257 protein-coding genes, 5 pseudogenes, 4 riboswitches and 1 other annotated feature (2 of these 267 only partly in view) are annotated in these 224,771 nt (G+C 35.4%); of the genes and pseudogenes, 184 read left to right on the top strand and 78 right to left on the bottom strand.

All coding sequences use genetic code 11. The features are described from left to right. Positions 1–735, top strand: partial view of a Xaa-Pro dipeptidase gene (pepQ, locus tag NSQ08_RS19710; RefSeq protein ID WP_340778185.1) — the 3' portion only. 327 nt of this gene lie to the left of the window's left edge; the window shows 735 of its 1,062 coding nt (coding positions 328–1,062); its start codon lies beyond the left edge, outside the window; the stop codon is at positions 733–735. Positions 736–756: 21 nt separating this feature from the next. Continuing rightward, positions 757–1,314, top strand: coding sequence for an elongation factor P (gene efp / locus NSQ08_RS19705; RefSeq protein WP_002033989.1), 558 nt, complete (start codon positions 757–759; stop codon positions 1,312–1,314). Positions 1,315–1,349: 35 nt separating this feature from the next. Here the strand turns inward: efp and NSQ08_RS19700 are convergent, their stop codons facing one another. Both NSQ08_RS19700 and NSQ08_RS19695 read right to left on the bottom strand, forming a co-directional pair. Further along, positions 1,350–1,670: a hypothetical protein gene (locus tag NSQ08_RS19700; RefSeq protein WP_016100630.1), complete on the bottom strand. Its 321-nt coding sequence runs from the start codon at positions 1,668–1,670 to the stop codon at positions 1,350–1,352. Next, positions 1,651–2,232: a GNAT family N-acetyltransferase gene (locus NSQ08_RS19695; protein WP_137075991.1), complete on the bottom strand. Its 582-nt coding sequence runs from the start codon at positions 2,230–2,232 to the stop codon at positions 1,651–1,653. The genes NSQ08_RS19700 and NSQ08_RS19695 overlap by 20 nt, the downstream gene beginning before the upstream one ends. 178 nt (positions 2,233–2,410) lie before the next feature. Here NSQ08_RS19695 and NSQ08_RS19690 point away from each other — a divergent pair, with 178 nt between their 5' ends. From NSQ08_RS19690 to NSQ08_RS19650, 9 genes are read left to right on the top strand one after another with little or no spacing between them, the layout of a single operon-like run. Further along, complete coding sequence (locus tag NSQ08_RS19690) at positions 2,411–2,692, top strand: YqhV family protein (protein ID WP_033709832.1); 282 nt, start codon at positions 2,411–2,413, stop codon at positions 2,690–2,692. Positions 2,693–2,719: 27 nt separating this feature from the next. After that, on the top strand, positions 2,720–3,646 hold the full coding sequence (gene spoIIIAA, locus NSQ08_RS19685; protein ID WP_002033984.1) for a stage III sporulation protein AA: 927 nt from the start codon (positions 2,720–2,722) through the stop codon (positions 3,644–3,646). After that, positions 3,640–4,155 carry a stage III sporulation protein SpoIIIAB gene (gene spoIIIAB / locus NSQ08_RS19680; RefSeq protein ID WP_002088574.1) on the top strand — a complete coding sequence of 172 codons (516 nt, stop codon included), beginning with the start codon at positions 3,640–3,642 and terminating at the stop codon, positions 4,153–4,155. The genes spoIIIAA and spoIIIAB overlap by 7 nt, the downstream gene beginning before the upstream one ends. 14 nt (positions 4,156–4,169) lie before the next feature. Further along, positions 4,170–4,373: a stage III sporulation protein AC gene (gene spoIIIAC, locus NSQ08_RS19675; protein WP_000020914.1), complete on the top strand. Its 204-nt coding sequence runs from the start codon at positions 4,170–4,172 to the stop codon at positions 4,371–4,373. A gap of 23 nt (positions 4,374–4,396) precedes the next feature. After that, positions 4,397–4,780: a stage III sporulation protein AD gene (spoIIIAD, locus tag NSQ08_RS19670; RefSeq protein ID WP_078172833.1), complete on the top strand. Its 384-nt coding sequence runs from the start codon at positions 4,397–4,399 to the stop codon at positions 4,778–4,780. Positions 4,781–4,790: 10 nt separating this feature from the next. Then, positions 4,791–5,963, top strand: a complete 1,173-nt coding sequence (gene spoIIIAE / locus NSQ08_RS19665; RefSeq protein ID WP_002067101.1) for a stage III sporulation protein AE — start codon at positions 4,791–4,793, stop codon at positions 5,961–5,963. A 12-nt stretch (positions 5,964–5,975) separates the two neighbouring features. Continuing rightward, positions 5,976–6,608, top strand: a complete 633-nt coding sequence (gene spoIIIAF, locus NSQ08_RS19660; protein ID WP_002015059.1) for a stage III sporulation protein AF — start codon at positions 5,976–5,978, stop codon at positions 6,606–6,608. Continuing rightward, positions 6,598–7,260, top strand: a complete 663-nt coding sequence (gene spoIIIAG, locus NSQ08_RS19655) for a stage III sporulation protein AG (RefSeq protein ID WP_340778170.1) — start codon at positions 6,598–6,600, stop codon at positions 7,258–7,260. The genes spoIIIAF and spoIIIAG overlap by 11 nt, the downstream gene beginning before the upstream one ends. Positions 7,261–7,275: 15 nt before the next feature. Continuing rightward, a complete protein-coding gene (locus NSQ08_RS19650; RefSeq protein WP_002015062.1) occupies positions 7,276–7,932 on the top strand; it encodes a SpoIIIAH-like family protein in 657 nt (218 codons plus the stop codon). A 58-nt stretch (positions 7,933–7,990) separates the two neighbouring features. Here NSQ08_RS19650 and NSQ08_RS19645 read toward each other — a convergent pair whose 3' ends face one another. Further along, on the bottom strand, positions 7,991–8,188 hold the full coding sequence (locus NSQ08_RS19645) for a hypothetical protein (RefSeq protein ID WP_012261697.1): 198 nt from the start codon (positions 8,186–8,188) through the stop codon (positions 7,991–7,993). Positions 8,189–8,659: 471 nt separating this feature from the next. On the opposite strand from NSQ08_RS19645, the gene accB reads away from it, so the two are divergent. From accB to NSQ08_RS19520, 25 genes and pseudogenes are all read left to right on the top strand, one after another. Then, entirely contained in the window at positions 8,660–9,148 is a 489-nt protein-coding gene (accB, locus tag NSQ08_RS19640; protein WP_002033941.1) for an acetyl-CoA carboxylase biotin carboxyl carrier protein, read from the top strand. A 16-nt stretch (positions 9,149–9,164) separates the two neighbouring features. Continuing rightward, complete coding sequence (gene accC / locus NSQ08_RS19635; protein WP_002015065.1) at positions 9,165–10,517, top strand: acetyl-CoA carboxylase biotin carboxylase subunit; 1,353 nt, start codon at positions 9,165–9,167, stop codon at positions 10,515–10,517. A 22-nt stretch (positions 10,518–10,539) separates the two neighbouring features. Continuing rightward, the gene (locus NSQ08_RS19630; protein WP_000807630.1) at positions 10,540–10,932 is read left to right on the top strand and encodes an Asp23/Gls24 family envelope stress response protein; all 393 of its coding nucleotides are present in this window, start codon (positions 10,540–10,542) and stop codon (positions 10,930–10,932) included. A gap of 348 nt (positions 10,933–11,280) precedes the next feature. Then, entirely contained in the window at positions 11,281–11,673 is a 393-nt protein-coding gene (gene nusB, locus NSQ08_RS19625; RefSeq protein WP_002067080.1) for a N utilization substance protein NusB, read from the top strand. A gap of 23 nt (positions 11,674–11,696) precedes the next feature. Further along, entirely contained in the window at positions 11,697–12,557 is an 861-nt protein-coding gene (gene folD / locus NSQ08_RS19620) for a bifunctional methylenetetrahydrofolate dehydrogenase/methenyltetrahydrofolate cyclohydrolase FolD (protein ID WP_149190907.1), read from the top strand. Between the two features lie 26 nt (positions 12,558–12,583). Next, positions 12,584–13,942: an exodeoxyribonuclease VII large subunit gene (gene xseA, locus NSQ08_RS19615; protein WP_002015068.1), complete on the top strand. Its 1,359-nt coding sequence runs from the start codon at positions 12,584–12,586 to the stop codon at positions 13,940–13,942. Then, entirely contained in the window at positions 13,932–14,162 is a 231-nt protein-coding gene (gene xseB / locus NSQ08_RS19610; protein WP_000428422.1) for an exodeoxyribonuclease VII small subunit, read from the top strand. The genes xseA and xseB overlap by 11 nt, the downstream gene beginning before the upstream one ends. Next, a complete protein-coding gene (gene ispA, locus NSQ08_RS19605) occupies positions 14,162–15,055 on the top strand; it encodes a (2E,6E)-farnesyl diphosphate synthase (RefSeq protein WP_002015072.1) in 894 nt (297 codons plus the stop codon). The genes xseB and ispA overlap by 1 nt, the downstream gene beginning before the upstream one ends. 307 nt (positions 15,056–15,362) lie before the next feature. After that, positions 15,363–17,255 carry a 1-deoxy-D-xylulose-5-phosphate synthase gene (gene dxs, locus NSQ08_RS19600; protein WP_002143098.1) on the top strand — a complete coding sequence of 631 codons (1,893 nt, stop codon included), beginning with the start codon at positions 15,363–15,365 and terminating at the stop codon, positions 17,253–17,255. 3 nt (positions 17,256–17,258) lie between these two features. Then, positions 17,259–18,098, top strand: coding sequence for a TlyA family RNA methyltransferase (locus NSQ08_RS19595; RefSeq protein WP_002015074.1), 840 nt, complete (start codon positions 17,259–17,261; stop codon positions 18,096–18,098). A gap of 142 nt (positions 18,099–18,240) precedes the next feature. Further along, a complete protein-coding gene (gene argR / locus NSQ08_RS19590) occupies positions 18,241–18,690 on the top strand; it encodes an arginine repressor ArgR (protein WP_002015076.1) in 450 nt (149 codons plus the stop codon). A 270-nt stretch (positions 18,691–18,960) separates the two neighbouring features. Then, positions 18,961–20,700, top strand: coding sequence for a DNA repair protein RecN (recN, locus tag NSQ08_RS19585; protein ID WP_002088564.1), 1,740 nt, complete (start codon positions 18,961–18,963; stop codon positions 20,698–20,700). Positions 20,701–20,819: 119 nt separating this feature from the next. Then, positions 20,820–22,112: a SpoIVB peptidase gene (gene spoIVB, locus NSQ08_RS19580; RefSeq protein WP_002015079.1), complete on the top strand. Its 1,293-nt coding sequence runs from the start codon at positions 20,820–20,822 to the stop codon at positions 22,110–22,112. Positions 22,113–22,398: 286 nt separating this feature from the next. Next, positions 22,399–23,193 carry a sporulation transcription factor Spo0A gene (spo0A, locus tag NSQ08_RS19575; RefSeq protein ID WP_002015081.1) on the top strand — a complete coding sequence of 265 codons (795 nt, stop codon included), beginning with the start codon at positions 22,399–22,401 and terminating at the stop codon, positions 23,191–23,193. Between the two features lie 153 nt (positions 23,194–23,346). Further along, on the top strand, positions 23,347–23,652 hold the full coding sequence (locus NSQ08_RS19570) for a site-specific integrase (protein ID WP_050426675.1): 306 nt from the start codon (positions 23,347–23,349) through the stop codon (positions 23,650–23,652). A gap of 293 nt (positions 23,653–23,945) precedes the next feature. After that, positions 23,946–24,623: a hypothetical protein gene (locus tag NSQ08_RS19565; RefSeq protein WP_012261695.1), complete on the top strand. Its 678-nt coding sequence runs from the start codon at positions 23,946–23,948 to the stop codon at positions 24,621–24,623. Positions 24,624–24,787: 164 nt separating this feature from the next. Beyond that, positions 24,788–26,011: a WXG100 family type VII secretion target gene (locus NSQ08_RS19560; RefSeq protein WP_340778129.1), complete on the top strand. Its 1,224-nt coding sequence runs from the start codon at positions 24,788–24,790 to the stop codon at positions 26,009–26,011. Positions 26,012–26,034: 23 nt separating this feature from the next. Continuing rightward, on the top strand, positions 26,035–26,508 hold the full coding sequence (locus NSQ08_RS19555) for an SMI1/KNR4 family protein (protein WP_012261694.1): 474 nt from the start codon (positions 26,035–26,037) through the stop codon (positions 26,506–26,508). Positions 26,509–26,712: 204 nt separating this feature from the next. After that, positions 26,713–27,165, top strand: coding sequence for a YrhA family protein (locus NSQ08_RS19550; RefSeq protein WP_002033951.1), 453 nt, complete (start codon positions 26,713–26,715; stop codon positions 27,163–27,165). A gap of 18 nt (positions 27,166–27,183) precedes the next feature. Next, a pseudogene (locus NSQ08_RS19545) lies at positions 27,184–27,459 on the top strand (SMI1/KNR4 family protein); the annotation flags it as partial. 2 nt (positions 27,460–27,461) lie between these two features. Beyond that, positions 27,462–27,888 (top strand): annotated as a pseudogene (locus NSQ08_RS19540) (hypothetical protein); the annotation flags it as partial. Between the two features lie 21 nt (positions 27,889–27,909). Then, on the top strand, positions 27,910–28,368 hold the full coding sequence (locus NSQ08_RS19535) for an SMI1/KNR4 family protein (RefSeq protein WP_012261693.1): 459 nt from the start codon (positions 27,910–27,912) through the stop codon (positions 28,366–28,368). An 86-nt stretch (positions 28,369–28,454) separates the two neighbouring features. Then, on the top strand, positions 28,455–28,730 hold the full coding sequence (locus tag NSQ08_RS19530; RefSeq protein ID WP_340778122.1) for a hypothetical protein: 276 nt from the start codon (positions 28,455–28,457) through the stop codon (positions 28,728–28,730). A gap of 238 nt (positions 28,731–28,968) precedes the next feature. After that, positions 28,969–29,067: pseudogene (locus NSQ08_RS19525) on the top strand (sporulation initiation factor Spo0A C-terminal domain-containing protein); the annotation flags it as partial. A gap of 297 nt (positions 29,068–29,364) precedes the next feature. Beyond that, positions 29,365–29,928, top strand: coding sequence for a PRK06770 family protein (locus NSQ08_RS19520; RefSeq protein WP_002033955.1), 564 nt, complete (start codon positions 29,365–29,367; stop codon positions 29,926–29,928). Positions 29,929–30,168: 240 nt separating this feature from the next. On the opposite strand, the gene NSQ08_RS19515 is transcribed toward NSQ08_RS19520, so the two are convergent. Further along, entirely contained in the window at positions 30,169–30,315 is a 147-nt protein-coding gene (locus NSQ08_RS19515) for a YycC family protein (RefSeq protein ID WP_001247671.1), read from the bottom strand. 50 nt (positions 30,316–30,365) lie between these two features. On the opposite strand from NSQ08_RS19515, the gene NSQ08_RS19510 reads away from it, so the two are divergent. After that, positions 30,366–31,094, top strand: a complete 729-nt coding sequence (locus NSQ08_RS19510; RefSeq protein WP_002033957.1) for a glycerophosphodiester phosphodiesterase — start codon at positions 30,366–30,368, stop codon at positions 31,092–31,094. Positions 31,095–31,145: 51 nt separating this feature from the next. Here the strand turns inward: NSQ08_RS19510 and NSQ08_RS19505 are convergent, their stop codons facing one another. Then, positions 31,146–31,379, bottom strand: coding sequence for a DUF2627 domain-containing protein (locus tag NSQ08_RS19505; RefSeq protein WP_001190193.1), 234 nt, complete (start codon positions 31,377–31,379; stop codon positions 31,146–31,148). Between the two features lie 137 nt (positions 31,380–31,516). On the opposite strand from NSQ08_RS19505, the gene NSQ08_RS19500 reads away from it, so the two are divergent. From NSQ08_RS19500 to NSQ08_RS19410, 19 genes are all read left to right on the top strand, one after another. Next, a complete protein-coding gene (locus NSQ08_RS19500) occupies positions 31,517–33,589 on the top strand; it encodes a sigma-54 interaction domain-containing protein (RefSeq protein WP_002088558.1) in 2,073 nt (690 codons plus the stop codon). 195 nt (positions 33,590–33,784) lie between these two features. Beyond that, on the top strand, positions 33,785–34,684 hold the full coding sequence (yqiS, locus tag NSQ08_RS19495) for a phosphate butyryltransferase (RefSeq protein ID WP_002033959.1): 900 nt from the start codon (positions 33,785–33,787) through the stop codon (positions 34,682–34,684). Between the two features lie 35 nt (positions 34,685–34,719). Continuing rightward, positions 34,720–35,820 (top strand): leucine dehydrogenase, encoded by a 1,101-nt coding sequence (locus tag NSQ08_RS19490; RefSeq protein WP_002015088.1) that lies wholly within the window; start codon positions 34,720–34,722, stop codon positions 35,818–35,820. Positions 35,821–35,907: 87 nt separating this feature from the next. Beyond that, entirely contained in the window at positions 35,908–37,011 is a 1,104-nt protein-coding gene (gene buk, locus NSQ08_RS19485; protein WP_002088555.1) for a butyrate kinase, read from the top strand. Between the two features lie 4 nt (positions 37,012–37,015). Further along, positions 37,016–38,437 (top strand): dihydrolipoyl dehydrogenase, encoded by a 1,422-nt coding sequence (gene lpdA, locus NSQ08_RS19480; RefSeq protein WP_002033960.1) that lies wholly within the window; start codon positions 37,016–37,018, stop codon positions 38,435–38,437. A 27-nt stretch (positions 38,438–38,464) separates the two neighbouring features. Continuing rightward, positions 38,465–39,466, top strand: a complete 1,002-nt coding sequence (gene bfmBAA / locus NSQ08_RS19475; protein WP_002033961.1) for a 3-methyl-2-oxobutanoate dehydrogenase subunit alpha — start codon at positions 38,465–38,467, stop codon at positions 39,464–39,466. 13 nt (positions 39,467–39,479) lie between these two features. Further along, a complete protein-coding gene (bfmBAB, locus tag NSQ08_RS19470; protein WP_000290070.1) occupies positions 39,480–40,463 on the top strand; it encodes a 3-methyl-2-oxobutanoate dehydrogenase subunit beta in 984 nt (327 codons plus the stop codon). Between the two features lie 15 nt (positions 40,464–40,478). Beyond that, positions 40,479–41,798, top strand: coding sequence for a dihydrolipoamide acetyltransferase family protein (locus tag NSQ08_RS19465; RefSeq protein ID WP_340778098.1), 1,320 nt, complete (start codon positions 40,479–40,481; stop codon positions 41,796–41,798). A 340-nt stretch (positions 41,799–42,138) separates the two neighbouring features. Beyond that, positions 42,139–43,317 (top strand): FtsW/RodA/SpoVE family cell cycle protein, encoded by a 1,179-nt coding sequence (locus tag NSQ08_RS19460; RefSeq protein ID WP_340778096.1) that lies wholly within the window; start codon positions 42,139–42,141, stop codon positions 43,315–43,317. Positions 43,318–43,423: 106 nt separating this feature from the next. Further along, positions 43,424–44,128 (top strand): DUF421 domain-containing protein, encoded by a 705-nt coding sequence (locus NSQ08_RS19455; protein WP_061674762.1) that lies wholly within the window; start codon positions 43,424–43,426, stop codon positions 44,126–44,128. A 69-nt stretch (positions 44,129–44,197) separates the two neighbouring features. Next, a complete protein-coding gene (locus tag NSQ08_RS19450; RefSeq protein ID WP_340778090.1) occupies positions 44,198–44,662 on the top strand; it encodes an NUDIX hydrolase in 465 nt (154 codons plus the stop codon). 120 nt (positions 44,663–44,782) lie between these two features. After that, complete coding sequence (locus NSQ08_RS19445; RefSeq protein ID WP_073516449.1) at positions 44,783–45,190, top strand: YjdF family protein; 408 nt, start codon at positions 44,783–44,785, stop codon at positions 45,188–45,190. A 144-nt stretch (positions 45,191–45,334) separates the two neighbouring features. Then, on the top strand, positions 45,335–45,748 hold the full coding sequence (locus NSQ08_RS19440) for a BrxA/BrxB family bacilliredoxin (protein WP_002008492.1): 414 nt from the start codon (positions 45,335–45,337) through the stop codon (positions 45,746–45,748). 251 nt (positions 45,749–45,999) lie between these two features. Next, complete coding sequence (locus tag NSQ08_RS19435; protein WP_340778083.1) at positions 46,000–46,779, top strand: transporter substrate-binding domain-containing protein; 780 nt, start codon at positions 46,000–46,002, stop codon at positions 46,777–46,779. 36 nt (positions 46,780–46,815) lie between these two features. Continuing rightward, a complete protein-coding gene (locus NSQ08_RS19430) occupies positions 46,816–47,475 on the top strand; it encodes an amino acid ABC transporter permease (RefSeq protein ID WP_016100640.1) in 660 nt (219 codons plus the stop codon). Then, the gene (locus NSQ08_RS19425) at positions 47,468–48,190 is read left to right on the top strand and encodes an amino acid ABC transporter ATP-binding protein (RefSeq protein WP_002088545.1); all 723 of its coding nucleotides are present in this window, start codon (positions 47,468–47,470) and stop codon (positions 48,188–48,190) included. Before NSQ08_RS19430 ends, NSQ08_RS19425 begins: the two co-directional genes overlap by 8 nt. A 100-nt stretch (positions 48,191–48,290) precedes the next feature. After that, positions 48,291–49,259: an aromatic acid exporter family protein gene (locus tag NSQ08_RS19420; RefSeq protein ID WP_002033971.1), complete on the top strand. Its 969-nt coding sequence runs from the start codon at positions 48,291–48,293 to the stop codon at positions 49,257–49,259. 16 nt (positions 49,260–49,275) lie between these two features. Then, positions 49,276–49,836 (top strand): L,D-transpeptidase, encoded by a 561-nt coding sequence (locus NSQ08_RS19415; RefSeq protein WP_002015103.1) that lies wholly within the window; start codon positions 49,276–49,278, stop codon positions 49,834–49,836. Between the two features lie 64 nt (positions 49,837–49,900). Next, positions 49,901–50,140: a DUF3894 domain-containing protein gene (locus NSQ08_RS19410; RefSeq protein ID WP_002088543.1), complete on the top strand. Its 240-nt coding sequence runs from the start codon at positions 49,901–49,903 to the stop codon at positions 50,138–50,140. Positions 50,141–50,230: 90 nt separating this feature from the next. Here NSQ08_RS19410 and prli42 read toward each other — a convergent pair whose 3' ends face one another. Next, on the bottom strand, positions 50,231–50,323 hold the full coding sequence (gene prli42 / locus NSQ08_RS19405; protein ID WP_000549036.1) for a stressosome-associated protein Prli42: 93 nt from the start codon (positions 50,321–50,323) through the stop codon (positions 50,231–50,233). 188 nt (positions 50,324–50,511) lie between these two features. Between prli42 and NSQ08_RS19400 the strand changes: the two genes are divergently transcribed. After that, the gene (locus NSQ08_RS19400) at positions 50,512–51,057 is read left to right on the top strand and encodes a GNAT family N-acetyltransferase (RefSeq protein WP_002015105.1); all 546 of its coding nucleotides are present in this window, start codon (positions 50,512–50,514) and stop codon (positions 51,055–51,057) included. Positions 51,058–51,184: 127 nt separating this feature from the next. Further along, entirely contained in the window at positions 51,185–52,303 is a 1,119-nt protein-coding gene (locus tag NSQ08_RS19395; protein WP_002015107.1) for a tripeptidase T, read from the top strand. A gap of 51 nt (positions 52,304–52,354) precedes the next feature. On the opposite strand, the gene NSQ08_RS19390 is transcribed toward NSQ08_RS19395, so the two are convergent. Continuing rightward, positions 52,355–52,555, bottom strand: a complete 201-nt coding sequence (locus NSQ08_RS19390; protein ID WP_002138267.1) for a hypothetical protein — start codon at positions 52,553–52,555, stop codon at positions 52,355–52,357. A 159-nt stretch (positions 52,556–52,714) separates the two neighbouring features. Between NSQ08_RS19390 and NSQ08_RS19385 the strand changes: the two genes are divergently transcribed. After that, positions 52,715–53,953, top strand: a complete 1,239-nt coding sequence (locus NSQ08_RS19385; protein WP_340778068.1) for a DNA polymerase IV — start codon at positions 52,715–52,717, stop codon at positions 53,951–53,953. A 41-nt stretch (positions 53,954–53,994) separates the two neighbouring features. Here NSQ08_RS19385 and NSQ08_RS19380 read toward each other — a convergent pair. The 7 genes and pseudogenes from NSQ08_RS19380 to NSQ08_RS19345 form a co-directional block, all read right to left on the bottom strand. After that, positions 53,995–54,204: pseudogene (locus NSQ08_RS19380) on the bottom strand (MgtC/SapB family protein); the annotation flags it as partial. Between the two features lie 243 nt (positions 54,205–54,447). Then, complete coding sequence (locus NSQ08_RS19375) at positions 54,448–54,957, bottom strand: hypothetical protein (RefSeq protein ID WP_061689286.1); 510 nt, start codon at positions 54,955–54,957, stop codon at positions 54,448–54,450. A gap of 12 nt (positions 54,958–54,969) precedes the next feature. After that, complete coding sequence (locus NSQ08_RS19370) at positions 54,970–55,614, bottom strand: ATP-binding cassette domain-containing protein (protein WP_002143084.1); 645 nt, start codon at positions 55,612–55,614, stop codon at positions 54,970–54,972. Then, positions 55,601–56,461, bottom strand: coding sequence for a hypothetical protein (locus NSQ08_RS19365; RefSeq protein WP_002192555.1), 861 nt, complete (start codon positions 56,459–56,461; stop codon positions 55,601–55,603). Before NSQ08_RS19365 ends, NSQ08_RS19370 begins: the two co-directional genes overlap by 14 nt. A 732-nt stretch (positions 56,462–57,193) precedes the next feature. Next, the gene (locus NSQ08_RS19360) at positions 57,194–57,985 is read right to left on the bottom strand and encodes a hypothetical protein (protein ID WP_340778057.1); all 792 of its coding nucleotides are present in this window, start codon (positions 57,983–57,985) and stop codon (positions 57,194–57,196) included. A 117-nt stretch (positions 57,986–58,102) separates the two neighbouring features. Continuing rightward, positions 58,103–58,513, bottom strand: a complete 411-nt coding sequence (locus NSQ08_RS19355) for a hypothetical protein (RefSeq protein ID WP_002033980.1) — start codon at positions 58,511–58,513, stop codon at positions 58,103–58,105. A 396-nt stretch (positions 58,514–58,909) separates the two neighbouring features. Beyond that, the gene (locus NSQ08_RS19345; protein ID WP_000665712.1) at positions 58,910–59,161 is read right to left on the bottom strand and encodes a DUF3932 family protein; all 252 of its coding nucleotides are present in this window, start codon (positions 59,159–59,161) and stop codon (positions 58,910–58,912) included. A gap of 189 nt (positions 59,162–59,350) precedes the next feature. Between NSQ08_RS19345 and rnz the strand changes: the two genes are divergently transcribed. The 4 genes from rnz to sdaAA all read left to right on the top strand — a co-directional run bounded on the left by rnz (position 59,351) and on the right by sdaAA (position 62,576). Next, positions 59,351–60,274, top strand: a complete 924-nt coding sequence (gene rnz, locus NSQ08_RS19340; RefSeq protein ID WP_002014952.1) for a ribonuclease Z — start codon at positions 59,351–59,353, stop codon at positions 60,272–60,274. 562 nt (positions 60,275–60,836) lie between these two features. Next, on the top strand, positions 60,837–60,974 hold the full coding sequence (locus NSQ08_RS19335; RefSeq protein WP_002066987.1) for a hypothetical protein: 138 nt from the start codon (positions 60,837–60,839) through the stop codon (positions 60,972–60,974). A 45-nt stretch (positions 60,975–61,019) separates the two neighbouring features. After that, positions 61,020–61,679 carry an L-serine ammonia-lyase, iron-sulfur-dependent subunit beta gene (gene sdaAB / locus NSQ08_RS19330; RefSeq protein WP_002088527.1) on the top strand — a complete coding sequence of 220 codons (660 nt, stop codon included), beginning with the start codon at positions 61,020–61,022 and terminating at the stop codon, positions 61,677–61,679. 18 nt (positions 61,680–61,697) lie between these two features. Next, positions 61,698–62,576, top strand: coding sequence for an L-serine ammonia-lyase, iron-sulfur-dependent, subunit alpha (gene sdaAA / locus NSQ08_RS19325; protein ID WP_002033842.1), 879 nt, complete (start codon positions 61,698–61,700; stop codon positions 62,574–62,576). A gap of 57 nt (positions 62,577–62,633) precedes the next feature. Here sdaAA and proI read toward each other — a convergent pair whose 3' ends face one another. Beyond that, complete coding sequence (proI, locus tag NSQ08_RS19320) at positions 62,634–63,473, bottom strand: pyrroline-5-carboxylate reductase ProI (RefSeq protein ID WP_002033843.1); 840 nt, start codon at positions 63,471–63,473, stop codon at positions 62,634–62,636. Between the two features lie 167 nt (positions 63,474–63,640). Between proI and NSQ08_RS19315 the strand changes: the two genes are divergently transcribed. After that, positions 63,641–64,594, top strand: coding sequence for an MBL fold metallo-hydrolase (locus NSQ08_RS19315; RefSeq protein ID WP_002014957.1), 954 nt, complete (start codon positions 63,641–63,643; stop codon positions 64,592–64,594). A 9-nt stretch (positions 64,595–64,603) separates the two neighbouring features. Next, complete coding sequence (locus tag NSQ08_RS19310; RefSeq protein ID WP_340778038.1) at positions 64,604–65,398, top strand: SDR family oxidoreductase; 795 nt, start codon at positions 64,604–64,606, stop codon at positions 65,396–65,398. 29 nt (positions 65,399–65,427) lie between these two features. On the opposite strand, the gene NSQ08_RS19305 is transcribed toward NSQ08_RS19310, so the two are convergent. Beyond that, complete coding sequence (locus NSQ08_RS19305; protein WP_002033845.1) at positions 65,428–65,613, bottom strand: YqzH family protein; 186 nt, start codon at positions 65,611–65,613, stop codon at positions 65,428–65,430. Positions 65,614–65,837: 224 nt separating this feature from the next. On the opposite strand from NSQ08_RS19305, the gene argC reads away from it, so the two are divergent. The 9 genes from argC (at position 65,838) to NSQ08_RS19260 (ending at position 74,322) form a co-directional block, all read left to right on the top strand. Next, complete coding sequence (gene argC / locus NSQ08_RS19300; RefSeq protein ID WP_340778034.1) at positions 65,838–66,875, top strand: N-acetyl-gamma-glutamyl-phosphate reductase; 1,038 nt, start codon at positions 65,838–65,840, stop codon at positions 66,873–66,875. 10 nt (positions 66,876–66,885) lie between these two features. Then, positions 66,886–68,109 (top strand): bifunctional glutamate N-acetyltransferase/amino-acid acetyltransferase ArgJ, encoded by a 1,224-nt coding sequence (gene argJ / locus NSQ08_RS19295; protein WP_012261678.1) that lies wholly within the window; start codon positions 66,886–66,888, stop codon positions 68,107–68,109. Positions 68,110–68,120: 11 nt separating this feature from the next. After that, positions 68,121–68,888 carry an acetylglutamate kinase gene (gene argB / locus NSQ08_RS19290; RefSeq protein WP_001286776.1) on the top strand — a complete coding sequence of 256 codons (768 nt, stop codon included), beginning with the start codon at positions 68,121–68,123 and terminating at the stop codon, positions 68,886–68,888. Then, on the top strand, positions 68,885–70,045 hold the full coding sequence (locus NSQ08_RS19285) for an acetylornithine transaminase (RefSeq protein WP_340778021.1): 1,161 nt from the start codon (positions 68,885–68,887) through the stop codon (positions 70,043–70,045). The genes argB and NSQ08_RS19285 overlap by 4 nt, the downstream gene beginning before the upstream one ends. A gap of 12 nt (positions 70,046–70,057) precedes the next feature. Continuing rightward, a complete protein-coding gene (gene argF, locus NSQ08_RS19280; RefSeq protein ID WP_061674752.1) occupies positions 70,058–71,008 on the top strand; it encodes an ornithine carbamoyltransferase in 951 nt (316 codons plus the stop codon). Between the two features lie 364 nt (positions 71,009–71,372). Next, complete coding sequence (locus NSQ08_RS19275; protein ID WP_340778018.1) at positions 71,373–72,365, top strand: WXG100 family type VII secretion target; 993 nt, start codon at positions 71,373–71,375, stop codon at positions 72,363–72,365. A gap of 22 nt (positions 72,366–72,387) precedes the next feature. Continuing rightward, positions 72,388–72,849: an Imm30 family immunity protein gene (locus NSQ08_RS19270; protein ID WP_002190613.1), complete on the top strand. Its 462-nt coding sequence runs from the start codon at positions 72,388–72,390 to the stop codon at positions 72,847–72,849. A gap of 656 nt (positions 72,850–73,505) precedes the next feature. Further along, positions 73,506–74,057, top strand: coding sequence for a DUF2062 domain-containing protein (locus tag NSQ08_RS19265; protein ID WP_000858888.1), 552 nt, complete (start codon positions 73,506–73,508; stop codon positions 74,055–74,057). 58 nt (positions 74,058–74,115) lie between these two features. Then, positions 74,116–74,322 carry a hypothetical protein gene (locus tag NSQ08_RS19260; RefSeq protein ID WP_002167706.1) on the top strand — a complete coding sequence of 69 codons (207 nt, stop codon included), beginning with the start codon at positions 74,116–74,118 and terminating at the stop codon, positions 74,320–74,322. A 24-nt stretch (positions 74,323–74,346) separates the two neighbouring features. On the opposite strand, the gene NSQ08_RS19255 is transcribed toward NSQ08_RS19260, so the two are convergent. After that, positions 74,347–74,793, bottom strand: a complete 447-nt coding sequence (locus NSQ08_RS19255; protein ID WP_002088507.1) for a MarR family winged helix-turn-helix transcriptional regulator — start codon at positions 74,791–74,793, stop codon at positions 74,347–74,349. 72 nt (positions 74,794–74,865) lie between these two features. Next, positions 74,866–75,645: a GDSL-type esterase/lipase family protein gene (locus NSQ08_RS19250; RefSeq protein ID WP_340778012.1), complete on the bottom strand. Its 780-nt coding sequence runs from the start codon at positions 75,643–75,645 to the stop codon at positions 74,866–74,868. A 261-nt stretch (positions 75,646–75,906) separates the two neighbouring features. Between NSQ08_RS19250 and cpdB the strand changes: the two genes are divergently transcribed. Beyond that, complete coding sequence (cpdB, locus tag NSQ08_RS19245) at positions 75,907–78,276, top strand: bifunctional 2',3'-cyclic-nucleotide 2'-phosphodiesterase/3'-nucleotidase (RefSeq protein ID WP_340778010.1); 2,370 nt, start codon at positions 75,907–75,909, stop codon at positions 78,274–78,276. Positions 78,277–78,325: 49 nt separating this feature from the next. Here the strand turns inward: cpdB and nhaC are convergent, their stop codons facing one another. Continuing rightward, positions 78,326–79,699, bottom strand: coding sequence for a Na+/H+ antiporter NhaC (gene nhaC, locus NSQ08_RS19240; RefSeq protein ID WP_002033855.1), 1,374 nt, complete (start codon positions 79,697–79,699; stop codon positions 78,326–78,328). A gap of 277 nt (positions 79,700–79,976) precedes the next feature. Beyond that, positions 79,977–80,196 (bottom strand) — a binding site (T-box leader). A 142-nt stretch (positions 80,197–80,338) separates the two neighbouring features. Between nhaC and NSQ08_RS19235 the strand changes: the two genes are divergently transcribed. The 8 genes from NSQ08_RS19235 (at position 80,339) to NSQ08_RS19200 (ending at position 87,102) form a co-directional block, all read left to right on the top strand. Continuing rightward, the gene (locus NSQ08_RS19235) at positions 80,339–80,695 is read left to right on the top strand and encodes a hypothetical protein (protein ID WP_002128995.1); all 357 of its coding nucleotides are present in this window, start codon (positions 80,339–80,341) and stop codon (positions 80,693–80,695) included. A 77-nt stretch (positions 80,696–80,772) separates the two neighbouring features. Next, on the top strand, positions 80,773–82,206 hold the full coding sequence (bioA, locus tag NSQ08_RS19230) for an adenosylmethionine--8-amino-7-oxononanoate transaminase (RefSeq protein WP_340780194.1): 1,434 nt from the start codon (positions 80,773–80,775) through the stop codon (positions 82,204–82,206). Beyond that, a complete protein-coding gene (bioD, locus tag NSQ08_RS19225) occupies positions 82,206–82,934 on the top strand; it encodes a dethiobiotin synthase (RefSeq protein ID WP_002033858.1) in 729 nt (242 codons plus the stop codon). Before bioA ends, bioD begins: the two co-directional genes overlap by 1 nt. Continuing rightward, positions 82,900–84,087 (top strand): 8-amino-7-oxononanoate synthase, encoded by a 1,188-nt coding sequence (gene bioF / locus NSQ08_RS19220; protein ID WP_033709404.1) that lies wholly within the window; start codon positions 82,900–82,902, stop codon positions 84,085–84,087. The genes bioD and bioF overlap by 35 nt, the downstream gene beginning before the upstream one ends. Then, on the top strand, positions 84,084–84,824 hold the full coding sequence (locus NSQ08_RS19215; RefSeq protein WP_340778005.1) for an alpha/beta fold hydrolase: 741 nt from the start codon (positions 84,084–84,086) through the stop codon (positions 84,822–84,824). Before bioF ends, NSQ08_RS19215 begins: the two co-directional genes overlap by 4 nt. Then, on the top strand, positions 84,790–85,599 hold the full coding sequence (gene bioC, locus NSQ08_RS19210; RefSeq protein WP_012261666.1) for a malonyl-ACP O-methyltransferase BioC: 810 nt from the start codon (positions 84,790–84,792) through the stop codon (positions 85,597–85,599). Before NSQ08_RS19215 ends, bioC begins: the two co-directional genes overlap by 35 nt. Before the next feature lies 1 nt (position 85,600). Beyond that, entirely contained in the window at positions 85,601–86,599 is a 999-nt protein-coding gene (gene bioB, locus NSQ08_RS19205; RefSeq protein WP_002014986.1) for a biotin synthase, read from the top strand. Between the two features lie 182 nt (positions 86,600–86,781). Then, on the top strand, positions 86,782–87,102 hold the full coding sequence (locus NSQ08_RS19200) for a hypothetical protein (protein WP_002088493.1): 321 nt from the start codon (positions 86,782–86,784) through the stop codon (positions 87,100–87,102). Between the two features lie 23 nt (positions 87,103–87,125). Here the strand turns inward: NSQ08_RS19200 and ribH are convergent, their stop codons facing one another. The 5 genes from ribH to NSQ08_RS19175 all read right to left on the bottom strand — a co-directional run bounded on the left by ribH (position 87,126) and on the right by NSQ08_RS19175 (position 91,400). Further along, entirely contained in the window at positions 87,126–87,587 is a 462-nt protein-coding gene (gene ribH / locus NSQ08_RS19195) for a 6,7-dimethyl-8-ribityllumazine synthase (protein WP_000230892.1), read from the bottom strand. Between the two features lie 18 nt (positions 87,588–87,605). Beyond that, complete coding sequence (gene ribBA / locus NSQ08_RS19190) at positions 87,606–88,799, bottom strand: bifunctional 3,4-dihydroxy-2-butanone 4-phosphate synthase/GTP cyclohydrolase II (protein ID WP_002033864.1); 1,194 nt, start codon at positions 88,797–88,799, stop codon at positions 87,606–87,608. A 12-nt stretch (positions 88,800–88,811) separates the two neighbouring features. Further along, positions 88,812–89,456, bottom strand: a complete 645-nt coding sequence (gene ribE / locus NSQ08_RS19185; RefSeq protein ID WP_002088492.1) for a riboflavin synthase — start codon at positions 89,454–89,456, stop codon at positions 88,812–88,814. Then, positions 89,438–90,550: a bifunctional diaminohydroxyphosphoribosylaminopyrimidine deaminase/5-amino-6-(5-phosphoribosylamino)uracil reductase RibD gene (gene ribD, locus NSQ08_RS19180; RefSeq protein WP_340778000.1), complete on the bottom strand. Its 1,113-nt coding sequence runs from the start codon at positions 90,548–90,550 to the stop codon at positions 89,438–89,440. Before ribD ends, ribE begins: the two co-directional genes overlap by 19 nt. 309 nt (positions 90,551–90,859) lie before the next feature. Beyond that, a riboswitch (FMN riboswitch) is annotated at positions 90,860–91,003 on the bottom strand. Between the two features lie 190 nt (positions 91,004–91,193). Beyond that, entirely contained in the window at positions 91,194–91,400 is a 207-nt protein-coding gene (locus tag NSQ08_RS19175) for a CDGSH iron-sulfur domain-containing protein (protein ID WP_001151582.1), read from the bottom strand. A 139-nt stretch (positions 91,401–91,539) separates the two neighbouring features. On the opposite strand from NSQ08_RS19175, the gene NSQ08_RS19170 reads away from it, so the two are divergent. Then, complete coding sequence (locus NSQ08_RS19170) at positions 91,540–91,785, top strand: DUF2552 family protein (RefSeq protein ID WP_002033867.1); 246 nt, start codon at positions 91,540–91,542, stop codon at positions 91,783–91,785. A 10-nt stretch (positions 91,786–91,795) separates the two neighbouring features. On the opposite strand, the gene NSQ08_RS19165 is transcribed toward NSQ08_RS19170, so the two are convergent. Next, positions 91,796–92,719 carry an alpha/beta hydrolase gene (locus NSQ08_RS19165; protein WP_002033868.1) on the bottom strand — a complete coding sequence of 308 codons (924 nt, stop codon included), beginning with the start codon at positions 92,717–92,719 and terminating at the stop codon, positions 91,796–91,798. A gap of 82 nt (positions 92,720–92,801) precedes the next feature. Here NSQ08_RS19165 and NSQ08_RS19160 point away from each other — a divergent pair, with 82 nt between their 5' ends. Further along, positions 92,802–93,278 (top strand): GNAT family N-acetyltransferase, encoded by a 477-nt coding sequence (locus NSQ08_RS19160; protein ID WP_002033869.1) that lies wholly within the window; start codon positions 92,802–92,804, stop codon positions 93,276–93,278. A gap of 114 nt (positions 93,279–93,392) precedes the next feature. Next, complete coding sequence (locus NSQ08_RS19155; protein ID WP_002014951.1) at positions 93,393–94,319, top strand: LacI family DNA-binding transcriptional regulator; 927 nt, start codon at positions 93,393–93,395, stop codon at positions 94,317–94,319. Between the two features lie 25 nt (positions 94,320–94,344). Here the strand turns inward: NSQ08_RS19155 and NSQ08_RS19150 are convergent, their stop codons facing one another. After that, positions 94,345–95,664: a Na+/H+ antiporter family protein gene (locus NSQ08_RS19150; protein WP_002014950.1), complete on the bottom strand. Its 1,320-nt coding sequence runs from the start codon at positions 95,662–95,664 to the stop codon at positions 94,345–94,347. 119 nt (positions 95,665–95,783) lie between these two features. After that, entirely contained in the window at positions 95,784–96,782 is a 999-nt protein-coding gene (locus tag NSQ08_RS19145; RefSeq protein ID WP_016100658.1) for an alpha/beta fold hydrolase, read from the bottom strand. Between the two features lie 131 nt (positions 96,783–96,913). On the opposite strand from NSQ08_RS19145, the gene NSQ08_RS19140 reads away from it, so the two are divergent. Then, on the top strand, positions 96,914–97,390 hold the full coding sequence (locus tag NSQ08_RS19140; protein WP_340777992.1) for a ribbon-helix-helix domain-containing protein: 477 nt from the start codon (positions 96,914–96,916) through the stop codon (positions 97,388–97,390). 49 nt (positions 97,391–97,439) lie between these two features. Here the strand turns inward: NSQ08_RS19140 and NSQ08_RS19135 are convergent, their stop codons facing one another. Together NSQ08_RS19135 and NSQ08_RS19130 are read right to left on the bottom strand one after the other, a co-directional pair. Then, positions 97,440–97,586, bottom strand: coding sequence for a hypothetical protein (locus NSQ08_RS19135; protein ID WP_002033873.1), 147 nt, complete (start codon positions 97,584–97,586; stop codon positions 97,440–97,442). Between the two features lie 169 nt (positions 97,587–97,755). After that, complete coding sequence (locus NSQ08_RS19130; protein ID WP_016100659.1) at positions 97,756–99,345, bottom strand: bifunctional metallophosphatase/5'-nucleotidase; 1,590 nt, start codon at positions 99,343–99,345, stop codon at positions 97,756–97,758. Between the two features lie 201 nt (positions 99,346–99,546). Here NSQ08_RS19130 and NSQ08_RS19125 point away from each other — a divergent pair, with 201 nt between their 5' ends. From NSQ08_RS19125 to NSQ08_RS19115, 3 genes are all read left to right on the top strand, one after another. Beyond that, a complete protein-coding gene (locus NSQ08_RS19125) occupies positions 99,547–99,816 on the top strand; it encodes a YqkE family protein (RefSeq protein ID WP_002033875.1) in 270 nt (89 codons plus the stop codon). A 68-nt stretch (positions 99,817–99,884) separates the two neighbouring features. Beyond that, positions 99,885–100,409 carry a GrpB family protein gene (locus tag NSQ08_RS19120; protein ID WP_002143048.1) on the top strand — a complete coding sequence of 175 codons (525 nt, stop codon included), beginning with the start codon at positions 99,885–99,887 and terminating at the stop codon, positions 100,407–100,409. A 130-nt stretch (positions 100,410–100,539) separates the two neighbouring features. Beyond that, on the top strand, positions 100,540–101,367 hold the full coding sequence (locus NSQ08_RS19115; RefSeq protein WP_340777982.1) for an aldo/keto reductase: 828 nt from the start codon (positions 100,540–100,542) through the stop codon (positions 101,365–101,367). Between the two features lie 58 nt (positions 101,368–101,425). On the opposite strand, the gene NSQ08_RS19110 is transcribed toward NSQ08_RS19115, so the two are convergent. Next, entirely contained in the window at positions 101,426–102,340 is a 915-nt protein-coding gene (locus NSQ08_RS19110) for an aldo/keto reductase (RefSeq protein WP_340777979.1), read from the bottom strand. A 53-nt stretch (positions 102,341–102,393) separates the two neighbouring features. Beyond that, on the bottom strand, positions 102,394–102,522 hold the full coding sequence (mciZ, locus tag NSQ08_RS19105; protein WP_000870295.1) for a Z-ring formation inhibitor MciZ: 129 nt from the start codon (positions 102,520–102,522) through the stop codon (positions 102,394–102,396). A gap of 74 nt (positions 102,523–102,596) precedes the next feature. On the opposite strand from mciZ, the gene NSQ08_RS19100 reads away from it, so the two are divergent. Continuing rightward, entirely contained in the window at positions 102,597–103,136 is a 540-nt protein-coding gene (locus NSQ08_RS19100) for an NUDIX domain-containing protein (protein ID WP_002014941.1), read from the top strand. A gap of 23 nt (positions 103,137–103,159) precedes the next feature. On the opposite strand, the gene NSQ08_RS19095 is transcribed toward NSQ08_RS19100, so the two are convergent. Next, positions 103,160–103,711 (bottom strand): GNAT family N-acetyltransferase, encoded by a 552-nt coding sequence (locus NSQ08_RS19095; protein ID WP_002033881.1) that lies wholly within the window; start codon positions 103,709–103,711, stop codon positions 103,160–103,162. A gap of 126 nt (positions 103,712–103,837) precedes the next feature. On the opposite strand from NSQ08_RS19095, the gene spoIIM reads away from it, so the two are divergent. The 9 genes from spoIIM (at position 103,838) to corA (ending at position 112,020) form a co-directional block, all read left to right on the top strand. After that, positions 103,838–104,485 (top strand): stage II sporulation protein M, encoded by a 648-nt coding sequence (gene spoIIM / locus NSQ08_RS19090; protein WP_340777971.1) that lies wholly within the window; start codon positions 103,838–103,840, stop codon positions 104,483–104,485. Positions 104,486–104,591: 106 nt separating this feature from the next. Next, a complete protein-coding gene (fur, locus tag NSQ08_RS19085) occupies positions 104,592–105,047 on the top strand; it encodes a ferric iron uptake transcriptional regulator (protein ID WP_000392654.1) in 456 nt (151 codons plus the stop codon). Positions 105,048–105,150: 103 nt separating this feature from the next. Further along, positions 105,151–105,381, top strand: a complete 231-nt coding sequence (locus tag NSQ08_RS19080; protein ID WP_002088473.1) for a YqzK family protein — start codon at positions 105,151–105,153, stop codon at positions 105,379–105,381. A 6-nt stretch (positions 105,382–105,387) separates the two neighbouring features. Beyond that, complete coding sequence (gene xerD, locus NSQ08_RS19075) at positions 105,388–106,278, top strand: site-specific tyrosine recombinase XerD (RefSeq protein ID WP_340777967.1); 891 nt, start codon at positions 105,388–105,390, stop codon at positions 106,276–106,278. 145 nt (positions 106,279–106,423) lie between these two features. Further along, on the top strand, positions 106,424–107,152 hold the full coding sequence (locus tag NSQ08_RS19070) for a FixH family protein (RefSeq protein ID WP_215596868.1): 729 nt from the start codon (positions 106,424–106,426) through the stop codon (positions 107,150–107,152). Between the two features lie 364 nt (positions 107,153–107,516). Beyond that, positions 107,517–108,701 carry a phosphopentomutase gene (gene deoB / locus NSQ08_RS19065; protein WP_002014935.1) on the top strand — a complete coding sequence of 395 codons (1,185 nt, stop codon included), beginning with the start codon at positions 107,517–107,519 and terminating at the stop codon, positions 108,699–108,701. A 12-nt stretch (positions 108,702–108,713) separates the two neighbouring features. Continuing rightward, on the top strand, positions 108,714–109,535 hold the full coding sequence (locus tag NSQ08_RS19060) for a purine-nucleoside phosphorylase (protein WP_001078443.1): 822 nt from the start codon (positions 108,714–108,716) through the stop codon (positions 109,533–109,535). Positions 109,536–109,542: 7 nt separating this feature from the next. After that, positions 109,543–110,847, top strand: a complete 1,305-nt coding sequence (locus NSQ08_RS19055; protein WP_002067030.1) for a pyrimidine-nucleoside phosphorylase — start codon at positions 109,543–109,545, stop codon at positions 110,845–110,847. 210 nt (positions 110,848–111,057) lie between these two features. Beyond that, a complete protein-coding gene (corA, locus tag NSQ08_RS19050) occupies positions 111,058–112,020 on the top strand; it encodes a magnesium/cobalt transporter CorA (protein WP_002067031.1) in 963 nt (320 codons plus the stop codon). Between the two features lie 33 nt (positions 112,021–112,053). Here the strand turns inward: corA and NSQ08_RS19045 are convergent, their stop codons facing one another. Further along, complete coding sequence (locus NSQ08_RS19045) at positions 112,054–113,343, bottom strand: NCS2 family permease (protein WP_002033892.1); 1,290 nt, start codon at positions 113,341–113,343, stop codon at positions 112,054–112,056. A gap of 134 nt (positions 113,344–113,477) precedes the next feature. After that, positions 113,478–114,149, bottom strand: a complete 672-nt coding sequence (locus NSQ08_RS19040; RefSeq protein ID WP_002138209.1) for an SIMPL domain-containing protein — start codon at positions 114,147–114,149, stop codon at positions 113,478–113,480. A 160-nt stretch (positions 114,150–114,309) separates the two neighbouring features. Between NSQ08_RS19040 and NSQ08_RS19035 the strand changes: the two genes are divergently transcribed. Together NSQ08_RS19035 and NSQ08_RS19030 are read left to right on the top strand one after the other, a co-directional pair. Then, complete coding sequence (locus NSQ08_RS19035; protein ID WP_002088468.1) at positions 114,310–114,729, top strand: MarR family winged helix-turn-helix transcriptional regulator; 420 nt, start codon at positions 114,310–114,312, stop codon at positions 114,727–114,729. A 100-nt stretch (positions 114,730–114,829) separates the two neighbouring features. Beyond that, complete coding sequence (locus tag NSQ08_RS19030) at positions 114,830–115,375, top strand: hypothetical protein (protein ID WP_002033896.1); 546 nt, start codon at positions 114,830–114,832, stop codon at positions 115,373–115,375. A 42-nt stretch (positions 115,376–115,417) separates the two neighbouring features. Here NSQ08_RS19030 and NSQ08_RS19025 read toward each other — a convergent pair whose 3' ends face one another. The 4 genes from NSQ08_RS19025 to NSQ08_RS19010 are packed head-to-tail and all read right to left on the bottom strand — an operon-like array spanning position 115,418 to position 118,797. Continuing rightward, positions 115,418–116,488 carry an ABC transporter permease subunit gene (locus NSQ08_RS19025; protein WP_012261656.1) on the bottom strand — a complete coding sequence of 357 codons (1,071 nt, stop codon included), beginning with the start codon at positions 116,486–116,488 and terminating at the stop codon, positions 115,418–115,420. Positions 116,489–116,500: 12 nt separating this feature from the next. Further along, a complete protein-coding gene (locus NSQ08_RS19020; protein ID WP_012261655.1) occupies positions 116,501–117,541 on the bottom strand; it encodes a hypothetical protein in 1,041 nt (346 codons plus the stop codon). Then, positions 117,531–118,412, bottom strand: a complete 882-nt coding sequence (locus NSQ08_RS19015) for an ABC transporter ATP-binding protein (protein ID WP_340777949.1) — start codon at positions 118,410–118,412, stop codon at positions 117,531–117,533. The genes NSQ08_RS19020 and NSQ08_RS19015 overlap by 11 nt, the downstream gene beginning before the upstream one ends. Next, on the bottom strand, positions 118,378–118,797 hold the full coding sequence (locus NSQ08_RS19010) for a GntR family transcriptional regulator (protein ID WP_002033900.1): 420 nt from the start codon (positions 118,795–118,797) through the stop codon (positions 118,378–118,380). The genes NSQ08_RS19015 and NSQ08_RS19010 overlap by 35 nt, the downstream gene beginning before the upstream one ends. Positions 118,798–118,963: 166 nt before the next feature. On the opposite strand from NSQ08_RS19010, the gene dacF reads away from it, so the two are divergent. From dacF to NSQ08_RS18940, 14 genes are all read left to right on the top strand, one after another. Further along, a complete protein-coding gene (gene dacF / locus NSQ08_RS19005) occupies positions 118,964–120,154 on the top strand; it encodes a serine-type D-Ala-D-Ala carboxypeptidase DacF (protein WP_002088461.1) in 1,191 nt (396 codons plus the stop codon). 165 nt (positions 120,155–120,319) lie between these two features. Then, positions 120,320–120,670, top strand: a complete 351-nt coding sequence (spoIIAA, locus tag NSQ08_RS19000) for an anti-sigma F factor antagonist (RefSeq protein ID WP_002128957.1) — start codon at positions 120,320–120,322, stop codon at positions 120,668–120,670. Next, positions 120,671–121,111, top strand: coding sequence for an anti-sigma F factor (gene spoIIAB, locus NSQ08_RS18995; protein WP_001243400.1), 441 nt, complete (start codon positions 120,671–120,673; stop codon positions 121,109–121,111). 12 nt (positions 121,112–121,123) lie between these two features. Then, positions 121,124–121,882 carry an RNA polymerase sporulation sigma factor SigF gene (sigF, locus tag NSQ08_RS18990; RefSeq protein WP_002014922.1) on the top strand — a complete coding sequence of 253 codons (759 nt, stop codon included), beginning with the start codon at positions 121,124–121,126 and terminating at the stop codon, positions 121,880–121,882. A gap of 138 nt (positions 121,883–122,020) precedes the next feature. Further along, positions 122,021–123,547, top strand: a complete 1,527-nt coding sequence (locus tag NSQ08_RS18985) for a sodium-dependent transporter (RefSeq protein ID WP_340777945.1) — start codon at positions 122,021–122,023, stop codon at positions 123,545–123,547. Continuing rightward, a complete protein-coding gene (locus NSQ08_RS18980; RefSeq protein WP_000016829.1) occupies positions 123,547–123,645 on the top strand; it encodes a methionine/alanine import family NSS transporter small subunit in 99 nt (32 codons plus the stop codon). The genes NSQ08_RS18985 and NSQ08_RS18980 overlap by 1 nt, the downstream gene beginning before the upstream one ends. Positions 123,646–123,760: 115 nt before the next feature. Continuing rightward, on the top strand, positions 123,761–124,381 hold the full coding sequence (locus NSQ08_RS18975) for a stage V sporulation protein AA (protein ID WP_340777943.1): 621 nt from the start codon (positions 123,761–123,763) through the stop codon (positions 124,379–124,381). Further along, on the top strand, positions 124,374–124,790 hold the full coding sequence (gene spoVAB, locus NSQ08_RS18970; protein ID WP_016092269.1) for a stage V sporulation protein SpoVAB: 417 nt from the start codon (positions 124,374–124,376) through the stop codon (positions 124,788–124,790). The genes NSQ08_RS18975 and spoVAB overlap by 8 nt, the downstream gene beginning before the upstream one ends. A 12-nt stretch (positions 124,791–124,802) precedes the next feature. Continuing rightward, positions 124,803–125,261: a stage V sporulation protein AC gene (gene spoVAC / locus NSQ08_RS18965; protein WP_340777941.1), complete on the top strand. Its 459-nt coding sequence runs from the start codon at positions 124,803–124,805 to the stop codon at positions 125,259–125,261. A 13-nt stretch (positions 125,262–125,274) separates the two neighbouring features. Further along, positions 125,275–126,291, top strand: coding sequence for a stage V sporulation protein AD (gene spoVAD / locus NSQ08_RS18960; protein WP_340777939.1), 1,017 nt, complete (start codon positions 125,275–125,277; stop codon positions 126,289–126,291). 3 nt (positions 126,292–126,294) lie between these two features. Then, entirely contained in the window at positions 126,295–126,645 is a 351-nt protein-coding gene (gene spoVAE / locus NSQ08_RS18955) for a stage V sporulation protein AE (RefSeq protein ID WP_002014916.1), read from the top strand. A gap of 5 nt (positions 126,646–126,650) precedes the next feature. Then, positions 126,651–127,220, top strand: a complete 570-nt coding sequence (locus NSQ08_RS18950) for a stage V sporulation protein AE (RefSeq protein ID WP_002088445.1) — start codon at positions 126,651–126,653, stop codon at positions 127,218–127,220. Beyond that, positions 127,207–128,679 carry a spore germination protein SpoVAF gene (gene spoVAF, locus NSQ08_RS18945; protein WP_340777936.1) on the top strand — a complete coding sequence of 491 codons (1,473 nt, stop codon included), beginning with the start codon at positions 127,207–127,209 and terminating at the stop codon, positions 128,677–128,679. The genes NSQ08_RS18950 and spoVAF overlap by 14 nt, the downstream gene beginning before the upstream one ends. Positions 128,680–128,774: 95 nt before the next feature. Beyond that, positions 128,775–129,578: a Cof-type HAD-IIB family hydrolase gene (locus NSQ08_RS18940; protein ID WP_340777934.1), complete on the top strand. Its 804-nt coding sequence runs from the start codon at positions 128,775–128,777 to the stop codon at positions 129,576–129,578. Positions 129,579–129,608: 30 nt separating this feature from the next. On the opposite strand, the gene NSQ08_RS18935 is transcribed toward NSQ08_RS18940, so the two are convergent. After that, positions 129,609–130,475: a DUF1002 domain-containing protein gene (locus tag NSQ08_RS18935; protein WP_340777932.1), complete on the bottom strand. Its 867-nt coding sequence runs from the start codon at positions 130,473–130,475 to the stop codon at positions 129,609–129,611. Between the two features lie 187 nt (positions 130,476–130,662). On the opposite strand from NSQ08_RS18935, the gene NSQ08_RS18930 reads away from it, so the two are divergent. Beyond that, a complete protein-coding gene (locus NSQ08_RS18930; protein WP_000853785.1) occupies positions 130,663–131,100 on the top strand; it encodes a peptidylprolyl isomerase in 438 nt (145 codons plus the stop codon). Positions 131,101–131,585: 485 nt separating this feature from the next. Then, positions 131,586–131,954 (top strand): GNAT family N-acetyltransferase RibT, encoded by a 369-nt coding sequence (gene ribT, locus NSQ08_RS18925; protein ID WP_000908403.1) that lies wholly within the window; start codon positions 131,586–131,588, stop codon positions 131,952–131,954. 20 nt (positions 131,955–131,974) lie between these two features. Here ribT and NSQ08_RS18920 read toward each other — a convergent pair whose 3' ends face one another. Both NSQ08_RS18920 and NSQ08_RS18915 read right to left on the bottom strand, forming a co-directional pair. Further along, a complete protein-coding gene (locus NSQ08_RS18920) occupies positions 131,975–132,493 on the bottom strand; it encodes a DUF309 domain-containing protein (RefSeq protein WP_159147036.1) in 519 nt (172 codons plus the stop codon). 100 nt (positions 132,494–132,593) lie between these two features. After that, positions 132,594–132,689, bottom strand: coding sequence for a YjcZ family sporulation protein (locus tag NSQ08_RS18915; RefSeq protein ID WP_000510194.1), 96 nt, complete (start codon positions 132,687–132,689; stop codon positions 132,594–132,596). A gap of 169 nt (positions 132,690–132,858) precedes the next feature. Between NSQ08_RS18915 and NSQ08_RS18910 the strand changes: the two genes are divergently transcribed. From NSQ08_RS18910 to phnF, 6 genes are all read left to right on the top strand, one after another. After that, positions 132,859–133,602: a segregation/condensation protein A gene (locus tag NSQ08_RS18910; protein ID WP_002143025.1), complete on the top strand. Its 744-nt coding sequence runs from the start codon at positions 132,859–132,861 to the stop codon at positions 133,600–133,602. A gap of 156 nt (positions 133,603–133,758) precedes the next feature. Then, complete coding sequence (gene scpB / locus NSQ08_RS18905; protein ID WP_012261645.1) at positions 133,759–134,331, top strand: SMC-Scp complex subunit ScpB; 573 nt, start codon at positions 133,759–133,761, stop codon at positions 134,329–134,331. 78 nt (positions 134,332–134,409) lie between these two features. Continuing rightward, positions 134,410–135,312 (top strand): ComEC/Rec2 family competence protein, encoded by a 903-nt coding sequence (locus tag NSQ08_RS18900; RefSeq protein WP_002143023.1) that lies wholly within the window; start codon positions 134,410–134,412, stop codon positions 135,310–135,312. Positions 135,313–135,518: 206 nt separating this feature from the next. Further along, positions 135,519–136,661 (top strand): N-acetylglucosamine-6-phosphate deacetylase, encoded by a 1,143-nt coding sequence (nagA, locus tag NSQ08_RS18895; RefSeq protein ID WP_002088433.1) that lies wholly within the window; start codon positions 135,519–135,521, stop codon positions 136,659–136,661. Positions 136,662–136,665: 4 nt separating this feature from the next. Beyond that, the gene (gene nagB, locus NSQ08_RS18890; RefSeq protein ID WP_002033913.1) at positions 136,666–137,454 is read left to right on the top strand and encodes a glucosamine-6-phosphate deaminase; all 789 of its coding nucleotides are present in this window, start codon (positions 136,666–136,668) and stop codon (positions 137,452–137,454) included. Continuing rightward, positions 137,384–138,115, top strand: coding sequence for a phosphonate metabolism transcriptional regulator PhnF (gene phnF, locus NSQ08_RS18885; RefSeq protein WP_012261644.1), 732 nt, complete (start codon positions 137,384–137,386; stop codon positions 138,113–138,115). Before nagB ends, phnF begins: the two co-directional genes overlap by 71 nt. Before the next feature lie 73 nt (positions 138,116–138,188). On the opposite strand, the gene NSQ08_RS18880 is transcribed toward phnF, so the two are convergent. Next, positions 138,189–138,995, bottom strand: coding sequence for an HAD family hydrolase (locus NSQ08_RS18880; RefSeq protein WP_340777924.1), 807 nt, complete (start codon positions 138,993–138,995; stop codon positions 138,189–138,191). Positions 138,996–139,160: 165 nt separating this feature from the next. On the opposite strand from NSQ08_RS18880, the gene glcT reads away from it, so the two are divergent. From glcT to ptsP, 4 genes are all read left to right on the top strand, one after another. Beyond that, positions 139,161–140,009 carry a glucose PTS transporter transcription antiterminator GlcT gene (gene glcT, locus NSQ08_RS18875; protein ID WP_002143016.1) on the top strand — a complete coding sequence of 283 codons (849 nt, stop codon included), beginning with the start codon at positions 139,161–139,163 and terminating at the stop codon, positions 140,007–140,009. Between the two features lie 340 nt (positions 140,010–140,349). Beyond that, a complete protein-coding gene (ptsG, locus tag NSQ08_RS18870) occupies positions 140,350–142,413 on the top strand; it encodes a PTS glucose transporter subunit IIABC (protein ID WP_002014901.1) in 2,064 nt (687 codons plus the stop codon). A 135-nt stretch (positions 142,414–142,548) separates the two neighbouring features. Continuing rightward, a complete protein-coding gene (gene ptsH / locus NSQ08_RS18865; RefSeq protein WP_002033915.1) occupies positions 142,549–142,812 on the top strand; it encodes a phosphocarrier protein HPr in 264 nt (87 codons plus the stop codon). After that, a complete protein-coding gene (ptsP, locus tag NSQ08_RS18860; RefSeq protein WP_002128938.1) occupies positions 142,812–144,524 on the top strand; it encodes a phosphoenolpyruvate--protein phosphotransferase in 1,713 nt (570 codons plus the stop codon). The genes ptsH and ptsP overlap by 1 nt, the downstream gene beginning before the upstream one ends. 96 nt (positions 144,525–144,620) lie before the next feature. Here ptsP and NSQ08_RS18855 read toward each other — a convergent pair whose 3' ends face one another. The 3 genes from NSQ08_RS18855 to NSQ08_RS18845 form a co-directional block, all read right to left on the bottom strand. Further along, positions 144,621–144,998, bottom strand: a complete 378-nt coding sequence (locus tag NSQ08_RS18855; protein WP_340777917.1) for a DUF3915 domain-containing protein — start codon at positions 144,996–144,998, stop codon at positions 144,621–144,623. A gap of 196 nt (positions 144,999–145,194) precedes the next feature. Then, positions 145,195–145,413 (bottom strand): hypothetical protein, encoded by a 219-nt coding sequence (locus NSQ08_RS18850; protein ID WP_002088422.1) that lies wholly within the window; start codon positions 145,411–145,413, stop codon positions 145,195–145,197. Positions 145,414–145,647: 234 nt separating this feature from the next. Continuing rightward, complete coding sequence (locus tag NSQ08_RS18845; protein WP_002033918.1) at positions 145,648–146,265, bottom strand: nitroreductase family protein; 618 nt, start codon at positions 146,263–146,265, stop codon at positions 145,648–145,650. Positions 146,266–146,575: 310 nt separating this feature from the next. Between NSQ08_RS18845 and NSQ08_RS18840 the strand changes: the two genes are divergently transcribed. From NSQ08_RS18840 to NSQ08_RS18825, 4 genes are all read left to right on the top strand, one after another. Next, on the top strand, positions 146,576–147,868 hold the full coding sequence (locus tag NSQ08_RS18840; protein ID WP_002128934.1) for a GGDEF domain-containing protein: 1,293 nt from the start codon (positions 146,576–146,578) through the stop codon (positions 147,866–147,868). A 149-nt stretch (positions 147,869–148,017) separates the two neighbouring features. Continuing rightward, a complete protein-coding gene (locus tag NSQ08_RS18835) occupies positions 148,018–149,148 on the top strand; it encodes a serine hydrolase domain-containing protein (protein ID WP_340777911.1) in 1,131 nt (376 codons plus the stop codon). A 4-nt stretch (positions 149,149–149,152) separates the two neighbouring features. Continuing rightward, positions 149,153–150,031: an NAD(P)-dependent oxidoreductase gene (locus NSQ08_RS18830; RefSeq protein WP_002033921.1), complete on the top strand. Its 879-nt coding sequence runs from the start codon at positions 149,153–149,155 to the stop codon at positions 150,029–150,031. Between the two features lie 5 nt (positions 150,032–150,036). Next, complete coding sequence (locus NSQ08_RS18825) at positions 150,037–150,369, top strand: DUF3909 family protein (protein WP_002014892.1); 333 nt, start codon at positions 150,037–150,039, stop codon at positions 150,367–150,369. A gap of 111 nt (positions 150,370–150,480) precedes the next feature. Here the strand turns inward: NSQ08_RS18825 and NSQ08_RS18820 are convergent, their stop codons facing one another. The 6 genes from NSQ08_RS18820 to NSQ08_RS18795 all read right to left on the bottom strand — a co-directional run bounded on the left by NSQ08_RS18820 (position 150,481) and on the right by NSQ08_RS18795 (position 155,514). Then, positions 150,481–150,756, bottom strand: coding sequence for a hypothetical protein (locus tag NSQ08_RS18820; protein ID WP_002033923.1), 276 nt, complete (start codon positions 150,754–150,756; stop codon positions 150,481–150,483). Positions 150,757–151,075: 319 nt separating this feature from the next. Continuing rightward, positions 151,076–151,588 (bottom strand): 1,2-dihydroxy-3-keto-5-methylthiopentene dioxygenase, encoded by a 513-nt coding sequence (locus tag NSQ08_RS18815; RefSeq protein ID WP_002111583.1) that lies wholly within the window; start codon positions 151,586–151,588, stop codon positions 151,076–151,078. After that, positions 151,566–152,204: a methylthioribulose 1-phosphate dehydratase gene (locus tag NSQ08_RS18810; RefSeq protein WP_012261637.1), complete on the bottom strand. Its 639-nt coding sequence runs from the start codon at positions 152,202–152,204 to the stop codon at positions 151,566–151,568. Before NSQ08_RS18810 ends, NSQ08_RS18815 begins: the two co-directional genes overlap by 23 nt. Beyond that, a complete protein-coding gene (locus NSQ08_RS18805) occupies positions 152,201–152,860 on the bottom strand; it encodes a 2-hydroxy-3-keto-5-methylthiopentenyl-1-phosphate phosphatase (protein ID WP_002128925.1) in 660 nt (219 codons plus the stop codon). Before NSQ08_RS18805 ends, NSQ08_RS18810 begins: the two co-directional genes overlap by 4 nt. Further along, complete coding sequence (gene mtnW / locus NSQ08_RS18800) at positions 152,857–154,101, bottom strand: 2,3-diketo-5-methylthiopentyl-1-phosphate enolase (RefSeq protein WP_340777898.1); 1,245 nt, start codon at positions 154,099–154,101, stop codon at positions 152,857–152,859. Before mtnW ends, NSQ08_RS18805 begins: the two co-directional genes overlap by 4 nt. A gap of 64 nt (positions 154,102–154,165) precedes the next feature. Then, a riboswitch (SAM riboswitch) is annotated at positions 154,166–154,271 on the bottom strand. Positions 154,272–154,323: 52 nt separating this feature from the next. Next, the gene (locus NSQ08_RS18795) at positions 154,324–155,514 is read right to left on the bottom strand and encodes a pyridoxal phosphate-dependent aminotransferase (protein WP_002128923.1); all 1,191 of its coding nucleotides are present in this window, start codon (positions 155,512–155,514) and stop codon (positions 154,324–154,326) included. A 14-nt stretch (positions 155,515–155,528) separates the two neighbouring features. Between NSQ08_RS18795 and NSQ08_RS18790 the strand changes: the two genes are divergently transcribed. The 4 genes from NSQ08_RS18790 (at position 155,529) to NSQ08_RS18775 (ending at position 159,350) form a co-directional block, all read left to right on the top strand. Then, complete coding sequence (locus NSQ08_RS18790; protein ID WP_002131202.1) at positions 155,529–156,392, top strand: carbon-nitrogen family hydrolase; 864 nt, start codon at positions 155,529–155,531, stop codon at positions 156,390–156,392. 71 nt (positions 156,393–156,463) lie between these two features. Continuing rightward, positions 156,464–156,604, top strand: a riboswitch (SAM riboswitch). An 88-nt stretch (positions 156,605–156,692) separates the two neighbouring features. Beyond that, the gene (gene mtnK / locus NSQ08_RS18785; protein WP_002190558.1) at positions 156,693–157,871 is read left to right on the top strand and encodes an S-methyl-5-thioribose kinase; all 1,179 of its coding nucleotides are present in this window, start codon (positions 156,693–156,695) and stop codon (positions 157,869–157,871) included. Further along, complete coding sequence (mtnA, locus tag NSQ08_RS18780) at positions 157,868–158,923, top strand: S-methyl-5-thioribose-1-phosphate isomerase (protein WP_002190557.1); 1,056 nt, start codon at positions 157,868–157,870, stop codon at positions 158,921–158,923. Before mtnK ends, mtnA begins: the two co-directional genes overlap by 4 nt. A gap of 289 nt (positions 158,924–159,212) precedes the next feature. Then, a complete protein-coding gene (locus NSQ08_RS18775) occupies positions 159,213–159,350 on the top strand; it encodes a YvrJ family protein (protein WP_002014881.1) in 138 nt (45 codons plus the stop codon). Between the two features lie 150 nt (positions 159,351–159,500). On the opposite strand, the gene NSQ08_RS18770 is transcribed toward NSQ08_RS18775, so the two are convergent. Then, the gene (locus NSQ08_RS18770) at positions 159,501–160,277 is read right to left on the bottom strand and encodes a 3-hydroxybutyrate dehydrogenase (RefSeq protein WP_340777891.1); all 777 of its coding nucleotides are present in this window, start codon (positions 160,275–160,277) and stop codon (positions 159,501–159,503) included. Between the two features lie 196 nt (positions 160,278–160,473). Between NSQ08_RS18770 and NSQ08_RS18765 the strand changes: the two genes are divergently transcribed. The 4 genes and pseudogenes from NSQ08_RS18765 to NSQ08_RS18750 form a co-directional block, all read left to right on the top strand. Further along, positions 160,474–160,806: a PadR family transcriptional regulator gene (locus tag NSQ08_RS18765; RefSeq protein WP_002033935.1), complete on the top strand. Its 333-nt coding sequence runs from the start codon at positions 160,474–160,476 to the stop codon at positions 160,804–160,806. Beyond that, entirely contained in the window at positions 160,806–161,573 is a 768-nt protein-coding gene (locus NSQ08_RS18760) for a DUF1129 domain-containing protein (RefSeq protein WP_002033936.1), read from the top strand. The genes NSQ08_RS18765 and NSQ08_RS18760 overlap by 1 nt, the downstream gene beginning before the upstream one ends. Positions 161,574–161,586: 13 nt before the next feature. Continuing rightward, a complete protein-coding gene (locus NSQ08_RS18755) occupies positions 161,587–162,351 on the top strand; it encodes a DUF1129 domain-containing protein (RefSeq protein WP_340777886.1) in 765 nt (254 codons plus the stop codon). Positions 162,352–162,359: 8 nt separating this feature from the next. Next, positions 162,360–162,496: pseudogene (locus NSQ08_RS18750) on the top strand (DNA-binding protein); the annotation flags it as partial. Between the two features lie 15 nt (positions 162,497–162,511). On the opposite strand, the gene NSQ08_RS18745 reads toward NSQ08_RS18750, so the two are convergent. Further along, a complete protein-coding gene (locus tag NSQ08_RS18745; RefSeq protein WP_002033939.1) occupies positions 162,512–163,129 on the bottom strand; it encodes an ImmA/IrrE family metallo-endopeptidase in 618 nt (205 codons plus the stop codon). 177 nt (positions 163,130–163,306) lie between these two features. Here NSQ08_RS18745 and NSQ08_RS18740 point away from each other — a divergent pair, with 177 nt between their 5' ends. From NSQ08_RS18740 to NSQ08_RS18730, 3 genes are all read left to right on the top strand, one after another. Next, positions 163,307–163,600, top strand: coding sequence for a DUF3928 family protein (locus NSQ08_RS18740; RefSeq protein WP_002143000.1), 294 nt, complete (start codon positions 163,307–163,309; stop codon positions 163,598–163,600). Between the two features lie 261 nt (positions 163,601–163,861). Next, positions 163,862–164,311: an NUDIX hydrolase gene (locus NSQ08_RS18735; protein ID WP_012261633.1), complete on the top strand. Its 450-nt coding sequence runs from the start codon at positions 163,862–163,864 to the stop codon at positions 164,309–164,311. A 139-nt stretch (positions 164,312–164,450) separates the two neighbouring features. After that, positions 164,451–165,626 (top strand): acetyl-CoA C-acetyltransferase, encoded by a 1,176-nt coding sequence (locus tag NSQ08_RS18730; protein ID WP_002128911.1) that lies wholly within the window; start codon positions 164,451–164,453, stop codon positions 165,624–165,626. 57 nt (positions 165,627–165,683) lie between these two features. On the opposite strand, the gene NSQ08_RS18725 is transcribed toward NSQ08_RS18730, so the two are convergent. From NSQ08_RS18725 to NSQ08_RS18710, 4 genes are all read right to left on the bottom strand, one after another. Further along, positions 165,684–166,565, bottom strand: coding sequence for an IS3 family transposase (locus NSQ08_RS18725; protein ID WP_215589307.1), 882 nt, complete (start codon positions 166,563–166,565; stop codon positions 165,684–165,686). 8 nt (positions 166,566–166,573) lie between these two features. Beyond that, complete coding sequence (locus NSQ08_RS18720) at positions 166,574–166,870, bottom strand: transposase (protein WP_002170592.1); 297 nt, start codon at positions 166,868–166,870, stop codon at positions 166,574–166,576. 90 nt (positions 166,871–166,960) lie between these two features. Next, positions 166,961–167,686 carry an AAA family ATPase gene (locus NSQ08_RS18715; protein ID WP_002033800.1) on the bottom strand — a complete coding sequence of 242 codons (726 nt, stop codon included), beginning with the start codon at positions 167,684–167,686 and terminating at the stop codon, positions 166,961–166,963. Positions 167,687–167,696: 10 nt separating this feature from the next. Continuing rightward, positions 167,697–167,966: a hypothetical protein gene (locus NSQ08_RS18710; RefSeq protein WP_002142996.1), complete on the bottom strand. Its 270-nt coding sequence runs from the start codon at positions 167,964–167,966 to the stop codon at positions 167,697–167,699. 147 nt (positions 167,967–168,113) lie between these two features. Here NSQ08_RS18710 and NSQ08_RS18705 point away from each other — a divergent pair, with 147 nt between their 5' ends. Continuing rightward, positions 168,114–168,842 carry a DUF4184 family protein gene (locus NSQ08_RS18705; protein ID WP_033709398.1) on the top strand — a complete coding sequence of 243 codons (729 nt, stop codon included), beginning with the start codon at positions 168,114–168,116 and terminating at the stop codon, positions 168,840–168,842. Between the two features lie 36 nt (positions 168,843–168,878). Further along, entirely contained in the window at positions 168,879–169,637 is a 759-nt protein-coding gene (locus NSQ08_RS18700) for a hypothetical protein (protein ID WP_002066932.1), read from the top strand. Between the two features lie 44 nt (positions 169,638–169,681). Here NSQ08_RS18700 and NSQ08_RS18695 read toward each other — a convergent pair whose 3' ends face one another. Continuing rightward, complete coding sequence (locus NSQ08_RS18695; protein ID WP_002033805.1) at positions 169,682–170,113, bottom strand: DUF3997 domain-containing protein; 432 nt, start codon at positions 170,111–170,113, stop codon at positions 169,682–169,684. Between the two features lie 131 nt (positions 170,114–170,244). Between NSQ08_RS18695 and NSQ08_RS18690 the strand changes: the two genes are divergently transcribed. From NSQ08_RS18690 to NSQ08_RS18680, 3 genes are all read left to right on the top strand, one after another. Continuing rightward, complete coding sequence (locus NSQ08_RS18690) at positions 170,245–170,700, top strand: RDD family protein (RefSeq protein ID WP_002033806.1); 456 nt, start codon at positions 170,245–170,247, stop codon at positions 170,698–170,700. A 299-nt stretch (positions 170,701–170,999) separates the two neighbouring features. Then, positions 171,000–171,098, top strand: coding sequence for a hypothetical protein (locus NSQ08_RS18685; protein WP_002142992.1), 99 nt, complete (start codon positions 171,000–171,002; stop codon positions 171,096–171,098). A 65-nt stretch (positions 171,099–171,163) separates the two neighbouring features. Continuing rightward, entirely contained in the window at positions 171,164–171,673 is a 510-nt protein-coding gene (locus NSQ08_RS18680) for an SDR family NAD(P)-dependent oxidoreductase (protein WP_002033807.1), read from the top strand. 69 nt (positions 171,674–171,742) lie between these two features. On the opposite strand, the gene NSQ08_RS18675 is transcribed toward NSQ08_RS18680, so the two are convergent. Next, positions 171,743–172,843, bottom strand: a complete 1,101-nt coding sequence (locus NSQ08_RS18675; protein WP_002033808.1) for an ABC transporter ATP-binding protein — start codon at positions 172,841–172,843, stop codon at positions 171,743–171,745. Positions 172,844–173,120: 277 nt separating this feature from the next. Between NSQ08_RS18675 and malL the strand changes: the two genes are divergently transcribed. Further along, positions 173,121–174,797 (top strand): oligo-1,6-glucosidase, encoded by a 1,677-nt coding sequence (gene malL, locus NSQ08_RS18670; RefSeq protein ID WP_012261630.1) that lies wholly within the window; start codon positions 173,121–173,123, stop codon positions 174,795–174,797. 38 nt (positions 174,798–174,835) lie between these two features. Here the strand turns inward: malL and NSQ08_RS18665 are convergent, their stop codons facing one another. Further along, on the bottom strand, positions 174,836–176,596 hold the full coding sequence (locus NSQ08_RS18665; protein WP_113769786.1) for an alpha-glycosidase: 1,761 nt from the start codon (positions 176,594–176,596) through the stop codon (positions 174,836–174,838). A 324-nt stretch (positions 176,597–176,920) separates the two neighbouring features. Between NSQ08_RS18665 and NSQ08_RS18660 the strand changes: the two genes are divergently transcribed. The 4 genes from NSQ08_RS18660 to malR all read left to right on the top strand — a co-directional run bounded on the left by NSQ08_RS18660 (position 176,921) and on the right by malR (position 181,703). Then, positions 176,921–178,180, top strand: coding sequence for an extracellular solute-binding protein (locus NSQ08_RS18660; RefSeq protein WP_002142987.1), 1,260 nt, complete (start codon positions 176,921–176,923; stop codon positions 178,178–178,180). A 64-nt stretch (positions 178,181–178,244) separates the two neighbouring features. Further along, positions 178,245–179,546, top strand: a complete 1,302-nt coding sequence (malC, locus tag NSQ08_RS18655) for a maltosaccharide ABC transporter permease MalC (RefSeq protein WP_340777844.1) — start codon at positions 178,245–178,247, stop codon at positions 179,544–179,546. Continuing rightward, complete coding sequence (gene malD / locus NSQ08_RS18650; protein ID WP_002088365.1) at positions 179,547–180,389, top strand: maltosaccharide ABC transporter permease MalD; 843 nt, start codon at positions 179,547–179,549, stop codon at positions 180,387–180,389. It abuts the gene before it with no gap. A gap of 282 nt (positions 180,390–180,671) precedes the next feature. After that, complete coding sequence (malR, locus tag NSQ08_RS18645) at positions 180,672–181,703, top strand: maltose operon transcriptional repressor MalR (protein WP_002014809.1); 1,032 nt, start codon at positions 180,672–180,674, stop codon at positions 181,701–181,703. 4 nt (positions 181,704–181,707) lie between these two features. Here malR and NSQ08_RS18640 read toward each other — a convergent pair whose 3' ends face one another. Both NSQ08_RS18640 and NSQ08_RS18635 read right to left on the bottom strand, forming a co-directional pair. Continuing rightward, on the bottom strand, positions 181,708–182,871 hold the full coding sequence (locus tag NSQ08_RS18640; protein ID WP_002142986.1) for an aminotransferase A: 1,164 nt from the start codon (positions 182,869–182,871) through the stop codon (positions 181,708–181,710). 234 nt (positions 182,872–183,105) lie between these two features. Beyond that, complete coding sequence (locus NSQ08_RS18635) at positions 183,106–183,306, bottom strand: hypothetical protein (RefSeq protein ID WP_000929276.1); 201 nt, start codon at positions 183,304–183,306, stop codon at positions 183,106–183,108. A gap of 309 nt (positions 183,307–183,615) precedes the next feature. Here NSQ08_RS18635 and NSQ08_RS18630 point away from each other — a divergent pair, with 309 nt between their 5' ends. Then, complete coding sequence (locus tag NSQ08_RS18630; protein WP_002014814.1) at positions 183,616–184,890, top strand: sensor histidine kinase; 1,275 nt, start codon at positions 183,616–183,618, stop codon at positions 184,888–184,890. A gap of 59 nt (positions 184,891–184,949) precedes the next feature. On the opposite strand, the gene NSQ08_RS18625 is transcribed toward NSQ08_RS18630, so the two are convergent. Further along, positions 184,950–185,693: a DUF3967 domain-containing protein gene (locus NSQ08_RS18625; protein WP_002033817.1), complete on the bottom strand. Its 744-nt coding sequence runs from the start codon at positions 185,691–185,693 to the stop codon at positions 184,950–184,952. A 236-nt stretch (positions 185,694–185,929) separates the two neighbouring features. On the opposite strand from NSQ08_RS18625, the gene nucA reads away from it, so the two are divergent. Together nucA and comJ are read left to right on the top strand one after the other, a co-directional pair. Then, positions 185,930–186,364: a DNA-entry nuclease gene (gene nucA, locus NSQ08_RS18620; protein ID WP_002014817.1), complete on the top strand. Its 435-nt coding sequence runs from the start codon at positions 185,930–185,932 to the stop codon at positions 186,362–186,364. Positions 186,365–186,403: 39 nt separating this feature from the next. Beyond that, complete coding sequence (gene comJ / locus NSQ08_RS18615) at positions 186,404–186,793, top strand: competence protein ComJ (RefSeq protein WP_002088359.1); 390 nt, start codon at positions 186,404–186,406, stop codon at positions 186,791–186,793. A gap of 40 nt (positions 186,794–186,833) precedes the next feature. On the opposite strand, the gene metE is transcribed toward comJ, so the two are convergent. The 3 genes from metE to NSQ08_RS18600 all read right to left on the bottom strand — a co-directional run bounded on the left by metE (position 186,834) and on the right by NSQ08_RS18600 (position 191,854). Further along, positions 186,834–189,122, bottom strand: a complete 2,289-nt coding sequence (gene metE, locus NSQ08_RS18610) for a 5-methyltetrahydropteroyltriglutamate--homocysteine S-methyltransferase (RefSeq protein ID WP_340777829.1) — start codon at positions 189,120–189,122, stop codon at positions 186,834–186,836. 130 nt (positions 189,123–189,252) lie between these two features. Beyond that, positions 189,253–189,440, bottom strand: a riboswitch (cobalamin riboswitch). A 223-nt stretch (positions 189,441–189,663) separates the two neighbouring features. Then, positions 189,664–190,221 carry a PadR family transcriptional regulator gene (locus NSQ08_RS18605; RefSeq protein WP_002128898.1) on the bottom strand — a complete coding sequence of 186 codons (558 nt, stop codon included), beginning with the start codon at positions 190,219–190,221 and terminating at the stop codon, positions 189,664–189,666. A 91-nt stretch (positions 190,222–190,312) separates the two neighbouring features. After that, complete coding sequence (locus NSQ08_RS18600) at positions 190,313–191,854, bottom strand: MDR family MFS transporter (protein WP_002014821.1); 1,542 nt, start codon at positions 191,852–191,854, stop codon at positions 190,313–190,315. Between the two features lie 557 nt (positions 191,855–192,411). Between NSQ08_RS18600 and NSQ08_RS18595 the strand changes: the two genes are divergently transcribed. Continuing rightward, positions 192,412–192,912 (top strand): hypothetical protein, encoded by a 501-nt coding sequence (locus tag NSQ08_RS18595; RefSeq protein WP_002033821.1) that lies wholly within the window; start codon positions 192,412–192,414, stop codon positions 192,910–192,912. A 31-nt stretch (positions 192,913–192,943) separates the two neighbouring features. Here the strand turns inward: NSQ08_RS18595 and NSQ08_RS18590 are convergent, their stop codons facing one another. Next, positions 192,944–193,177 carry a phage holin gene (locus NSQ08_RS18590; RefSeq protein ID WP_002014824.1) on the bottom strand — a complete coding sequence of 78 codons (234 nt, stop codon included), beginning with the start codon at positions 193,175–193,177 and terminating at the stop codon, positions 192,944–192,946. A gap of 162 nt (positions 193,178–193,339) precedes the next feature. Here NSQ08_RS18590 and NSQ08_RS18585 point away from each other — a divergent pair, with 162 nt between their 5' ends. Both NSQ08_RS18585 and NSQ08_RS18580 read left to right on the top strand, forming a co-directional pair. Then, positions 193,340–193,993 (top strand): diguanylate cyclase domain-containing protein, encoded by a 654-nt coding sequence (locus NSQ08_RS18585; RefSeq protein ID WP_002033822.1) that lies wholly within the window; start codon positions 193,340–193,342, stop codon positions 193,991–193,993. Positions 193,994–194,545: 552 nt separating this feature from the next. Further along, complete coding sequence (locus NSQ08_RS18580; RefSeq protein ID WP_002014826.1) at positions 194,546–195,208, top strand: YkyA family protein; 663 nt, start codon at positions 194,546–194,548, stop codon at positions 195,206–195,208. Positions 195,209–195,240: 32 nt separating this feature from the next. Here the strand turns inward: NSQ08_RS18580 and NSQ08_RS18575 are convergent, their stop codons facing one another. After that, positions 195,241–195,699: a YkyB family protein gene (locus NSQ08_RS18575; protein WP_002014827.1), complete on the bottom strand. Its 459-nt coding sequence runs from the start codon at positions 195,697–195,699 to the stop codon at positions 195,241–195,243. 141 nt (positions 195,700–195,840) lie between these two features. Here NSQ08_RS18575 and NSQ08_RS18570 point away from each other — a divergent pair, with 141 nt between their 5' ends. Next, positions 195,841–197,415, top strand: coding sequence for a Ppx/GppA family phosphatase (locus tag NSQ08_RS18570; protein ID WP_340777811.1), 1,575 nt, complete (start codon positions 195,841–195,843; stop codon positions 197,413–197,415). A gap of 108 nt (positions 197,416–197,523) precedes the next feature. After that, positions 197,524–199,632 carry a polyphosphate kinase gene (locus tag NSQ08_RS18565; RefSeq protein WP_002014829.1) on the top strand — a complete coding sequence of 703 codons (2,109 nt, stop codon included), beginning with the start codon at positions 197,524–197,526 and terminating at the stop codon, positions 199,630–199,632. Positions 199,633–199,798: 166 nt separating this feature from the next. Here the strand turns inward: NSQ08_RS18565 and NSQ08_RS18560 are convergent, their stop codons facing one another. Together NSQ08_RS18560 and NSQ08_RS18555 are read right to left on the bottom strand one after the other, a co-directional pair. After that, on the bottom strand, positions 199,799–200,035 hold the full coding sequence (locus NSQ08_RS18560; protein WP_002014830.1) for a hypothetical protein: 237 nt from the start codon (positions 200,033–200,035) through the stop codon (positions 199,799–199,801). A gap of 97 nt (positions 200,036–200,132) precedes the next feature. Continuing rightward, positions 200,133–200,990, bottom strand: a complete 858-nt coding sequence (locus tag NSQ08_RS18555; protein WP_215590129.1) for a metallophosphoesterase — start codon at positions 200,988–200,990, stop codon at positions 200,133–200,135. 195 nt (positions 200,991–201,185) lie between these two features. On the opposite strand from NSQ08_RS18555, the gene fadH reads away from it, so the two are divergent. The 3 genes from fadH to NSQ08_RS18540 all read left to right on the top strand — a co-directional run bounded on the left by fadH (position 201,186) and on the right by NSQ08_RS18540 (position 204,096). Beyond that, positions 201,186–201,950 (top strand): 2,4-dienoyl-CoA reductase, encoded by a 765-nt coding sequence (gene fadH / locus NSQ08_RS18550; RefSeq protein WP_002142976.1) that lies wholly within the window; start codon positions 201,186–201,188, stop codon positions 201,948–201,950. Between the two features lie 256 nt (positions 201,951–202,206). Further along, positions 202,207–203,424, top strand: a complete 1,218-nt coding sequence (locus tag NSQ08_RS18545) for an EAL domain-containing protein (RefSeq protein ID WP_340777804.1) — start codon at positions 202,207–202,209, stop codon at positions 203,422–203,424. A 183-nt stretch (positions 203,425–203,607) separates the two neighbouring features. Next, complete coding sequence (locus NSQ08_RS18540; RefSeq protein ID WP_002014834.1) at positions 203,608–204,096, top strand: DUF3993 domain-containing protein; 489 nt, start codon at positions 203,608–203,610, stop codon at positions 204,094–204,096. A gap of 25 nt (positions 204,097–204,121) precedes the next feature. On the opposite strand, the gene NSQ08_RS18535 is transcribed toward NSQ08_RS18540, so the two are convergent. Further along, positions 204,122–204,358, bottom strand: coding sequence for a glutaredoxin domain-containing protein (locus NSQ08_RS18535; RefSeq protein ID WP_002014835.1), 237 nt, complete (start codon positions 204,356–204,358; stop codon positions 204,122–204,124). Positions 204,359–204,590: 232 nt separating this feature from the next. Between NSQ08_RS18535 and NSQ08_RS18530 the strand changes: the two genes are divergently transcribed. From NSQ08_RS18530 to NSQ08_RS18485, 10 genes are all read left to right on the top strand, one after another. Further along, positions 204,591–204,827: a YkuJ family protein gene (locus NSQ08_RS18530; protein WP_000055151.1), complete on the top strand. Its 237-nt coding sequence runs from the start codon at positions 204,591–204,593 to the stop codon at positions 204,825–204,827. 185 nt (positions 204,828–205,012) lie between these two features. After that, positions 205,013–205,162 carry a hypothetical protein gene (locus NSQ08_RS18525; protein WP_002033828.1) on the top strand — a complete coding sequence of 50 codons (150 nt, stop codon included), beginning with the start codon at positions 205,013–205,015 and terminating at the stop codon, positions 205,160–205,162. A 74-nt stretch (positions 205,163–205,236) separates the two neighbouring features. Continuing rightward, the gene (locus tag NSQ08_RS18520) at positions 205,237–205,755 is read left to right on the top strand and encodes a ribonuclease H-like YkuK family protein (protein ID WP_002033829.1); all 519 of its coding nucleotides are present in this window, start codon (positions 205,237–205,239) and stop codon (positions 205,753–205,755) included. 127 nt (positions 205,756–205,882) lie between these two features. Beyond that, complete coding sequence (gene abbA / locus NSQ08_RS18515) at positions 205,883–206,074, top strand: antirepressor AbbA (RefSeq protein WP_002145987.1); 192 nt, start codon at positions 205,883–205,885, stop codon at positions 206,072–206,074. A 163-nt stretch (positions 206,075–206,237) separates the two neighbouring features. Beyond that, complete coding sequence (gene cbpB / locus NSQ08_RS18510; RefSeq protein ID WP_002014839.1) at positions 206,238–206,681, top strand: cyclic-di-AMP-binding protein CbpB; 444 nt, start codon at positions 206,238–206,240, stop codon at positions 206,679–206,681. Positions 206,682–206,858: 177 nt separating this feature from the next. Beyond that, positions 206,859–207,743, top strand: a complete 885-nt coding sequence (locus NSQ08_RS18505) for a LysR family transcriptional regulator (protein WP_002014840.1) — start codon at positions 206,859–206,861, stop codon at positions 207,741–207,743. 71 nt (positions 207,744–207,814) lie between these two features. Then, the gene (gene dapD, locus NSQ08_RS18500) at positions 207,815–208,537 is read left to right on the top strand and encodes a 2,3,4,5-tetrahydropyridine-2,6-dicarboxylate N-acetyltransferase (RefSeq protein ID WP_002014841.1); all 723 of its coding nucleotides are present in this window, start codon (positions 207,815–207,817) and stop codon (positions 208,535–208,537) included. 61 nt (positions 208,538–208,598) lie between these two features. After that, positions 208,599–209,729 (top strand): N-acetyldiaminopimelate deacetylase, encoded by a 1,131-nt coding sequence (locus tag NSQ08_RS18495; protein WP_340777793.1) that lies wholly within the window; start codon positions 208,599–208,601, stop codon positions 209,727–209,729. Positions 209,730–210,002: 273 nt separating this feature from the next. Next, the gene (locus NSQ08_RS18490) at positions 210,003–210,869 is read left to right on the top strand and encodes a hypothetical protein (RefSeq protein ID WP_002014843.1); all 867 of its coding nucleotides are present in this window, start codon (positions 210,003–210,005) and stop codon (positions 210,867–210,869) included. A gap of 83 nt (positions 210,870–210,952) precedes the next feature. Continuing rightward, positions 210,953–211,618 (top strand): potassium channel family protein, encoded by a 666-nt coding sequence (locus tag NSQ08_RS18485; RefSeq protein ID WP_000504033.1) that lies wholly within the window; start codon positions 210,953–210,955, stop codon positions 211,616–211,618. A gap of 38 nt (positions 211,619–211,656) precedes the next feature. On the opposite strand, the gene rnjA is transcribed toward NSQ08_RS18485, so the two are convergent. Both rnjA and NSQ08_RS18475 read right to left on the bottom strand, forming a co-directional pair. Continuing rightward, a complete protein-coding gene (rnjA, locus tag NSQ08_RS18480; RefSeq protein WP_002033834.1) occupies positions 211,657–213,324 on the bottom strand; it encodes a ribonuclease J1 in 1,668 nt (555 codons plus the stop codon). A gap of 4 nt (positions 213,325–213,328) precedes the next feature. Next, a complete protein-coding gene (locus NSQ08_RS18475) occupies positions 213,329–213,541 on the bottom strand; it encodes a DNA-dependent RNA polymerase subunit epsilon (protein ID WP_000576436.1) in 213 nt (70 codons plus the stop codon). A gap of 548 nt (positions 213,542–214,089) precedes the next feature. Here NSQ08_RS18475 and NSQ08_RS18470 point away from each other — a divergent pair. After that, on the top strand, positions 214,090–214,863 hold the full coding sequence (locus tag NSQ08_RS18470; RefSeq protein ID WP_002033835.1) for a Cof-type HAD-IIB family hydrolase: 774 nt from the start codon (positions 214,090–214,092) through the stop codon (positions 214,861–214,863). 62 nt (positions 214,864–214,925) lie between these two features. Here NSQ08_RS18470 and def read toward each other — a convergent pair whose 3' ends face one another. Further along, positions 214,926–215,480 carry a peptide deformylase gene (gene def, locus NSQ08_RS18465; protein ID WP_002014846.1) on the bottom strand — a complete coding sequence of 185 codons (555 nt, stop codon included), beginning with the start codon at positions 215,478–215,480 and terminating at the stop codon, positions 214,926–214,928. Between the two features lie 167 nt (positions 215,481–215,647). Next, positions 215,648–215,797, bottom strand: coding sequence for a YjcZ family sporulation protein (locus NSQ08_RS18460; protein ID WP_002014847.1), 150 nt, complete (start codon positions 215,795–215,797; stop codon positions 215,648–215,650). Positions 215,798–216,310: 513 nt separating this feature from the next. Here NSQ08_RS18460 and pdhA point away from each other — a divergent pair. The 5 genes from pdhA to NSQ08_RS18435 all read left to right on the top strand — a co-directional run bounded on the left by pdhA (position 216,311) and on the right by NSQ08_RS18435 (position 221,648). Further along, positions 216,311–217,426 carry a pyruvate dehydrogenase E1 component subunit alpha gene (gene pdhA, locus NSQ08_RS18455; RefSeq protein ID WP_000536893.1) on the top strand — a complete coding sequence of 372 codons (1,116 nt, stop codon included), beginning with the start codon at positions 216,311–216,313 and terminating at the stop codon, positions 217,424–217,426. Positions 217,427–217,429: 3 nt separating this feature from the next. Continuing rightward, positions 217,430–218,407: a pyruvate dehydrogenase complex E1 component subunit beta gene (gene pdhB, locus NSQ08_RS18450; protein ID WP_002033837.1), complete on the top strand. Its 978-nt coding sequence runs from the start codon at positions 217,430–217,432 to the stop codon at positions 218,405–218,407. A 93-nt stretch (positions 218,408–218,500) separates the two neighbouring features. Next, entirely contained in the window at positions 218,501–219,790 is a 1,290-nt protein-coding gene (pdhC, locus tag NSQ08_RS18445) for a pyruvate dehydrogenase complex dihydrolipoyllysine-residue acetyltransferase (RefSeq protein ID WP_002128881.1), read from the top strand. Positions 219,791–219,795: 5 nt separating this feature from the next. Continuing rightward, entirely contained in the window at positions 219,796–221,208 is a 1,413-nt protein-coding gene (gene lpdA, locus NSQ08_RS18440) for a dihydrolipoyl dehydrogenase (protein ID WP_002014851.1), read from the top strand. A 212-nt stretch (positions 221,209–221,420) separates the two neighbouring features. Continuing rightward, positions 221,421–221,648, top strand: coding sequence for a hypothetical protein (locus tag NSQ08_RS18435; protein WP_002088334.1), 228 nt, complete (start codon positions 221,421–221,423; stop codon positions 221,646–221,648). A gap of 1 nt (position 221,649) precedes the next feature. Here NSQ08_RS18435 and NSQ08_RS18430 read toward each other — a convergent pair whose 3' ends face one another. Then, complete coding sequence (locus NSQ08_RS18430) at positions 221,650–222,042, bottom strand: DUF1885 family protein (RefSeq protein WP_340777774.1); 393 nt, start codon at positions 222,040–222,042, stop codon at positions 221,650–221,652. Between the two features lie 134 nt (positions 222,043–222,176). Between NSQ08_RS18430 and NSQ08_RS18425 the strand changes: the two genes are divergently transcribed. The 4 genes from NSQ08_RS18425 (at position 222,177) to NSQ08_RS18410 (ending at position 223,158) form a co-directional block, all read left to right on the top strand. Next, positions 222,177–222,473, top strand: coding sequence for a DUF3055 domain-containing protein (locus NSQ08_RS18425; RefSeq protein WP_000462037.1), 297 nt, complete (start codon positions 222,177–222,179; stop codon positions 222,471–222,473). Between the two features lie 195 nt (positions 222,474–222,668). Then, positions 222,669–222,797 (top strand): GapA-binding peptide SR1P, encoded by a 129-nt coding sequence (locus tag NSQ08_RS18420; protein WP_000536778.1) that lies wholly within the window; start codon positions 222,669–222,671, stop codon positions 222,795–222,797. A gap of 59 nt (positions 222,798–222,856) precedes the next feature. Continuing rightward, positions 222,857–222,985, top strand: a complete 129-nt coding sequence (locus tag NSQ08_RS18415; protein WP_002033839.1) for a GapA-binding peptide SR1P — start codon at positions 222,857–222,859, stop codon at positions 222,983–222,985. A gap of 44 nt (positions 222,986–223,029) precedes the next feature. Beyond that, positions 223,030–223,158: a GapA-binding peptide SR1P gene (locus NSQ08_RS18410; RefSeq protein WP_002142969.1), complete on the top strand. Its 129-nt coding sequence runs from the start codon at positions 223,030–223,032 to the stop codon at positions 223,156–223,158. A 37-nt stretch (positions 223,159–223,195) separates the two neighbouring features. Here NSQ08_RS18410 and NSQ08_RS18405 read toward each other — a convergent pair whose 3' ends face one another. Both NSQ08_RS18405 and speA read right to left on the bottom strand, forming a co-directional pair. Then, complete coding sequence (locus NSQ08_RS18405; protein WP_002066931.1) at positions 223,196–224,026, bottom strand: protein-glutamine gamma-glutamyltransferase; 831 nt, start codon at positions 224,024–224,026, stop codon at positions 223,196–223,198. A 615-nt stretch (positions 224,027–224,641) separates the two neighbouring features. Further along, positions 224,642–224,771: the end of an arginine decarboxylase gene (gene speA, locus NSQ08_RS18400; RefSeq protein ID WP_002128878.1), read on the bottom strand. The gene runs 1,343 nt beyond the window's last position; 130 of the gene's 1,473 nt are visible here — the last part of the coding sequence; its start codon lies off the right edge, out of view; it ends in the stop codon at positions 224,642–224,644.

The following is a 224,771-nucleotide window of genomic DNA, read 5'->3' as shown; positions in this document are numbered from 1 at the left end:
ATCGAAGCTGAATTCATCCCAACTTCTGGGCTTGTAGAAAAGTTACGCTTGATAAAGACTGATTCAGAGATTAAGATATTAAAGGAAGCTGCACAGATTGCAGATGCTGCCTTTGAGCATATTCTATCATTCATTCGCCCGGGAGTATCTGAAATTGAAGTGTCAAATGAACTTGAATTTTTCATGAGAAAACAAGGAGCAACATCTTCTTCGTTTGATATTATCGTTGCTTCAGGTCTTCGTTCGGCATTACCGCACGGCGTGGCATCTGAAAAAGTGATAGAAAAAGGAGATTTCGTTACATTAGACTTCGGCGCTTATTACAAAGGATATTGCTCTGATATTACTCGTACGATTGCAGTCGGTGAACCATCTGATAAATTAAAAGAAATTTATAATATCGTTTTAGAAGCACAACTACGTGGTGTGAACGGTATTAAAGCTGGTTTAACGGGTCGTGAGGCTGATGCATTAACGCGTGATTACATAACGGAAAAAGGATATGGTGAATACTTCGGACACTCTACTGGTCATGGAATCGGTCTTGAAATCCATGAAGCACCAGGTTTAGCGTTCCGTTCTGATACAGTACTTGAACCAGGTATGGCTGTAACAGTAGAACCAGGTATTTATATTCCAGGTGTTGGCGGGGTACGTATTGAAGATGATATCATTGTAACAAGTGAAGGCAATGAAGTAATAACGAAATCACCAAAAGAACTTATTATTTTGTAATACACAGGAGGATTTTTTTACATGATTTCAGTAAACGATTTTCGTACAGGTTTAACAATTTCAGTGGACAATGCCCTTTGGCAAGTAATGGATTTCCAACACGTAAAGCCAGGTAAAGGTGCTGCATTCGTTCGCTCTAAACTACGTAACCTTCGCACAGGATCTGTTCAAGAGAAAACATTCCGTGCAGGTGAAAAAGTAGAAAAAGCACACATCGAAAACCGTCGTATGCAATACTTATACGCGAGCGGTGAGTCTCACGTATTTATGGATAACGAAACTTATGAGCAAATCGAACTTGGCGAAAACCAAATCGAGCGCGAATTAAAATTCTTAAAAGAAAACATGGGAGTATCTATTATGACATACCAAGATGAAGTACTTGGTGTTGAGCTTCCGAACACAGTTGAATTAACAGTGTCAGAAACAGAACCTGGTATTAAAGGTGACACAGCTTCTAACGTAACAAAACCAGCTAAATTAGAAACTGGTCTTGTTGTACAAGTACCAATCTTCATTAATGAAGGCGAAATGCTTATCATCAACACTGGTGAAGGTAAATACGTTTCTCGTGCATAGTAGAAAAGCACTCGTGATTATCACGAGTGCTTTTTTTATAGGAAATAGGGCAGATAGTAAATTGCAGTTATAACAAAACTAACTGTGACGAGTGAAAGGGTACCCATAATATATGGAGTCAAAACAATTTGAAACGGGCGTATTTCACCAGTTTCAATACCGGTAAAAGTTTTATTCGTTACATGATCCATATTGTTATTTCTAAAGTTACTCATAATAATTAACCACGTAATTGCAAATATTGCTAGACTGCCAAGGAAAAAGCTCTCCAAAAATGACCAGCCGACCATTTTTGAAAAAAGATAAATAATAGCTAATTCTACTACAATTGTTAAACTAATTTTTAATGCTTTCATATTTTCCCCCCTCATTTTGTACGTCCAGCCAATTTGAAAAATTCTTGCGTGATACGACATGTAGTGAGCAAGGTGACTTTACTTCTTTCTCAAGTGCAGCGTGTACGTCTGGAAATTGTTTTTCCACATGTAATGAAATGTAAGATAGTTTCTCTTGTGCTTTTAAAGAGCGAATGTTATTCGTTTTAGCACCGGCGAATACGTATGTGAGTTGTAAGTCTAAGAAAGCAACTTTAAAGATTTCTTTTTTAGCGGCCTCGTTATATCCTTTTCCCCAGTATGGATAGCCGATCCAACTGCCAATGTGAGATTGCTTTTTCTCATAATTAATATGTTTAAGTGTGGTGAGGCCAATTATTTCATTTTCTTCATTTACAATCACTCTTGATAAGGAGTGATTTTTTCGTTCCTCTTCAATTGCAAAAAGAATGAATGTTTTTGTATCTTCCACTGATTCTACTTTTAGCCCTAATGCATTTTTTACATGTGGATTGCTTGATAGCTCAAAAATCACATTTGCATATCGTAAATCGAGCGGTAATAAAGTAACTTGCTTCATCATCTATGCTCCTTTTCTATTAAATATACCATAAATTAATTAGAATATTCAGTTTTATATTAAGTCGATAGAGAAAAATTATGTTTTTACTTCTGAAATAGACAACCTCTGCATATGGTTGTACAAATATATTCTTTTTCAGAATAAGGAAGTAGTAACTGTTATGGGAGAAGGTGGGAGAATGAAACAGTGGCTAGCGGCAATGGAAACATCCGTGCTTGTTATGGGATTACTTCGGTTGTTTTCAGGAAGCGTGGAAATATTCGCCGCTCTGCTTATGCTTTACGTGAATGATGCGAAGAAAGCATTGTTTATAAATGGTATGTTGGCGTTTGTTGGACCGACCGTATTAATTTTAACAATGACAATTGGCATAGCGAGTGTAGCAAGTGAGATTTCTTTCTTGAAACTCTTTTTTCTAGCGCTTGGAATTGGCTGCATTTTTATCGCGTTGTTGAAATAGTAAGTCGAGTATAGTGGGGAGAAGCTTATGAAAGAAGTATTAGAAGTTTTACCGAAAGCGATGAGACAGTTAGTTGAATGCTGTAAACAATACGATACTCTAGAGGAAATTCGCGTTCGAATTGGAAGGCCACTAGAGTGTATTGCACATGGAGAAGTGTTTTTCTATGACTATATCGCTACAGCGGAAGATGCAATCCATTTATTGAATAAATTAAGTCAATTCTCAATTTATACGATGGAAGAGGAATTGAAACGTGGATATGTGACACTACGAGGAGGACATAGAATTGGCCTAGCTGGAAAAGTCATTACAGAAAAAAGCGCAGTGAAAATGATTCGAGATGTCTCTTCTTTTAATATTCGTATTGCCCGTCAAAAAATAGGGATTGCTGAGCCGCTTCTGCCATATCTTTATGAATCGCGATGGTTAAACACGATGGTAATTGGCCCACCGCAAACGGGGAAAACAACACTTTTAAGAGATGTAGCACGCTGTATGAGTCAAGGTGTAAGTGCTTCGAAAATTCCTTCATGTAAAGTGGGGATTGTTGATGAACGATCAGAAATTGCGGGCTGTGTGAAAGGAATCCCGCAATATGACTTTGGCGTGCGAGTAGATGTATTAGACGCTTGTCCAAAAGCTGAAGGAATGATGATGATGATTCGTTCTATGAGCCCAGACATATTAATCGTAGATGAAATTGGACGTAAAGAAGATAGTGAAGCGATTATGGAGGCGGTACATGCAGGTGTTCAGCTTTTTATAAGTGCACATGGATTTTCTTATGATGATGTTGTGAAACGTCCATCGTTACAGGCGGTGCTGGAACTTGGTGTATTTGATAGGTTTGTGGAATTATCAAAAGCGAGAGGGCCAGGAACAGTTATGCAAGTGAAAGATAGAGATGGAAAACCAGTATTATCCCATAGAAAGGTTCAAGGCGTATGGTGAAAATATTTGGTGCGGTATTAATAGTTGCTGTTAGCACTTTTTTCGGATTTTCATACGCTAAAAGGTACAGTGAGAGACCGCGGCAACTTAGGTTATTGAAGGCAGCATTGCAATCATTAGAAGCTGAAATTATGTATGGACACACGCCGTTATCTGAGGCTGCAGAGCGTTTAGTCAAACAAATGCCGAAGCCGTTAAATTGGATATTTCAAAGCTTTTCGAAACGGCTAGAGGACGGGGAGCAAACAGTTAGAGAAGCTTGGATTGATAGTTTGAAGGAGAACTGGACGTTAACGGCGTTTAAACAAACCGAGTATGAAATCTTACAACAATTTGGTGAAACACTTGGACAACATGATCGTGAATCACAGCAAAAACATATTCGCTTATGTATTACACATTTGGAGAGAGAAGAAGGAGAAGCGAAAGCATTACAACTACAATATGAAAAAATGATAAAGAGTTTAGGGGTACTAGCAGGGCTACTTATCGTAATTTTACTGCTATAGGGGGGAGAAAGGCGATGTCCATTGATGTTGGATTAATATTTCAAATCGCCGGAATCGGCATTGTTTTAGCTTTCATTCATACTGTACTAAAAGAATTAAAGCGAGAGGATATTGCAAATTGGGTTATCCTTGTCGGTTTTGTCGTTATTTTGTTTCATGTTGCATTTTTAATTAATACTCTATTCGACAAGATTAAAAGTGTCTTTCTCTTCCAGTAAAGGAGGCGGTTCGAATCGAAATTATACAAATTGTCGGATTAGGCCTCGTTGCTACATTTTTAGCTGCTGTTTTAAATCAGCATAAGTCTAGTATTACATCGTTATTTATTGTGTTCATTGGTAGCATGATGTTTCTTCTCTTAATCGATCAAATTCATTCTATTTTACAAATGATTGAGAGAGTGGCGAGTGAAGCGAAGGTTAGCAACGTATATGTAGAAACGTTATTGAAAATTATAGGGATTGCTTATATCGCTGAGTTTGGTGCGCAAATTACAAAGGATGCTGGTCAAGGTGCAATCGCTTCGAAAATTGAATTAGCTGGGAAAATCTTAATTCTCGTCATGGCAATTCCTATTTTGACGGTTGTAATTGAAACAATTCTCGGTTTTTTACCTACGGGATAAGGGGGAGTGAATGTTGAGGAAGTTTGGAGCTAAGCTATTATTTGCTTGCTTCCTTTTCTTTTCTTTACCGATTGTTGTACAAGCTTCTCCTATAGAAACAAACGTCGTTGATCAACAATTGGATAAGCTCGGAATTGAAGATGTGAAGCAATTTTGGGACGGGCTTGTTACAAAGTATGGAGGCTATTTACCAGAGAGTCAAAAAGGAAGCTTTATGGAGTTTGTAAAGGGAGAAAAAGAGTTCTCCATAAAAGAGTGGATGATAGGTCTACTAAAATATTTATTTCATGAGCTTGTTGCAAATGGAAAGTTACTCGGAACGCTCATTATGCTCACGATTTTCAGTGCATTGTTGCAATCGTTGCAATCTGCTTTTTCAAAGAGTAGCGTGAGTAAAATCGCTGATGCAGTCGTATACATGGTACTTATTATTTTCGCTTTAAATAGTTTTTATGTCGTTATGACATATGCAAGAGAGACGATACAAACAATGGTAGATTTTATACTAGCGTTATTACCAATTTTACTTGCACTCGTAGCAACAGGCGGCGGTGTTGTTTCTGTATCATTTTTTCATCCAATCATCATTTTCTTAATGAATACGAGTGGGCTTCTTATGAACTATATCGTTCTACCACTTTTATTACTTGCAACTATATTAAGTATTGTAAGCACGATGAGTGATCAATATAAAGTTACGAAATTGTCCAAGCTTTTGCAAAACGTTAGTGTTGGGATTATTGGTATCTTTTTGACGGTTTTTTTAGGCGTATTATCTGTACAGGGAACAGCGTCAGCCGTTGCTGATGGTATAGCTGTGAAAACGGCTAAATTTGTAACAGGAAATTTCATTCCTGTAGTAGGAAGGATGTTTACTGAGGCGGCGGATACTGTTATTAGTGCATCTGGATTATTAAAAAACACAGTCGGAATTATCGGGCTCGTTATTTTATGCTTAATTGTCGCTTTCCCAGCGATTCAAATTTTTTGTATCGCGTTTATTTATAAATTCGCAGCAGCAGTATTGCAACCAGTAGGCGGAGGAGCAATTATTCAATGTTTAGATATCATTGGACGAAGTATCATTTACGTATTTGCTTGCTTAGCTATCGTATCATTTATGTTCTTTTTAAGTATCACAATTATTATTGCTGCCGGGAACATTACTCTCATGATGCGGTAGGAGGTGAAGAGTATGCAATTTGTTACAGAGTGGATTAGAAATATTATCGTTTTTTTACTCTTAGCGACAATGCTTCATCTTATTCTTCCAAATTCAAATTTGCAAAAGTACGTTAAATTCGTTGTAAGTCTATTGTTAGTCGTATTAATTTTAACGCCTCTATTTAAGTTGTTACAAACAGATGTAAATGAAGTTATCGCAAATTTCAATGAGGAAAAGTACGTAGCAGATGGATCTGTAAAAAATTCGATAGATTCGAAGAAAAAAGAAATACAAGCTCTAACACGTGCATATAGTTTAGAAGAGATGGCTACCAAAATGAAAAAAGACGTAGGAAAAGAGTTTGAGAAAAAGTATGGTATGACAGTCTCTGAAATACAAATAGTCGCAGTGGAACATGCAGAAGAAGTAAAATCAGCGAAAGATATTCAATCTGTTGTTGTGACGTTGAAAGAAAAAGAACGTAGTAAAAATGATGCAATCGAAACAGTAAAGCCAATTGAAATTAATATGAAAGAACCTCCAAAAAAAATAGAAGAAACGAATGTAGAAATGAAAGATTTCTTTTCAAGCAGGTGGCAACTAGAGGATAAACAAATCCAAGTTCAGATGGAAGGGAGGACAGGTAGCGTAAATGGACAATAAAGATAAAAATTCGAGGTTCTCATTTTTTCGAAACCTATTAAATGGGGATGGAAAAGAAAGTAATGAGAAGGGGAAAAAGGTAACACCTAAGTTTTTGCTTGTCCTACTCATACTTGGGATTGCGCTTATGTTTTCTAGTAATCTCTTATCACCTAAAAAAGAAGAAGTGCCTGTGTTTAAAGAAAAGACAAGTCAAAGCCAAGATAAAGATGTACCAACTTTCGGTCAAAAAAACAATGATAATATGTCAAATGTAGAAAAATACGAAAAAGCGTATGAACAAGAATTGAAAGCTTCTTTAGAAGAGATAGCGGGAGTAAAAGATGTAACTATTAAAGTGAACTTAGATTCATCTGAAGAAAAAATACTCGAGAAAAATACAGTAAAACGTTCACAAACGACAGGTGAAACTGATAAAGCAGGCGGGAAAAGGGAAGTAGAAGACGAGTCTCTTGATGAAAAGACAGTCATTATACGTGAAGGTGATAAAGAAACTCCAATTGTTTTGCGAACAGAGAAACCGAAAGTACGAGGTGTTCTGGTCGTAGCAAAGGGAGTGGATAATATACAAATAAAAGCAATGGTAAAAGAAGCTGTGACGCGATTATTAGATGTACCAGCTCATCGCGTTTCAGTATCACCGAAAAATTGATAGGGAGGAAATAAAGTGTTAAAAAAACAAACGGTTTGGCTATTAACGATGTTAAGTTTAGTGGTTGTACTATCTGTTTATTACGTAACAACTCCTGATAAAATGAATACAGCAGCACCGGCAACGGGTGAAAAGATGGGACAAGAAAAGCAAGGTGTTGATAAAGCAGTTACAAAAGAAACAACGAAAGAAACTACAAATAAAGAGACAACAAAAGAAAATACAAGCAAGGAAACTACAAATAAAGAAACAGACAAGAAAGAGAATGACAAAAAAGAAACAAGTAAAAAAGAGGCTAGCGTAACAGTTCAATCAAGCGATGAGAATTTTACAGCGCTACGTATGCAAATGGAAGATCAGCGTAGTGTAGAGAAAGAAAAGTTACAAAATGTAATGAAGTCATCAAAATCTTCAGCAGAAGAAAAGAGTAAAGCGAAAGATAATCTTGATGCAATCACTACGATGGAAACGAAGCAACAATTACTTGAGACAGTGATTAAATCTCAAGGCGGATATAAGGATGCTCTTGTAAGAGCTGATGGAACAGACATTAAAGTAACAGTTAAATCGGCAAAGCATTCACAAAAAGAAGCGAATAAAATTATTCAGCTCGTAAGAAGTGAAGGTGGTTCAAAAGATGTAGGTGTGAAATTTGATCCATCAGTAAAATAAATTGAAATTATAATAGGTGTTGCTGCTTCAAATTAGATAAAAGAATAATAGAAAAAAGCTATCGTTTTCGATAGCTTTTTTCTATTTCATCTTTGCAGTTGTATTTAGTATTTTCAATTGGAAACGGGGAAATACGCTGTGAGTAAAAGATTAATGGTTCGTGATGATGGTGATTAGTTTTTCCAGATTTGACGTGAATGAAGAGGACCAATGTCCAAATCACTACGGCAGGCAAGAATAGGATGAGCCATATCATATGTCCGCACCTCACTACAATAAATTTGCTACACTTTGAACATACTATTCTTTTATGAAGGAAGAATGAACGGCACGTAAACAAAAAAATAATATTTGGTAAAAATATGTTTTTTTACCGTGGATAAAATGAAGAATGCTGAGGGAATTACGTTTTTACACTTTGCAGTTTTGAAAAAGTAAAGAATGTTTTTTAGGAAGTGGTCTTGCCAATTTTGTGTGAAACTTGGTATTATTACTAGGTAATAATTTTTTGGTGGAATAATATTTTTACAGGAGTTTCGATTTATAATAAAGAAATATAAATTGGAATGTTTAAAAAATTTAGCGTAAGATGGGAATAGTAAATATTTCTATTAGTAAATGTCATAGGAATAAATTTTCTAATAGAATACATCGTATTTTTACAGTAAATCAGTTTGATGCCAATCTGTAAAAACGGGACAAACAAGAGTATGGGAGTGGATTTTACATGTTTAAAATTCAAGAAGTTCGTGAATTAATTAAATTAATTGATAGCTCTAATATTGATGAATTTGAATACAAAAAAGACGGTACAACAATCAAAATGAAAAAACGTGGTAATGAAGTAGTTACTGTGCAAGCACCGGTAACGAAACAGGTAGTACAGCCAGCAGCATCTGTCGAAGTAGAAACAGCAGTAGCGGCAGCGCAAGTAGAAGCGCCAAAACAAGAAGAGAAGAAAGTTGTTCAAGATGAAAACCTACATAAAATCACATCACCGATGGTAGGGACATTTTATTCCTCTTCTTCGCCTGATACACCTCAATATGTAAGTGTTGGGGACAGAGTATCGAAAGATTCTATCGTATGTATTGTTGAAGCTATGAAATTATTTAACGAAATTGACGCAGATGTAGAGGGCGAAATTGTTGAGATTCTTGTTAATAACGGACAGCTTGTTGAGTATGGACAACCGCTATTTCTTGTAAAAGCGTAATAAGGGAGTCTTTGTGATGATAAAAAAAGTATTAATAGCCAATCGTGGGGAAATTGCTGTACGAATTATTCGTGCTTGTAAAGAAATGGATATTGAAACAGTTGCAATTTATTCAGAAGCAGACAAAGAGTCACTTCATGTGCAAATTGCAGATGAAGCGTATTGTGTTGGACCAACGATTTCAAAAGAAAGCTATTTAAATTTGACGAACATTATTAGTGTTGCGAAATTAACAGGTTGTGATGCAATTCATCCGGGATATGGATTTTTAGCAGAGAATGCAGATTTTGCAGAATTATGCCGTGAGTGTAACTTGATTTTTATCGGTCCAAGCCCAGAAGCCATTTCAAAGATGGGCACAAAAGACGTTGCACGTGATACAATGAAAGAAGCAGGGGTTCCGATTGTACCAGGTTCACAAGGGATTATTAAAAATACCGAAGAAGCGATCGAGCTTGCTAATCAACTTGGATATCCAGTTATCATTAAAGCGACTGCAGGTGGCGGCGGAAAAGGTATTCGTGTTGCGCGCCATGAAGAAGAGCTTGTAAAAGGAATTCAAATTACACAGCAAGAAGCCAGTACCGCTTTTGGGAACCCTGGTGTATACTTGGAGAAGTACGTTGAAGATTTCCGCCATGTTGAGATTCAAATAATGGCAGATACACATGGAAATGCCATTCATTTAGGAGAGCGTGATTGTACAATTCAGCGCCGTCTGCAAAAACTATTAGAAGAAAGTCCATCACCTGCACTTGATGAGAATATTCGCAAGCAAATGGGTGAGGCAGCAGTTAAAGCGGCGGTAGCGGTTGATTATACAGGTGCTGGTACGGTTGAGTTTATTTATGAATATAAAACGAAAAGCTTTTATTTCATGGAGATGAATACGAGAATCCAAGTTGAACATCCAGTTACTGAAATGGTAACAGGGATGGATTTAATTAAAGAACAAATTCTTGTTGCTTCTGGAGAAAAGTTATCGTTACAGCAAGAAGAAGTACAATTTAATGGTTGGGCAATGGAATGTCGAATTAATGCGGAAAACCCTGCCAAAAAATTTATGCCATCTCCAGGTAAAGTAGAAATGTACTTACCACCAGGCGGATTTGGTATTCGCGTCGATTCAGCTGTATATCCGGGATATTCAATACCACCTTTCTATGATTCGATGGTTGCTAAATTAATTGTTCACGGAAAAACACGTGAAGAGGCAATTGCAAAAATGAAGCGAGCGCTCAGTGAGTTTGTCATTGAAGGCGTACATACAACAATCCCGTTCCATTTGCAATTGCTAGAGCATCCTGATTTTGTAAAAGGTGAGTTTAACACGAAATTTTTGGAAGAGCATGAACTTGTGACGCAGTGATACATTAAAGGAGGTTTTTTTCATGGCTGAACATATGTTAGATATGGGTCAAGATACAACTCTTGGAAAAGTAGAAATTGCACCAGAAGTAATCGAAGTAATTGCAGGTATTGCAGCTGCTGAAGTAGAAGGTGTAGCGGCAATGCGTGGTAATTTTGCTACAGATGTTGTTGAGAAGTTAGGTAAGAAAAATCATGGTAAAGGTGTAAAGGTTGAATTAGCAAACGAAGATATTATTGTTGACCTTTACGTTGTGATGTATTTTGGTGTAGCGATTCCGGTTGTTGCACAAAAAATTCAAGACAATATTCGCCAAGCACTCTTTACAATGACAGGACTTGAGCCAAAAGAAGTGAACGTTCACATCGTTGGCGTAACATTCGAAACACAAAAAACAGAAATCGAACCAGTGTAAGAGTGGAAAAAGGTGCCTAGTAAAATAGGCATCTTTTTTATCGTTTCATTTCTTCACAAATTAAAACCCTCTAATTATTATACTATTTCAAAAAAAAAGAAAAATAAAACGGTATGTTTCATTTTTCCAAAAAACGTACATTGTGATAAGATATGGAACTTGAAGTTAATCTTTTTATTATTTTTCAGCCTTGTACCCCGTGTGTGAAACGATAAATTGTGTTATTATCATTGTATTATAAGGTTGGAAAATCAATGAAAACTGCAAGAGTAAGTGAATTGACGGCTTATAAATTATAATAATATAACAAAACATAAGGAAAGACTTGAAGTATAAAGGAGAGTTACAATGAAACGTAGGACGGCTAGAGAAAGAGCAATGCAAGCATTATACCAAATGGATATTACAGGTGAATTAGAACCGAAAGTAGCGGTGGAAAATACGCTAGATGAAGGCGAAGAAACAAATGAGTTTCTAGAATCACTTGTTGTAGGATTTGTAGACAACAAAGAAGAAATTGACGCAGCAATTCGTCAAAATTTAAAAAAGTGGAAGCTTGAGCGTATTAGTATTGTTGATCGCAGTATTTTACGTGTAGCTGTGTGTGAGATGAAATACATGGAAGAAATTCCGCACAATGTAACAATTAACGAAGCAATTGAAATCGCAAAAACATTTGGGGATGAGGAATCTCGTCGTTTTATTAACGGCGTTTTATCTAATATAAAAGATACACTGTAATTTCTTTAAGGGGGAAACTTAAAATGGTAGCAGTAATCATCAAAGGAAATGAAGTTGCGGAGAAAAAACGAGCACAATTAAAAGAAAAAGTTGTGAAGTTAAAAGAGCAAGGGATTGTACCAGGATTAGCAGTTATTTTAGTTGGAGAAGATCCAGCATCTCGTTCTTATGTAAAAGGAAAAGAAAAAGGCTGTGAGCAAGTAGGAATCTATTCAGAGCTAATTGAACTTCCTGAAACGATTACTGAGGAGCGTTTGCTTGCTGAAATCGATCGCTTAAATGGAGACGACCGCATTAATGGCATATTGGTACAATTACCTTTACCAAAACATATTGAAGAAAAAGCTATCATTGAAAGAATTTCACCGGAAAAGGATGTAGATGGATTTCACCCAATCAGCGTAGGACGTATGATGACGGGACAAGACACATTCCTTCCATGTACACCGCATGGCATTTTAGAATTAGTAAAAGAAACGAATCTTGATATTTCTGGAAAGCATGTTGTTGTAATTGGAAGAAGTAATATTGTTGGTAAACCAGTGGGGCAACTGTTTTTAAATGAAAATGCAACTGTCACATATTGTCATTCTAAGACGCGAAATATAAAAGAATTATCGAAGTTAGCTGATATTTTAATCGTAGCCGTTGGACGACCGAAAATGGTAACAGCTGACTATATTAAAGAGGGTGCGGTTGTAATTGATGTTGGTGTTAACCGTTTAGAAACAGGCAAACTTTGTGGTGATGTTGATTTTGACAATGTATTAGACGTTGCAGGTTACATTACGCCTGTGCCAAAAGGAGTCGGCCCAATGACTATTACAATGCTTCTTCACAACACTGTGGAGTCTGCAAAGCGTGCAGGTGTTGTTTGTCAATAATTTGAATCGGCTATGAGGAGAGAGAAATGGAGAAACAATATTTAACCGTTACAGCATTAACACGCTATATTAAAACAAAAATAGAGTATGATCCGCATTTACAGTCTGTTTGGTTAAAAGGAGAAATTTCCAACTTTAAATATCATAGTCGTGGTCATATGTATTTTACATTGAAAGATGAAAATGCAAGAATTGCAGCGGTTATGTTTGCGGGTCATAATCGTAACATTAAATTCAGGCCGGAAAATGGAATGAAAGTACTTGTAAAAGGAAAGATTTCTGTTTATGAGGCGAGTGGTTCTTATCAAATTTATATTCAAGACATGCAGCCTGACGGAATTGGAAACTTGCATTTAGCTTATGAGCAATTAAAAGTTCGTTTAGAGGAAGAGGGCTTGTTTTCTCAAGTTTATAAAAAAATAATTCCTCCGTATGCTAAAACAATAGGTGTAATCACGTCGCCAACAGGAGCAGCAATTCGCGATATTATAACAACAATTAAACGTCGTTATCCAATTGGAAATGTTATTGTGTTTCCTGTACTTGTACAAGGGGAGTCAGCAGCTCCCTCGATTGTACAAGCAATTCGTACAGCGAATGAAATGGGAGATATTGATGTTTTAATTGTTGGACGTGGTGGAGGCTCTATTGAAGAATTATGGGCCTTTAATGAGGAAGTAGTTGCAAGAGAAATTTTCACAAGTGAGATTCCGATTATTTCGGCTGTAGGCCATGAAACAGATTTTACAATCGCAGATTTTGTCGCGGATTTACGTGCACCAACACCGACTGCAGCAGCTGAGCTGGCGGTACCTAATACTATAGAGTTACAAGAAAAGGTATTACAAAGAACTCTGAGATTGCAAAGAGCAATGAGAGAGAGAGTACATAAAAAAGAAGAAAAACTGCAAGTGTTACAAAAATCTTATGCGTTCCGTTATCCAAGGCAAGTGTACGAGCAAAAAGAAGAGCAGTTAGACAGGGCTCTTGAACAACTTGTTTTAGCGAAAGAGCGTTATATAGATAAAAAAGTAAATCAATTAAAGCAACTTTCATTTTATTTAGAAAAGCACCACCCATCTCAAAAAATTATACAAACGAAAACGGCAATTGAAACGTTGCAAAAGCAGTTGCAACGTGAAATGCAAACATTACTTCAAACGAAGGAGTTCGTATTTGTGAGAGCGGCTCAAAAGCTTGAGGTATTAAGCCCGCTTAAAGTAATGATGAGAGGGTATGGGCTTGTATACGATGAAGAGAAACAAGTATTAAAAAGCGTGAAAGATGTTAGCCTTGGAGATGCTGTTTCGGTTCAATTACAAGATGGAATACTAGATTGTAGCGTATCAAGCATAGAGGAGCGTGAATTGAATAATGGAAAATAAGTTAAGCTTTGAAGAAGCAATTTCGCAGCTTGAGCATCTCGTTTCTAAGCTTGAACAAGGTGATGTACCTTTAGAGGAAGCAATTTCTTATTTTAAGGAAGGCATGGAATTATCTAAGCTTTGTGATGAGAAATTGAAAGATGTACAAGAACAAATGGCAGTTATCCTTGGGGAAGATGGAGAGCTTAAACCGTTTACTGCTTTAGGAGATGAAGCATAGTGACACATATAGCTTTTGATGCTTTTTTGAAAGAGAGTAAAACTTTCGTAGAAGAAAAGCTTGTAAGCTATGCAAATGAATTACAATGTCCAAATGTGCTTCGTGAAGCGATGGCATATTCTTTGGAAGCGGGTGGGAAACGTCTCCGCCCGTTACTTTTATTTGCAACGTTACAAGCGTTTGGGAAAGAAAGAAATCTTGGAGTGGGTGCAGCTTGTGCCCTTGAAATGATTCATACATATTCGTTAATTCATGATGATTTACCTTGTATGGATGATGATGATCTAAGACGAGGAAAGCCTACAAATCATAAAGTATTTGGTGAAGCAATGGCAGTTTTAGCGGGAGATGGTTTGTTGACATATGCTTTTCAAGTTATTATGGCATATGAGCAAAAAGAAATCTCTGCTGAAAAAAAAGTAAGACTTGTACTTGAGCTTGCGAAAGCAGCAGGACCTGAAGGAATGGTTGCTGGACAAGTGGCAGATATGGAAGCTGAAGGAAAACGACTTACAATTAATGAATTAGAGTACATTCATAATCATAAGACAGGTAAACTGCTTGAGTTTGCTGTACTTGCAGGCGCGATACTTTCTGATGCTACAGAAGAGCAAGAAGAGAAGTTACTTGCATTTGCGAAATATATCGGTCTAGCTTTCCAAATTAGAGATGATATTTTGGATGTAGAAGGAACAGAAGAAGAGATTGGAAAACCGATTGGTAGTGATGCTTCCAACGAGAAGAGCACATATACGACGTTATTTACTGTAGATAGAGCAAAATCTATTTTAGAGGAGAAAATTGCAAAAGCAAAAGATTCTATTAGCTCCTTACAATTACAAGATGAATATTTACTATCTATTTGTGATTTAATCGCAAAACGTAATAACTAATATAACAGCGTTTCCATTTGTTGAGTCATTCATCATTTTATGATATAAATGTAGGAAAGGTTTTTCTTTTCTTGTTATTGGCAAAAATATATGTAGATTACATTGCCGTTATCACTTCGTGTTAGCGGCTATTTTTTTCATCACGTAAAGAAATATGATGTATAATATGATAAGTGAAAAAATGGAAGTGTTTTCTGAAAGCAGGACAAGATAAAAAGAATAGAAAAGATAATTTCTTGTGTTGTGTAAATGTTTCTTATAATATTTGACATGTTGACAGATTATGAAATGAAAGTGAGTGATCCATGTGGATCTAACGCAAATTCAAAACCCTAGTTTTTTGAAAGATATGTCTATCAGTGAACTAGAGGGGTTGAGTGAGGATATTCGTAAGTTTTTAATTGAAGAGCTCTCTCAAACAGGTGGACATATTGCACCTAATTTAGGTGTAGTAGAACTCACAATTGCTCTGCATAAATTATTTGATAGTCCGAAAGATAAGTTTTTATGGGACGTAGGACATCAATCCTATGTACATAAAATTTTAACAGGGCGTGCGAAAGAATTCGGCACATTAAGGCAATACCAAGGTCTATGTGGTTTTCCAAAACGCTGCGAGAGTGAGCATGATGTTTGGGAAACTGGTCATAGTTCAACGTCGTTATCTGCTGCAATGGGAATGGCTCTAGCACGTGATTTAAAGAAAACGGAAGAATACGTTATACCAATCATTGGCGATGGTGCATTAACAGGTGGAATGGCTTTAGAGGCATTGAACCACATTGGGCATGAAAAAACGGACATGATTGTTATTTTGAATGACAATGAAATGTCAATTGCACCAAACGTCGGTGCACTTCATAATGTACTTGGTCGTTTACGTACCGCAGGGAAGTACCATTGGGTAAAAGATGAACTAGAGTATATATTGAAGAAAATCCCAGCAGTCGGCGGGAAAGTTGCTGCGACAGCAGAGAAAATAAAAGATAGTCTAAAATATTTACTAGTATCAGGCGTCTTTTTTGAAGAATTAGGCTTTACATATTTAGGTCCGGTCGATGGGCATGATTATGAAAAGTTATTCGAAACGTTGCAATATGCAAAGAAAACAAAAGGCCCAGTACTTGTTCATGTTATTACGAAAAAAGGAAAAGGTTATAAACCAGCTGAAAGTGACGTTATTGGAACTTGGCATGGAACAGGATCGTATAAAATTGAGTCAGGTGACTTCGTTAAACCGAAAGAAGTTGCACCAGCATGGAGTGCTGTTGTTAGTGAAACAGTGCTTAAGCTAGCGAGAACGGATGAACGTATCGTTGCAATTACGCCTGCAATGCCTGTTGGATCGAAACTTGAGAAATTCCAAAAAGAATTTCCGGATCGCATGATTGATGTAGGTATTGCAGAGCAGCATGCTACAACAATGGCAGCTGGTATGGCAACACAAGGGATGAAGCCGTTCTTAGCAATTTATTCAACATTTTTACAAAGAGCATACGACCAAGTTGTTCATGATATTTGTCGCCAAAATTTAAATGTTTTCATTGGAATAGATCGCTCTGGATTAGTAGGAGCAGACGGTGAAACGCATCAAGGTGTATTTGACATCGCGTTTTTACGTCACTTGCCGAATATGGTGCTTATGATGCCGAAAGATGAAAATGAAGGTCAACATTTAGTATATACAGCGATGCAATACGAAGATGGACCGATTGCTTTACGTTATGCACGCGGAAATGGACTTGGCGTTCAAATGGATGAAGAATTAAAGGCGATTCCAATCGGTACATGGGAAACGTTAAAAGAAGGCACACAAGCAGCAATTTTAACGTTTGGTACGACAATCCCGATGGCAATGGAAGCAGCTGAGCGTCTTGAACAAGCTGGAGTATCAGTGAAAGTAGTGAATGCTCGCTTTATTAAGCCGATGGACGAAGCATATTTACATGATCTTTTAGGGAAAAATATACCGATTTTAACGATTGAAGAGGCTTGTTTAATCGGTGGCTTTGGAACGGGAGTAGTTGAATTTGCTTCTGAGAACGGATACCATAGTGCTTTAATTGAACGAATGGGTATTCCTGATCGCTTCATAGAGCATGGTAGTGTAACAAAACTGTTAGAAGAAATTGGTTTAACAACAGATGCTGTTGTAGACCGTATTCATACAATGATTCCATCAAAACAAAAAAGGGCGTAACAAATGAGCGTAAAAAAAGAAAGAGTAGATGTACTATTAGTAGAGCGAGGACTTATAGAAACGCGTGAGAAGGCTAAACGTGCTGTTATGGCAGGTCTTGTATATGCGAATGAAATGAGACTCGATAAGCCAGGGGAGAAAATCTCACAAGATACGGAGATTACGGTGAAAGGGCAAGTCATGCCGTATGTAAGCCGTGGTGGTTATAAGCTTGAAAAGGCATTAGAAACATTTCAACTTGATTTACAAGATAAGGTTATGATAGATATTGGTTCATCAACTGGTGGTTTTACAGACTGTGCGCTTCAAAATGGGGCGAAGTTATCCTACGCATTAGATGTAGGATATAATCAACTTGCGTGGAAATTGCGTCAAGATGAGCGTGTTGTTGTGATGGAACGAACGAACTTCCGTTACGTGACACCGGCAGATTTAGAGCGTGGTTTACCGCAGTTTGCAAGTATTGATGTTTCATTTATATCATTAAGGCTTATATTGCCGGTTTTAAAAACAATGCTTATGCCAAATGGTGATGTAGCTGCATTGATTAAACCTCAGTTTGAAGCTGGACGAGAACAAGTCGGGAAAAAAGGCATTGTTCGTGATAGAAAAGTACATGAAGCTGTCGTGGAAATGATTGTCGATTTTGCTCTTAAGGAAGGCTATAATATCGAAGGTTTAACATTCTCACCAATTACAGGCGGGGATGGAAATATTGAATTTTTAATTCATCTAAAGTGGCACGGTGAGCGTGAGAATGGCGAAAATCATTCTCCGGTTTCTATTGAGCAAGTTGTTACAGAAGCACATGATGTTCTAAAACAAAAAGGGAAAGGGGAATAACATATGTTGTTCCTCTTTTTGTTGTAATCGTATAATGATTGTAAAAACAATTGTGTACAAGTAATGGATTATACGGTAACATAAATAAATGAAGTATACCAATGTTTAAACTATGGTAAGAGATAGTGTGAGGTGCAAATGTATGAATAAAGGTCAGCGCCATATTAAAATCAGGGAAATTATTGCTAACAAAGAAATTGAAACACAAGATGAACTAGTTGATATTTTACGTAATGTGGGGTTTAATGTAACGCAAGCAACAGTATCGCGCGATATTAAAGAACTGCACTTAGTGAAGGTGCCATTACATGATGGCCGCTATAAATATAGCTTGCCAGCAGATCAACGATTTAATCCGTTGCAAAAATTAAAACGAAATCTAGTGGATTCATTTGTAAAATTAGACACGGCAGGACATATGCTTGTGCTAAAAACATTGCCTGGTAACGCTCATTCACTTGGGGCACTCATTGATCATTTAGAGTGGGATGAGATCGTCGGAACCATTTGTGGTGATGATACTTGCTTAATTATTTGCCGTACACCTGAAGATACAGGTGTTGTCTCTGATCGTTTCTTAAATATGCTTTAACAGAAAAATCTTGTTTACTTTCCTCTGTAAAGTGGAAAGTAAACAAGATATTTTTATTGGCGAAAAATACGGATTTTCAAATACAATACATTATTTTTTTTGAATGAAGTTAGAAAATAGGTGGATTGACCCGTAAAACGAATGTTTGGTACAATGGAGCGGGTTAGAAGAGTAATTTATACATACAAACATATAGTATAACTATTTGAATGAAGAATACTGAGAAAAGCCCTTAATAGGGGATTAGTTTATAACGAGGTGAATGGGGCATTGTTATCGGAATTATCGATCAGAAACTTTGCTATTATTGAGGCATTAAATATTTCTTTTCAAAAAGGTTTAACCGTTTTAAGTGGTGAAACAGGAGCTGGAAAATCCATTATTATTGATGCAATTAGTTTGCTTGTTGGTGGCCGTGGTTCAGCAGAATTTGTTCGATATGGAACAGAAAAGGCTGAGATAGAAGGCTTATTCTATGTAGAAGATGACAAGCATCCATGTATCGCAAAGGCAGAAGAGTTAGATATAGAAATAGAAGATGGCATGATTATTTTGAAGCGTGACATCGCTGCGAACGGAAAAAGTGTCTGTCGTGTAAATGGGAAACTTGTTACACTCAGCATATTAAAAGAGATTGGAAAAACGCTAGTTGATATTCATGGACAGCATGAAACACAAGATTTAATGAATGAAGAGCGTCATATGTTTATGCTTGATCATTTTGATGGAAATCGCATTGTTAAACAATTGGGCATATATCAAAATGTATATACAGACTATGAGAAGTTAAAAAAACAGCTGAAATCTTTAAGTGAAAATGAACAACAAATGGCCCATCGTCTAGATTTAATTCAATTCCAACATGAAGAAATTCGTAAGGCGGATTTAAAAATGGATGAAGAATATGAATTGACTGAGGAACGATTAAAAATCTCCAATTTTGAAAAGATTTATAAAGCATTAGGAGATGCGTATCGTTCGTTAAGTGGAGACGGACAGGGATTGGATCACGTAAGAAATGCAATGGGACAAATGGAGAGTATTACGCACTTAGATGAAGCGTATCAAGAAAATCATGATTCTATTGCGAATAGTTATTACTTATTAGAAGAAGTTGCATACCAGCTTAGAGAAAAATTAGATATGATGGAATATGATCCGAAACGTCTAGATGAAATTGAAACACGTTTGAATGAAATCCGTATGTTAAAGAGAAAGTATGGAAATACTGTAGAAGAGATTTTAGCGTATGCTGATAAAATTGAACAAGAAATTTTTACGATTGAAAATAAAGACGTACATATTGAAACGACGAGAAAGCAGTTAACGAAATTAGAAGGTGTTATTGTAAAAGAAGCAACGTTGTTAAGTACTATGCGTCATGAGCTTGCAGATCATCTTACAAGCGCTATTCATCAAGAATTAAAAGAACTATATATGGAAAAAACGAAATTTGAAGTGAGAATTATGAAGAGGGTAGGAAATGTAGAAGAACCTCTCGTGGAAGGAACACCGGTAAAACTTACGGCGGATGGCTACGATCATGTGGAATTTTATATTTCAACGAATCCGGGTGAACCGTTAAAGCCACTTTCAAAGGTCGCTTCTGGCGGAGAGTTATCTCGTATTATTTTAGCTTTAAAAAGCATTTTTTCTAAGCATCAAGGTGTTGCATCTGTTATTTTTGATGAAGTGGATACGGGTGTGAGTGGTCGGGTTGCACAGGCTATTGCGGAAAAAATTTATCGTGTATCAGTAAACTCGCAAGTACTTTGTATTACGCACTTACCTCAAGTAGCTTCAATGGCGGACTCTCATTTATTTATTAGAAAACAAGTGGCGAATGATCGTACGATTACATCGGTTACTGTGTTAAGTACGGATGAAAAAGTAACAGAAATTGCTCGAATGATTTCTGGTGTTGAAATTACAGATTTAACGACAGAGCATGCGAAAGAGTTACTTACGCAAGCGCATCATTTCAAACAGACAGCAGAGGCTATCCAGTAATGGATAGCTTTTTTTTCTCAAATGACGATTTCTTAATTCTTCCGGTTATAAATAAAGCGCTGCAAGGAGAGATTAAAAAGTGAAGCCAAGAGGCTGAATGTGGGGTAGGAGCGAGGAGAGTGAACAAATTGAAATTAGAAAGATTTCGAAAAATAATAGGTCTTTGTCTCCTTGTTTCTCTAGTTTTTATTGGATGTTTTAAACCGCTTCGAACGTTTATTTCATCTCCGAAGCAACTTGTTGTTTTTGAAGGACAACAATCAGAAATAGCATCATTACCAGTTTTTAAGGCTGCATCTACAAATCGTAATGTGTTTACTGTAAGTTCAAATGAACAAGAACTTATGGTAAATTCTCACCAAAATGGTGAAGCTGATATGGTGTTTCAACTTGCTGGATTTCCAGTGAAAAAAGTAAATGTGAAAGTATTAAAAGATTTTAAAGTTATTCCAGGTGGACAATCGATTGGTGTAAAATTGAACACAAAAGGTGTACTTGTTGTAGGCCATCATTTAATTCAAACTGAAAAGGGTAAAGTATCTCCTGGTGAAACAGCTGGTGTACAGATTGGAGATATGATTACTGAAATCAATGGTAAAACAATTGAAAGAATGAGTGATGTAGCACCATTTATTCATAATAGTGGAGAAACAGGTGAACCGCTTAATCTTGTTTTATTAAGAGATGGAAAATATATTCGTGCTAAGCTAACACCACAAAAAGACAATGGTGAATCCTCTTACCGAATTGGACTGTATATTCGTGATTCAGCAGCTGGTATCGGAACGATGACATTTGTACATCCAGATTCTATGAAATATGGAGCGCTTGGTCATGTAATTTCCGATAATGATACAAAAAAGCCAATTCAAGTAGAAGATGGACAAATTATGCGTTCGACAGTAACGTCTATTGAAAGAGGAAGTCACGGGAACCCGGGAGAAAAATTAGCAAGATTTTCACCGGATCGTGAAGTGATTGGTAATATTACAATAAATAGCCCGTATGGTATTTTTGGGAAATTAAACACAGATATGACAAACGGCATAATGGATAAAGCAATGCCTATCGCATTATCCCATCAAGTAAAAGAAGGGCCAGCGAAAATATTAACAGTTATTGATCAAGATAAGGTGGAAGCGTTTGATATTGAAGTTGTTAGTACGGTACCACAAAAGTTCCCGGCTACAAAAGGTATGGTTATAAAAGTGACAGATAAACGTTTACTAGCAAAAACGGGTGGTATTGTACAAGGAATGAGTGGAAGTCCGATTGTACAAAATGGGAAAGTAATTGGTGCGGTTACACATGTATTTGTAAATGATCCAACGTCAGGATACGGTGTTCATATTGAATGGATGTTACATGAGGCTGGAATTAATATTTATGATCAAGAGAAAAAAGCGAGCTAATACATATTAGCTCGCTTTTCTTTTGAAAAATTCGTTGAAATTTTGTAAAAGCTCCGCAAGAGCTGTTTTTTGTTGTAAGATATAAGCAAAGGGTTGAACGTTTCGCTGTAATTCTATGATGGAATGTGTTGCGAAAGTAAAAAAATGAACGATAAACATATTTTTTTGTGATTTTATCGGAAAGTAAGAAACTTTAAAGGGAATTTTCACACAATTGTCGAACAATTCATGTAGCCTAGAAGCTTACACATGTCGGAAGAATCGATTCGGTAAGGGAGGAAAAACTGTGGAGAAAATTAAAGTATGTCTTGTGGATGATAATAAAGAATTGGTATCGATGCTAGAGAGTTATGTTGCTGCCCAAGATGATATGGAAGTTATCGGAATTGCTTACAATGGTCAAGAATGTTTAAACTTATTGAAAGAAAAGCAGCCTGATATACTCGTTTTAGACATTATTATGCCACATTTAGATGGTCTAGCTGTGCTAGAGAAAATGCGACATATTGAAAGGTTAAGACAACCTAGCGTTATTATGTTGACAGCATTCGGACAAGAAGATGTGACGAAAAAAGCGGTTGATTTAGGGGCATCATATTTCATATTAAAACCATTTGATATGGAGAATTTAACAAGTCATATTCGTCAAGTTAGTGGTAAGGAAAGTGCTACTATTAAACGTCCATTACCATCTTTCCGATCAGCAACAACGATAGATGGAAAACCGAAAAACTTAGATGCGAGTATTACAAGTATCATTCATGAAATTGGTGTACCCGCTCATATTAAAGGGTACATGTACTTACGAGAAGCAATCTCTATGGTGTACAATGATATCGAATTACTAGGATCTATTACGAAAGTATTATATCCAGATATTGCAAAGAAATATAATACAACAGCAAGCCGTGTCGAGCGCGCAATCCGTCACGCAATTGAAGTAGCTTGGAGCCGTGGGAATATTGATTCTATTTCGTCCTTATTTGGTTATACTGTATCCATGTCAAAAGCAAAACCTACGAATTCCGAGTTCATCGCAATGGTTGCGGATAAGCTAAGACTTGAACATAAGGCTTCGTAAATGTTGATATAATAGTGTTTTTGATTGTTTAGCGGTAATGTAAAGTTACCAACAAACTTCTTTTCGTACCAACAAATAATGTTAATGCATTTTAATAAACACCGTCTTTTATTGGTTTGTAAATCAAACTAATGAGAGGCGGTGTTTTTTGTTTTGACTGAATTTGAATTACAGCTAGATAATTTTATGTTGTATTGTTCAAGTAAAAACTTATCGACTAAAACGCTGAAAAGCTATGACCAGACGCTAAATTTATTTTTATTGTACATGAGAGAGACGTATCAAGTGGAGGAAGCGGGGAAGGTAAAGGCCGTACACATTCGGCAGTATATTAAGTATTTAAAGGAACGTGGAAAGTGCACTGTGGCTGCTAAAACAATAGCTAATGATATTAATCGCCCGCATAATCGGACGGATTACAAAAAGCCACTAAGCGATACAACGATTGCTAACAATTGATGCATTTTCAAATAAGCTAAGAGAATTTATAAAATGTTGGTTAGAATTAGAAGAACAGAATAGAGGAAGGTAAAAAGACGAGGACATTGTTCGTTGTCTTTTTTTATTTCAGTGCCGTCCGTCCATATAAATAATGATTTTTTAAGGTTTAGTGTCACGTTTTATGTGTGTAGAGACCAATAGAAAGGGAAGAGGTAGTTCCTTTCTCCTCTTAGACATTCATAAATACAACATTTTTTATGATTTTGTCACAGTAAACTTTTAAAATTATAAAATCAGTGAGGGACGGCAACATGAAATTATACAAAAGAGAAAAGAAAACACACATTCAAATACAGCAGGAAGATAAGCTAGAACGAATAAAGCAAATTTATGATGATAAAAAAGTAAAGCAGGTGCTTGCAGTAGAAAAGACATGGAATAAGTATGCTTTACTTCGATTGGAAGAAGGAGAGGATGCCTTCCATATCATTTTTAATGATTATTTAATAGGATGGTTCATTCAAACAACTCTCAATAAATTTGAAAATGCATGGAAAAATAAGCGGATTTATCGAGATGATTTTGAAAGTGTATTTTGGGAGAAGTTATGGCATGTGTGTCGAGAACATTCATGGAACGATGAGTATTACTTATATGAAAAAGTCAGAAAATCGTTGGAGTGTACGGGCTACAACTTAGTAAAATCAAATTTAAGGACAGATAAAAGGAAAGTAAATCATCAAAACATTGACCTTGTTGAAGACTTAGAAAAAATTGATTCGCCGTTTCGAATTGAGGACGATGTAGAAATTAAACTATTAATCGAACAGTATTGTAATGATATTGAAGAGGAGTTAATAACAACGTATATAGAAAGTCCCCATTTATCATATAGAGACTTAGGGTGTTTACATGGGATAAATCATCCTGAAAGAGTGAGACGGATACTTGATTCAGCAAAGAGGAAGTTAAGTGAATTTATATTTTGATAGGGTTCTCGTATTTATTTGCTTTATATAGCAGACAGCTTCATTTCAACTTCTTTAAAAGGAATGGATTAAATTTTTTACTAGAAAATCCGAATATTTAGTACAGTAAAATAGTTTCACGTGATATAATTCGTTTGTAAAATATTGTATGGAGAAGGGGTAGCATGACGCAAATAAAGGTTACGCCAGAACGGCTAGAACAGTCAGCAAAGCTAGTTCTTGAAACTAAAAATAGATTAGAACAGATACATAAAGATTTATATAACCAAACGGAATACGTAGCTTCAATGTGGAATGGTGCAACGAGTCAAAGGTTTTATCAGATGTTTAATGAAATAAAACCTCAAATGTTTAATGTGTTTCGGGAATTTGATAAGATTGCAGAAGAACTAATGCACGCTGCTGAAAAGTTTCGTAATGCTGATGAACGTTATGATGGTAATCTAGTTGATGGAAACATAGAAGAAGGGGCAATGTGTGGTAAGTTACCTGAAAAATCTACTTTCGAAAAAATTCGGGATGGTATTGTAGAAGGTGCAGGGGAAGCCATTGAAGATACTATAGAAGGATTTAAGGCACTTGGTAAATGGGGAACGTGGCAAAATATGGGGAACGCAGCCTTGCATCCTATTGATACACTTAGTACCATGTATAATGTATTGTCGGATTCATTTATTAAAGATGTAATAAATGGTGACGCAGAAAGTCGTGCAAAATGGGGAAGTTATGCTTTAACTCAAGTTGGTTTAGGACTTATTGGTGATAAAGGAATAAGCAAAGTCACTACACTTGCAAAGGGTACGAATTTAGCAAAGGTATCAGAAGGTATCTCGCATTATACAAATAAATTGCAAACGGGAGACCGCTTTGCATATGCTGGCGTTGGTGAGTTTAGAGATATTCCGAAAACTTCTTTTAATTCTTTAGAAGAAGCACGTAATACATTTATGTTTGCTGACCCTGGTAATTTAAATACACCTAGATTCCAAGAATATCTTGGCCAAGTAGAAGAAATAACAAATAGAAAGATTCCTGAAAATCAGAGGGAATTACTACAGGAAGCTTTAGAAGATAATGCTTATAGTAAATTAAGTAAAGAAGAGACTGCACAAAGACGGGCAGAATTTGATAAATTACGCACTAACTTAATTAAGGATTGGGAACTTAAGACTGGCCAAAAATGGCCTACTTATGAAGAAGTTGTGTATTCAAAGAAAGGTTTGCCTTTACGTAAAAAAACCGCTAATTATGATGCACATCACATTATAGAAAGTACATATAACGGTGCACATGAATGGTGGAATCTACATCCAGCTAAATACCCTGATGAACATCAAGGTGGAATACATGGAAAAGAAAAAATCGCTAAAGAGATTTTCAAAAGATAACACTTATATGGAGGGTAATATTTATGTTTAATTTCACAAATTTGGAAAAGGTATCATTTGATAGAACTGAGGCAGAACAAGTTTTAGATAAATATGAAACCGTATTTTTTAAAATATATGATGATGAAATACAAGAGGCTGAAGGAATGATAGGATTTAAATTCCCAAAGGAACTAAGATATTTTTATAAAAATGTCGGTAGTGGTTTTGTGAAAAGTAATTCTGAGTACTTTGTTAACCGTCTAATGGACCCTGAATCCGTTGCGGATTTAAGACTTAGACAAGATGTGTATGAAGAAAACCCTAGATATGATTATATTGATGATGAAGAATCATTAGCTTTCTTTGAAATTAATGAATCAAGCTTTTTAACGTTAAAATTTAAGCAGGCAAATGAATTAGGTCAATGTCCTATATATTATGGTTCAACAAAGATAGCGGATTCGTTAGAGGGATTTTTAATTAAAATGAATGAAAATCCTGACTATTATATTTAATCTTTTTAAGACTTACTTTAAGGCGTAGGATTTGAAAAATATCTAATCATGAATAAAAAGCTTATGTATAACTTGCATAAGCTTTTTTAATGTACATGAACTAGACACTTACAAGATGGAGATAGTGCAGACATAAGCTGGCCTATACCAAAATACAACATCTATCCTAAAGGAGAATAAATAAATTTAGAAAGAGGTTTTTATATGTGGAAAAATCTGATTTTAGAAATTGAAAAGGTAGAGAGAAGTTTTAATGATAAACTGAATACACCCGCAACGGATACTGAAATTGGTAAATTAAGAGAACGTGTGAAAGAGAATTTTAATGTTGACTTACCGAGTGAATATGAGGAGTTTCTTAAAACTGTAAATGGATTAGATTTTAGCGGGCTAGTACTTTATGGAGTTGACTCTTATTTGTTAGATACAGAAAGGGACGAATCAATTTGCGGGCTTATAGAAACCAATGAGATTTGGTATGAAAATGAATTTCAAAAAGAGTATCTTTTCCTTGGAGATTCAAATATAGCATGGTTCTGTAAAAACTTATCTGATGGTATTTATTTAGAACTTGATAAACCATCTGGTACAGTGATGAATACATATAATGATTGCAACACAATGCTTGAGGAAGCATTGAAAGCAGCCCTTCTTTAATAGGGGGTATTAAAAATTATGTTTAATTTTTTGAAAGAATATGTTGTAGCAGACAGAAGTGTCCGTTCTAAACAAAAACCTATTTTCTATCCTATATATCAAGATGAGATAGATGAGGCAGAAAGCTTATTACAAATGGAACTTCCGAAAGAATTAAAATGTTTTTATCAAGAAATTGGTTGCGGTTTTTTAGAGTCTGACAAAAGAACTTTTTTCAATAGATTTATGGACCCGATTTCAGTTGCAGATTTCCGTTTAAGGCAAGATATTTATGAATATAATCCAAACCTAGATCTGGTAATTTAAATACACCTAGATTTCAAGAATATCTTGGCCAAGTAGAAGAAATAACAAATAGAAAGATTCCTGAAAACCAGAGGGAATTACTACAAGAACATTTGGAAAAATAATGGTTATGAACGATTAAGCAAAGAAGAAGTAGATACAAGAAGGAACGAGTTCCGTTCTGAAAAAAATAAGCTGATAGCTGAGTGGGAAAAAGAAACAAACCAAACATGGCCTACATATGCTGAGGAAGTTATTTCGAAAAGAGGTAAAGTAACACGGAGAATTGATAAGCCATTTGATGCACATCACCTTATTGAAAATGCACATGGTGGAGAACATGAATGGTGGAATATGCACCCAGCTAAATACCCTGATGAACATCAAGGTGGTATACATGCTAAGGAAAGTATTTCAAGAGAAATTTTTAAAAAGTAATTAACGGAGGTAGTAAAAGTTATGTTTGATTTTTTGAAAAATTGTGTTGTAGCTGATGAAAGTATAAAATCTGACCAAACACCTATTTTCTATCCTTTAAAAAGTGAAGAGATAGAGGAAGCAGAAGATTTATTAAAAATGAAATTCCCTAAAGAATTGAAAAATTTTTATAAAGAAATTGGTTATGGTTTTTTAGAGGCATCAAGTAAGTTCTTTTTTAACAGATTTATGGACCCCTTTTCTGTTGTGGATTTTCGTTTGAGACAAGATATCTATGAATATAACCCTAATATAGATGGTGTAGACGATGAAGAATCATTAGTGTTTTTTGAAGTGACAGAACTTAGCTTTTTAACAATTAAATTTAAGCAAGCGAATGAATTAGGTCAATGCCCTATTTACTCTGAAGATGAGAAAATAGCGGATTCTTTAGAAGAATTTTTAATTAAAATGGGCGAAAATCCTGACTATTATATCTAATGAAAGAATCAATGAACACCTGAGTTTCAGAGTTGAACGTGTAAGTCTTTAGCAAAGTTCTAAAATAACTGACAGGAGTTAGTAACATGGACGTAGAGATTTCAGAAATGCTAAAAATATTAAACGATTATGAAGGGAATGAAAAAGAAATTTTTGAACTGATTCAAGCTGAAGCAATGATGAAATATAAACAATGTGAAGAAATGATAGATACGATACTGAATAATAAGTTTAGAACCGAAAAAGAAAAGCATGAAGCTATAATGAGTATGATAGGACATATTCTCACTTGTGGCGTATCTTATGGGAGTGTTCAAGTTCCATTAGAAATGATTAAGAATCGTCAATCATCTATACATTGATTTATATTTTGAGATAAAGTCGTACCAGATAGTTGATGAAATGAATAATAGTACACGAATGTCATTTAATTTTATTGACGTTTGCCCCTGTGGTTATGTATCATATTCTTATACACATTAGTAACGTAATGTTACCAATGAATTAGGAAAAACTAAACCAATAAAGGGCGTGAAATTTAGCGTATTTATTGGACGAAAAGAAAATGTTAGAAACGTATACATATCAACGTTTAAAGCTTTTGGTTATACTGTATCCATGTCAAAAGCAAAACCTACGAATTCTGAGTTCATCGCAATGGTTGCGGATAAGCTAAGACTTGAACATAAGGCTAGCTGAGAGGAAGAGTAGTAAGGGATTTAAGTTTTAGTAGAGCTTAATAATTCTTGAAATTTATACTCGATATCAATTTTAAAACCAATAAACTTTTATTTAATGACCAATGAATTTTAGAATTCGTTGGTCTTTTTATTTTGTTGAGAAAAAGAGGGAGAAGTGATATCGATTTTATCAAAATTATTTGGGTAGATAAAAAGGGTTGTTTGATATTATGGAAAATAAAACCTGTTTTTAGTAATATTACATATAAGTGAGTTTTTTAAGGTAATTAAATAGGTATACAGAGGGAGAAGGGAAATGAAAAACAAAATATTAACTTGGCTAGGAATAGTAGCAGCTATGGGAGTTCTTGCTGTTGCAGTTACATTTGGAATGTTAGAGCTTGCCGATAATCCAGTAGATAAAGAAGTGAGTGCTCAAATAGATAAAAAAGAAGACCCAACGATAGTAGGTAGAGAGGTAGATGGAGTCTTTGTTGATGTGTATGTTACTGAAAATTCTACTGAAAGCGAAGTCATTACAGCGATGTATCACATGACTCATCAAAAAGTAGTGGCAGAACGAAAATCGGGATCCATCCCAATGATTCAAAATAACGCTGAAAAATTAAAAAAAATCATAAATAAGAGTAGTTTTGCGAAGAAAAATGAGCTTGTAGCAATTGCTGATAGATGGGCGAAAAAAGATTTTAGTAAAATTGTAGAAGATCACAATTTTTTCTCGGATGCTCAAGAGGGTAATGTTTGTAAAGCCACTAGAGCGATGGATGCGGTAGAAGAGCAACATTATATTTTAACTACATTCGGGGAGGAAAAAGCGAAAGAACTATACGAATCAGGGGATACTCCGCACGTTCAATAAAAAATAATATGAAGGGCTTCTAGTTTTTTTATTACCTTGCTTTAAGGGGGCAATGGTGACTTGTGAATAAATATTCTGCTTTCTTTATGAATTGTAACAAAAAAGAAGATATATAATTCATTATTAAATGATGAAGTGAAGGCTAAATCGCATCGTAGTACATCTGTTAAAGGATTTTAGTGGGGAAGTCATCCATGATATAATAGATGATAATAAAAAGCCCTGCAAAACAGGACTATATTATTCTTCGTCTTTATTTTGTTTTTCTAATTCAACTAACTTTTGTATTAAAATATGCTGTGGCATATGCATAAGTTGTTCAAGTGGAACACCTAACGCTTTTGATAGGCGGACTGCAGTGTCTGGAGAAATTTGTAATGGTCTCATAGAAGTACCTCCTTTTTCGTATAGTATAGCATAAGATTGGGGGAGTGAGGATGACTCTTATATTTGCGCATCGTGGTGCGGCGGGAACGTATCCGGAAAATACAATGATTTCATTTGAAGCGGCGGAGGCTTTCGGGGCAGACGGAATTGAACTCGATGTTCAATTCACGAAAGATGGAAAAGTTGTTGTTATTCATGATGAAACGGTGGATCGGACAACAAATGGAAAAGGTGCGGTTCGAAATTATTTATATGAGGATTTATGTAAGTTGGATGCGAGTTATAAATTCGGTGACAAAGTAGGTTTTTGCAAAATACCTCTTCTAGAAGAGGTGTTAGAATGGCTCGCAAAAACGAAATTGCTACTCAATATTGAACTGAAAAATAATAAAATCCCATACAGAGGTTTAGAAGAAGAGGTTATAACACTTGTACGTAAGTTTAGTCTAGAGGATCGGATTGTGTTTTCTTCTTTTAATCACTACAGTATGAAGCGATGTCATATGATGGCTCCTGATATTCAAACAGCTATTTTGTATCGTGAAGGTTTGCATAGCCCGTGGGCATATGCAAAAAAGATGGGTGCTACTGCAGTACATCCGAATTATCGTTATCTTCAAGATGCTATCGCTGAATTAACGATGGGAAGTGGTGTGGAGGTTCGTCCTTACACGATAAATGAAGAAACGCTTATGCGTAAATATTTTGATATGAATATATCAGCGATTATTACTGATTATCCTGAAACAGCAAGAACTTTATTACCGATAAAAAAATGAGACCTAATATAATGGTCTCATTTTTTATTTATGATATGTGAAAACTTTGTTTTATCTTCTGAAGCGTGCTTGTACTTTATTTCTCTTACGATCTCTGTGTAAGACGAAGCCGCCGAAGATATAAAACCCGAGTGCGAAGCAAAGAGCGCCGATTAAAAATTGTAACCATAATATAGGGATTGGGGAGAACAAAATCCCAAATACAGTATCTCTCATCAGTTTAATACCAAGCACGGCTAATGAAATGGGGATGAGTGCTAATAATAGAGCGAGGTAACGCTGCATACATAACGCTCCTTTTCAGATTATTTTGTGTATTTTAATGATGTTATATGGAATGGGGGTTTGTCAAGAGGTTGCTGAACGAGTAAGATAAGAATGTGAAAAATTTTGCAGAGATACTTCGAGAGGAAGTGTAATGTATGAAACAAAATGTGTTAATTGTTGGAGCAGGTGAAGGTGGGAGTACACTGCTGAGTCTGTTGCAAAATTCGAATATATTTCAAATTATAGGAGTTATTGATAGTAATCCAATTGCGAAAGGATTACAAATCGCAAAGGAATATGGGACTCCGATTGGTGATAGTGTAACTCCGTTTCTTTCTATGCATATTGATGTAATGTTTGATATGACAGGTGATTATGATTTACATAAAGTTTTATTGGGAAGCAAGCATAAAGACACCCTTCTTATACCAGGGGATATTGCAAAAATTGTTACGAGACTAGCGCATGAGAAGGAAAGCTTAATTGGAAAGCTAGAAGAACAGACGCAACAAGGGAATTTAATTTTAAATTCAACGCATGACGGTATGATTGTTATAGACCAAGAGGGACAAGTTCGTCTGTTTAATAAAAGCGCAGAGCGTATTACTGGATATAAAAAAGAGGAAGCAATAGGGAAATATATTTTAGAAGTTATTCCAACGAGTAAGTTGCTTCGTATTATACGCACGAAAAAAATAGAAGTGAATCATGAACTGACGTTAGAGAATGAAAAAAAGATTATTACAACGCGTATTCCGATATTAAAAGAAGGTGGAGAGGTTCAAGGGGCATTTGCGATTTTTAAAGACATTACAGAAGTTGTAGATTTAGCGGAAGAAGTTACAGACTTAAAAGAAATTCAAACGCTACTTGAGGCGATTATTAACTCATCTGAGGAAGCAATTTCGGTTGTTGATGAGAAAGGAAGAGGACTAGTTATAAACCCTGCTTATACGAAGTTAACGGGTTTGACTGAAGAAGAAATTATTGGGAAGCCGGCTACAACTGATATTGTGGAAGGTGAAAGTATGCATATGAAAGTACTTCGGACGCGCCGAGCGGTACGAGGAATACATATGAAGATTGGGCAAAAAAAGCGAGATGTAATTGTAAACGTAGCACCGGTTATTGTCGATGGAATATTGAAAGGGAGCGTCGGGGTAATTCGCGATGTATCAGAAATTCAAAAGTTAACAAATGAATTGAATAGGGCAAGACAAATTATTCGAACGTTAGAAGCAAAATATTCATTTGATGATATTGTTGGTGATTCAGATGAAACGACGGCAGCTATTGAACAAGCAAAACTTGGAGCGAATACACCGGCAACAGTATTGCTTAGAGGGGAATCTGGTACGGGGAAAGAGTTATTTGCACATGCTATTCATAACAGTAGTAATCGAAAATACAATAAGTTTGTACGAGTAAACTGTGCTGCTATTTCTGAGACCTTATTAGAAAGTGAATTATTCGGTTATGAGGAAGGCGCGTTTTCTGGAGCGAAAAGAGGCGGGAAACGAGGATTCTTTGAAGAAGCGAATAATGGAAGTGTTTTTTTAGATGAAATCGGAGAGTTATCTGCAAATACGCAAGCGAAGCTCCTTCGTGTGCTACAAGAAAAAGAAATTGTGAAAGTAGGGGGAACGAAAGCGATACCTATTAATGTCCGGGTAATTGCAGCAACACATGTGAATTTAGAAAAGGGCATTCTAGAAGGAGAGTTCAGAGAGGACTTGTATTATCGTTTAAATAAAATCCCGATTCAAATTCCTTCCCTTCGTCAGCGTAAAGGAGATATACCAGCGATTGCAGAAAGGTTAATTCAAAAAATTAATCAAGATTATGGTCGTAATGTAGAAGGACTCACCGATTCAGCCGTTTCGTATTTACAATCATATGAATGGCCAGGGAATGTTAGGGAACTTGAAAATATTTTAGGACGAGCTATTATCTTTATGAATTATAACGAAATATATATTGATGTACATCATTTACCGCCTTTACATAAAGAAGAACAAGTAGAGACGAAACAAAATAATTTATTACCTGAATTAGAAGAGAAGGCCCTTGAACACCTAGTGACAGAATTTGAGGGGAATATTATCCGTGAATATTTAGAGAAATGTGATGGGAACAAAACGAAGACTGCAAAAGCGTTAGGAATTTCAGTTCGAAACTTATATTACAAGCTAGAAAAGTATGAGTGTGCAAAAAATAGCACGCAATAAATTGCGTACCGTGCAATTTATTGCGTGGTATACAAAAAGCGACAAAACGAGACAGAATATTTCGTTGTTTTCCAAAGTATTGATTTCACTGCATTTTGAATGCGTTTTCATTATTGGTAAGACCACTTTTGAAAGTTGGCACGGTATTTGCTTAATGAATAGACGAGGGACGACGGAAAGGGTTGATTACAAAATATGAAGTTAGAACACTTAATTGATCAAGCAGCAGGACAGCCTAAAAAAACTGTGGCTGTAGCAGTAGCTGAAGATCATGAAGTAATTGAAGCTGTAGCGAAAGCAATCAAGTTACAGCTAGCTCAATTTCGTCTATATGGAAATCAAGAGAAAATAATAGGGATGCTACAAGAGCATGGGCTACAAACTTCAGAACATATTGAAGTGATTGCAGCAGCGTCAAGTGCTGAGGCTGCAGAACTTTCTGTTAAATCTGTAAGCAATGGCGAAGCAGATGTGCTAATGAAGGGGAACATCCCAACAGCAAATATTTTGAAAGCTGTATTAAATAAAGAGTGGGGACTTCGTAAGGGCAGCGTGCTTTCACATGTTGCAGCGTTTGAAGTTCCAAATTACGATCGTCTTATTTTTGTTACAGACGCAGCGATGAACATTGCACCTGATGTAACACAAAAAGCTGCTATTATACAAAATACTGTAGAAGTTGCCCAGGCAATAGGAATTGATTTGCCAAAGGTAGCGCCAATTGCAGCGGTAGAGGTTGTTAATCCTGCGATGCAAGCGACAATTGATGCAGCGATGTTAACTCAAATGAATCGCCGCGGACAAATTAAAAATTGTGTCGTTGATGGACCACTTGCTTTAGATAATGCAGTATCACAAATTGCAGCAGAACATAAAGGCATAGTAAGTGATGTAGCAGGTAAGGCAGACATTTTACTCGTCCCAACGATTGAAGCTGGAAATGTGCTATATAAATCACTCGTCTATTTTGCAAATGCAAAGGTAGGAGCGATGATTGCTGGCGCTAAAGCACCGATTGTTTTAACATCACGTGCTGATTCAGCAGAAACAAAAGTATATTCATTAGCATTGGCAGTTGCGACTGCTTCAAAATAAACCAAATAGGGTAAAACAATTAGGGGGAAACGACAATGACATTAGAAATCTTCGAATACTTAGAAAAATATGATTATGAGCAAGTGGTATTTTGTCAAGATAAAGAATCTGGTTTAAAAGCAATCATTGCAATCCATGATACAACACTTGGACCAGCTCTTGGTGGAACAAGAATGTGGACATATGATTCTGAAGAAGCGGCGATTGAAGATGCATTGCGTCTTGCAAAAGGGATGACATACAAAAATGCAGCAGCTGGTTTAAATTTAGGTGGTGCAAAAACAGTAATTATCGGTGATCCACGTAAAGATAAAAGCGAAGCGATGTTCCGTGCATTAGGACGCTACATTCAAGGACTAAACGGACGTTACATTACAGCTGAAGATGTTGGTACAACAGTAGATGATATGGATATTATCCATGAGGAAACTGATTTTGTAACAGGGATTTCACCATCATTCGGTTCTTCTGGTAACCCATCTCCAGTAACTGCATACGGTGTTTACCGTGGTATGAAAGCAGCTGCAAAAGAAGCATTTGGTACAGATAACCTAGAAGGAAGAGTAATTTCTATTCAAGGTGTTGGTAACGTAGCGTATCACCTATGCAAACATTTACACGCTGAAGGAGCAAAATTAATCGTTACAGATATTAATAAAGAAGCTGTACAACGTGCAGTAGAAGAATTCGGTGCAACAGCAGTTGAGCCAAATGAAATTTACGGTGTTGAATGTGATATTTACGCACCATGTGCATTAGGCGCAACAGTTAATGATGAAACTATTCCACAACTTAAAGCAAAAGTAATCGCTGGTTCTGCAAATAACCAATTAAAAGAAGATCGTCACGGCGACCTTATTCATGAAATGGGTATTGTATACGCACCAGACTATGTTATTAATGCAGGTGGCGTAATTAACGTAGCAGACGAATTATATGGATACAATAGAGAACGTGCATTAAAACGTGTTGAGTCTATTTATGACACAATTGCAAAAGTAATCGAAATTTCAAAACGCGATGGCATAGCAACTTATGTAGCAGCAGATCGCCTAGCTGAAGAGCGCATTGCAAGCTTGAAAAACTCTCGTAGCACATACTTACGCAACGGTCACGACATTATTAGCCGTCGCTAATCATTCATATATAACTTTTACAAAAGGTGTGGTTACCTCTTATGAGGTTTCCACTTCCTTTTAAATTTATTAGTGGAGGTAGCAACATTGTCTGTAAATCGAATTCTTGTTATTAACCCAGGTAGTACATCCACAAAGATTGGTGTTTTTGATAATGAAAGACCCGTTCTAGAAGAAACTATTCGTCATGACGTAGAACAGATTGGAAAATATAAGCGAATTATCGACCAATATGAGTTTCGTAAAGAAACGATTTTAGAAGTTCTACATTCTCATGGTATTAACATTTCAAAATTAAACGCTGTTTGTGGGCGTGGTGGATTACTTCGTCCAATCGAAGGCGGTACGTATACAGTAAACGATGCGATGTTAGAAGATTTAAAAAATGGGTTTAGTGGTCATCACGCTTCAAACCTTGGAGGCATTTTAGCATATGAAATTGCTTCTGGATTAAACATTCCTGCATTCATTGTGGATCCTGTCGTTGTAGATGAGATGGAGCCAATTGCTCGTATAAGTGGTATTGCTGGTATGGAACGCAAAAGTATCTTCCATGCATTAAACCAAAAAGCGGTTGCTCGTAAAGTAGCAGATGAATTAAATCACAAATATGAGGATTTAAATTTATTAGTTACACATATGGGCGGCGGTATTACAGTTGGTGCTCATAAAAAAGGAAAAGTTATCGATGTGAATAATGGCTTAAACGGAGAAGGACCATTTAGTCCAGAGCGTGCTGGTACAGTACCAGTAGGACAATTAGTTGAAATGTGTTTTTCTGGTGAGTATTACCGAGACGAAATGGTTAAAAAACTTGTCGGACAAGGTGGACTTGTAAGTCTTATCGGTACAAACGATGCAATTAAAGTAGAACAAATGGTTGAAAAAGGTGATCCTGAAGCAACTCTTATTTATAAAGCAATGGCGTATCAAGTTGCAAAAGAGATTGGCGGAGCTAGTGCTGTACTTCACGGGAAAATCGATGCAATCGTATTAACTGGTGGACTTGCGTACAGTAAAATTCTTGTCGATGAAATAAAAGAACGTGTTCACTGGATTGCAGATGTTATCGTACATCCAGGAGAAGATGAATTACAAGCGTTAGCAGAAGGAGCACTTCGTGTATTACGTGAAGAAGAAGCTCCAAAAGAATATATTGTACGAGAAAAACAAACAGTAGCTAGGGGTTGAGATAATGGCAAGAGAATATGATTTAGTCATCGTTGGCGGCGGTACTGGTGGATATGTTGCTGCTATTCGTGCATCACAACTAGGGTTAAAAACTGCACTTGTTGAAAAAGAAAATCTTGGTGGTACTTGTTTACACAAAGGATGTATTCCTAGTAAAGCTCTTTTACGTAGTGCGGAAGTATACGCAACTGCTAAAAAAGGAGAAGAGTTCGGAGTTATTGCAAGTAATGTAGAACTAAACTTTGCTAAAGTACAAGAGCGTAAAGAGAAGATTGTAACGCAGCTTCATAAAGGCGTTCAGCATTTAATGAAACAAGGTAAAATTGATGTGTTTGAAGGTATTGGCCGTATTCTTGGCCCATCTATTTTCTCTCCAATGCCAGGTACAATTTCAGTTGAACTTGCAAGTGGAGAAGAGAATGAAATGTTAATTCCAAAAAATGTGCTTGTTGCAACAGGTTCTCGTCCAAATTCATTACCAGGATTAGAGTTAGACGGAGAGTATGTAATGTCTTCGGATCATGCCCTAAAAATGGAAACGCTTCCTAGCTCAATCATTATCGTTGGTGGCGGTGTAATTGGTATTGAGTGGGCATCTATGCTTGCTGACTTCGGTGTAGAAGTTACTGTATTAGAATATGCGAAAAACATATTACCACTAGAAGATAATGACGTTTCAAAAGAAATGCAACGTCTATTCAAGAAAAAAGGTATTAAAGTGGTAACTGGTGCAAAAGTATTACCAGAAACATTGGTAAAAGATAATGGAGTAACAATTCAAGCTGAACATAACGGTGAGAACAAAGCATTTAAAGCAGAAAAAATGCTTGTATCTGTCGGAAGACAAGCGAATACGCAAAATATGGGCTTAGAGAACACAGATATTGTTGTGGAAAAAGGATACATTCAAACAAATGAGTTTTATCAAACGAAGGAATCTCATATTTACGCAATTGGAGATGTAATCGGTGGCTTGCAACTTGCTCACGTTGCTTCTCATGAAGGAATTGTTGCAGTAGAACATATCGCTGGTAAAGAAGTTACACCAATTGATTATTCTATGGTATCAAAATGCGTATATAGTAGTCCAGAAGTTGCTTCTGTCGGCTTAACAGAACAAGAAGCAAAAGAAAAAGGCTATAAGTTAAAAGTCGGTAAGTTCTCATTCCGTGCAATCGGAAAGGCACTTGTATACGGAGAATCAGACGGTTTTGTAAAACTTGTAGTTGATGAAGAAACAAATGACATTCTCGGTGTTCATATGATCGGACCACATGTAACAGATATGATTTCTGAAGCTGGTCTTGCAAGAGTACTTGATGCAACACCTTGGGAAGTAGCACATACAATTCATCCGCATCCATCATTATCTGAGGCGATTGGTGAAGCTGCACTTGCTGTAGATGGAAGAGCGTTACACGCATAAAAATGTGGATTTAGGAGGTTATGAAAAATGGCAGAAGTAAAAGAAAAGCGCCATGAAGAGCTTGGCTTAAGTGATGAGCAAGTATTAGAAATGTTCCGTACGATGTTACTTGCACGTAAAATTGACGAACGTATGTGGTTATTAAACCGTGCAGGTAAAATTCCATTCGTAATTTCTTGTCAAGGACAAGAGGCTGCACAAGTTGGAGCGGCATTCGCTCTTGATAGAGAGAAAGATTATGCATTACCATACTACCGTGATATGGGTGTTGTACTAGCGTTTGGTATGACAGCTAAAGAGCTTATGTTGTCTGCTTTCGCAAAAGCTGGAGATCCAAACTCTGGTGGTCGTCAAATGCCTGGTCACTTCGGTCAAAAGAAAAATCGTATTGTTACAGGATCATCACCAGTAACAACGCAAGTACCACATGCAGTTGGTATTGCACTAGCTGGAAAAATGGAGAAGAAAGATTTAGTAACGTTCGTTACATTCGGAGAAGGCTCTTCAAACCAAGGTGACTTCCATGAAGGAGCAAACTTTGCTGGTGTACACAAACTACCTGTTATTTTCATGTGTGAAAATAACAAATATGCAATCTCTATTCCAGTTGAAAAACAATTAGCATGTAAAAACGTATCAGATCGTGCAATTGGTTACGGCATGCCTGGATATACAATAGACGGAAACGATCCGCTTGCAGTATATAAAGCTGTAAAAGAAGCAGCAGACCGCGGTCGTCGTGGTGAAGGTCCGACTTTAATTGAAGCAGTATCATATCGTTTGACAGCACATTCTAGTGACGACGATGATCGTGTTTATCGTGATAAAGAAGAGGTAGAAGAAGCGAAGAAAAAAGATTCAATTATAACATTTGCAGCTTATTTAAAAGAAGTTGGTGTGTTAACTGAGGAATTTGAAAAACAAATGCTAGACGAAATTATGCATATCGTAAATGAAGCAACAGAATATGCAGAAAATGCTCCGTATGCAGCACCTGAAGATGCATTGAAGCACGTATACGCAGAATAGGGGGGAACGTTTCATGGCTGTAATGTCTTATATTGATGCTATTACATTAGCAATGCGCGAAGAAATGGAACGCGATGAGAAAGTATTCGTTTTAGGAGAAGATGTTGGTAAAAAAGGTGGCGTGTTTAAAGCGACACACGGTTTGTATGATCAATTTGGTGAAGATCGTGCGCTTGATGCACCGCTTGCAGAATCTGCAATTGCTGGGGTAGCAATTGGTGCGGCAATGTATGGTATGCGTCCAATCGCTGAAATGCAGTTTGCTGATTTCATCATGCCAGCAGTAAACCAAATTGTTTCTGAGGCAGCAAAAATTCGTTATCGTTCTAACAACGATTGGACTTGTCCAGTTACAATTCGTGCGCCATTCGGCGGGGGTGTTCACGGTGCATTGTATCATTCACAATCTGTAGAAGCGATGTTTGCAAACCAACCAGGTTTAAAAATTGTTATCCCTTCTACACCATATGATGCAAAAGGCTTATTAAAAGCTGCAATTCGTGATGAAGATCCAGTATTATTCTTTGAGCATAAGCGTGCATATCGCTTAATTAAAGGTGAAGTGCCAGAAGATGACTATGTATTACCAATCGGAAAAGCAGATGTAAAACGCGAAGGTGATGATATTACTGTTATCACTTACGGATTATGTGTTCACTTTGCTCTTCAAGCAGCTGAGAAGTTAGCACAAGATGGAATCTCTGCACACATTCTTGATTTAAGAACGGTATATCCGTTAGATAAAGAAGCGATTATTGAAGCGGCTTCTAAAACAGGTAAAGTTCTTCTTGTAACAGAAGACAATAAAGAAGGAAGTATTATAAGTGAAGTGGCAGCAATTATTGCTGAAAACTGTCTGTTTGATTTAGATGCGCCAATCGCACGTCTTGCAGGTCCAGATGTTCCAGCAATGCCATATGCACCAACAATGGAAAAATTCTTTATGGTAAATCCAGATAAAGTTGAAAAAGCAATGCGTGAACTTGCGGAATTTTAATCGGGGGGACTATACATGGCTGTAGAAAATATCACAATGCCTCAGCTCGGGGAGAGCGTTACAGAGGGTACAATTAGTAAATGGCTCGTTAATGTTGGCGATCACGTAAACAAGTATGATCCGCTTGCAGAAGTAATGACTGATAAAGTAAATGCTGAAGTGCCATCTTCTTTCACTGGTATTGTGAAAGAATTAATCGCTGGTGAAGGTGAGACGTTAGCTGTAGGTGAAGTAGTTTGTGTTATTCAAGTAGAAGGCGCAGATGAAGTAGCAGCGACAGCTGTTGAGGAAAAAACAAAAGAAGAACCAAAGGCAGAAGTAGCTACGCCTGAAAAAGCACCGAAAGCAAAACAACCAATTGATGGAAAACCACGTTTTTCACCAGCTGTTTTAAAACTTGCAGGTGAGCATAATGTTGATTTAGATTTAGTAGAAGGTACGGGAGCAAATGGCCGTATCACTCGTAAAGATATTTTAAAGCTAGTGGAATCTGGAAATATTCCGCAAGCAGGTGCCAAGAAAGAGGAAGTTGTTGCAGTAGCAGAGCGTCCAGAGGCACCAAAATCAGCGGCAGTAGCACCGGTAGCGCAAAAAGTAGAAGCTGCAAAACCAGTTTCTGTGCCGACAATGCCTGGAGATATCGAGATTCCGGTAACAGGTGTGCGTAAAGCAATTGCAGCAAATATGTTACGCAGTAAACATGAGGCACCTCATGCTTGGATGATGATTGAAGTAGATGTGACAAACCTTGTATCATATCGTAACTCAATTAAAGGCGATTTCAAAAAGCGTGAAGGCTTTAACTTAACGTTCTTTGCTTTCTTCGTAAAAGCAGTAGCACAAGCGTTAAAAGAGTATCCTCAAATCAATTCAATGTGGGCTGGCGATAAGATCGTTCAGAAGAAAGATATTAACCTTTCTATCGCTGTTGCAACAGAGGATGAACTATTTGTACCAGTAATTAAACACGCGGACGAGAAGACGATTAAAGGTATCGCTCGTGAAATTACAGAGCTTGCAGGAAAAGTACGTACGAAATCGTTAAAAGCGGACGAAATGCAAGGCGGAACATTTACAATTAATAACACAGGATCATTCGGTTCTGTTCAATCTATGGGTATTATTAATTATCCACAAGCGGCTATTTTACAAGTTGAATCAATTGTAAAACGCCCAGTAATTATGGATAACGGTATGTTCGGTGCTCGCGACATGGTTAACTTATGTTTATCACTTGACCACCGTGTACTAGATGGCCTAATTTGTGGTAAGTTCTTAGGACGTGTAAAAGAAATTCTAGAAAATACGTCAGAAAATAATACATCTGTATATTAATAAAAAGCTCGCTTATGCGAGCTTTTTATCATCTTATTTCTTCATTTGCATCCTACTATATGTACAACACTTTTCCCGGCAATCTTACAATGAACGAGTATGTATTAGAAATTTACGAAAATACATTGCTGATATATGGTATATAGATATAAAATAAGAAAAGAATAATTTTTTTGGCAAATCTTACTGACGAAACTGTAGTATAATATATTGTATTGTATGAAAAAGAGAGTTATTCTATATAAGTGTTTTATAGATAATGTGTAATCAGTCGTCAAAACATGAAGAATGTTGACTCCTGGTTTTTTATTTTGCTGTAACAATGTTTCAGGAGGATGTCATGAAAAGAAGTACCGAGTTTCTAAAAAGTTTAGATGTAAAATTAATTTTAATTTTGTGTGCATTTTGTGTTATAAGTATAACTGCTATATATAGCAGTCAGCAAACCGGACAGTATGGAGATGCAAACTTTGCTATGAAGCAGGGAGTTAACTACATAATTGGGGTTGTATTGTTACTTCTTGTTGCTAGCATCGACTTAGATCAGTTGCAAAAATTGTCTTGGCCGCTTTATATTGCTGGGTTTGCTTCACTTATTCTTTTGAAAGTATTACCACCATCAGGTTTCACACCTGAAAAGTTAGGGGCAAAAAGGTGGTTCGTTTTTCCAGTACTTGGACAAATTCAGCCATCCGAGTTTTTCAAAATCGCATTGCTTCTTGTAGTAGCAAGTATAGCAGTGAAACATAATGCACAGTATATGGTAAGGACATTCCAAACGGATTTACAATTAGTAGGTAAAATTATGCTAGTATCCCTCCCGCCTATGGCCGTTGTATATAGCCAACCGGATACAGGTATGGTGTTCTTATATGCAGCAGCTATCGCATGTATTTTATTTATGTCAGGAATTCAGAAGAAATTGATAGCGTTATGTACAGTTATTCCAGTCACCATATTATCGGCGTTAATATTTATTTACGTAAGGTATGAGGATTTCTTCTTTAATAAGTTAGTTACGTTACTAAAACCTCACCAACAATCACGTATTTTAGGTTGGTTAGATCCATTTGAACATACAGATCAAGGTTATCAAACACAGCAATCGATTTTAGCTGTAGGTAGTGGCGGTATGGAAGGAAAAGGATTTGGTGAAGGGAACGTCTATATCCCTGAGAAGCATACTGACTTTATTTTCGCTACAATTGCCGAAGAAGGTGGATTTATCGTAGCAGCGTTAGTTGTATTCTTGTTCCTATTACTACTATATCGAACAATTATTATCGGTTATTCTGCTGATAATTTATTCGGTACATTATTATGTGCTGGATCAATCGGAATATTAACGGTTCAAATATTCCAAAACATCGGTATGATCGTTGGATTAATGCCTGTAAAAGGGATTGCATTACCTTTCTTATCATATGGGGGAAGTTCCTTATTCTCAAATATGATTATGATGGGTCTTATATTATCGGTACGGAAAACGTATAAAAAGTATATGTTTTCTGTTAAGTAAAAAAGCTGGTTCGTGTAAAAACGAACCAGCTTTTTTACATATATGCTCTTAAACGTTGCAAACTAAAACAAAGTAGCAGTTTGAGACGGGTAAGGAGTGCAAAGTGATGCATATGCATATTTTTGAAGGGGCACGGCATCTTTCTAATAGTGAATGGGTTATTCGGGCTATCATAGCATACATATTTTTAATATTAGTTGCGAAAGCGATGGGGCAAAGGTCCATCGCGCAACTTCGTTTTTTAGATGTTGTATTAGTATTATTGCTTGGTGGGAATATTTCTAATGCATTATCTGATGAAAAAGTGGGGTTACTCGGCTCGATGATTACAACGTTCATACTTGTTGTACTTCACATTATAAGCTCAGTCTTAATGTTGAAATGGGATAGATGGAGACGCTTTTTAGAGCCAGCACCTATTATTCTTATACACAATGGTTCCATTGATTTTAGCAATTTGAAAAAAGCGAGAATTACGGTGGAATATTTATTTTCGGAACTTCGTATGCGAAATGTGAGCGATATTCAAACGATTAAATTAGCATTGTGGGAAGCGAATGGTGTTGTTTCTATATTTCGGTATCCAGAATATGAAGCAGTTTCGCGGCTTGATCTGAAAGTGGCGGGAAGAAGATCTCCAGTTTCTTTTGTATTAGTAAAGGATGGGAGGATTCAGCAAGATGTTCTAGCTTTAGTAGGAAAAACAGAAGAGTGGGCGAGAGAATTTCTAGAGAAGAGTGCAGAAGTCGAATCCATTATGTTAGCTACAGTAGATGAAGCTCATAAAATAAATATTTTGTTAAAAAAATGAAAAATATACGCATTTTGTCGTTTCATACATATGATACAATAGTGTGGACAACGAAAAAGGAGGGATACGATGGGATATGTAGAGGAGTTACGAAAAGTAATTGGTCATCGCCCTTTAATTTTAGTTGGTGCTGTTGTACTCGTTATAAATGAAAATGGGGATGTTTTATTGCAGCAAAGAACAGAGCCTTACGGAAAATGGGGATTGCCTGGCGGATTAATGGAGCTTGGCGAATCACCAGAAGAAACAGCTTGCCGTGAAGTATATGAAGAGACAGGAATAGAAGTGAAGAACTTGCGATTAATTAATGTATTTTCGGGAGCGAATTATTTTACAAAACTAGCAAATGGTGATGAATTTCAATCCGTGACGACAGCCTATTATACGGATGAATATGAAGGGGAGTTTGTTATGAATAAAGAAGAAGCGGTTCAGCTTACATTCTTCCCACTAACAGAATTACCTGACTATATTGTAGGATCACATAAAAAAATGATTGGTGAATATATAAAAATTATGGGAAATAAGATATGATATAATGAAAGAAATACAAAAACACAGTTCTGGTCGGTAGTCCAGACGCATGATTTCATGTCAGTACCTTCCCCTCCGGGATGTCCAGTATTTCTAATTTTTTTAAAGGAGGGGCTGTCAATGGATTTGACAGTATATCACGATGGTCAATTTTTCGTAGGAATTATTACGCATAAAGAAAAAGGAAAATTGTATGGAGCAAGGTATATTTTTGGAATGGAACCTTCAGATGAAGAAGTACTTATATTTGTGAATGGTCCAATGTTAGCATATTTCCAGCATGTTGCAAAATGTGGTGTGGAAGTGGAAGAAAAACAGCGCCCCAAAAATATAAAACGTATCATACGACAAGCGGCAAAAGAAGTAAATGTAAAGCGTTTTACTAAGGCACAAGAAGCGATTAGTTTATCTTATGAATTGTATAAACAAGAAAAGAAAGTGCAGTCTAAAGAGAAGCGAGAAGCTGAAAAACAAAGAAGACGTTTAATTAAAGTACAAAAAGCAAAGCAAAAGCATCGTGGCCATTAAAAAAAAGGTGTTAGAGCAAGGGCTCTAACACCTTTTCTATGCCTAAATACAAGTAAACTTACTTGTATTTCATAAACATTAACTGGTAAGATACAAATAGATAGTTTTAGAGGAGGGAAAAGATTGATTAATTTTAACTTTTTTATGAATGATGTTGTCCGCCAAGCGCGTGAAGAGATTGTCTCTGCTGGATATACAGAATTGACGACGCCGGAAGCAGTAGAAGAAGCGTTTAAAAGAAATGGAACAACACTTGTAATGGTAAACTCTGTATGTGGTTGTGCAGGTGGTATTGCTCGTCCTGCTGCTGCGCATTCCGTACATTATGATAAACGTCCTAACCATCTTGTAACGGTGTTTGCAGGTCAAGATAAAGAAGCAACAGCAACAGCTCGTGAATATTTCGAAGGATATCCACCTTCTTCTCCATCATTCGCTTTATTAAAAGATGGAAAAATTGTAACGATGGTAGAACGTCATGAAATTGAAGGTCATGAACCAATGCAAGTTATTGCAAAACTACAATCTTATTTCGAAGAGAATTGTGAAGAACTATAAATATAAGCGAAAAGGCGGTACGTCCACAATGAAGTGGATGTACCGCCTTTTTTATTTAGTTTTCAAAATAATTAAACATGCAGGAAGTTGTTATTTTATGCATGTTTTCATGCATTAACAACAGCTTTAATGCTGTTTTTTTATTTATTTTTATTTTAAATATTGCATAAAAATGAAAGTGCTGATACAATACAAACATCGAATAAATATTCTATTAAACTTTTAAATATACATTATTAGGGGGAAGAAAGATGAAGAAGTTGTTATCAATATCGTTTGCACTTATTTTAATTGTAAGTATATTCAGTGCTTGTAGTAATGGGGAAGAAAAGGCTACTGGAAAAAATAAAAAAGTACTCGTTATGGGGACTTCAGCAGACTATAAACCGTATGAATACGTGGAAGCTTCAAAAAGTGATGAAATTATCGGCTTTGATGTTGATATTGCCAAATATATCGGAAAAGAACTTGGATACGAAGTGAAAGTGAAAGACATGGATTTCGGCGGATTATTAGCATCTCTTAATTCAGGAAAAGTTGATTTCGTTATGGCGGGTATGACGCCAACTGCAGAGCGTAAAAATAATGCTGATTTCACAGATATATATTTTGTTGCAAAAAATATGATCGTTTCAAAAAAGGGCTCCAATATTAAATCGTTAGAAGATTTAAAAGGGAAAAAAGTAGGAGTACAAACAGGATCAATTCAAGAAGAAAAGGCAAAAGAATTTCAGAAACAAGTCGATTTCAAAGCTGAGGGACGTGACCGTATACCAGAAATCGTACAAGAAATTAAAGCTGGTCGTTTTGACGCTGCAATTATAGAAGACACAGTTGCAAAAAATTATTTAGAAAAAATGAAAGAACTACAAGGAATTGAAATTCAAGAAGCACCAGAAGAAGTAGGTGCAGCAATTGCTCTTCCGAAAAATAGTGATAAAACAGCAGAATTTAATAAAGTAATTAAGAAAATGCAAGAAAATGGAGAAATGGATAAATTAGTGAAGAAATGGTTTGGCAGCGGAAAATAAGCTGCCTTTCACTTTTCTGTGAGGGGAATGAAAAGGATGAATCTAGATTTTTCGGCAATTACGCCTTCAATACCATATATATTAAAGGGATTAGAAGTTACATTGAAAATTGTAGCTACATCAGCTGTGGTAGGATTTATTTTAGGAACGTTATTAGCACTTTGCAAAATTGCTAGAATACGAGTATTAAATATTGCAGCAGATATTTATACGTCAATATTTCGTGGCACACCGCTAGTATTACAATTAATGATTATTTATTTCGGTGTTCCGCAAATGATGGGTTATGAGATACCAGCTTTTTTAGCAGCTGTACTTGCATTTAGCTTAAATTCAGGTGCATATATGTCAGAAGTAATTCGTGCCGGCATTCAAGCAGTCGATAAAGGACAAACAGAAGCAGCAATGGCTTTAGGTATTCCGTACAGTAAAATGATGAGAAATATTATTTTTCCTCAAGCTTTAAAAAATATATTACCAGCACTTGTGAATGAGTTTGCGACACTTACGAAAGAGTCGGCTGTAGTAACCGTAATAGGAGCGACTGATTTAATGCGCCGTGCTTATATTGTAGGTGGTGAAACATTTAAATATCTTGAGCCATTACTTTTTGTTGGACTTATTTATTATATATTAGTAATTATTCTTACATTAGTCGGGAAAGCCATTGAAGGGAGAATGAAGAAAAGTGATTAAAATTGACAACCTTCATAAATCATTTGGGAAAAATGAAGTATTAAAAGGAATTACAACAACGATTGAGAAAGGAGAGGTTGTTGCAATTATTGGACCGTCTGGATCTGGAAAGTCAACGTTTTTACGCTGTATGAATGTATTGGAAGCGCCGACAGATGGTCACATTTGGATTGGAACGGAAGAAGTAACGAATCCGAAAACAAATATTATGCACGTTCGTGAAAATGTCGGAATGGTATTTCAACATTTTCACTTATTCCCTCATATGACTGTATTAGAAAATATTACGTATGCTCCTATCAATGTAAAAGAAGTAACGAAGCAAGAAGCTGAAAAAAAAGCTGAGAAACTTCTAGAAAAAGTGGGGTTATTAGATAAGAAAGATGCATATCCAAACCGTCTTTCAGGAGGACAAAAGCAACGTGTAGCAATTGCAAGAGCGTTAGCGATGGAACCGGAAGTTATGTTATTTGATGAACCTACCTCTGCGCTAGATCCAGAAATGGTGAAAGAAGTGTTAGAAGTTATGAAATCATTAGTTACGACAGGAATGACGATGGCAATCGTTACACATGAAATGGGATTTGCAAAAGAAGTAGCAGACCGTGTTCTCTTTTTAGATGGTGGAAAGCTCGTAGAAGATAGTAATCCGGAAGAGTTTTTTACAGCACCAAAAAGTGACCGTGCAAAAGAATTTTTGCAAAAGATATTGTAATATGTGAAGGGTACGTGAATAATAGGTAGAAAAGGATGACATTGCGTCATCCTTTTTTTATACTATTTTTAAATACATTTATACATATAGGAGTAATGATATGTTTAAAATTGGATATAGAACAGTGAAAACAGCGCTTGGAACGGGAGCGGCAGTTTTTATTGCTCAGTTATTAGGATTAGAATTTTATAGTTCAGCTGGTATTTTAGTCATTTTATGTGTGCAAAATACGAAACGAAAATCCGTTCAAGTATCGTTGCACCGTTTTTTAGCTTGTGTATTATCGATGGTATTTGCGTTTTGTATTTTTGAAACGATTGGTTATACACCACTTGCGATTAGCGTATTACTGCTTACCTTTATTCCAACTGCAGTTATGTGCAAAATTCAAGAAGGGATTGTTACGAGTTCGGTTATCGTTATGCATCTGTATTCATTAAAGCAAATTACATGGTCTATAGTTGGTAATGAAATTGCTATATTAACGATTGGAATTAGTGTCGCTTTATTAGTAAACATGTACATGCCAAGCAGTGAGAATAAACTGAAAGAGTATCAAGGAAAAATAGAAGAGCATTTCAGAACGATTTTGTTTGAAATGGTCGTTTATTTACGGAATCGAGATAGTAATTGGAGTGGGGCCGAATTAATTGAAACAGAAATGATGCTGAAAGAAGCGAAAGATTTATCATTTAAAAAACTTGAGAATGAATTTATGCGTGAAGATGACTATTATTATCGGTATTTTGATATGCGTATGCAACAATTTGAAATTTTGGAGCGCATGATACCATTAGCTGCATCACTATCTTGGACGTATGAACAAGCTGATATGATTGCAGACGTAATTGAAAATATAGGGAATTCTATTCGACCTGAAAGTACAGGGGTCATTTCGTTAAGACAACTTCAAGAAATGCGAGAAGTATTTAGAGAAATGCCTTTACCAGTCTCGCGAGAAGAATTTGAAATACGTGCAAAACTTGTTCAACTTGTTTATGAGATGGAGCAATATTTACTCATTAAAAGTCGTTTTAAGGGAAAGGATAATATAAAAGAACTTATTTAGAAGGTAGGAACTATATATGCCGTATCTTCTTTCTTTATTATTATGTCTTTCTCTATCACCGATCTGGCCTCTTGGTGATAACCCACGTGCTGGAGATCCTTTTATAATTGTAAATAAAGCAACGAATAAACTAGCTTACATCGATGATGGGAAGATCCAAAAGGTTTTTCCAGTAGCGACAGGGAAAACAAATGAATTAACCCCAGAAGGAACCTTTGACATTGTATTGAAGGCGAAGGATCCCTATTATATTGCGAAGGATATTCCTGGGGGCTCTCCCAAAAATCCACTTGGATCGAGATGGATGGGATTTAATGCAAGAGGCACGGATGGAAGTAAGTATGGGATACACGGGACAAACCAACCTAGTTCAATTGGAAAATATATTTCGCAAGGATGTATAAGAATGAAGAAACATGATGTGGAATATTTGTTTGATCGTATTCCAATTGGAACGAAAGTATCGATTGTGAAATCGAAAAAAACATTTCAGCAATTGGCGAAGGAAAAAGGGGCCATAGTATTTGGAAAAGTCAACGAAACGGTTGGCTTTTTCTTTTATTATAAGTTGTCTTGACATGTGTACATAACCATGCGTTAATGAGAATATATAAAGATAATTGAGTAAAGGGGTTGCTCATATGTATTTAAATCCAAAAATTTCTTACATGCAGTTTTGTGTTGGTTTTCTATTTGTTATTACATTCATATTGGCAACTTTTAATATATGTTCTTACGTTGTAGCGATCGTATTTATGGCATTACTCAATCTTACTTTTGTTATTGGGGCATTTCAGCAGAAACAATATACAAGTTTTGTAATAGCACTTGTAATGGCCTTTTCCTTTAGCATTGTAGCAATTGTAATATATATAAAATAAAATGTTCATTACAAGATAGACTATCTCGATTTCGAGATGGTCTATTTTGTATGTGTAAGCAGTAAAAAAAGGACGAGTGAATCGTCCTTTTTACCAAAACATACTTGCGCCAGTAAGTAATGTTGTTACAAGCATAGAAATTAGCATTATATAAACCATAATTTTTTGAGCTTTTTTATGCATCGTTAAACCTCCTTGCAAATCAGTACAATTTCATTGTAACGAGAAATGAAATTGTGGACAAGGGGAGAGAAAGGACAAAATTCGGGAAGGGGGTGCAAAATATTACAGGAAATTTGAGCATACGTAGAGAATATGTTAAAAGATAGATTATTAATTTTTTGTTATGCAAGCTGAAGAATGGAGATACAATGATGAAAATATACGAGACAGATCGTTTACATTTAAGAGAAATTGATGAGTCGTATGCGGAAAAAGTTCTTCAATATTACGACAAAAATCGTGAATTTTTAAAAGCGTGGGAAGAGTATAGACCAGAGGGGTTTTTCACGTTAGATTATCAAAAGAAAAAGTTACAAAAGGATAGAAAAGAGTTCGCGGAAGGCAAGATTATCAGGCTTTGGATTTTTAAAAAGGGTGATGATACAAAAATTATTGGATGTATTTCATTTAATCTAATTGTTCGCGGAATTTATCAATCTTGTGTACTCGGTTATAAATTAGATAAGGAAGAATTGAATAAAGGTTACACAACAGAAGCGCTTAGAAAAGCAATTCAAGTTACCTTTGAAGAATTTCATTTACATCGTATAGAAGCACCAATTATGCCACGAAATTTAGCATCTATACAAGTAGTGACGAAGATAGGATTTCAATATGAAGGTGTATCTCGAAAAATGCTAATGGTAAATGGCATCTGGGAAGATCATATGCGCTGGGTATTGTTAAACGAGTAATAGAAGGCAGATGGGTATCTAGATGTGTTAACCATCTGTTTTTTGTCTTGTATTTCGAAACTTTTGCGAAATTCTGTTATAATTAATGTTGTTACATACATAATGGTAGTGCAGGAGGCGCAGTCTTATGATTAATCAAGAACGTTTAGTAAATGAATTTATGGAGTTAGTACAAGTAGATTCTGAAACAAAATTTGAAGCAGAAATTTGCAAAGTGTTAACAGAGAAATTTACTGCTTTAGGTGTAGAAGTATTTGAGGATGACACGATGGGTGTGACTGGCCATGGTGCAGGTAACTTAATTTGTACTTTACCAGCAACAAAAGACGGTGTTGATACAATTTATTTCACTTCTCATATGGATACAGTAGTTCCTGGTAATGGAATTAAGCCTTCTATTAAAGATGGATATATCGTATCAGATGGTACTACAATTTTAGGAGCCGATGACAAAGCTGGATTAGCATCTATGTTTGAAGCAATTCGTGTCTTAAAAGAGAAAAACATTCCTCATGGTAAAATTGAATTTATTATTACAGTTGGAGAAGAATCTGGTCTTATTGGCGCAAAAGCGTTAGATCGCGAGCGCATTACAGCAAAATATGGTTATGCATTAGATAGTGATGGAAAAGTTGGTGAAATTGTAGTTGCAGCGCCAACACAAGCGAAAGTGAATGCGATTATTCGCGGGAAAACAGCTCATGCTGGCGTAGCACCAGAAAAAGGTGTATCTGCAATTACTATCGCAGCAAAAGCAATCGCAAAGATGCCACTTGGTCGTATCGATTCTGAAACAACTGCAAATATTGGACGTTTTGAAGGTGGTACACAAACAAATATCGTTTGCGATCATGTTCAAATCTTTGCAGAAGCTCGTTCTTTAATAAATGAAAAAATGGAAGCACAAGTTGCAAAAATGAAAGAAGCATTTGAAACAACTGCAAAAGAAATGGGTGGTCATGCAGACGTTGAAGTAAACGTTATGTATCCAGGATTTAAGTTTGCTGCTGGCGATCACGTTGTAGAAGTTGCGAAACGTGCAGCTGAAAACATTGGTCGTACGCCTTCTCTTCACCAAAGTGGTGGCGGAAGTGATGCGAACGTAATCGCAGGACATGGTATCCCAACAGTTAACTTAGCAGTTGGTTATGAAGAAATTCATACAACAAATGAAAAAATTCCTGTTGAAGAATTAGCGAAAACAGCAGAATTAGTTGTAGCTATTATCGAAGAAGTAGCGAAGTAAGTAATAAAGTCAAAAAGACGTGTGAACCAATTATGGTTTACACGTCTTTTTTTATTTTGATTCAATTGCTTTCACAAGGCGGATAAGCCAATATAGGAAAATCCATGGCAGTATATAGGTTGTTACGATACTTAGTAAGCGTGGAAGGAGCCCTGCTACGTTTATATCAAAAATAGGAAGTAATAAATAATTAATTAAGAGGACTAATATAATAATGAGAAATGTATAGTTGAGTTTACTATTTGATTTCACAATAGATCACCCCTTTTACAATAATATCCATATTTAATATAAAGTATAGCAAAAATAAGGATAAAAAAAGAATAAGGATAAAAAGAATAAGTAATTATTATATTGTACATGAATTTGATATAATGAAAGAACAAATGTTCTTTAGAAGGGGTGAGTATAATGCGAGAAATGTATCCGAAAAATGGACGTGTTATTTTACATGTAGATATGAATTGTTTTTTCGCATCTGTTGAAATTGCTCATGACCCATCATTACAAGGAAAGCCATTAGCGATTGCGGGGAATGAAAAAGAGAGAAAAGGGATTATCATAACATGTAGTTATGAGGCGAGAGAATATGGAATACGTACGACGATGCCTCTATGGGAAGCGAAGCGATTATGCCCGCAATTAGTTGTGAGGCACCCTAATTTTACATTATATCGAGAAGCTTCATTTCAAATGTTTCAAATTCTTTCCCGTTTTACAGAACAAATACAACCGTTTTCTATAGATGAAGGGTATTTAGATATTACAGATTGCTATGCGCTCGGTTCGCCTCTTGAAATAGCGAAGATGATTCAACAAGTGTTACTAACAGAGTTACAGCTTCCATGTAGCATTGGGATCGCCCCAAACCTTTTCCTAGCAAAGACTGCTTCAGATATGAAAAAACCTCTTGGAATTACAGTACTTCGAAAACGTGATATCCCAGAAATTATTTGGCCACGATCAGTTGCAGAGATGCATGGAATCGGAGAGAAAACAGCTGAAAAACTAAAAGACATTCATATACATACAATTGAACAGTTAGCAAAAGGAGACGAGCATATCATTCGCGCTAAAATTGGAAAGCACGGTGTTGATTTACAAAAACGTGCAAAAGGTATGGATGACAGGGAAGTTGATCCGAATCAAATGGGACAACATAAAAGCGTTGGAAATTCGATGACTTTCTCAAAGGATATGGACGAAGAAAAAGAATTACTTGATATGTTAGAAAGATTATCGAAATCAGTAAGCAAAAGGCTACAAAAACGAACTCTCGTTAGTTATAACATTCAAATTATGATTAAATACCATGATCGTCGCACGGTAACACGGAGTAAACAATTGAAAAATGCAATATGGGAAGAACGGGTTATTTTCCAAGCAGCATCACGTTTATGGAAGCAACACTGGGATGGTGATTCTGTTCGTCTGTTAGGTGTTACAGCTACTGAATTAGAATGGAAGACAGAATCAGTGAAACAGTTAGATTTGTTTTCATTCGAAGAAGATGCGAAAGAAGAGCCGTTACTTGCTGTTATTGATCAAATTAATGAAAAGTATGGAACACCTCTTTTACAGAGAGGTAGTCAATTATTGCGTAAGCAAGAAAAGTCGTTTCAGCAAAAATTAGAAAATAAATTTATGTAGAAGGTGGCATGAAGCAGTAAATATCATGCCACCTTTCATATTTAACTCGCTTCCAAATCTAATGAAGTCTTCCAACCTGCGGCAGTAACGCCAGATTCTAATAACATTCTACTTACTATTTTCTCAATTAAGACGGTTGTATTTGTATTGCAATGTAATGTAGCTCGTATAGATAGTTTTTGGTTAGAATCAACGTCTTCACTATACAATTCCTTTAAACCGATACCTTCTGAACTTACCATGTGCATAAGAGAATCTTAAAAGTGTTTTTATACTTTTTTGCCTTAAAGGATTTGCTAAAATCTAAAATGCCAATAGAACCTCTTTCGGGGCTCTATTGGCATTTGTAGATTGATAACGTATATTTTTCATATTTGCACCACAGTAGGAATATTTTCTTTGTTTAATAGTAAGAGCTAGGTTATATATTACAAACAATCTAATCGAAAAGGTGATTTCATCTCATTCCAGAAATCAACAATCGAATTAGGCCTTTAATTGTTAGGTAAATCTAATATGTATTTTATTTTCTTACCATCTTTTTCTCCTAGATATACTAATTTCGCAGGTGTATTAAGTGCAACACCCCAGCTTTCTCTCATTTTCATTGTTACAATGCCTTTATGATTTTGTAAACTCTCCCATGAAACTATTGTTTTCCTTGTACTCTCATTAAACATTCCATTCGTCTTGTTAACACCTTTTAAAGGTGCTAATATATGCAAATCTGTAAAAATTGTTTGTTCCGTTTGCGTGTTATTTGTTGCCTCAATATCAAAAACATAATGAACTTCTTTATTTCCGTTATCATCAATTACTTGTTTCTTCTTGAAAGAATTAATGCTAAATTTAAATATATCTGTATTAAATGATTGACCTAGATTAATATTCTCTGATTTCACAATATAAGATTCATTTAAATTATTTACTACCTGATATCTCCAACATGCCCCTAATATAAAAAATGTACAAATAATCATAAAAACATATCGTTTTTTATTCATATCTTTCTCCCTCTACATCTCTGAAGATAGTGATACTTTACCATTTTCAACTAGGAATATTCTGTCTGCAATTAAATTTAATGTTTCACTATCATGACTCGCAACTAATATAGTTGTACCTGTAGACTTTAAATCTAATAAGATTTTAGTTATATCCCTAATTCCATTTTCATCTAAAGCGTTTGTAGGCTCATCTAAAATTAATAACTTAGGATCTTCCATAATTGCTTGTGCTATACCCAATCTTTGTTTCATTCCAAGTGAATATTTTTTTACTTTTCTTTTATCTTCTGGATTTAATCCTACGAGCTCCATTGTTTCACTAATTGTTTTATCCGTTATTTTATTTTGAATAGAAGCTAATAGTTTTAAGTTTTTAAATCCTGTATAGTCTGGAATGAATCCTGGATATTCAATGATAATGCCTGTATTTTCAGGAAACGGATGATCAATACCAATTATTTTTTTATCTATTAATATTTCACCACTATCTATTTTCATCAATCCTAATAAAGCTCTAAAAAGCATTGTTTTACCTGAACCATTTCTCCCTTTAAAACCATAAATCTTTCCCTTTTCTAATTCAAAATTAACATCATTTAAAATAATATTACCTTTTAGCATTTTAGAAACGTGCTTGGCCTCAATGTATATCATCAGAATCATCCTTTCTATTAACAAATTCAAATGTTTTCCCTACCCAATAACCACTTATCCATAGAAAAAAAGTGCACAAAAGAAAATAGGAAATAGAATATAGAAAATGTTCATTATTAACGTAAAATAAACTCTTACGGATTAACATACTATCGAATGGATTACATATAACCGGTATAAATATAGTTATGGTAATAATCACTATAATCAATATATATGAAATAACACTTTTGAATTTAGTAGACACAATTAAATAAACCCAAACTAATAAGGAAGATGTTATTAGTTGTAAAGTAAAGCTTTTTATAACAAAAATGGTTTCTTTTAAATGATTATAAATTTTAGGATTAATATTTTCTGTATATATCCCCCAGTTAAATTGATAAGAACAAAAAATACCTCCCCAGAAGAACACGGCAATATAAAATAATAAAGTTATACAAATAGTTAGTATACCTGTACTAATAAATTTGCTAAACAATACTTGATACCTAGACACTTTCCTTGCTAAAAGATACGGTGTCTGTTGTATAAAATCAGCTCTTACATAAGTACCTAATATAAAACAATAAGATAATTGTAATATAAGCCATGTTACTGGAAGCTGGAATCGCCCCATTTCAACTTCTTTAAAAGATATCCCTTTTAGTAATTCATATAAAACATCAAGAATTGTTATAGCATTTGAAGGCAGTTCTCTATACAGGGCTGATTGCTTTAATAAAAATACCTCTCCCAAAACCAACACACTATAAATAATAAATGATATTATAAATCTTAATTTCATAATATGAATGCTTAATATTAAATCCCTTTTTACCAATTTATAAAAAATACTATTTTTCATGGTAATTAATCACTTCCGTTATATAAGTCCATCCGATGTAAACAAATATTCAATATAGCAAATGAAATACTAATAATCCCTAACATAAAACCCAATTTCATCAAGATTATATCTATTAGAAACCAATCTTTTTCTTGAAAAATCAAACCTTTTGACCAAAATAAAGAGAAATTATATTTTTTTTCTAACAACTGATCTATCGTAATAAGGAAGTAAATAGTAAAAATACAAATAGCTTTATTTTTAATGAAAAAAACTAGTATTTGTGCAAAAATGCATATTGCTACAGTTACTAGCCATAACGATACTATAAAATATGTAATTACTAACCAATTTGAAGATGGGAGCAACCAAATCACTATTTTTTCTTTCACAATAAAAAAATTAATTCCTACAATTAACAGATAGATACTTGAATAGATGATTGTTAGACTTACAATTTTTATGATTAAATGAAAACAATATGATTGACGAGTGTTATGTCTAAAATACATATAAACATTCTTATCCGTATAATTAAATGAATAGAAAAAAAGCAACAATAATGGAAGATAACTAAATAACACTATTTTCATATCTCTTGAAGTACTAAGAAATGAAAACAAAGAATCATTAGATAAAAAGTAAAATGATCTAATGAGGTGAATAGACACACCAACTATAAGAAATAAAATATTAATCACAAATAACCCTCGTTTTTGAAACAACTCTAATAAATACATTTTTAAAAGGTTATAAAATAACATGTCTTTTTACTCCTCTTAAAAATAAAATTATCGATAAAATAAAAATCCCTATTAACACTAAAATAGAAACAATAATATTGGCTCCATGATATATATGGGATTCAGATAAGAAATATATAGGAGCGAGGGGCATAGGATAAAATAAATTAATTATCATTAAAAAAAGTTGTAATAAAAAAGCACTTAATAAAGTTACAAAAGTATGCTTGGCATAAAAGGACATACTAAGAGAAAACAAAGCAAATGCTCCTCCATAAACAAAAGTAATAACTGTATATAACATCATATGAATAAAAGGATGAGTGAAATAAATGTTAATCAAAAAGGTCGCTCGCTCATACATCCCTATATTGGAATTTAAAACTTCGTCAGGATTTACATTTGGAAGAAACATAAATGATAAAAAAATGTTTAAAATCAATGGAATAATAACAACAAAGCCACCGATAAAAAAGGTTTTACTAAACAGCTTAAGAAAATACATTTTATAATTACTTCTTATAATTACAAACAAAAAAGATCCATTTTTTTTATCTTCCTGAAAGATCGATGAACTAGGTAAACTTGCAATAACTGGAAGTATAAAGAAAAATAAAAAGGAAGGTGTTACAATACTATTAATTCCCATCCAAGTTGTATATGGAGTGAAGATAACATCCTTTTTATCGGCTAGTGGAATTACATAATATAATATATATACACAAGATAAGGCTATTCCTAACATAAGCGAAAAATAAAAATTCCTATTATTCATTCTTTCATTAAAATAAGTACCCATGTTTCACCTCTTAAAAATTCAAATATACTCCTCGTAACATTTAAAATATGTAATGTTACGAGGAAAGGCTTACAAGAATATAAAGTATTATATTTATAAGTTCATTTTTTTATATAATTATTTACGAATACTATCCGGGCTCCAAACACCGCTTGCTGTACCCTCAGCCCATCTTCTGGTATCAATTTTAACCTTGATACCAGAATTATATTTCTCAACTGCTAAATTGTATAAGAATTCTTCTTGACCATCACGCATTTTGTATGAATGACCATCCGAAACATCAGTACCATCTTTTAATGCAGCCCAGGCATTGAAATATCCATCTAATCCCGACATGTTGTCTACCCTCATATAATAAGCCGTTTTATTATATTTAGGTTGAGATGGTGTTTCATCATTAGGACTGTAAACACGATATACATTTGACCAGGGTCTATCTTCATGATTAGACTTTGCTGCTGCTGATGCTGCAAAGCTTGACAAGGCAATTCCTGCCGTTAAAGTTAGAACTGTTATTTTTTTCATTTTTTCTCCTCCTATTCTTTTACTTGTAAGCCCTTAAAAAATATAGCACACTAAATAAAATAAAATATATAGATTTACTAATATTAATATTTCTTTAATATTAGCTATAACTTTTTAACAAATATCTTATAAAAAATATCATTACACAAAGTTTTTCAACCAATAAAAACTGTTTTACTTATAGATATTAAATAAAAACAAGATATTTACAAAAAAAAATACAATATAGTTGCTTCAATTGCGCTACAAGCAAAAGGATTATTTAATAAATCAAGTGAAAAGATAATTTTAGATGAATTTGATCGGAGTATGTATACAGATTTTCGGACAGAAGATGATTGTTTGTTAAGTAAGTATAAATAAAAAAGCACTGTAATCAGTGCTTTTTATTATAGATTATGAGATTGTAGGATTTTCAAAAATAACAATTTCTGAGTTACTTGTTGTTGAAACGCGTTGTGCGTAATATGTTAAAGCTGAAGAAATATATGTTGGTAACGTCTCATTTGTATGTGATGTTGTATATTCATGGATTAATTCTTTTAAAGTCGTCCATTCTAATTGTGCTGGGTGATCAGAAACGAAAGAACTTACCCAGCGATCAAATGAAGATGAAAAATCAGTTTGTAAACGAAATACTTCTTTCATAATAAAACGCTCCCTTAAAATGTAGTACAATCATTTTACCACGAAATACGAACGATAGCTAAATTTTTTAAGTATAATGTTCGTGTTATATAGTTGTCTAGATGATTGGTTATACAAATTCAATTTGCCATTTGAAATAACATTCCGTAAGATGAAAGATAGATTATATAAAGAGCTGGAGGAAAGAAAGTGGAATTTGTATTTTTAGGGACTGGTGCAGGTGTTCCTTCAAAAGGAAGGAATGTTTCAGCAATTGCTTTGCAGTTGTTAGAAGAACGAGGACAGACTTGGTTATTTGACTGTGGCGAGGCGACGCAACATCAAATACTACATACGTCTGTACGTCCACGCCGCATTGAAAAAATATTTATTACGCATTTACATGGCGATCATATTTTTGGATTGCCGGGTTTATTGGGTAGCCGTTCGTTTCAAGGTGGAACAACAAAATTAACAGTGTACGGACCAAAAGGAATTAAACAATTTATTGAAGTGGCATTATTAGTAAGTACGACACACGTTAAATATCCACTTGAAATCGTTGAGATTACGGAAGAAGGTATTGTGTTTGAGGATAATGAATTTTGTGTAGAAACAAAAAGGTTATCACATGGAATTGAATGCTTCGGATATCGAATTGTAGAGAAAGATATACAGGGAGCTCTTTTAGTGGATAAGTTACTGGGAATGGGTGTGAAACCTGGTCCAGTTTTTAAACGCTTAAAAGATGGTGAAGTAGTTGAATTAGAGAATGGCACAGTGTTAGATGGAAAAGATTTTATTGGCCCACCTCAAAAAGGAAGAGTTATTACAATTTTAGGCGATACACGATATTGCGAAGCGAGTAGAGAGCTTGCGCAAGATGCTGACGTACTTGTTCATGAAGCGACTTTTGCGGCAGAAGATGAACAACAAGCGTATGATTATTTTCATTCCACATCTAAGCAAGCTGCGAGTATTGCACTTCAGGCAAATGCAAAACGCTTAATATTGACTCATATTAGTTCTCGTTATCAAGGAGATACATATAAGGAATTATTGAAAGAGGCAAGAGAGCTATTTTCTAATACAGAAATAGCTACGGATTTAAAATCATTTCCAGTAGAAAGATAATAATGTTGTGAAAAAATGGTGACGATAGGTTGCCATTTTTTTTATTTCTAAAAAAAATTAAAAATAAAACTGTTATCATTTTATTTTTATATAGGATGACACAGAAAGTTTTAATGATGTGAAGATATAGGATAAAAATACATAATACCGATTATTTAGAAAAACTGTTATATAAGTCAGATGACATACGAGTGGTACAAGTAGCGAAAATGGATTTTTATTCAGAACTTTTAAAATTTATTAAAAGTAAGCGTTTTATTAAAAACAAGCTATAATGAGGGCAGATTATAATTTATTGTAGGCTACATGCGTTTTAGCCATTTGTCATAACAAGTGAAGTTGACTAAATCGTGAGAGAGCAACATGGAAATTATAATAGGAAGGATATTACTATTATTTGTACTAAGTCTTTTTTCCCTTTTTAGCTTTAAAATATCAAAAGGTATGAAAGCAATGGGAGTTTCACTTGTTTATGCTATGCTTGTAAGGGGTTCTGTGTTAAACTTTGGATTGCTACCAGACTTTATTGTGGACTATCCTATATTATTTTTAAATGCAGGTAATGCTAAGTTTCTTATTTATTATTATAACTGGTATTATTTCAGGATATATTGCTTCACTGTTATTCAAAAACTATCCAATTCTTACAGCGGAACAAATTCGTGGTACGACTGGAACAGCAACCGATTCGGTAGCTTAATAGAATAGTAAATAATTTTTTCATAGAGGTTTAGGGGGAGTTATGATGAAGTATCGCTCAGTGTTTGATATTATTGGTCCGGTTATGATTGGTCCATCAAGTTCACATACAGCAGGCGCGGCAAGAATGGGGCAAGTTGCTCGTCAGCTGTTTCGTCATGAACCAGAGAGAGTTAGCATTTCATTATATGGTTCATTTGCAAAAACATACCGTGGTCACGGTACGGATGTAGCGCTAATCGGTGGAATACTAGGATTTGAAACAGATGATTTACGTATTCCAAGTGCGTTAGATATTGCAAAAGAACGCGGGATTGAAGTGGAATTCATTGAAGAAGATGCAAATGCTCCGCATCCAAATACAGCGAAAATTCGTCTGTATAAAGGTGAAGAGGAAATTGAAGTTGTTGCTTGCTCAATTGGTGGCGGTAAAATTGAAGTTGTAGAATTAAACGGATTCGATCTTCAATTAACAGGCACGAGTCCAGCACTACTTATTGTAAATAACGATCGCTTTGGTGCTATCGCAGCTGTAGCTTCAATCCTTGCTAAGCATGAGATTAACATAAGTACAATGAGTGTTTCTCGTAAAGAAAAAGGAAGAAGAGCGCTTATGGTCATTGAAACAGATGAATTATTAGCAGATGAAGTAATTGCGGAAATAAATGGGCAACAAAATATTTGTCAAGTAACTATTATGGATTAATTGCAGGGGGGACACACCATGTTTCGGAACGCAGCGGAACTAGTGGCGCAAGCTAAAGAGCAAAATGTAAAAATCGCAGAAATTATGATTCAATGTGAAATGCAAACAAGAAATATCTCACGTGAAGAAGTAATTGCTGGAATGGAAAAGAACTTAGTCGTGATGGAACAAGCAGTAGAACGCGGTATTCGTGGTGTAAAATCACCGACTGGTTTAACTGGCGGGGATGCTGTGAAAGTCCAAGCGTATATGCAGAGTGGAAAAGGCTTATCTGGAGATACGATTTTGGACGCAGTGAGTAAAGCTGTTGCGACAAATGAAGTAAATGCGGCGATGGGAATTATTTGTGCAACACCAACAGCAGGATCTGCTGGAACAGTGCCAGGTGTACTGTTTGCACTGCAAGAAAAATTACAGCCGACACGCGAAGAAATGATTGAATTTTTATTTACAGCAGGAGCTTTCGGTATGGTTGTTGCGAATAATGCTTGTATTTCTGGCGCGGCAGGAGGTTGCCAAGCTGAAGTAGGTTCAGCAAGTGGAATGGCAGCTGCAGCAGCAGTTGAGATGGCTGGTGGAACACAAGATCAAGCAGCTACAGCGATGGCGATTTCATTAAAGAATATGCTTGGTTTAGTATGTGATCCTGTTGCAGGGCTTGTAGAAGTACCTTGTGTAAAACGTAATGCAGCAGGAGCTGCGAATGCCATGATTTCAGCTGATTTATCATTAGCTGGTGTAACTAGTACAATTCCATGTGATGAAGTCATTGAGGCGATGTTTAGAATTGGACAAACGATGCCAGTAGCACTTCGTGAAACAGCAGAAGGTGGCCTTGCAGCAACACCGACAGGTCGTCGTTTGCAAGAAGAGATTTTTGGTAAGAGTAATAACTAAAAGCATATCATATGATTAAAGTAAAAACGGAGCTCAAATAAAGTTGAGCTCCGTTTTTTATTTTTCTTTTGCTATTTCTTCTAATGTTTTTCCAAGATCGTGTGATCGTTTCGTTGCTTGTGTAATACATGAGATTAATGCTTGTTGAAAATTATGCTCCTTTAATACTTCAATACCTGCTTCAGTTGTTCCGCCAGGAGAAGTAATTTCTTTTCGCAAAATAGAAGGGTGTTTTTCGCTTGCTTTTAGCATTTCAGCAGAACCAATCATTGTCTGAAGAATAAGAGATTTTGCAACATCTTCTTTTAAACCAATTTTTTTTGCTGCCTCTTCCAGTGCCTCTACCACGTAATAAATATAAGCTGGCCCACTTCCAGATAATGCAGTGATAGCATGCATATCTTCTTCTTCTACAACAGAGACGAGACCAATCGTTTCAAATAAAGATGTTGCAGTGCGAATATGTTCCTCCGTTGTGTGTTCTGAAGGTGAGATAGCGGTAGCGGATTTTAAAATGGTTGCAGATGTATTTGGCATTGCACGAATAATCGGAACGTCTTTTTGAAGTAGGTTTCTAATTGAATGAGTAGAAACACCTGCTAATAATGAAATAATAAGCAAGTCATTATTTATGTATTCTTTAAGAGGAATAACCGCTTCTGCGACATCTTTTGGCTTCATAGCTAGAAAAAGAATATTTGCATCAGCAAGTAATTCCTTTTTATTATGTGTACCTTTGACACCGTATTTTTTATGTAACTCCTGTAATCTTGTCTCGTTAGAACGATTACTTACAGTGACGTGTTCTCCCTTAACAACATTTGCGTTTAATAAGCCACCAATAATCGCTTCGGCAATAGAGCCTGCACCGAGAAAGGAAATGTTTTGCATAGACATGATGTGCCTCCTTTAAATTTGGTTAGAAATACTTATAAATGTACATACATTCGTTTTTTTATGGAAAAGACCTCTTTTTATCTGAAAATAATGACAAATTTATAGGGAAGTTGTAAACTGAAGAGGTATTCATTTTTGAACCGGAAAAAGACAGGGGGGGGCTAAGCATGACGGCGATTCATCGAATGGAGATTCCTGTTCCATTTGCAGTTGAGACAGTGAATGTGTTTTTAGTTGAGGGAGAAACATTAACGTTAATTGATACAGGGACAAATACAGAAGAAGCAAAGAAAGCACTAGAAAGTCAATTAGGTGCATTAGGATATAAGATAGAAGATATTGAAACGGTAGTGATTACGCATCACCATGCGGATCATTGCGGACTTTTAAATACATTTTCTGAAAAAGTAAAGATTATCGGACATCCTTGGAATGAACCGTGGATTACACAGAATGCTGAATTTTTAAAGAGGTATCATGAATTTTTTAAAGAGACAGCCTTGCAGTTCGGCGTTCCAGCAGTATTTCTGAATGGTGAGGCGTTATTGACGACGAAGACACTTAAATATTCTTGTAATAGATCGTTAACACATACCGTGAGAGAGGGAGATCGTATAGATTCCTTACCTGGATTTACAGTGATTGAAACCCCGGGTCATGCTTCCACTCATATTTCATTATATAGAGAATCTGATGGAATATTAATTGGTGGGGATGCTCTCATTAGTCATATTTCTTCAAATCCAATATTAGAACCACCATATGAAGGGCAAACAGAAAGAGCGCATCCTTTATTGCAGTACAATCAAACGTTAAAACGTTTAAGTGAAATGAATATTTCACGGATTTTATCAGGGCATGGGGAAGATGTTCTGAATGTGAAACAACTTATTGAAACAAGATTACAAAAGCAAGAGACACGTGCTTTTAAAGTGCTTGAACTATTAAAGGAAAAGCCAATGACAGCATTTGAGGTGTGTGTAAAACTATTTCCGGTATTATATAAAGAGCAATTACCACTTACTATCTCAGAAACTGTTGGACAATTAGACTTTTTAGCATATAATCAACAGGTGATGATTGATGAATCTTCACAACAATTGATTTATTATGCAAAGTAGGTGACAGCAATGACGGGACGTTTACAAGAAAAAGTAATCGTCATTACAGGTGCTTCTAGTGGAATTGGAGAGCAAGTGGCAATGCAGGTTGCAGAGCAAGGGGCGACGCCGGTATTAATGGCTCGAACAGAAGAGAAGCTACAAGCATTAGCAAACAAAATTAAAGTAACTTATAATACGCCTTGCTATTACTATGTATTAGATGTAAGTGAAGAAACGAAAGTACAATCTGTTTTTTCAAAGGTATTACAAGAAGTAGGACGTATTGATATATTGGTAAATAATGCTGGGTTTGGTATTTTTAAAACGTTTGAAGATGCTTCAATGGATGAAGTAAAGGATATGTTTCAAGTAAATGTATTTGGATTAGTAGCTTGTACGAAAGCGGTATTACCTAATATGGTAAAAAGGAACGAAGGACAAATTATTAATATTGCTTCATTGGCTGGAAAAATTGCAACTCCGAAGTCGAGTGCTTATGCAGCAACAAAACACGCTGTATTAGGATTTACGAATAGTTTACGTATGGAGTTATCTAACACAAATGTATATGTAACAGCAATTAACCCAGGACCGATAGATACGAACTTTTTTGAAATAGCCGATCAATCAGGTACATATGTGAAAAATATGGGACGTTACATGTTAAAACCAACATATGTAGCAGAACAAATCGTAAAGGCGATGCAAACGAAAAAACGTGAAGTAAACTTGCCGAAGTGGATGGGAATGGGGCCAAAGCTCTACGCATTATTCCCAGGTTTATTTGAACGCGTTGCAGGCAAATCATTAAGTAAAAAATAGGAGATTTCCATATGGAAATCTCCTATTTTTTATTTTCCAGTCACATAATCGTAAACGATATCCTCAACAGCCTCGTATACATCAATTTCAGTATTTAAATGAATTATCATTTGAATATGTTTAATTAGCATTTCCTGATCCTCTTTTGAAACAGGATTACATTGATATTGCCGAAAACTTTTTATAATCATTTTCTCAATTAATTTTTTATTCATGTTTTTCCCCGCCTGTATGTATACATGTATTGTTTTATTGTACTTGAAGTGAAATAAAAATACTACTATGCACTATTTTTGCATAAAAATCCACTTGTGTATATTGCTTTTATAGTGAGATTAATATTTTGAAGTTTTTAAAAATTATAAATATTTAATTGACTTTATAATTATGCAATATTATAATCAAACTTAATTTAAAGAATAGATATGAGGAGGAGCTTATGAAAGTCGCAATTATTGGAGCAACTGGATATGGAGGTATTGAGTTAATTCGGTTATTAGAGCAACATCCATATTTTTCGATAGCATCTCTCCATTCTTTTTCACAAGTTGGTGAATTTATAACAAATGTATACCCGCATTTTCGAAATGTTCTTGTCCATACGTTACAAGAAATTGATGCGGAGAAAATAGAGAAGGAAGCTGAAATTGTATTTTTAGCAACCCCAGCGGGAGTATCGGCAGAGTTAACACCAAAATTGTTGGCAGTAGGTTTAAAAGTAATTGACCTATCTGGAGACTTTCGTATGATAGATCCCTCGTCATATGAATTGTGGTATAAAAGGCCAACTGCACAGGAAGAATTTCTTAGGAAAGCAGTATATGGATTAAGTGAATGGAAAAGGCATGAGATCCAAAATGCAAATTTAATTGCAAACCCAGGATGTTTTGCTACAGCTGCATTATTAGCGGTAGCGCCGTTAGTACGTAGCGGCATAATTGAAGAAGCTTCGATTATTATTGATGCGAAATCAGGAGTATCTGGAGCGGGCAAAACGCCAACAACAATGACTCACTTTCCTGAGTTATACGATAACTTACACATTTATAAAGTTAATCAACATCAGCACGTTCCTGAGATTGAGAAAATGCTTGCAGAGTGGAATCGTGAAACGAAGCCAATCACGTTTAGTACACATTTAATACCGATATCACGAGGGATTATGATTACACTTTATGCGAAAGTGAAAGAGGAAATGAAAATAGAGCAACTTCAAAAGTTGTATGAAGAAACGTATGAATACTCAGCTTTCGTTCGAGTTCGCTCGCAAGGAGAATTTCCAAGTCCGAAAGAAGTAAGGGGCTCAAATTATTGTGATATTGGGATAGCTTACGATGAAAGAACAGAAAGAGTTACGGTCGTTTCTGTTATAGACAATATGATGAAAGGTGCGGCAGGGCAAGCAGTTCAAAATGCAAATTTATTAGCGGGACTAGAAGAGACAACGGGTTTACAGCATATGCCGCTTTATCCATAAGGGGGAAATTATGATTAAAGCATCGTCTATTACAAAATTAACAAATGGTTCAATTGTTACACCAAAAGGCTTTTTGGCAATCGGTACTGCAAATGGTCTGAAAAAGGTGAAAAAGGATTTGGGTGCAATCGTTTGTGAGGTGCCAGCATCATGTGCCGCTGTGTATACAACAAATCAAATACAAGCAGCGCCGTTGCAAGTAACGAAGGAGAGCATAGCAGCAGAAGGGAAATTACAAGCAATTGTTGTAAATAGCGGCAATGCAAATGCTTGTACGGGGATGAAAGGATTGCAAGATGCTTATGAGATGCGAACATTAGGAGCGGAACACTTTGGAGTAAAAGAAAAGTACGTCGCAGTCGCTTCAACAGGTGTAATTGGAGTACCTTTACCGATGGATATCATTCGAAAGGGAATTGAATCTCTTGTGCCAACAAAGGAAGTAAGTGAAGCTTATTCTTTTTGTGAAGCAATTTTAACGACAGATCTTATAACGAAAGAAACTTGCTATGAGATGATAATTGATGGGGAAGCAGTGATCATTGCTGGGGTCGCAAAAGGTTCAGGGATGATCAAACCGAATATGGCAACGATGCTTAGTTTTATTACAACAGACGCCAATATAGAGCATGAAGTATTGCAAACAGCATTATCACAAATTACGAATCATACGTTTAATCAAATTACGGTGGACGGAGATACTTCTACAAATGATATGGTCATCGTTATGGCAAGTGGATTATCAGAAACGAAAACGATGAATATGGAACATGAAGACTGGGAAACTTTCGTAGTTGCTTTACAAAAGGTATGTGAAGATTTAGCGAAAAAAATTGCACAAGATGGTGAAGGTGCTACGAAGTTAATAGAAGTAAATGTGTTAGGGGCTAGAACAAATGAAGAAGCAAAGAAAATTGCAAAGCAAATAGTCGGTTCGAGTCTTGTGAAAACAGCGATATATGGTGAAGACCCAAATTGGGGGCGAATTATTAGCAGTATTGGACAAAGTGAAGTAGAGATTAATCCGAATACAATTGATATTACTCTTCAATCTATCGCTGTGTTAAAAAATAGTGAACCTCAAATGTTTTCTGAAGAGGAAATGAAAAAGAGATTACAAGAACATGAAATTATTATTGATGTGTATTTACATTTAGGAGAAGAGAACGGATCAGCTTGGGGCTGTGACTTAAGCTATGAATATGTGAAAATAAACGCTTGTTATCGTACATAAGGAGAGGGAAGATGAGCGATTATATTGTAGTGAAATGCGGCGGTAGTATGTTGGATCAATTAAATGATGTGTTTTTTGATTGTATAAAGAAATTGCAACAAAAGTATAAGGTAGTGATTGTTCATGGTGGTGGTCCAGAAATTGATGCCAAATTAAAAGATTGTAACATCAAAGTAGAGAAAAGAGATGGGTTACGAGTAACACCAAGAGAAGTTATGGATATTGTTCAAATGGTGCTATGTGGAAGTACGAATAAAAAACTCGTAATGAATTTACAAAAGCATAATTTACTTGCGGTAGGTTGTTCAGGATGTGACGGCAATTTACTTCAAGTTCAACCTGTCAGCAAGGAGATAGGATATGTGGGAGAAGTAAGTTATGTCGAAACAGCCTTACTAAAAGGGTTAATAAATATGAATTATATTCCTGTTATTGCTCCAATCGGGATAAATGAAAATGAGATTTATAACATAAATGCGGATAATGCTGCAGCTGGAATTGCGGCAGCATTATCTGCAAAGGAACTCATTTTTATTACAGATGTAGATGGAATATTACATGAAGGAAAATTAGTAAAGAAAACGGACGAATTTGAAATTGATACTTTTATTGAAAAAGGGGTTATTACAGGCGGGATGATTCCGAAAGTACAGGCGGCACTAGCGTCATTAAAAATGGGAGTGCAAAAGGTAAGTGTCGTGAATGGTACAAAAGACTTTGCTGAAGTTACCGGAGAGTGTATTGGAACGACGGTAACGAAAGGAGTGAGTATCGTATGACAAGCCATCTTTTTCAAACATATGGAAGAAGAGAAATTGAATTTCTAAAGGGCAATGGGGCGAAAGTTATTGATAAAAGTGGTGAGCAATATTTAGATTTCACTTCTGGTATTGGAGTATGTAACTTAGGACATTGTCATCCTACGGTTGTAAAGGCGGTAGAAAAGCAACTTAGAAATATATGGCATATATCTAACTTATTTACGAACTCCTTACAAGAAGAGGTCGCATCATTATTAACAGAAGATACAGTATTAGATCATGTGTTTTTTTGTAATAGCGGGGCGGAGGCAAATGAAGCGGCTTTAAAGCTAGCACGTAAGCATACTGGAAAATCTCTCGTAGTAACATGTGAGCAATCTTTCCACGGGAGAACATTTGGAACGATGAGTGCAACAGGGCAAGATAAAGTGAAAGAAGGATTCGGTCCATTACTTCCGTCTTTTTTACATATACCATTTAACGACATACGAGCATTAGAGGAAGTAATGAATGAAGAAGTTGCGGCGGTAATGGTAGAAGTTATTCAAGGAGAAGGAGGAGTAATATTAGCTGATCCATCCTTTTTGAAGGAAATTGAAAAACTATGTAATCAGTACAATGCTCTTTTTATTATAGATGAAGTACAAACTGGAATAGGCAGAACAGGAACACTATTCGCTTATGAGCAAATGGGAATAGTTCCTGATATCGTTACCATCGCAAAGGCGCTTGGGAATGGTATTCCAGTTGGAGCGATGATTGGCCGAAAAGAACTAGGTTCTTCTTTTACTGCCGGGTCACACGGTTCAACTTTCGGTGGGAATTATATTGCTATGACTGCAGCGAAAGAAGTATTGCAATTCATTAAGGAACAATCGTTTTTTAAAGAGGTACAGGAAAAGGGCGAGTACGTATTAAAGAAATTGCAAGAAGAATTACGACACGTTGAATGTGTTCAAAATATTCGTGGTAAGGGACTTATGATTGGAATCGAATGCAAGCATCAGGTTGCAAATGTCATAGAACAACTAGAAAAAGCAGGACTTCTCGTATTACAAGCAGGGCCTAATGTTATAAGACTATTACCACCACTTATTGTAACGAATGAAGAGCTAGAACAGGCAGCATATATGATAAAAAAAGTGGTTTGTACAAAAAATGCATCAATCATATAAGGGGGAAATTTCATGTCAACTGTACAAGTACCGAAATTAAATACGAAAGATCTTTTAACACTAGAAGAATTGACGCAAGAAGAAATCATTTCTTTAATTGAGTTTGCTATATATTTAAAAAAGAATAAGCAGGAGCCTTTATTACAAGGAAAAATATTAGGGCTCATTTTTGATAAACATTCAACTCGTACTCGCGTATCTTTTGAAGCAGGAATGGTACAGCTCGGAGGACATGGCATGTTTTTAAGTGGGAAAGAGATGCAAATTGGAAGAGGGGAGAGCGTTTCAGATACTGCGAAAGTGTTATCTCATTACATTGACGGGATTATGATACGTACATTTTCACATGCGGATGTAGAAGAGCTTGCAAAAGAATCGAGCATACCTGTAATTAATGGATTAACGGATGATCATCATCCATGTCAAGCGTTGGCAGATTTAATGACGATTTATGAAGAAGTGAAGACATTTAAAGGAATTAAATTGGCTTACGTAGGTGATGGGAATAACGTATGTCATTCATTGTTGTTAGCGAGTGCGAAAGTCGGAATGAATATGACTGTTGCAACGCCTGTAGGGTATGAACCGAATGAGGAAATTGTAAAAAAAGCGTTAGCGATTGCTGAAGAAACAGGAGCTGAAATTGAAATTTTGCATAACCCTGAACTAGCGGTGAGTGAAGCGGATTTCATTTATACTGACGTTTGGATGAGCATGGGGCAAGAGGGAGAAGAAGAGAAATATACTTTATTTCAACCTTACCAAATCAATAAAGAACTTGTTATGCATGCGAAGCAAACATATCGTTTCTTACACTGTTTACCTGCCCATCGTGAAGAAGAGGTAACAGGAGAAATTATAGATGGACCACAGTCTATCGTATTTGAGCAAGCTGGTAATCGATTACATGCGCAAAAAGCATTATTAGTAAGTTTATTTAAAAATGTAGAAGAGCCTTCCTAAATGATGTGCACCCCAATTGTTAGACACGAATAACAATTGGAGGTGTATTTTTTTATGGTTAAATTCTTACTAGAAGAAAAAGTAAATGAAATAAAAACATATTCCCTTCAGTATACACTGAATGTACTTAATTATATGGATATCCGAGGGATATCCATTAGAGAAATAGCTACTTAATTTTTTATCTAACCTTTTGGGCCCTGTTCACCAGGAAGGCTCTTTCCTTTACTTCACATACACATAGGCTTCATTTGTTGTTAAGCAGGTTTTATGTTATATAAAGACTTTTGGTTAGCCTGAAGTTTCCGTATTTACATTTTTTTCTTTTTATCTCATAACTTTAATTGGGAGAGGGAGGAAAAAAATGGTTCAAATTAAAGTAACACCTGAAATGCTAGAAGAAGTTGCTAATCGTGCAAGTAATACTCGAATCGCATTAGAATCTATACATAATAAATTATGTAATGAAATAGATCAATTGTGTTTTCAGTGGATTGGTGCCTCCAATCAACAGTTCATTCAAATGTTCAATGATGCGCGACCAAAAGCTTTTAAATCTATTCATTCACTTGTAAAAGTAGAAGAAGATTTGAAACGAATTGCTGAGAAATTCCGCAATACAGATAATCAAGATGTTACAATGGAAAAAGGTGCAATGTGTGGACCGCTATCATTAGAAAAAGAGGGTTTTGATGGTAAAAAACTAGCTAGGGATATAGCGGGTGAAATAAGTGGTGAGTATGATGTTCGTCGTGTTTGGGATGGTATTGATCCATCTACTGGCGAAAAACTTTCGGGGTGGGAACGTGCTGGGGCAGGTGTCATGGCTGTAGCCGGCCTTACACCCTTTGGAAAGATAGCTAAAGTAGGAAAAGGAGTTAAAATGACTGCTAAGGCTACTGAGGCTGTGAATAAAGCTAAAAAAGTACCTGTGGAGAAAGTCAATGGAGTTAATGGTGCGGATAAAGCTCTATTGACTAATGAAGGAAAAGTTGGAACCTATAAACAACTTGTGAAACAAGGAACTGCTTTTGATAATATTACTCCACATCATATGCCTTCTGCACAGAAAATGAAACAAGCTGGTATAAAAAGGAATGATGGTGTGAGTATGAATATGGAACAACCTCATCCTGGAACTGGTGGGAGACATCGTGAAACATATACATATGGTCTATCAGGAGAAAAATCGCAGGCGTATTTAAACCTTAGCTTTCGTGAGGCCTTATCTCATGATATCTTGGATGCTCGAAAAATTTATATAAAAGATGGTTTATATACTGCTGAGATAAGAGAAGGTTTAAGAGAAGTTATTAAAAGAAACAAAGAGCTGTATCCGCATTTATTTGATAAATAAAACATGGAAAGGATGATTACCTTTGGATATTAAGAGTCATTTAAAAAGACTATATGATAATCGTTTATTAGAAAATGAAAATGAGATACGAGATTTTAATGAGTCATTAATGGAAGTAATAGAGTACAATGACGTCTCTGTTATTACAGATTTATGTTTAGTTCTGGATGATGAGACTGAGCAATTTGAGGTTATGTTTGGTTTGATTCATGGAATAGAGAGCTTATATAAAAATAACATAGAAGAAGGACTTGTATGTATTGTTAAAGCTTTTCCAAAGATGATTAACTCAGCTAAAGAATGGGTAGAAATTTTACATTATAGAATTCTTAATCACCCTCAAGTAAGATTAGCATATGGAAAAGTACTTTCGGGATTTGATCCATCAATTACGATTAGTATTAAAGAATTATTGATTGATATAAAAAATGAAGACCCTGATATGTTTAGTGAATCTGTTAATGAGGTAATTAAGAGCATCTAACCATCTAATGTTTAAAGTTGAAACGATATATAAGCACATAAGGCAAGCTAACAGAAAAGAATTTATTATTGGAGTGGAAAGAAAAAGAATAAGAATAAGCTATTAAAAAGTACATACTCCATGATGGTTGTACCATCATGGAGTACTGTGTGCAATGATAGAATAGAAAAACGAAGTACGAGCTTAGGCGAGATGACATTTTACTGGATGATGAATATAAACACATGGAATGGACATAAAACTAATGAAATCGTACAAACTCGTAAGTTTTAACGCAGTAGTTGTCACAACATATAAAGGCTGTCAAACTGTTACTACAAAACTTAGAAATCTATGCTACTTAAAAACAGATGAACTTAAAGCACTGGGTTGTCGATTAAAGGCAACAAGTGCTTTTTTCGTCTTGATATAAAAATAAATGACATGGGACAAACATTAGGAGAATAAATAAGAAAAAAGCCGTTCAACTAAAGTGCACCTCAAATTTTTAGACACGAATAACAATTAGAGGTGTGCTTTTTTATATTGAAATGTCGTATGTATATTTGGTTAACCATCTCTATATCATTTATAATAAAAAGAGTAAACTACATTTGTTTTTCATATCATGTAAGGACATACTAGATAGAAAAAATATAGTTAAAGAGATGATGAATTTGAAAACAACTAAGAAAACATATTCGTTTTTTCAGCGGATGTGGAGAATATTAAAGTTTCAATATTATAAGTTGCTTCGATCACCAGAAGGAGCAAAGAAAGTGTCGTTAGGTTTTGCGATTGGATTTGGTTTAGAAATGTTGGTAATTTATACGGCATCGCTCGTATATTTAATATTTTATCCAATTGTCAGGTTAGCAAAAGGATCTTTTCCAGCCGCAGTCATTGGTAATATTATTGGGAAAATATCGTTTCTCCCAGTATTTTTATTTCCGTTTGCTTATGCGTTAGGGAAAATGATTTATCCATTTGATGTACAGAAAATACATCATGAACCATTTACGATATCAGATTTGTTTTCGAGCCATATTTTTACGATGTTAAAGAGCTTATTACAGAGTGAAGTATATGTATTAATTGGTATGACGATAATAGGAATTGTGTTTGGGGTAATTTCATATTTCGTTGTGCATTATTTATATGAAAAGAATCGTAAGTTACGTTTGAAGAAAAGAAAGAAACAAGTGAGAGAACCACTTGTTCAAATATAAAGAATGTCACATTCATTTTCTCCTTTGAATATGTTTAAGAAAAAGGGGGAGAGAATGAATGTATTATTATTACGTACCGCAAGTATACCCATATGTAAATTATTATCCGGTTTATGATATGAGTAGACAATACGAGCTATATCGACAACAACAATTACAGCAAATACCACAAATACCACAACAACAGCCTACGCAAGAACAAAAACCATATTTAACGACATGGCCGTATTCAAATGTATACTATGGTAATTATTACGAATCATAAAGCTGCTTCTATTTAGAAGCAGCTTTATGCGTTTGTTTTCAAAATTAAATTTTGAATGGTTTTAAGAGAATAAATGAGCTTTTCACGCTCTTCCTCAGATAATGTTTGAAAATTTTCTTTTAGTTTTCCTAAAATGAATTGCTGATACTGACTTACTAACATTTTCCCTTCAGTTGTTAGGGAAATTAAAATGACCCTTCGATCTTTTTCGCTATAATGACGCTCTATTAGCTCTTCTTGAATAAGTTTGTTTAATAGAGGGGTCATGTTAGGCCGTGAAATCGCTAGCCGCTTGCCAATTTCTGAAACTGCTAATGTACCATTTTCATGCAAAAGCAGTAACACTTGCGTATGTGATGGCGGCATATGTCTTTGAGAAGAAAACTCTCCAGGAAGCATAAATTTGCGATAAAAAAGAGGCACTAGCGAAAGAAGATGATCAACAATACGTTCCCACTCGCGTGATTCCATATAACGGCCCCCTTCTACTATCATTGTAACAAAAAAGACAAGGTATAAAAATAGAATTGTTTCATGGTAGCCTTAATATTTGTAGGATAACACTTGCTTTGTAAATGTATTGGCAATAATCGTATAACCGTTATCATTTGGGTGTACTTGGTCAAATAGTAAATCTTTTTTATCCTTCGATATTAATTTGCGAATTGGTAAAACAATCGACGGTTGATGTGCTTTTGAAATAGAATAAATAGAATCATTCCAACCATCTAAAAACATATCTGCATAACTTGCGATGGAGTCATCTAGTTGTAAAGGGTTATAGAGTTCAGATAGAATGAGTAAAGCATTCGGATTTTGATCTCGAACGGTCTTTACAATGTTTTTTACATCCGTTTCAAAACGGGCTTTTTCTTTATTTAACATTTTAATACCATCTATAACACCTACATCACGATTTAAGCGGAATAAATTATTTGCTCCAATATTAATAGTAATTATATTTGCTTCCCTAATTTTTTGTTGAACTTCTTCTGACTGGACTTTTTTAACGAGACGATCTGTAGTGAGACCATTTACACCGAGGTTTTCTACCCTAATTGGTTTATGAATTTGTCCTTCTAATTGTTTAGAAGCTAATTCGGCAAATCCCCCTTGTGTAGATCCATATCCTTTTGCAAGTGAATCACCTAATACGAGGTGATAAAAGGAATCATTCGTTTGCTTATCAATCCAACTGGGAGCAGATATTTTTTCTGTTTTTCTTTCAATTTCTTTTTGTTTTGTCTCATCGTTCTTTTCAAAATAAGAATAAGAAATGATTAGAAGGAGGAGACAAACAATTGTTAAGATGACTTTTTTCATAAATTCATCCTCCTTGTAATTGGTAATTGTATCATATTCAGCAGTATAAGCAATGTAAGGGCATATTATATATTTATGAAAACTTTACAGAAAATTTGTAGAAGTGTGTCAAAAAATATTGACGATATGAAAGCACTTTAGATATGATAATGTCAGATAAGGTGAAGATTATCGCTCTAATAGAAGAAAAAAGGTATGTGGTTAGAGACTGATAGAGATTCACTTCATTATTTTGGGGTAATTGTATAAGGGGGATTTTTTGTGAAAAAGTCAAAAAAAATGTTAGCTGGAGCAACAATTGCTATTGGCGTTATAGCAACGCAAGTGTTGCCAACAACAGCTCAAGCAGAGGAAAAAGCTGGGGAGAGTACAGTTAACTTACGAATTTTAGAAACATCAGATATTCACGTTAACTTAATGAATTACGATTATTATCAAACGAAAACAGATAATAAAGTAGGTCTCGTGCAAACTGCAACACTTGTTAATAAAGCACGTGAAGAAGCGAAGAACTCTGTCCTATTTGATGATGGGGATGCATTACAAGGGACACCGCTTGGAGATTATGTAGCGAATAAAATAAATGATCCGAAGAAGCCTGTGGATCCTAGTTATACACATCCATTATATCGTGTAATGAATTTAATGAAGTATGACGTCATCTCTCTTGGGAATCATGAATTTAACTACGGTTTAGATTATTTAAACAAAGTGACTAGTAAAACAGAGTTCCCGGTTATTAACTCGAACGTTTATAAAGACGATAAAGATAATAATGAAGAGAACGACCAAAACTACTTTAAACCATATCATATTTTTGAAAAAGAAGTAGAGGATGAATCTGGTCAAAAACAAAAGGTGAAAATTGGTGTAATGGGATTTGTTCCACCTCAAGTTATGAACTGGGATAAAGCAAATTTAGAAGGAAAAGTAAAAGCGAAAGATATTGTTGATACAGCGGAAAAGTTAGTTCCAGAAATGAAGGCGCAAGGTGCGGACGTTATTGTTGCATTAGCCCATTCAGGTGTCGATAAGAGCGGCCGTAGCCCCAAAATGGAAAATGCTTCATATTATTTAACAGAGGTTCCTGGTGTAGATGCAGTATTAATGGGACATTCACATACTGAAGTGAAGGATGTATTTAATGGTGTTCCTGTTGTAATGCCTGGTGTCTTTGGAAGTAACCTGGGTATTATTGATATGCAATTGAAAAAGGTAAACGGAAAATGGGAAGTACAAAAAGAGCAATCGAAGCCGCAACTTCGTCCGATTGCTGATAGTAAAGGGAACCCATTAGTACAATCTGATCAAAGATTAGTTAATGAAATTAAAGATGATCATCAAGCGACAATTGATTATGTGAATACAGCTGTAGGAAAAACGACAGCGCCAATTAATAGTTATTTCTCATTAGTACAAGATGATCCTTCTGTACAACTTGTGACAAATGCACAAAAATGGTATGTAGAAAAGTTGTTTGCTGAAAATGGACAGTATAGCAAATATAAAGGAATTCCAGTATTATCTGCAGGAGCACCATTTAAAGCGGGTGGCCGAAACGGTGCTACATATTATACGGATATTCCAGCTGGAACGTTAGCAATTAAAAACGTAGCGGATTTATATGTATATCCAAATACGTTATATGCTGTAAAAGTAAACGGGGTACAAGTAAAAGAATGGCTTGAAATGTCTGCTGGTCAGTTTAATAAAATTGATCCAGCGAAAACAGAAGAGCAGCCACTAGTAAATATAGGTTATCCTACATATAATTTTGATATTTTAGATGGTCTAAAATACGAAATTGACGTGACGCAACCAGCGAAATACGATAAAGATGGTAAAGTTGTAAATGCAAATACGAATCGTATTGTAAATATGACGTATGAAGGGAAGCCAGTAGCTGATAATCAAGAGTTCATCGTCGCTACAAATAACTATCGTGGAAGTAGCCAAACGTTCCCAGGTGTAAGTAAAGGGGAAGTTGTATATCAATCACAAGATGAAACACGTCAAATCATTGTGAAATATATGCAAGAAACACCAGTTATTGATCCAGCAGCAGATCAAAATTGGACGTTTAAGCCGATTGTAGCAGATAAATTAAATACAACATTCGATTCTTCACCAAATGCACAAAATCATATAAAGAAAGATGGAAAGATATCATATGTTGGACCATCTGAAAATGAATTTGCTAAATATGCAATTGATATAACGAAGAAGAATGATGATAAGGAAACTGGTGGAGAGAATCCAACGACGCCACCAACAGGTGAAGGCAATAACGGAGAAAATCCAACGACACCACCAACAGGTGAAGGCAATAATGGAGAGAATCCAACGGCACCGCCAACAGGTGAAGGCAATAACGGAGGAAATCCAACGACACCACCAACGGATGAAGGTAATACTGTTAATGAACCAAAACAAGATGGAAACAACGCGGGATCTGGACAAACTACAACAGATAGTCAAAATGAAAAAGAAACAACGAAAGTAAGTGAAGGTAAAGAAGAACGTGATTTACCGAAAACAGGTACAAGTGTTGCTTCTACAATTGGAGCAGGTCTGGCGTTTGTTGGAGCGGGATTACTTATGTTATTTAGAAGAAAGAAAGCGAATAGATAGCGGAGAAATATAAAAAGGATTACCGATTAAGGTAATCCTTTTTATTATATTATGAAACTGGTACTGCTTTTTCTTTCTTCCATGAAAGGCCAAATCCAGTAAAGCCGACGATAATCGTTAAGACTGGGCAAGCTAAACAGAAGATTGCGTATGGAAGGTAATCGAATGTTGGAACGCCAAGGACGTTTGTTAAGAATACGCCACTTACACCCCATGGTACGAGCGGGTTAATGACTGTACCTGCATCTTCTAATACGCGTGATAAATTACGACGTTCTAAACCGACTTCATCGTATTTATTAGCGAATGCTTGTCCTGTTAAAACGATGGATAAGTACTGCTCACCAAGTAAGAAGTTTACACCAATTGCAGTTGAAGCAGTAGAAATAATTAAGCGTGTGCTATTTTTTACGAAGCTAGAGATAATATTCATCAGCTGCGCTATAATACCCATTCCTTGTAATAATCCTCCCATACAAAGAGCTAGGAAAATAAGAGCAATCGACATCATCATACTTTGTAGACCACCGCGAGATAGTAAGCTATCAATGTCTTTAATACCAGTTTTAGAAACGTAGCCGTCTTGCATAATTTTCATTAAATCAGCTAAAGAAGTGCTAGGTTTAAAAATAAAGAGAATAATAATTCCTACCACAATTCCTGCAAGCAATGTTGGAACTGCTGGAACTTTTTTAAATGCGAATAGGAACAGTAATAAAATTGGAATAAGTGTAACGATGGAAATCGTTGTGTTTTTTTCTAACGTGCTAATAAAGTTTGTGAAGTCAACGTCTCCACTAGTACCGCTTCCTAAAATGAAAAATGCGATAAAAGCAATAATGAAAGCAGGAACTGTTGTCCAAAGCATGTTACGAATATGCTCAAATAAATCTACACCCGTTACAGCAGGAGCCAAGTTTGTTGTATCAGATAAAGGAGACATTTTATCTCCAAAGAATGCACCAGAAATAATTGCACCAGCGATCAGAGCTGGATCGTATCCGAGAGCACTACCCATTCCCATAAAGGCAAGTCCTACAGTTGCGGCAGTTGTAAAGGCACTACCGATACTTGTTCCAACAATTGCACAAACAACAAAAACGGTTGGGACGAAAATTTTAGGAGATACAAGCTGGAAGCCGTATACCATTAAAGTTGGAATTGTTCCAGCAGCGATCCAAACACTAATTAATACGCCCACAAGTAAGAAAATAAAAATAGATGGAATACCAGCTGAAATACTACTGATCATCCCTTTTTCCATAGTAGACCAAGAGATTTTTTTCATAAATCCAAATGCTAATAAAAGAACGATACCAAATAAAATTGGGATGTGTGGTGAAACTTCTAATTGGATAACACTAAAGCCAATACAGAAAAAGATAAATAATGTTAAAAGAACAGATTCAATTTTTGAAACCATTGTTTTTCCCTCCTAAGTAATTTAAAATAGCTCTTTTTTATATAAAATTCGCCAATATTGTATATTTCCTTCTAAAATTTAGAATTTTGTGACAAATTACCGGTAATTGTCAACATCTCAATATGATACGGAAATGATTGGATAAAAAAACGCCCCTGCATATAATTATGCAGGGACGAAGAAATCGCGGTACCACCCTAGCTTGTGAAAGGAATGTATCACAAAATAAAGGGTCATATGATATGCGCTCATAAAATAAAAACGCCCCTGCAATATATGCAGGGACGAAAAATTCGCGGTACCACCCTAAATTGTGAAACAGTTTCATTTCACCACTCTTTAGACATAACGGTCTAAACCGTCTTTCACTACTCCTCACGTTTCGTAAAAGAAGCTCCAGGGGGTAATTCATAAATCGCTCTGTACTGGTTCGCACCGACCACCAGCTCTCTGAAATCAGAAAACGAAATACTACTAAATCCTATCAACGCCGATTCATATGATGTTAGTTAAATTTTTATCATATATTCATCATACATGTCAATAAAAACATTCGATATTTTTTTAGGGAAATAAAGGAGAAATGTTTTTCATACTGTAAAAATGTGCGTTATAATGAATTTGAAAGGGGAGGAAAGAGTGAAGAAAAAAATAATTCTTTTTACCACCTTACTAGTCGTTGGCGGAAGTGCTGGAATTTACACAGCTTTTGCAGCTGAATCAGAGCAGTCGAAACAAAAGCAAATACAGCAGTCAGAAGTGAAGAAAGTGAAAGAAACTGAAGAGAAGAAATCGATGGAAAAAGCAGCTACTAAACTAGGAGTTTCTACTGAGGGGAAAACAAAAGAAGAGGTTACAAAAGAAGTAGATACCGCTAGATTTGAGCAGCGCCATGATTTGTTAATTGAGCATGCTAAGCAACTTGGAATTGATACAGAAGGAAAAAAAGATGAAGAGATTATTTTAGAAATTGGAAAGATACAACATGGAAAGTAGAACAACTTATCGTATGATAAGTTGTTCTTTTTTGAGAACTATTTGACTTAAAAATAATTGACAGTCATTTGTTTTTAATGTTAACTATATTTATAAATAAGTTAACATTAGGGGTGACAATTGTGGCTGTTAATAGTAACACGAGTGAAAAATCGTCTTATACATATGAAGAATTATCGAAGAAGAATAAAGATTACGTATGGCACCCATTTACACAAATGAAAGATTATTTAGAAGAAGATCCTGTCATTATTGAACGTGGAGAGGGAAGAAAGCTATACGATGTAAATGGAAATGAATATTGGGACGGTGTTTCATCTATTTGGTTAAATGTTCATGGGCATCAAGTACCAGAACTAGATGAGGCAATTCGCGAGCAATTAAATAAAATTGCTCATTCTACTATGCTAGGACTTGCTAACGTTCCATCTATTTTATTAGCAGAAAAAATAATTGAAGTTGTACCAGAAGGTTTGAAGAAAGTATTCTATTCAGACTCTGGTTCTAGCGCCGTTGAAATTGCAATTAAGATGGCCTTTCAATATTGGCAGCATAAAGGAAAACCGAAAAAACAAAGATTTGTTACATTAAAAGAAGCATATCACGGTGATACGATAGGGGCTGTTTCAGTAGGAGCAATAGACTTGTTTCACCAAGTGTATAGTTCACTATTATTTGAGGCAATTAAAATGCCGTATCCATATACATATTGTTCTCCTTATGGAGATAATAAGGAACAAATTGTAAAGAAACATTTAGAAGAAATGGAAGAAATGCTACAAGAAAAACATGAAGAAGTAGCAGCTATTATTGTGGAGCCATTAATGCAAGGTGCTGGTGGGATGATTACAATGCCAAAAGGATACTTAAAAGGGCTTCGCGATTTATGTACAAAATACAATGTATTATTTATTACAGACGAGGTAGCGACTGGATTTGGGCGTACCGGGAAAATGTTTGCATGTGAACACGAGGATGTGACGCCAGACATTTTAACAGCCGGAAAAGGTTTAACAGGTGGTTATTTACCAGTGGCAATTACGGTAACGACAGATGAAATTTATAATGCCTTTTTAGGAGGCTATGAAGAACAAAAAACGTTTTTCCATGGTCATAGTTATACAGGGAATCCGTTAGGGTGTGCCGTAGCAATTGCAAATTTAGAACTATATGAAAAAACTAATTTAATAGAAGATGTTGCGCATAAAGCAGAATATGTAGCGGCACAATTAGAAGCTCTTAATGAATATAAGCACGTAGGAGATATTCGTCAGTGTGGGCTAATGGTTGGTATTGAACTTGTGAAGAATAAGGAAATGAAAGAATCGTTTGAATGGACAGAAAGAGTCGGCGTTCAAGTATGTAAACGTTCAAGAGAGCTGGGCATGATTTTGCGACCACTCGGTAATACGATTGTATTTATGCCTCCTCTTGCATCTACGGTGGCTGAGATTGATGAGATGTTACGCATTTTATATAAAGCAATCTCGGATGTTACGGAGGGAGAGTAATGAGTGGTTTCTTTATAACAGCAACGGATACAGAAGTTGGAAAAACGGTAGTGACAGGAGCATTGGCAGGTATATTTCGAGAGCGTGGACATAATGTTGGTGTATATAAACCGTTGCAAAGTGGACATGTTGCATCAAATCCTGAGGGTGATGCAGCAAGGTTAAAAGCATTATCGGGTGTACCGACAGAAGAAGATGAAATTTGTCCTTATTCCATTGAAGAACCACTTGCTCCGAGACTTGCAATGAAAAGAGCTGGAAGGACAGTAACGTTAAAAGAAATTACTGATCACTATAATGAACTACTAAAAAAGTTTAATAGCCTATTTGTAGAAGGGGCTGGTGGGCTTGCAGTTCCATATACAGAAGATGCTTTAGTGATTGATTTTGCAAAAGAATTACAGCTTCCTCTTATTGTAGTAGCGCGTCCGACACTAGGGACAGTTAATCATACTGTCTTAACAATTTCTTATGCAAAGGCACACGGTTTAACAGTAGCGGGTGTAATTTTGTCTGGTTGTAAAGAATGTGAAAAAGAAAGAGTGCAAGAAAATAAAATAATGATTGAGGAGTTAAGTGGCGTGCCGGTTTTAGGGTTATTACCATTCCTTGAAGGAGAGTTTACAAAGGAAGAATTATTAGGGGCGGCAAAAGAGCATATTATGATTTCAAAATTAGAGGAGCTCATCCAAAATGAATCAAATGTGGCGCACGCATCTTCAATCTAAAGTAGAACAATTAAAGGGGCAAGGGCAGTATCGTAATTTACATGTAACAGAGAAAGCGGAAGAGACATGGCTTATTCGAAATAAGAAAAAGATGCTAAATTTAGCATCGAATAATTATTTAGGATTAGCTGGAGATGAAAGGTTGAAAGAAGCTGCTATTGCCTGCACGAGAAAATATGGAACTGGAGCGACAGCATCTCGTCTCGTTGTAGGAAATTATCCACTGTATGAAGAGGTTGAGAGAAGTATATGTGATTGGAAAGGTACTGAAAGAGCATTAATCGTAAATAGCGGGTATACAGCAAATGTAGGTGCTATATCTGCTTTAGCCTGTCGTCACGATATGGTTTTTAGTGATAAATTAAATCACGCAAGTATTGTTGATGGAATTATATTAAGCGGAGCAGAGCATAAAAGATATCGTCATAATGATTTGGATCATTTAGAAAAGATGTTGCAAATAGCGTCACCAGAAAAGAGAAAATTAATCGTAACAGATACGATTTTTAGTATGGATGGAGATATTGCATATTTGAGAGGCTTAGTTCAGCTGAAAGAGAAATACGGGGCGATCATTATAGTTGATGAAGCACATGCAAGTGGAATATATGGAATCGGTGGAGCAGGATTATCTCATGTAGAAAAAGATATTGCTCAAAAAATTGATATACATATGGGGACGTTTAGTAAGGCTTTAGGGTGTTATGGTGCGTATTTAACGGGTGATTCCATTTATATAGAGTATTTACAAAATATGATGAGAAGCTTGATTTTTACTACAGCTTTACCACCAGGAACATTAGGGGCGATCCGAAAAGCAATTGAAATTGTGAAAGAAGATAACGAAAGAAGAGAGCGACTTATAGAGAATGGTGCATATTTCAGGACGCATTTACAAGAAGCTGGTTTTGATATTGGGAATAGCTCAACTCATATTGTACCGATTGTAGTTGGGTCAAATGAAAATACTTTACGGTTTAGTGAAAGGTTACAAGAGGTAGGTATCGCAGCCATTGCAATTCGTCCGCCGACTGTTCCAGTTGGTAGTTCTCGAGTCCGTTTTGCAGTTACGTCACAACATACAATAGCCGATTTAAAATGGGCTATTCAGCATATTATACGCATTGGCAAAGAAGAGGGGTTTTTAGTATGAAAGAGCTAAAGCTTATTTTTATTCCAGGATGGGGAATGGAAGAAGGTGTTTGGACTTTGGTTCTGCCATATTTTAAAGGATATTCTGTTCAATGTATAGATTGGCGTAACGTGAAAGAACAAAGTGAATTTGCGGGGCGAATAATAGATGTAGCACAGGATGAAAATGTAATTTTAGTTGGATGGTCACTAGGAGCGTTAGCGGCAGTACAAGCTTATAAAAAGATTAAGACCCAAGGTATGGTACTAATTGGTGGTACCGCTAAATTTACCAATACAAGTGACTATACAAGTGGATGGAATTCCTTGCATGTAGAACGTATGAAAAAGAATTTAACGAGAAAAAAAGAAGATACTTTGAAGCGTTTCTATGAAAATATGTTTACAAAAAGTGAGCTGAGGGAGAATACGAGTTTTGAAGAGATTGCGCAGCAGTTTAAAGGAGACTCGATTCAGTCTTTACAATTAGGCTTAGATTATTTAATAGAAACAGATATGAGAAATGAAGTAATAGATATGAAAGCCCCGCTGTTACTCCTTCATGGAGAGCAGGATGTAATATGTCCATTGTCTGCAGCCCATAGTATGGCGAATAATACGAATGCCAATCTAAAAGTAGTAAGCGGTGCTGGGCATGCATTATGTGTAATGAATTTTGAATATTGCGCAAATGAAATTATTCAATTTGTAGAGGGGATACGACATGATCAACAAAACGTTACTGCAAAAACGGTTTAACGGGGCGGCTGTATCCTACGATCAATATGCAAATGTACAAAAAAAGATGGCGCATTCGTTACTTTCTACATTGAAGGAACGATATAGTGAAACATCATCGATACGTATTTTAGAACTTGGATGCGGGACAGGATATGTAACAGAGCAATTATCAAATTTATTTCCGAAAGCTCATATTACAGCTGTGGATTTTGCTGATGAGATGATTGCAGTCGCGAAAACTAGAAAAAGTTTGGGAAATGTGATGTTTCGATGTGAAGATATTGAACAATTAAAATTAGAAAATCCATATGATGTCATCATTTCAAATGCTACATTTCAATGGCTTAATGATTTAAAAGAGACAGTGAAAAATTTATTTAACTATTTGTCTGAAGAAGGAATATTATTATTTTCCACGTTTGGTAATACGACTTTTCAAGAATTGCATACGTCTTTTCAGCGTGCTAAGAAAGAAAAGGGGATACACAATTGTACTTCAATAGGACAACGATTCGTTTCGAAAGAACAGTTAGTGAATATATGCAAAAATCCATTAGGAAATGTACATGTTTCTGAAACGTGTTACATAGAAAGCTTTACAGAAGTTAGGGAGTTTCTACATTCTATTCGAAAAGTAGGGGCAACCAATAGTAATGAAGAGTCTTACTGTCAAAGCCCTTCACTCTTTCGTACGATGCTTCGTATATACGAAAGAGACTTCACGGGAAAAGAAGGGATAATGGCAACATATCATGCTTTATTTACGTATATAACAAAAGAGGGGAAGAGATGAAATGAAACAAGTACAAACAAAAAGGGATTGGAAAAAACTTGCATACGACGTAGTAGAAGAGAAAATGATTACGAAAGAAGATGCAATTGCAATATTAGAAGCTGATGATACAGAGGTTTTAGAAATTATGAATGCAGCTTACATCATTCGCCATCATCATTTTGGTAAGAAAGTAAAGTTGAACATGATTATAAATACGAAATCTGGATTATGTCCTGAAGATTGCGGGTATTGTTCACAGTCTATTATTTCAGAAGCACCGATTGATAAGTATGCATGGTTAACACAAGAGAAAATTGTTGAAGGAGCGCACGAAGCAATTCGTCGTAAAGCAGGTACATATTGTATTGTTGCATCTGGTCGTCGTCCGACGAATAAAGAAGTAAATCACGTTATTGGAGCAGTTAAGGAAATTCGTGAAACGACAGATTTAAAAATTTGCTGTTGTTTAGGATTTTTAAATGAAGATCAAGCAGGTCAGTTAGCAGAAGCTGGTGTGCATCGTTATAATCACAATTTAAATACGCATGCCAACAATTATGATAGCATTTGTTCAACGCATACGTATGACGATCGTGTTGATACAGTCCAAAAAGCGAAGCAAGCCGGTATTTCGCCATGCTCTGGAGCAATTTTTGGAATGGGAGAAACGATTGAACAGCGCGCTGAAATTGCATTTGAATTACAACGTTTAGATGCGGATTCTATTCCATGTAATTTCCTTGTTGCTGTAAAGGGTACTCCGCTTGAAGGACAAAAAGAATTAACACCTGTAGAATGTTTAAAAGTGCTGGCGATGATGCGTTTTGTAAATCCAACAAAAGAAATTCGTATTTCAGGTGGTCGAGAACTTAATTTACGTTCTGTACAGCCACTTGGTTTATTTGCAGCAAACTCTATCTTTGTCGGGGACTATTTAACAACAGCTGGACAAGAGCCGACTGCGGACTGGGGTATGATTGAAGATTTAGGATTTGAGATTGAAGAATGTGCGCTATAAGATAGATGAAAAGCAAACTCTTTAAAGGGGTTGCTTTTTTTTTGTAAATAAAATGTAATAAAAGTCCATTAACGCTTGATAGTAGTCACTTTTGGACGAGAAAAATAATTTTGTGGACGAATTTTCCAAGCCCTAATTGTACATAGTAAAAATGTAATTTATATCGGGTTGGAGGATTTTACATGTACAAATACATATTAACTATTATGACCTGTCTGATTTTAATAAAAGCGATAAGTGCTGATCCAGTTAAGGCGGCTGAAAATCCTGAACAAAAAGAAATGCAACAAAGAATTGAACAGCATTTTCGAACGAAAGCTGAACATTTTGGGCTTGAAACAGAAGGAAAAGATTTAAAAGAAGTGAGGAAGGAAATTTCTATTATAGAAGAAGCGGAAAAGAGAGAAAATGTGTGGAGAACAGCACAAGCTCTTCGTATAAAAACAGAAGGAAAAACGATGGATGAATTAATAGAAGATGTACGAAAAAAGGTGAGAAAATAAAAAAAGAGGCTGTAGCCTCTTTTTTAAGCCCATTGTTTTGATAAATGAGCCATTTCGATCGCAGCAACTGCCGATTCATATCCTTTATTACCAGCTTTTGTACCTGCACGTTCAATCGCTTGTTCAATTGTTTCTGTCGTTAATACACCGAAAATAACTGGAATGTCCGTTTGTAGTGATAAAGACGCAACACCTTTTGCTACTTCATTACAAACGTAATCGTAATGTGTTGTAGCACCGCGAATTACTGTACCTAATGTAATAACAGCATCATATTTTCCGCTATTGGCCATCTTTTTAGCGATTAAAGGAATTTCAAATGCACCAGGAACCCATGCAACATCAATATCATTCTCTTCTACACCGTGACGCTTTAATCCATCTAAAGCTCCGCCAAGTAACTTACTTGTAATAAACTCATTAAAACGTCCAACAACAACCCCAACTTTTAATCCTGTACCAACTAAATGACCTTCGAATACCATAATGTATCTCTCCCTTAATTATAAGTTTAGTAAATGTCCTAATTTGCTTGCTTTCGTTTGTAAATACGTTTTATTTTCTTCTTTTGTTGGCATTTGCAACGGTACACGCTCGGTTACTTCTAAATCGTAACCTTGTAAGCCAGCAATTTTTCGTGGATTATTCGTTAATAATCGTAAACTTTGTAAGCCTAAATCTTTTAAAATTTGAGCGCCAATACCGTAATCACGAAGATCAGCTGGGAACCCAAGTTTTTCATTTGCTTCTACAGTATCTAACCCTTCTTCTTGTAACTTATAAGCGCGAAGCTTATTCAGAAGGCCAATGCCTCGTCCTTCTTGTCTCATATAGAGAAGAACACCTTTTCCTTCACGCTCAATTTGAGCAAGTGCAGCATGTAGCTGTGGTCCGCAATCACAGCGGCACGAACCAAATACATCTCCTGTTAAGCATTCTGAATGAACGCGTACAAGTACAGGTTCGCCTGTTGAAATATCACCTTTTACGAGCGCGATATGTTCTTTCATATCTAATGAGTTAGAATAGCCAATTGCATGGAAAGTACCGAAATCTGTAGGTAATGTAATTTCCACTTCTCTTGTCACAAGTGTTTCGTGATGGCGGCGATAAGCAATTAAATCTTCTATTGTAATCATTTTTATATCAAATTGTTTTGCGCACTCTAGTAAATCAGGTACACGTGCCATCGTACCGTCCTCATTTATAATTTCGCAAATGACTCCAGCTGGTTCTGCTCCGCAAAGTTTGGCTAAATCGACAGCGGCTTCTGTATGACCAGCACGGCGCAGTACACCGCCTTCTTTCGCAATTAATGGAAAGATATGTCCAGGGCGATTGAAATCAGAGCCTTTTGATGCAGGGTTTAACAATTCTTGTATCGTAGTTGCACGTTCATGAGCACTAATCCCTGTTGTTGTAGAAACATGATCAATGCTCACTGTAAACGCAGTGTGATGTGAATCTGTATTATGAGATACCATTGGTTCTAACTGTAGACGTTCTGCGTACTCCTCCGTAATGGGTACACAAACGAGACCACGACCGTGTGTAATCATAAAATTAATCGTTTCTGGTGTAATGTACTCTGCTAAAGCAATAAAATCGCCTTCATTTTCTCGGTTTTCATCATCACATACGATAACAACTTTTCCTTGTTTTAAATCTTCTAGAGCTTCTTCAATACGATGAAACATTGTGCTTCCTCCTTATAGAAATCCGTTTTCTTGTAAAAAGCTTTCGGTCATTGAACCAGTTCTTTTTGCGGGCTTTGAGATAAAGCGTTCAATATATTTTCCAATCATGTCACACTCAATGTTTACGATGTCCCCGGCTTTTTTTTCTCCGATTATAGACTCGCTTACTGTGTGGGGGATGAGTGAAATTGTAATTGAAGATTCGTCTATATCAAATATTGTTAAGCTAGTGCCATCAACAGCAACGGATCCTTTATGCAAACAATAGCGTAGTAATTCATCAGAAATTGCTATTTTGTAATAGATGGCATTGTAATGTTGTTTTTTAGTTAAAATCGTACCGATGCCATCGATATGTCCGGTGACGAAATGTCCACCGAATCGTCCGTTTGCAGCCATCGCCCGTTCTAAATTCACTTTGGCACTTGGCTTTAGCATACGAAGTGATGTTGCTTTCATTGTTTCAGGCATTGCGTCGACAGTGAATGAAGTAGTCGTAAAAGTAGTTACTGTTAAGCAAATGCCGTTAACTGCGATACTATCACCTAATTTGACATCCGATAAAATTTGCTTTGCGCTAATAGTTAGCTTCATTGCTTCACCACTTTGAGTCATGCTTGATATCGTTCCTAACTCTTCTACGATTCCTGTAAACATTCCGTCACCTCGCTTTTTAAGGTTGCAACAATTTTTATATCATTACCGATTTGTTTCATCTCTTGAATTGTTAAGGAAAGTGCATCTTGTAACTTCGAAAAACCAGCTCCGCCAAATAAGGTGGGTGCATCTTTTCCACCAATTAATTTCGGGCTTATATAGGTCACGATTTCATTAAAACTATTTGTTTTTAAGAAGTTTGCATGCACCGTTTGACCACCTTCAACGAACAGAGAAAGAATTTGTTTCTCACCGAGCAGGGATAGGACATCTTGTATTTCAATTTGCTGTGTTTTCATTTGGAATACAGCTATATTGTTAGATTCATAAGGCGCTATTTTCTCTTTGTTTACATCCTTACCGACAATAATCCATGTCGGAGTTAAGCCATCTGTTATGACATGAGAAGATGGCGGCGTTCGTAAGTGGGTATCTAAAATAACGCGTATAGGATGTTTACCTCCGTTTGGAATTCGTGTTGTTAAGTGTGGATTATCAGTTAGAACTGTATTCACACCGACTAGAATAGCATCATGTATATGACGATATTGGTGAACGTCAGCGCGTGCTTCTTCGCCTGTAATCCACTTACTTTCACCGGTTACAGTCGCTGTTTTTCCATCTAAGCTCATTGCAGTTTTTATTGTTACAAAGGGACGTTTCGTTTTCATATAGTGAAAAAAGTATCGATTTAATAAAGTGGCTTCCGCCTCAAGAACACCAGTAGTTACCTTGATTCCAACTTCTTCCAATTTCCTTTTTCCATTGCCGGAAACGAGTGGATTGCAATCAAGAGTAGCAATTACAACACGCTGAACTCCTTTTTCAATGAGTAATTCACAGCAAGGGGGTGTTTTTCCAAAATGGCTACACGGTTCAAGTGTTACATAAACGGTAGCGTCTTTTGCTCTTTCACCAGCCATGTGAAGAGCATGAACTTCAGCATGTTCTTCACCAGCACGCATGTGGGCACCCATTCCAACAATTTCCCCATCTTTAACAACAACGGCACCAACCATAGGATTTGGGCTTGTTTGTCCCGATGTTCCTTGTGCTAACTGCAAGGCAATCCTCATATATTCTTGATCTGTCATTCTTTTCACCTCTCCTGAAAAAATCAAAAAACCCCAAGGATTTTATATCCTTGGGGTTTGGGAGACGTGATTTCTAGAAATATAGTTCGAATACGAAAGTATAGGAAAGAAACCTAACGATGACTGATATTTTGGCATAAGGAAAAAACCTAGCAAAATATCAAATTCTTTCAACGCTAGTCGTATCTTTTTATTTCAGTATAGAAACATAACTATACAAAATAAAACATATATAAAGATTCAAAATGAAACTTTAAAAATATGCATACTGAAATAAAAGTGTATTCGCTATATAAAATTACTAGAAAACATATCCTTCTCCCATCCAGACTATACTGTCGGCCCTAGAGTTTCACTAGATCCACCGTTTTCGCGTTGAAAACGGGTCACGGACTTAGAAGCTATCGCTTCATCACCGCCGGTTGGGAATTTCACCCGACCCCGAAGGATGTTGTTTGCTCACATTATAGCACAAAAAAGAAAAAAGCATAGTAAAAAATGTTCGAATGTGAAGAATTGTTTGAAAATATATGCCGATTTGAATGGGGACGAAAGTAATAGAAATGTGGAAAGGGGAAGGGCTGTATAGGCTTTGATCAAAAGAAAAAACATACACAAATAAATGTGCATGTTCTTTAAATATTTATTCTGCCTCTGGTGCTCTAACAACAGACTCGAATTTGCCTTTATGCGAAGCATCGCAATAAGGCATGTTTTTTGATAAACCACAACGACATAAAGAAAATGCTGGTTTTGCTGGGAATACATTCCCTTGTGAGTCAACTAATTCCACGTCCCCTGTAACGCGAAAAGAGCCATTATCATTCACTTTAATTTGTACTTTTGCCAACGTTATCCCTCCTTTCCAAACGCTTACTCTCATCATATAATTAGGGAGAGTACTTGACAATATAAAAAGAGCACTTTGTTTGAGAGAGAAGAGAGTGTTATAATAGTTTGTATAACTGACTAGAGTAAGGTGACGAAAGATGGATAAAAAATTACACGCACTACAAAATATTGCAAATGAGCGCACATGGGCATCATTTTTGAATGATAATCATCCATATAGTTTACTTCATTGGTCAATCGCAGGTGTAGGACAAGAACCGAAAGATGTTTGGTTACTTCAAGATGAGGTAACTTTTCAAACGACGGAATTCCCAACGCTAGACGAGGCAGTAAAGTGGATTTCTGAAAATATGGAACAAGTTACAGACGTTTTAGCGCAGTAAAAAAACAGGCTTATGCAAGCCTGTTTTTTGTTTCTTTTACATATGTGTTTAAAAATTGATCGATGGCATCTTCGTACTCTTCTTTATTTTCATTATAAGAGCAAGCGTGTGCACCATGTTCTGCAATATAAAGCTGTTTATTATTTTCTTTCGCTTCATAAAGTGATTTCGTCATATCAGATAAAATATAGTCATCATCTTTACTATGAATAAAGAGAACCGGATTGTTAATATTTTTTATACAATCAATTGGTGAAACTTCACGAATTGTATAGCCATCACGAACTTTTAAAAAGGCATTTGCTAAAGGTAATAAAGGCCATTTTGGCAAATGAAACTCAACTTTCAAACGATGTTGTAACTGTCCATAAAAATCAGAGAAAGGACAATCAGCAATATAAAAATCAGCACCATCTTCTACAAATCCTGCATATTGAAGAAGAGTTGCAGCGCCCATAGATTCACCATGAATTCCGAGTGTAATATTCGTTCCGAAACGATCTTTTAGCCAGTCAACTACTGACTTTAAATCATGTTTTTCATAATAGCCATAACTTGTTGTTTTACCACCGGTTTTACCATGACGGCGATGATCATAAATAAATACGTTATATCCTCTATTTAAAAATAAGTTTGCATATTTAACGGAATTCATTTTATTTACAGTCACACCGTGGCAAAAAATCATAAATTTATTGGAATGACCAGCTGGCATGTAATATCCGTGAAGTTCGTATCCGAATTGAGAAGGGATGTGAACCTCTTCTTTTTGAATAGCCTTAAAATCGTCCAAATGAAAATGCTTTTTCGTTTCGCGTTCTAAAACTTCTTCCTCTGTTTTTTTCTTCAAGTACATAACTTTATTTGTAAAGAAAATCCCAATCGCAGTTAGTGCACCTAGTATAGTAAACAATGCTGTAAAAAAACGTTTCATACTTTACCTCATCCTCCAAATACCTCTACATGTGATACACTAACATTGTATCACAATGATGTGAAAAGGGGAGAAATCGTGTATGGTTCATATACAAAAAATCACACCAGAAATGAAAGAAGTAATTCAGGATTTTATGTGTGAAAACTGGGGAAGCTCAATGATGGTCTCGCGAGGCAGAGTACATCAATTAGAAGAATTACCTGGTTTTATTGCACTTAGAAATAACAGAATAGTGGGAATTGTAACATATAAAGTGATAGAAAACATGTGTGAAATTGTATCGTTAAATAGTTTTGAGGAAGGGAAGGGGATTGGTACAAAACTGGTGGATTGTGTATTGCGAGTGGCAAAAGAGAACGAATGTAAAAAATTGTGGCTTATTACGACGAATGATAATATGAACGCACTTCGTTTTTATCAAAAACGTAACTTCATGATGACGAACTTGTATATTGATGCGATAAAGGAAGCACGAAAAATAAAGAAAGAAATTCCGTTTATTGGTTATGATAATATCGCGATTTCACATGAAATTCAGCTGGAGTATATTTTCTGAGTAGAGTGGAAATTGTGTAACAATTTTCAGAAATATAAAACAATAACCTTGACGAATGTTATATTTTGGTTTAATTTAAAATTGTAATCTATTACCATATTAAGGGGTGACGATGTGGCAACTATACGTGATGTTGCAAAATTGGCCGGTGTTTCAGTCGCAACCGTTTCAAGAGTCATTAACGAAAAAGGATATGTCCATGAAGATACGGTGAAACAAGTAAAAAAAGCAATTGAAGAATTACATTATAGACCGAATGCTACAGCAAAGCCTTTATTTAAACAGCCTTCAACGGTGATTGCATTACTTGTAGATAATTTGCATAATCCATCATACATCACTTTGCTCCGTTTCGTTGAGGAAATAGCATACAAAGAAGGGTATCAAGTAATAGTTTGTAATATAGAAAATAAGAATAGATACATAGATATGTTGGAACAAAATAACATTGCAGGCGTTATAATGACGAAATCTGTTTTTCGAAGTATAGGAGAAATCTCACTTCCTTTCGCTGTGCTTGAAGAACGACAATCTCTTATGAGCTATTATGAAAGTGGACAGAAAGCTGTTTCTTTATTAAAAGAGAAAGGCTGCCAGTTTCTTGCCTATATCGGTGAGGGAGTAGAGAGTGAAGAAATGGAAGAGCATGTGGCAGGATTTCTAGATACTGCTTGGAAAGAAGGACTTTCTTATCGAGAGGAAATTGTACAAGGGTATACGAATCAACAGTTTCTTGAATTGTTACAAAAGCATCCATACATAGATGGGGTTGTAGCTTCAAGTGATAAGGTCGCTATTGAGCTAATCAGGGCGGCGAAAACTCTTAATATTCATATACCAGGTAAGTTACAAATCATTGGATTTAACGGGAGTGTAGAGGGTGAATGGATAAGTCCATCATTAACGACGATTGGAAGTTATATCGAAGAAAATGGGGAAATAGCTTTTCAACAGTTAATAGGAAAAATAAAGAAGAAACAAGTGCGACAAGAAGAAGTGGAAACAGAATTTAGGTGCATTGAGAGAGAAACAACAAAGTAAAAGGTGCGTTTTTAAAACGCACCTTTTATAGTGTAATTGCGGCAATAAAGCCGAATATAAGTAACGGTATATTATAGTGTAGAAATGTTGGGACACATGTATCCCATATATGATGGTGCTGACCATCAGCATTTAAACCGGACGTTGGTCCAAGTGTACTATCAGATGCTGGAGAACCTGCATCACCAAGTGCACCAGCTGTACCGATAATTGCGATTGTAGCCATGGGACTAAATCCGAGCTGGACGCATAATGGTACGAAAATTGTTGTTAAGATTGGGATGGTTGAAAAGGAAGAGCCAATTCCCATCGTAACGAGAAGTCCAATAATGAGCATAAGAAATGCAGCAAGCGGTTTATTATTTCCGATTATATGTGCACTCGTTTGCACAAGAGATTCAACATGTCCAGTTTTTCGAAGAACAGCGCCAAATCCAGCGGCAGAAATCATAACAAATCCGATAAAGGACATCATACGCATTCCACTCGTTAAAATAGCATCGGCTTCTTTAAGAGGGAGGCTACCGCTAACTGATAAGACGATAATACCTGCTAAAGCACCAAAAATCATTGATTCTGTTGCTAATTGCACAGTTAATGTAGCGAGTATTGATAATAAACCCAAAGTAATGCTTCTTTTCGTATAGGGAACGATTTCATTCTGTGCAGAATGAATTTGTTCTGTTTCATATGTACGTGGTTTTCGGTATGTAATGAAAACCGCTACACATAATCCGATAATCATACCGATTGCTGGAATAGTCATCGCTTTTGGAATAAGTGCGACATCAAATGTAAGACCGCTTTGCGCAGCATTTGTTTGCAATACGTCATGATAAATTTTTCCGAACCCTGCTGGAACCCACATGTAAGGGGTAATTAACCCAAATGTAATAAGACATGTTACAAGCCTACGATCCACCCTCAGCTCATTTAATACTTTTAAAAGTGCTGGAATTAAGATTGGGATGAAGGCGATATGAACAGGGATAATATTTTGTGAGAAACAAGCCATTGTTAAAATGATAAATAATATAAGTATTTTAGAATAGACTTGTTTTTTCGTGTCTTGTTCGTTGCCGATCCATTTTAAAGCTGATTGGATCATTGCATCAGGAAGCCCTGTTTTTGAAAGGGAAATAGCAAATCCACCGAGCATTGCGTAGCTTAATGCGATAGGAGCACTGTTCCCAAGACCGGCTGTAAAAGTACTAATTGTTTCTGAAATACCGAGTCCGCCGATAAGTCCGCCTGTTAAAGCTCCAACGATAATGGCGACAATGACTTGGACACGTAACAAACTAAGCAGTAGCATGACTGCTACTGCGATGAGTACAGCGTTCATAATAAATGTAATCTCCCTAATTTTTATTCTGTTAAGGCAAGCAAGTGTTTGTAGTGACATATACTTGCGACATATCATTATAAAATGTTTTCTATGAAATGTAAAAGCGCCTTTTGTTATTAATGTTGAAAAGATAGTTCTTGTTTAATTGATTGTAAAGATTTAGCGAATAACTCAGGCTCTTCTAAATCTGGAGAATGTGCCGAGTTTGGAAACCAAATCATCTTTTTAATAGGAGCTTGAATGACATCGCAATATTGTTGAACGAGTGCATAAGGAGTTTGATAATCATAGCGACCAGAACAAAAATAAACAGGAACAGATAAACTTGAAATAGATGAAAAGAAATCGATTGTCAGCATCTCTTCCCATAAAACTCCGGATTTTAAATTTCCTGCGAGAAATTTGAACCAATCTAATAGCGTATATTCAGGAGAAAAGAAGCCTTTTCGTATGAAAGAAAAGGAAGATCCATTTTGGATTGCTCCTCCAAATGTACCAAGCCACTTTCTTTGAATAATGAGGCGTCTCGTATCTAAAAAGGGTGGTTTCCCTAATTTTAAAAGAGAAGCTAATGCCTTTTTATGGTCATGTTTTTTGGCAGAGCTAATTAAATGTTGATATAGTAATTCTTCATTTTGCTTCATATGTACGATTTGACCGATGCCGATGTATGCTTCTATATATTCGGGACATTGATTAGCGATTTGTAGTCCGATAATACTTCCCCAAGAATGACCAGCGAGAAATAGTTTTTGCTTATTAAAGCGTTTGAGAAGATATTGAATAACCTTTTTTGCATCTGAAAAAAATTGATCAATCGTAAGATTTGTTTGGATGTCCCGCCATAAAAAGGATTTACCTGCCCCTCGCTGATCCCAATTAATAACGATAAAGTGCTTTTCTAACTCTTTTTGAAAATGGCGAATAAAGCCGATTTGTGCCATACCAGGGCCGCCGTGACAGCATAATAAAATAGGCTGGTCCACGTTTTGGCCGCGTATAAGGAGAGATTGTTTCCGGTCATTAATCATAACGCTTTCTATCGTAGCGATACTGTTAGGGATTAGTTGCTTCTTTTCGTTGTAAAACTGAGGGGTATGGCTACGAAAAAGCATATGTAAACCTCCTTTTCTTAAATGGTATGAATCGCACAGGCTCTTTCTTTTGCATATACTACTAGAAAATCATTGTATCATAACATACTGGTTTGATTTCAAGTTTAGGCGATTAAGAGAGGAGGGAGAATATGACGATTGGAGAAATTATTGATTCTTTAAATAGACGCGAATCAATCGCTATTATAGCGAAACGGCTTGAAATGAGCCCATATACATTATCAAAGAAATTAAGGGTGATTGGATATGAATATGATGGAGAGCAGAAAAAACGTATCTTTATAGGTGATGGTGAAGAGCCACGTCATTTGCAAATCCAAGAAGCTACTGCCCTTCAATATGCAAAAACAGACTATCAATTACTAATTTATGAACAGTTACAAAGCATTTATGAATTGCTAAGAAAAAGAGAAGAAGTAAGTGTTCAAATTATAAGTAAGAGCACAGAGAAAAAGAAACGAACCTTTTCGATTAATATAGAAGTATTAGCAAGACTAGGTGTTATATCGGAATCAAAAGGGATTCAAAAGTCTAAAATTGTAGAAGAAGCACTACAGGAATTTTTGCAACGGTATGATGTTAATCATGAAACGTATCCAGAGAAATAAAAGAAAGGATACTATGTTCCATATAAGAGCGTGTATCCTTTCTTTTATTTCATTTTTTGTTTTGTTTCGAAAAGTAATATAGGAACCAAACGGCATGATTTTGTTCATCAGCTGCTGCGCTCCGAAATGTTTCTTTCACTTGTTGATTTGTCGTTTCGTCGATACAATGTATCGTCATTGTTTGATAGAAATACATACAAATCTTCCCATTATAGTTTTCTATATACTACGAAGAAACAAGGGGCTATGTGCGTATCCTTTACTGCACTAGAAGAATGACAATACGTATGACTCTAAAAGAAGAAGCTCCTTGCATATAAAAGGAGCTTCTTCTTTCGAGTGTCACGCACTAGTTTGAATAGTATTTAATTGTTTTTTTGAATACGTCCATCAATAATCGGCTGAATTGGTTCTGTCACTTGTTTTACATAATCGACTAATGCTTCAAAATCGTTTGGACCAGTTTCAGCATTTTTTCCATTTTTAAAGGATACGAATCCATCACCGCCAGAAGCTAGGAAAGCATTTGCAACTACGCTATACGTTTTAGAGGGAACTAATTCTTCACCATTTGTTAAACGGATATTCGTAACCTTTTCGTTATTTGGTTTATTTGCATCCCAAGTGTATTGAATACCTGAAATTTGAAGCATTCTCGTTGCTCCTTTTTGCCATTGTTGATTTAATATATCACGAATATCTTGACCTGTTAGATCTACTTTAATTAATTGGTTTCCGAAAGGCTGAATGCCGTATAATTCGCCCCATGTAATATCTCCAGCGTCTAGATCATTACGAATTCCACCAGGATTCATAAGAGCGATTTGTGTTTGCATAGTTTGGCGCTGGGCATCCGCAACTAAATTTCCAAGTGTAGATTCACCAGCATCGTTTTGTTTACGGTCGATAGGTGCTGTAGATTTTCCGACTACTTCATTTACAAGAGGTGCGATTTTTTCTTTATATTGATCTAACTTTTGTTTTACTTGTTTATCAGGCTCTACACCTTCATGGTACGTTGTAATAACTTCAGCTTTTTTCTTCACAATATCTTTTGTTTTTCTATCAATTGTTACATCTACGTCCGAAAAAGCCATTCCGTAAGAATTCGCTTGCACGATAAGTTTATTATTTACAGTACCATTTACGTACGTATGACTATGTCCGCCGAAAATAACATCAACTTCGGGATCTGTTTCATTTGCAATGCGAGTAAGGTCACCGTTTGTTACACCAGTGTCATCAGTTGTACCTCCAACATGTGCAAGGACTACGATAGATTTAACACCGAGACGCTTTAATTGCTGAGTAGATTTATTAATAGCTTCTACTTCATCAGTAATTTGTACATTCTTTAGCATAGTTGGCATAACGACATTCGGTGTATCCGTTGTAACAACTCCGATGAATCCTACAGGAACTCCATCTACCATTTTTACAGTAAATGGTGGTAAAAATAAGCGGCCAGTTGATTTATTATAGAAGTTTGCAGCGACATAAGGGAAGTTTGCTCCTTTGAAATTCCCTGTTTTTTCATGATATCCACCATAAATGAGACGTCGCATTTCATCAATGCCTTCATCAAATTCATGATTTCCAATTGTACCAACATCAAACTTTAAATCATTTAAAAATTCAATAGTTGGTTCGTCCTGTAATAAAGCAGAAACTGGTGGGCTAGCTCCGACGATATCTCCAGCATGTACGAGAAGTGTATTAGGGTTTTGTTTTTTGCGTTCTTTTAAATAAGTAGCTAAGTAATCAGCACCACCAGCTTCTTTATTGTTAATTTTTTTTACAGTATCTAGTTGACCATGTAAATCATTAATACCAAGCATTTGTACGTCTATGTATCGGTTTTGTTCGGCAGGAGTCTGAGATGGAGGAGCGGCGAATACGCTTGAAAAAGTAATAGTACTTAAAACAGCAACAGCAGGAATAATTTTTTTCCACATAATTAATTTCTCCTTTTTTTATAATCTGACATCATACGACATAATTTTAATAGATTACTAGGATTATATCCATATAAAAATTTAGTTTTTTCGAAAAATTAACATATTTACAAAAGATAAATAATAGAGTAGGGAACCTTTTTTATTGTCGATTTCGCCGTGTATCCTCTATAATGGAGAAAAAAGTAAAAGGTGAATAGTATGAAGAAAAAGAAGCAAAGACAAACACAAACACAAAGACACTCTCAAATGAATCAACCAGAGAAAGAATCACTTACACTAGGTGATCAATTGAACGATTCGTTAATGCAACAATTAAAGAATAAGAAAAAAGAGTTGCAAGTGAGAGAAGAGAAAAAAGAGGCAGCAGAACAAGAAAGAAAGCGTAAGGAACAAAAAGAACGTGAAAAGAATAAATCATTTGAAGAACTGTTAAGTGAAAGTAGCCTTACTTGGAAAGACTTTAAATAATAAAAAGATGGTCAGTGAAATGCCGCTGATCATTTTTTTGACGAGTTTGTAAGAAAAGGGGAGTTAGAATGAGGGAAATTGTAGTCGTTCCGTATGAAAATCATTGGAGTGAGAAATTCCAAATGGAAGCCGAAAGATTAAAATCGGCGATGCCAGAAATGGTGAAAGTCCATCATATTGGAAGTACGTCAGTGCCAGGACTGGCAGCTAAACCAATTATAGATATGATTATGGAAGTAGAGAGTATCGACAGAGTAGATCATTGGAATGAACGTTTTAAAGAGCTTGGTTACATCGTAAAAGGGGAAAATGGTATTTCAAGACGTCGTTATTTTATTCATGGGACTGAGGAAAAACGCTCGTATCACTTACACGTATTTGAAAAAGGAAATCCTGAGATAGTAAGGCATTTAGCATTTCGTGATTATATGATGGCTCATTGTGAAGAAGCAGAAGCGTATGCGACTTTAAAGAAAGAACTAGCTGAAAAATATACATATGATGGCACGTTGTATACAGAAGGAAAAAATGAATTTATACGTAATGTTGATGAAAAAGCGAAAGAATGGAAAGGAAATAAAGTGAATGACTGAGTTCACTTTATTTTTTTAAATGTGTATAAAGGTATTATGTAAACTGTACGTATGTTTTGACTTTTTGGATGAATCTTGTTGAAATAAAGTTGTGGTTTATAAAAATGTAACAATGAAAGGGAGAAAGACTGTGCATATTCCAACAACTACACTTCATAATGGTGTGAAAATGCCGATGATTGGTCTAGGCGTTTATAAAGCGAAAGAAGGCGACGAAGTTAAACAAGCAGTAAAAACAGCGTTAGAAGTTGGATACCGTTCGATTGATACAGCAACTGTATATGAAAATGAAAGCGGTGTCGGAGAAGCGGTTCGTGAATCTGGAATCTCGCGAGAAGACTTGTTTATTACAACAAAAGTTTGGAACGACGATCAAGGGTACGAGGAGACGCTCGAGGCGTTTGAAAAAAGTTTAAAGAAATTACAAATGGAGTATGTAGATTTATATTTAATCCATTGGCCGATAAGAGGGAAGTATGTTGATACGTACCGTGCTTTAGAAAAGCTATATGAAGAAGGTAAAGTGCGCGCGATTGGTGTTTCTAATTTTCATAAACATCATTTAGAACTGTTATTACCAAATTGTAAAGTGAAGCCGATGGTCAACCAAGTGGAACTTCATCCGATGTTAGCGCAATTTGAATTGCGTGATTTCTGTCAAGGTGAGCAAATTCAAATGGAAGCATGGAGTCCTTTAATGAGAGGCGGCGAAGTATTCCAGCATCCAATTATTCAGGCTATTTCTAAAAAATATGAAAAGTCACCTGCACAAGTTATATTAAGGTGGGATATTCAAAGTGGGATTGTGACTATTCCTAAATCTGTTACGCCATCTCGTATTAAAGAGAACCTTACTATTTTTGATTTCTCATTAACTGAAGAAGAGATGGATCAAATTAATACGTTAAATCGTAATTTACATGTAGGAACGAATCCTGATAAATATGATACGTTATAAAAAAAGACTGCCGCCTAGTGTTGGGGGGCAGTCTTTTGCTTTTATCGGTATCAATATTTTAGCGATGCAAAGCATATGAATCATACTTAACAATCTTTTGAAGTTGTACATATTCTTCTTTTGTTAAAGATAACTGTTGGCTAGCTTGTATATTTTCTTGCAATTGTTGAATAGAGCTTGCACCAGGTATAACAGCTGCAACAGTTTCGTTATGTAAGCAATATTGAATAGCTGTTCCTGTTAAAGAGCTTTCTCCGATTATTTCTTTTACACTCGCGAGTGTCGAATTTAACTCATCGTAAGAATAAGAGAGGTAATCTTTTTCTTTTACTCTTTCTATCTTTCTTGCATTATTGTTAGTTAAAATCCCTTTTGCAAGTGGTCCGCGAGCAATAACGCTAATTTGCTGTTCATTAAGAAACGGGAACCATTCTTCAGGGCGACGATTTAAAAGGCTGTATTCCATTAATATGCTAACGATATTTGATCGTTTTGCATACTCACGAATGACATTTGGACGTATAGAAGAGATACCATAATGACGAATAATCCCTTCTTTTTTTAATTCTTCAAAGGCTTCAACTGTTTCATCTATAGGATCTTCAATCGTCCCGCCATGCAGTTGATATAAATCAATATAATCTGTTTGAAGTCTACGTAAACTCTCTTTTACTTCGGTCTTTATATAAGCTTTAGAAGGATCCCAAGACCAACCGTTTTTTTCTTCTGTCCATCGATTTCCAACCTTTGTTGTAAGAACAATTTGGTCGCGTTTTCCTTTCAGAGCTTTTCCAACAAATTCTTCATTTAATCCATAATCGTATAAGTCCGCTGTATCAAAAAAATTAATTCCTAAATCGATTGCCTCATCGATAATACGTATAGCTTCAGCCTCAGATGCACCGAGAGACATACAGCCAAATCCAATTTCCGTAACATATAAATCTGAGTTTCCTAATTGACGTTTTTTCATAGGTCAACCTCCTTACCTTTATTGTACGAAAGGGGAAGGAGGTTGACAAACGTTTACTTTTTATTTGCTGTAATCCACTCTTGTACAGTTGTATACTCTTTTCCATATTGTTTTAGCTTATGACGAATTTGCCATGCTTTGCCGACTAAAGTGACGCGATTTGGTAAAATGTAAACTTTCATTTCTATCACGCTCCTTTCAATGTGGTAAAATGTATGAAGAACGATTAGGAAATAGAACAGGGAGATGAAGTAGTATGAGTAATCTTGCAGAAAGAACAGTAAAAACTGAACCGATTTTTGATGGTAGGGTTATAAAAGTTCGTGTTGATGATGTAGTATTACCAAATGGAGAAATGAGTAAACGTGAAATCGTAAATCACCCTGGGGCAGTTGCTATTATTGCTATTACTGATGAGGGGAAAATTGTACTCGTTGAGCAGTATCGTAAAGCTCTCGAAAAGGCAATTGTGGAAATTCCTGCTGGGAAGTTAGAACCTGGGGAAAAGCCAGAGGTAACAGCAGTTCGTGAATTAGAAGAAGAAACAGGATATGTATGTGAAAATATGGAGCTTATTACATCTTTCTATACATCACCTGGTTTTGCAGATGAGATTTTATATGTATATAAAGCGACAGGATTAAAACAAAAAGAAAATAAAGCAGCTTTAGATGAAGATGAATTTGTGGAATTAATGGAAGTGTCATTAGAAGAAGCGATTGATCTTATGAAAGACCTTCGCATACATGATGCTAAGACGATGTTTGCAGTACAATATTTACAATTACAAAAATAAACACTCGCCTAAGGCGAGTGTTTTTAGTTGATTTTTGCATATACACGTGCATCGCGTAAGCTGCCATCGGGTGCTAGGAAATCATTTTCCATTGTACCTTCTAAAATAAATTCTAGACGTTCTGCTAAGTTACATGCGTTTATATTTGTTGCATCAGTACGAATTTCAATTCTTCTAGCACCTAGTTTATCAAATGCAAATTGAATCGCACCTTTAATGGCTTCTGTCATATAGCCATGCTTTGTATAAGCGCTATGTAGCCAAAAGTGAAGTGAAAACTTTGGAATATCCCAGTTTTCAGGCTTGAGCGTAATAGCTCCGATGAATGTACCAGATACTTTATCGTATAAGTGGAAATCAAGTGTTTCACGAAGTAAAAACTGTCCGTGAGCTTCGCGAACAATTTCTTCAGCACGTTCTTCTGTTTCAGCTGTAATTGGCATCCATGGTAATAAGTCTTCTAGCGAAGCTTGGATTGCTTCATATACCTCTGTTCCATCACCTGGAAACGGCTTACGTACTTGCAAGCGCTCAGTTTGAAATAATGTTGGAAAATCTAATAATAATGGTTTCAAGAGAAATCCCTCCTATTCTCTACTTTTTAGTTTAGCAAAGTAGAGCGGAATTTCAATGCTAATTCGTCATACTTTTTTTCTTTCTTTCATACATTTTTAGTAAGAGTGTGAACGGAGGGAAGGAAAATGTGGCGAAAAACGTGGCAAGACCGTGTAATGTCTCACATACAGGAAAATTCTTCACTATATATATTTAATGCGGTTTTATTACTGATGGGAGTAATATTTGGAGCGATTCTTGTGAATAGTTTACAAATAAACCAAAAGCAAGATTTATCATTTTATTTACAGCGTTTTTTTGGACAAGTTTCTAAAGGAGAATTTGCTGTCGCAGGCGAAATGTTTCGAGAAAGTTACTTTTCGCAATTAAAATATATCGGCTTTATTTGGATTTTGGGGATTTCAATTATTGGGTTGCCGCTCATTTTTATCTTACTATTTTTAAAAGGGGTAGTTGTTGGATTTACAGTAGGTTTTTTAGTAAGTCAGCACGGATGGAATGGACTATTATTAGCATTTGTATCTGTATTGCCACAAAATTTAATTATAATTCCTGTATTTCTCTTAATGACAACAATTGCTGCAAGCTTTTCCTTACGCATGATTAGGCATCAATTTATTCGGAAAATAACTGAGCCACTATTACCGTTATTAATTCGCTATACATGCTTTTTTCTCGTGATTGGAGCGGTATTAGCTATTGCTTCCAGTGTCGAAGTGTATGCATCACCAGTTTTAATGAAAGAAGTTGTGGAGGCTATTAACAAACAATAAATGTTTTTTGAGAATAATTATCAATTTGTTTTTATTGTTTTTCTTTTGACAGGAGCCCTTCTTCTGATATAATGGTGTAAGAGTGGCGAGGAGGGAGTAGTACCGAATGGAAGAAAGAATTGAACGAATTAAGAAGCAATTACATGCAGCGAGCTATAAATTGACACCACAACGTGAAGCAACAGTTCGTGTGCTGCTAGAAAATGAAGAAGATCATTTAAGCGCAGAAGATGTATACCTCCTTGTAAAAGAAAAGTCGCCAGAGATCGGATTAGCAACCGTTTATCGAACTTTAGAGTTATTGTCTGAGTTGAAAGTTGTCGATAAAATTAACTTTGGAGACGGTGTTTCGCGTTATGACTTACGCCAAGAAGGTGCACAGCGTTTCCATCATCATTTAATCTGTACACAATGCGGTGCTGTACAAGAAATACAAGAAGATTTACTTGGTGAAGTGGAGAATAAAGTGGAACGAGACTGGAGCTTTAAGGTGAAAGATCATCGTTTAACATTCCATGGGATTTGTAAAAATTGTCAAGAAAATGAAACGGATGAAAAATAACCTTTTCCTATTTAACTAGGAAGAGGTTTTTTATTTGAATAAGGTATAAATTGGTGAAAGCTTGGCATATGTTGTAATAACTTATATTTTGGAGGAATTTACAATGCGCCGAGCTTTAAAATTAACTTTTGATGGGATGAAAGTATTTTTATTATTTACAAGTTGTACGATTTTGTTTTATTTCGCTATACTATGGATAAATGAAGAATATGAAAGTTACCATCGTTATGAAAAGCCAAAAGAAGAGACTGTAGAAAAAGTATCAGGGAATGAGGAGCCGGAAAAGGATGCTTTCGTAAATAGAATGATGTTTTTCTATGAAAATGGGGAGTAGTGTAGATTGGAAGATCAATTAAAAGATTTTATTCATTATATGATTGTTGAAAAAGGTTTAGCGAAAAATACAGTTGTATCTTATGAACGCGATTTAAAAAGCTATGTGAAGTATTTGCAAAATGTAGAACAAACGAAGACGTTTCATGAAGTGACACGCTTGCATATTGTTAACTTTTTGCAGTATTTAAAAGAAAACGGGAAATCTTCAAAAACATTGGCGCGTCATATTGCATCGATTCGTTCGTTTCATCAATTTTTACTTCGTGAACGAGCAGTGGAGCATGACCCATCGGTACATATTGAAACGCCACAAGGGGAACGGAAATTACCAAAAGTATTATCAATCGACGAAGTGGAAGCATTGCTTCAAACACCGAAAACGGCAAGTGCTTTTGGGATTCGTGATAAGGCAATGTTAGAGTTGTTGTATGCAACAGGACTTCGTGTTTCAGAATTAATTGCATTAAATTTAGAAGATGTGCACTTAACGATGGGATTTGTTCGCTGTATCGGGAAAGGGAACAAAGAAAGAATTATTCCACTAGGAAGCTTAGCGAAAGAAGCGATTCAAAAGTATATTGAAAAAGGAAGAAGAGAATTGATGGGTAAAAAAGCAGTAGATGCGCTCTTTTTAAACCATCATGGTAATCGATTATCGAGACAGGGATTTTGGAAAATTTTAAAACGGCTAGCGAAAGAAGCGAATATTGCAAAAGAGCTTACACCGCATACGTTGCGTCACTCTTTTGCTACGCATCTATTAGAAAATGGGGCAGACTTACGTGCTGTGCAAGAAATGCTTGGACATGCAGATATTTCAACGACGCAAATTTATACGCATGTTTCAAAAGCTAGATTAAAAGATGTATATAAACAGTTTCATCCGAGAGCATAGTTACTATGCTCTTTTTTTTCATAGATTCAAAAGGCTATAGCACTTCACAAAAACTTCACAAACATTTCGTACATTGTTTTCAGCAGAAGACTAGAATATTACAATGTATTTCCTCTATACTAAATAAGGTATGAAGGAGGAAATGATGATGAAAAAACTTATTATTACATTATTTATCGCGATGCTAGCATTGGCTGGCTGTAATACAAACAAAGAAGAACCGAAAAAAGAGCAGAAACTTGAAGCTGTAAAAGTAGCAGTTCAAACGAATCCGAAAGAAATTAAACCAGGTGAAAAAACAGAAGTACAAGCACTTGTTACACAAGGAAAAGAAAAAGTAACAGATGCTGATGATGTAAAGTTTGAAATTTGGAAAGCAGGCGACGAAAAGCACGAGATGTTAAATGCTAAGCATAAAGGAAAAGGTGTTTATGCTGTAGAAAAAACATTCGAAACGGATGGAGTATATCATGTTATTGCTCATACAAATGCACGTGAAATGCATGTTATGCCAGAAGTAAAAGTGGCTGTGGGAAATGCAAAAGTTGAAGATGCGAAAAAAGAAGAAGGTCATGGGGATCATAAAAGTGATACGATGATACATCTTATGGCTGGTGATATTAAAGCAAATGCAGAGTCAACAATGAAAGTTCATTTAAAACAAAAAGAAGAAGCGTTATCTGGTGCTGAAGTACAACTTGAGATTTGGAAAGACGGCGTTGAAAAACACGAATTTATTCCGGCGAAAGAGGGGAATAAAGGGGAGTATGAAAGTAAACATACTTTCAAAGAGAATGGTGCTTATAAAGTGAAAGTTCATGTAAGAAAAGGTGAACTACATGAACATAAAGAAGAAACAGTAGAAGTAAAATAAAAAGTAGCTCTTTAGAGCTGCTTTTTATTTTTATATTAGGAAATATGTTATAAAATGATTAGCACTTCTTTGCAGAATGGATTACAATAGAATGGTAAAGAAAATGAGAAATTCTACGAAAATGTATTAAAAAGAAAGCGTAAACATGGTATGATATCAATATCAGATGTCTGACATCTGACTTAGAAAAAACTAGAAATTTTTTTGATTCGTTTGAAAGTAAAACGAAAAAGTTAGAGACTGATTTAAAGCAGTACTGTTTGATAATGAGGACGAAAGATAATTCCCATTGATAACAGTTTCACTTTATAGCGTTTTGAACATACTACAAGAAGTAGAACTGAACATATAGGAGGTTGCAGTTATGAATAAATATAAACGTATTTTCCTAGTCGTAATGGACTCTGTGGGAATCGGTGAAGCACCAGATGCTGAGCAGTTTGGTGATTTAGGTTCTGATACAATTGGTCATATCGCTGAACATATGAATGGATTACACATGCCAAACATGGTGAAATTAGGCCTTGGTAATATTCGTGAAATGAAAGGAATCTCTAAAGTAGAGAAACCGCTTGGATATTATACAAAAATGCAAGAGAAATCTACAGGTAAAGATACAATGACAGGTCACTGGGAAATCATGGGCCTTTACATTGATACACCATTCCAAGTGTTTCCTGAAGGATTCCCGAAAGAATTACTTGATGAATTAGAAGAAAAGACAGGTCGTAAAATTATCGGTAATAAACCAGCTTCTGGAACTGAGGTACTTGTTGAGCTTGGTCAAGAACAAATGGAAACAGGTTCTTTAATTGTTTACACTTCTGCTGATAGTGTATTACAGATCGCAGCTCATGAAGAAGTAGTACCACTTGAAGAGCTATATAAAATTTGTAAAATCGCACGTGAATTAACATTAGATGAGAAGTACATGGTAGGGCGTGTTATTGCTCGTCCGTTCGTTGGAGAGCCAGGAAACTTCACACGTACACCAAATCGTCATGACTATGCGTTAAAACCATTTGGTCGCACAGTAATGAATGAACTTAAAGATAGCGATTATGATGTAATTGCTATTGGTAAAATTGCTGACATTTATGATGGAGAAGGTGTAACTGAATCACTTCGTACGAAATCAAATATGGATGGAATGGACAAGCTTGTAGATACATTAAATATGGACTTTACAGGTATTAGCTTCTTAAACTTAGTTGACTTTGATGCCTTATTTGGTCATCGTCGTGACCCACAAGGGTACGGAGAAGCTCTACAAGAATATGACGCACGTCTTCCAGAAGTATTCGAAAAACTAAAAGAAGATGATCTATTATTAATTACAGCAGACCATGGTAATGATCCAGTACATCCTGGTACTGATCATACACGTGAATATGTACCGTTATTAGCATATAGCCCAAGCATGAAAGAAGGCGGACAAGAGTTATCACTTCGTCAAACATTTGCTGATATTGGTGCAACTGTAGCAGAAAACTTTAATGTTAAAATGCCAGAACATGGAACAAGCTTCTTAAACGAGCTAAAGAAATAGGGGGATAAACAGATGAATCGTGAACTAATTACAAAATCAGCTTCATACTTAAAAGAGAAATTTCAAGAGACACCACAAGTAGGACTAATCCTTGGATCTGGACTAGGTGTATTAGCAGATGAAATCGAGAACGCAGTAACAGTACCATACAGTGAAATCCCTGAATTCCCAGTTTCAACTGTAGAAGGACATGCAGGTCAACTTGTGTTCGGTACACTTCAAGGTGTAACAGTAGTAGCAATGCAAGGACGTTTCCATTTCTACGAAGGATACGATATGCAAAAAGTAACATTCCCAGTTCGTGTTATGAAAGAACTAGGTGTAGAAACAGTTGTTGTAACGAACGCAGCTGGTGGTGTAAATACATCATTTGAACCAGGCGATCTTATGTTAATTTCAGATCATATTAACTTCATGGGTACGAACCCATTAATCGGACCAAATGATTCTGAAATGGGTGTACGTTTCCCTGATATGTCTACATCATATACGCCAGAACTTCGCGAAATGGCGAAACAAGTTGCAGCAGATTTAAATATTAAAGTACAAGAAGGTGTATATGTTGGAATGACAGGTCCTGTATATGAAACACCTGCTGAAATTCGTATGCTTCGTACACTTGGCGGAGATGCAGTTGGTATGTCAACAGTACCGGAAGTAATTGTAGCTCGTCATGCAGGTATGAAAGTACTAGGTATTTCTTGTATTTCAAATATGGCAGCTGGTATTTTAGATCAACCACTTCATCACGATGAAGTAATTGAAACGACAGAACGTGTTAAAGCTAATTTCTTAGCATTAGTAAAAGCAATTGTAAAACAAATGAAGGGGTGACTTCACAATGAGAATGGTGGATCTAATTGCAAAAAAACGTGATGGACATGCATTAACGACAGAAGAAATTAACTTTATCGTTGAAGGATACACAAATGGTAGTATTCCAGATTATCAAATGAGTTCACTTGCAATGGCAATTTTCTTCCAAGATATGAATGATCAAGAACGTGCAGATTTAACGATGGCAATGGTAAATAGCGGTGATACAATTGACTTATCAGCCATTGAAGGGGTAAAAGTAGATAAGCATTCAACGGGTGGAGTTGGTGATACAACGACACTTGTATTAGGTCCATTAGTAGCTGCTTTAGGTGTACCAGTTGCGAAAATGTCTGGACGAGGTCTAGGACATACGGGTGGTACAATTGATAAATTAGAAGCAGTACCAGGATTCCATGTGGAAATTGAAAATGATGAATTCATGCGTCTTGTAAATGAAAATAAAATCGCTGTTATTGGTCAAAGTGGAAACTTAACACCTGCTGATAAAAAGTTATATGCGCTTCGTGATGTAACTGCAACAGTAAATTCAATTCCTCTTATCGCTAGCTCAATTATGAGTAAGAAAATTGCTGCTGGTGCAGATGCAATTGTTCTTGATGTAAAAACTGGAGCAGGCGCGTTTATGAAAACGGATGAAGATGCAAAGCGTTTAGCAGAAGCAATGGTACGCATTGGTAATAACGTTGGTCGTAATACGATGGCGGTTATTTCTGATATGAGTCAGCCGCTTGGTGAAGCAATCGGTAATGCATTAGAAGTACAAGAAGCAATTGATACATTACAAGGTAAGGGACCGAAAGATTTAGAAGAGTTATGTTTAACACTTGGAAGTCAGATGGTGTACCTTGCTGGACAAGCTTCATCTTTAGAAGATGCACGTGAAAAGTTAATTGAAGTAATGAACAATGGTAAAGCGCTAGAATCATTTAAAACGTTCTTATCAGCACAAGGCGGCGATGCATCTGTTGTTGATGATCCTTCTAAATTGCCACAAGCACAATTTAAAATTGAAGTGGAAGCGAAAGAAGACGGTTACGTATCGGAAATCGTTGCAGATGAAATCGGAACAGCAGCAATGCTTTTAGGAGCAGGGCGTGCAACGAAAGAGTCTGAAATTGATTTAGCAGTTGGTCTAATGCTTCGCAAAAAAGTAGGCGATAGCGTGAAAAAAGGTGACTCTCTTGTTACAATTTACGCAAACCGCGAAAATGTTGAAGACGTAAAAGCGAAAATTTATGAGAACATGAAAATCGCTAAAGATCACGTAGATGCACCAACTTTAGTACACGGTATTGTAACGAAGTAATAAAGTGAAACTTTAATCAGTGGGGGCTTTATCCCCACTGATTATTAGCCTTCACCAATCGGGCATTTACGGGCAGCCCGACCCAGACCTAACTTCTTTGCTTTCGCTGAATTTTGAGGTAGGGGTCTTACTGCCCGCAAATAGCGGGATAAAAAAAAGCTGAGGAGATTTCTCCTTGGCTTTTTTTACTATTTTTTGTTTATAATAGTAATGGGTGAAATTATGATTAGAATTTGTGCAATAACGAAAAAAAATGAAGTTTTATATGATGTTTCGCTAGAAGAAACGAAAAAAGAGAACATCATATGGTATTGGCTTGATTTATATAAGCCAACGAAAGAGGAGTATACATATATTTTACAAGATCACTTCAAGTTCCATCCCCTTGCAATTGAAGATTGTGTAGAGTATGTACAGAGACCAAAGGTAGATTTTTATGATGGATATAACTTTTTAGTTCTTCATGCATTCGGAGAAGACGGATTAGAACCGCATGAAATCGATTTATTTATTAGTGATCGATATATAGTCTCTTTCCATTTCTCTCATAACAATGCGATTGAAAGAGTATGGAAAACGCTCGGTGAAAAGAAACGTATTAAGAAGAGCCCTTTGCATGTAGCACATACAATTATTGACCAAATTGTAGATGATTATTTCGCACCTGTTTATTACATTGAAGACCATTTAAATGCAATTGATGATAATTTAACGGGTGAGACAGCAGGAAGTGTGCTAGAAGAAGTATTTGATATTCGTGCAGATTTATCTAAGCTAAGGCGTACGATTATTCCGATGCGTGATTTATTGTATCGTATATTAAATTCAACACGTTTTTACGGTATAAGCGATCATGAAATTTATTTTAAAGATATACATGATCATTTGCTTAAACTGACAGAGATGATTGAAGCGAGCCGTGAATTAACAGCAGATATTCGAGATAGTTACTTTTCGTTGAATTCCCACCATATGAACAATATTATGAAAACATTAACTGTTTTCTCAACTATTTTCATGCCGTTAACATTTATTGCAGGGGTATACGGCATGAACTTTGCACATATGCCAGAGCTTGGCGGGAAGTATAGTTATTTTATTTGCTTAATTTTAATGGCATTAATTGGCGGCGGAATGATGGCTTGGTTTTATAAAAAAGGTTGGTTTAAGTAAAAAAACACCGAGGATTTCCTCGGTGTTTTTTTCTTAGCCAATAGCGTGTAATACGAACATGGCTAAGAATAAGCATGTAATAATATACATGGACGGTGCGACTTCTTTACGCTTTCCAAGTGCAACTTTCAAGATAGGATAAGCAATAAATCCGAACGCAATGCCATCAGCGATACTATATGTGAGCGGGATCATAACGATAATTAAAAACGCTGGAAATCCTTCTGAAAAGTCGTTTAGAGGAATTTGTTGAATGCTTGTAATCATCAGCCCGCCAATAATAATTAAGATTGGTGCAATGGCACTGTCAGGAATTATTTTGACAAACGGAAGCGCAAACAGTGATGCGAAGAATAACAACCCTGTAACGATAGACGTCAGACCTGTCTTTCCGCCTGCAGTAATACCTGCGGCACTCTCTACTGTTGAAACGGTAGGGCTTGTGCCAAATAGACCACATGTCATTGCTGAAATTGCATTTGCTTGGTAAGCACGTGGGAATTTACGATCATCTTCTAATAAACCATGTAAAAGTCCCATGTTCTCAAAAATAAGCACCATGCTTAAGGAGAATGTTGCAATCCAAAATGGCAAGGAAGAAAGTTTCCCAAATGACATAGCTCCAAACACATCGCCATAATTAGCGAATGAAAACGAACTATTTCCCATTTGACTCGTATCAACAAGACCAAACAGCCATGCAATACCAGTTCCAATTGCAATCGTCCATAAAAAGCTTCCACGTACGTTACGCGCAAATAGTACAAGTGCGACAATAAGAGTAAGTAGTGTGGCAAGAACGACAGGACTACTTAATTTTCCCATTGCAACAGCAGTATTAGGATGCGAAACGACTAAACCACCTTTTTGCAAGCCGATGAAAGCTAAAAACAACCCGATACCGACAGTGATCGCTTCCTTTAATGACTTTGGAATCGATACCGAAAGCACGCGAGCAATCGGTGTAAAAGCAGCAATTGCAAAAATAATACCGGCGATAAAAACAGCTGCCAATGCTTCTTGCCAAGTTAAACCGAGCGTATGCACAGCAGTGTACGTGAAGAATGCATTTACACCCATACCAGGGACAAGAATAGCAGGTGCATTTGCCCAAAATGCCATGAGTAGACATCCGACAAATGAACTAAAAACAGTTGCCAAAATTCCTGCCTCAAGAGGAATGCCGGCATCTGATAAGATTGACGCATTTACAATCATAATATAAACAATTGTGAAAAATGACGTGACTCCAGCTAAAACTTCTTGTTTTGGTGATGTTTGGTGTAAGTCTAATTTAAATGTTCTTTCAAGTATTCCTTTCATGTTAAACCTTCTTTTTCATATCCCTCTCCCACCCGTGATATCTCTTATGTAAGAGCTCACCGTCCTTTATTATATCAGAACATCATGTTTTTACAACAACGAAAATGATAACGGTTACTTATAAATGAGTTTATTTATAAATACGTAAAAATTGCCCGGATAGATGAAATGATTTCTAGTTCTCCTGATTGAATGGGCGGAGCTGCTTGCGCATGCAAAGTAGCATATGATGCGATCTCCCGTGGTAATTGGGCAGATTCTTCAACGAGTGAGAGGGGAACAGGATTAATATTTAAATTGTAGGTACTCGCAATTGTACGAGCTTTGTCTACTGCTTGTTGCAGAGCTTGAATGAGAGCTTGCTCATAATATTTATTTGGATGAGATATTCGAAAACGTAATCCTTTTGCTACGTTTGCACCATTTGTAACGGCTATATCATATACTTCCCCTGCTTTTTGCACATTTAAAACGGTAATTTCATACAAATGCTCCACACGGTAGCCTTGTAGTAATGCTTTATCATTTACATATTCGTATTGAGGAGTAATTGTATAAGAAATGGTTTCTATATCTTTATCGGCAATACCTAGCTGTTTGAGTGCATCAAGCAATTGTTTCGATTGCACTGCATTTTCTTCTTGCGCCTGTTTTACATTTTTACTATCTGTTCGAATGCCCAGTGTTAATATGACAACATTTGGTTTTGCCTTTATAATGCCTTCTCCTTGTACAGTAATAGTAGCTTCTTTACCAGTATTCGTCGTACGGATATTATGTAAATACGGATTCATTCCACTTTGCATTTATGCTCACCATCCTTTTTTATATGTATATGTGTGAACAAAAAAGAAAATCTTATGAAAAAAGTTACATAAATGAGAATGTTGAGGGAAGAAAGCATATACAATATAGGTATTTATAGATTATAATATGTGTAAATATGATAAAAAAGGGACGAGGCTAGTGAACGAAAATAGAGAAACACTGATTTTAGATTTATCTGCATCATTTCGAAAGATGATACGTTTATTACAAAATGATATTAATACACGTTTTTCAGAGCATATGCCATATAATGAATTCTCTGTATTACGTGCGTTATTTTTAAAAAGTCCACAGATGGCTTCGCAAATTGCGAGTGAAGTAAACGTAACCTCCAGTCATATTACAGCTGTAACAGATCGTCTCGTGCGAAAAGGGTTTGTTGAAAGAAAACGTTCAAATTCGGACCGTCGTATCGTATACTTAGAAATTACTGAAAACGGACGAGAAGTAACTGAAAAGCTTGAAGCTGTGCGTAAAGAATATTATAAAGAGAAATTTAAAGGTTGGAGCGACCAAGAGATAGAAATGGTTTTAGAACTATTTGGCCGCGTATTATAATAAATGAGGATAGGAAGCGAGAGCTTTCCTATCCTTTTTCTTTTGAATAAAAATATTTTGAAACTCCGATACTTTAATTAAACAGATCGGAGGAAAGATTATGAAATATATTGCTGCACTTACCATTTTACTTGGAAGTTTTTTCTGCTTTCATACATTCATGTACGCTGATACCCCTATCCAAGTGGTGCAAAAAGAAGTGAAGTACATTGAGAATGATAATACCGTCTTGTATTCGAAATTATGGGTTCGTTCTATGCAAAACGCAGTATTATTTCATCATAGCGATAATGTTCGTAATCAGGACACTTTGCGTAATGTAACAAGTTCATCGCTCGTTAAAGCGAAGCAATTACCATTTAAGAAAGCATCAATGTACATTCCAAGATTATCGCAATACGTATCAAAAGCAGGGAAAGAAAATATTCAAGTGCACTACATTGCGGTGCACTATAATGTGAAAAAAGAAAATGCGTATCAATTAAATGGCATGAACTATTTTCTGCAAGTATTTGTGAAAGAGCGCGGCGAATGGAAAATTGCTGAAAGTGTAGTCGCGCCGACAGAGCAAATTGTGAAAAATGGTGATGGATTTGGGATGAAAGAAGAGATGGTGTATGGAGATAGGAGAGAGAATGTGAAATAACCTCCTTTTGAAGGAGGCTATTTATTAGAAAATTACATTTTACTATTTTACTCCCAAAGAAATCCTTTTCTTTAATAAGCGTGATAACACGACATAGCAAATTAGACCAATTACACCAAAGCCAATATAATAACCAATAATTGATTGTGTTCCTCCTATTATGCGACCTCCAAATAGGGCGAAACAAAATACAGTACATGCTATAAAAGGCTTGTGGAGCTTTGAGAATAAAAGCAACTTACCGTTTTGTTCATTAGGCGATTGTGTATATAAATAGGTACCTAAAGGTAATAAGATAAGTATATACATAATTGGACTTAATAAGTTCCAAGCAGAGGGTATTTTTGAAAAATTAGGTTCGTTTAATCGTTTACCGTTTTTATCTGTGTAAGCTGATTGTGGATCGTAATCAAATCTAATCTCTAAGTCCTCGATAGGTGAAAGTATATTTATATGTGATGAAACTGATACGTATTGATTTTCAATTTTGTAAGTTTTCTCGTGAGTTCCGTACAGGTGAACTGAAATAAAACCAGCCAAAAGTAATGCCAATCCGTATGGTAAAATAAGCATAATACTAGTGAATATACTTTGAGAAAGTATATTAGCAGTTATTGTTCCCATAAATAATGTCAAAGTATAAATAGCAATTAATACAATGACTGTATAAAGAAAATAAGAATGAAATGGTGAGAATAACTGGTATTTATCATGAAAGGTCGTCTTTTTTAAAATTGCGAAAAGTCCCCAATTTATTGCATAGACAGCAATAATATTAAGTACCCCTAATAACCATTTTGTAAGATATATATATCTTCGCTTAAAAGGCAGCGACCATAAAGAATCCATGGTTTTGTTATGGCGTTCCCAACCAATCAGCACACATGCTAACGCAATAATTACAATTCCCTGTATGAATAAATGGTCTTCAGGACTAAGGAAATATTGATAATGATAATTAACTTTTTCCGTGATAGTTTGTGAAAAATGAAAGGATTTTGCAGCATCTACATAATATTTATAAGATAGTGTATAGAAGCTAGTAATCCAAAAAAGCCAAATGAAATATTTTCCTTGTTTATAGCTTTGTAACCATAATGCTTTTTGAAACATAGGATCTCTCCTTTATAAAACTTTATAATTTGTAAGGCGTGAAAGTGCAAAATAGCTGAGGGTTCCAAATAAAATTAGCCCAAAATAATAGCTAAATATCAAATCAGAATAGTGTAACATGCTCCCACCTATTAAAGCAAAATAGAAAGTTGTCCCAACAATCCATAGTTTTTGTTTCTTTTGAAATGAAAATACCTTTTTATTATTTTCATTAGGTGAATGCTTATATAAAATAACCCCCAGTAATAAGGAACATATTGTATATAGAATGGGTACTAGTAATATTTTAGGAGAACTATAGTCATAGAATACAGGTCCTTCCTTTTTAGTTGGTTGGTTCCTCGTATCATAATTATATCGAATATGAAATTTTTTTATGGGAGCAAGAATTTCTGTTTGCTGGTTTAAATGAAAGATTGCTTCATATTTATTTGAAGAATCTTCTGTATCCATATTTAAATGTGCATTATAAAAAGAGAAGAGCAAAGAAAGAATTCCAAACCCTTTAATTAAATATAAAGCACAGAAGGTACCTTGAGAAATGATACTTCCTGTAAAAGTTCCGATACATAAAGCTGTAGTATAGAGAGCGATATAAGTAATTATTGCATAGAAAAAATATCTATGGAAAAAGTTGAATGATTGAAATTCAAAGTGAATTGTCGTTCTATATACAAGGTACATTAGAGCCCAGCATAGTAAAAGACATGTAACAATGTGAATAATGCCAAATAACCATTTCGAAAAAAAGATGGTGCTACGTTTAAAAGGCATTACCATTAAAGAATCACTCAACTTCAAATTGCTACGTTCCCATCCAATCATTAAGCAAGCTAGTGCAATGATAGAGAGAATAATGATGGAATTGTAATCTGAGAAGTAATAGTCGTAATAAAACTCTCCTGTTGGGTTATATTTATAGAAAAAATCCATCTGGGTTTGGGATGCCTTATAGTATTTATAAGGGAAAACATACATAGATACTAAAAACATTATTAATACAGCATATTTCCCGCGCTTCCAATTCCACATCCACAACGCCTTATGAAACATACCCATCCTCCTCAAGTGTCGTAACGAAGACATCTTCAAGTGACATTGATAATTCTTCAATGAGTATTGGTTGCTCTTTATAAAACTTCTCCAGTGTTGTAGCCACATTTTCCTCAATTAAGATTGTATATACTTTTCCTGTTTGGTTTAATATTTTAATATTGCTTAAGTTTTCTAGTTTTTGAGGTAATGAACGTTCATAAGCAACTTGTATTTTGGCAAATCGTGATTTTGCATCATCTAGTGATGTAATAGAATCTACTGTATGTCCTTTTAAAATAATGATTGTATCGGCAATTTTTTCAACTTCATCTAAATGGTGAGTGGAGATGAAAATTGTAATTTCTTTTTCTGCTACTTCTTCAACGAGAAATTGTAGAATCTGTCTTTTGACGATAGGATCAAGTCCGTTTGTCGGTTCATCTAAAATGATATATTCTGCTTTTGCAGCGAAAGCTAAAATGATCGCAAGCAGTGCTTTCATTCCTTTTGAGTAACTACGAATACGTTTGTTTGGTAAATTAAAACGTTCTAATATTTCATAAAAATATTGTTCATCAAATGCTGTATAAACCGCTTTATAAAACTTTACGATTTCTTTTACTGTATATCCGTTCAGTATGTTAGTAGAGTCTGGAACGTATACAACTTTTTGTTTAATTTCAGGATGCATATGAACATCTGTATTCTCATATGTAACAGTTCCTTCATCGGGGTCTAAAATGCCGACCATCGTTCGTAATAAAGTTGTTTTCCCCGCACCGTTTCTTCCGAGCAATCCGACGATACTACCTTTTTGTAATGTGAAAGAAACATCGTCTAAAATCGTTTGGTTATCAATTGTTTTCTTCAAGTTTGTCACTTTCAACATCTGTATTTCCTCCAATCTCTTTATAGTATGAATCTATCCAATCGTGAATTTTATCTTTCGTAATCCCAAGATAAGAGGCTTCTAGTAATAATTGATGAAATTGCTTTTCAACCATAGCGATTTTCCTTTCGTCTAATGTTGGGGTAATCGATTGGGCTACAAATGTTCCTTTTCCTCGTAATGTTTCAATAATCCCTTGTCGCTCTAATTCTTGATAAGCTTTACTTACTGTATTTGGATTTATAACGAGCAAAGAAGCAAGCTCGCGTACAGAAGGAAGTTTATCACTTGGAGCTAACATATTTTTTAGTACGAGCTCTTTTATATTTTGAACAATTTGTTCCCATATCGGAGTGTTGCTTCTTGGATCAAGTTGAATATGCAAGAGCAATGTCTCCTTCCTGATGAGTATTAAGTGTACTACTACGTGTAATGCACTTAATACAATATAGGCAAGGAATTTATTTGTCAACTGAAAATAATAGAAAAATATGGTATTAAAAATGTATAAATTGGAAAAAATAAGTTTGATATAGAATGGAGGGTTAGTCATGAAGCGAGTTTTTGGAATACTTGTTTGTTTCATGTTATTGCTTTCTGGTACTTCAGTTAGTTTCGCACAATCTGAGAAAACGAAGCAGGAAAAAACAGAAGAAACCACGCCGAAGTTAGCGGAACAAGCGTCGTCAGCGATCGTAATTGAGCAAGATACAGGTAAAGTTTTGTTTGATAAAAATCCGAATGAAAAGTTACCACCTGCTAGTATGACAAAGATTATGACAATGCTATTAATTATGGAACAAGTTGAAAAAGGAAAACTAAAACTAAACGATAAAGTTAGAGCGAGTGAACACGCAGCTTCAATGGGCGGATCACAAATTTTTCTAGAACCTGGGGAAGAGATGACTGTAAATGAAATGTTAAAGGGCATTGCAATTGCATCTGGAAATGATGCATCGGTTGCAGTAGCTGAGCATATCGCTGGTTCAGAAGAAGGTTTCGTAAATATGATGAACAAAAAAGCGAAAGATCTAGGATTGAAAAATACACATTTTCAAAATCCGACAGGTCTTCCAGCGAAAGATCATTATTCTACAGCGAATGATATGGCTATTATGGCGAAAGAGTTGATGAAGTATCCACTTATTCGAAAATACACAGGTAAATATGAAGACTATTTACGTGAAAATACGGATAAGAAGTTTTGGCTTGTTAATACGAATAAGCTAGTACGTTTTTATCCTGGAGTAGATGGAGTGAAAACAGGCTTTACGACAGAAGCGAAATATTGTTTAACGGCATCGGCTGAGAAAAATGGTATGCGTGTTATTTCAGTTGTAATGGGAGCACCTACATCAAAAGAGCGGAACAATCAAGTAACGAAGCTTCTTGATTATGCATTTGGACAATACATGACAAAGAAATTATATACACGTGGTGAGAAAATTAAGACTGTACAAGTAGGAAAAGGTAAGGAAGAAAAAGTAGATTTAGTTGCGTCAGACAATGTGTCTCTTCTTATGAAGAAGGGCGAAAATATGGACAAAGTTAAACAAGAAGTGATTGCTGAAAAGAAAGTGAAGGCACCGATTAAAAAAGGTGATGCACTTGGCACACTTGTTATTAAAAGAGATAAAGATGTTTTATTAAAACAAACAATTGTAGCGAAAGAAGATGTTGAGGCAGCGAGCTGGTGGGAGTTATTTAAAAGAAGTTTTGGGATGTTTTCAACATCAAAATAGCGGCGGAAATTTTGATGTTTTTCTGTTCGTATTTACTGAAATAATTGCTGAAAGGTTTCACTTTATGACGAAATAGTTCTTCTTTTGTCAGTAGGAAGGATTCTGATTTTATATCACGAAAATCTTATGTTAATGAGTAAAGTTTGAGCATAAGGAGGAAATCGTGTGAGTCTTTCCATGCATTTAGAAGTAAAACGTGACGTCTTATGTGTGAGGCTAGAGGGCGAGTTAGATCATCATACTGCTGAAGAGTTGCGAACGAAAGTCACAGATATGATTGAGACACATGGTGTTCATCATATTATTTTGAGCCTAGAGAACTTAACATTTATGGATAGTTCTGGTTTAGGCGTTATATTAGGCCGATATAAACATGTAAAGGGATTAGGTGGAGAGATGGTTGTCTGTGCAATTTCACCGCCCGTTAAACGTTTATTTGAAATGTCAGGTCTATTCAAAATTGTTCGTTTAGAAGAAAGTGAAGCGCATGCGCTCGCGACGTTGGGGGTGGCGTAGATGAGAAATGAAATGAACCTTCAATTTTCAGCGTTAAGTCAGAATGAATCATTCGCTCGTGTTACGGTAGCTGCTTTTATTGCGCAATTAGACCCGACGATGGAAGAACTAACAGAGATTAAAACAGTTGTGTCAGAAGCGGTTACAAATGCAATTATTCATGGGTATGAAGGAAATGCAGAAGGTGTTGTTTATATTTCAGTGATTTTGGAAGAAGCGATGGTGAAACTCACGATTCGAGATGAAGGGATTGGTATCTTTAACTTAGATGAAGCAAGACAACCCCTTTTTACAACTAAACCTGAATTAGAGCGTTCCGGAATGGGATTTACTATCATGGAAAATTTTATGGATGAAGTAGAAGTTATTTCAAACGAATCTTTCGGGACAACAATCCATTTGACAAAATACTTATCAAATAGTAACGCTCTATGCAATTAAGGAGAATAGCCAATGGACATAGAGGTCAGAAATGAGAAGAAGAAACCTCAGTTAAAGGACCACGAGCTAAAAGCGTTAATTCAAAAAAGTCAAGATGGAGATCAACAAGCGAGAGATACAATCGTTCAAAGTAATATGCGTCTCGTATGGTCGGTTGTACAGCGATTTCTTAATCGAGGATACGAACCAGACGATTTATTTCAAATTGGATGTATTGGACTCTTAAAATCGGTAGATAAATTTGATTTATCTTTCGACGTGAAATTTTCAACATATGCAGTTCCAATGATTATCGGTGAAATACAACGATTTTTACGTGACGATGGATCAGTGAAAGTAAGTAGATCTTTAAAAGAAACAGGAAACAAAGTCCGAAAGATGAGAGACGAGCTTTCGAAAGAATTTGGAAGGGCTCCAACGATTAATGAGGTAGCACAGGCTCTTGAACTAACGCCGGAAGAAGTTGTTCTGGCGCAAGAAGCGAGTCGTGCTCCTTCGTCGATACATGAAACTGTGTATGAAAACGACGGAGATCCAATTACTATTTTAGATCAAATTGCAGATCAATCGGAAACGAAATGGTTTGATAAAATTGCTTTAAAAGAAGCAATTAGAGAATTGGATGAACGAGAAAGGCTAATTGTGTATTTGCGCTATTATAAAGACCAAACCCAATCAGAAGTAGCGGAGCGAATAGGCATTTCGCAAGTACAAGTTTCAAGACTTGAAAAGAAAATATTAAAACAGATGAAAGATCGAATAGATGAATAGCTATCTATTCGATTTTTTTTTATTGTCACGAAAAGGAGAAGATTCCAACTATCGCTGAAAATTTACAGAATTTATCGATAATTTAGTTAATTTAAACTATAATCCAAGTATGAACTTGTCACAAAGGGGGAAGGAAACATGGAAACGAGGCAACAATGGGGAACGAGGGCTGGATTTATTTTTGCAGCAATCGGTTCCGCTGTTGGACTAGGGAATATATGGCGTTTTCCTTATACAGCGTATGAAAACGGGGGAGGCGCATTCTTTTTACCGTACTTATTTGCATTATTAACGACTGGTATTTCATTGTTAGCTTTCGAGTTTGCTCTTGGGCATCGTCATCGTGGTTCGGCGCCACTTACATTCTTCCGTATTCATCGACGTGCTGAATTTATTGGATGGTGGCAAATGTGTGTGACATTTATTGTTTCAACATATTACGCCGTAATCATTGCTTGGTCTATTTCGTATACGTACTTTGCAATTACTGGAGCATGGGGGAAAGACACGCAATCATTTTTATTTAAAGAATATTTACATGTTGCAGATAAGCCAGGACAATTCGGGGGGCTCGTACCAGAAGTATTAATTCCGTTAGCTCTCGTTTGGATTATTGTGCTTGGTGTTGCGTTTAAAGGAGTTAAAAAAGGAATCGAAGTTGTTAACCGTATTTTTATTCCTTTACTAGTTGTTATGTTCCTTATTATCGTTGTTCGTGCAGTGACGATGGAAGGGGCGATGCAGGGGCTAGATGCATTTTTTAAACCAGATTGGAGTCGTATTTTGGATGGGAAAGTATGGCTTGCTGCTTACGGTCAAATTTTCTTTAGTTTATCTTTAGCATTCGGAATTATGATTACGTATTCTAGTTATTTACCGAAAAACTCAGATACAACAAATAATGCTTTTATTACAGGATTTGCAAATTCAGGATTTGAATTATTGGCAGGTATTGGTGTCTTTGCAGCTCTTGGATTTATGGCGAATAACATGGGGGTACCGGTTGATAAAGTAGCTAGTGCTGGTGTAGGACTTGCATTTGTAGTATTCCCGCAAATTATTAATGAGTTACCGATGTCGCCGTTATTTGGTGTATTATTCTTCTTATCTCTAACTGTTGCTGGAATTACATCACTCATTTCACTTGCAGAAGTATGCTTTGCCGCTGTATCTGAAAAATTCAGCTTGAGTCGTCAAAAGACGATTGGAATTATGGGAACGCTATTAGTATTAGTTTCTCTTGTTTTTGCAACACGTGGTGGACTTATGTTCCTAGATGTTGTTGATTACTTCGCTAACAATTTTGGATTGATTACAATTGCACTCGTTGAAGTAGTTACAATAGGACTAATCTTGCGCCGTTTACCAGTTTATCAAAATCATGCAAACTTTGTATCTGATATAAAGTTAGGAACGTTTTGGAGAGTGAGTTTACTCGTTATTACTCCACTTATGTTAGGGTATATGTTAATTGATGGTACAATCCAAAACATTAAAAAGAACTACGGAGGTTATCCAACAGAGTTTGTTGTAACGTATGGTTGGTCGATAGCGGCAGCATTCCTTCTAGTCGCGTTAGTTATTGGTCTGAAAAAATGGAATGCACAAATACATTCAGACTCTGTTCAGCTTGAAAAAGAATGGAAGGACCGAGGTGTTTCATGATGAGTGGATCAGCGATTATGATGATGGTTATAGGTATGGTAGTCATTTGGGGAGGACTTGCATTAAGTATTGCAAATTTATTTAAGAAAAAGGCATAAGCTAAAAACATCTGTACCGAAATGGTACAGATGTTTTTTTATGAAAAAATTGTATTAGAAAAAATTCCAATAACCATACTACAACTACGAGGAAGAGTGAAGGGGTGAATGAAAATTGGAACAAACGATTTATATTAAAATGCGCAATCGTTTAAAAGTGTCTCCTACGTATGAAGTAAAGCTGAGCGATGTTGCTCAACTTGCCGGAGATTCTTTTATAGTTGAGTTGTTACAAAATGAAATAGTCTACAAAATAACAGCGCATGATAAAACACATGTTGTAATTGATGTTATGAAAGTGATTGAGATTATTCAACAAAAAGCGGCTCACATACAAATTAATTTACTTGGTTCTGGACAAACTCTTGTTGAAATTATATACGAAAAAAAGAAAGTGCATCCGGTTTTCTTCGGACTTGTATGGTTGTTACTTTTCATTGGAGCGGCCCTTGCGATCATTTATTTCCATGAAGATGTAAGTATGCAACAAGTACACCAACGGTTATATTACATGATTACTGGAGAATTTAAGGCGCAACCACTTTTATTTCAAATTCCTTATTCATTAGGTCTTGGATTAGGTATGGTCTTATTTTTTAATCATGTATTTCAAAAGAGAATTAATGAAGAGCCGAGCCCATTAGAAGTTGAGATGTTTCAATATCAGCAGTCGCTTGATCAATATGTAATTGTTCATGAAAACAAGGATAATATGAAACAGATTGCTGATGATTGAGTGTGCATTTGTTGTATTAATTGGCTTAGCTGGAGGGATTGCAGTAGGTAGCGGATATGTCGCGTTTTTAGCTGTACTTGGTATAATCCCTCGTTTAGCTCAATTAACGAGAAGTGGAAAGCATATTCAATACTTTGAGTGGGCGGTCATTGCAGGTACTTTAACAGGGGCTTGGTGTAGTTTGAAAAATATTACATTTCAAACGTCACAATATTGGCTCGTTATATTAGGGATATTTTGTGGCACATTCATTGGAATGCTCGCTGCGGCGTTAACGGAAGTGTTAAACGTTTTACCTATTTTAGCGAAACGAGTAAGGGTAGAGGAGAAAATTATTGTTTTACTCGTTGCTCTTGTACTTGGGAAAGTAATAGGCTCGTTGTTTCACTGGATTTATTTCGTAAAGTAGGAGGCAACATATATGGCAGGGCGAAAATTGAAGGACGATTACATAAATAAAGTGAAGGAGTACCATCCAAAACCGAACTATTTCATAAATTGTGTGAAGGCATTTCTTGTTGGTGGACTCATTTGTACGGTGGGAGAAGTGTTGATGAAATTTTATATACATTACTTTCACTTTAGTGAGAAAGAGGCAGGAAACCCTACAGTTGCAACTCTTGTTTTACTATCAGCGATTTTAACAGGGTGTGGCGTATATGATAAAATCGGGCAGTTTTCTGGAGCGGGATCAGCAGTACCAGTTACTGGATTTGCGAATTCTATGGCGAGTGCCGCAATAGAGCATAGGAGTGAAGGGATTGTTCTAGGAATCGCTACTAACATGTTTAAGCTTGCAGGAAGTGTCATTGTATTTGGAGTCGTCGGTGCATACATTATCGGATTAATAAGATATACATTTCAAATTTTAATGTCTTAAAGGAGGGGTGGGTATGAGATTGACAGGAAAACAAACGTGGGTATTTCAAAATGATATCTTCGTGAATGCAACTGGTACTGCTGTCGGTCCGAAAGAAGCTGAAGGCCCTCTTGGAAAGGATTTTGATATTTCATATTCTGACTTACATTGCGGAGAGGAAAACTGGGAACTTGCTGAACGAAGGTTAATGTCAGACTCAATTCAACAAGCGATGCAAAAAGGGAATATAAAAAAATCGCAAATTGATTTCTTTTTAGCGGGAGATTTATTAAACCAAACAGTGACAGCAAATTATGTTGCTCGTGAGTATGGTATTCCTTTTTTAGGGATGTTCAGCGCTTGTGCGACGTCAATGGAAACTTTGGCGATTGGATCAGCTTTTATAGATGGTGGATTTGCGAATCGTATTTTAGCTACAGTAAGTAGTCATAATGCGACGGCTGAAAGACAATTTCGTTCCCCAACAGAATACGGAGGACAAAAGCCAGGGACAGCAAACTCAACTGTTACCGGAGCAGGGTCAATATTAATTAGCAATGAGGAGAGTGCAATTAAAATAACAGCAGCAACAATTGGTAAAGTGCAAGATTTAGGAATTGCTAATCCTTTAGATATGGGATCAGCGATGGCACCAGCTGCTGCTCATACAATTCAACAACATTTTGAAGATTTGAGAAGAAGTGCAGCTGATTATGATCTTATTGTTACTGGTGATTTATCGGCTGTTGGGACACCAATTGCGAAACAACTTTTACTTGAGGAAGGGTATGATTTGGGGAATGTATACAAGGATTGTGGATTAATGATTTACAATTCAAATCAAGAAGAAGTGTTTGCAGGGGGCAGTGGTTGTGCTTGTTCAGCTGTTGTAACATACGGCCATTTATTGCGTGAAATGCAAAAAGGGAATTTACAAAGAATTTTTGTCGTTGCAACTGGAGCTCTATTAAGCCCCATGATGATGCAACAGAAGGAAACGATTCCAACGATTGCGCATGGTGTTGTGTTTGAAAGCGTTAAAGGAGAGTGAATTGTGGATTTTATATATGCATTTCTTGTAGGAGGAGCTATTTGTGTAATTGGACAAGTGTTGCTAGATTTCGCAAAGTTAACACCGGCACATTTAATGGCAACTTTTGTAGTCGCCGGAGCTATTTTAGACGGATTCGGATTGTACGATAAGCTTATAAAATTTGCAGGTGCTGGGGCAACAGTCCCTATTACAAGTTTTGGACACTCACTATTGCACGGGGCAATGCATGCGGCAGAAAAACATGGATATTTAGGAATTGGAATCGGTATGTTTAGCTTAACGTCTGCGGGGATTTCAGCAGCGATATTATTTTCATTTTTTGTTGCACTTATATGTAAACCGAAAGGATAAATCAAATGAGACGAAGGGTTGTTTTGGTCACAGATGGAGATGAATATGCAAAGCGGACAATTGAGCTGTTAACAAAGGAATTTGGGGGGAGGTGTATTTCAGCATCGCAAAGTAATCCGACCAAATTGACAGGGAAGAAAGTTGTTGAGCTTATTATGCAAACGCCATATGACCCTGTATTTGTCATGTTTGATGACAGCGGATTTATAGGAGAAGGATCTGGTGAAAAGGCGTTAAAGTATGTCGCAACACATAAACAAGTTGATGTACTCGGTATTTTAGCAGTAGCATCTAATACACATCATTGGGAATGGGCGCGTGTAGATGTAAGTGTAGATCGGAATGGGAATTTGACAGAATATGGCGTTGATAAATTTGGACTCCCAGATGGTGAAATTGGCAGGATTAGTGGGGATACGATTTATTGTTTAGATGGTCTGAATGTTCCTGTCATAGTGGGGGTCGGTGATATTGGCAAGATGTGCGGAAATGATGAATGGGAGAGAGGATCACCTATTACTAGAAAAGCGATTCAATTAATTTTGGAAAGGAGTGGCTTTTATGACGAAGCCTAAAAAAGTGAATATCCCGATTTCATCTTTTTTAAGTGATAATGAAAATTATTTAAAGCAAACAGTTGGACTTGGTGTTACATACGATGTTGGTATTCGTAAATTTAAAATTTTAAATAAAGAAATTGGTGTGTTATTTGTAAATGGACTTTGTGATACGAATTATATTATCCCTATTTTAGAAGAAGCGGTGGATACAAATGAAATAAGGGATGTAGAAGAAGATACAGTAAAGCTTTTAGAGAATCGTTTAATTCATCAACAAGTAAGTAAAGTAAAAACGATGGATGATGTAATGCTCCAAGTATTATCAGGACTCATTGTTATATTTGTGGAAGGTGAAACTGAAGCGTTCGCAATAGATGTTCGTAGTTATCCGGGCCGGACACCGACAGAACCAGATACAGAAAAGGTAGTGCGTGGTGCAAGGGATGGATTTGTTGAAAATATCGTTGTAAATACAGCGTTAATTCGTAGAAGAATACGCGATCCACGTCTTCGAAATGAAATGATTCGAGTAGGGGATAGATCGCAAACGGATATTTGTATTACATATGTACAAGATGTTGCAAATCCGGATTTAGTGAAGATTATAAAACAAGAATTAAATAATATTGAAGTAGATGGGATTACGATGGCGGATAAAACGGTAGAAGAATTTGTAGTGAAACAAGGTTATAATCCATTCCCGCTTATCCGATACACAGAGAGACCAGATGTAGCAGCAAATCATCTGTTAGAAGGACATGTGTTAGTACTCGTTGATACATCACCAAGTGCTATGATCACTCCAACAACATATTTTCACCATTTACAGCATGCAGAAGAGTTTAGACAAAATCCAGCTGTAGGTACATTTTTACGTTGGGTACGTTTTTTAGGTGTTATATTTTCGCTATTCTTACTGCCATTTTGGCTAGTTTTTGTTTTTGATCCGACTCTTTTACCGGAAAGCCTTGCTTTCATTGGACCAAATAAGATGACGCATTTACCGATTTTATTACAAATTTTGATGGCGGAAGTCGGACTCGAATTTTTAAGAATGGCCGCCATTCATACACCGACATCATTGTCGTCGGCAGCAGGATTAATTTCTGCCATATTAATTGGTCAAATTGCAATTGATGTAGGTTTGTTTGTACCAGAAGTTATTTTGTACGTAGCAGTTTCTATGATTGGAGCATACGCTACGCCAAGTTATGAACTAGGGCTTGGGAATAAGATAGGAAAATTGTTTGTCATTATTTTAACAGGCATATTTCATGAAATGGGATTTGTCATTGGAATGACGATGTTGATTCTGTTTTTAACATCTATAAGAAGTTTGCAAACACCGTATTTATGGCCGTTTTTACCGTTTGATTGGGGCGCGTTAACGAAAATTTTACTTCGTCCAACTATGTCTAGTTTAAAGGTTCGTCCAAGTATTGTAAGACCTCAAAATGTGCGAAGACAAAAATAAGCGGGATTATGCTCCGCTTATTTTTTATTGAAAATTTATTGTTTTTTTAACAAAAATCAAACATTTTTTTTGTACAATTAGAGTAGATATTGTGTATGGAAGGGGAAGAGGACATGATTAAACTATTTGTAAGTGATTTAGATGATACACTCGTTTACAATATGAATGATATGCAAAAAGAAGATGAACGAGCGCTTTGTTGGCTAGCTGAAAACGGGACAAATATTTGTTTTGCCTCTGGCCGTTTTACTCAACGAATTGATGAGGTGGTAAAAAGGTTTTCGTTCCCGTATTACACAACTAGTTTAAATGGAGCGACAATGATACTACCGGATGGAAAAGTATTTCATGAATCGAGTTTTGAAGATGGGGTTGCCCAGGAAATATATCGATATATACATAAAAAGGGACTAGCAGATATTGTTTGTGCAAATGAGCAGCGATATACAAAAAGGAAGAATGAACATCACCATACTTTTGAAGAGTATATGGGAGTGCATATTGCTGAAATCGAAGAGTTAGAAGAGGAATTTGGGAAGACTGTACATCCTGCGAAATTATTTGTTTTTGGCGAAGAAGAAAAAATTGTAGCATTAGATCAAGAGTTGAGAGATACATTTCATAGCGAAGCGGAAGTCTTTATATCGGGTAAGCGATATGTTGACATTATGCCAAGAGGTGTAAGTAAAGGAAGCGCTCTGAAGCGATTAATGGAACATTTACAAATTGAAGCAAATGAAGTTGCGTGTATTGGAGATTCTTTCAATGATATTTCTATGTTTGAAGTAACCCCGCACTCCTTCACCCTCCATCATGCTCATCCGTATGTGAAGGAGAAAGCAAATCATGTTGTCCGTTCGGTTGAAGAAGCTATTATGAAATTACCGTTACTTGTATAAAAAGAAGCTCGTCACTGGCGAGCTTCTTTTTTACTTGAATAAAGATTTAACGAAATCAATGATACTAGAGAAGAAATCTTTTACTTTATCTAGGAAACTTTGCCCTTCTTCAGATCCTAAGAAGGCAGACACATGGTCTTTTGCTTTCTCTAATTGGCTACCAACTTGGTTCCAATCGATATTAAGATTTTTCATTTTATCAAATAACGCTACTAGGCTATCCAGCTGTTCATCTGTTAATGTAATACCGAGTTGATCAGCAATTTTTTTAATTAATGTACGTAAATCTTCAGTTGTTTTTGGCTGTTCTTTTGCAATTTCTTCTTTAATTTTTGCAACAAGTTGAACTGCTTTTTCTTCGCCGATTTTATCACCAAGCTGGGCTGTTTGTACCATTTCTTCATTGGCTACTTTTTTTACTTCTTCAGGAATGGCTTTGTTTGATGTTGTTTCATAGGCCTTCATTAAACCTGTTAAAGCAGCAGTTCCTGAAACTTTAAATGGTGCAGTAATTTGAATCTCTGCATCTTTCACACCTGCTGTAATAAGTGCATTTGTGTACATTGCATCTGTTATCGAATTAATGTTTTTTGAGCGTACAATGAGACCTGACCCTGGTTTTGTGTATGTAATCATAGAAGAGGAAATAGCTCTCGTACCAATTTGCGCTTTTGGAACGATGCCCTCTAGAAATTTATGTTCTTCCGCATTAGACACAGTGATGATTGTAGCATCTTTTGGTGCTTTCATTTCTTTTAACAGCTCTTGTTTTTGTTGTTCAGATAAGTTTTCTCCTAGTGTAACAATTGATTCTCCCTCAATGATGTCTGCAAATGAAGCTGTTGGCATAATAAATACGGCTACAGCTAATAGCAGAGCTAGTAATTTCGTTTTCACGAAAAATCGCTCCCTTTCTCTTTCTTAAATTTTCGGGCAACACAGTTATTATAGTATATTTTTCTTATTTGTCACCTAGCTTCTTCCACATTTCAAAAAAGAAGTATGCAGATTGTCGGATTCTTTTTGTTTCTCGTCATGAATATGGTAATATAGTGCTGAGATAGTTGAAAGGAGACATATACATATGAAAACTTTAGGATACATATTAATGGAAAATGGCGAAAAAATCGATTTAGAATTTTTCCCAGAAGAGGCACCAAAAACAGTAGAAAACTTTAAAAAATTAGCAGAGCAAGGATTTTATGATGGTGTGACATTCCACCGCGTTATTCCTGGCTTCGTAAGCCAAGGTGGAGACCCAACAGGCACAGGAGCAGGTGGCCCAGGTTACTCTATCCCATGTGAAACTGATGGAAATCCTCATAGACATCTTGTTGGCTCACTTTCTATGGCACATGCTGGCCGTAATACAGGTGGTAGCCAATTCTTTGTTGTTCATGAGCCACAACCGCATTTAGATGGCGTACATACTGTATTCGGTAAAGCAACAAGCGGTATTGAAACAGTATTAAACATGCGTCAAGGCGATGTAATGAAAGAAGTTAAAGTTTGGGAAGAATAAGTTACGAGAAAAGGAGAGCGATTTTGCTCTCTTTTTTTATTTCCTATAAACAGGGATTGGTATATATTTTAAAGTATATGACACAAATAGGACGGCTACTAACGTTAAATTATATTGTTCATGAGAACAAACTTTTAACAAAATACATAGGATGGAGTACGAATTATATGCTTCAATAAATGTATTTCTCTTAACATATTGCTTTTAGTAGAACTACTTTGTTCAAAAGTGGTTAATAAGTGAAATGTGATGAGAAAGGGATTTTTCTTTTAGTTCCTATATAGTATTGTCTCTTTTTTGAGCGGTGTAATAGAAAGAAATAGCGTGGAAACATATATTTGACTTTCTTCTTAACGCTTTGTATGATTATCAAGTTGTTTCAGCCCCTTCTCACTCTGGTAAAAATATTGTAGAATGAATGTGATATGAAAAGAGTGATTGAGGGGATAAATAGTTTGTAACTTTTGTAAGAAGGGATAAGGGTTATGTTAATTCGTTTTAAAAAAAGTTATGAAAAAATTGCAATGGGGCTTCTTTCATTTATGCCAACTGAAAAAGATGTGAAAACATTACAATTGACAATGAAAGAGTATGAGGCGAAAGAGGATTGGCAATTGTATTTGTGGAAACAAAATGAAGATTTTGTTGGGATAATGGGGATTATAAAAAAAGAAGATCAGGTATTGGAAATTCAGCATTTGAGCGTGAATCCGTCTCACCGTCATATGGGGATTGGGACGAAGATGGTTCAAGAGCTTAAGAGTAAATTTCTTGAGTTTACAATTTGCGGAAATGAGCAAACAGCAAGTTTTTGCAAAAAGTGTAAAGAGCTTGAACAAAATATACATTCATGAAAGCAGGGATAAGTAGTTTATTATCTCTGCTTTCTTTTTTGTAGTTGTTCGTGTCGTTCAGAAATGACGTCTGTTCGATCACGCAATGTGTGCTTATTTATGATGTATTCACCAGGAATGACGTTCGCATCTTTCCAAGAGAGGTTTTGTTTCTTACATAACTGTATGCATTGTTTTTCTAACGATACGTCTAATAATGGTAAAAATAACGGGGCGAAATTTTCCTTTTTGTGGATAGATTGTAATCTTTCATTTAATAAGAATGTAAGTTGTTTATGATCTATTCCGAATTTATGTAATTGCGCGCTGCTCTTTTCTAAAATTGTTATTGCGCTTTTTATCATCTTCTCTGCACCATTCCAATTGGATCGTCTATGATGGTATGAGGAAACAGCAATTTGAATGAGGCCGACTAAGTAATTGTCACGTTCTCCTCTAGGCTTTAATTTCCAATATTCTTCTAATATTTCATGACATTCAAAATAATCATAGTCTCCGTGAAAATGAATTAAAAATTGTATGTACTCGGTAGGATACATTTTTTTCGCTCCTGTCTAACGGTTATATGTACAGTGTATCATAGAAATATTAACAATAAGCGACTAGGGAAAATATCCCTAGTCGCTTTATTGCTTCATATTAGCAGAAGCAAGCTGCTCCTACAATGATTAGTAAAATGAACAGTACAACTAGTAATGCGAATCCACCGCTAAAACCGCAATCAACGTGACCCATAGTTTTTTGACCTCCTACATTGTTCTTACTACATTGTTATCATATGAAGCGGTGGGCATTATGACATGGGCATAGGTCTATTTTTAATTAAATTTCTTAAAAAGGTTGGATAGAACATGAGTATGCTCTATACTTATGGTGTTATAGAAAAAATGTGGTGGGATGCTTTGTGCAGTATAATTTTAAAGTAGAGGCTTTTGAAGGGCCTTTAGATCTATTGTTACACTTAATAAATCGTTACGAAATTGATATATATAATATTCCTGTAGCGAAAATTACAGAGCAATATCTATCTTATGTCCATACGATGAAAGAATTACAATTAGATGTTGCCAGTGAGTATTTAGTAATGGCTGCAACGTTATTACAAATTAAAAGTAAAATGTTGTTACCGAAACAAGAAGAAGATGTACCTGATAACGGTGAAGACTTTATAGATGATCCTCGTCAAGAATTGATGGAGAGGTTAATTGAATATAAGAAATATAAGCAAGTTGCTACTGAGTTAAAAGAAAGAGAACAAGAAAGAGCACAGCTATATACACGTCCGCCAATTGATTTTACATCATTTCAACAAGAAGAGGAGACAAGCTTACCTCTTGATGTTACGTTATATGATATGTTAGCGGCATTTCAAAAGCTAATGCGTCGTAAAAAAGCAAAAACCCCCGTAACAACGCGAATTACTCGCCAAGAAATACCAATTGCACAGCGAATGACTGATATTCTACAACAGTTAGAAGTAAGAGGCGGTCGTCAAAGCTTTTATGATTTGTTTGCTGATGAAGAACGTGAAATAATGGTTGTAACATTTTTAGCGGTTCTTGAGCTAATGAAAAATCAACAAATCATAATTGAGCAGGAACATAATTTTGATGAAATTTTCGTATCAAGCTCTAATAAATCCGTATAGAGTTGATGTGAAGATGGGATAGAAATATTTTATCTCATGTTAGGTTTTAATGTATCGTTTGGAACGAGAGAAGAAATATTGAACCGAACGCATTTACTGTGATTCGGTTTTTTTATGTGTGTTTTTTATGGGAAATAGGAGGAAGGAGTTCGTAAAATGGATAGAAAAGAACAAAAAGCGATTATTGAAGGGCTTTTATTTGTTGCAGGTGACGAAGGGATTTATCCGGAACAGATAGCTAAAGTTCTGGAAGTTGAAGTGGAAGAAGTACTAAACAGTATAGAGGAAATGCAAAAAGAATGCGAAGGATCGAATCGCGGTTTGCAAATTGTACAATATGCAAAAGTGTATCGTTTTGCAACAAAGAAAGAACATGCTTCGTACTATCAAAAATTAATAGATACTCCAACCGCGGCTTCACTTTCTCAAGCAGCTCTTGAAACGTTGGCAATCGTTGCGTACCGTCAACCGATTACAAGGACAGAAATGGAAGAGATTAGAGGTGTGAAAACGGACAAGGCATTACAAACGTTAGTTTCACACTTACTTATAAAAGAAACGGGAAGAGCGGAAGGACCAGGGCGCCCTATTTTATACGGAACGACGAAAGAATTTTTAGATACGTTTGGTTTGAAAACATTAGATGATTTACCACCTCTTTCGGAAGAAAATGAACAAATGAATGAAGCAGATTTATTCTTTGGTTCTTTACAGGAATTATCAAAATAAAAGCTTAGCATTTTGCTAAGCTTTTTTTGTATATCAATTACAGAGCGTGCCATACTAAATGAAAAAAGGAGACGAGTTATGAAAGGTGTACGGAGTATTCTATTGTTGGTTTCTGTTTTATTATGTTTTTCGTTAAACAGCGCATCGGCTAAAAGATATATGATGTCTATTCATACTGCGTCTTCTATACATATGCATCGGCAACATTTTGGTAAAATGAAAGTGAGTTTTTTAAAAGTTGGACAAGGTGATGCGACACTTATTACATTGCCAAATGGTCAAACGATGTTAATAGATGGGGGCCCTTATGAAGCGGGAGAGGTTATTATTCAAAAACTAATTGAAAAAGGAATTAATCATTTAGATGTGATTGTAAGTACTCATCCTGATATGGACCATATAGGGGGGCTTATTCCAATTGTAGAACAAATGCCGGTTTCACTCGTATTAGATAGTGGAAAAACATATAGTTCATTTACTTATCATACGTATCGGAATAATATTAAAAAAAGGGGCATACCTTTCATTTCAGTGAAGGAAGGACAATACATACCGTTAGATCCACATGTTTCTATACAAGTATTAAACAATGGTAAATCGAAAGACGAGAATAACGAGTCCTCAATTGTGTTAAAGATTCGATATGGTAAAGCGGACTTTTTATTAATGGGTGATGCTGATATACGGACGGAAAATGAAATATTAAAGCAATTTGATGTACATGCAGATGTATTAAAAGTTGGGCATCATGGCTCGTATACTTCAACGAGTGAAACATTCTTAAAAAAAGTAGATCCACAATTCGCTATTCTTTCGTACGGGAGTAGAAATCCGTATGGGCATCCTCATCAGAGTGTAGTAAGACGATTAAAACAGCGTGGTATAATGATATATGGAACAAACAAGCGAACTGTGGAAATAGAAACAGATGGTGAACATATTACTATGGGGGCAAGCGGTCTTATGCCATTACTTAAGTAACTAATTATATAAGAGGTTATTATCCATTTTGGTAAAAATGGATAATATATATTAGAATGAAAAAGAAATCAATTTCCTTTTTTCGCTGAACGAAGAGGAAATTTCATTAGAATGTATAGACAACTACTTGTGTGTATATTAAGATGGAATTAGGCGAATCAGGTAATAATAATAAGTAGGTATTTCATGGGAAAGGGTCGATGAAAATGAAAACGCAAGTTGTCATCAATGCCGAAATTTATACAGGTAAAGAAGTAGTGGAAAACGGATTTATTCGTTACACAGAAACAGTTAAAGAAATTGGTTTGATGGCTCAATATGTATCACAAGAAAATGAAACTGTGTTAGATGTGGCAGGAAAGATTGTGATTCCAGGTATGATTGATGTTCATATTCATGGTGGATACGATATTGATGCGATGGATGCAAATAGCGATGGATTAGTAACTCTTGGTAAAGAAATGTTAAAAGAAGGAGTTACAACTTACTTCCCAACAACAATGACACAAGCTCCAGAAGCGATTGAAGCGGCGCTAAGTGCTGCGAAGGAAGCTAAAGACAAAGGAGCACATTTCGAATATATTCACTTAGAAGGACCATATGTTTCAAAAAAACGTGCGGGTGCACAACCGCTTGAACATATTGTTCCTGCGAGTATCGAGCAATTTAAACAATGGCAGGAAGCAAGCGGTAATCTAATTAAATTAGTAACATATGCACCGGAAGAAGAAGGTGCGTTAGAGTTTGAACAGTATCTTGCTGAAACAGGTGTTGTTGGCACAATGGGGCATACAGATGCAATTGATGCACAACTGAAAAATAGAAAAATTACACATGCAACACATTTATACAATCAAATGCGTGGATTACATCATCGTGAACCAGGAGTTGTTGGTCATGTGTTATTAAATCCAGATGTAATGGTTGAAGTAATTACAGATGGTATTCACATTCACCCTGATATGGTGAAATTAGCATATAAATTAAAAGGACCGAAAAAAGTAAGTGTCATTACAGATGCAATGCGTGCAAAAGGTCTTGAAGAAGGATTATATGAGCTTGGCGGACAGCCAGTACATGTAAAAGATGGCAGTGCCCGATTAGAAGATGGAACGTTAGCTGGTAGTATTTTAAAAATGGATCAAGCTTTCCGAAATGTAATTGAATTTACAGGATGTTCAATCGAGGAGGCAGTGTTAATGACATCAGTTAACCAAGCAGAAGAATTTGGATTAAATAATAAAGGCGCGTTAGCGGTAGGTAAAGATGCAGACTTTGTTGTTATGACTGAAGAATTACATGTATATGATACGGTTCGTTTAGGAATTCATATGAAGGAAGGGAAGTAATTAGATGAATATTCTAGTTGTAAAAACTCCAGAAGAATTAGCAGAAGCAGGTTATAAGTTAATTAAAGAGGTTGTAAAATCAAAAGAAAATCCAACTTTAGGAATGGCTACAGGAAGCTCTCCATTAGGTATTTATGCAGAAATGCGAAAAAATAAACTTGATACAAGTCATGCAACCACTGTAAACTTAGATGAGTACGTAAATTTACCACACGAAGATAAAAACAGCTATCACTATTTCATGCAAGAACAGTTGTTTGATCATCTTCCATTTAAACAAACTTATGTACCGAATGGGATGGCAAGTGATTTAGAGGAAGAGTGCAAGCGTTATGAAGGCATTCTAGTAGCTAACCCAGTTGACTTACAGATTCTTGGAATCGGTGAAAACGGTCACATCGGATTTAATGAGCCAGGAACACCATTTAATTCTCCAACTAACATTGTAGAATTAACAGAATCTACACGCCAAGCAAACCTTCGCTTCTTTGAAAATGAAGAAGATGTGCCGACTCATGCGATTACAATGGGAATTGGAAGTATTATGAAAGCGAAACAAATTCTTCTTGTTGCTATGGGATCTAAAAAGGCAGAAGCTATTAAAGAATTATTGCAAGGTGAATATAGTGAGGCGTGTCCTGCTACAGTTTTACAACGTCATCCGAATGTAACCGTAATCGCAGATCCAGAAGCTCTATCTTTATGCAGTGAGGCGATTGCTGATGAACATCGACAAGTATTCACCATTTCCGATTTATTATCAGATTCAAGAGTGGGTGAAACAGCTAATTGAGGAAGGCGAATGGAAGCCGGGAGATAAAATTCCATCTGAGAATGAACTTTGTGATAAGTTCGAAGTGAGTCGTATGACAATCAGACAGGCGATTAATAACTTAGTGGAACAAGGTTATTTATACCGGAAACGTGGGATTGGAACGTTCGTCCAACTTCCGAAAGTGGAGCAAAAGTTGCAAGGAATGACGGGATTCACAGAAGATATGATATCTCGTGGTATGAAACCGAGCAGCCAGTTATTAAGTTTCCGCCTAGTTCCAGCTACTGCTAAAATAGCAGACCGGCTGAGAATACAAGAGGGAGAATCGGTTTATGAAGTGAGACGTACGCGCTTAGCTGATGACGAACCGATTGCATTTGAGACGACATATTTGTCGCCAACTCTTGTGAAAGATATTAACGAAGAAATATTACAACAATCTTTATATGAACATTTAGAGAAAAAACTGGGCTTTAAGCTTGTTCGCGCTACTCAATCAATTGAAGCTTCAATTGCAACGGATAATGAAGCTGAACATCTGCATATTCCTAAAAAGGCGCCTGTACTTGTAATGCGTCAATGGTCATATGCAGAAGGTGAGTTACCGTTAGAGTATGTGAAATGTATTTATCGTGGGGATCGTTACAAGTTTATTACGAACATCGCACGTAACAAGTAATATATTTCAGTTTGTGAAGTACAGTGAACTTTGATGTTTTCAACATGTAAAGAAATAAAAATACGACTCATCCTTATAAGGAGTGAGTCGTATTTTTATTATGAGCAATTACGTGGTTAACAGCATCTTTAACCGTATTTACTACATAGTGAGCGTGCTCTTTTACTGCGTCATCTGCTTGAGACATAGCAAAACTGTGAGGAGTTAAAGAGAACATTGGAATATCATTATAAGAATCCCCTATGCAAGCAATTTCCTCTGGTTGTATTTGAAATTCTTTTAATAAAATAGAAATAGCAGAACCTTTACTAATATTAGGTGGCATTACATCTAAACATTGTTCTGCTGAAATGAAGGTGCTAACTTTTCTGTGAAATTTTTCATCAATTTTGTTCTGAAGGAGTTGTAAGCTTTCCTTCGTTCCACCGATAGAAATTTTATTTGGAAAAATTGTATCATCAATTTTCTGTAATAGATTAGGTTCTTCAACAGAAGTCATCGTTACTTGTTGTTCAAGTTCATGAATAAACGGTGTTTTTTCTTCAATGTAGTAGTTATGTTCATCACTTACATAACGGAAATAAGGGTCTTCATTTGTCATAGCTAACAAATCTGGAAGAATGCTGGAATCGAAAGTTGCAGATAATAGCTGTTTATTTTCATGTGTATATACAAAAACACCATTTACACTAATGCGATGGAAATTTGTATTAACCGCTCTCATTAGGTCTGCAATTTCATTATCAAGTCTTCCAGAAGCAAAACAAAGAATTACATTTTGTTCAGCTAAGCTGCGTAAAGCGATAACATCTTTTTCGTCGATAAAACCTCCGTGTTGCATCATCGTTCCATCAATATCACTTACAAACATTTTAATCATGTTGCAATCTCCTTTCTATGTACAGTTGCCCTTACATTATACGCATCATATACAAACATGTCTAAAAAATGAATTTTTATTAAATGGTAGATGTTTTATATTGACGAAAAAGAAGAATGTTCTGTAACATAAAAGTAGGCTATTTAAGTACGAGGGTGGTGTTATATGAGTAATTATCTAGAAATTAAAAAAGTTTTAAATAATAATGTCATCATTGCTAGCCATCCTGAACACGAGGAAGTAGTAGTGATCGGTAAAGGAATCGGATTTGGGAAAAAGGCTGAAGATGTGTTGGAGCAAGAACAAATTGAGAAAATGTTTGTTTTAAAAAATGAACGTGATCGAGAACAATACAAACTTTTAGTACCACATGTGAGTGAAAAGCTAATTGAATTGATGAATGATATTATGTTATATATTCAAGAAAAAGCGGAGTCTCCATTAAATGAACATATTCATATCGCTTTAACAGATCATATTTCTTTTGCAATTAAAAGGCTGAAACAAGGACTTACAATAGATAATCCTTTTTTAGTTGAAACGAAAATGCTATATCCAGAGGAATATAAAATTGCTGAAGGCGTTGTGCAACTTTTAAATTCTCGTTTGCAAATTACATTGCCAGAAGGGGAAGTTGGCTTTATCGCACTTCACATTTACAGCTCGCTTACAAACTCTGATTTATCTTCTGTTAATCAAAATTCTCGTCTTATTGCACAACTTGTGTCTTTAATTGAGACAAGCCTACAAATTACATTAGACCAAGAAAGCATTCATTATTTACGCCTTATTCGCCATTTACAATATGCTATTGAGCGGGTGAAAAAAGGAGAAAAAGTAGAAGAAGCACAGAGTTTTGCTGATTTATTAAAGTTGGAATATCCAGTTTGTTATAATTTGGCGTGGAAACTAGTCAAAGTAATGCAGAAAGAATTACAACTTCCTGTATATGAAGCGGAGAGTATTTATTTAACGATGCATTTACAACGATTAGTGAAAGTAGAACATGTGTAAAAAGACATATATTTTTGTCTAAAATGAAAACGTTAAAAAAAATGATTGAATCGCTTACAATAGTTATGTATAATAACTATTGCAAAGTTATACAAAATTCGACAAACACATTAAGGTAAATAACGAAAACGTTTGCTTTAATTATAGTGAACTTATACGTAATCCTATTTTTGACACGTGTTACTGATTCGATCAGGCATGAGTGGAGAAAAGTTGGGAATGTAAGCTAAAGAAAGGGACATACTACCCTTTGTATAGCTATCGTTCTATCTTTTTTTTCCTCATGCCTTTTTGGCGTTTGTCGAAAAGTATCAATATAGATAAGAGAGGAAGGGTTTCCATGTTTAAGAAGATCTTTGGTGTTCTTCAAAAAGTCGGAAAAGCGCTTATGCTTCCAGTAGCGATTTTACCGGCAGCAGGTATTTTACTTGGATTTGGTAATGCATTTCAAAATCCACAACTAACAAATGTTATCCCTGCTTTAAAAGCAGATTGGTTCGTAATGGTTGCAAAAATTATGGAACAATCTGGCGATATTATTTTCGCTAACCTTGCGCTATTATTCGCAGTTGGGGTAGCGATCGGTTTAGCTGGTGGAGACGGAGTAGCTGGTTTAGCAGCGTTCGTCGGATACTTAATTATGAACAAAACGATGAGTGTGTTCTTAGAAGTAGATAAACTAGTGAAAGTAACAAGCACTGGAACAGATCCAGTAAAAATTGGATTTTCAGATCCAGCATATGCAAACGTATTAGGAATTCCAACGCTGCAAACAGGAGTGTTTGGTGGTATTATCGTCGGGATAGTAGCGGCATATTGTTATAATAAATACTTCAACATTGAATTACCATCATACTTAGGTTTCTTTGCAGGTAAGCGTTTCGTACCAATCGCAACTGCAACATTCTCTTTAGTGGTAGGTATTATCATGTGCTTCATTTGGCCATACATTCAGGGTGGCTTAAATACGTTCTCACATCAAATGATTGATGCAAATAGAACGATAGCAGCATTTATATTCGGTTTAATCGAACGTTCATTAATTCCATTTGGATTACATCATATTTTCTATTCACCGTTCTGGTTCGAATTCGGTCAGTATACAAATGCAGCTGGCGAATTAATCCGTGGTGACCAAAAAATCTTTATGGCACAGTTAAAAGACGGCGTAGAATTAACAGCAGGTACATTTACAACTGGTAAGTATCCGTTCATGATGTTCGGTCTTCCAGCAGCAGCTTTAGCAATGTACCATGAAGCACGTCCGGAAAATAAAAAATTAGCAGCTGGTATTTTAGGATCTGCTGCATTAACATCTTTCTTAACAGGTATTACAGAACCACTTGAATTTTCATTCTTATTCGTAGCACCAGTATTATTCGGAATTCATGCAGTATTCGCTGGTCTATCATTTATGACAATGCAAATTTTAGGTGTTAAAATTGGTATGACATTCTCTGGTGGTTTAATTGACTTCATATTATTCGGTGTACTACCAGGTCGTACGGCATGGTGGTGGGTAATTATTGTTGGTCTTGTACTAGCAGTGATTTACTACTTCGGATTCCGTTTCGCAATCCGTAAATGGAACTTAAAAACACCTGGTCGTGAAGTAGCGAATGCTAATGAAGGCGCAGGGAAAACAGAAGCAGGAGAACTTCCACGTGAAGTATTAGTAGCACTTGGTGGTAAAGAAAACATTGCTTCGTTAGATGCTTGTATTACTCGTTTACGCGTTCAAGTTAACGAACAAAAAAATGTAAATAAAGACCGCTTAAAAGAGCTTGGAGCAGCCGGTGTACTTGAAGTTGGAAATAACATTCAAGCTATTTTCGGACCGAAATCTGACACATTAAAATCACAAATTCATGATATTATGTCAGGTCGTACACCTCATGTTGAAAAAGAAGCGCCTGTAAAAGTGGAAGAAGCTCCTCAACAGGTTGATGAAAATGAAACAATCGTTTCACCAATTGAAGGGAAAATCTTACCGATTACAGAAGTACCTGACCAAGTATTCTCAGGGAAAATGATGGGAGATGGATTTGCGATTGAGCCAACAGAAGGAACAGTAGTTTCTCCGGTTAATGGTGAGATTGTAAATGTATTCCCTACAAAACATGCGATTGGTATTCAGTCTGAAGGCGGAAAAGAAATTTTAATCCACTTCGGTATTGATACTGTAAAATTAAATGGTGAAGGCTTTGAAGCGCTTGTAGCACAAGGTGATAAAGTGAAACAAGGACAACCATTATTAAAAGTAGATCTTGCATTTGTAAAAGAAAATGCACCATCTATTATTACACCAATCGTCTTTACGAATTTACAACAAGGGCAACAAGTCGAATTGAAAAAAGATGGAAATGTTAAGAAGGGCGAAAACGCTATTATTGACATTCAGTAGGAATTTGACGCAAAATGTTTATAATTATAATAGGCGATGTGGTTGACCGAACATCGCCTATTATATACAATAGATGATGTAGTACTCACGTCTATACAACTAAAAAAATACTGTATTTGAAGGAGATAAATTATCATGGAAAAAATCTTTAAAGTAACTAGCGACTCAGGAATTCATGCTCGTCCAGCAACTCTACTTGTAAACACTGCAAGCAAATTTGGTTCTGACATCAACTTAGAGTATAACGGAAAAAACGTTAACTTAAAATCAATCATGGGTGTTATGTCTTTAGGAATTCAACAAGGCGCGGAAATTAAGGTCACTGCAAATGGTGATGATGCAGCTCAAGCACTAGCAGCTATCGAAGAAACTATGAAAAACGAAGGATTAGGAGAATAATGACTCTTAACATTCAAGGGATCGCTGCATCAAGTGGGATTGCTATTGCAAAGGCTTTCAGACTTGAGAATCCTGAATTTAACATTGAAAAGAAATCAATTACAGACGAAGCTGCTGAAATTGCACGCTTAGACGCTGCGCTTGAGAAAGCAAAATCTGAACTAGAAGCTATTAAGGACCATGCTTTTGCTGAGCTAGGTGCTGATAAAGCTGCTATCTTTGAAGCACATTTATTAGTATTAAATGATCCAGAATTAGTGAATCCAGTAAAAGATAAAGTAAATGGCGAAAAAGTAAATGCTGAATTTGCAATGGATGAAGTTGCATCAATGTTTATTTCTATGTTTGAAAACATGGATAACGAATACATGAAAGAACGTGCTGCGGATATTCGCGACGTAACAAAACGTGTTCTTGCACATTTACTAGGAATTAACTTCTCAAACCCTGGTACAATTTCTGAAGAAGTAATCATCATTGCTGAAGATTTAACACCATCTGATACAGCTCAGTTAAACCGTAAGTATGCAAAAGGTTTCACAACTGATATCGGTGGACGTACATCTCACTCTGCAATTATGGCTCGTTCTATGGAAATTCCAGCTGTTGTTGGTACGAAAGTTGTTATGGAGAAAATCCAAAACGGCGATATCGTAATCATTGACGGTTTAGATGGAGAAGTAATTGTAAACCCATCTGAAGAAACTCTTCGTTCTTTTGAAGAAAAGAAAGCGAAATTTGAAGAGCAAAAAGTTGTATGGGCAAAATTAAAAGACCAAGCAACTGTAACAAGTGATGGACATCACGTTGAGCTTGTTGCTAATATCGGAACACCAAATGATGTACAAGGTATTATCGATAATGGCGGAGAAGGCGTTGGTTTATACCGTACAGAATTCTTATACATGGGCCGTGACAATCTTCCAACAGAAGAAGAGCAGTTCGAAGCGTATAAAGCAGTTCTTGAAGGTGTAAAAGAAGATCAACCAGTCGTTGTTCGTACACTTGACATCGGTGGAGATAAAGAACTTCCATACTTACATTTACCAAAAGAAATGAACCCATTCTTAGGATACCGTGCAATTCGCTTATGTCTTGATGAGCAAGATGTGTTCCGTACACAACTTCGTGCATTACTTCGTGCTAGCGTATACGGTAACTTGAAAATTATGTTCCCAATGATTGCAACTCTTGATGAGTTCCGTCAAGCGAAAGCAATCTTATTAGAAGAGAAAGCAAAACTTGTAGAAGCGGGTACAACTGTTTCTGATTCTATTGAAGTTGGTATGATGGTTGAAATTCCAGCTTCAGCAGTATTAGCTGATCAGTTCGCAAAAGAAGTTGATTTCTTCTCTATTGGAACAAATGACTTAATCCAATACACAATGGCTGCAGACCGTATGAACGAACAAGTAGCTTACTTATACCAACCATATAACCCATCTATTTTACGTCTTGTAAAAATGGTTATCGATGCTGCTCATAAAGAGGGCAAATGGGCTGGTATGTGTGGTGAGATGGCGGGAGATTCACTTGCTATCCCATTATTATTAGGATTAGGCTTAGATGAGTTCAGTATGAGTGCAACATCTATCCTTCCTGCAAGAACACAACTAAGCAAGTTGTCAAAAGCAGAAATGGAAACATTAGCAGAAAAAGCATTAACAATGTCAACTGCTGAAGAAGTTGTTGAATTAGTTAAAAGCATATAATAGTAAAAAAACCTGAGTCGATTTGAAATCGGTCTCAGGTTTTTTCTATGAGAAAAGTAAATCTTGTTTTCTTACTATAGAGGATAAGGAACAGAATTAGATAGCGATTGCAACGATATCAGTTGGGCATACACGTAAAATACCAGTAAAAGTATTACGATTTTGATTGTTCTTATCGTCTTTATTGTTATTGTTATCTTTGTCGTTATTATTACGAGCTAAAGCAGAGAAAAGAGCAACGCCGTTAGCGAAACCTTCAAAAATTACATTGTTGAATGTTCCGTTACCTCTAATGCTTAAAAGAGAAAGCTCTGTTCCAACTGAAATGCTAGCAAGTACGTTACATACAGCTGTTTGTTGTGGTTTTACCTCTTTCTCTTTCTCGCGATGATCGCGATGGTCGCGATGGTCACACTCTCTTTCACGATGATGACAGTCTCTAAAGTTATCACAGCATCCAAATGATCCAAACATAATCCTCATCACCCCCTTCACACTTATAATCTATGTAAGTTCGGTAGTTAGTGACTGGACAGATAATGGAAATTTTTCTAGGGGATTTTCTCATTTTAAATGACTAGATGGGTATTTAGTATGGAATGATGTTTAAAATAGGGGAAATGTCACAAAAAAATGTAAAGACCACCGAAATGAATGAATTAGGTAGCCTTTACACTTTTTTACTTTTATATAAAACGATGATATATACAGGAAGAGCTAAGAGTAGTGGTGCAATGGATCGTGCAGTATGTTTTTCTGCTTCTAATTGTAACGCTTCTTCTTTAGGGAATTGTAACACTGATATGTTTGCAGCATCGCCAATAAAATATAGCAGTAGTACAGTTACTATGTAACTCAAAAGTGCGATAAAGCTTCCGTATGAACTCAATGAAAATCCCTCTCTTGTTATCTATTTGTTATCATTGTATCACAATTGTAACAAAAATACACGGTTATATTTCAATGCTTTAACAAATTTCGACACAAAACGCCATATTTGTTTATGGTGATAGCGTAAAAATTACAATTTCTCTATGTATAGATGTCGAATAATACATTGTAATATTACGGATGTGTGACAGAATATAAAAAAGCGAAGGTAATGAAATTACCTTCGCTTTTATTATTTCGCCCATTCACTTACTTGTTCTACGCTCATGCGTGGTGCAGGGTGACCTTTTAAAGTTGATTCACCAATTGTAATAAGCATAATTGGTACGTAACGAGATGAAACATTGAATTCTTCCATTAATGCCTGTGGATTGAAGCCACCAATAGCGCAAGTATCCCAGCCAGTTGCTTTAGCAGCAAGCATAAGTTGCATTGCTGCTAAAGCAGCATTTGAAAAGGCAGCATCTCGTGGGTATTGCTCACGAGTATATGCAGATTCAATATTTTTAGCTAAGCGCTCTTTTGCGTCTGCTTTCATAAATCCTTGTTCTACAATTGGACCGTAAACAGGTTCAACATTTTTATATGCCTCTAAATCACCTAAAATAGCGACTACGGCAGAAGCATCAAGAATTTGTTGTTGGTTATAAGCAATTGGGTGTAATCGTTTTTGTACATCTTCGCCTTGGAAAACAAGGAATTTCCAGTGTTGCAAGTTCCAAGCAGAAGGTGCTTGCGCAGCTGCTTTTAAAATTTCATGTAACTCTGTAGATGAAATTTCTTTTTCAGGGTTGAATGCACGTGTAGATGTGCGTTCATATAAAACGTTAAAAAAGTCGTTGTTTGTCATTATATATCCTCCAAATTACATATCAACTTAATATAAAATAAATGTAATATACTCTACTTACATTTTGTAAGTTATTGAATTTAAGAATATAATACCTTTATTTTAATTGTCAAGTTTTAAATAGTAAGGCAGGGCATTCATACAAACGATACAATTCATATAATCATAAACTAAAAAAGGAATTTCCAGAGCAGATAAGCGAAGATAACATTCTCAATTAGCTTGTTAATATGAGTTCCTCACAATTCTTTATAAAATGATTGTGAGGAATTCAGTAAAACAAGATATATGAAGTGAGTGAAGACTAGTGATGAACATACTACATTTTTTATTAGAGAATACTGTTTTCCAAAATGTATTACAAGATCTTCAGTTGAATGTCCTTTATATAGAAGATGGATGTACACATCAACAAACGATAGAAAACGTCCATCCAAAATGTATGTTTATAGCAAATAGTTTTGAAGAAGGAGAAATATTGTTTCATAGAACTAGACCACATATTGTAATTATGTATGTAACAGATTTTGCTCAAATAAAATATATAAAGAATATATATAATTCACAGAGCACATTCATTATCATTTGGGATCAACAGATAGACAATCAGTTTGCAGATTTACTACTGTTAGGAATACGTAATATTGTTATAGCACCAGTAACCCCACAAGTAGTACTAGAGGAAGTGAATAAGAGTTTATATCAACTTTCTTTAGTGCGGCAAGTAGGTTTACAACAAGAATTGCTTCAAACGATGTTTGATTTTCAAAATGATTTATTATTTATAGTAGAAGATGATGAGATTGTTGATTGTAATACGAATTTTTTACAATTCTTCGGACATGATAATTTATTTACGTATCGTGAACAACATTTAGTGTTTGCAGAACATCTTATTAGAGAGAACGGATATTATTCGACGACTCACGATATAACATGGCTGGATGATACTTTATCAAATGGAAGAAGAATTAAAATGTACAATTATGAAGGAGAAGCATTTACTTTTCTATTACGTGCGACACCATTACCAGAAGACTTATCTCGATTTATAGTAAAATGCACAGAGATTACAGAATTAGATGAAATCTATCAAGAGCAAGAAAGATTGGCTATGATAGATTCATTGACAGAAATATATAATCGCTTGAAATTCCAACAAATATTGGAGACAGAGTGGGAGAATGTATTACGTAATGATGAAAAAGTTGCACTTATTTTGTTTGATATAGATAATTTCAAATCAGTAAATGACACATATGGTCATGATTTTGGCGATTTAGCATTAGTACAACTTGCAGATCTTATGAAATCTAAAGTTGAAGATCAACATGTATTTGCAAGATGGGGAGGAGAGGAATTTATAATATTAGTGACAAATACGGTAGAAAAAGAAGCGTTTCAAGTTGCGGAATCATTGCGATTTTTCATTGAAACAAAGCATTTCTCTGGAATTTCGAAATTAACAGCGAGTTTTGGAGTTGCGTTATATGAGCAAGGGATTACAAGAGAAGAGTTAATGCAAAGAGCGGATATTGCGTTATATGAAGCGAAAAAAAATGGGAAAAATCAAGTATGTATATATAGAAAAGAAAAAATGTGATTTTTCGCAACAAATTGTTGCGATTTTTTTTTATTACTTGATAATAGAATATGGGGGACCATTTTAACCGAGAAGCTCCCACTTTAAGTAAGCTCGCAAGAGAGACTAAGTGGTGGGTAGTTCACATGAAGTAATTACGGAGGAACAATATGATAAAAAAAATAATGGTTATGGCTTCACTGTCTGCTGTAGTTTGCGGCGGAGTATACTATTTTCTCTATAGTCCCGATCCAAAGGAACAAGCAGTATTAACAACAAAGGTAACTCCCGCTATTGAGTCAGAGGTACAGGATAATATAGAAGAAGTACAAAAAATTGATTATGCTAGTATATCTCAAAAGTTAGATCAGTATTTAGTAGGAAAGCAATTTAATGGGACAGTTTTGGTGACAGATAAAGAGCATGTTATATTGAATAAAGGATATGGATATGCTGATGTTCAAAATAAAATAGAAAATACGCCTCAAACAAAATATCGTATCGGTTCTATTACGAAAACAGTTGTTGCTACATCCATTCTACAGTTACAAGAACAAGGGAAGTTAAATATCCAAGATAATGTAAATAAATACATTCCTTCATTTCCAGCAGATAAACACATCACGTTATATCACTTATTAACGCATACATCTGGTTTACCGGAAAATGGGAAAGGGAAGGTTAATGTAGCTTCACGTATAAATTTAGTAACTTGGATTGGAAGTCAAAAATTAGAGTTTCCACCAGGAACAGGTTGGAAGTATACGGATTATAATTATATGGTGCTCGCTTATATTATAGAAAATATAACGAAAAAGCCTTTAGGAGACTATGTAAAAGAAAATATATTTACAAAGGCCGAGATGCATGAATCAGGTATGGGAAATATGGTGCCTGGAGATAAAAACTTCACGAAGGGGTATGTGAAGAAAGATCAAGAGCTTGTACTAGCACAAAAATTAGGGATGGACTGGCTATATGGATCGGGTGAGATGTATACGACAGTAGGGGATATGAAAAAATTAGATGAAGCGATTATAAATGGAAAGCTTCTTTCTGAACAAAGTATACAAGCGATGTTTACACCTTCCCAAGAAAGAAAATATGCATTTAGCTTTTACATATATCCAGATTATTTCCATAACCATGGTGTACTATCTGGTTGGAACACTTTCAATAATTTTAATAAAGAAAAAGGAACTTTTGTTATTTTATTTTCAAATGTGAAAAATAGTATGGATGATGATTTTAATAAAGAGTTCCGAAAGATGGTAAATGATTTATTAGAACAAAGGGGATGAGAAGATGGAAAATAAAAATTTATCAATAGGTTTCATTGGTATTGGTGTAATGGGAAAAAGTATGGTCAACCATTTAATGCAAAGTGGTTATAAAGTATATGTATATAATAGAACGAAGGAAAAAGCGGATTCTTTAGTGCAAGAGGGTGCGACTTGGTGTGATACACCGAAAGCGTTAGTAAAGCAAGTTGATGTTGTTATGACGATGGTTGGTTATCCTCATGATGTAGAAGAAGTGTACTTTGGGATTGATGGAATTTTAGAACATGCAAATGAAGGTACGATAGCAATTGACTTTACAACATCTACACCAACATTGGCAAAACGTATTAATGAAGTTGCGAAAAGCAAGAATATATATACATTAGATGCACCAGTATCTGGCGGGGACATTGGGGCTAAAGAAGCAAGACTAGCAATTATGGTCGGTGGAGAGAACAGAATATATGATATTTGCTTACCTCTATTTGAAAAACTAGGAACAAATATTCAGTTGCAAGGCCCTGCTGGGAGTGGACAACATACAAAAATGTGCAATCAAATAGCAATTGCTTCTAACATGATAGGAGTATGTGAAGCGGTAGCATATGCGAAAAAGGCTGGACTTAATGCAGATAAAGTATTAGAGAGTATTTCGACAGGAGCAGCAGGTAGCTGGTCATTAAGTAATTTAGCTCCTCGAATGTTAAAAGGAGATTTTGAACCTGGCTTTTATGTAAAGCATTTTATGAAAGATATGAAGATTGCTTTAGATGAAGCTGAAAAATTACAATTACCAGTACCGGGTTTAACCCTAGCGAAGGAATTGTATGAAGAGCTAATCGCAGATGGAAAAGAGAATAGCGGAACACAAGTATTATACAAAAAGTATATAAGGGGGTAAATGGAATGGATCTCCAAAAGTTTGACGAGATGATTGATGCTGTGCAGCGAGCAACTTGTGTACAGATTAATGATAAGCAAAAAGAAGCTTTTAAACAAAAATACGATTTTGGACCAGATTTTGAATATGGAAGAGATGAGAAAGGACATTATGTTATCCGAAGCTCGAAAAAGATGTTAGAGGAAATGGAGTTTTATTTGGCATTGAAATATGATCGGGATGGAATTGTCCTTTATATGCATGCTGAGATTGAAGGGACATGTCATGTATCCGTTAGCTACAGTGAAGATGCACTTCATTTGCAAGAATTGTTTCAATTTCTAGAAGAAAATAAATAAAAAGTCCTCATTTGAGGACTTTTTATTTATTTAGGCAGGCATAATATTTAAGTTGGATAATTTATCCTGCTATTTGTGTGCAGTAAAACGCCCACTGATTAAAGTTTCACTTTATAGGCTGGAAGCGCGGCGGCATCGTTCAATTGGGAATGGAATAACTTGGGCGATGTGATTAGGGCCGAGCTGTTTTGCGCGAGCATGGCGTAGTATATAAAATGCGCACAGAATAGAAACAGGAATAGCACCATATAAACCAAAAAATAAAGCGCTTACACATGATGCAGCAAAACCTAAAACACCAACTTCTAATTCTTCCATAATAGCTCCTAAAATGACAGGAATAGCTCCGCATGTAACTCCTAGTATAAGTGCGATAAGTAAACTCATGATTATCCCCCTCTGTTTGCAATATTCTTTTCCTTCTTATTAGTTGTAGTATATCATACATAAAACGGAATTTTCAGAAAAGATTCAAAAAAAGTTCAATAAATGTTCAAAAAATATTCCGGAATGTACTTGATAAAGTGGAATTGTGATTCGAGATATTTGATTTGAACAAACGAAAGGGACAAATCATTTTAGTAAATAAAAAATCAGGCTTACTTCAATGTTATGAAATAAGCCTGTTCCATAGGAGGATGTATATATGTAGAGTGAATAAAAGGTTGGAAAAGGGGTTCCAAGTTCTTTTATTCAACTAGCTACCTTAATAAATTGGAACCCAACCTTCTGTTGTAACAAAAATACGAATAGCTACAACTTGGCGATCATCTTGTAAGGTGAAATAGTGTCTTGCATTTTCAGGCACAGATATAAGATCACCAGGCTCGAGTTCAACGTCAAAGAATCGACCATCTTTTCCTTCAATAGCGAAGATGCCATGACCACTGACAATAAAGCGAACTTCATCGTCAGTATGATGGTGTTCTTTTTGAAAATTAATTAATAACTCGTCAAGGTTAGGTGTGCTATTTGAAAGTGAAATCACATCATATGCTTTATAACCTCTGCGCTCTGAAACATCAGCAATTTCTTTTGAAAACAACGTTAATATTTCAGCTTTGTTTTCATCTGTTAAGGAGTAATTTTCTTTTAAATGAGTAGGAAGTTTAGAAATATTCCATTTCTCATATAAAACATCTTCTCCTTGTAGAAAGTTTGATACTTCTACTTCATTTTCAATACGAGTATTTTCCTCATGAATACGAATTTGCGCCATTAGAAACGCCTCCTTGAATTGATAATAATTTTATATGAAATTGGAATAAAAACTCATAAGCTTCTAATCTTTTTTTTGCATCAAAGCTATCACGGCCCCATACGGTAATGCCATGGTTTCGAATTAATACTGCTCCTGAATCTCCTTGTATATGCTTTCGGAATTTCTCTCCAAGCGTCGGGATATGAGCATCATTTTCGATAATAGGAATGTTAATCGTTGCACCTTCTTCCCAAATATCAAGAGCTTTAATAATCTCTTGATTTTGAAGGGTGACTGCATCACTATACAAATTTGTGATGACATTGTTATCAGTTGTATGAACATGAAGTACGCACCCGGCGTTCGTATTGTTATAAATATGTGTATGCAATATTGTTTCTGCCGAAGGGCGTAACTCAGTTTCTAAAACGGGAATTCCTTGATGATTTACTAATAAAAAATCATCTGGAGTGGTTTTTGTTTTATCTTTGCCACTTGCTGTAATAAGAAAAGTAAGGGGATCATGACTGACTTTTATAGAAATATTTCCACTCGTTGCTGGAAACCAATTCCGAGTTGTTAATTCTTTTTTAATTTCACTTAAGTCATACCATTGACGAAAAAGTTGTTTCATAATTTCACCTCCAACAAATGTTTTAGTTCAGCTAGAACATCGTGAAATGTTTCAAACGGTGTATAAGCAATACGATTTTCTTCACACTTTGTAATAAGGAAGTCACGGGCGAATACTTTATCTGCTTGTTTTGTTGCTTGTAAATCAGTAATAGAATCTCCAATCACAATATGAAAATCATCTTTAGAGCTTAGTTTACGAATTAATGATGATTTACAGAGACCACAACTATGCTGACATTGCTCGTCACAAGGGTGCGGCCATTTCACTTCAACAAATTCTCCTGAAAAGTCAGTTGCATTACAATAAATTTGTTCTTTAGGGATTATTTCTTGTAAGAGTGGATAGACGAAGAAATCCATTCCACCTGATATAACGTAAAAGGAAATGTTATTTTCATTAATGAATTGTATGAATTCATGAAAACCTGTACGGATTTCAGCAGTTTCTTGTAAAAACTGAATAATATCATCGTGTAGATTAATAGGTATTAATCGAAATAATTGAGAAACACCTTCTTGAATAGAAAGTTCTTGCGATAAAATTTTTTGCTTTATTTCCTCTGCTTCTGGTGGTGCGAATTTTTCCATAATGGACATGATATTATCGTTATTTGTAATCGTACCATCGAAATCACAAAATACTTGAATACTCATAATTTCACCTCATGAGAAGGATTTCCCCATATTTGTAGTGCGCTATGCAAATTTATTTCATCCACTTCATGGAGTGGTTTACCTTGTAAAGTAGCTTCAATTGCAGCACGGAAAGCTTTGCCACCACCTTGAGCTCCATTTGGATGCCCATGAATCCCGCCGCCGGCATTAATAACAACATCCTTACCAAAATCTCGTAAAATAAAGGGAACGAAACCAGGATGAATTCCAGCAGATGGAACAGAAAAACTTTTCTTGAAATAGTGGTCTTCCTCAGTTAATGCTTCTGTAATGAGAAGAGCTTCCTCTTTTTCTAATGCAACGTTGCCGTATGGTGATGGGAATAAAGAGAAATCAGCACCAGCGTAACGTAGTAATTTTCCAAGTAGTAATGGAGAAGAGAAACCGTATAGTTTCGATGATGAATATGCGCCACTTACAGCAGGGTGTGCCATAATAGGAATTGGAATTTCATCGTCTTCTACAAGTGCTTGCAGTACATCTAATCCATAAGAAAATACATTAAATAAAAGAATGTCTGCTCCAGCTACCACCGCACGTTTCGCGTTTTCTTTTAAATCATAAGTTCGACCTGTTAAATTTACTGCGTATAAAGTTTTATGCCCGTAAGTTTCGTATACAGATTGTAAAACTTCTTTACCAGATTCAATTCTTTTTATAAGTGGTGTTAATGAGTTTTCGAATAAAATTTCATCATCTTTTACAATATCTACGCCTCCAATTGCCTGATCGCGTAGTTGAGTTTTTAAATATCCAATATTCCGTCCTATCATCCCTTTGAAAATACTCATTAGAAGAGGTCGATCTTGAACTTGTAAAAGGTTTCGGATGCCTTCAATTCCAAATTTTGGTCCAGGGAACTGTTTCTTTAATTCGTCTGAGAATGTTAAATCAATTAGTTTAATTTCTCCATCTAACGAAAGTTTTCCAAATGTTGTTGTCAAAATGGCTGGTAAGTCAGGGCTAAAGTTCAGCGATGGATAATGAATTTTAATGAGTCCACGTGATACTTTTTTGCCAAGGTAAGAGTTAATATGTTCTTGTTCGTCTAACGCTTCAATATGAATGACATTGCCTTTATGTTGTTTTAATTGTTCTTGTAATAAGTGTGGTAAATGAGTCCATGAACCAATTGTTAAACCGATTACAATTTGTTCTGCTTTCTTTTCTAAGTTGTGAGAATCATCGTGGATTAAATATGTCGCTATAATTCCGCTCATTGTTATACCCTCCTAGTTAAATAAAAAAACCTCTCAGCTAAGGAGAGGTTTTTTTACAACCAGCTCCTTATCTGTCAGCATAATGCTGCGAGAATTAGCACCGTGTCTACAATTGTAGATCGGTTGCCGGGTTTCGTCGGGCTCGTCCCTCCACCTGCTCTTGATAAGAAGTATTTAGAAATGTTTAAATTTTTAAGATAACTGAATTTTGTCAGATATTTTTTATGTTGTCAATGACTTTTTGAAAAAATTTAATTTATCAATTCGATTAATTGCTTCTCGTAATCTATCTTCCGTATGCAAGAGACCAACACGGACATACCCTTCGCCATGCTCACCAAATCCAACACCAGGAGCAACTGCAACGTGTGCTTTTTCTAGTAAAATGTCAGAAAATTGCTCAGATGTATATCCTTTTGGAACAGGAAGCCATGCAAAGAATGATCCTGTTGGAATGTTTACTTTCCAACCAATTGAGTGACAAGCTGAAATAAGAGCATTTCTCCGAGATTCATAACTATTAACAAGATCTACCACACAAGACTGCGAGCCTAATAGTGCTTCGCGGGCAGCATCTTGAACTGCACCAAAAATACTAACATACATATGATCTTGCAATAGGTTAATAGTTTCGATGACACTTTCATTTCCTACTGCAAAAGCAATACGCCATCCAGCCATATTGAAAGTTTTCGATAAAGTGTAAATCTCAATACCTGTATCTTTAGCGCCGTCTGCTTGCAAGAAACTAACAGGCTTTTGACCATCGAATCCGATAGCACCGTAAGCAAAATCGTGAACAACTAATATATTATGTTTATTAGCAAAATGAATGGTTGCATCAAAAAAATCTTTTGATGCAGTAGCACCGGTAGGGTTATTTGGATAGTTTAAAAACATTAACTTTGCTCGCTCCGCAACAGAGTCATCAATTTTTGTATAATCCGGTAAAAAATTATTTTCTGCAATAAGCGGCATTGTTTCAAATTGTGCTTTTGCTAAAGCAACTCCTGATAAATAATCTGGATAGCCTGGATCTGGAACGAGAATAGTATCACCAGGGTTTGTAAAACAAACTGGTAATTCTACTAATCCAGCCTTTCCGCCAAACAAAATAGCAACTTCAGTTTTTGGATTTACTACTACATCATATTCACGTTGATAGAATGTTGCCACGGCTTCTTTTAAGCTTTCGTGTCCGCGAAATGGCGGATATTTATGATGAATGGTCTTTTCAGCAGCATCTTGTAAAGCTTTAACGATATGCTGCGGTGTTGGTTGATCTGGATTACCTTGACCTAGATTAATAACATCGTGACCAGCTGCAACGACTTTGTTAACTTTTGCAACAAGTGAAGCGAAAAATTGTGTTGGCAATGATGTTACTATCTCAGAAGGTTGAAATAATTTCATACTTTCCACCTCTTTTGAAAGTTGTTACAATTCTAGTGACAAATGATATAATCTTTCCAGTATTTTGTAAAGAAAAAAATGAGAATGGGGCTGAAAAAATGAAAGTCGCATGTATTCAAATGGATATTGTCTTTGGAGATGTAGAAAAAAATATTGAGAACGCTAAAAAAAAAATAAGTGAAGCGATGAAAGAAAGACCAGATGTTATCGTCTTACCAGAACTATGGACAACAGGATATGATTTAACGAGACTTTCTGAAATTGCAGATACGGATGGATTAGAAACGAAAGAAAAGTTGAAAGAATGGTCGAAGCAATATGGTGTACATATTGTTGGTGGTTCCATAGCAAAGCAAACAGAGCAAGGGGTTACAAATACAATGTATGTTGTAAACAATGAAGGGAATCTAGTCAATGAATATAGTAAAGTACATTTATTTCAGCTGATGGATGAACATAAATATTTAGTTGCTGGTAATGAAACAGGTGAATTTAAGTTAGATGATGTAGAGTGTGCTGGTACAATTTGTTATGATATTCGTTTTCCAGAGTGGATGCGCGTTCATACTGCTAAAGGTGCAAAAGTTTTATTTGTTGTAGCAGAATGGCCATTAGTACGTTTAGCACATTGGCGTTTGCTTTTACAGGCGAGAGCAGTTGAAAATCAGTGTTATGTTGTTGCGTGCAATAGAGCAGGAAAGGATCCGAATAATGAGTTTGCAGGTCATTCTCTAATTGTGGATCCTTGGGGTGAAGTTGTGGTAGAGGCAAATGAAGAGGAATCAATTTTATTTGGAGAACTTAAATTCGAGAAAATTAAAGAGGTACGTAAAGGAATTCCGGTTTTTGCAGATCGTCGTCCAGAATTATACAAATAAAATGTTGACAAATGATTTTTATTCTTGGTATAGTCTTCATCATAAAGTTAAAAATTCTAAAAATTATAAAACTCTTATCAAGAGCAGGTGGAGGGATTTGGCCCGATGAAGCCCAGCAACCGACCGTAATACCATTGTGAAATGGGGCGTTTATGACGCCAAAAGGCACGGTGCTAATTCCAGCAGAAAGTAAACTTTCTGGCAGATAAGAGGGGAGAAGATAAACTTCAAACCTCTTTCTTTGTGGAAAGGGGTTTTTCTATTTTAGAAAAACCTCTGAATGAAAAGGAGGAGAAGACGATGGGATATTATTCATTAACTGAAACAACAGCTATACAATATGCGAAAGAACACGGTTATTTTGAAAAGAAAGCAAATGTAGTTTGTCATGAAATTGGAGATGGAAATTTAAATTACGTGTTCAAATTAGATGATGGAGAGAAGTCTATTATAATAAAACAAGCACTGCCATATGCGAAAGTAGTTGGTGAGAGCTGGCCACTGTCTATAAAAAGAGCGACGATTGAAAGTAAAGCATTACAAATTTTTGCGAAGTATGTGCCAGATTATGTTCCAGTAGTGTACAGTCATGATGAAGAGTTAGCAGTTACAGTAATAGAAGACTTATCAAGACTAACAATTACAAGAAAAGGATTAATAGATGGAGAAGGATATCCACTTTTATCCCAGCATATCGGTCGTTTTCTAGCACATGTTTTGTTTTATACTTCAGATTTCGGTTTACAGTCAGAAGAGAAAAGGGTACTAGAAGGTACATTTGTAAATCCAGACCTTAGTAAAATTACAGAAGATTTAGTTTTTACGGATCCATTTGGACATTATGATACGAATGATTATGAGTCAGATTTACAGTCAGTGATTGATGAACTTTGGAGTGACAAAACTTTAAAGCTAAAAGTAGCACAATATAAATATAAGTTTTTAACGAGAAAAGAAGCGCTTATTCATGGTGATTTACATACTGGTAGTATTTTTTCATCACCTTCTGAAACGAAAGTGATCGATCCAGAATTTGCAACGTACGGTCCATTTGGATTTGATATCGGTCAATTTATTGCAAATCTATTATTAAATGCTTTATCTAGAGAAGAAGAAAAGAGAAGTGTACTATTTTTCCATATAGAAAAGACATGGAGTTATTTTGTAGAAAACTTTACGAAGTTATGGATTGGAGAAGGTGTAGAAGCATATACGAAAGAAAAACAATGGTTACCAATTATTTTGCAAAATATCTTTACTGATGCCGTCGGATTTGCCGGATGTGAACTGATTCGTAGAACAATTGGCTTAGCTCATGTAGCGGATTTAGATGGGATAGCAAATAAAGAAAATAGAATTCAAGCTAAAAAACAAGCGTTATCCTTAGGTAGAGAACTAATAAAATATGAAGCCAAGTGTGCTGATATTCAACTGTTTCGAACATTATTTCAACAGACAGTTGGAGGTGTAAAAGCATGAGTACAATTATTACTATTCCGAGATCTGTAAGTTGGAAAGGCGATGCAATTGCAGTATTAAATCAAACAAAGTTGCCGCATGTCACTGAATACAAAACATTAACGAATATTGAAGAGGTATGGAAAAGTATCATTATGTTAGAAGTAAGAGGAGCGCCTGCAATTGGAATTGTAGCTGCGTTTGGTTTGGCGCTTGCGGCAAAGAAATACGATGCTATAAATATCTATGAGTTTCAGAAGAAGTTTAATAGAGATTGTAACTATTTAGGAACATCACGCCCGACAGCAGTCAATTTATTTTGGGCAATCGATCGTATGAGAGAATCTATTCGAGAGATTACTACAATAAAAGAAGCTCAAAAAATATTAGAAGAAGAAGCGCTTCATATTCAGCAAGAGGATGAAATGGTGTGCCGAAGTATTGGAGAACATGCTTTAACATGTTTTAAAGACGGTGATAAAATTTTAACAATTTGTAACGCTGGAAGTATTGCAACTGCTAGATATGGAACAGCATTAGCCCCATTTTATATTGGGAAAGAGAAGGGTGTGCGTTTACATGCGTATGCGTGTGAAACGAGGCCGGTTTTACAAGGTGGTCGTTTAACGACATGGGAATTGAAACAAGCAGACATTGATGTAACGCTTATTACGGATAATACTGCAGCACATGCAATTCGAACGAAAGAAATTAATGCGATTATCGTAGGGGCAGATCGAATCGTTGAAAACGGTGATACTGCTAATAAAATAGGAACATTAAATTTAGCTATATTAGCAAAGTATTTCGGTATCCCATTTTACGTTGCAGCACCGTTATCTACATTTGATACTACGAAACAAACAGGTGCTGAAATTGTCATTGAAGAAAGAGATGAAACAGAAGTTACGAAAATTTTTGGGAAACAAGTGGCGCCACTTGGAACGCCTGTATTTAACCCTGCATTTGATGTAACACCGCATGAATTAATTACGGGGATTATTACTGAGAAAGGTATTTTACGTGGAGATTATAAGCAAGAAATTACATCATTATTTGAAAAAATAAGCTAACTGCTCAGTCGCTATATAAAAAAACGGTAGAAAAGCATGTTTTTAAATGGTCGAGAGGGACTGGCTATGTATAGGAGCGGTAAGTGCCTGTTCCTACCACGCGCAACGTTTTAAAACAAAGAAAGGTAGCAAGGTGTAGGACCATTTGTATCTTCATGGTAGCAATCTATATGCTGAAAAATGAAATGTATGGCTGAGTAGTTAAAAACAAGCTAATAAAAAATAGCTTGTTTTTTATGCCTTAAGTCTTCGTTTCCTCTTATTTATGTAATGAAGGGAGGAGAGAAAGATGGAAGAGTGGATCGGGATGATAGGTAATGTGGGCTTTCCAATTGTTGTAACGCTATATTTACTACATCGCATTGAAAGTAAATTAGACGGAGTGATTGTAGCAATTGAGAAGCTCCCTAAACAATTACTAAAGTAGGAAGATCCTCGCGATAGAAAGTAAAATAAAGTTTGCTCGCGAAGAGCAAACTTTATTTTTTATCCCGCATTAATGGGCAGTAAAAGCCCGATTGGTGAAGGCTAATAATTAGTGGGGATGAACAAAACCCCCACTGATTAAAGTTTCACTTTATTGAGCAGTATAACCACCATCGATAACGACAGCTTGACCAGTTATACCTTTTGCTTTTTCACTCGCTAAAAACATAGCATAATCAGCAATTTCTTGTACTTGTAGCAAACGTTTCTGTGGTACAAGAGGATAAATGACATCTTCTAAAACATTTTCAAGTGGTACATTTCGCGTAGTTGCTAAGTCTTGTAGTTGATTTCGTACAAGAGGGGTATCAACATATCCGGGACAAAGAGCATTTACAGTAATTCCATGAGTTGCTCCCTCTAAAGCAGCAACTTTTGTTAATCCAATTACACCATGTTTCGCACTATTATAGGCAGCTTTTCCAGCGAATCCAACAAGTCCGTTAATCGAAGCAACATTAATAATACGACCATATTTTTGCTTTTTCATAATCGGAAAGGCATGTTTGATGGCGATAAATGGAGCGATTTGCATAATTTTAATAAGAAGCTCGAATTTATCAGTTGGAAAATCTTCAATCGGTGAAACATGTTGCATTCCTGCGTTGTTAATTAATACATCTAATGAGCCGAAGTGAGTAACTGTTTGAGAAATTGCTACTGTAATTTCTTCTTCAGATGTAACGTCACATTTTAAACCAATGGCTTGATAGCCTTCTTTTTGCAATTGTTCAGCAGCTTCTTTCGCACGTTCTTCAAGACGATCACTAATCACAACTTTAGTACCTTCTTTTGCGAAAGCACTTCCCATTTCATAACCAATACCGCTCGCAGCACCTGTTAAAAAGACAACTCGATTTGTAACCATGATGAAAAACACTCCTTCATAATAAAAGTTCTCTTATTGCTCTATTTAGAGAGGTGATAATAAAATTCCTGCAAACATTTGGAAAAATATTGCTAGCTATCTTGTTTTGCAAAGTAGCGTTTGCTATACTATTTTGTAAAGCAAGATACTTACGCTTATCTATCTTGTAAAACAAGATAGTGGGAGGATTTGAAATATGTCGACAAGTCAAATGCTGAAAGGGATTTTAGAAGGATGCTTACTTGCTATTATTTCTGAAGGTGAAATATACGGTTATGAAATGAGTGAAAGATTAGCGAAGTATGGTTTTACAATGGCGAGTGAGGGAAGTATTTATCCGTTATTAATACGAATGCAAAAGGAAGGATTAATAACAAGTGTAATGAAGGAATCTCCATCTGGTCCAAAGCGGAAATATTATACATTAACAGAAAAAGGCGAGGAAGCACTTAATGAATTTATGGATCGCTGGGAAGCGATGCAAAGTAGTGTAGAGCGTCTACTTGAGGGGAAGGGGAGAAAAAAATAATGTTATCAAGTGAAGCACGAAATTTTTTATTAGAAATGAGATTATTTTTAGCGGCAAAGAGTGTGAAAGAAAGCGATATTGAAAATTTTATAGAAGATGCGGAACTCCATTTAATTGAGGGTGAGAGTGATGGGAAAAGTGTAGAAGATATTTTCGGAAGCTCACCGAAAGAGTATGCAAATGAACTTGTAAAAGTAATGGAAAGAGATAGACAGGAAACGTGGAAGCAAATTGGTTTTACAGTAATGAATATTGTATCGTTTTGGATTATTGCTTCTATCTTAATAGTGAATAACGGAATGTTACAGATTTCACTTATTCAGTGCGTTGGGTATAGTTTTTCCTTGATTTTAGTTGTTATAGGTCCTAATTTTTTACTTCGCAAAATGACCTTCGTAACAAGTTTTACAAAAACGTGGTTTTCTATGTGGTTTTTAGTCATGATTGCGCCAATGTTTTTAATAGGAGTTGTTACGATATTAGATGTAATCTATCCTACCAAAATGTTTACATTCACCCAAACGCAAAGTTATATATTAGCTGGAGCTATTTTTATTATCACAGTAGCGATAAATATGTATTTTGAAGGATGGTTTAAAAACTTATATTTAATTATTCCACTTTCTATTATGTTAGTGTTTAAAACATTTACATCAGAAGATCTCGTGCCAATGTTATTTCAAATTATATGTTTATACGGAAGTTTGTTTATTTTAATCTTCCTTGAAATTATGATGAAGGCGAATAGAAGAGTAACGGTTAAATAAGGGAGGGGTTATCATGCAGATTTCTAAAGAAGGAGAAAAGTTTTTAATCGATACGAAAGTGTATTTAATAACAAAAGGAATTAAAGAAGAAGATGTGGACGCTTTTATAGAGGATGCAGAACTTCATTTAATAGAAGGTGAGAAAGAGGGAAAGACGGTAAGCGATATATTCGGTGATTCACCAAAAGAATATGCGGAAGAATTAGCGAAAGAAATGGAGAAGGATAAAGGCGGGAGTATAAAGAGTATTCTTGCCATGATAATTGGTATTGGCGGGTATTGGATATTAACTCATATTTTATTTAATAATCCGAATCAGCAATTTACACTAACGAATATACAGTTAATTGGCTATCCTATCGTTTTAATCATTACGATTATTGGAACCATTGTTGCGTTTAGAATGTCTTCTTTTAAAAATAAATTTGTAGAGTTCGGGATTATTTACATAATAGTAATGGTTCCCATTTTATTATTAGTATTATTGATGTTTGTTGATAAATGGTACGGTACACCTATTTTGCAATTTTCGACAATGCAAACATATATATTAGCAGCAAGTATCTTTTTATTACTTTTTGTTGGAGAAGTGTATGTCCTTGGTTGGATGGGTGTTTTGGTGCTAATTGTTCCTTTAGCGATTATGTTTATATTTAAAGAATTAGAAGAAAAAAATGTGTTTTGGGGAATTGCAAAGATATTACTTATGTATGGAAGTATATATGGATTAATGAGATGGTCTTTAAAAATTGAAGAGAGAAAAAGTGTAAACGAGTAGTTCAAAAAAAGTGGCTGCTCTGGATATACAAAAAATTATTTCCAAAGAAATACTATATTTTGATTTTTAGAGGGATTCGGTTTAGGTGTATAGTGTATCCTTTGCAGCCGGTATATCGTTTATTAATTGGAATAAATTGTTTTAAACAGTAACAAGATCGTTACTGTTTTTTTCTTTGTAATAAGAGACTTTGTAAAGAGAGCGCTTTTTGTTCATTTGTTAATAATGAATTGATGTGAACGTTATTAGGGCTAGGGACTATAGGGTACATAAGGTTCGATGGTGAATGGTGATGTTCAGAACCGGTTGGAGAGTGGGGATCTGCGTGCGTAAGTTTTCCATGAATTCGTCTTGTAAATAAAATATGACCAATTTCGTGAGCGAGGGTGTATATATTTTTCATTGGAGCAGCTGAGTTTGTTAAAACGATGTAACCAGTAAGTTGTTGTTGTTTCGCTAGAGAGTAAGCGCAAGCGATTACTGCGGTTTCTTTGAAATAATCACTACCAATATAACAAATATAAAGGTCGCATTCAGGAGCTTCGTTAACACAAGTTTGAAAAAAAGATGATAATTTTTCCTGACTTTGAATGGAGTTTTTATAACTAATTTCCCGATTAGAAAAACGGAAAAGCTCGTTTAGTACAATTACTTCTTTAATTTTAAATGTAATGGGATGCCAAATTGATTCTGCAACTGCTAAATCTTTTGCAATACGGTCGTCAGAAATATCGGCGCCTGGAGTAATGCAAACACATATATTAACGTATGAATTCATAAGGAACACCTCAAATGAAAAAATTCTTTCTATAATATATGTGGGGGAAAGGTCCTATGTATGGATAAACGCCTTGTTTATTACACGAATATATAGACTATAAGTCGAAAAAATTTCATAGTTCTATAACGTAGTATGGTCTGCTTTTTGATATAGTAAAGAAAAGGGGGAGAATATATGTATACATTAAAAATCGTTTCAGACAGAGAAGCTCTGTATCAATTTGCGAGCTATGTAAGAGTTGTGCAAGGGATTGAAGATGTATATGTAGAGGTGGGAGAACCTTTATATGAACATCCATTAATGAAGTTTTATGTACATATTACAATTGAAGAAACATATGATCAGCATAAAGCATTGCAAGAAATAGCTAGGTTAGTAGAATTAGGGCGTTTTACATATGTCCATTATCATAATGAGGAAATTGAAGAAGCTTTTGAAGTTGTAAAATACGAAAGCTTTAAGAAATAAAGTGAAACTTTAATCAGTGGGGGTTTTGTTCATCGCCCACTGATTATCAGCCCTCACCAATAGGGCTTTTATGGGCAGCCCGATCCCCACCTAACTTCTTTACTTTCGCTGAATTTTGAGGTAGGGGTCTTACCGCCCGCAAATAGCAGGATAACGGTAAAAAAAGGAAGTGGAAGCTTCCTTTTTTATTGAAAATTACAGCAACAAAAGAAAGAGAATTTTGTTATGATAAGGAAGGGTGAGGAAAGGGGAGTTTACATATTGGGGTATATTGAAGAGTTACGCAAAGTAGTTGGTACAAGACCACTTATTTTAGTAGGATCAGCAATTATTATATTAAATGATAATCAAGAAGTATTGCTTCAATATCGTTCAGATACATATGATTGGGGCGTACCTGGTGGGGCAATGGAACTGGGAGAAACGACAGAAGAAACTGCTCGTAGAGAATTATTCGAGGAGACGGGACTAAACGCGAAAATTATGCAATTTCTTGGCGTTCTTTCAGGAAAGGAAGTTTATTTCCGTTATCCAAATGGAGATGAAATTTTTAATGTGATTCATCTGTATCAGGCACATCATGTAAGCGGAGAATTAAAGCTCGATCATGAAGGGTTAGAACTTCAATATTTTCCAGTAGATAAGTTACCAAAATTGAATGAAACGACAGAGAAGATATTACAAAAATTCTTATACGCATTGACAGAATAGAAGGTTAATTCCTTCTATTTTTATTATATTAAATATTTTGATTTTTTGGTATGTTTATAGTATGATAATTTTAGACATACAACTTATGGAATTTCACCTACAAACTTACTAGGGTACATAAGAGAGGGGCAAGTACAAAATGCATAATGTTGTCATTACAGCTGCAGTTCGTTCACCAATTGGAACTTTCGGAGGAGCACTAAAAAATATAACACCAGTAGAATTAGCTGTTCCTGTACTTCAGGAAGCTGTAAAAAGAGGCGGAGTAGAGCCACATGAAGTTGATGAAGTAATTTTAGGTCATTGTATTCAAAGAACTGATGAAGCAAATACGGCAAGAACAGCTGCATTAGCGGCAGGATTTCCTGACACAGTTACTGGTTATACAATTCAACGTCAATGTTCTTCAGGTATGCAAGCAATTATGTCTGCTGCAATGCAAATCCAATTAGGTGTAAGTGATATTGTTGTTGCAGGTGGAGTAGAAGCAATGAGCTCGAGCCCTTATGCATTAAAACAACACCGCTGGGGACAACGTCTACAGCACGGAGAAATTCGTGATACGGTGTGGGAAGTTTTAGAAGATCCGATTCACCATATTATGATGGGTGAAACAGCGGAAAATTTAGTTGAACAATATGAAATTACAAGAGAGGAACAAGATGAAGTTGCGCTTCGTAGTCATACATTAGCGTTGCAAGCGATGGAGTCTGGATACTTTGACGATCAAATTGTTCCTATTACAATAAAAGAACGTAGAAAAGAAGTTGTATTTGCGAAGGATGAACATCCACGTGCAGATATTACAGCGGAAAAATTAGCAGGATTAAAACCAGCTTTCCGTAAAGACGGATCAGTAACTGCAGGGAATTCATCTGGTCTTAATGACGGAAGTGCAGTTCTAGTATTAATGAGCGAAGAAAAAGCAAAAGAAAAAGGCTTACAACCGTTAGCTCGAATTGTTGGATACTCAGTAGCGGGTGTAGATCCGAAAATTATGGGTATTGGACCAGCACCAGCAATTCGTAAAGGATTAGAAAAAGTAGATTGGTCATTAGAAGATGCAGATTTACTTGAAATTAATGAAGCTTTCGCTGCACAATATTTAGCTGTAGAGAAAGAGTTAGGGTTAGACCGTGAGAAAGTGAATGTAAACGGTAGTGGTGTAGGACTTGGACATCCAATTGGTTGTACAGGAGCTCGTATTACTGTAAGTTTAATTCACGAATTAAAAAGACGTGGATTAGAGAAAGGTATTGCCTCTCTATGCGTTGGAGGCGGTATTGGAGTAGCTTTATTTATAGAAGCATTATAAAAAAGAGGCAGCTATTGCAGTGACCCCTGTCAAGTAGACAGTATTAAAAAAGCGCAACTAAGCAACCTGAGTTCTATATTTATATGGACTCAGGTTATTTAATTTCTTTTGAAATCTTTGATGATTATAAAAGTACATATATTTACGCACGGCAAGTTTGACCTCATTCGCTTTACGGAAGGAGTGTAAATGAAAACACTCTGCCTTAAAGTGACTGAAGAAGTTTTCCATACAAGCATTATCCCAACAGTTGCCTCTTCGAGACATACTTGCCTTCATCTGATATTTTTTAAGTAATTGATTATATTGACGAGATGTATACTGGGACCCTTGATCACTATGTAAGAGGATTCCCTTCACATTTCGTTTTTTCTTTGCCTTTTTAAGTGTATCTAACACAAGTTTTAAGTCGTTTCTACGACTGGTTTCATAGGCAACAATTTCATTATTGTATAAATCCTTAATAGCGGATAAGTACAAGCGCTGTCCATTGAAAATCAAATAGGTGATATCGGTTACCCATTTCTCATTCGGTTTTGAAGCTTGAAACTGCCTATTGAGATGGTTTTCTGAAAGCACATAAGCCTCTTTTTTTCCGTAATAAGGTCGTTTTTTTCTAATTACGGCTTTGATACCTAGTTCACTCATCAATCTTTGGATGCGCTTATGATTCAAATGAAGGTTATATGTGGCTTTCAGCCACACTTGTATTCTTCTATATCCATAAATTCCTCTTAATTTTTTATGACACTCCAATATCTTTTTCTTAATTTCGATATCCTCTGATTGTTTTTTTGAAGGCGTCGTATGCCGTTTTATCCATTTGTAGTACCCACTTCTGGTTACACCAGCAATATCGCATAGAATGGTCACTGTATAACCTGTTTTTGTCATTTCATGGATGACTTCGAATTTTTTCGTTTTGGATACGACTTTCATTCCTCCTTTTACATCCCTAAGAGCTTTTTTAACATTTCATTTTCCGCTTCTAATCGTCGGATCTTAGCTTCAGGATCTTCGGGTCTAACCCTTGGTCTACCTAAACCTGGTCCTTTCGCTTTACCGCGTTTTTCTTCTAGTCCTTTGATTCCTTCAGCTTCAAAGTATTTCACCCAACGACTTACAACCGAGTGATGAATACCTAATTCTTTCGCAATGGTTTTATAGCTCATGCCTTCTTTTAAGTATAAATCTATAGCTTTTTTCTTAAATTCTACATCGTAAGTGACTCTAATTTTTCCCATAAAAAAAATCCCCTCCATAGTAAACAGGTTAATGTTCTTTCTTTTTCCTGTCTACTATAAGGGGATCATATCATATTGCTGCCTCTTTTTTTATGACTCAAATAAGTGATGAAATAATCGATCGCGATTTTCAAAGAAAAGTTTCGTCGTTTGGTAATGCTCCGTTTCTTCTAATGTCGATTCGTGAATCCCTTCTTGAGTTAAAGAGTATATAGTAGATTCAGGATAAGCCATTAAAATGGGAGAATGCGTTGCGATAACAAATTGTGAACCTTGTTCAGCTAGTTCGTGCATGCGAATGAGCATTGAAAGTTGTCTCATTGGGGATAAAGCTGCCTCAGGCTCATCTAAAATGTATAAACCTTGTCCTGAAAAACGATTCATAAATAATGAGAAGAAGGATTCGCCGTGTGATTGTTCGTGAAGTGAAACACCACCATAAGATTTTATAGCATCTATTTCATCGATATAAGAAGCAACGTTATAAAATGATTCAGCGCGAAGAAAGAAACCGTCGTTTGGTGTATTGAAACTTTTTGAAATTCGAAGATATTCATGTAAAGATGAATGGGAATCGTTTGTGCTAAAACGGAAATTCTTCGTTCCACCTTCTGCATTAAAACCTAAAGCAATTGCAATTGCTTCCAGTAATGTTGATTTACCTGTCCCATTCTCTCCAATAATGAATGTTACATTTGGGTGGAAAGCTAGTGATTGTAATGTTCGTATAGCCGGTAAGCAGTATGGATATGCGGAAAAGCTAGGGATATTTTCTTTTTGTAATGAGACGCTTTTTAAAAAGGGTGTTTCAATCAATATATAAACCTCAATTCATAAGGGATTTTGTTTCTAAAAAAGCAGCAAATACAAATGTAATACAACTTGCTAGTAATATTGTATATTGAAGTGCGCCAAAACCGAGCCCTTCCCAGCCGAAAGTCATTCTCTTCCATATGAAAATGAAAAGAACGCTCATAAAGCCAAAGAGAGCAGGCATATATTTTATAATTTTCAAGTGCTTCCATAGAAAGAAGCCAATGTATGTACTTAAAAAAAAGGTAGACAGAACAAGAAAAAATACAAGTGTTAACGACACGTGAACTCCTCCTATTTTCTGAATATTTTATGTGGATTATAACACGTAAACTATCATATTCCAATGTGAAAATAAACATTGCATCAAGATTAATTCTCTCGTTATGATAGATGATATTCTATTAGAAATATGAAGAGGAGTATTAATATGCCGTTTACATTTGCACATCCAGCAGCTGTTCTCCCTTTTGCTAAGAAACATTCTAGTTATATTTCGGTGACGGCTCTTATATTAGGTAGTATGGCACCTGATTTTGAATATTTTTTATATTTTAGGCCATACGGTATTATTGGCCATACATGGGCTGGTTTCTTCTATTTGAATTTACCACTCGTTTTTTTATTAGCATATGCATATCATCGTATTTTAAAAGGACCGTTTATAACACATTTACCTAAGCCTTTTGCTAGTTACTATAAATATGTAATAGATGCGAAGTGGGGGCTATATACTTGGAAGGACTTTTTTGTATTTTGCTATTCTGCTTTATTCGGTATGGTGACGCATGTCGTTTGGGATGCTTTTACTCATAAGACAGGCTATTTTGTTGTGAAAATACCACTGTTACAGCAAGAAGTATATAGTATTCCAATTTATAAATTTTTACAGCATGGGAGTACGTGTTTTGGTCTACTATTACTAATATATGTACTATTGAAATATAGGAGGGAAACTGATCAAGATACTAGTTTAACTTCGGAAAAAAAGAAATATTGGGCTTCATCTATCGTTGTGGCGACCATTATATTTATCGTTCACGCGTTATTAGACCCCTATTTTCATATTTTCCAAATAGGAGGTATAATAGTATCTGGACTGACAAGTTCGTTTTGTGGACTTCTTATTGTTTCTATAGTTTACAAATCAAGGGACTAATTTATATTAATGAATGATAGTGTTAGGAGAAATTAAATGATGAAAGCATGGAAAAGTATTTTTGTTTTATGCAGTTTTCTTCTTATGTTAAGTGGTTGCTTCCAGCAAGAAGAAAAGAAGGCAGAACCTAAAAAGAAAGAATCTATTCCAGAAACAAAAGAGTATGGTGGGCGTGAGCTTAAAAAAGTAGGACAAAAAGTGAAAGAAAAAGGGTGGGGGACATTTGAATTAGAACAGATTCATTCTGTGAACCAGACATTTGAAGTAGCCCCAATGAAAATTCACGTACAAGACGTTAAAGTTATCTCATTATCACAAATGAGCAAAGAGGCAAAAAATACATTGAAAGTGTATACTGCATTAACTCCTGAAGAAGTGAAGCGTAGATTGGGAGATAAAGTGAGTCAAGAAGATGCTGAATTATATGCATCGTTAAGTGGAACAGAGATTAGCGATACGATTCGGTATGTTGAAATTACATATAAGGTAGAGAATAGTGGAGATAAGAACATGCAATTTTTCTCTATGAATGATGTTGCTATAAATGACAAACAACATTTTAATGTAGCGACTCAAAACTTTTTATATGATGAAGATACGCTCGTTGGTACAAAGAGTGTTTCAAGGGAAGATTATAGGCCTGGTGAGACACGAGAAGGAATTATCGGTTTAATACTTGATGATGGAAAAGAAAAAGTAAAGGATATTAAGTTTACGACAGATGATTTAGCAGCAGGAGACACAAATGAAGCTGTTAAAGAACCGCAAACTTTTAATATTTCACTCTCTAAATAAAGTGTCTTTATAATAATTTAAGCAAAAACAGTCAGCATAAAAAGTTATGCTGACTGTTTTTTTAGTTCTTTCACATATGAATCTACACTTTGAAAAGGTACTGTAATTTTAAAAGCATCTTTTTGCTCGTTAAATTGTTTTTCATTATAAGGACCGAATCGTTTATTATGCTTTACATCGATAATCCAATAATGTTCACTTTTTTTATTTGTAATTGCTGCGTCAGGATTATTTGGATCTGATTTTTCCTCAATTTGTTTTGTGATAATGTATTTATCGTCCCAAGCAATTTCTGTAATCTTTGCAGGGATGTATTGTGTAGCATATACAGCATCCTGAGAGGGGAAAAGTTCAAATGCATCTCCAGAAGTATGGATGAGTTCATATTCATCGTTAATTGTATAAGTTAAATGGTTTGTATTGCCTGTACAACCTGTTAATAAGAGTGCGGCAAATAGGATTATCCATCTTTTCAATATGGGAACCTCCTTTATAATGCTGTTGTAACACATTGTACAAGAAAAGTAAGCGAAACGCCAGTTTACAATGTTTTTTAGAAGTGGTACGATGAAACGGGTAAAGAAGGATATGAAGGAGTCGACACAAAATGAAGTTAAAGATGCATCGTCCAGCGCTTGTAATGAATCGCATAGGTGCTTCCCTTATTGACATGTTTTTAATCTCGGTTACGTACGGTGCAGTAGTAGCTATTATTACAGGAAACTATAGTGCTATTTTTGATCGTTTTAATATAAGTTTAGGTGACTATAGATATGACCTTACACTTGTTTTCGTATTAATGGCTATAAATTTTATTCTGTTACCTTTTCTTTGGAACGGTTCTACACTTGGTAAAAAGGTAACAAGAACAAAAATAATCTCGTTAACAAGTGAAAAACTAACGTTACAAACATTAATAATACGATTTTTGGTATTATTATTACCAAGCATATTATTACTTGGAGTTCCATTAATATGCAATGTATATATGATGTTATTCCGCAAAGATAATTGTGGCTTCCATGATTTAATTGCAAAGACGAAAGTGATGAGTCTTGTATAATTAATATTTAGATTATACGTGCTACTAATGAAATAAGACTTTTTATCGTTTGTATATAAAAAGTCTTATTTTTAATTTCGTGAAAAATTTCATCATTCTCTTATTTTTTCATAAAATTAGATAAATGGAATTGATATAGGGTGGATATCTCCTATATAGTACCTTCCATATTACGGAAGGATGTTTAAAGAAGCTGTAGCTAATTCAAACATCCTATTTTCGTTTTGAATAGATTGAAAATTAAGAGAATGATATAATGGATATAAATAATATCGTTATATAACAAAGGGGGATTTGGAATGACTGGAGGTAGCTTAATATTTTGGGGAATTCTTATTTTTATTGGTTTAACCTTCGATCAATATAATAGTAAGAAAAAAAAAGAAACAGAAAAGTAACCGCTTACAAGTTGTGGAGTAAACTTTTCCTGCTTGCGGACTAATCTAATAAAGGAGTATACTGAATGACGGTAAGACATATAGAAGGGGTAATGAAAATGAAGCTTGCAGGAAAAGTTGCCATTGTAACTGGTGGTGGCATCGGTATTGGACGTAGTACAGCTCTTTTGTTGGCTAAGCAAGGCGCAAAAGTAATTGTGACGGACATTGATCAAGAAAGTGGACAAGCAACAGCCGAGGAAATTACGGATTTAGGCGGAGAAGCACTTTTTGTATCCTACGATATGGGGAAACAAGGAGATTGGCAACGTGTTATTAGTTTTGCTATGGAGGCATACAGTCGTATTGATATGCTTTTTCAAAATGCTGGTCTATATAAAATAGATTCTATTTTTTCTCGCCAACAAGAGAACGATTCCAATGTACTTTGTATTAATGACGTTTGGATAGAGATAAAACAATTAACGTCATCTTTTATGAAACAGCAAGAAGAAGTGGTGCTTAGTGATTTACCTGTTTTTGGTATTATTAGCACGAGAGGACAATCATTTCATACAATAGAAGCCCTAGTATAATAATGGAAAACCGCCCCCAGTATATATGTGGACGGTTTTTTTGTATGTTCTATTATAGAACTTTATTTTTTAACGAATACGTTGTTCGGTTTGGCTATCAAAGAAATGTGCTTTATTCATATCAAAAGCAAGTTTAATTTGGTCACCAGGTGAAAAAGTATGTCTTGCATCAACACGTGCTGCAAAATCTTGATTTCCAAGTTTCATATATAAAATGGATTCAGCCCCTAACAACTCTGCAACTTCAATTTTCGTTGTGAAAGTAGTAGCTTGTGAAGCTTCTAAAAATAATAGTTCATCATGAATATCTTCTGGACGAATACCTAAAACAATTTCTTTATTTACATAGCCTTGATCGCGTAATAACTTCATTTTTCCTTCAGATACTTTAAACTTTAGTGAACTGTCTATAACGAAATCGGTTTCAGTTAATTTTCCACGGAAGAAATTCATTGCGGGTGAACCGATAAAACCACCAACGAAAATATTTTCAGGTGTTTCATATACTTCTTTTGGAGTTCCAATTTGTTGGATTTTGCCGTCTTTCATAACAACAAGGCGTGAAGCCATTGTCATTGCCTCAGTTTGATCATGTGTTACATAAATTGTCGTTGTGCCAAGGCGGTGGTGTAATTTAGAAATTTCTGATCGCATTGCAACACGTAGTTTAGCGTCTAAGTTTGATAATGGTTCATCCATTAAGAAGACTTTTGCGTCTCGAACAATTGCTCTACCTAATGCAACACGTTGACGTTGTCCACCTGATAAAGCTTTCGGTTTTCTATCTAAATATTGTTCAAGCCCTAAAATTTGAGCTGCATGTTTCACTCGACGGTCGATTTCATCTTTCGGTATTTTTCGAAGTTTTAATCCAAATGCCATATTATCATACACACTCATATGTGGATAAAGAGCGTAGTTTTGGAAGACCATTGCGATATCTCGATCTTTTGGAGGAACATCGTTCATTAGCTTACCATCAATTGAAAATTCTCCTTTTGAAATATCTTCAAGTCCAGCTACCATTCGTAGTGTTGTAGATTTTCCGCATCCAGAAGGACCAACGAATACGATAAATTCTTTATCTTGAATGTGTAAGTTAAAATCTGTTACGGCTGTTACGTTATTATCATATATTTTATAAATATTTTCTAATTTAAGTTCTGCCATGATATTTCCCCCTAGAAAGTTTATGCAAACGTTTTCTTTGAATTTATTATAAACGAATAGATTCAAAAAAGAAATAAAAACACTATAAAAAAATAAAACGTTTTCATTATTCCTATGAATATATAATAAGTTTCACATGTTTTATTAGAAAAAGAAAATAAATATTGTAAGCGCTATTTTAAATTTGGATAGAATCTGTTATCATTCAGTAATGAAAACGTTTGCGCCTTAAAAAAAGAAAAAAGAATCAATAGTATAGATGAAATGGGGTAGCATAATGGGAAAACAATGGTGGAAAGAAAGTGTAGTATATCAAATTTATCCTCGTAGTTTTATGGATAGTAATGGTGATGGTATAGGTGACCTTCGTGGTATTCTTACGAAGCTAGACTACTTAAAAGAATTAGGTATTGATGTAATTTGGTTATCACCAGTCTATGAATCTCCAAACGATGATAATGGTTACGATATAAGTGATTATTGTAAAATTATGAACGAGTTCGGAACAATGGAAGATTGGGATGAACTATTACATGAAATGCATAAACGTAATATGAAACTTATGATGGACTTAGTTGTTAATCATACTTCAGATGAACATAATTGGTTTATTGAATCATGTAAATCGAAAGATAATAAATATAGAGACTATTATATATGGCGCCCTGGAAAAGAAGGGAAAGAGCCGAATAACTGGGGAGCAGCATTTAGTGGATCTGCATGGCAATATGATGAGATGACAGATGAATATTATTTACATCTGTTTTCTAAAAAACAGCCAGATTTAAACTGGGATAATGAAAAGGTAAGACAAGATGTTTATGACATGATGAAGTTTTGGTTAGAAAAAGGAATTGATGGGTTCCGTATGGATGTTATTAATTTTATTTCTAAAGAAGATGGCTTACCAGCTGTTGAAACGGATGAAGAAGGATATGTTTCAGGGCATAAACATTTTATGAACGGTCCGAACATTCATAAGTATTTGCATGAAATGAATGAAGACGTATTGTCTCAGTATGACATTATGACGGTTGGGGAAATGCCTGGTGTAACGACAGAAGAGGCTAAATTGTATACAGGGGAAGCTAGAAAAGAACTACAAATGGTATTCCAATTTGAACATATGGATTTAGATTCCGGAGAAGGTGGGAAATGGGATGTAAAACCATGCTCACTTCTTACTTTGAAACAAAATTTAACAAAGTGGCAAAAAGCATTAGAACAAACAGGATGGAATAGCCTTTATTGGAATAACCATGACCAGCCTCGCGTTGTATCTCGTTTTGGTAATGATGGAGCTTATCATACTGAATCAGCAAAAATGTTAGCGACAGTACTTCATATGATGAAAGGGACACCATATATTTATCAAGGAGAAGAAATCGGAATGACCAATGTTCGATTTGAATCAATTGATGAATACCGAGATATTGAAACACTAAATATGTATAAAGAAAAAGTTATAGAGCGCGGCGAAGATATAGATAAAGTGATGCAGTCTATATATATAAAGGGCCGAGATAATGCTAGAACTCCGATGCAGTGGGATGATAGAGAACATGCTGGATTCACAACGGGTGAGCCTTGGATTGCGGTAAATCCTAACTACAAAGAGATTAATGTGAAACAGGCAATCCAAGATGAAGAATCGATTTTTTATTACTATAAAAAATTGATTGAATTACGTAAAAACAATGAAATAGTTGTGTATGGAACATATGATTTAATATTAGAAAATAACCCTTCTATTTTTGCTTATGTAAGAACATATGGAGAAGAAAAGCTTCTGGTGATTGCAAACTTTACTGCAGATGAATGTGTATTTGAATTGCCTGAGGACATTATTTATAGTGAAGCAGAGTTATTAATACACAATTATGATGTAGAAAATGTATTGATAGAAAACATTACATTACGACCATATGAAGCAATGGTATTTAAATTGAAATAAGAAAAGCCTTATGCCACCCTGGCATAAGGCTTTTACTATTACCATTTTAAAATAGAGAATCCATACGGTGGAAGTGTAACTTGTAATACACTTGCTTCCGCTGAAAATTCTTCGTTTGTATAAATGTTAATTATTTTCTTCCTGGTAATATGAAGAGGGAGTGAAGTTGTAACTTCACTGTTAGTAGGATTTAAAACGAAAAAGATAGTTTCATCTTCATATGTTTTTGTATAAGAAATATAATTATGTTCATCATTTGCCTCAATGAATTGAAAAGTACCATTTCCTCCAAATGCTTTATGTTGTTTCCGTAATGAAATTAATGTTTGTATATGTGTAAATAAAAGAGTATCTTGTTCTTTTTCATCCCATATCATACATTTGCGGCAGTCAGGGTCCATTCCACCATCCATACCGATTTCATCGCCGTAATAAATACAAGGAGAACCGATGAAAGAAAGGTGAAATACATAGAGTAACTTTAACTTATTTTTATCCCCGTTACATGTTGCTAAAATTCTAGGTGTGTCATGACTGTCTAATAAATGAAATGCCGCTTCATTTACATTCATAGAGTAGGAATGTAGAGAATCGGTAATTTGTTTCATAAATTCACTTGCATGAATGGATTCGTTAGCAAAGTAAGAAAGTAGAGCGTTTGTAACAGGATAGCTCATTACAGCATCAAATTGGTCACCTTGTAGCCATGGGAGTGCATCGTGCCAAATTTCACCTAAAATGTATACTTCAGGATTTAATGCTTTTATTTCACTTCGGAATTCTCTCCAAAAACTGTGATCGACTTCATTTGCTACATCAAGGCGCCAACCGTCTATATTGAATTCTCTTACCCAATAACGCCCTACTTCAAGTAAATATTCTTTTACATCTGGGTGTGCTGTATTTAATTTAGGCATATACGGTGTAAATGCGAAAGTATCATAATTAGGAAGTGGTTCGGTTATAATTGGAAATTCATGAATATGGAACCAATCTTTATAGGCGGAATTTTCACCTTGTTCCAGCACGTCTTGAAATTTATCAAAGAAGTACCCGCTATGATTAAAAACAGCGTCGAGCATTACTTTTATACCATGTTTATGACACGCCTGAACGAGTTCTTTGAAAGTTTCTTTCGTCCCAAATTGTGGATCGATTTCCATGTAATCAATTGTGTCATATTTATGATTCGAATGAGCTTTGAAAATAGGAGTGAAATATATTCCGGAAATTCCAAGCTTCACAAGGTAATCAAGGTTTTGAATAATACCAGCAAAATCTCCGCCGAAAAAATTAGTTGGAGTTGGTTCGGTACTTCCCCAAGGGAGGGTGTTTGCTGGATTTAATGTGTTATCCCCGTTAGCGAATCGTTCTGGGAAAATTTGATACCATACTGTGTCTTTAATCCAGGATGGTGCCCTGAAAACGTCTTTTGCATGAACAAATGGAAAGCAGAAAAAGTTACCGACATCGTCATTTGGAATATTAGAAAAAAATCCTCGTTCTGTATAAATAAAAGTTTCTACGTCGTTTTTTAATTCGAATCCATAACGTAAGCGTTTAAATTTTGGTTTGATTGAAACGGACCAATAATCAAATAACTCAGTAGATCCAGTTTTTTTCATCGGTGTACTTGCTGTAATCCATTTCCCGTCCTGCCATTCGTACGGGTCCCCGTAGATGAGAGCGGCGTTGTGAACATCATCTCTTTTTGTGTGTATTCGGATGTGAATTGTTTTTTCATCGTAAGCGTATGCATAATTATCTTTTGGCCTATGATAGATCGCTTCTTTGAGCATATAGAAAATCCCCCTTTAATATCTCTATACATATAGTTCCCGTAAATGAAATAATAAAGATTATGTTGCAAACGATTGCCTTCCACATAACTTTAATATTGCTTATAAGAGTAGTATTCATTTTATGTAAAGTCAATGAATAAAGAGTGTGATAAGATTATTTTGAAAATTAATATTTGCAAAATGAATAAAAGGATGTATAATGATAGACAAATAGCGCAAACGTTTTCATAGATTTAGATATTGTTTGCGCTTCTATTAAACAATTAAATGCAAACGTTTTCAATTAAAGAGGTACATAGACAAGTTAGGGAGGTTTTTGGGATGAAGAAAGCATTATCACTATTAACGATTTCAGCATTGTCAATTGGCATGTTATCTGCATGTGGACCGAAAGATTCAGGAAAAAAAGAGGAAAGTAAAGCGAAGAAAGACTATGATCTTCTCGTTTGGGAAGATGATAAAAAAGGTGTTGGTTTAGAACCAGCAGTGAAAAGCTTTGAGGAAAAATATAAAGTAAAAGTAAAAGTTGTTGAAATGCAAATGACAGATCAAGTGAAGAAGTTACGCCTTGATGGACCAGCGGGGACGGGACCAGATGTTGTAACATTGCCACACGATCAAATCGGAAATGCAGTAACAGAAGGCTTACTTTCTGAAGTAAAAGCAGATGATGCTGTGAAGAGTAAATTTACTGACTTATCAATAAAGGCACAAACATACAACGGGAAATTATATGGTTTACCAAAAGCAATTGAAACACCAATTTTTATTTACAATAAAAAATTAATGCAAAAAGCTCCAGAAACGATGGACGAGCTATTTAACTTCTCAAAAGACTTTACGAAGGATGGCAAGTACGGATTTTTAACATTAGGAGATAACTTCTACTTTGCTAACGCGTTTATGGCAGGTATGGGCGGATATGTATTTGGTGAGAAAGACGGAAAGCCAAATGCAAGTGATGTTGGATTAAATAATAGCGGAGCAGTACAAGGTGCTGAATATCTTCAAAAATGGTACAAAGAAAAGTTATTCCCGAAAGGTATTATCGGTGAATCTGGTGGACCTGCTGCTGATGGATTATTCAATGAAGGAAAAGCAGCATCTATTATGAACGGACCGTGGGCGTTCCAAGCGATGGAAAAGAACGGAATTGATTATGGTGTTGCTCCAATGCCAAAATTACCAAATGGTCAACCGATGAAAACATTTGTTGGGGTAAAAGGATGGCATGTAACAAGCTTCTCTAAACAAAATGATTTAGCTACAAAATTCACTGAGTGGGTAACAAATGAAGAAAACGCAAAAATTAGATTTGAGAAGACAAAAGAGATTCCTCCAGTAAAATCAGTAATGGAAGATCCAATTATTAAAGATAATGAAGCTGCAAAAGCAGTTGCAACTCAATCAGAAAATGGAATTCCAATGCCGAATATTCCAGAAATGCAAGAAGTATGGAAACCAGCTGGAGACGCGCTTCAGTTAGTAGTTACAGATAAAGAAGCACCAAAAGCAGCACTTGATAATGCAGTGAAGCAAATTAAAGGGAATATTGAGGCAAACCACAGCAATAAAAAATAAGGTGAAATTCGTGCCTCTACTATAAGAGGCACGAATTCTCTCCCAGAAAAAAGGGGGAAGGAACATGCAAACATCTATGGAACCAGCAAACGGCTTAAAAGGTTCAAAACATAGGAAAATGGCAACCATGTTATCAATCATTCCAGGCATAGGCCAAATGTATAATAAACAATTTGTAAAAGGCCTTATTTTTCTAGTATTAACAGGTTCATTTATTGTAGCATTTACTGATTTATTAAATATGGGATTATGGGGAATTGTAACACTCGGTACAGAAGTTCCACGTGACCATTCTGTCTTTCTATTAGTGGAAGGGATCTTGGCACTTATCGTCATCGTGTTTGGACTCGGAATATATGGATTTAATTTATATGATGCATATCAAAACGGGAAGAAACGTGATATAGGAACCCCATTAAACTCTGTAAAAGAGCAATACCGTAACTTATTAGATCAAGGTTTTCCATATTTAATGGTTTCACCAGGATTTCTATTACTAATCTTTGTAGTTGTATTTCCAATCATTTTTGTAATTTTAATTGGATTTACGAACTATGACTTATATCACTCTCCTCCAGCTAAATTAGTAGATTGGGTGGGCTTTAAAAACTTTATTGATATTTTCACATTACCAATGTGGAGAGAGACATTTTCAAGTGTATTTTCTTGGACTGTCATTTGGACATTTGTTGCAACAACATTACAAGTTGCACTTGGTATTTTCTTAGCGATTATCGTAAATCAGCCTGGTATTAAAGGTAAGGCAATTATTCGAACAATTTTCATTTTACCGTGGGCTGTTCCAGCATTCGTATCTATTCTTGTCTTCTCGGGTATGTTTAATGAAACATTTGGAGCAATTAATAATCAAGTATTAGCTTTATTCGGGATTGAAAAGATTGCTTGGATGACAGATCCGTTTTGGGCGAAAATTGCTTTAATTATGATCCAAACGTGGCTCGGTTTCCCATTCGTCTTTGCAATGACAACAGGTATATTGCAATCGATTCCAGGAGAATTATATGAAGCTGCTACAGTAGATGGAGCAACTGCTTGGCAACAGTTCCGTAAAATTACATTGCCACTTGTTTTATACGCAACAGCACCAATTTTAATTACACAATATACGTTTAACTTTAATAACTTTAGTATCATTTATCTATTTAATGGCGGAGGTCCTGCTGTAGCGGGGCAAGATGCAGGTGGAACGGATATTTTAATTTCATGGATTTATAAGTTAACGATGACTTCAGCGCAGTACGGAAAAGCAGCAGCTCTTACAATGATTTTATCGTTAATCGTTATTACAGTTGCGTTATGGCAATTTAAGAGAACAAAATCATTCCAAGAAGAGGATATGATGTAAATGAATATTAAACGACAAAAGATGTTACGTCTTTCATTAAGTTATTTGGTTATCTTCATAATGTGTGCGATTATTTTCTATCCATTACTATGGATTATTGGTTCATCGTTTAATCCAGGAGATAGTTTGTCTGGTTCTAGCATTATTCCAAAAAATGCTACGTTAGATCATTATCGTAAGCTACTTGATCTTGATTCAAGTAATTACTTACTTTGGTATAAAAATACGTTAAAAGTTAGTGTTATGACGATGATTTTTTCGGTGTTAGCAATTAGCTTTACTGCTTATGCATTTTCGAGATATCGTTTTGTCGGAAGAAAAAATGGTTTATTAACATTTTTAATTCTACAAATGATTCCGAACTTTGCAGCGTTAATCGCACTATATGTATTAGCACAGTTAACAGGATTAATTGATACACATCTTGCATTAATTTTAATTTATGTAGGTGGAGCAATTCCAATGAATACTTGGCTTATGAAAGGGTATTTTGATACGATTCCGAAAGAGTTGGATGAGTCAGCCCGCATGGATGGAGCAGGACACTTCCGTATTTTTTGGCAAATCATTATGCCGCTTGCAAAGCCAATCGTAGCGGTTGTAGCATTATTCACTTTCATCGGTCCATTTACAGATTTCATTTTAGCAAGTATTATTTTACGCACGCCGGAAAATTACACTTTAGCAGTTGGACTCTATGAAATGGTAGCGAAGAAATTTGGTAATGAATTTACGACGTTTGCGGCTGGTTCCGTATTAATTGCAATCCCGATTTCGATTTTATTCTTATCACTACAAAAATACTTTATTTCTGGTTTAACAGCTGGAGGTACGAAAGGATGAGAAATGGGACATTATGTCCCATTTTTCTTTTCATCTCTCTATAAAAAAATTATAGAGAGATGAAAAGAGATTTGACATCGCATATGAAAAGAAGTGAAATAAATAGTATATTATAGTATAGGAAAAAAGAGCTATATCCCTTACAATACATGGAGAGGGAGAATATGATAAGTTTTGCAAGATAGAATAAATAAATGACAGTTTATGACTTCTCCTATGACTTGCAACGGGTGCAAGATAAAATATATGAAAATGGCAGAGAAGTGAAAGGAGGGGATTTTTATGACAGTTACAATTAAAGATGTGGCGAAGAAGGCGAACGTAGCACCATCAACTGTTTCTCGTGTAATTGCTGATAATCCAAGTATAAGTGAAAAGACAAAGCGCCGTGTTCGAAAAGTAATGAGTGAATTAGGATATCATCCAAATTTAAATGCAAGAAACCTTGCGAACCAAACGACGAAGACACTTGGTCTTGTTATGCCGAGTTCTGCAAGTAAAGCTTTTCAAAATCCATTTTTCCCGGAAGTTATAAGAGGAATTAGTTCATTTGCACATGTGGAAGGGTATGCGCTTTATATGTCGACTGGTGAAACGGAAGATGAAATTTTTAATGGTGTTGTAAAAATGGTACAAGGGCGTCAAATCGGTGGTATTATTCTTTTATATTCAAGAGAGAACGATCGGATTATTCAATACTTGCATGACCAAAACTTCCCGTTTGTTTTAATTGGAAAACCATATGATCGAAAAGATGAAATTACATATGTAGATAATGACAATTATACAGCTGCAAGAGAAGTAGCGGAATATTTGATTTCATTAGGCCATAAACAAATCGCATTCATCGGCGGTGGATCAGATTTACTTGTAACGAGAGATCGTTTGGCGGGGATGAGTGATGCTTTGAAACTAGCAGATATTCTATTGCCGAAAGAGTATATTTTACACTTTGATTTTTCAAGAGAGAGTGGTCAACAGGCTGTTGAGGAATTAATGGGACTAAAGCAACCACCGACGGCAATTATGGCAACGGATGATTTAATTGGACTTGGCGTGTTAAGTGCGCTTTCTAAAAAAGGATTTGTTGTACCGAAAGATGTTTCGATTGTAAGCTTTAACAATGCTTTATTATCAGAAATTGCTAGTCCACCACTTTCGACAGTTGATGTGAATATTTATCAATTAGGGTATGAAGCGGCAAAAGCTTTAGTTGATAAGGTGGAGCATTCTGAATCTACTTCAAAATGCATTATTATTCCGCATAAATTATTGAAGCGTCAAACTTGTGATCATTATGCAACAAAAAGCTAAGAGTTTAACTCTTAGCTTTTTTCTTTAGAAAGGCTTCTAAACGGTCACAGCCTTCTTTTAAAGTTTCGATACTGTAAGCATAGGAAAGGCGAAGGTAGCCTTCACCGTATTCGGAAAATGCGGTTCCAGGAACAACGGCTAGCCCAGCTTCTTTTACAAGATCAAGTGCAAAATCAAATGATGAAGATGTTAAATGTCCAACATATGGGAATAAATAAAATGCACCTGTTGGCTTCTCAACCGTTAAACCCATTTGAATGAGTCTATTATACACGTAATCACGGCGTTTTTTGTATTGATAGCGCATCATCTTCGGTGCATCTTTAGCAGCTGTTAAAGCTTCGATTGCAGCATACTGAGCGATTGAAGTAGCACATGTAACATTGTATTGATGAACTTTTAATATGTGTTTTGCTAAATATTCTGGAGCAAATAAAAGTCCGATACGCCAACCAGTCATAGAATGTGATTTTGATAAGCCGTTAATGACAATAGTCTTATCACGCATTTCTGGGAAATGAGCGATAGATGTGTGTTTGTCTTCATATACAAGTTCGCTATAAATTTCATCGGAAAGAACGAAAATATTTTTATCTTTTAAGATAGATACAATATCTTCTAATTCTTCTTTTGATAAGGTAACACCAGTTGGATTAGAAGGATACGGTAAAACGACGCATCTTGTTCGTTCTGTAATTGCATTTCGCAGAGCTTCAGCTGTTAAACGAAATCCAGTTTCACGAACATCTATAAAAATAGGAGTTGCACCACATAGTCGAATAATCGGCTCGTAACCAGGGTAAATAGGAGCAGGTAAAATTACTTCCGTTCCTGGTTCTAAAATAGTTCGGAATGCAACATCGATCGCTTCACTAGCACCGATTGTAACAATGGTTTCGTTTTCAGGTGAATAATGTAAATTGTAGTTGTCCTTTACAAAGTTACAAGCTGCCTTGCGTAATTCTAGTAAACCAGCGTTATGTGTATAGCTTGTATAATTTTCTGTAATGGCCCGTTTAGCTGCTTCTTTTACTAGAGAAGGTGTAGGGAAATCGGGTTGCCCAATTGTTAAAGAGATAAGATTATCATAGTTTTGAATCATATTAGAGAACTGACGGATTCCAGAAATTTGGATGTCCTTCACTCTAGGATTAATGAATTGTTCCATTGTATCTCCCTTTCTTCCGTTTGAAAATTAAGTTCATTTTATCATATTTTCAACTATTACGCTTTGTTTATAAAATTTCCCCCGCTATTTGTGAAAGATAAGAATCGTATCTTAAAATTCAGTGGAAGTAAGAAATTATGTGAGGATTCAAATGTCTATAAGAGTATAAGCTGTGTGAGTTAATTAAAGTTTCACTTAAGCATAAACACAAAAAAAGCCGCTGCAAGCGACTTTTTAATAACCGTATTCCCAATCTATTTCATCTTCGTTCCAAAGTACGGAAGATACTTTGCCAAGATGGACAACGGATTCATTTACAGCACATGTACAGTCTTCGTCCCCTGCTTTATGTTGCAATTCTTCGTATACTGATTTTTCAACGTTTTCTAGCACAACCAAATTTTCTTCTTTTAAAACAAGCGTAGTACCCGCCATATTTATCTTCCTCCTACTAAAGTAATGATCACTTATTTGTAAACATAGATAGTATGGATTATATGCTGTATTTTGCGATAGTTGTCCGTCTAGTGAAGTGTTTTTTATTTTCTTTGTAATCCGTATTCATTGTATACTGCACGAAGGAAATTTGGTACAGGGTTTACAATCATTTCGGAAATTTGTAACATTTATTATTAGTTGTTAACAAATAATTAACAAAGATGTTAAGAAAAATCAAAATTTTGAAACAAATAGACTTATAAAATGATATAATCATATCAAAATACATATAGGGGATGAGAGGCTATGGAGCTGATTCGTGATTTAATGATCCAAATTGCCATCATTATTTTACCACTATTTTTATATGAAGCGATTCGTTTAAATCGTTATCAAGGAATGCTTCCGAAGCCTAATCGCTACTTTATTATGTTTTTATCTAGCGTTACACTCGTTCTCTCCATGACATACTCTATTTGTTTTGGTACCGTTTGCGGATACAATTTTCATCCAGTCCCAATTGTTAGTGGTTTTTTATATGGTGGGATTGTTGGGCTCATCCCTGCCATTATTTATGTTGCATATGAATGGATTTTTAAGGGGCTTAGTTGGTTGCCTATGGTAGAAGTTATATTTCTTTCGATAATTCCATTATTTTTGTCAAAGAAATGGTCTCTTTTTTCAAGAGATAAGAAGCTAATATTAGCTTTTATGATTGCATCATTTTATGTTCTTGTTTCATTAGTAGTCGGGATGTTGAATGTCCTTTTAGAAACAGGTTTTACACCGTACATATCTAATCTATATAGTGGGTATATATTTGCATCACTTATTATGGTTATGACAATGGTATTTCAAGTGTATTTGACTGAGTATTTAAACGAAAATGCATTATTGCGTACAGAAATGCAAAAATCAGAAAAACTTAATATTGTAAGTGAGTTAGCTGCAAGTGTTGCACATGAAGTTCGAAACCCTCTCACTGTTGTACGAGGGTTTATTCAATTGCTAGAGAGTACAGAAGACGTAAAAAACAAAGATTATATGCGTCTCGTATTAGCTGAACTGGATCGTGCTGAACAGATTATTTCAGATTATTTAAATTTAGCAAGGCCTCAAATTGAAAAAAAAGAACATATTTGTTTATCAGCACAATTAATTGAAATGACAACTCTTATGTCATCATTTGCAGCGATGCAGGGCGTTTATTTGCAAGTTGAGATTTCTGAGAGCCTTTATACTATCGGCGATAAGACGAAATTGAAGCAAGCTATTATGAATGTTGTTAAAAACGGTATTGAAGCAATTCAAGGAAACAAAGGGTATTTAAAAGTAACAGCTATTCAAAAAGATGAATTGATAATAATAAGAGTTAAAGATAGTGGTGTTGGAATGACAAAAGAACAGTTAGTAAGGCTTGGACAACCGTATTATTCTTTAAAAGAAAAAGGAACAGGATTAGGCCTTATGGTAACATTTAGTATTTTACAAGCGCATAATGGCACATTGGAATATAAAAGTGAAAGCGGAAAAGGAACTGAAGCTATTATTATATTGCCAGCTGTACGATATAAGGAATAAAAGTTACCGATAGAAGGTAACTTTTTATTTTATCGTGCATTAGAAAAAGATACAAAATTTCATTCATTTATTTTTTCTTGTTTTGTTCGAACGAATAAACTTTTAAATGATTGAAAGAAGCTTTGCTCTTTTGAGGCGGCGACTAATCTTTTTGTTTCTTGAATTTCGCGAATAACTTGCATAAGTTGTGTATCACGGTTGCTATCTTTATTGTAAATTTGATTGACAAGTTTATTCATTTTTTCTTCTTGTTTGGATTCTCGCTTATACATATGATTCATTAATAAGTCCATTTTTTCTTTTTGGAGTGCATCTGTTTGAGCGGCGTGAACAACTAGATCTTGTAACATTTTTTCTTGTGAGCCTTCTTTTACATAAACTTGTTGCATTAGTTCATCTAATTTCTCGTCTTTTAAACGATTTTGTGTAATGAGAGTAGAGTTTTGATGAATAATTGCTTCATTTAATTGAGCAAGCATTTCAAGTTTTAGCATGAACTCCTCAAAGTTACGCCCATCTTCTTTTGGTTGCACTTCTTGTTTATCTTGAATAACAGGTACAGGTGGGGCATCTTTTTCTTTTAAAATAATAGGTATTGTTTCTGAAATGTCTTCTTGTAATGTAGCAGCTCTTTCATGTATAGATTTCAATAGTTTTAAATCATCCAATTTATAAATACGAGCATCAGCTGTTTTTGAAATGATATAACCGTGTTCCTCTAAGAGTTGGCTATATTTTCGGACTATATGTTTTGGGATACCTGTTTTATTTGTAACATCTTTCGTTTTATAAATAGCTTCCATGATAGTTCCTCCCCAAAAAGTATCGTATATATCATTTCAACCTTTTATGTGGACTTCCTTTGAAAAAGAATGTCGGAAGGTTATTAGTTTTCTACAGCATTAGTGAAAAGATGAAGAAAAATGAATGTTTTTGGCGGAATGGAGAGGAAGAGCTAAAATAATGTCTGAAAACATACATAGAAGAAGTTTGTTATAATAACTGAGGAAAAGAAATTGGTAGGAACACGGAGGTACACATGAAGCAATTTAAAGGTATTATCATTTCAATTATTGCAATTCTTTCTCTTTTGGTAGCGGTATATGAAGTACTTGTGCCAGAGGAGACAAGTACTAAAAAGACAACTACGTATGATCAAATTCTAGAGTTCCCGAAAGAACGATATCCAGAGACCGGGAAACATATAACGGATGCTATAAAAGAAGGACATTCGGAAATGTGTACAATTGATCGTAATGGTGCAGCGGATAGAAGGAAATTATCGTTAGCGCCATATCCGACGAAGAAAGGTTATGATCGTGATGAATGGCCGATGGCGATGTGTAAGGAAGGCGGAAAAGGAGCTCATATTGAATATATAAGTCCAGCAGATAACCGCGGTGCAGGTTCTTGGGTAGGGAATAAGCTAGACAAATATCCAGATGGTACGCGTGTGAAATTTGAAGTGAAATAGTAATTGGCATACATTTCATAGTGGAGGAGAGGGATAGTTATGGAATTAACAATTTCATATTCGCAATTAATGATAATGAACTATGATGGTCAGCAGCCTTATGTAGATTGGACTCCTGAAGATTTTGAAAGAGGCTATGCTGAGGTGGATGGAGCTATTATTTTTGAAGCAATCTCTGACTATACTTGTGAAGTGGAAGTTACTTGTGGAAATCATATTGAGAAAGAAGAAGTGGTTAGAACGATATCAGTTCCTTTCACAGTGAAGAATGAAGAAGTATATATAACAAGTATTCTTTCTAATAAATATCATATTCCTATTCCGAACGGAGAATATATGATAGTCTTGCAGGCAACTCCTCTTGAAGAGCCATCAGACGATGAATTGTATAAAGTACAATACGACTTCTATTTTGAGAGTGTAGAATAAAAAAACGTGTTATCCTTCAAAAGGATAACACGTTTTTTTATTATGCGTTTGTTTTTAGGAGAGAACGAGCGTCTTTTGCTGCCTGAACCATGTGCTCTAAAGCAGGTATAACTTCCTCAGTTCTTCGTGTTTTTAAACCACAGTCTGGATTAATCCAGAAATATTTAGGGTCACATACTTGTAAAGATTGTTCTACGATTGTGAACATTTCATCTTTACTTGGGACACGTGGGCTATGAATATCATATACCCCTAGACCAATTCCTTTTTCATATGTTGTATGCTTTAATGTATTAATAAATTCTCCATGACTTCTTGATGTTTCGATAGAAATAACATCTGCGTCTAACGCTCGAATTGCATCTACAATATCTTCGAAGTTACTATAACACATATGAGTATGAATTTGTGTTTCATTTTCTACAGAAGATGTTGCTAAAAGGAATGATTGAACTGCCCATGTAATGTATGCATCCCAATCTTTTTCTTTTAACGGCATACCTTCACGAAGTGCAGGTTCATCGACTTGGATTACTCTAATTCCGGAAGATTCAAGTAATTCAATTTCATGACGAAGTGCTAATGCAATTTGATATGATACTTCTTTTCTTGAAATATCATTTCGAACGAATGACCAATTTAAAATAGTGACAGGTCCAGTTAGCATACCTTTTACTACTTTCTCCGTTAAGCTTTGTGCATATACAGTTTCTTTAATAGTCATTCCACTTATAAAGGCAACATCACCATAAATAACAGGTGGTTTTACGCAACGAGAACCGTATGATTGTACCCATCCGTTTTTAGTAAAGGAGAAACCAGCAAGTCTTTCTCCAAAATATTCCACCATGTCAGTTCTTTCGAATTCACCATGTACTAGTACATCAAGACCAATATCTTCTTGGTAACGAATCCACTTTGCAGTTTCTTTTTCAATGAATTGATTATATTGTTCATTTGTAATATCGCCGTTACGCCACTGTTTACGTGTTTGACGAACTTCAGATGTTTGCGGGAAGCTACCAATAGTTGTTGTTGGTAACAACGGTAATTGTAAAGCTACTTGCTGTAGTTCATATCGTTTTTCAAATGGAAGAGGACGTGAGAAATCATCTTCTTTAAGTGATGTATGTGCCACTTTTACATCTTCACGATTACGTGCAGCTGATGAGCGGATTGCATGATGTGCATTACGATATGTTGTTAAATCGCTACTGATGCTTTCTACACCTTTAGTAAGAGCAGAATGGATAAGGACTAGTTCTTCTAATTTTTGATTAGCAAATGCAAGTGCATCAAATAATTCACTTGTTAAGTGCGTTTCTTCCGTTTTATCAATTGGAGTATGCAATAAGCTACAAGAAGGTTGAACAATTAAACCTTTTGCTGTGATTTGATTTTGTAATGTTGTAAATAAAGAAAGTACATCATCAAGATCAGCTCTCCAAATGTTACGGCCATCTATACAACCGATAGCTAAAATTTTATCAGCTGGGAATCCATATTTTGAAATAGCATTTACATTACCTTCTTTGCCATGAACAAAGTCTAATCCAATACCAGAAACAGGGAATGCAATAATTTCTTCATAGTTCTCTTCTACACTATCAAAATATGTTTGTAGAAGAAGATTCGCATTTGGAACCTCTTTATGAATAGCTTCGTAAAGTTCTTTCGCTTGATTAATTTCATCTTTTGTTAAAGATGCGAAGATTGGCTCGTCAACTTGAATAATTTGTGCTCCAGCTGCGTGTAATTCAGAGAATAATTGTACATAAGGTGCAACTAGCTCTTTTAAAATAGTGGCAAATTGCTCTTCATTATAACCTTTTGCCAGTTTTAGGAATGTATAAGGGCCTAAAATAACTGGTTTTCCATCAACGCCTAACTCTTTTTTCGCTTCTTCATATAAACGAAGAGGACGATTGTCTTTTAAAGAGATTTGTAATCCTTCTTCATATTCAGGAACAATGTAATGATAGTTTGTGTTAAACCATTTTGTCATTTCAGAAGCAACGTGATCTTTAGAGCCGCGTGCCATTGCAAAATATACATCAAGGTAAGAGGTAAACTCTGAAAAACGTGACGGGATGAATCCTAACATGTAGGCCGTATCCAGAACGTGGTCATAATATGTAAAATCGCCAACTGGAATTAATTCAATTCCCTTTTCTTGCTGTACTTTGACGTGTTGAAGGCGAATTTCTTTCATTGTCGTTAAAAATTGTTCTTCATCAATTTTATTGGACCAAAAAGCTTCCAATGTTTTTTTCCACTCTCGTTGTAGTCCGATACGTGGATAACCTAAGTTACTTGTTTGAATTGCCATTTTAAATTCCTCCCTAATTGAAAGTAAGCATTTCCGTTTACTCGGAAATACCTATAACAAAAAGCATAAAGGCATAGAAAAATAAGCCTTCCTTTTTGTTCTTAACACCTCATCATCATCCGTGAGTCTATCAGTGTTGTTAAAATAGGCAGGTATCCTGACTTATGCTTCATATAATTTCTTTCACCTTCCCGTTTTCACAGTGGCACAAAAAAGAAATCTCAGCATTTACAGTGGCGGGACCGTGTTGGAGTTTCACCAAACTTCCCTTTTAAACACGAAGTGAAATATTCGTGTACCTATTTTCCTTTTGAAAGGAATTTAACAAGCGATATGATATTGAAACAAATTCTAACACAATTTTCGGAATTTTGTCCACTGTTTTAAAATAAGAAAATTCTAAAGTTTTTTATTTCTTTTTATTCGGAAAATTAAGTTTTTTTAATGTTTATTTATTATTAAAATGAGGGTGTTTTGAGTTGCGAGGAATAATTATAGTGTTAAGTTTTTCTAGAAGAGGAGGCACCTCTTTTAGAAAAACTTAATCATTATCTACACCTATTTCTGAAAGACGACCTGCAGTTGCATCTTGTAAGAGCGTGTTTAGCCAACGTAATTCAACATTAATATGCTCAATGACGCTTTGTAGAATATATAGTTGAGCACGAGGAACTAGTTGTTTATTATGATCGTATATCGTTTGCATTGTATGTAAATAGAGCATTGTATCATCTCTCTTTTTTTTCAAAATAGGAACTAGAGCTTGTTCGTCGCTAAAGTGAGCGAAAGAGAGTGCTGAATAAATAGGTTTATATATTTGGTTTTTCGCTTCAAATTGTTTTAATAATAAGGTGTGGAAAAGCGCTTTTCCTTCCTCTGTTATATGGAAGATTGTTTTATCTGGTCTATTCGTATCTCTAACAATATTGGTAATGCTAATCGCACCTTGTTTTTCTAATTGCTCGAAGGCGTAGTATAGCGATCCCTTGGCATATTTAATATAACAATCCATTTGTCTTTCTTTCATTATGTGCTGCACTTCATAGGGATGTTTATCTCCTTCGAGTAACAAGCCGAGAATGACTAACTTCATGCTCATGCTGTCTCAACTCCTGTATATAGAAACTTTATATATATTATAAACGGTATATCCTCTTTCATAAAGGGATATACCGTTTCGTTTTTCTATATTAGCTTACTTGTTTTTGTTTTTGCTTTGTTTTTGGTCCTGTTAAAAGACGTTCATTTCCCATAAGTAAAATACAAATTATACTTAGCGTAGCTGGGATAAGTGCCCAGAAAAATGTATTAGCAATAGATGTTGCAAGAGCCTCTTTAATTCCGCTCAGTACTTCAGGAGGTAGCTTTTCAGTAGCGTTTGGTGATAATAAAAAGCTTGTGTCTCCACCTTTAGGAGCCATTTTTTCTAGTTCAGGAGGGAAGACTGCTTTTAATTTATCAGTGAAAACATGATTTTGAATCGTACCGAAAATCGTGACGCCAAGGGTCATTCCAAGTGAACGGAAGAATGAGTTCGTGGATGTAGCAGAACCGCGATCTCTCATTTCTAGTTTGTGGATAGATGCCATACTTAAAACTGAGAAGGAGAATCCAACTCCAAGTCCAGCAAGCACCATAAACATTGTTACGAGTGTACGAGGTGTTTCCATAGTTAAAGTACTTAGTAAATAAATACCAAGAACGAAGAAAACTCCAGATACTGTCATGATGTTACGATAACTTGTTCGTGAAGCTAATTGTCCACCAGTTTGACTTCCGATTACAGATCCTACCATCATAGGTGTCAAAATTAATCCAGCATTTGAGGCTGAACCACCGAGAACACCTTGAACGAAGATTGGAATATAAACTGTACAGATGATAAAAGCTGCGCCATAGAAAAAGGCAACACCTTGGCTAGCTGCAAATAAAGGTTTTTTAAATAAATGGAAAGAAATAATAGGCTCGGTTGCGTTTCTTTCTACGAAGAAGAAAATAATAAGCAGAATAACAACAGTGGAAAATAAACCAATAATCACATTAGAGTCCCATGCATATTCTTTACCACCAAGTTCTAAAGCAAACATTAAGCAAACGATACTAATGACAAGCGTAATAGCACCAGCCCAGTCAATTTTTTGTTTTCGATATTCTAGAGACTCGCTATAGTATTTAGTAATGAAGAAGAAGGAAATAAGTCCTAACGGAATATTAATATAGAAGACCCAGTGCCAACTTATATAATCTGTAATGTAAGCACCTAATAAAGGTCCGAAAACACTAGATGTTCCGAAAACAGCACCAAATAGTCCGGTCATTTTTCCTCGTTTTTCAGGCGGGAATATATCATACATAATTGTAAATGCGATAGGCATAAGAGCGCCGCCACCAATTCCTTGAATGGCTCTATAAATACTTAGTTGTTCAATACTTGATGCTGTCCCGCAAAGTGCAGAACCAAATAAGAAGAGAATTAATCCGCCAATAAAAAAGCGTTTCCGTCCGTACATATCAGACAGCTTACCGAAAATAGGCATTCCGGCCATTGTTGCTACCATGTAGGCGGATGTGACCCAAACGAATTTGTCGAACCCTCCTAAGTCTCCGACAATCGTTGCCATCGCAGTTGCGACGATTGTGTTATCCATTGCTGCCATTAGAATACCAAGTAGTAAACCAGCAACAACAAATTTTGTTTTACTTGAATCGTTTTTTGATAGTTGTGCTTCCAAAAGTAGTCCTCCTTTAATAAAAATTAAACTAACTTAAGTTTTTTAGTGCAATGCATAAAAAAACTTTATGTACAGTTTGTATAGTTCCTCTTCATTTTATAAAAAATTGCACTGACATGATATAAAGGATGGAAATCATAAATTATATTATAGTCAAATTTGACTAAAAGGCAAATGTTTTCTACCGCCAAATTATTTTATCCCGCTTTAACTGCCCGTTAAAGCCCGATTGGTAAAAGCTAATAATCAGTGGGGGATGGACAAAACAAAACCCCCACTGATTAAAGTTTCACTTTATTATATTGACCAAAAGAGAGTAAGAATTTATTTTGTTATGTAGTCAAGGAAGGAAATTGTAAAAAAATATTTAATAAAGTATAACCTGTGTCAACCTATTAAAAATGGTTTTTTCTTTATATTGTCGAATAGGATAAAAGGAAAAGAAAAATTTAATATGATTTGTAACAAGCTAAATATTTTTTCTAAGTGTAGTTCATTGCATCGAGAGGCAGAATACAGTTGTATAGATGATATATCTGGAATGAGGTGAATATATTATGAAAATATGGAAACGAATTTCGGATCAAGGAAGGTATTCTATACCGTTACAGCCGGTTTTGTGGATTGATGGTTCTAAAAAGGACACGGAAGCATCCGATGTAGCAGTCACATTGCAAATCCGTAGTATGTATAAAGAAAAATTTTCGTATGAGATGATCTATGATGTTAATGACATACTAATTATTCGACTTGAAGTTGAAAATAAAGGCGTTGAAATGATTTCGCGAGTAGTTGTAAGTCATATGATTCGTGATTATTTCGCGTATATCCCAAACTCTTTAAAAGCAGATAAGGGAATAAGTGAGTTTTTATTTCAGCTTGTAAGGTGGCGAATCGATAATTTATCACCGAATGAAAAGGTAGAATTAATTTGTCAAATAAAAGCAAATAAAGATAAAGCTCCTCCCAATTCATTATTTCAGGCTACATATACATTTCAATATAAAGGTGTATCATATGGACCGCTACAAACAAATGAAGTGGTTGTCAGAAAATGATAAGAAGGAACCTGTGCGAAAGGTTCCTTCTTTAATGAAGATTGTGCTTCTTGAGTAATTTCTTTTGTTCCACTCCCTTTTTTCCAATATAGTTATTTTTGTATCCAAAATATAGAATGAATAGAAATGAAATAACATTTACTATAGCGTCAATTTGATCGTTTGTAATGAAGTTTATTCCGAAAGAGTTAAATAGTAATTTTAATGATAACAAAAAGCCAGCTAGTAAGCGCATAATATCTAATAGATTTTCTTTTTGAGGCATATAGGTCACTCCTTCCTAAAAACGATATATAGTATATATATGAAATAAAATAGAAAAGGTATACAAACTTAAGTAGAAATGTACATTAAATATGTACATTTTTTATTTTATAGAAAAACATTATTGTTATAGAAACATATATTGGTATAAAAGGGGGAGAGTATGAAACATAAAGGGAAAATTAGTGGATTATTACTTGGGAACACAGTTGCGGTTACAGAATGGATTGCACTTCAGGATGTAATTGCTAAGCTAGATTCGAGATCATTTTTAACCGTCTTTATTATTTATATATTGCAAATGATACTAAGCTATTATTTTGGACATTGGTACGATAAAAGAACGAATACGCGTGTAAATATTGAAGTAGGAGGAATGACGAATAACGATTTTGTCGTTGATTTTTTTGGAAAAGTAGCTGCTTTATCAGAAAGAGATTCTCGTAATATTACAGTGTATATTCTTTCCGTAAAAGAATGGGATGTATTAAAAGACACAGTGCAAGAAAAAAAGTTAGATGAGCTAGTCCAAAGAGTAGAACGTACAATTGTAAAGACAGTTCGAAAAGGCGATGTAGTTACGAGGTGGGATGAAAATAAATATGTTATCGTAGCTGTTGATAATGGCTATGAAAAGTCAACAATAACAAGCCGATTAATCAAAAATATTCAAAATGAAATAGCGAATGATTTATTAAGTGTCACACTATTATTTGGGGCTGCAAGTTATCCTATAGAAGGGAAAACTTTTGAAGATTTGTTTAGAAAGGCACAAAATCAATTGTATAATTATAGAAACTTGCAAAGTCATGAATGAAACTTTGATTTAAAGAAGTATGATATAAAGATTTTTTTGTAACATTTTTTTGTCTTTTGTTACAAGAAAACTTTTTTTTGTAACAAAAGTCTTTAAAAATATATGAAATCAGCATATAATTGTGTGTGGATGTGTCAATGCATTTTGCACAATGTTTTCAGTTTAAAAGTGTAGAGGAAAACATGCTCTACACTTTTCCTTTTTAAGAAATTAAAAGAATCTTTGTAAGAGTTGCGAGGTCCCCTTTGCACTATGTAAAATGGACAAAGAGGTTATTTGATAGAAAGTGAGAAAGGGAATGATAGACGTGAGAGGTCAACGGTCATCTTTTATCAGGTGAAACATTATAGTGTTTCTTGCAGTAGGTAAGATTAAGGTAAATACCTTTATGTTTTAAGACATTACATAATTTCAAGTGCGAAAATTGTACAAGCAGTATAAATAATTATTGATGATCTTCGTAAAAAAGATGCGAGCGTGAAATAGATAAAGAAGTTACATGTTTTTCATGGGATTTTTGGCACGATGGTCGTTTATTAATAGGAGGAAAAGATGTTGAAATATAATAAATTAGCAATTGTAACTGCATTATCAATGACTTTACTAGCTGGTTGTTTCGGCCCAAAACCAGAAGAGGAGCTATATGTTGCATTTGAAAATGCTGCCAAGCAAGAAAAAACAATGTTTGAAGATGCGAAAAAATTAGAGTCATTAGAGAAAGAGGGCCAAGTATTATATAATCAAATTGTCCAAGAAGGAAAAGATAATAATCAGGCTGTTAAGGATAAGCTTGATCAAGCGGTGAAAAATACAGCTGAACGAGAAAAAGTTCTTATTAAAGAAAAAGAGGCGTTAAATAAAGCGCAAGAAGAAGTGAAGTCAGCTGATAAGCATGTGAAGAAAATTGAAGATAATAAATTAAAAGAACAGGCTGATAAAGTAAAGAGTACTTATGAGAAACGACATGATTCATTCCAAAAGATGTACGATAGCTATAATAAATCTTTAAAGCAAGAAAAAGAATTATATACAATGCTACAAGATAAAGGTACAAAATTAAAAGATATTAGCGAGAAAGTAAAGGTAGTAAACCAAGCATATAAAGATATTGAGACAGAAAAAGATAAGTTTAATGAATATACGAAATCATATAATACAGAAAAAGTTGCATTCTATAAACAAGCTAATATTAAAATTAAGGAAGATAAAAAATAAAACAGTTTGGCCTAATATTAGGCCAAACTGTTTTATTTTTTTGTATAGGTACGGCTATACCATGGAACTGGTTCGCTTAATTTTTTTTCCTGTTTTAATGCTTCAGGACCAATATAATCTTGAAGTGTTTTTTTTGCTATTGTTAAAGATAAGGTTGTTTTCGGATTTCGATAGGAGGATTCAAGGTGACCAAGATGCGGTAGGGTGCGAAAATCATCTTTCGTAGGAGGGATATGGAAAAAATAATCACCTAAACGTATAAGAACATCGGATTGTTGTTGACTAAAACGTGGATTTCTAGAAAAATGTAATCCTTCTTTGATAGCCTTTTTTTCAGTAATTAAGCGTTCTAAAGCAGTCTTTTTTAACCAATATAAGTACTTAGGGTTAGTTGCGGCTTTAGCATGACGATTCACAACGAAAATAGATTGAGCTAGTCTATTAATAGAATGTTGATTATGCAATGGAGATTGTGGTTGTGAAGGTTTCATATTGACTCTCCTTTCAATTTTTCCTTATTATAGCATAAATAAAATGGGTTTTTATTATATGCAAAAAGTAATTGTATATATTTTCAATATTAAAGCAATATTGTTACAAAAAACAACTATTTTGTATAATAGTGATAGAATATGTTTCAGAAATTTGATAATGAAAGAGTGAGAAGTTTGAAAGAAATATTAAAATTACAATATGCCATTATAGATATTGGATCTAATACAATGCGTTTAGTTATTTATGAAAAGCAAAATGGAGGTTTTTATAAAGAAATTGAAAATACGAAAGTGGTTGCTCGGTTAAGAAATTATTTAATCGATGGTGTTTTGAATGAAGAAGGTAAAGAAGTATTGTTACAAACATTATTTCAATTTCAAGAAAGTACAAAATTCCATCAGTTGCATCATGTACTTTGTGTGGCAACGGCAACAATTAGACAGGCTGAGAATCAAGAGGAGATTAAAAAACTTGTTGAAGGACAAACAGACTTTACTCTTAGAGTATTATCAGAATATGAGGAAGCACGTTACGGCTATTTAGCAGTTATGAATTCTACTTCGTTTTCGGAAGGAATAACAGTAGATATTGGTGGCGGAAGTACGGAAGTTACATATATTAAAAATAGAGAGATTTTAGAGTACCATAGTTTTCCTTTTGGTGCGCTTTCTTTAAAACATCTATTTATTAAAGGTGATATTCCTACTAAAGATGAATTAGAGGAAATTCGAGAGTATTTAGAGTGTCAATTTCGAACGTTACCATGGTTAATTGATAAGAAATTGCCTCTTATTGCAATTGGTGGTAGTGCGAGAAACTTAGCGAAAATTCACCAAAATTCAACAAACTATCCTATAGCGGGAGTACATTTATACAAAATGAAAGAAGAAGATATTGAAAATGTAAAAGGTGCATTGGAAAAACAATCGTTTATCGAACTTCAGAAAATGGAAGGATTGGCAAAAGATCGAGCTGATACAATTATTCCAGCGGTTGAAGTATTTCATAAACTTGTAAATATTATAGAAGCAACGGCATTTGTATTAAGCAAAAAAGGATTAAGAGAAGGTGTTTTCTATGAAGAGTTGACGAAAGATTTAGGGATTTCATATTATCCGAATGTAGTTGAAGAAAGCTTACATTTGTTATCACACGAATATGAAATGGATATGGAATTTGTCATTCAACTTATTAAACATGGAAGATTGATTTGTAAACAACTCGAAGAAATGGGACTGATTTCTGTTTCAATAAAAGACTGGGAAGCATTCCATCAAGCAGCGAAAGTATTTAATATTGGAAAATATATAGACGAAGAAGCGAGTCGTTTACACACGTTTTATTTATTGGCAAATAAAACAATTGACGGCATGATGCATAAAGATCGAGTGAGGTTAGCGCTTATTGCATCTTATAAATCAAAAATGCTATTTAAACAACATTTATCTCCATTTGAAGGTTGGTTTGATAAAAGCGAACAAAAAAAAATCCGCCTATTAGGCGCTGTTTTACAATTTTCAGCTGCTTTAAATGTAAGACAAAGATCGCTTGTTGATACGATATCCATAACAGAAAATAAAGAAGGATTAACGTTTAGAATTTTATGTGAGCAATCGGCATTAGCGGAAAAAGTACAAGCTGAAAAACAAAAAAAGCAGCTAGAAAGAGTATTGAAAACAAATATTCACTTATCATTTGAATCAAAACGTTAAGTTGTACGGATGTCTTTACAGAAAATTAACACTTTGGAATATTGTAATTTGATAAAATGAAAGTAACTAAATTATAGTGAAAAAGTTTCAAAGGGAAGTGTGAAGAGAATGGAATTGCTAAAGGGGAATTTAGTAAATTTAAATGATACAGCGTATTATAATAATCGTGAATTAAGCTGGCTAGCATTTAATGAACGTGTACTACAAGAAGCGCAAGATGAAAATAATCCACTATTAGAAAGACTAAAGTTTATTAGTATTTTTAGTTCGAATTTAGATGAATTTTTTATGGTGCGCGTAGCAGGTTTGAAAGATCAAGTAAGTGCGGGATTTAATCAGCCAGAAAATAAAGCAGGTTTAACACCAAAGAAACAGTTAAATAAGATTGCGATAAAATCGCATGAGTTAATGACTGTGCAGTATGAAACGTTTAAAAATTATGTATTGCCAGCGCTTGAACTAGAGGGGATTGAGCGTTTAACATTCCATGATTTGACGAAAGAGCAAAGGGAATTTATCGAGGAGTATTTTGATGAACAAATATTTCCGGTTTTAACCCCTGTATCTATTGATGCGTATCGTCCATTTCCAATGTTATTAAATAAAAGTTTGAATTTAGCTACTATTTTATATGATGAGCAACAGGCTGAGGAAGAAAATCGTACGAAGTTAGGAATTGTACAAGTGCCTTCATTACTGGAGCGTTTCATATTTTTACCGAGTGAAGGGCAAAAACATAAATTTATTTTATTAGAAGATGTAATTAGTGGTTTTACTCATAAACTATTCACAGGATATAACGTATCGCCTGTTACTCGTTTCCGTATTACACGTAATGCGGATTTAACGATCCATGAAGAAGGTGCACGCGATTTATTAAAAGTAATTGAAAAAGAATTGAAAAAGCGTAAGTGGGGAGCTGCCGTTCGTTTAGAAGTTGGTAAAGAACACATTGATGAAAGAGTGTTAGCGTTATTGTATGATGTGTTAGAAGTAAAAGATGAAGATGTGTACATGATGGATGGACCGTTAGATTTAACATGTTTATTCTCCTTATATAAAAAATTAGCGCCTTTATATGAACATCTAGTATATCCGGCTCTTATTCCTCAACCTCCTCAAGATTTAGGTGATGAGGAAGATGTATTTGAAAAAGCGATAGAACATGATATTTTATTACACCATCCCTTTGAGTCGTTTCAGCCAGTCGTTGATTTTGTCCGTGATGCGGCAGATGACTCGAATGTACTTGCGATTAAACAAACATTATATCGTGTAAGTGGAGATTCTCCAATAATTCAGGCGCTGAAGGTAGCAGCTGAAAAAGGAAAACAAGTGACGGTATTGGTTGAGTTAAAGGCAAGGTTTGATGAAGAGAATAATGTTCATTGGGCTAAAGAATTGGAACAGGCCGGATGTCACGTTATTTACGGAGTAAGTCACTTGAAAACGCATAGTAAAATTACGTTAGTTGTAAGAAGAAGAAACGGAAAAATTGAAAGGTTTGTACATCTTGGAACCGGAAATTATAATGATGCAACAGCGAAGTTGTATACCGATTTTGGATATATTACATCGCGAAAAGACTTTGGTGTAGATGCAACAAATTTCTTTAATTATTTGAGTGGTTATACAAAAAAACCGCATTTTCATCATTTATCTGTTGCCCCGTTTGATATAAGAGAGCAGTTTATGGAGTTAATAGATGAGGAAATCCGTTATCATAGACAATATGGAAATGGATATATTATCGCTAAAATGAATTCGTTAACAGATAAACCGTTAATAAAAAAAATGTATGAAGCATCACAAGCTGGGGTAAGGGTAGAGCTCATCGTTAGAGGGACATGTTGTTTAAGACCTGGGATTCCAAATGTAAGTGAAAATATTCGTGTAGTTAGTGTTGTTGGAAGATATTTAGAACATAGTCGTATTTATTATTTCCATCATAATGGAGATGAAAAAATATATTTATCTTCAGCTGATTTGATGACGCGAAATATGGAAAAACGAGTAGAAATATCCTTCCCAATTTTAGATATTGAAATGAAAGCGAGAATAAAGGCAATTTTACAGCTGGTTTTAGCTGATAATGTGAAAACACGTGAACAAAATAAAGATGGTGACTATTATTATATAATTAATAGTAGTATAGAAGAAATTGATAGCCAAGTGAATTTATTTAAGATGGCGTATCAAAATACAGACGCTGAATAGTGTGAAAAAAGTAAAAACCTCTTATTGAATTTAAGAGGTTTTTACTTTTTTTCTCTACTCATATATTCTCAAAATGGAAGGATGAGTAGAGAGAATAGTTTTTATTATAGGCGTGTGATGAGTCGGTTCGTTGAGAGAAAAACATTGGAAGAATGGTTGGTTTAAATTAATAATAGTATGGTTGTTGACAAGGCCCTCCGTAACAAGGAAAAGGTGCTGGTGGTGGGAAAGGCGGTGGATAAGGCGGATAAAACGGTCTAGGCCCGAAAGCTAATGCTCCGCCTAGCAGTCCGCCAGCAATTCCAGCTAGAAATGGAACACCGAAAAATGGAAAGAAGCGTGAGTCGCCTGCTGGGCCAAAAGGTGCTGAACGAACTGGGATCGGTTGATAATATGGATACATGAACAAACCTCCTTTACTGGACTCATTTTTATCATATGGTGGACCAAGCGTGGATGAGCGAGTACAAGGAAGGATATGTAAGGAAATAGGCGAATTGTTACGAATGTTGTAGGATGAAGAGTGTAATTTCAGGTTTTGACATAAAGCGGAATGGGACACGTGTTCTTCCAATACCTCGATTGACATAGAGAGTCAAACCTTGAATGTTATAGAAACCTTCAATATATTCTTTTGCAAGCGACGGGGTAATAATAGCACCTAAAAAAGGAATTTGTACTTGTCCGCCATGGCTATGACCAGAAAGTTGAAGATTGATTGGATATGTAGCGATTTGTGGCGCGATATCTGGTTCGTGAACGAGAACAATTGTATAAATATTTTGTTTTGCATGTTGTAAAGTTTCCGCTATTTTTGGTTTACCCAGTAGCATATCATCGAGTCCGAAAATAGAAATTTCACTATTATCCAGTAAACGAATTCGCTTTTCGCTATTTTGCAAAAGTTCAAATCCAGATTCGCGCATGATGTGATCATAGTATTCAGTTCCATATCCGCCATGGTCGTGGTTACCATAAATAGAAAATTTACCGAAGGGTGCCTGTATATTCTTTAAAATGGATGCAACAAAAGAAGCCTCGGTATATGTTTGGTAATCATCAATGAGATCACCAGTAAAAAGGACAATATCTGGCTTTTCAGCATTAATCTTGGAAACGATTTGAGATAAATGTTGGAGAGAGAAATAGTATCCTAGATGTAAATCGCTAAATTGAAGGATCTTCATACCATGAAAACCTTTTGGTATGAGTGGTGATTTAAGTGTGTGTTGCGTAAAAGAAAGCAAATAGGGCTCTATATATTTAGCATAATAATAGCCGATGCTTGCGGTTATAAATGAACATAGACAAGTGCGCATTCCAGATTTTAAAAAATTTCTTCTTGTAATTTTCTTCATATACAGGTTACTCGAACCTCCCTTCAGTTTTTTTAAAATATATTTTAAATACTAAAAAAGTAGTATAGATTACGAAAAAAATGAACGAAAAGAAACCTCTTTACGTTAAAATATCAGAAAAATTGAAAAATATAAAGATTTCTATCAAATAAAGTGATAAAATGAATGTGTATTCATTTTTTGGAGGGGATGTATGTGAAAGAGAAGGTAGTTATTATAACAGGTGGATCAAGTGGAATGGGAAAAGGGATGGCGATACGTTTTGCGAAAGAAGGGGCACGTGTTGTTATTACAGGGCGTACAAAAGAAAAGCTAGAAGAAGCAAAGTTAGAAATTGAACAGTTTCCAGGCCAAGTATTATCTGTACAAATGGATGTACGAAATACTGATGATATTCAAAAAATGATTGAACATATTGATGAGAAGTTTGGACGAATTGATATTTTAATAAATAATGCAGCTGGAAACTTTATTTGTCCAGCAGAGGACTTATCTGTGAATGGCTGGAATTCGGTAATTAATATTGTATTAAATGGTACATTTTATTGTAGTCAGGCTATTGGGAAATATTGGATTGAAAAAGGTATAAAAGGAAATATTATTAACATGGTGGCAACTTATGCATGGGATGCAGGCCCAGGGGTTATCCATTCGGCAGCAGCTAAAGCTGGTGTATTAGCGATGACAAAAACTCTTGCTGTTGAGTGGGGACGTAAATATGGAATACGAGTTAACGCTATCGCACCAGGACCAATTGAACGTACAGGTGGTGCCGATAAATTATGGATTTCAGAAGAAATGGCTAAGCGTACAATACAAAGTGTCCCACTTGGTAGGCTGGGGACACCAGAAGAAATTGCGGGTCTAGCTTATTATTTATGTTCAGATGAAGCTGCATACATAAATGGAACTTGTATGACAATGGATGGTGGCCAGCATTTGCATCAATATCCATTTTAAAAGGGATGAAAAAAACGAATGATTTATTCATTTCTTTGTGGTAAAATATGACGAAATTGTGACACTTAAAAGAAATGTGTTTACAAGAGGGGATATATACGTTATATTTAAGACCTCTTTTTTCTTCATAGTAGAATTGCTAATTCCCCTTAGCATTTTACCCCTCTAATCCCTTCAGGAAAACTGAAGGGATTTTTTATTATTTTTCCGTAAATATCGTGTTATAATTTTTGAAAAGTAAAGGGAGGGAAGCACGTTGATAGATGCATTAGATGTAATGAGTAACTTGGATAAAGTCCTTCCTTATTATCAAGCTATTTTTAGTGCTGATGAGCATACAATAATTGGATATGAAGTTGTAGGACGAATTCAAACAGAAGAGGGCATACAAAGTTTAGCATCTTTCTTCCATGATGATTCTATTCCGAGTGAGTTCCAACTTGAAGCGGATAACATCATCGTAGAAAAAGCGTTAAATAGGTATTTAGAAACGGATCAAAAATTATTATTATTTATACATCGGAATGCTAATGTATTAATGAATGATGAAGATGAAAGTTTACTTCAACTTTTGCTGATGTATGAAGAACAAGGTTTGAACTTACAACGCATTGTTCTGGAAATAACAGAACATGAATGTAAAGAAGATATAGAACAATTTAATCATTTACTCATGTATTATCGTACATATGGTATTCAAATTTCGATTAATAAAGTCGGAACGGGTACAAGTAATTTAGAGCGTATTAGCGTGTTAGCACCGGATATTTTAAAAGTAGATTTAATAAATTTAAGGCAAACTGCACTTTTACAATCTTATCAAGATATTTTATATTCCTTATCTTTACTTGCTAGAAGAATTGGTGCGACATTGTTATATGAAGAAATTGATGCTTTTTATCAACTACAATATGCTTGGAAAAACGGTGGTAGGTATTATCAAGGTAATTATTTGAAAGAATGTTTACCTGATTTTATTGAAACGAATGTTTTAAAAGAGCGACTTGGTAATGAATGTCATCAATTTATTCTGCATGAGAAGAAGAAGTTGCAAAAAATTTATAATTTAACAGAGATGTTACGTGATCGAATTGGTGATGTTCTGTCAAAACAAAAAAAGAATGAAGATATAAATAATTGGTTATTACAATTTAGCCAAAGCATATCACAATATAGTTTTCGGATATTTATTTGTAATGAAGATGGTTTTCAACAATCGGGTAATATTATGAAAAAAGATGGTGGATGGATCATTATGCCAGAGTATTATATGAAGAACTGGAGCTGGCGCCCGTATTTTCTAGAAAATATAATGAAAATGCGTTTTGAGAATAAGGCAAGACTTTCAGATTTATATGCTGATATCGAAACTGGTGAAATGGTACGAACATTTTCATTCCCGATTGATGATGAAAACTTTTTATTTATAGATTTATCGTACGAATATTTATATGAAGAAGATGTTTTATTTTAATGCACGAAGAGATTCGTGTATTTTTTTGTTTGTTTTTATCATAAATTGGTAATAGTGAACATGATGATGAAAATGCTGTCTATCGTTGTAAAGATTTTACGAACGAAATCATCCCTTTCTTTGCATAATCATTGTTACAATGAATACTACAAAGACAAGCTCTTTTAAAAGGAAGGTGAAAAAATGAAGAAATATGGAATATGGTTTGTTCTATTTATATGTGTTGCCTTTCTAGTTGGCTATAGTGTCACAACTGTTTTAGGAAAAGAAGAAGTGAAAGTGGATCGGAAAGAAGTGTTTACAACGATACAAAAAGGTTATGAGACGCAATTTTCAATCCGCGGGAAGCAAATACCTATGAATAAGATGATAGAGACGTTATCACCATATTTTACAAATAATTTCCTTCAAGTTTTTACAGATGAAAACAGTAGAAATGAAAAACAAAGTGGTGAATATTTACTTCCAGCAAAAGAAGCTCCGTTTTCTTTTAATTCAGAAACAAAAATGTCTTATGATGAAGAACATAAAAATTTATATGTCTATGAGCGGACAAAGAGTGGACAATATCAAATTGTGACATTGCAAAAGGATAATGGAAAATGGAAATTAGCAGGGTATCATGAAAGTCAGGAACTATTGACTGAAATAAAAAGGTTACAACAATTATGAGAATAGGAATAGGTGTCGCCTATTCCTATTCTATACCGAGTAGCTGTTGTAATTTTTCAATTTGAAAACCTGCCACAACTTCTTCGTCAATTACAACTGTTGGAGTTGAATAGGATTCATAGTCATATAAAAGACGATTGCGTGCAGCAGCGTCTTTTTTTATGTCAAATTCTTCATATACAACGTTATTATGTTTTAAAAATTCTTTTACAATGGTACAAGGCGGACAATCAGGTTGTGTATAAACCTCAATTTTTTTCATTGTAATTCCTCCCTTTTTCTGTTGTTTATTATATTCTGCCAGTATAAAAAGCGCAATAAAGAAGTAAAAAGATGATCTTTCATCTTTTTACTTCTTATTTCGACAAATTTTAGTTGAGTTTCTGGCCAAGAACCTTTATCCTAGATTGTGGAACGTTTTTTCTGTTATGACGGATAGAATGAGTATAGCTGTAAAACCTATTGGTAGGAAGATCAGAGAAAGGAGAGATTTCATGTCTCTACTCCAAGGAATTTTAACTCGACTTGTTAGTCTACAAGAACAAGCTGAAAGCGGTGAAGTAGCACAACGCTATTTTGAAGTGAACGGTGAGCGCAAATGTAGCGTGAAATTTTTCGATAAAAGTGAAATGTATGAGTTAGAAGTGTATCAACAAGGTGAAAAACCTCAAGTGTATCAATTCGATAACATCGATATGGTTGCAATTGAGATTTACGATATCATTTCTTGATACATATAAAAAAGGTACTGCCAAATGGCGGTACCTTTTTTAGTTATATTAATTAATGGGCTATATAGGTAGTAGAAGTTGTAATTTAAGTCGCGATTAAATAAAAGAGTTTTTACAAATGTATATGTATAGGAATTTTTTATTTTTCCTACAATGATAGTAAATATTAATAGGAGGTGCAAAGGATGGAACGCTTACCGATTGTTATTTGTCCTAATTGTCACAGTCATGCTGAAATTAATCACGTATTAACCGCCCAGTCTAATCAAAATGTAATATATACATGTAGGTTTTGTAATTATGTAATTCGAAATATTGAAACGAATAAAGGGTAGTAAGTTATAATTTTTGTTTTTGTCCCATACAATGAGAATACGAAAAGTCTGTCTAATTGAAAGGACGTGACTATGTGGACGGTGAGCATACATTTTATAATGTTTCAGAGAGACATTTGAATTTTGATATGGTATTTAACCGTATTTGTAGTTTCATTGAAAAGGATCCGCGAAATTTATATCGATTATCTATTGGGACAGACTCACAAGCGCATCAAAAGGATACGAGGTTTATTACAGCGATACATATTCATCGTGTTGGAAAAGGAGCATGGGGATGTTTGCATCATAAATCAGTGAAAAATAAGCCAGCAACGTTGCGAGAGAAAATATATTTAGAAACACAGTTTAGTCAAGAAATCGCCTATCTATTTACTCCCAATCATATACAAGCGATATGGGATTTATTGCACCCATACGCTCAAGATGGAGCAGGATTCATAATGGAAATTCATTTAGATATCGGGAATGATGGTTTAACAAAAGAATTTATTTTAGATATGACGATGAAAATTCAAGCAATGGGATTAACAGCAAAAATTAAACCAGATGCTTATGCGGCATTTAGTTACGCAAACAGATATACAAAATAATGTGAAATGATGTCTATATATTCGCAGTCTTTAAGTGTTTCTAACGAAAACTGAATATTACATCTGTTAAATAGACTGAAAAATTTATATAATGAGAGTGATGATGCGAGTGCAAGGAGAGGAGCATATGGAAAAGGAATTTGTTTTAACAAGAGAAGAAGAAAATTTATTGTTGGATATTCTGTTTCAGCAAAATTACGCGAGCGAAATTTTAGCGGTGGAGCTTACAGACATTGAGAATGGTTTAAAACAGACAGATGTGACGCAATATAAAAAAATCACAAGATTGTTTTACCGATTAAAAAATAAAGGGTATTAAGCACTACCGGAATGGTAGTCTTTTTTTTATGTTATATGCTAAAATAGTTATGTATTTTTATTAGAAGAATGTCAGGACAAAATAATAATATGAAAACGCTATCATAAAATGTGAATAGGATCGGAGAATATTAGCAGGAAAAAGGGAAAATGGGGGATGTAACATGATTAGTATTCCGAAAGACGAGTTTCAACAAATTCTTGTGAAGGATTTAATGATTTCATCAGATAAAGTAGCACATGTACAAATAGGGAATGGTCTAGAACATGCTTTACTCGTTCTTGTGAAATCTGGATATTCGGCGATTCCTGTTTTAGACCCTATGTATAAATTACATGGGTTAATTAGTACTGCTATGATTTTAGATGGTATTTTAGGATTAGAGCGCATTGAGTTTGAAAGACTTGAGAATATGAAAGTGGAACAAGTGATGAAGGAAGAGATTCCAGTTCTTACGTTAGAAGATTCTTTTGCAAAAGCTTTAGAAATGACAATTGATCATCCTTTTATTTGCGCTGTCAATGAAGAAGGTTACTTCGAGGGTATTTTAACACGGCGGGCTATTTTAAAATTGTTGAATAAAAAAGTGAGACAGCATAATCGATAACGTAGGGAAAGTGACTTCACAGAAAAGGCGAAGTCACTTTTTTTCGTGCATATCAGTTGTGTATGTATTATATTTAAAAAGACATAAAGCATAAGAAAAGTTTGAACTAACAAACCGTTCTAATGTATAAAAGTATGCAATTAAATTAAGGATGAAATACTTATTAAAATTAGGTGTATGGAAGCTAAGGAAAGAGGGAGAAAGTTGCAAATTGATGATTTTCAAATGATGGTTGTGTTAGCTCAGGAATCAAATATGAGAAAAGCGGCGGAACGTTTATTTGTTTCCCAACCTGCGCTTAGTCAACGATTACAATCTATGGAGAAACAATGGGGAATGAAATTTTTTATTCGTTCACAAAAAGGATTAACAATTACACCTGAAGGGGAAAAAGTTGCAAATTATGCAAAAGAAATGTTACAACGGGAAGAGGGTATTAAAAGTGAACTGGCTCTTTTTAGAACCGAAACATACGGTACGTTAAAAATAGCTGTTGCATCAGTCATTGGGCAATATTGGCTTCCACCTGTTTTGAAAAAATTTGTGCATAAGTATCCTTCTGTGAAGATATCTCTGTTTACTGGCTGGAGTAGTGAAGTGCAAAAGCAATTTTATGAAGGAGACGTTCATGTTGCTATACTGAGAGGATCACAAGAATACAAAGGGCAGAAACAACAATTATTTGAAGATGAATTATATTTAGTTGATAAAGAAATAAAAGATATTTCGATGTTAAAAGAGACAAATAGACCATTTATTCAATTTAAAAGTGATTCGACCTACTATGGACAAATACAAAATTGGTGGTATGGATTATTTTCAAATCCACCTAAGCGAACGATTGTAGTTGACCAAATTGAAACGTGCAAACAGCTTGTTTTAAATGGAATAGGTTATGCTCTTTTACCTTCGACTGTTTTAAAAGAAGTGCAGGAAAATATGTATAAAACACCTGTTCAATTAACGAGAGAAACATGGTTATTGACGAGTGACTCGGCAAGGCAGTTGAAGCAAGTACAAGCATTTTTAGAAATTATAGAAGAAATTCAAATGGAAAAATAAGATTATTGTCTTGCTACTCGCTCTATCGTTTGGTAGAGTAACATTATAAATGGATTTAGGAGGCAACAAGAATGAAAATGATGGACGCTAACGAAATTATTTCGTTTATTCAAAACAGTGAAAAGAAAACTCCTGTAAAGGTATACATAAAAGGGGATTTAAAAGAGGTAACATTCCCTGAAACAGTACAAGCATTTGTAAATAAAAAATCTGGTGTATTATTCGGAGAATGGTCTGAAATTAAGACAATTCTTGATGAAAATAACAAGCACATTGTTGACTATGTAGTTGAGAATGACCGTCGTAATTCTGCAATTCCAATGCTTGATTTAAAAGGTATTAAAGCTCGTATTGAGCCAGGCGCGATTATTCGTGACCATGTAGAAATTGGTGACAACGCTGTTATCATGATGAATGCAACAATTAACATTGGTGCTGTAATTGGTGAAGGTACTATGATCGACATGAACGCAGTGCTTGGTGGACGTGCAACAGTTGGTAAGAACTGTCACGTAGGTGCAGGTGCTGTACTTGCCGGTGTTATTGAGCCACCTTCTGCAAAACCAGTTATCGTTGAAGATGATGTTGTAATTGGTGCAAATGTAGTTGTTCTAGAAGGCGTTACAGTAGGTAAAGGTGCAGTTGTAGCAGCAGGAGCTGTTGTAACAGAAGATGTGCCTCCATATACAGTTGTTGCGGGAACTCCGGCACGTGTAATTAAAGAAATTGATGAGAAGACAAAAGCAAAAACTGAAATTAAACAAGAGCTTCGTCAATTAAACCCAGAGAAATAAAAAATAAAAAGCGTAAGAGCATGAATGTGCTCTTACGCTTTTTATAGATAGAGGTGCAAAAATGACAGTAAGCAAATTTGTCCAAGTTCGTAGAGATTTACATAAAATTCCGGAGATCGGATTTAAAGAGTGGAAAACACAACAGTATATTTTAGATTATATAGGAACGCTTCCTAATGAATATTTGGAAGTGAAAACATGGAAAACAGGTGTAATTGTTAAAGTAAATGGAAAAAATCCAGAAAAAATAATAGGTTATCGTGCAGATATAGACGGTCTACCAATTACAGAGGAAACTGGATATGAATTCTCTTCTGTCCATGAAGGAATGATGCATGCATGTGGACATGATTTGCATGCAACAATCGGTTTAGGACTTCTAACAGCGGCTGTAAGCGGAAGAATAGATGATGATCTTGTGTTTATATTCCAACCAGCTGAAGAAGGTCCAGGTGGTGCACTTCCTATGTTAGAAAGCGATGAGTTAAAAGAATGGAAGCCTAATATGATTCTTGGACTTCATATTGCGCCTGAATACTCTGTGGGAACAATTGCGACAAAAGAAGGTTTATTATTTGCGAATACATCAGAGCTATACGTTGATTTAAAAGGAAAAGGTGGACATGCTGCATATCCGCATACAGCAAATGATATGATTGTTGCAGCGAGTCATCTCGTTACACAACTTCAATCAGTTATTAGTCGTAATGTGAACCCTCTTGACAGTGCGGTAATTACAATTGGGAAAATTACAGGTGGTACAGTTCAAAACATTATCGCAGAAAAATCTCGTTTAGAAGGAACAATTCGAACGCTATCAGTGGAATCAATGAAACGTGTTAAAAGCCGAATTGAGGCAATTGTTGCGGGAATAGAAGCTTCTTTTCAATGTGAAGCTGTTATTGACTACGGAGCGATGTATCATCAAGTGTATAACCATGAGGAGCTAACGAGAGAGTTTATGCAATTTACACGTGAACAAACGACTATGGACGTAATTACGTGTACGGAGGCAATGACAGGTGAAGACTTTGGTTATATGCTTCGAGAGATACCTGGATTTATGTTTTGGCTTGGAGTAAATTCAGAATATGGTTTACATCATGCGAAATTAAAACCAGACGAAGAGGTTATTGAGAAAGCAATTGTATTTTTAAATCAATATGTGAAGTGGAAGGGAAATAGAAAGTGAACTTACTCGCTAATTGTGCAATAGTTTAGAGTGGGGACTTCTTAGTTCAGAGACGAAAACATCTTTCGTATTCGTTAGTGTTAGACATCTTCATACAAATGAGTAAAGTTAAATTTGACGTCTTAATAATGAGCAGGGGGTTTTTAGCCACTGCTCATTATTAATTATTGCTAATAGGGAAGATAATTATTTAACTACCCTATATATGTTTACTTTTAGTATGAAAAGTGTGTAAAATCAATGTGATACATAGAAAAAAGGGTGGGGAATTACGTGCAAATTAGCAGTGCGATTTTATGTTTCGTCTTATATGCATATGTTATTATTGCGGCGGTTTATTTTGGGATAAGTTTTTACGCCTATCGTTTAGCAAATAATAGTGAATATGAAGAAACATACAAATGGGTGAAAAGATATTTGTCACCTGTACTAGAAATTATGAATGGATTTGTTCTTTTTTTATTTATTGGATTAATTGCTTTCTCAACGAGTTTAGTAGGGAATAAGACTACGTTATTTGTACTAGGTATCATTATTTTTATGCTATTAGGAATTCGGATTGGTAATACGGTGTTTTGGAACGAAAGAAAAATAGATGGTTGGACAGGGATGTTTATTCCATGTATGTTAGCTGCAATTGTGACGAATATAGAACATGAATATTATCAATTACATTTTTGGCTTATCATTGTTTTAACAATCCTCTCTGTTTTGTATATAAGTACTGTCGTGCTAACATACATCGCAAATGAAAAAGGAGATGCAAAAGGTGCGCACTTCTTTAGAGGGCGTGCATTATTATGGAGTGTGCCGACGATGGCAGTTATAGGAATTATTGCGATATTAGTAAATGGATATCAATTTACTAATTGGCAATTGTTTTTAGAAACTTGGTGGATCTTCATTGTTTCGCTTGTAGCTTTTTTAGGCGCAACACATTATTTATTTCATCAACATCATTACATATTGGCACTGTTATTCGCATTTACACAACTTTTATTTGCTTTTTTCGGACAAGAAACGCTATTGTTCGTTTTTGAAACATTTAGTTCATTTGGAAATATATTTGTATTTGGTATGTTAATTTTCGGTATCGCGTTTTATTTACAACAGTATTTTTATATGCAAAAACAAAAATAAGAAGTATATACAGGTTTTTGTAGCGAATTTAAAGTATGTTACAATAAAAGTACATAGTATTTGATGTTATTGGAGGAATTCCTGTGGGCGAAAAAGAGAAAGAATTTGCTGTTATTGGGCTTGGCCGTTTTGGTGGAAGTATTTGCCGTGAATTAGCTCAATTAGGTATGGAAGTAATGGCAATTGACTCAGATGAGGATAAAATTAATGAGTTTGCAAATATAGCTTCGCATGCTGTAATTGCAGATTCAACAGATGAGATGGTATTAAAAAGTCTTGGTATTCGTAATTTTGATCATGTAGTCGTTGCTATTGGAGATAATTTGAATTCAAGTATTTTAACAACGTTAATTTTGAAAGAATTAGGTGTGAAAAATATTACTGTAAAAGCTCAAAATGACTATCATGAAAAAGTGTTAAGTAAAATAGGGGCAGATCATATTGTGCATCCAGAACGAGATATGGGAAAAAGGATTGCTAATAATATCGCATCAAGTAATGTGTTAGATTACCTAGAGCTTTCAGATGAGCATAGTATTGTAGAGATTATCGCAAATAAAAAAATTGATGGGCACTCTTTAATTGAATTAGATATTCGTGCGAAGTTTGGTTTGAACATTGTAGCAATTAAACGTGGGAAAGAAGTTATCGTATCTCCTCGAGCTACAGAAAACGTTCAGGCGGGAGATATATTAATTGTAATTGGTCATGACGATGAAGTAGATCGTTTTAAGCATTTTTTAAGATAAGAGAAAAGGACAATGCCGAGGAGGCATTGTCCTTTTTCTTATATTTCCATAATGATTGGTAAAATCATTGGACGACGTTTCGTTTTTTCGTATAGGAATGGTGCTAATGTGTCTGTAATCTCATTTTTAATTTCAGACCATTGTGTTGTTTTTCGCTCCATTACTTTTTCTAAATGTGTTGTAATTAATGTTTGAGCATCGTTGATTAAATCGCTGCTTTCACGCATATAAACGAAACCACGCGAGATGATATCAGGTCCTGCTGCAACTTTAAATTCTTTCATATCAATGCTTACAACTACAATAACAAGTCCTTCTTCAGAAAGAATGCGACGATCACGTAATACGATATTACCGATATCTCCAATACCATTTCCATCGATATAGACAGAGCCAGATGGGATTTTCCCAGCTACGCTTGCTTCATCAGAACGTAAAGCAAGAACATCTCCATTATCCATAATGAAACAATTTTCTTCTGGAATACCACAATCATTCGCTAATTTCATATGCATACGTTGCATACGATATTCACCATGAATTGGCATGAAATATTTGGGCTTAATAAGACGTAGCATTAACTTTTGTTCTTCTTGTCCACCGTGTCCACTCGTATGAATATTTGAGAGTTTACCATGGATTACATCAGCACCAGCGCGGTACAACATGTTAATTGTACGACTTACACTAATTGTATTGCCTGGGATTGGTGAAGAAGAGAAAACAACTGTATCGCCAGGGATAATTTGAATTTGACGATGTGTACCATTGGCAATACGTGAAAGTGCTGCCATCGGCTCCCCTTGACTACCTGTACATAACATAACAACTTTATTAGCTGGTAGGCGGTTTAGCTGAGCTGTGTCTATGAATGTATCCTTTGGACACCGGATATAACCAAGGTTTTGTCCGATTTCAATAGCCGCTTCCATACTTCGACCGAATACAGCTACTTTACGATTGTTTTCAACAGCAGCCTCAACAACTTGTTGTAAGCGATGGATATTCGATGCAAAGGTTGCGAATATAATACGACCGTCTACTTTGCGGAATATATCTTGAATACTATCACCAACGCGGCGCTCAGACATCGTAAAGTTTGGCACTTCACTGTTTGTACTATCAGATAAGAGACAAAGTACACCGTCTTTTCCGATTTCGGCCATTTTTGTTAAATCTGCTGGCTCACCTACTGGTGTGAAATCAAATTTGAAATCACCTGTATGAACGACTTGTCCTTGAGGTGTTTTCACAACAACTCCGTATGAATCCGGAATACTGTGAGTTGTACGGAAGAAGGAAACAGATGTCTTTTTAAATTTAATAACATCATCTTCTTGAATTTCATAAAGTTTTGCTTTACGAAGTAATCCGTGCTCTTCTAATTTGTTTTTTATTAGGGCAATTGCTAATTTTCCGCCGTAAATTGGAATGTTTACTTGACGTAATAGATAAGGAATTCCACCGATATGATCTTCGTGACCATGTGTAATGAATAATCCTTTAATTTTATCTTCGTTTCGCACAAAATAAGTGTAATCTGGTATTACATAATCGATCCCGAGGAGTTCGTCTTCTGGAAATTTAATTCCAGCATCAATTATAATAATTTCATCTTGAAATTGAACAGCATATGTATTTTTACCGATTTCACCAAGACCACCGAGGGCAAAAACGGCAGCTTGATCATTTTTTAGGAATTTCATATGACTATACGATCTCCGCTAATATTAAATCAGCGTTTTGTTTTTCATATTCAAGATGAGCACCAGTAACAGACTGAACGAACTCGATATTATATGCGAACTTATTTAATTTTTTACGAACATCCTTTTGAGACGTAGCCTCTAAATATAAAACTTTTGTATTTTCACGTACTGGGACCTCAGTTAATTTTTCTTGATAAAATACTTTAAAAATCATTTGGAAAACCTCTCCTTGTCTATGTTTTGCATTATCTGTTACTTATTATAAAGCAAACAGTCACGATTTTCATGTTTTTTCGAATGAGAATGAAGAAAAAGCCCGAAATGGGCACAATTTAAGCGATTGTCTTCTTACGGACTAAATCGTTTAAATAACGCTTGAGCTTTTTCTTCAGCTTCTTCAGCATGATTACTCCTTCCTTTCCTTATTTAAAACATGCATATTACTAATGATAACTCTGTCTCCCATACAAGAAAGAAGATTAGAAGTGAATAGTGAATCTTGTTCTTTTTAGTATAGTGTAAGTTATCTTGTAGTAACGATTAGTAGCCGTTAGTTATAGATATAGTATGAGGAAGAATAGAAAAGAAAATTCATCCGAACAAGTATCCACATTTTTTCACTAATAGTATATGCACATTTCATAAATAAGGTCAGAAAGTGAACGCTTTCTTCACAGATGTTTAATATGTTATACTTTTTTTTGAAATTTGAAAAGTGATAATCAAAATAGGAATATAGAGTGCCAGAAAGGATTTTGACAAATGAATGATAAAATTGTCTTTTTTGATATTGATGGAACATTATTAGATCATGATAAGAAAATTCCGCAATCTACAAGAGATGCAGTAAGAGATTTACAAGAAAAAGGTGTGCATGTAGCGATTGCGACAGGGCGTGCGCCATTTATGTTTGAAGATATTCGTGAGGAACTCAATATACATAATTATGTTAGTTTTAACGGGCAGTATGTTGTATTTGAGGATGAGGTATTATTTAATAATCCATTACATCCTGATGCTCTACATAAGTTTACTCAGTTTGCAAAACAAGAAGGATATCCACTTGTATATCTTGACCATCAAGAAATGAGAGCGTCAGTGGAATATCATGATTATGTAAAAGAAGGTTTTGGAAGCTTACAATTCGATCATCCGGCATATGAACCTGATTTTTATGAGAAACGCGATATTTATCAAACGCTTCTTTTTTGTGAAGTAAACGAAGAAGAAAAGTTTATTCATCATTATCCAGATTTTCATTTTATACGCTGGCATGCATATTCAATGGATATTATCCCTAATGGTGGTTCTAAGGCAAAAGGGATTGAGAAGTTTATTGAGAAAATAGGATTTAATCGTGAACAAGTATATGCATTTGGGGACGGATTAAATGATTTAGAAATGATTGAAGCAGTAGGAACGGGCATTGTGATGGGGAATGGTCATGAGGATTTGAAAAAACTTGCTAATTATGTGACAAAAGATGTTAATGAAGACGGTATTTATCACGGATTAAAGTGGGCTGGCTTGTTATAAGTAAGTGTGGAACCCATTTCATATAATAAAAAGGCGGAAGGTTAACTTCCGCCTTTTTACTATTATCGCTCGAGAGGTTTTGAATCATCGGGAGCCACAAATGGATTGTCTTTATTAATATGGTCATAGAACATAACACCGTTTAAATGGTCGATTTCATGTTGGAATACAATTGCTGGTAAACCTTTTAATCGCAGTTTTACGTCTTCACCGTTAATCGTTGTTGCCTTTACTGTAATTCTCGTGTAACGAGGGACATAACCAGGTACTTCACGGTCTACAGATAGACAGCCTTCACCATTTTGTAAATATGTACGTTCAACAGAATGACTAATGATTTTTGGGTTAAATAATGCGTAGCTATATAACGTATCGTTCGTATCAGTTACATGAACCGCAATCATTTTCTTTGAAATACCGATTTGCGGAGCCGCTAATCCGATTCCGGGGCGTAAATTATATTTTTCAGCCATTTCAGGGTCCTGGCTATTTATTACAAATTCAATCATTTCTTTAAGAGTATTTGTATCTTCCTCGCTAGCAGGTAAGGAGACCTCTTCTGCGACGTCGCGCAAAATAGGATTTCCTTCACGAATTACCTCATTCATTGTAAGCATATGTAATCTCTCCTTTCTCCTTTAGTCTACCAAAGGAGATAAAAAAAGTCATCGGCAAGTAAGGAAGAGCTACTTGGAAACAAATCTTCTACAGATAAGTTATGTAATAAAAAGAAAAGACGGCAAAGCCGTCTGTTTCTTTCCATAGTTGTTTCATTTTACATTAATTAGCGAATGCAAGCAGCACCAACGATAATTAAAAGGATAAACAACACAACGATTAAGGCGAAGCCGCTTCCAGATCCGCCACAAGAACCGCCATAACCGTAGGAAGGATATGAACAAGTTGTTGGATAGCAATATGAGTATCCGTACATGAGATGACCTCCTTTATCATTTCCCGCTAATACTGCGGTTACTATAATGTATGGAGGAATGATCAGAAATGTATAGGTATTTACCTATAAAAGGAAGAAGTGTTTGTATAATTTTCTTGAGAAGAGAGAAAAACTAAGGAGAATTAAATCGTTTACATATTATTCTAAGAGAAAAAATAAGTTAAAAAGGGAATAATATAACAGCAGGTTATTGCTTACTAATACAGATGTGAAAAATAAAAACACGTTTGTGTAGAGGAAACCGGCATATTATTTATAAAAAAACGTATTCAAAGTAATTGACATCGTAATTAGAATAGTTGTAAACTAAAAAACGTGATCAAGATTGTATTAATATGTTTTTGAAAAAACATTAGTACAGATTGTTAGGTACACAAAATTATTCTCAACCGACAAACAAATTTGTTGGTTTACATTGTTGCGCTTTCAGTCTAGCTAATAGATAGTGAAAGCGTTTCAGAATATGGTTCAAGAGAGGAAGAGGTGAACGGAATGGGTACTAAAACAAAAAAGACCCTATTTAATGTTGATGAGCAAATGAAAGCTATCGCAGCTCAATTTGAAACATTACAAATTTTAAATGAAAAAGGCGAAGTTGTGAATGAAGCAGCTATGCCTGAATTATCTGATGATCAATTAAAAGAATTAATGCGCCGTATGGTGTATACTCGCGTACTAGATCAACGTTCTATTTCTTTAAACCGTCAAGGACGTTTAGGTTTCTACGCACCAACTGCTGGACAAGAGGCTTCTCAATTAGCAAGTCATTTCGCACTTGAAGCAGAAGATTTCATCTTACCAGGATATCGTGACGTTCCACAATTAGTGTGGCACGGCCTACCATTATACCAAGCATTCTTATTCTCTCGTGGACATTTCATGGGTAACCAAATGCCTGAGAATGTAAATGCACTTGCTCCACAAATCATTATCGGTGCGCAAATCATCCAAACTGCTGGTGTTGCGTTAGGTATGAAATTACGTGGTAAAAAATCTGTTGCAATTACTTACACTGGTGACGGTGGTGCTTCACAAGGTGACTTCTACGAAGGTATGAACTTTGCGGGTGCATTCAAAGCTCCAGCAATCTTCGTTGTACAAAACAACCGTTATGCAATCTCTACTCCAGTAGAAAAGCAATCTGCAGCTAAAACTGTAGCACAAAAAGCAGTAGCAGCAGGTATTTACGGAATTCAAGTAGACGGTATGGATCCATTAGCTGTATACGCAGCAACTGCTTTCGCTCGTGAGCGCGCAGTAAATGGCGAAGGTCCTACTTTAATCGAGACTTTAACATTCCGTTATGGTCCACATACAATGGCTGGTGATGACCCAACTCGTTACCGTACAAAAGATATCGAAAACGAATGGGAACAAAAAGATCCAATCGTACGCTTCCGTGCATTCTTAGAAAACAAAGGCCTATGGTCTCAAGAAGTTGAAGAGAAAGTTATCGAAGAAGCAAAAGAAGATATCAAACAAGCAATTGCTAAGGCTGACCAAGCTCCAAAACAAAAAGTTACTGATTTAATGGAAATCATGTACGAAAAAATGCCTTACAACTTAGCTGAACAATATGAAATTTACAAAGAAAAGGAGTCGAAGTAAGCCATGGCTCAAATGACAATGATTCAAGCAATCACTGATGCTTTACGCGTTGAAATGAAAAATGATCCTAACGTACTTGTGTTTGGTGAAGACGTTGGTGTAAACGGCGGAGTATTCCGTGCTACTGAAGGTTTACAAGCTGAATTCGGTGAAGATCGTGTAATGGATACTCCACTTGCAGAGTCTGGTATTGGTGGACTTGCAGTTGGACTTGCACTTGAAGGCTTCCGTCCAGTTCCAGAAATCCAATTCTTCGGTTTCATTTTTGAAGTAATGGATTCAGTTTCTGGTCAATTAGCTCGTATGCGTTACCGTTCTGGTGGACGTTGGACTGCTCCAGTAACAATTCGTTCTCCATTCGGTGGTGGTGTTCATACTCCTGAACTACATGCTGATAGCTTAGAAGGATTAGTGGCACAACAACCTGGTCTAAAAGTTGTTATTCCATCTACTCCATACGATGCAAAAGGTCTTTTAATCTCTGCGATTCGTGACAACGATCCAGTTATCTACTTAGAGCATATGAAATTGTACCGTTCATTCCGTCAAGATGTACCAGAAGGTGATTACACAATTGATTTAGGCAAAGCTGACATCAAACGTGAAGGTACAGATGTATCTGTTATCGCTTATGGTGCTATGGTTCATGCTGCATTAAAAGCTGCTGAAGAACTTGAAAAAGAAGGTATCTCTTTAGAGGTTGTTGACTTACGTACAGTTCAACCATTAGATATCGAAACAATCATCGCTTCTGTTGAAAAAACAGGCCGCGTAGTTGTAGTTCAAGAAGCTCAAAAACAAGCTGGTATTGCAGCTAACGTTGTAGCGGAAATTAACGACCGTGCAATCTTAAACTTAGAAGCTCCAGTTGTACGTGTTGCAGCTGCTGATACAGTATTCCCATTCTCTCAAGCTGAGAGCGTATGGTTACCAAACCATAAAGATATTGTTGAAGCTGTTAACAAAGTAATGAACTTCTAATTTTTAGTTTTTCATGTGCAAAAGAAATCAGCACATGCTGGTTTCTTTTGTACATATTCCATAATAATGAAATGAATCAGGGGGCTGAATTCCGTGGCATTTGAATTTAAACTACCAGATATCGGTGAAGGTATCCACGAAGGTGAAATCGTAAAATGGTTTATTAAACCAGGCGATGAAGTAAATGAAGATGATGTACTTCTTGAAGTACAAAATGATAAAGCAGTAGTAGAAATCCCTTCTCCTGTTAAAGGTAAAGTACTTGAAGTACTTGTAGAAGAAGGAACAGTTGCAATTGTAGGAGATACATTAATTAAATTTGATGCTCCTGGATACGAAAACCTTAAATTTAAAGGTGACGATCATGATGAAGCTCCAAAAGCTGAAGAAGCAGCAGTAGAAGCTCCAGCAGCGGAAACTACTCCAGCAGCAACTGCAGAAGTAGTAAATGAGCGTGTAATCGCTATGCCATCTGTTCGTAAATATGCTCGTGAAAAAGGTGTAGACATTCATAAAGTAGCTGGTTCTGGTAAGAACGGCCGTGTTGTGAAAACTGACATCGATGCATTTGCAAATGGTGGACAAACTGTAGCAGCAACTGAGGCTCCAGCAGCAGTAGAAGCTACTCCAGCAGCAGCGAAAGAAGAAGCACCAAAAGCACAACCAATCCCAGCTGGTGAATATCCAGAAACTCGTGAGAAAATGAGTGGTATCCGTAAAGCGATTGCGAAAGCAATGGTTAACTCTAAGCATACAGCTCCTCACGTAACATTAATGGATGAAGTAGATGTAACAGAACTTGTTGCTCACCGTAAGAAGTTCAAAGCTGTTGCAGCTGACAAAGGTATTAAATTAACTTACCTTCCATACGTTGTAAAAGCTTTAACATCTGCATTACGTGAATTCCCAATGTTGAATACTGCTTTAGACGATGCTTCTCAAGAAATCGTTCATAAACATTACTTCAACATCGGTATCGCAGCTGATACAGACAAAGGTCTATTAGTACCAGTTGTTAAAGATACAGATCGTAAATCTATCTTTACTATCTCTAACGAGATCAATGAACTTGCTGGTAAAGCACGTGATGGTCGTTTAGCTCCAACTGAAATGAAAGGTGCTTCTTGCACAATTACAAACATTGGTTCTGCAGGTGGACAATGGTTCACTCCAGTTATCAATCACCCAGAAGTAGCAATCCTTGGTATCGGCCGTATCGCTGAGAAACCAGTTGTGAAAAACGGTGAAATCGTTGCAGCTCCAGTATTAGCATTATCTCTAAGCTTTGACCATCGTTTAATTGACGGCGCAACTGCTCAAAAAGCATTAAACCAAATTAAACGTCTATTGAATGACCCACAATTATTAGTAATGGAGGCGTAATAACAATGGTAGTAGGAGATTTCCCAATTGAATTAGATACAGTCGTTGTTGGTGCAGGTCCTGGTGGATACGTTGCGGCAATTCGTGCAGCACAATTAGGTCAAAAGGTAGCGATTATTGAAAAATCTAACCTTGGTGGCGTATGCTTAAACGTTGGATGTATTCCTTCAAAAGCGTTAATCAATGCAGGTCATCGTTATGAGAATGCAATGCATTCTGATGACATGGGTATCACTGCAGAGAACGTAAAAGTTGACTTTACAAAAGTTCAAGAATGGAAAAACGGCGTAGTTAAGAAATTAACTGGCGGTGTTGAAGGCCTTCTTAAAGGTAACAAAGTTGAAATCATTCGCGGTGAAGCTTACTTCGTAGATGCTAACACATTACGCGTAATGACTGAAGATGCAGCACAAACTTATACGTTTAAAAATGCTGTTCTTGCAACTGGTTCTACACCAATCGAAATTCCAGGATTCAAATACTCTAAACGTGTTATCAACTCTACAGGCGCTTTAAGCTTACCTGAAATTCCTAAAAAACTTGTTGTAATCGGCGGCGGTTACATCGGTATGGAATTAGGTACTGCATATGCTAACTTCGGTACAGAAGTTACTGTAGTAGAAGCTGGCGACGAAATCTTAGCTGGTTTCGAAAAAGCTATGAGCTCTGTTGTTAAACGTGCTCTACAGAAAAAAGGTAACGTAAATATCCATACAAAAGCTATGGCTAAAGGCGTTGAAGAAACAGAAACTGGCGTAAAAGTTAGCTTTGAAGTTAACGGTGAAATCCAGACTGTAGAAGCAGATTACGTATTAGTAACTGTAGGTCGTCGTCCAAACACTCAAGAAATCGGTCTTGAGCAAGTTGGAATTAAAATGACTGACCGTGGCATTATCGAAATTGATGAGCAATGCCGTACAAATATTTCAAACATCTATGCAATCGGTGATATCGTTCCTGGACCACCATTAGCTCACAAAGCTTCTTACGAAGGTAAAGTAGCTGTTGAAGTAATTAGTGGCCATGCATCAGCAATCGATTACATCGGAATTCCTGCAGTATGCTTCACTGATCCAGAATTAGCATCTGTTGGTTACACTAAGAAACAAGCTGAAGAAGCAGGAATGACAGTAGCTGTATCTAAGTTCCCATTCGCTGCAAACGGTCGTGCGTTATCATTAAACAGCACTGACGGTTTCTTACAACTTGTAACGCGTAAAGAAGATGGTCTTCTTGTAGGTGCACAAGTTGCAGGTGCAGGTGCTTCTGATATTATCTCTGAGATTGGTTTAGCTATCGAAGCTGGAATGACAGCTGAAGATATCGCTCAAACAATCCATGCTCACCCAACATTAGGTGAAATCACAATGGAAGCAGCTGAAGTTGCTCTTGGAATGCCAATTCACATTGTAAAATAATTTAAGTAATGTAAATACCCCATCTCTTATTTAAAGAGATGGGGTATTTTTATTTTCATAAAATGACTTGCAAGGTCTTTATATGTACTTGTCGAATGAATATATAATACTTTAAATGAACCGTTAGCATATATGCCGTTATATAATATGTAATTGATTCAAACTTAATCCCATATATTAATAAAATAGAGCATGTCAAAGGAGAAGGTTCCATGAGAATATTACATGTTATATTTTATCATTTTCTATTATGGAGTGGTTTTTCCATTGTATTAACATTATCGAATGGTGATAAGTTTCATTATAAAGTAATTCTCTTTTTCGTATTTCTTTATTTGGCATATGTGATTGCATGTTTTGTATTACACGTAAGAAAGCAGGCATTATTCCTTACGTGTTCAAATTGCATACTTTTTTTAATCATATTCTCTATTTTTTAAATTAACGTTTATAGAAATACATTGTTCTTCCATTAAATAGTTGTAACTCTCCTTCTAATTTCTTCGCTAGAAAACGGCTAAATTCATTTGCCTTTCCTTTATCACCAAATGTTGCTGTAGTAGGCAAAGAAACCTGAATAAAAGATTGTTCCTTTTCTATTCCAATCCCAACATAAATAGAATCATATCGATCGTGACTCGATTGGAGTTTTAATGTTGTTGCTGATGTATCTAATATTTCATAAGGAAAAGCTGTATTTGTATAAGCATAATTAATTTGATCACCAGTCTTGGAAGTAACGGTTGTATAGTTATGAAAAAGGTGTTTAACATCTTCTATTGAAACAGATTGTTGATTGGATTTAGGTACAAGTGTGATAAAGGCGTGTTGCATACAAATTCCCCCTTAGCTTAGTAGAATAATATCATTCTACATCCTACTGAATTTTTTGACAATTAAAAGGAGTATTACTTTTTTTGTTTAATATATTAATGAGTAGGAAGTGTTATTTAGAAAGGTGGAAACTCATGTTTGAAAAATTGTATGATGAGCATGAAAGTGTGAAGGTACGATTTTTAGGATTTATGACGCATGATACACGTTATGATTTTGGAGTTATTTATACAAATATGTTTTTTGGAAAGCCACTTATTGTTTGTATGCAAACAGGGAGATCTACTTTGCTTGGGAGAGATGATGTAGAAAATGTTCCATATATACAGGAAACTTTTAAGTTAGGATCGGAAGAGGAGGCGGAGGAGTTAGCTCAGTTTTTTAAATTTCTTGTTCCGTCTACTTCTTTACATGCGGAGTATGAAGAATAATTAACAAGAAACAGTCGTACGTATGAGATATGGCTGTTTTTTTGTGTTAATATCGCATACTAATTTAATTTTAAAATATTTAATGTGTTATACTAAAAACCTATTGACGTAAAAAGTATAACATATTAAAATGAAGACAGAAAGTTAAGCGGTTACAAAAGTTTTTGGGATTATAAACTTAGGGGGAAATGAAAAATGGGAACAATCGTATGTCAAGATTGTGAAGGTACAATTGCACACTTCGAGGATGAGAAAGTAACGGTACTTTACGGGAAATGTGGATCTTGCGGATGTGATCACACAGAACATACAAAAGCCCAATAATTGATAGGAAATTGACAGCTAAAAGTTTTTAGGACCATAAACTTAGGGGGAAATGAAAAATGGGAACAATCGTATGCCAAGTTTGTGAAGGAACAATCGGACATTTTGAAGATGAGAAAACGACAGTACTTTATGGGAAATGTGGTTCCAATTGTGACTGTGCTAGTAGAGACAATGCGAAAGCTTAATCATATATAAGTAGATTATTCTTTAAACTCAGGGGGAAATGAAAATGGGAACAATCGTATGCCAAGTTTGTGAAGGAACAATCGCACATTTTGAAGATGAAAAATCAACAGTACTTTATGGGAAATGTGGATCTCATTGCGAATGTGACCATACAGAACATACAAAAGCTTAATAATTAAGAAAAAACGCCTACACATGTAGGCGTTTTTTTAATAGATTGTAGTTGTATGCCCGACTGTTGCAACAATTGCATCATCTCTAATAGGAATAAATCCTATTGATGTTTGTGGCGTGTTAGGAGGGGCATATTGACTCATCATACGGCTATCAATACGAGTGATAAAATCGGTTAAATAAGCTGAAATAAAAGCATAAGGAATCCTTCGTTCATTTAATGAATAAATAATTTCCTCTTTCGTTTTTACGCCTACGCCATGTCCGTAAAAAAAGAAGTTTCCTAGATAGATTGTATTTTCTCCTTGCCACTCAATCGTAGCTGGATTAACTTGTGGATTTTTAAAGTAAACGAGGTCACCTGGAACGATATCGCCACTCGTTTTTGTTATGAGCTTTAAGTCGCGATCGTAGTCCCATGTATAAAGTAAGAGGTTTGCGAATAGACGGTTGAAAGTTTTTTCCTCATATAATGATAGTAATGCTTTGTAAAAAATGATAATCATTGCGGTGGCACATTCAGTTCCATATAGTTTTCCGTTTTTAAAAATATCTTGGATGGCAATGGAAGGGGCTATGTTTGGGAGTAGTTGAAATCCGCCAAGTGATGTTCTTTCCCAAAACTGAGGGTTGCAAAAAGATTGTTGAAACGTACGAAACTGAAATCCACTTTGAAAAAGTTCTAGCGCGGAAGTAATAATATTAACTCGTAAATTAAGATCAAAGCTGAGTTCATCGGCTGTTCGGAAGGAATAAACTTCTTGATTTCCCGCCATTATGGATAAAATCTGTTGTTTTTCAGCTGCAAATGGCTCATATTCATTTGTGATATAAGGGTGTACAATAGAACGGCCTATCACAATCATAATGGTATCCCCACCTATACGTTACAGATTTCGCGATACGGGAAAGCCTATATTGGACTTTAGACATAGGATGAAAGTATCGCTTTTTCATAGAAAAACATTTATCCCGCTATTTGCGGGCAGTAAGAATTCCACCTCAAAATTCGGCTGGAGCCCTGCTGCCCGTAAACGCCCGATTGGTGAAGGCTAATAATCAGTGGGGATGAACAAAACCCCACTGATTAAAGTTTCACTTTATATTTTGGTAGACTTTAACTACAGACAAGTACAAGTCTTTAAAACGCCAATGTGTTCTTTGAAAAAAGATAGCATAGGGAGTTCGATAGCCGAATTCAAGCTATCGGTAAAATGATATGTGTCGTCAACAAGACGCTAAAACACCTGAACACGAATCTGTACGGTATGGTATAGTACAGTAGCTCACGAACCTATACGGTCTGTTGTGAGAGTGGTGATGGCACACCGCAATCTTGCACGTCAGCGATACCAGAAATGGACTTCGCCTTAGGTAGCAAGAATCCCACTGATGTTAGTCAGCTTGCCCCATTAGGGTGGGAATGTCAAATTCTTTAGTATCGTATGAAAAAAAGAGAAAAAAGGTGAAAGAAAAGCCTATCAACTGATAGGCTTGTACTCTTTAATAACACGTAATGTTTGTAATGTCATATCTTCAGGACCTTGTACAGGTAACCCAGCTTCTAAATTTTTAAGAATATACTCTAAGTTATCTTGTGTAATAATTTCC

This window comes from Bacillus sp. FSL E2-8887 (assembly GCF_038007205.1).
GTDB lineage: Bacteria > Bacillota > Bacilli > Bacillales > Bacillaceae_G > Bacillus_A > Bacillus_A mycoides.
This window is presented reverse-complemented; position numbering and strand designations above follow the sequence as displayed.

What these genes read in the sequence shown, in the direction of transcription:
- NSQ08_RS19690 (WP_033709832.1), top strand. Translation starts at nt 2,411, where the DNA reads ATGAAACAGTGGCTAGCGGCAATGGAAACATCCGTGCTTGTTATGGGA.
- bioB (WP_002014986.1), top strand. Translation starts at nt 85,601, where the DNA reads ATGAAACAAGTACAAACAAAAAGGGATTGGAAAAAACTTGCATACGAC.
- NSQ08_RS18840 (WP_002128934.1), top strand. Translation starts at nt 146,576, where the DNA reads ATGAACATACTACATTTTTTATTAGAGAATACTGTTTTCCAAAATGTA.
- NSQ08_RS18900 (WP_002143023.1), top strand. Translation starts at nt 134,410, where the DNA reads ATGAAAGGTGTACGGAGTATTCTATTGTTGGTTTCTGTTTTATTATGT.
- NSQ08_RS18435 (WP_002088334.1), top strand. Translation starts at nt 221,421, where the DNA reads ATGAGAATATTACATGTTATATTTTATCATTTTCTATTATGGAGTGGT.
- NSQ08_RS18565 (WP_002014829.1), top strand. Translation starts at nt 197,524, where the DNA reads ATGGAATTGCTAAAGGGGAATTTAGTAAATTTAAATGATACAGCGTAT.
- NSQ08_RS18605 (WP_002128898.1), bottom strand. Translation starts at nt 190,221, where the DNA reads ATGAGCATGAAGTTAGTCATTCTCGGCTTGTTACTCGAAGGAGATAAA.
- NSQ08_RS18665 (WP_113769786.1), bottom strand. Translation starts at nt 176,596, where the DNA reads ATGCTCAAAGAAGCGATCTATCATAGGCCAAAAGATAATTATGCATAC.
- accB (WP_002033941.1), top strand. Translation starts at nt 8,660, where the DNA reads ATGTTTAAAATTCAAGAAGTTCGTGAATTAATTAAATTAATTGATAGC.
- NSQ08_RS18680 (WP_002033807.1), top strand. Translation starts at nt 171,164, where the DNA reads ATGACGGTAAGACATATAGAAGGGGTAATGAAAATGAAGCTTGCAGGA.
- cbpB (WP_002014839.1), top strand. Translation starts at nt 206,238, where the DNA reads ATGATTAGTATTCCGAAAGACGAGTTTCAACAAATTCTTGTGAAGGAT.
- NSQ08_RS19440 (WP_002008492.1), top strand. Translation starts at nt 45,335, where the DNA reads ATGAATGATGTTGTCCGCCAAGCGCGTGAAGAGATTGTCTCTGCTGGA.
- NSQ08_RS19170 (WP_002033867.1), top strand. Translation starts at nt 91,540, where the DNA reads ATGGATAAAAAATTACACGCACTACAAAATATTGCAAATGAGCGCACA.
- NSQ08_RS18765 (WP_002033935.1), top strand. Translation starts at nt 160,474, where the DNA reads ATGTCGACAAGTCAAATGCTGAAAGGGATTTTAGAAGGATGCTTACTT.
- spoVAD (WP_340777939.1), top strand. Translation starts at nt 125,275, where the DNA reads ATGAGATTGACAGGAAAACAAACGTGGGTATTTCAAAATGATATCTTC.
- NSQ08_RS18475 (WP_000576436.1), bottom strand. Translation starts at nt 213,541, where the DNA reads ATGATTTTTAAAGTATTTTATCAAGAAAAATTAACTGAGGTCCCAGTA.
- spoIIIAF (WP_002015059.1), top strand. Translation starts at nt 5,976, where the DNA reads ATGCAATTTGTTACAGAGTGGATTAGAAATATTATCGTTTTTTTACTC.
- NSQ08_RS19140 (WP_340777992.1), top strand. Translation starts at nt 96,914, where the DNA reads ATGACGATTGGAGAAATTATTGATTCTTTAAATAGACGCGAATCAATC.
- NSQ08_RS18640 (WP_002142986.1), bottom strand. Translation starts at nt 182,871, where the DNA reads ATGGAACAATTCATTAATCCTAGAGTGAAGGACATCCAAATTTCTGGA.
- NSQ08_RS18770 (WP_340777891.1), bottom strand. Translation starts at nt 160,277, where the DNA reads ATGGTTACAAATCGAGTTGTCTTTTTAACAGGTGCTGCGAGCGGTATT.
- NSQ08_RS19375 (WP_061689286.1), bottom strand. Translation starts at nt 54,957, where the DNA reads ATGAATAAAAAACGATATGTTTTTATGATTATTTGTACATTTTTTATA.
- argR (WP_002015076.1), top strand. Translation starts at nt 18,241, where the DNA reads ATGAATAAAGGTCAGCGCCATATTAAAATCAGGGAAATTATTGCTAAC.
- NSQ08_RS18915 (WP_000510194.1), bottom strand. Translation starts at nt 132,689, where the DNA reads ATGGGTCACGTTGATTGCGGTTTTAGCGGTGGATTCGCATTACTAGTT.
- NSQ08_RS19455 (WP_061674762.1), top strand. Translation starts at nt 43,424, where the DNA reads ATGCATATGCATATTTTTGAAGGGGCACGGCATCTTTCTAATAGTGAA.
- NSQ08_RS19415 (WP_002015103.1), top strand. Translation starts at nt 49,276, where the DNA reads ATGCCGTATCTTCTTTCTTTATTATTATGTCTTTCTCTATCACCGATC.
- pdhA (WP_000536893.1), top strand. Translation starts at nt 216,311, where the DNA reads ATGGGTACTAAAACAAAAAAGACCCTATTTAATGTTGATGAGCAAATG.
- NSQ08_RS18730 (WP_002128911.1), top strand. Translation starts at nt 164,451, where the DNA reads ATGCATAATGTTGTCATTACAGCTGCAGTTCGTTCACCAATTGGAACT.
- NSQ08_RS18525 (WP_002033828.1), top strand. Translation starts at nt 205,013, where the DNA reads ATGGAACGCTTACCGATTGTTATTTGTCCTAATTGTCACAGTCATGCT.
- spoIIIAA (WP_002033984.1), top strand. Translation starts at nt 2,720, where the DNA reads ATGAAAGAAGTATTAGAAGTTTTACCGAAAGCGATGAGACAGTTAGTT.
- rnjA (WP_002033834.1), bottom strand. Translation starts at nt 213,324, where the DNA reads ATGAAATTCCTAAAAAATGATCAAGCTGCCGTTTTTGCCCTCGGTGGT.
- ribD (WP_340778000.1), bottom strand. Translation starts at nt 90,550, where the DNA reads ATGACAGATCAAGAATATATGAGGATTGCCTTGCAGTTAGCACAAGGA.
- NSQ08_RS18585 (WP_002033822.1), top strand. Translation starts at nt 193,340, where the DNA reads ATGAAACATAAAGGGAAAATTAGTGGATTATTACTTGGGAACACAGTT.
- argC (WP_340778034.1), top strand. Translation starts at nt 65,838, where the DNA reads ATGAAAGTCGCAATTATTGGAGCAACTGGATATGGAGGTATTGAGTTA.
- argJ (WP_012261678.1), top strand. Translation starts at nt 66,886, where the DNA reads ATGATTAAAGCATCGTCTATTACAAAATTAACAAATGGTTCAATTGTT.
- NSQ08_RS18530 (WP_000055151.1), top strand. Translation starts at nt 204,591, where the DNA reads ATGTCTCTACTCCAAGGAATTTTAACTCGACTTGTTAGTCTACAAGAA.
- ribE (WP_002088492.1), bottom strand. Translation starts at nt 89,456, where the DNA reads ATGTTTACAGGAATCGTAGAAGAGTTAGGAACGATATCAAGCATGACT.
- spoIIIAB (WP_002088574.1), top strand. Translation starts at nt 3,640, where the DNA reads ATGGTGAAAATATTTGGTGCGGTATTAATAGTTGCTGTTAGCACTTTT.
- NSQ08_RS19500 (WP_002088558.1), top strand. Translation starts at nt 31,517, where the DNA reads ATGAAACAAAATGTGTTAATTGTTGGAGCAGGTGAAGGTGGGAGTACA.
- argB (WP_001286776.1), top strand. Translation starts at nt 68,121, where the DNA reads ATGAGCGATTATATTGTAGTGAAATGCGGCGGTAGTATGTTGGATCAA.
- NSQ08_RS19285 (WP_340778021.1), top strand. Translation starts at nt 68,885, where the DNA reads ATGACAAGCCATCTTTTTCAAACATATGGAAGAAGAGAAATTGAATTT.
- xseA (WP_002015068.1), top strand. Translation starts at nt 12,584, where the DNA reads ATGGAGAAACAATATTTAACCGTTACAGCATTAACACGCTATATTAAA.
- xseB (WP_000428422.1), top strand. Translation starts at nt 13,932, where the DNA reads ATGGAAAATAAGTTAAGCTTTGAAGAAGCAATTTCGCAGCTTGAGCAT.
- bfmBAB (WP_000290070.1), top strand. Translation starts at nt 39,480, where the DNA reads ATGGCTGTAATGTCTTATATTGATGCTATTACATTAGCAATGCGCGAA.
- ribBA (WP_002033864.1), bottom strand. Translation starts at nt 88,799, where the DNA reads ATGTTTCATCGTATTGAAGAAGCTCTAGAAGATTTAAAACAAGGAAAA.
- prli42 (WP_000549036.1), bottom strand. Translation starts at nt 50,323, where the DNA reads ATGCATAAAAAAGCTCAAAAAATTATGGTTTATATAATGCTAATTTCT.
- NSQ08_RS18815 (WP_002111583.1), bottom strand. Translation starts at nt 151,588, where the DNA reads ATGGCGCAAATTCGTATTCATGAGGAAAATACTCGTATTGAAAATGAA.
- NSQ08_RS18685 (WP_002142992.1), top strand. Translation starts at nt 171,000, where the DNA reads ATGACTGGAGGTAGCTTAATATTTTGGGGAATTCTTATTTTTATTGGT.
- ribH (WP_000230892.1), bottom strand. Translation starts at nt 87,587, where the DNA reads ATGGTATTCGAAGGTCATTTAGTTGGTACAGGATTAAAAGTTGGGGTT.
- NSQ08_RS19560 (WP_340778129.1), top strand. Translation starts at nt 24,788, where the DNA reads ATGACGCAAATAAAGGTTACGCCAGAACGGCTAGAACAGTCAGCAAAG.
- nucA (WP_002014817.1), top strand. Translation starts at nt 185,930, where the DNA reads ATGAAGCAATTTAAAGGTATTATCATTTCAATTATTGCAATTCTTTCT.
- NSQ08_RS18950 (WP_002088445.1), top strand. Translation starts at nt 126,651, where the DNA reads ATGAGACGAAGGGTTGTTTTGGTCACAGATGGAGATGAATATGCAAAG.
- NSQ08_RS19565 (WP_012261695.1), top strand. Translation starts at nt 23,946, where the DNA reads ATGAAATTATACAAAAGAGAAAAGAAAACACACATTCAAATACAGCAG.
- deoB (WP_002014935.1), top strand. Translation starts at nt 107,517, where the DNA reads ATGAATAAATATAAACGTATTTTCCTAGTCGTAATGGACTCTGTGGGA.
- malR (WP_002014809.1), top strand. Translation starts at nt 180,672, where the DNA reads ATGACAGTTACAATTAAAGATGTGGCGAAGAAGGCGAACGTAGCACCA.
- NSQ08_RS18820 (WP_002033923.1), bottom strand. Translation starts at nt 150,756, where the DNA reads ATGAGTTTACTTATCGCACTTATACTAGGAGTTACATGCGGAGCTATT.
- spoIIIAE (WP_002067101.1), top strand. Translation starts at nt 4,791, where the DNA reads ATGTTGAGGAAGTTTGGAGCTAAGCTATTATTTGCTTGCTTCCTTTTC.
- NSQ08_RS19275 (WP_340778018.1), top strand. Translation starts at nt 71,373, where the DNA reads ATGGTTCAAATTAAAGTAACACCTGAAATGCTAGAAGAAGTTGCTAAT.
- NSQ08_RS19345 (WP_000665712.1), bottom strand. Translation starts at nt 59,161, where the DNA reads ATGAAAGAAGTATTTCGTTTACAAACTGATTTTTCATCTTCATTTGAT.
- NSQ08_RS18755 (WP_340777886.1), top strand. Translation starts at nt 161,587, where the DNA reads ATGCAGATTTCTAAAGAAGGAGAAAAGTTTTTAATCGATACGAAAGTG.
- NSQ08_RS19445 (WP_073516449.1), top strand. Translation starts at nt 44,783, where the DNA reads ATGGATTTGACAGTATATCACGATGGTCAATTTTTCGTAGGAATTATT.
- NSQ08_RS19370 (WP_002143084.1), bottom strand. Translation starts at nt 55,614, where the DNA reads ATGATATACATTGAGGCCAAGCACGTTTCTAAAATGCTAAAAGGTAAT.
- NSQ08_RS19055 (WP_002067030.1), top strand. Translation starts at nt 109,543, where the DNA reads ATGAGAATGGTGGATCTAATTGCAAAAAAACGTGATGGACATGCATTA.
- NSQ08_RS19630 (WP_000807630.1), top strand. Translation starts at nt 10,540, where the DNA reads ATGGCTGAACATATGTTAGATATGGGTCAAGATACAACTCTTGGAAAA.
- NSQ08_RS19555 (WP_012261694.1), top strand. Translation starts at nt 26,035, where the DNA reads ATGTTTAATTTCACAAATTTGGAAAAGGTATCATTTGATAGAACTGAG.
- bioA (WP_340780194.1), top strand. Translation starts at nt 80,773, where the DNA reads ATGTTAACTATATTTATAAATAAGTTAACATTAGGGGTGACAATTGTG.
- NSQ08_RS18405 (WP_002066931.1), bottom strand. Translation starts at nt 224,026, where the DNA reads ATGATTGTGATAGGCCGTTCTATTGTACACCCTTATATCACAAATGAA.
- ptsP (WP_002128938.1), top strand. Translation starts at nt 142,812, where the DNA reads ATGACTCTTAACATTCAAGGGATCGCTGCATCAAGTGGGATTGCTATT.
- NSQ08_RS18980 (WP_000016829.1), top strand. Translation starts at nt 123,547, where the DNA reads ATGAGTGGATCAGCGATTATGATGATGGTTATAGGTATGGTAGTCATT.
- mtnW (WP_340777898.1), bottom strand. Translation starts at nt 154,101, where the DNA reads ATGAGCGGAATTATAGCGACATATTTAATCCACGATGATTCTCACAAC.
- NSQ08_RS18590 (WP_002014824.1), bottom strand. Translation starts at nt 193,177, where the DNA reads ATGCCTCAAAAAGAAAATCTATTAGATATTATGCGCTTACTAGCTGGC.
- fur (WP_000392654.1), top strand. Translation starts at nt 104,592, where the DNA reads ATGGAAGAAAGAATTGAACGAATTAAGAAGCAATTACATGCAGCGAGC.
- NSQ08_RS18845 (WP_002033918.1), bottom strand. Translation starts at nt 146,265, where the DNA reads ATGACAAACAACGACTTTTTTAACGTTTTATATGAACGCACATCTACA.
- NSQ08_RS18835 (WP_340777911.1), top strand. Translation starts at nt 148,018, where the DNA reads ATGATAAAAAAAATAATGGTTATGGCTTCACTGTCTGCTGTAGTTTGC.
- NSQ08_RS19510 (WP_002033957.1), top strand. Translation starts at nt 30,366, where the DNA reads ATGACTCTTATATTTGCGCATCGTGGTGCGGCGGGAACGTATCCGGAA.
- NSQ08_RS19645 (WP_012261697.1), bottom strand. Translation starts at nt 8,188, where the DNA reads ATGATATGGCTCATCCTATTCTTGCCTGCCGTAGTGATTTGGACATTG.
- NSQ08_RS19200 (WP_002088493.1), top strand. Translation starts at nt 86,782, where the DNA reads ATGTACAAATACATATTAACTATTATGACCTGTCTGATTTTAATAAAA.
- NSQ08_RS19420 (WP_002033971.1), top strand. Translation starts at nt 48,291, where the DNA reads ATGTTTAAAATTGGATATAGAACAGTGAAAACAGCGCTTGGAACGGGA.
- accC (WP_002015065.1), top strand. Translation starts at nt 9,165, where the DNA reads ATGATAAAAAAAGTATTAATAGCCAATCGTGGGGAAATTGCTGTACGA.
- NSQ08_RS18810 (WP_012261637.1), bottom strand. Translation starts at nt 152,204, where the DNA reads ATGAAACAACTTTTTCGTCAATGGTATGACTTAAGTGAAATTAAAAAA.
- NSQ08_RS18495 (WP_340777793.1), top strand. Translation starts at nt 208,599, where the DNA reads ATGACAGTAAGCAAATTTGTCCAAGTTCGTAGAGATTTACATAAAATT.
- NSQ08_RS19310 (WP_340778038.1), top strand. Translation starts at nt 64,604, where the DNA reads ATGACGGGACGTTTACAAGAAAAAGTAATCGTCATTACAGGTGCTTCT.
- efp (WP_002033989.1), top strand. Translation starts at nt 757, where the DNA reads ATGATTTCAGTAAACGATTTTCGTACAGGTTTAACAATTTCAGTGGAC.
- NSQ08_RS18690 (WP_002033806.1), top strand. Translation starts at nt 170,245, where the DNA reads ATGAAGTTAAAGATGCATCGTCCAGCGCTTGTAATGAATCGCATAGGT.
- scpB (WP_012261645.1), top strand. Translation starts at nt 133,759, where the DNA reads ATGGATAGAAAAGAACAAAAAGCGATTATTGAAGGGCTTTTATTTGTT.
- sdaAA (WP_002033842.1), top strand. Translation starts at nt 61,698, where the DNA reads ATGTTTCGGAACGCAGCGGAACTAGTGGCGCAAGCTAAAGAGCAAAAT.
- NSQ08_RS19465 (WP_340778098.1), top strand. Translation starts at nt 40,479, where the DNA reads ATGGCTGTAGAAAATATCACAATGCCTCAGCTCGGGGAGAGCGTTACA.
- mtnA (WP_002190557.1), top strand. Translation starts at nt 157,868, where the DNA reads ATGAGTACAATTATTACTATTCCGAGATCTGTAAGTTGGAAAGGCGAT.
- NSQ08_RS19460 (WP_340778096.1), top strand. Translation starts at nt 42,139, where the DNA reads ATGAAAAGAAGTACCGAGTTTCTAAAAAGTTTAGATGTAAAATTAATT.
- NSQ08_RS19355 (WP_002033980.1), bottom strand. Translation starts at nt 58,513, where the DNA reads ATGAAAAAAATAACAGTTCTAACTTTAACGGCAGGAATTGCCTTGTCA.
- NSQ08_RS19395 (WP_002015107.1), top strand. Translation starts at nt 51,185, where the DNA reads ATGATTAATCAAGAACGTTTAGTAAATGAATTTATGGAGTTAGTACAA.
- lpdA (WP_002014851.1), top strand. Translation starts at nt 219,796, where the DNA reads ATGGTAGTAGGAGATTTCCCAATTGAATTAGATACAGTCGTTGTTGGT.
- NSQ08_RS19130 (WP_016100659.1), bottom strand. Translation starts at nt 99,345, where the DNA reads ATGTGGAAAAAAATTATTCCTGCTGTTGCTGTTTTAAGTACTATTACT.
- NSQ08_RS19595 (WP_002015074.1), top strand. Translation starts at nt 17,259, where the DNA reads ATGAGCGTAAAAAAAGAAAGAGTAGATGTACTATTAGTAGAGCGAGGA.
- glcT (WP_002143016.1), top strand. Translation starts at nt 139,161, where the DNA reads ATGAGTAATTATCTAGAAATTAAAAAAGTTTTAAATAATAATGTCATC.
- NSQ08_RS18575 (WP_002014827.1), bottom strand. Translation starts at nt 195,699, where the DNA reads ATGAAACCTTCACAACCACAATCTCCATTGCATAATCAACATTCTATT.
- NSQ08_RS19305 (WP_002033845.1), bottom strand. Translation starts at nt 65,613, where the DNA reads ATGAATAAAAAATTAATTGAGAAAATGATTATAAAAAGTTTTCGGCAA.
- ribT (WP_000908403.1), top strand. Translation starts at nt 131,586, where the DNA reads ATGTTAATTCGTTTTAAAAAAAGTTATGAAAAAATTGCAATGGGGCTT.
- bioD (WP_002033858.1), top strand. Translation starts at nt 82,206, where the DNA reads ATGAGTGGTTTCTTTATAACAGCAACGGATACAGAAGTTGGAAAAACG.
- NSQ08_RS18920 (WP_159147036.1), bottom strand. Translation starts at nt 132,493, where the DNA reads ATGTATCCTACCGAGTACATACAATTTTTAATTCATTTTCACGGAGAC.
- NSQ08_RS18430 (WP_340777774.1), bottom strand. Translation starts at nt 222,042, where the DNA reads ATGCAACACGCCTTTATCACACTTGTACCTAAATCCAATCAACAATCT.
- NSQ08_RS19135 (WP_002033873.1), bottom strand. Translation starts at nt 97,586, where the DNA reads ATGTATTTCTATCAAACAATGACGATACATTGTATCGACGAAACGACA.
- NSQ08_RS19535 (WP_012261693.1), top strand. Translation starts at nt 27,910, where the DNA reads ATGTTTGATTTTTTGAAAAATTGTGTTGTAGCTGATGAAAGTATAAAA.
- NSQ08_RS19365 (WP_002192555.1), bottom strand. Translation starts at nt 56,461, where the DNA reads ATGAAAAATAGTATTTTTTATAAATTGGTAAAAAGGGATTTAATATTA.
- NSQ08_RS18725 (WP_215589307.1), bottom strand. Translation starts at nt 166,565, where the DNA reads ATGAAAGTCGTATCCAAAACGAAAAAATTCGAAGTCATCCATGAAATG.
- NSQ08_RS19335 (WP_002066987.1), top strand. Translation starts at nt 60,837, where the DNA reads ATGCTAAGTTTCTTATTTATTATTATAACTGGTATTATTTCAGGATAT.
- NSQ08_RS19150 (WP_002014950.1), bottom strand. Translation starts at nt 95,664, where the DNA reads ATGAACGCTGTACTCATCGCAGTAGCAGTCATGCTACTGCTTAGTTTG.
- NSQ08_RS19165 (WP_002033868.1), bottom strand. Translation starts at nt 92,719, where the DNA reads ATGAAACGTTTTTTTACAGCATTGTTTACTATACTAGGTGCACTAACT.
- spoIIIAG (WP_340778170.1), top strand. Translation starts at nt 6,598, where the DNA reads ATGGACAATAAAGATAAAAATTCGAGGTTCTCATTTTTTCGAAACCTA.
- nhaC (WP_002033855.1), bottom strand. Translation starts at nt 79,699, where the DNA reads ATGGTTTCAAAAATTGAATCTGTTCTTTTAACATTATTTATCTTTTTC.
- phnF (WP_012261644.1), top strand. Translation starts at nt 137,384, where the DNA reads ATGAACATCGACAAGTATTCACCATTTCCGATTTATTATCAGATTCAA.
- bioF (WP_033709404.1), top strand. Translation starts at nt 82,900, where the DNA reads ATGAATCAAATGTGGCGCACGCATCTTCAATCTAAAGTAGAACAATTA.
- corA (WP_002067031.1), top strand. Translation starts at nt 111,058, where the DNA reads ATGGGTGAAATTATGATTAGAATTTGTGCAATAACGAAAAAAAATGAA.
- NSQ08_RS18505 (WP_002014840.1), top strand. Translation starts at nt 206,859, where the DNA reads ATGGAAGCTAAGGAAAGAGGGAGAAAGTTGCAAATTGATGATTTTCAA.
- NSQ08_RS18535 (WP_002014835.1), bottom strand. Translation starts at nt 204,358, where the DNA reads ATGAAAAAAATTGAGGTTTATACACAACCTGATTGTCCGCCTTGTACC.
- NSQ08_RS19215 (WP_340778005.1), top strand. Translation starts at nt 84,084, where the DNA reads ATGAAAGAGCTAAAGCTTATTTTTATTCCAGGATGGGGAATGGAAGAA.
- NSQ08_RS19015 (WP_340777949.1), bottom strand. Translation starts at nt 118,412, where the DNA reads ATGTTGAAAGTGACAAACTTGAAGAAAACAATTGATAACCAAACGATT.
- NSQ08_RS19520 (WP_002033955.1), top strand. Translation starts at nt 29,365, where the DNA reads ATGAAAAACAAAATATTAACTTGGCTAGGAATAGTAGCAGCTATGGGA.
- NSQ08_RS18675 (WP_002033808.1), bottom strand. Translation starts at nt 172,843, where the DNA reads ATGGCAGAACTTAAATTAGAAAATATTTATAAAATATATGATAATAAC.
- NSQ08_RS19045 (WP_002033892.1), bottom strand. Translation starts at nt 113,343, where the DNA reads ATGAAAGGAATACTTGAAAGAACATTTAAATTAGACTTACACCAAACA.
- spoVAB (WP_016092269.1), top strand. Translation starts at nt 124,374, where the DNA reads ATGATTGAGTGTGCATTTGTTGTATTAATTGGCTTAGCTGGAGGGATT.
- NSQ08_RS19255 (WP_002088507.1), bottom strand. Translation starts at nt 74,793, where the DNA reads ATGGAATCACGCGAGTGGGAACGTATTGTTGATCATCTTCTTTCGCTA.
- NSQ08_RS18470 (WP_002033835.1), top strand. Translation starts at nt 214,090, where the DNA reads ATGAATGATAAAATTGTCTTTTTTGATATTGATGGAACATTATTAGAT.
- dacF (WP_002088461.1), top strand. Translation starts at nt 118,964, where the DNA reads ATGAAGCGAGTTTTTGGAATACTTGTTTGTTTCATGTTATTGCTTTCT.
- NSQ08_RS18855 (WP_340777917.1), bottom strand. Translation starts at nt 144,998, where the DNA reads ATGTTTGGATCATTTGGATGCTGTGATAACTTTAGAGACTGTCATCAT.
- NSQ08_RS19550 (WP_002033951.1), top strand. Translation starts at nt 26,713, where the DNA reads ATGTGGAAAAATCTGATTTTAGAAATTGAAAAGGTAGAGAGAAGTTTT.
- bioC (WP_012261666.1), top strand. Translation starts at nt 84,790, where the DNA reads ATGATCAACAAAACGTTACTGCAAAAACGGTTTAACGGGGCGGCTGTA.
- dapD (WP_002014841.1), top strand. Translation starts at nt 207,815, where the DNA reads ATGAAAATGATGGACGCTAACGAAATTATTTCGTTTATTCAAAACAGT.
- ptsG (WP_002014901.1), top strand. Translation starts at nt 140,350, where the DNA reads ATGTTTAAGAAGATCTTTGGTGTTCTTCAAAAAGTCGGAAAAGCGCTT.
- NSQ08_RS19430 (WP_016100640.1), top strand. Translation starts at nt 46,816, where the DNA reads ATGAATCTAGATTTTTCGGCAATTACGCCTTCAATACCATATATATTA.
- NSQ08_RS19530 (WP_340778122.1), top strand. Translation starts at nt 28,455, where the DNA reads ATGGACGTAGAGATTTCAGAAATGCTAAAAATATTAAACGATTATGAA.
- NSQ08_RS18560 (WP_002014830.1), bottom strand. Translation starts at nt 200,035, where the DNA reads ATGTATCCATATTATCAACCGATCCCAGTTCGTTCAGCACCTTTTGGC.
- NSQ08_RS19250 (WP_340778012.1), bottom strand. Translation starts at nt 75,645, where the DNA reads ATGAAAAAAGTCATCTTAACAATTGTTTGTCTCCTCCTTCTAATCATT.
- NSQ08_RS18880 (WP_340777924.1), bottom strand. Translation starts at nt 138,995, where the DNA reads ATGATTAAAATGTTTGTAAGTGATATTGATGGAACGATGATGCAACAC.
- NSQ08_RS19040 (WP_002138209.1), bottom strand. Translation starts at nt 114,149, where the DNA reads ATGCAAAGTGGAATGAATCCGTATTTACATAATATCCGTACGACGAAT.
- NSQ08_RS18930 (WP_000853785.1), top strand. Translation starts at nt 130,663, where the DNA reads ATGAAAACTTTAGGATACATATTAATGGAAAATGGCGAAAAAATCGAT.
- pdhB (WP_002033837.1), top strand. Translation starts at nt 217,430, where the DNA reads ATGGCTCAAATGACAATGATTCAAGCAATCACTGATGCTTTACGCGTT.
- NSQ08_RS18795 (WP_002128923.1), bottom strand. Translation starts at nt 155,514, where the DNA reads ATGAAATTATTTCAACCTTCTGAGATAGTAACATCATTGCCAACACAA.
- mtnK (WP_002190558.1), top strand. Translation starts at nt 156,693, where the DNA reads ATGGGATATTATTCATTAACTGAAACAACAGCTATACAATATGCGAAA.
- sigF (WP_002014922.1), top strand. Translation starts at nt 121,124, where the DNA reads ATGGACATAGAGGTCAGAAATGAGAAGAAGAAACCTCAGTTAAAGGAC.
- NSQ08_RS19060 (WP_001078443.1), top strand. Translation starts at nt 108,714, where the DNA reads ATGAATCGTGAACTAATTACAAAATCAGCTTCATACTTAAAAGAGAAA.
- proI (WP_002033843.1), bottom strand. Translation starts at nt 63,473, where the DNA reads ATGTCTATGCAAAACATTTCCTTTCTCGGTGCAGGCTCTATTGCCGAA.
- NSQ08_RS19700 (WP_016100630.1), bottom strand. Translation starts at nt 1,670, where the DNA reads ATGAAAGCATTAAAAATTAGTTTAACAATTGTAGTAGAATTAGCTATT.
- def (WP_002014846.1), bottom strand. Translation starts at nt 215,480, where the DNA reads ATGCTTACAATGAATGAGGTAATTCGTGAAGGAAATCCTATTTTGCGC.
- NSQ08_RS18425 (WP_000462037.1), top strand. Translation starts at nt 222,177, where the DNA reads ATGTTTGAAAAATTGTATGATGAGCATGAAAGTGTGAAGGTACGATTT.
- NSQ08_RS18830 (WP_002033921.1), top strand. Translation starts at nt 149,153, where the DNA reads ATGGAAAATAAAAATTTATCAATAGGTTTCATTGGTATTGGTGTAATG.
- NSQ08_RS19125 (WP_002033875.1), top strand. Translation starts at nt 99,547, where the DNA reads ATGAAGAAAAAGAAGCAAAGACAAACACAAACACAAAGACACTCTCAA.
- yqiS (WP_002033959.1), top strand. Translation starts at nt 33,785, where the DNA reads ATGAAGTTAGAACACTTAATTGATCAAGCAGCAGGACAGCCTAAAAAA.
- malC (WP_340777844.1), top strand. Translation starts at nt 178,245, where the DNA reads ATGCAAACATCTATGGAACCAGCAAACGGCTTAAAAGGTTCAAAACAT.
- NSQ08_RS19260 (WP_002167706.1), top strand. Translation starts at nt 74,116, where the DNA reads ATGTATTATTATTACGTACCGCAAGTATACCCATATGTAAATTATTAT.
- NSQ08_RS19030 (WP_002033896.1), top strand. Translation starts at nt 114,830, where the DNA reads ATGAAATATATTGCTGCACTTACCATTTTACTTGGAAGTTTTTTCTGC.
- NSQ08_RS19020 (WP_012261655.1), bottom strand. Translation starts at nt 117,541, where the DNA reads ATGTTTCATAAGGCGTTGTGGATGTGGAATTGGAAGCGCGGGAAATAT.
- NSQ08_RS19400 (WP_002015105.1), top strand. Translation starts at nt 50,512, where the DNA reads ATGATGAAAATATACGAGACAGATCGTTTACATTTAAGAGAAATTGAT.
- NSQ08_RS18700 (WP_002066932.1), top strand. Translation starts at nt 168,879, where the DNA reads ATGATGAAAGCATGGAAAAGTATTTTTGTTTTATGCAGTTTTCTTCTT.
- NSQ08_RS18760 (WP_002033936.1), top strand. Translation starts at nt 160,806, where the DNA reads ATGTTATCAAGTGAAGCACGAAATTTTTTATTAGAAATGAGATTATTT.
- NSQ08_RS19160 (WP_002033869.1), top strand. Translation starts at nt 92,802, where the DNA reads ATGGTTCATATACAAAAAATCACACCAGAAATGAAAGAAGTAATTCAG.
- NSQ08_RS18940 (WP_340777934.1), top strand. Translation starts at nt 128,775, where the DNA reads ATGGAAGGGGAAGAGGACATGATTAAACTATTTGTAAGTGATTTAGAT.
- NSQ08_RS18635 (WP_000929276.1), bottom strand. Translation starts at nt 183,306, where the DNA reads ATGGCGGGTACTACGCTTGTTTTAAAAGAAGAAAATTTGGTTGTGCTA.
- NSQ08_RS19450 (WP_340778090.1), top strand. Translation starts at nt 44,198, where the DNA reads ATGGGATATGTAGAGGAGTTACGAAAAGTAATTGGTCATCGCCCTTTA.
- NSQ08_RS18420 (WP_000536778.1), top strand. Translation starts at nt 222,669, where the DNA reads ATGGGAACAATCGTATGTCAAGATTGTGAAGGTACAATTGCACACTTC.
- NSQ08_RS18410 (WP_002142969.1), top strand. Translation starts at nt 223,030, where the DNA reads ATGGGAACAATCGTATGCCAAGTTTGTGAAGGAACAATCGCACATTTT.
- NSQ08_RS19025 (WP_012261656.1), bottom strand. Translation starts at nt 116,488, where the DNA reads ATGTTTCAAAAAGCATTATGGTTACAAAGCTATAAACAAGGAAAATAT.
- NSQ08_RS19515 (WP_001247671.1), bottom strand. Translation starts at nt 30,315, where the DNA reads ATGAGACCATTACAAATTTCTCCAGACACTGCAGTCCGCCTATCAAAA.
- NSQ08_RS18570 (WP_340777811.1), top strand. Translation starts at nt 195,841, where the DNA reads ATGTTTCAGAAATTTGATAATGAAAGAGTGAGAAGTTTGAAAGAAATA.
- NSQ08_RS18460 (WP_002014847.1), bottom strand. Translation starts at nt 215,797, where the DNA reads ATGTACGGATACTCATATTGCTATCCAACAACTTGTTCATATCCTTCC.
- NSQ08_RS19070 (WP_215596868.1), top strand. Translation starts at nt 106,424, where the DNA reads ATGATGAAAAAACTTATTATTACATTATTTATCGCGATGCTAGCATTG.
- NSQ08_RS19410 (WP_002088543.1), top strand. Translation starts at nt 49,901, where the DNA reads ATGTATTTAAATCCAAAAATTTCTTACATGCAGTTTTGTGTTGGTTTT.
- NSQ08_RS19315 (WP_002014957.1), top strand. Translation starts at nt 63,641, where the DNA reads ATGACGGCGATTCATCGAATGGAGATTCCTGTTCCATTTGCAGTTGAG.
- nusB (WP_002067080.1), top strand. Translation starts at nt 11,281, where the DNA reads ATGAAACGTAGGACGGCTAGAGAAAGAGCAATGCAAGCATTATACCAA.
- spoIIIAC (WP_000020914.1), top strand. Translation starts at nt 4,170, where the DNA reads ATGTCCATTGATGTTGGATTAATATTTCAAATCGCCGGAATCGGCATT.
- NSQ08_RS19435 (WP_340778083.1), top strand. Translation starts at nt 46,000, where the DNA reads ATGAAGAAGTTGTTATCAATATCGTTTGCACTTATTTTAATTGTAAGT.
- malD (WP_002088365.1), top strand. Translation starts at nt 179,547, where the DNA reads ATGAATATTAAACGACAAAAGATGTTACGTCTTTCATTAAGTTATTTG.
- NSQ08_RS18775 (WP_002014881.1), top strand. Translation starts at nt 159,213, where the DNA reads ATGGAAGAGTGGATCGGGATGATAGGTAATGTGGGCTTTCCAATTGTT.
- bfmBAA (WP_002033961.1), top strand. Translation starts at nt 38,465, where the DNA reads ATGGCAGAAGTAAAAGAAAAGCGCCATGAAGAGCTTGGCTTAAGTGAT.
- NSQ08_RS19080 (WP_002088473.1), top strand. Translation starts at nt 105,151, where the DNA reads ATGCGCCGAGCTTTAAAATTAACTTTTGATGGGATGAAAGTATTTTTA.
- NSQ08_RS19505 (WP_001190193.1), bottom strand. Translation starts at nt 31,379, where the DNA reads ATGCAGCGTTACCTCGCTCTATTATTAGCACTCATCCCCATTTCATTA.
- NSQ08_RS18580 (WP_002014826.1), top strand. Translation starts at nt 194,546, where the DNA reads ATGTTGAAATATAATAAATTAGCAATTGTAACTGCATTATCAATGACT.
- malL (WP_012261630.1), top strand. Translation starts at nt 173,121, where the DNA reads ATGGGAAAACAATGGTGGAAAGAAAGTGTAGTATATCAAATTTATCCT.
- spoVAF (WP_340777936.1), top strand. Translation starts at nt 127,207, where the DNA reads ATGACGAAGCCTAAAAAAGTGAATATCCCGATTTCATCTTTTTTAAGT.
- mciZ (WP_000870295.1), bottom strand. Translation starts at nt 102,522, where the DNA reads ATGAAAGTTTACATTTTACCAAATCGCGTCACTTTAGTCGGCAAAGCA.
- NSQ08_RS19695 (WP_137075991.1), bottom strand. Translation starts at nt 2,232, where the DNA reads ATGATGAAGCAAGTTACTTTATTACCGCTCGATTTACGATATGCAAAT.
- NSQ08_RS18705 (WP_033709398.1), top strand. Translation starts at nt 168,114, where the DNA reads ATGCCGTTTACATTTGCACATCCAGCAGCTGTTCTCCCTTTTGCTAAG.
- argF (WP_061674752.1), top strand. Translation starts at nt 70,058, where the DNA reads ATGTCAACTGTACAAGTACCGAAATTAAATACGAAAGATCTTTTAACA.
- metE (WP_340777829.1), bottom strand. Translation starts at nt 189,122, where the DNA reads ATGGCAATTCAAACAAGTAACTTAGGTTATCCACGTATCGGACTACAA.
- NSQ08_RS18805 (WP_002128925.1), bottom strand. Translation starts at nt 152,860, where the DNA reads ATGAGTATTCAAGTATTTTGTGATTTCGATGGTACGATTACAAATAAC.
- NSQ08_RS19100 (WP_002014941.1), top strand. Translation starts at nt 102,597, where the DNA reads ATGAGTAATCTTGCAGAAAGAACAGTAAAAACTGAACCGATTTTTGAT.
- folD (WP_149190907.1), top strand. Translation starts at nt 11,697, where the DNA reads ATGGTAGCAGTAATCATCAAAGGAAATGAAGTTGCGGAGAAAAAACGA.
- lpdA (WP_002033960.1), top strand. Translation starts at nt 37,016, where the DNA reads ATGGCAAGAGAATATGATTTAGTCATCGTTGGCGGCGGTACTGGTGGA.
- NSQ08_RS18825 (WP_002014892.1), top strand. Translation starts at nt 150,037, where the DNA reads ATGGATCTCCAAAAGTTTGACGAGATGATTGATGCTGTGCAGCGAGCA.
- spoIIAB (WP_001243400.1), top strand. Translation starts at nt 120,671, where the DNA reads ATGAGAAATGAAATGAACCTTCAATTTTCAGCGTTAAGTCAGAATGAA.
- sdaAB (WP_002088527.1), top strand. Translation starts at nt 61,020, where the DNA reads ATGAAGTATCGCTCAGTGTTTGATATTATTGGTCCGGTTATGATTGGT.
- NSQ08_RS18630 (WP_002014814.1), top strand. Translation starts at nt 183,616, where the DNA reads ATGGAGCTGATTCGTGATTTAATGATCCAAATTGCCATCATTATTTTA.
- NSQ08_RS19385 (WP_340778068.1), top strand. Translation starts at nt 52,715, where the DNA reads ATGCGAGAAATGTATCCGAAAAATGGACGTGTTATTTTACATGTAGAT.
- NSQ08_RS18555 (WP_215590129.1), bottom strand. Translation starts at nt 200,990, where the DNA reads ATGAAGAAAATTACAAGAAGAAATTTTTTAAAATCTGGAATGCGCACT.
- NSQ08_RS18595 (WP_002033821.1), top strand. Translation starts at nt 192,412, where the DNA reads ATGAAAATATGGAAACGAATTTCGGATCAAGGAAGGTATTCTATACCG.
- nagB (WP_002033913.1), top strand. Translation starts at nt 136,666, where the DNA reads ATGAATATTCTAGTTGTAAAAACTCCAGAAGAATTAGCAGAAGCAGGT.
- abbA (WP_002145987.1), top strand. Translation starts at nt 205,883, where the DNA reads ATGGAAAAGGAATTTGTTTTAACAAGAGAAGAAGAAAATTTATTGTTG.
- NSQ08_RS18415 (WP_002033839.1), top strand. Translation starts at nt 222,857, where the DNA reads ATGGGAACAATCGTATGCCAAGTTTGTGAAGGAACAATCGGACATTTT.
- NSQ08_RS19360 (WP_340778057.1), bottom strand. Translation starts at nt 57,985, where the DNA reads ATGGGTACTTATTTTAATGAAAGAATGAATAATAGGAATTTTTATTTT.
- NSQ08_RS19490 (WP_002015088.1), top strand. Translation starts at nt 34,720, where the DNA reads ATGACATTAGAAATCTTCGAATACTTAGAAAAATATGATTATGAGCAA.
- NSQ08_RS18660 (WP_002142987.1), top strand. Translation starts at nt 176,921, where the DNA reads ATGAAGAAAGCATTATCACTATTAACGATTTCAGCATTGTCAATTGGC.
- NSQ08_RS19120 (WP_002143048.1), top strand. Translation starts at nt 99,885, where the DNA reads ATGAGGGAAATTGTAGTCGTTCCGTATGAAAATCATTGGAGTGAGAAA.
- spoVAC (WP_340777941.1), top strand. Translation starts at nt 124,803, where the DNA reads ATGGCAGGGCGAAAATTGAAGGACGATTACATAAATAAAGTGAAGGAG.
- NSQ08_RS18740 (WP_002143000.1), top strand. Translation starts at nt 163,307, where the DNA reads ATGTATACATTAAAAATCGTTTCAGACAGAGAAGCTCTGTATCAATTT.
- spoIIM (WP_340777971.1), top strand. Translation starts at nt 103,838, where the DNA reads ATGTGGCGAAAAACGTGGCAAGACCGTGTAATGTCTCACATACAGGAA.
- nagA (WP_002088433.1), top strand. Translation starts at nt 135,519, where the DNA reads ATGAAAACGCAAGTTGTCATCAATGCCGAAATTTATACAGGTAAAGAA.
- NSQ08_RS18625 (WP_002033817.1), bottom strand. Translation starts at nt 185,693, where the DNA reads ATGGAAGCTATTTATAAAACGAAAGATGTTACAAATAAAACAGGTATC.
- comJ (WP_002088359.1), top strand. Translation starts at nt 186,404, where the DNA reads ATGGAATTAACAATTTCATATTCGCAATTAATGATAATGAACTATGAT.
- NSQ08_RS18985 (WP_340777945.1), top strand. Translation starts at nt 122,021, where the DNA reads ATGGAAACGAGGCAACAATGGGGAACGAGGGCTGGATTTATTTTTGCA.
- NSQ08_RS18540 (WP_002014834.1), top strand. Translation starts at nt 203,608, where the DNA reads ATGAAGAAATATGGAATATGGTTTGTTCTATTTATATGTGTTGCCTTT.
- NSQ08_RS19145 (WP_016100658.1), bottom strand. Translation starts at nt 96,782, where the DNA reads ATGCTTTTTCGTAGCCATACCCCTCAGTTTTACAACGAAAAGAAGCAA.
- NSQ08_RS18745 (WP_002033939.1), bottom strand. Translation starts at nt 163,129, where the DNA reads ATGAATTCATACGTTAATATATGTGTTTGCATTACTCCAGGCGCCGAT.
- ptsH (WP_002033915.1), top strand. Translation starts at nt 142,549, where the DNA reads ATGGAAAAAATCTTTAAAGTAACTAGCGACTCAGGAATTCATGCTCGT.
- NSQ08_RS18720 (WP_002170592.1), bottom strand. Translation starts at nt 166,870, where the DNA reads ATGGGAAAAATTAGAGTCACTTACGATGTAGAATTTAAGAAAAAAGCT.
- NSQ08_RS19110 (WP_340777979.1), bottom strand. Translation starts at nt 102,340, where the DNA reads ATGAAAAAACGTCAATTAGGAAACTCAGATTTATATGTTACGGAAATT.